The 225,780-nt window shown below is 50.2% G+C and carries 229 protein-coding genes, 1 other RNA gene, 14 pseudogenes and 1 other annotated feature (1 of these 245 running past the window's edge); of the genes and pseudogenes, 132 read left to right on the top strand and 112 right to left on the bottom strand.

Going from position 1 to position 225,780, the window contains the following annotated elements; all coding sequences use genetic code 11:
* The 4 genes in view from potD to potA are tightly spaced (at most 27 nt apart) and all read right to left on the bottom strand, a layout consistent with a single transcriptional unit that may run on beyond the window.
* Nucleotides 1–828 carry the 5' portion of a spermidine/putrescine ABC transporter substrate-binding protein PotD gene (gene potD, locus OGV98_RS11700; protein ID WP_003030797.1) on the bottom strand. The gene continues 219 nt to the left of window position 1, outside the view, so 828 of the gene's 1,047 nt are visible here — the first part of the coding sequence; it begins with the start codon at nucleotides 826–828; the stop codon falls past the left edge of the window.
* 27 nt (nucleotides 829–855) lie between these two features.
* The gene (potC, locus tag OGV98_RS11695; RefSeq protein ID WP_003030794.1) at nucleotides 856–1,635 is read right to left on the bottom strand and encodes a spermidine/putrescine ABC transporter permease PotC; all 780 of its coding nucleotides are present in this window, start codon (nucleotides 1,633–1,635) and stop codon (nucleotides 856–858) included.
* A complete protein-coding gene (gene potB, locus OGV98_RS11690) occupies nucleotides 1,632–2,489 on the bottom strand; it encodes a spermidine/putrescine ABC transporter permease PotB (protein ID WP_003030793.1) in 858 nt (285 codons plus the stop codon). The genes potC and potB overlap by 4 nt, the downstream gene beginning before the upstream one ends.
* Nucleotides 2,473–3,609 (bottom strand): spermidine/putrescine ABC transporter ATP-binding protein PotA, encoded by a 1,137-nt coding sequence (potA, locus tag OGV98_RS11685; RefSeq protein WP_003030791.1) that lies wholly within the window; start codon nucleotides 3,607–3,609, stop codon nucleotides 2,473–2,475. Before potA ends, potB begins: the two co-directional genes overlap by 17 nt.
* A gap of 250 nt (nucleotides 3,610–3,859) precedes the next feature.
* Here potA and pepT point away from each other — a divergent pair, with 250 nt between their 5' ends.
* Nucleotides 3,860–5,086 (top strand): peptidase T, encoded by a 1,227-nt coding sequence (gene pepT / locus OGV98_RS11680; protein WP_016150059.1) that lies wholly within the window; start codon nucleotides 3,860–3,862, stop codon nucleotides 5,084–5,086.
* 102 nt (nucleotides 5,087–5,188) lie between these two features.
* Here pepT and roxA read toward each other — a convergent pair whose 3' ends face one another.
* The 3 genes from roxA to phoP form a co-directional block, all read right to left on the bottom strand.
* Entirely contained in the window at nucleotides 5,189–6,310 is a 1,122-nt protein-coding gene (roxA, locus tag OGV98_RS11675; protein WP_003030786.1) for a [50S ribosomal protein L16]-arginine 3-hydroxylase, read from the bottom strand.
* Nucleotides 6,311–6,402: 92 nt separating this feature from the next.
* Complete coding sequence (gene phoQ / locus OGV98_RS11670; RefSeq protein ID WP_003841868.1) at nucleotides 6,403–7,866, bottom strand: two-component system sensor histidine kinase PhoQ; 1,464 nt, start codon at nucleotides 7,864–7,866, stop codon at nucleotides 6,403–6,405.
* Complete coding sequence (phoP, locus tag OGV98_RS11665; RefSeq protein WP_003030783.1) at nucleotides 7,866–8,537, bottom strand: two-component system response regulator PhoP; 672 nt, start codon at nucleotides 8,535–8,537, stop codon at nucleotides 7,866–7,868. The genes phoQ and phoP overlap by 1 nt, the downstream gene beginning before the upstream one ends.
* 67 nt (nucleotides 8,538–8,604) lie before the next feature.
* Here phoP and OGV98_RS11660 point away from each other — a divergent pair, with 67 nt between their 5' ends.
* The gene (locus OGV98_RS11660) at nucleotides 8,605–8,784 is read left to right on the top strand and encodes a hypothetical protein (protein WP_193388983.1); all 180 of its coding nucleotides are present in this window, start codon (nucleotides 8,605–8,607) and stop codon (nucleotides 8,782–8,784) included.
* An 81-nt stretch (nucleotides 8,785–8,865) separates the two neighbouring features.
* Here the strand turns inward: OGV98_RS11660 and OGV98_RS11655 are convergent, their stop codons facing one another.
* The 6 genes from OGV98_RS11655 to OGV98_RS11630 form a co-directional block, all read right to left on the bottom strand.
* Complete coding sequence (locus OGV98_RS11655; RefSeq protein ID WP_049002590.1) at nucleotides 8,866–9,780, bottom strand: tyrosine-type recombinase/integrase; 915 nt, start codon at nucleotides 9,778–9,780, stop codon at nucleotides 8,866–8,868.
* A 154-nt stretch (nucleotides 9,781–9,934) separates the two neighbouring features.
* Nucleotides 9,935–10,555, bottom strand: a complete 621-nt coding sequence (locus OGV98_RS11650) for a hypothetical protein (RefSeq protein ID WP_103856767.1) — start codon at nucleotides 10,553–10,555, stop codon at nucleotides 9,935–9,937.
* Nucleotides 10,552–11,358: an SDR family oxidoreductase gene (locus OGV98_RS11645; RefSeq protein ID WP_003841874.1), complete on the bottom strand. Its 807-nt coding sequence runs from the start codon at nucleotides 11,356–11,358 to the stop codon at nucleotides 10,552–10,554. Before OGV98_RS11645 ends, OGV98_RS11650 begins: the two co-directional genes overlap by 4 nt.
* Nucleotides 11,345–12,010, bottom strand: coding sequence for an iron-containing redox enzyme family protein (locus OGV98_RS11640; RefSeq protein ID WP_003841877.1), 666 nt, complete (start codon nucleotides 12,008–12,010; stop codon nucleotides 11,345–11,347). The genes OGV98_RS11645 and OGV98_RS11640 overlap by 14 nt, the downstream gene beginning before the upstream one ends.
* Nucleotides 12,007–13,449: an AMP-dependent synthetase/ligase gene (locus tag OGV98_RS11635; RefSeq protein WP_016150064.1), complete on the bottom strand. Its 1,443-nt coding sequence runs from the start codon at nucleotides 13,447–13,449 to the stop codon at nucleotides 12,007–12,009. Before OGV98_RS11635 ends, OGV98_RS11640 begins: the two co-directional genes overlap by 4 nt.
* Complete coding sequence (locus OGV98_RS11630) at nucleotides 13,430–14,086, bottom strand: thermostable hemolysin (protein ID WP_286551509.1); 657 nt, start codon at nucleotides 14,084–14,086, stop codon at nucleotides 13,430–13,432. The genes OGV98_RS11635 and OGV98_RS11630 overlap by 20 nt, the downstream gene beginning before the upstream one ends.
* Before the next feature lie 244 nt (nucleotides 14,087–14,330).
* Here OGV98_RS11630 and OGV98_RS11625 point away from each other — a divergent pair, with 244 nt between their 5' ends.
* Nucleotides 14,331–14,576 carry a DinI-like family protein gene (locus OGV98_RS11625; RefSeq protein WP_044711946.1) on the top strand — a complete coding sequence of 82 codons (246 nt, stop codon included), beginning with the start codon at nucleotides 14,331–14,333 and terminating at the stop codon, nucleotides 14,574–14,576.
* A gap of 9 nt (nucleotides 14,577–14,585) precedes the next feature.
* On the opposite strand, the gene OGV98_RS11620 is transcribed toward OGV98_RS11625, so the two are convergent.
* The 8 genes and pseudogenes from OGV98_RS11620 to rluE form a co-directional block, all read right to left on the bottom strand.
* The gene (locus OGV98_RS11620; protein ID WP_054528291.1) at nucleotides 14,586–15,125 is read right to left on the bottom strand and encodes a cytochrome b; all 540 of its coding nucleotides are present in this window, start codon (nucleotides 15,123–15,125) and stop codon (nucleotides 14,586–14,588) included.
* 153 nt (nucleotides 15,126–15,278) lie between these two features.
* Nucleotides 15,279–15,425 (bottom strand): annotated as a pseudogene (locus OGV98_RS11615) (SOS response-associated peptidase family protein); the annotation flags it as partial.
* A gap of 118 nt (nucleotides 15,426–15,543) precedes the next feature.
* Nucleotides 15,544–16,914, bottom strand: coding sequence for an adenylosuccinate lyase (gene purB / locus OGV98_RS11610; protein ID WP_044711951.1), 1,371 nt, complete (start codon nucleotides 16,912–16,914; stop codon nucleotides 15,544–15,546).
* 3 nt (nucleotides 16,915–16,917) lie between these two features.
* The gene (gene hflD / locus OGV98_RS11605) at nucleotides 16,918–17,559 is read right to left on the bottom strand and encodes a high frequency lysogenization protein HflD (RefSeq protein ID WP_003841885.1); all 642 of its coding nucleotides are present in this window, start codon (nucleotides 17,557–17,559) and stop codon (nucleotides 16,918–16,920) included.
* A gap of 34 nt (nucleotides 17,560–17,593) precedes the next feature.
* Entirely contained in the window at nucleotides 17,594–18,700 is a 1,107-nt protein-coding gene (mnmA, locus tag OGV98_RS11600) for a tRNA 2-thiouridine(34) synthase MnmA (RefSeq protein ID WP_049002243.1), read from the bottom strand.
* 53 nt (nucleotides 18,701–18,753) lie between these two features.
* Nucleotides 18,754–19,215 carry an NUDIX hydrolase gene (locus OGV98_RS11595; protein WP_003841887.1) on the bottom strand — a complete coding sequence of 154 codons (462 nt, stop codon included), beginning with the start codon at nucleotides 19,213–19,215 and terminating at the stop codon, nucleotides 18,754–18,756.
* A gap of 9 nt (nucleotides 19,216–19,224) precedes the next feature.
* Nucleotides 19,225–20,157, bottom strand: coding sequence for a hypothetical protein (locus OGV98_RS11590; RefSeq protein ID WP_202580593.1), 933 nt, complete (start codon nucleotides 20,155–20,157; stop codon nucleotides 19,225–19,227).
* A 34-nt stretch (nucleotides 20,158–20,191) separates the two neighbouring features.
* Complete coding sequence (gene rluE / locus OGV98_RS11585) at nucleotides 20,192–20,809, bottom strand: 23S rRNA pseudouridine(2457) synthase RluE (protein ID WP_003841891.1); 618 nt, start codon at nucleotides 20,807–20,809, stop codon at nucleotides 20,192–20,194.
* Nucleotides 20,810–21,011: 202 nt separating this feature from the next.
* On the opposite strand from rluE, the gene icd reads away from it, so the two are divergent.
* Nucleotides 21,012–22,262: an NADP-dependent isocitrate dehydrogenase gene (gene icd, locus OGV98_RS11580; protein ID WP_003841892.1), complete on the top strand. Its 1,251-nt coding sequence runs from the start codon at nucleotides 21,012–21,014 to the stop codon at nucleotides 22,260–22,262.
* Between the two features lie 112 nt (nucleotides 22,263–22,374).
* On the opposite strand, the gene OGV98_RS11575 is transcribed toward icd, so the two are convergent.
* The 10 genes from OGV98_RS11575 to OGV98_RS11530 all read right to left on the bottom strand — a co-directional run bounded on the left by OGV98_RS11575 (nucleotide 22,375) and on the right by OGV98_RS11530 (nucleotide 28,734).
* The gene (locus OGV98_RS11575; protein WP_279278984.1) at nucleotides 22,375–23,517 is read right to left on the bottom strand and encodes a phage integrase Arm DNA-binding domain-containing protein; all 1,143 of its coding nucleotides are present in this window, start codon (nucleotides 23,515–23,517) and stop codon (nucleotides 22,375–22,377) included.
* Entirely contained in the window at nucleotides 23,507–23,743 is a 237-nt protein-coding gene (locus tag OGV98_RS11570) for an excisionase (RefSeq protein ID WP_047497692.1), read from the bottom strand. The genes OGV98_RS11575 and OGV98_RS11570 overlap by 11 nt, the downstream gene beginning before the upstream one ends.
* Nucleotides 23,744–23,784: 41 nt before the next feature.
* Nucleotides 23,785–24,105 carry a hypothetical protein gene (locus OGV98_RS11565; protein ID WP_279278983.1) on the bottom strand — a complete coding sequence of 107 codons (321 nt, stop codon included), beginning with the start codon at nucleotides 24,103–24,105 and terminating at the stop codon, nucleotides 23,785–23,787.
* The gene (locus tag OGV98_RS11560; RefSeq protein ID WP_079905860.1) at nucleotides 24,102–25,178 is read right to left on the bottom strand and encodes a DGQHR domain-containing protein; all 1,077 of its coding nucleotides are present in this window, start codon (nucleotides 25,176–25,178) and stop codon (nucleotides 24,102–24,104) included. Before OGV98_RS11560 ends, OGV98_RS11565 begins: the two co-directional genes overlap by 4 nt.
* Complete coding sequence (locus tag OGV98_RS11555; RefSeq protein WP_135488092.1) at nucleotides 25,175–25,429, bottom strand: hypothetical protein; 255 nt, start codon at nucleotides 25,427–25,429, stop codon at nucleotides 25,175–25,177. Before OGV98_RS11555 ends, OGV98_RS11560 begins: the two co-directional genes overlap by 4 nt.
* The gene (locus OGV98_RS11550; protein ID WP_181553587.1) at nucleotides 25,426–25,602 is read right to left on the bottom strand and encodes a hypothetical protein; all 177 of its coding nucleotides are present in this window, start codon (nucleotides 25,600–25,602) and stop codon (nucleotides 25,426–25,428) included. Before OGV98_RS11550 ends, OGV98_RS11555 begins: the two co-directional genes overlap by 4 nt.
* Nucleotides 25,590–26,129 (bottom strand): HD family hydrolase, encoded by a 540-nt coding sequence (locus OGV98_RS11545; protein ID WP_279278982.1) that lies wholly within the window; start codon nucleotides 26,127–26,129, stop codon nucleotides 25,590–25,592. Before OGV98_RS11545 ends, OGV98_RS11550 begins: the two co-directional genes overlap by 13 nt.
* Before the next feature lie 128 nt (nucleotides 26,130–26,257).
* Nucleotides 26,258–27,085: a YfdQ family protein gene (locus OGV98_RS11540; RefSeq protein WP_279278981.1), complete on the bottom strand. Its 828-nt coding sequence runs from the start codon at nucleotides 27,083–27,085 to the stop codon at nucleotides 26,258–26,260.
* Between the two features lie 56 nt (nucleotides 27,086–27,141).
* Nucleotides 27,142–27,513, bottom strand: coding sequence for a YfdP family phage-associated protein (locus tag OGV98_RS11535; RefSeq protein ID WP_001515608.1), 372 nt, complete (start codon nucleotides 27,511–27,513; stop codon nucleotides 27,142–27,144).
* 594 nt (nucleotides 27,514–28,107) lie between these two features.
* The gene (locus tag OGV98_RS11530; protein WP_003826139.1) at nucleotides 28,108–28,734 is read right to left on the bottom strand and encodes a LexA family protein; all 627 of its coding nucleotides are present in this window, start codon (nucleotides 28,732–28,734) and stop codon (nucleotides 28,108–28,110) included.
* A gap of 102 nt (nucleotides 28,735–28,836) precedes the next feature.
* Between OGV98_RS11530 and OGV98_RS11525 the strand changes: the two genes are divergently transcribed.
* The 5 genes and pseudogenes from OGV98_RS11525 to OGV98_RS11505 form a co-directional block, all read left to right on the top strand.
* Nucleotides 28,837–29,064 (top strand): Cro/CI family transcriptional regulator, encoded by a 228-nt coding sequence (locus tag OGV98_RS11525; RefSeq protein WP_003826141.1) that lies wholly within the window; start codon nucleotides 28,837–28,839, stop codon nucleotides 29,062–29,064.
* A gap of 10 nt (nucleotides 29,065–29,074) precedes the next feature.
* Nucleotides 29,075–29,626 carry a YmfL family putative regulatory protein gene (locus OGV98_RS11520; RefSeq protein WP_286551498.1) on the top strand — a complete coding sequence of 184 codons (552 nt, stop codon included), beginning with the start codon at nucleotides 29,075–29,077 and terminating at the stop codon, nucleotides 29,624–29,626.
* A 172-nt stretch (nucleotides 29,627–29,798) separates the two neighbouring features.
* A complete protein-coding gene (locus OGV98_RS11515) occupies nucleotides 29,799–29,978 on the top strand; it encodes a DUF4222 domain-containing protein (RefSeq protein WP_075204990.1) in 180 nt (59 codons plus the stop codon).
* Nucleotides 29,968–30,618 (top strand): annotated as a pseudogene (locus OGV98_RS11510) (helix-turn-helix domain-containing protein); the annotation flags it as partial. The gene OGV98_RS11515 and the pseudogene OGV98_RS11510, both read left to right, overlap by 11 nt.
* Nucleotides 30,615–30,941 (top strand): annotated as a pseudogene (locus OGV98_RS11505) (antiterminator Q family protein); the annotation flags it as partial. The pseudogenes OGV98_RS11510 and OGV98_RS11505, both read left to right, overlap by 4 nt.
* A 19-nt stretch (nucleotides 30,942–30,960) precedes the next feature.
* Here the strand turns inward: OGV98_RS11505 and OGV98_RS11500 are convergent.
* The 3 genes from OGV98_RS11500 to OGV98_RS11490 form a co-directional block, all read right to left on the bottom strand.
* The gene (locus tag OGV98_RS11500; RefSeq protein ID WP_119922064.1) at nucleotides 30,961–31,374 is read right to left on the bottom strand and encodes a hypothetical protein; all 414 of its coding nucleotides are present in this window, start codon (nucleotides 31,372–31,374) and stop codon (nucleotides 30,961–30,963) included.
* Between the two features lie 262 nt (nucleotides 31,375–31,636).
* Nucleotides 31,637–32,500 carry an LAPAL motif-containing putative phage structural protein gene (locus OGV98_RS11495; RefSeq protein WP_119922066.1) on the bottom strand — a complete coding sequence of 288 codons (864 nt, stop codon included), beginning with the start codon at nucleotides 32,498–32,500 and terminating at the stop codon, nucleotides 31,637–31,639.
* Nucleotides 32,501–32,695: 195 nt separating this feature from the next.
* Nucleotides 32,696–32,974 carry a DUF2622 domain-containing protein gene (locus OGV98_RS11490; RefSeq protein WP_279278974.1) on the bottom strand — a complete coding sequence of 93 codons (279 nt, stop codon included), beginning with the start codon at nucleotides 32,972–32,974 and terminating at the stop codon, nucleotides 32,696–32,698.
* A gap of 169 nt (nucleotides 32,975–33,143) precedes the next feature.
* Between OGV98_RS11490 and OGV98_RS11485 the strand changes: the two genes are divergently transcribed.
* The 19 genes and pseudogenes from OGV98_RS11485 to OGV98_RS23645 form a co-directional block, all read left to right on the top strand.
* Nucleotides 33,144–33,530, top strand: a complete 387-nt coding sequence (locus tag OGV98_RS11485; RefSeq protein ID WP_279278973.1) for a phage holin family protein — start codon at nucleotides 33,144–33,146, stop codon at nucleotides 33,528–33,530.
* Entirely contained in the window at nucleotides 33,517–33,798 is a 282-nt protein-coding gene (locus tag OGV98_RS11480; protein WP_000250463.1) for a phage holin family protein, read from the top strand. Before OGV98_RS11485 ends, OGV98_RS11480 begins: the two co-directional genes overlap by 14 nt.
* Nucleotides 33,798–34,415, top strand: coding sequence for a glycoside hydrolase family 19 protein (locus tag OGV98_RS11475; RefSeq protein ID WP_279278972.1), 618 nt, complete (start codon nucleotides 33,798–33,800; stop codon nucleotides 34,413–34,415). The genes OGV98_RS11480 and OGV98_RS11475 overlap by 1 nt, the downstream gene beginning before the upstream one ends.
* Nucleotides 34,412–34,951, top strand: coding sequence for a DUF2514 domain-containing protein (locus OGV98_RS11470; RefSeq protein ID WP_279278971.1), 540 nt, complete (start codon nucleotides 34,412–34,414; stop codon nucleotides 34,949–34,951). Before OGV98_RS11475 ends, OGV98_RS11470 begins: the two co-directional genes overlap by 4 nt.
* A 29-nt stretch (nucleotides 34,952–34,980) precedes the next feature.
* Nucleotides 34,981–35,177: pseudogene (locus OGV98_RS11465) on the top strand (hypothetical protein).
* A gap of 83 nt (nucleotides 35,178–35,260) precedes the next feature.
* The gene (locus OGV98_RS11460) at nucleotides 35,261–35,545 is read left to right on the top strand and encodes a hypothetical protein (protein ID WP_279278970.1); all 285 of its coding nucleotides are present in this window, start codon (nucleotides 35,261–35,263) and stop codon (nucleotides 35,543–35,545) included.
* 106 nt (nucleotides 35,546–35,651) lie between these two features.
* On the top strand, nucleotides 35,652–36,131 hold the full coding sequence (locus tag OGV98_RS11455) for a hypothetical protein (protein ID WP_279278969.1): 480 nt from the start codon (nucleotides 35,652–35,654) through the stop codon (nucleotides 36,129–36,131).
* A gap of 312 nt (nucleotides 36,132–36,443) precedes the next feature.
* On the top strand, nucleotides 36,444–36,989 hold the full coding sequence (locus tag OGV98_RS11450) for a terminase small subunit (RefSeq protein WP_202580575.1): 546 nt from the start codon (nucleotides 36,444–36,446) through the stop codon (nucleotides 36,987–36,989).
* Nucleotides 36,964–38,886 (top strand): phage terminase large subunit family protein, encoded by a 1,923-nt coding sequence (locus tag OGV98_RS11445; protein ID WP_202580574.1) that lies wholly within the window; start codon nucleotides 36,964–36,966, stop codon nucleotides 38,884–38,886. The genes OGV98_RS11450 and OGV98_RS11445 overlap by 26 nt, the downstream gene beginning before the upstream one ends.
* A complete protein-coding gene (locus OGV98_RS11440; RefSeq protein WP_003034782.1) occupies nucleotides 38,886–39,092 on the top strand; it encodes a phage head-tail joining protein in 207 nt (68 codons plus the stop codon). The genes OGV98_RS11445 and OGV98_RS11440 overlap by 1 nt, the downstream gene beginning before the upstream one ends.
* A complete protein-coding gene (locus tag OGV98_RS11435; RefSeq protein WP_279278968.1) occupies nucleotides 39,089–40,681 on the top strand; it encodes a phage portal protein in 1,593 nt (530 codons plus the stop codon). The genes OGV98_RS11440 and OGV98_RS11435 overlap by 4 nt, the downstream gene beginning before the upstream one ends.
* Nucleotides 40,662–41,651, top strand: a pseudogene (locus OGV98_RS11430) (S49 family peptidase); the annotation flags it as partial. The gene OGV98_RS11435 and the pseudogene OGV98_RS11430, both read left to right, overlap by 20 nt.
* A 361-nt stretch (nucleotides 41,652–42,012) precedes the next feature.
* Nucleotides 42,013–42,729: a YnfC family lipoprotein gene (locus OGV98_RS11425; protein ID WP_279278962.1), complete on the top strand. Its 717-nt coding sequence runs from the start codon at nucleotides 42,013–42,015 to the stop codon at nucleotides 42,727–42,729.
* Between the two features lie 51 nt (nucleotides 42,730–42,780).
* Nucleotides 42,781–45,966 carry a TipJ family phage tail tip protein gene (locus tag OGV98_RS11420; protein ID WP_279278961.1) on the top strand — a complete coding sequence of 1,062 codons (3,186 nt, stop codon included), beginning with the start codon at nucleotides 42,781–42,783 and terminating at the stop codon, nucleotides 45,964–45,966.
* Entirely contained in the window at nucleotides 45,966–46,280 is a 315-nt protein-coding gene (locus OGV98_RS11415; protein ID WP_202580544.1) for a hypothetical protein, read from the top strand. The genes OGV98_RS11420 and OGV98_RS11415 overlap by 1 nt, the downstream gene beginning before the upstream one ends.
* The gene (locus OGV98_RS11410; protein ID WP_202580543.1) at nucleotides 46,281–46,955 is read left to right on the top strand and encodes a hypothetical protein; all 675 of its coding nucleotides are present in this window, start codon (nucleotides 46,281–46,283) and stop codon (nucleotides 46,953–46,955) included.
* Nucleotides 46,956–47,063: 108 nt separating this feature from the next.
* Entirely contained in the window at nucleotides 47,064–47,303 is a 240-nt protein-coding gene (cor, locus tag OGV98_RS11405) for a phage exclusion lipoprotein Cor (protein ID WP_046155137.1), read from the top strand.
* 58 nt (nucleotides 47,304–47,361) lie between these two features.
* Nucleotides 47,362–48,651, top strand: coding sequence for a phage tail fiber protein (locus tag OGV98_RS11400; RefSeq protein WP_202580542.1), 1,290 nt, complete (start codon nucleotides 47,362–47,364; stop codon nucleotides 48,649–48,651).
* A gap of 30 nt (nucleotides 48,652–48,681) precedes the next feature.
* A pseudogene (locus tag OGV98_RS23645) lies at nucleotides 48,682–48,795 on the top strand (phage tail fiber protein); the annotation flags it as partial.
* 418 nt (nucleotides 48,796–49,213) lie between these two features.
* Here OGV98_RS23645 and OGV98_RS11395 read toward each other — a convergent pair.
* The 3 genes and pseudogenes from OGV98_RS11395 to OGV98_RS11385 form a co-directional block, all read right to left on the bottom strand.
* The gene (locus OGV98_RS11395; protein ID WP_279278960.1) at nucleotides 49,214–50,272 is read right to left on the bottom strand and encodes an acyltransferase family protein; all 1,059 of its coding nucleotides are present in this window, start codon (nucleotides 50,270–50,272) and stop codon (nucleotides 49,214–49,216) included.
* Nucleotides 50,273–50,688: 416 nt separating this feature from the next.
* Complete coding sequence (locus OGV98_RS11390) at nucleotides 50,689–50,931, bottom strand: DinI-like family protein (protein WP_202580540.1); 243 nt, start codon at nucleotides 50,929–50,931, stop codon at nucleotides 50,689–50,691.
* A gap of 95 nt (nucleotides 50,932–51,026) precedes the next feature.
* Nucleotides 51,027–51,143 (bottom strand): annotated as a pseudogene (locus OGV98_RS11385) (hypothetical protein); the annotation flags it as partial.
* A gap of 107 nt (nucleotides 51,144–51,250) precedes the next feature.
* Between OGV98_RS11385 and OGV98_RS11380 the strand changes: the two are divergent.
* Complete coding sequence (locus OGV98_RS11380) at nucleotides 51,251–51,640, top strand: HumD family translesion DNA polymerase (protein WP_213747992.1); 390 nt, start codon at nucleotides 51,251–51,253, stop codon at nucleotides 51,638–51,640.
* A 277-nt stretch (nucleotides 51,641–51,917) separates the two neighbouring features.
* Here the strand turns inward: OGV98_RS11380 and OGV98_RS11375 are convergent, their stop codons facing one another.
* Entirely contained in the window at nucleotides 51,918–52,292 is a 375-nt protein-coding gene (locus OGV98_RS11375; protein ID WP_016150400.1) for a CDI toxin immunity protein, read from the bottom strand.
* Nucleotides 52,293–52,876: 584 nt separating this feature from the next.
* On the opposite strand from OGV98_RS11375, the gene OGV98_RS11370 reads away from it, so the two are divergent.
* The 3 genes and pseudogenes from OGV98_RS11370 to OGV98_RS11360 all read left to right on the top strand — a co-directional run.
* The gene (locus tag OGV98_RS11370; RefSeq protein ID WP_279278959.1) at nucleotides 52,877–54,958 is read left to right on the top strand and encodes a hypothetical protein; all 2,082 of its coding nucleotides are present in this window, start codon (nucleotides 52,877–52,879) and stop codon (nucleotides 54,956–54,958) included.
* Nucleotides 54,959–55,224: 266 nt separating this feature from the next.
* Nucleotides 55,225–55,440, top strand: a pseudogene (locus OGV98_RS11365) (IS3 family transposase); the annotation flags it as partial.
* A gap of 294 nt (nucleotides 55,441–55,734) precedes the next feature.
* Nucleotides 55,735–55,908, top strand: a pseudogene (locus OGV98_RS11360) (isocitrate/isopropylmalate family dehydrogenase); the annotation flags it as partial.
* Nucleotides 55,909–56,043: 135 nt separating this feature from the next.
* Here OGV98_RS11360 and OGV98_RS11355 read toward each other — a convergent pair.
* A complete protein-coding gene (locus OGV98_RS11355; RefSeq protein WP_202580537.1) occupies nucleotides 56,044–56,553 on the bottom strand; it encodes a DedA family protein in 510 nt (169 codons plus the stop codon).
* A gap of 174 nt (nucleotides 56,554–56,727) precedes the next feature.
* Nucleotides 56,728–56,970 carry a DinI family protein gene (locus OGV98_RS11350; RefSeq protein ID WP_003840850.1) on the bottom strand — a complete coding sequence of 81 codons (243 nt, stop codon included), beginning with the start codon at nucleotides 56,968–56,970 and terminating at the stop codon, nucleotides 56,728–56,730.
* A 78-nt stretch (nucleotides 56,971–57,048) separates the two neighbouring features.
* Between OGV98_RS11350 and OGV98_RS11345 the strand changes: the two are divergent.
* A pseudogene (locus tag OGV98_RS11345) lies at nucleotides 57,049–57,245 on the top strand (S24/S26 family peptidase); the annotation flags it as partial.
* A gap of 112 nt (nucleotides 57,246–57,357) precedes the next feature.
* On the opposite strand, the gene arsH reads toward OGV98_RS11345, so the two are convergent.
* Nucleotides 57,358–58,056, bottom strand: coding sequence for an arsenical resistance protein ArsH (gene arsH, locus OGV98_RS11340; protein ID WP_008320415.1), 699 nt, complete (start codon nucleotides 58,054–58,056; stop codon nucleotides 57,358–57,360).
* Nucleotides 58,057–58,141: 85 nt separating this feature from the next.
* On the opposite strand from arsH, the gene OGV98_RS11335 reads away from it, so the two are divergent.
* The 6 genes and pseudogenes from OGV98_RS11335 to OGV98_RS11310 all read left to right on the top strand — a co-directional run bounded on the left by OGV98_RS11335 (nucleotide 58,142) and on the right by OGV98_RS11310 (nucleotide 61,958).
* A complete protein-coding gene (locus OGV98_RS11335; protein ID WP_202580536.1) occupies nucleotides 58,142–58,462 on the top strand; it encodes a transcriptional regulator in 321 nt (106 codons plus the stop codon).
* 44 nt (nucleotides 58,463–58,506) lie between these two features.
* Nucleotides 58,507–59,796, top strand: a complete 1,290-nt coding sequence (locus tag OGV98_RS11330) for an arsenic transporter (RefSeq protein ID WP_202580535.1) — start codon at nucleotides 58,507–58,509, stop codon at nucleotides 59,794–59,796.
* Nucleotides 59,797–59,808: 12 nt separating this feature from the next.
* Entirely contained in the window at nucleotides 59,809–60,234 is a 426-nt protein-coding gene (gene arsC, locus OGV98_RS11325) for a glutaredoxin-dependent arsenate reductase (protein ID WP_003030760.1), read from the top strand.
* A 291-nt stretch (nucleotides 60,235–60,525) separates the two neighbouring features.
* Nucleotides 60,526–60,690, top strand: a pseudogene (locus tag OGV98_RS11320) (NADP-dependent isocitrate dehydrogenase); the annotation flags it as partial.
* 508 nt (nucleotides 60,691–61,198) lie between these two features.
* Nucleotides 61,199–61,693 (top strand): Ail/Lom family outer membrane beta-barrel protein, encoded by a 495-nt coding sequence (locus tag OGV98_RS11315; protein WP_174500937.1) that lies wholly within the window; start codon nucleotides 61,199–61,201, stop codon nucleotides 61,691–61,693.
* A 10-nt stretch (nucleotides 61,694–61,703) separates the two neighbouring features.
* Nucleotides 61,704–61,958 (top strand): hypothetical protein, encoded by a 255-nt coding sequence (locus OGV98_RS11310; protein WP_003846687.1) that lies wholly within the window; start codon nucleotides 61,704–61,706, stop codon nucleotides 61,956–61,958.
* A 60-nt stretch (nucleotides 61,959–62,018) separates the two neighbouring features.
* Here the strand turns inward: OGV98_RS11310 and OGV98_RS23640 are convergent.
* Nucleotides 62,019–62,118: pseudogene (locus OGV98_RS23640) on the bottom strand (cytochrome b); the annotation flags it as partial.
* 104 nt (nucleotides 62,119–62,222) lie between these two features.
* On the bottom strand, nucleotides 62,223–62,495 hold the full coding sequence (locus tag OGV98_RS11305; protein ID WP_003030757.1) for a hypothetical protein: 273 nt from the start codon (nucleotides 62,493–62,495) through the stop codon (nucleotides 62,223–62,225).
* Nucleotides 62,496–62,734: 239 nt separating this feature from the next.
* On the opposite strand from OGV98_RS11305, the gene pdeG reads away from it, so the two are divergent.
* Both pdeG and OGV98_RS11295 read left to right on the top strand, forming a co-directional pair.
* Entirely contained in the window at nucleotides 62,735–64,258 is a 1,524-nt protein-coding gene (gene pdeG, locus OGV98_RS11300) for a cyclic di-3',5'-guanosine monophosphate phosphodiesterase PdeG (RefSeq protein WP_121539924.1), read from the top strand.
* Between the two features lie 169 nt (nucleotides 64,259–64,427).
* Entirely contained in the window at nucleotides 64,428–64,625 is a 198-nt protein-coding gene (locus OGV98_RS11295; RefSeq protein ID WP_003840854.1) for a hypothetical protein, read from the top strand.
* Nucleotides 64,626–64,656: 31 nt separating this feature from the next.
* Here OGV98_RS11295 and waaZ read toward each other — a convergent pair whose 3' ends face one another.
* Nucleotides 64,657–65,433, bottom strand: coding sequence for a 3-deoxy-D-manno-oct-2-ulosonate III transferase WaaZ (gene waaZ, locus OGV98_RS11290; protein WP_121539925.1), 777 nt, complete (start codon nucleotides 65,431–65,433; stop codon nucleotides 64,657–64,659).
* A 423-nt stretch (nucleotides 65,434–65,856) separates the two neighbouring features.
* Nucleotides 65,857–67,944, bottom strand: a complete 2,088-nt coding sequence (locus OGV98_RS11285; RefSeq protein ID WP_202580534.1) for a TonB-dependent receptor — start codon at nucleotides 67,942–67,944, stop codon at nucleotides 65,857–65,859.
* Nucleotides 67,945–68,374: 430 nt separating this feature from the next.
* Here OGV98_RS11285 and OGV98_RS11280 point away from each other — a divergent pair, with 430 nt between their 5' ends.
* From OGV98_RS11280 to OGV98_RS11235, 10 genes are all read left to right on the top strand, one after another.
* Entirely contained in the window at nucleotides 68,375–69,961 is a 1,587-nt protein-coding gene (locus OGV98_RS11280; protein ID WP_202580533.1) for an ABC transporter substrate-binding protein, read from the top strand.
* The gene (locus OGV98_RS11275; protein ID WP_202581332.1) at nucleotides 69,961–70,935 is read left to right on the top strand and encodes an ABC transporter permease; all 975 of its coding nucleotides are present in this window, start codon (nucleotides 69,961–69,963) and stop codon (nucleotides 70,933–70,935) included. The genes OGV98_RS11280 and OGV98_RS11275 overlap by 1 nt, the downstream gene beginning before the upstream one ends.
* Nucleotides 70,925–71,737, top strand: coding sequence for an ABC transporter permease (locus OGV98_RS11270; RefSeq protein WP_151218966.1), 813 nt, complete (start codon nucleotides 70,925–70,927; stop codon nucleotides 71,735–71,737). Before OGV98_RS11275 ends, OGV98_RS11270 begins: the two co-directional genes overlap by 11 nt.
* Entirely contained in the window at nucleotides 71,731–72,525 is a 795-nt protein-coding gene (locus OGV98_RS11265) for an ATP-binding cassette domain-containing protein (RefSeq protein WP_138828405.1), read from the top strand. Before OGV98_RS11270 ends, OGV98_RS11265 begins: the two co-directional genes overlap by 7 nt.
* Nucleotides 72,509–73,099 carry an ATP-binding cassette domain-containing protein gene (locus OGV98_RS11260; RefSeq protein ID WP_202580532.1) on the top strand — a complete coding sequence of 197 codons (591 nt, stop codon included), beginning with the start codon at nucleotides 72,509–72,511 and terminating at the stop codon, nucleotides 73,097–73,099. Before OGV98_RS11265 ends, OGV98_RS11260 begins: the two co-directional genes overlap by 17 nt.
* Nucleotides 73,100–73,186: 87 nt before the next feature.
* Nucleotides 73,187–73,837: a metal-binding protein ZinT gene (gene zinT, locus OGV98_RS11255; protein WP_286551470.1), complete on the top strand. Its 651-nt coding sequence runs from the start codon at nucleotides 73,187–73,189 to the stop codon at nucleotides 73,835–73,837.
* A 139-nt stretch (nucleotides 73,838–73,976) separates the two neighbouring features.
* On the top strand, nucleotides 73,977–74,615 hold the full coding sequence (leuE, locus tag OGV98_RS11250) for a leucine efflux protein LeuE (RefSeq protein ID WP_003840862.1): 639 nt from the start codon (nucleotides 73,977–73,979) through the stop codon (nucleotides 74,613–74,615).
* A 174-nt stretch (nucleotides 74,616–74,789) separates the two neighbouring features.
* Nucleotides 74,790–75,152, top strand: a complete 363-nt coding sequence (yeaR, locus tag OGV98_RS11245; protein ID WP_003030735.1) for a DUF1971 domain-containing protein YeaR — start codon at nucleotides 74,790–74,792, stop codon at nucleotides 75,150–75,152.
* A 3-nt stretch (nucleotides 75,153–75,155) separates the two neighbouring features.
* A complete protein-coding gene (locus tag OGV98_RS11240; RefSeq protein WP_003840863.1) occupies nucleotides 75,156–75,338 on the top strand; it encodes a DUF1869 domain-containing protein in 183 nt (60 codons plus the stop codon).
* A 216-nt stretch (nucleotides 75,339–75,554) separates the two neighbouring features.
* Nucleotides 75,555–76,199 (top strand): hypothetical protein, encoded by a 645-nt coding sequence (locus OGV98_RS11235; protein WP_003840864.1) that lies wholly within the window; start codon nucleotides 75,555–75,557, stop codon nucleotides 76,197–76,199.
* A gap of 52 nt (nucleotides 76,200–76,251) precedes the next feature.
* Here OGV98_RS11235 and fdhF read toward each other — a convergent pair whose 3' ends face one another.
* Nucleotides 76,252–78,399 carry a formate dehydrogenase subunit alpha gene (fdhF, locus tag OGV98_RS11230; protein ID WP_202580531.1) on the bottom strand — a complete coding sequence of 716 codons (2,148 nt, stop codon included), beginning with the start codon at nucleotides 78,397–78,399 and terminating at the stop codon, nucleotides 76,252–76,254.
* Between the two features lie 359 nt (nucleotides 78,400–78,758).
* Between fdhF and OGV98_RS11225 the strand changes: the two genes are divergently transcribed.
* Nucleotides 78,759–79,007, top strand: a complete 249-nt coding sequence (locus OGV98_RS11225) for a GlsB/YeaQ/YmgE family stress response membrane protein (RefSeq protein WP_003030729.1) — start codon at nucleotides 78,759–78,761, stop codon at nucleotides 79,005–79,007.
* 49 nt (nucleotides 79,008–79,056) lie between these two features.
* On the opposite strand, the gene yoaJ is transcribed toward OGV98_RS11225, so the two are convergent.
* From yoaJ to OGV98_RS11210, 3 genes are read right to left on the bottom strand one after another with little or no spacing between them, the layout of a single operon-like run.
* Nucleotides 79,057–79,131 (bottom strand): protein YoaJ, encoded by a 75-nt coding sequence (gene yoaJ / locus OGV98_RS11220; protein ID WP_099530266.1) that lies wholly within the window; start codon nucleotides 79,129–79,131, stop codon nucleotides 79,057–79,059.
* A 2-nt stretch (nucleotides 79,132–79,133) separates the two neighbouring features.
* Entirely contained in the window at nucleotides 79,134–79,232 is a 99-nt protein-coding gene (locus OGV98_RS11215; RefSeq protein ID WP_032941789.1) for a YoaK family small membrane protein, read from the bottom strand.
* A gap of 47 nt (nucleotides 79,233–79,279) precedes the next feature.
* Nucleotides 79,280–80,305 carry a sensor domain-containing diguanylate cyclase gene (locus OGV98_RS11210; RefSeq protein ID WP_202580530.1) on the bottom strand — a complete coding sequence of 342 codons (1,026 nt, stop codon included), beginning with the start codon at nucleotides 80,303–80,305 and terminating at the stop codon, nucleotides 79,280–79,282.
* A gap of 186 nt (nucleotides 80,306–80,491) precedes the next feature.
* Here OGV98_RS11210 and OGV98_RS11205 point away from each other — a divergent pair, with 186 nt between their 5' ends.
* Nucleotides 80,492–80,740 (top strand): putative hemolysin, encoded by a 249-nt coding sequence (locus OGV98_RS11205; protein WP_046670552.1) that lies wholly within the window; start codon nucleotides 80,492–80,494, stop codon nucleotides 80,738–80,740.
* A 7-nt stretch (nucleotides 80,741–80,747) separates the two neighbouring features.
* On the opposite strand, the gene OGV98_RS11200 is transcribed toward OGV98_RS11205, so the two are convergent.
* Nucleotides 80,748–81,095, bottom strand: coding sequence for a DUF488 domain-containing protein (locus tag OGV98_RS11200; RefSeq protein ID WP_003030722.1), 348 nt, complete (start codon nucleotides 81,093–81,095; stop codon nucleotides 80,748–80,750).
* A gap of 177 nt (nucleotides 81,096–81,272) precedes the next feature.
* Here OGV98_RS11200 and OGV98_RS11195 point away from each other — a divergent pair, with 177 nt between their 5' ends.
* Nucleotides 81,273–81,980 carry a CTP synthase C-terminal region-related (seleno)protein gene (locus OGV98_RS11195; protein WP_003846671.1) on the top strand — a complete coding sequence of 236 codons (708 nt, stop codon included), beginning with the start codon at nucleotides 81,273–81,275 and terminating at the stop codon, nucleotides 81,978–81,980.
* A gap of 36 nt (nucleotides 81,981–82,016) precedes the next feature.
* Here the strand turns inward: OGV98_RS11195 and OGV98_RS11190 are convergent, their stop codons facing one another.
* The gene (locus tag OGV98_RS11190; protein ID WP_202580529.1) at nucleotides 82,017–83,204 is read right to left on the bottom strand and encodes a CynX/NimT family MFS transporter; all 1,188 of its coding nucleotides are present in this window, start codon (nucleotides 83,202–83,204) and stop codon (nucleotides 82,017–82,019) included.
* Between the two features lie 99 nt (nucleotides 83,205–83,303).
* Between OGV98_RS11190 and OGV98_RS11185 the strand changes: the two are divergent.
* Nucleotides 83,304–84,096, top strand: a pseudogene (locus OGV98_RS11185) (AraC family transcriptional regulator); the annotation flags it as partial.
* Here OGV98_RS11185 and OGV98_RS11180 read toward each other — a convergent pair.
* The 3 genes from OGV98_RS11180 to dgcJ form a co-directional block, all read right to left on the bottom strand.
* A complete protein-coding gene (locus tag OGV98_RS11180) occupies nucleotides 84,079–84,525 on the bottom strand; it encodes a DUF441 domain-containing protein (protein WP_003832453.1) in 447 nt (148 codons plus the stop codon). The pseudogene OGV98_RS11185 and the gene OGV98_RS11180 sit on opposite strands and share 18 nt — an antisense overlap.
* Before the next feature lie 138 nt (nucleotides 84,526–84,663).
* Complete coding sequence (locus OGV98_RS11175) at nucleotides 84,664–85,167, bottom strand: YbaK/prolyl-tRNA synthetase associated domain-containing protein (RefSeq protein ID WP_003030712.1); 504 nt, start codon at nucleotides 85,165–85,167, stop codon at nucleotides 84,664–84,666.
* Between the two features lie 43 nt (nucleotides 85,168–85,210).
* Nucleotides 85,211–86,701, bottom strand: coding sequence for a diguanylate cyclase DgcJ (gene dgcJ, locus OGV98_RS11170; protein WP_115489604.1), 1,491 nt, complete (start codon nucleotides 86,699–86,701; stop codon nucleotides 85,211–85,213).
* A 163-nt stretch (nucleotides 86,702–86,864) separates the two neighbouring features.
* On the opposite strand from dgcJ, the gene OGV98_RS11165 reads away from it, so the two are divergent.
* Nucleotides 86,865–87,635, top strand: coding sequence for a class I SAM-dependent methyltransferase (locus tag OGV98_RS11165; RefSeq protein ID WP_003846666.1), 771 nt, complete (start codon nucleotides 86,865–86,867; stop codon nucleotides 87,633–87,635).
* A 65-nt stretch (nucleotides 87,636–87,700) separates the two neighbouring features.
* Here OGV98_RS11165 and OGV98_RS11160 read toward each other — a convergent pair whose 3' ends face one another.
* Together OGV98_RS11160 and yeaG are read right to left on the bottom strand one after the other, a co-directional pair.
* Nucleotides 87,701–88,984, bottom strand: coding sequence for a YeaH/YhbH family protein (locus tag OGV98_RS11160; protein WP_003030708.1), 1,284 nt, complete (start codon nucleotides 88,982–88,984; stop codon nucleotides 87,701–87,703).
* A gap of 121 nt (nucleotides 88,985–89,105) precedes the next feature.
* Nucleotides 89,106–91,040 carry a protein kinase YeaG gene (gene yeaG / locus OGV98_RS11155; protein ID WP_003030707.1) on the bottom strand — a complete coding sequence of 645 codons (1,935 nt, stop codon included), beginning with the start codon at nucleotides 91,038–91,040 and terminating at the stop codon, nucleotides 89,106–89,108.
* A gap of 433 nt (nucleotides 91,041–91,473) precedes the next feature.
* Between yeaG and OGV98_RS11150 the strand changes: the two genes are divergently transcribed.
* Both OGV98_RS11150 and OGV98_RS11145 read left to right on the top strand, forming a co-directional pair.
* Nucleotides 91,474–92,220, top strand: a complete 747-nt coding sequence (locus OGV98_RS11150; protein ID WP_003030706.1) for a MipA/OmpV family protein — start codon at nucleotides 91,474–91,476, stop codon at nucleotides 92,218–92,220.
* 159 nt (nucleotides 92,221–92,379) lie between these two features.
* Nucleotides 92,380–93,234 (top strand): aldo/keto reductase, encoded by an 855-nt coding sequence (locus OGV98_RS11145; RefSeq protein ID WP_202580528.1) that lies wholly within the window; start codon nucleotides 92,380–92,382, stop codon nucleotides 93,232–93,234.
* Nucleotides 93,235–93,415: 181 nt separating this feature from the next.
* Here OGV98_RS11145 and OGV98_RS11140 read toward each other — a convergent pair whose 3' ends face one another.
* Together OGV98_RS11140 and gapA are read right to left on the bottom strand one after the other, a co-directional pair.
* Entirely contained in the window at nucleotides 93,416–94,300 is an 885-nt protein-coding gene (locus tag OGV98_RS11140) for a D-hexose-6-phosphate mutarotase (RefSeq protein WP_003846660.1), read from the bottom strand.
* Between the two features lie 83 nt (nucleotides 94,301–94,383).
* Nucleotides 94,384–95,379 (bottom strand): glyceraldehyde-3-phosphate dehydrogenase, encoded by a 996-nt coding sequence (gene gapA, locus OGV98_RS11135; protein WP_003030697.1) that lies wholly within the window; start codon nucleotides 95,377–95,379, stop codon nucleotides 94,384–94,386.
* 341 nt (nucleotides 95,380–95,720) lie between these two features.
* Here gapA and msrB point away from each other — a divergent pair, with 341 nt between their 5' ends.
* Complete coding sequence (gene msrB / locus OGV98_RS11130; protein ID WP_003030695.1) at nucleotides 95,721–96,134, top strand: peptide-methionine (R)-S-oxide reductase MsrB; 414 nt, start codon at nucleotides 95,721–95,723, stop codon at nucleotides 96,132–96,134.
* Between the two features lie 42 nt (nucleotides 96,135–96,176).
* Complete coding sequence (locus OGV98_RS11125) at nucleotides 96,177–96,452, top strand: YeaC family protein (protein WP_003030693.1); 276 nt, start codon at nucleotides 96,177–96,179, stop codon at nucleotides 96,450–96,452.
* A 44-nt stretch (nucleotides 96,453–96,496) separates the two neighbouring features.
* On the opposite strand, the gene yajD is transcribed toward OGV98_RS11125, so the two are convergent.
* Both yajD and chiD read right to left on the bottom strand, forming a co-directional pair.
* Nucleotides 96,497–96,841, bottom strand: coding sequence for an HNH nuclease YajD (gene yajD / locus OGV98_RS11120; RefSeq protein WP_003832478.1), 345 nt, complete (start codon nucleotides 96,839–96,841; stop codon nucleotides 96,497–96,499).
* Nucleotides 96,842–96,934: 93 nt separating this feature from the next.
* Nucleotides 96,935–98,188 carry a chitinase ChiD gene (gene chiD, locus OGV98_RS11115; protein WP_181825601.1) on the bottom strand — a complete coding sequence of 418 codons (1,254 nt, stop codon included), beginning with the start codon at nucleotides 98,186–98,188 and terminating at the stop codon, nucleotides 96,935–96,937.
* 296 nt (nucleotides 98,189–98,484) lie between these two features.
* On the opposite strand from chiD, the gene OGV98_RS11110 reads away from it, so the two are divergent.
* The 8 genes from OGV98_RS11110 (at nucleotide 98,485) to OGV98_RS11075 (ending at nucleotide 107,228) form a co-directional block, all read left to right on the top strand.
* Nucleotides 98,485–99,561 (top strand): zinc-binding dehydrogenase, encoded by a 1,077-nt coding sequence (locus tag OGV98_RS11110; RefSeq protein WP_044700068.1) that lies wholly within the window; start codon nucleotides 98,485–98,487, stop codon nucleotides 99,559–99,561.
* 26 nt (nucleotides 99,562–99,587) lie between these two features.
* On the top strand, nucleotides 99,588–100,967 hold the full coding sequence (locus OGV98_RS11105) for an MFS transporter (RefSeq protein WP_003840874.1): 1,380 nt from the start codon (nucleotides 99,588–99,590) through the stop codon (nucleotides 100,965–100,967).
* Between the two features lie 17 nt (nucleotides 100,968–100,984).
* Nucleotides 100,985–102,028, top strand: coding sequence for an NAD(P)-dependent alcohol dehydrogenase (locus OGV98_RS11100; protein ID WP_202580527.1), 1,044 nt, complete (start codon nucleotides 100,985–100,987; stop codon nucleotides 102,026–102,028).
* 24 nt (nucleotides 102,029–102,052) lie between these two features.
* Nucleotides 102,053–102,889 (top strand): ketose-bisphosphate aldolase, encoded by an 837-nt coding sequence (locus tag OGV98_RS11095; protein ID WP_003840876.1) that lies wholly within the window; start codon nucleotides 102,053–102,055, stop codon nucleotides 102,887–102,889.
* A 4-nt stretch (nucleotides 102,890–102,893) separates the two neighbouring features.
* Nucleotides 102,894–103,841 carry a carbohydrate kinase family protein gene (locus tag OGV98_RS11090; protein WP_286551465.1) on the top strand — a complete coding sequence of 316 codons (948 nt, stop codon included), beginning with the start codon at nucleotides 102,894–102,896 and terminating at the stop codon, nucleotides 103,839–103,841.
* Nucleotides 103,842–103,850: 9 nt separating this feature from the next.
* Complete coding sequence (gene ydjG, locus OGV98_RS11085) at nucleotides 103,851–104,834, top strand: NADH-dependent methylglyoxal reductase (RefSeq protein WP_003846646.1); 984 nt, start codon at nucleotides 103,851–103,853, stop codon at nucleotides 104,832–104,834.
* A gap of 136 nt (nucleotides 104,835–104,970) precedes the next feature.
* Entirely contained in the window at nucleotides 104,971–105,729 is a 759-nt protein-coding gene (locus OGV98_RS11080) for a DeoR/GlpR family DNA-binding transcription regulator (RefSeq protein ID WP_003030679.1), read from the top strand.
* A 140-nt stretch (nucleotides 105,730–105,869) separates the two neighbouring features.
* Entirely contained in the window at nucleotides 105,870–107,228 is a 1,359-nt protein-coding gene (locus tag OGV98_RS11075; RefSeq protein WP_003840879.1) for an MFS transporter, read from the top strand.
* A 37-nt stretch (nucleotides 107,229–107,265) separates the two neighbouring features.
* Here OGV98_RS11075 and pncA read toward each other — a convergent pair whose 3' ends face one another.
* The 3 genes from pncA to sppA are packed head-to-tail and all read right to left on the bottom strand — an operon-like array spanning nucleotide 107,266 to nucleotide 110,847.
* Nucleotides 107,266–107,904, bottom strand: a complete 639-nt coding sequence (gene pncA, locus OGV98_RS11070) for a bifunctional nicotinamidase/pyrazinamidase (protein ID WP_376740926.1) — start codon at nucleotides 107,902–107,904, stop codon at nucleotides 107,266–107,268.
* A 14-nt stretch (nucleotides 107,905–107,918) separates the two neighbouring features.
* The gene (ansA, locus tag OGV98_RS11065) at nucleotides 107,919–108,935 is read right to left on the bottom strand and encodes an asparaginase (RefSeq protein ID WP_003030673.1); all 1,017 of its coding nucleotides are present in this window, start codon (nucleotides 108,933–108,935) and stop codon (nucleotides 107,919–107,921) included.
* A 55-nt stretch (nucleotides 108,936–108,990) separates the two neighbouring features.
* The gene (sppA, locus tag OGV98_RS11060) at nucleotides 108,991–110,847 is read right to left on the bottom strand and encodes a signal peptide peptidase SppA (RefSeq protein WP_279278955.1); all 1,857 of its coding nucleotides are present in this window, start codon (nucleotides 110,845–110,847) and stop codon (nucleotides 108,991–108,993) included.
* Between the two features lie 175 nt (nucleotides 110,848–111,022).
* Between sppA and OGV98_RS11055 the strand changes: the two genes are divergently transcribed.
* From OGV98_RS11055 to OGV98_RS11045, 3 genes are all read left to right on the top strand, one after another.
* Nucleotides 111,023–111,574, top strand: coding sequence for an NAD(P)H nitroreductase (locus OGV98_RS11055; RefSeq protein WP_200024725.1), 552 nt, complete (start codon nucleotides 111,023–111,025; stop codon nucleotides 111,572–111,574).
* Nucleotides 111,575–111,690: 116 nt separating this feature from the next.
* Nucleotides 111,691–112,734 carry a selenide, water dikinase SelD gene (gene selD, locus OGV98_RS11050; RefSeq protein WP_003840882.1) on the top strand — a complete coding sequence of 348 codons (1,044 nt, stop codon included), beginning with the start codon at nucleotides 111,691–111,693 and terminating at the stop codon, nucleotides 112,732–112,734.
* Between the two features lie 4 nt (nucleotides 112,735–112,738).
* Nucleotides 112,739–114,685 carry a DNA topoisomerase III gene (locus OGV98_RS11045; protein ID WP_003030667.1) on the top strand — a complete coding sequence of 649 codons (1,947 nt, stop codon included), beginning with the start codon at nucleotides 112,739–112,741 and terminating at the stop codon, nucleotides 114,683–114,685.
* 55 nt (nucleotides 114,686–114,740) lie between these two features.
* Here the strand turns inward: OGV98_RS11045 and gdhA are convergent, their stop codons facing one another.
* Nucleotides 114,741–116,084: an NADP-specific glutamate dehydrogenase gene (gene gdhA, locus OGV98_RS11040; RefSeq protein WP_003832501.1), complete on the bottom strand. Its 1,344-nt coding sequence runs from the start codon at nucleotides 116,082–116,084 to the stop codon at nucleotides 114,741–114,743.
* A gap of 237 nt (nucleotides 116,085–116,321) precedes the next feature.
* Between gdhA and OGV98_RS11035 the strand changes: the two genes are divergently transcribed.
* Nucleotides 116,322–116,597, top strand: a complete 276-nt coding sequence (locus OGV98_RS11035) for a YnjH family protein (RefSeq protein WP_016150109.1) — start codon at nucleotides 116,322–116,324, stop codon at nucleotides 116,595–116,597.
* On the opposite strand, the gene OGV98_RS11030 is transcribed toward OGV98_RS11035, so the two are convergent.
* Entirely contained in the window at nucleotides 116,557–116,970 is a 414-nt protein-coding gene (locus OGV98_RS11030; RefSeq protein ID WP_016150110.1) for a pyrimidine (deoxy)nucleoside triphosphate diphosphatase, read from the bottom strand. The genes OGV98_RS11035 and OGV98_RS11030 overlap by 41 nt on opposite strands.
* Before the next feature lie 79 nt (nucleotides 116,971–117,049).
* Between OGV98_RS11030 and OGV98_RS11025 the strand changes: the two genes are divergently transcribed.
* Together OGV98_RS11025 and OGV98_RS11020 are read left to right on the top strand one after the other, a co-directional pair.
* Entirely contained in the window at nucleotides 117,050–117,619 is a 570-nt protein-coding gene (locus OGV98_RS11025; protein WP_060855276.1) for a carboxymuconolactone decarboxylase family protein, read from the top strand.
* Complete coding sequence (locus tag OGV98_RS11020) at nucleotides 117,612–118,235, top strand: CDP-alcohol phosphatidyltransferase family protein (protein WP_049003648.1); 624 nt, start codon at nucleotides 117,612–117,614, stop codon at nucleotides 118,233–118,235. The genes OGV98_RS11025 and OGV98_RS11020 overlap by 8 nt, the downstream gene beginning before the upstream one ends.
* Before the next feature lie 100 nt (nucleotides 118,236–118,335).
* On the opposite strand, the gene OGV98_RS11015 is transcribed toward OGV98_RS11020, so the two are convergent.
* The 7 genes from OGV98_RS11015 to xthA form a co-directional block, all read right to left on the bottom strand.
* The gene (locus OGV98_RS11015) at nucleotides 118,336–119,643 is read right to left on the bottom strand and encodes a sulfurtransferase (RefSeq protein WP_279278954.1); all 1,308 of its coding nucleotides are present in this window, start codon (nucleotides 119,641–119,643) and stop codon (nucleotides 118,336–118,338) included.
* An 88-nt stretch (nucleotides 119,644–119,731) separates the two neighbouring features.
* Nucleotides 119,732–120,364 (bottom strand): ATP-binding cassette domain-containing protein, encoded by a 633-nt coding sequence (locus tag OGV98_RS11010; RefSeq protein WP_202580524.1) that lies wholly within the window; start codon nucleotides 120,362–120,364, stop codon nucleotides 119,732–119,734.
* Nucleotides 120,364–121,899, bottom strand: a complete 1,536-nt coding sequence (locus OGV98_RS11005; protein ID WP_202580523.1) for an ABC transporter permease family protein — start codon at nucleotides 121,897–121,899, stop codon at nucleotides 120,364–120,366. Before OGV98_RS11005 ends, OGV98_RS11010 begins: the two co-directional genes overlap by 1 nt.
* Nucleotides 121,872–123,041 (bottom strand): ABC transporter substrate-binding protein, encoded by a 1,170-nt coding sequence (locus OGV98_RS11000; protein WP_174500930.1) that lies wholly within the window; start codon nucleotides 123,039–123,041, stop codon nucleotides 121,872–121,874. Before OGV98_RS11000 ends, OGV98_RS11005 begins: the two co-directional genes overlap by 28 nt.
* 31 nt (nucleotides 123,042–123,072) lie before the next feature.
* Nucleotides 123,073–123,771, bottom strand: a complete 699-nt coding sequence (locus tag OGV98_RS10995; protein WP_202580522.1) for a TVP38/TMEM64 family protein — start codon at nucleotides 123,769–123,771, stop codon at nucleotides 123,073–123,075.
* Nucleotides 123,768–124,424, bottom strand: coding sequence for a TVP38/TMEM64 family protein (locus OGV98_RS10990; protein ID WP_170926230.1), 657 nt, complete (start codon nucleotides 124,422–124,424; stop codon nucleotides 123,768–123,770). The genes OGV98_RS10995 and OGV98_RS10990 overlap by 4 nt, the downstream gene beginning before the upstream one ends.
* 222 nt (nucleotides 124,425–124,646) lie before the next feature.
* Nucleotides 124,647–125,453, bottom strand: a complete 807-nt coding sequence (xthA, locus tag OGV98_RS10985; protein WP_003840893.1) for an exodeoxyribonuclease III — start codon at nucleotides 125,451–125,453, stop codon at nucleotides 124,647–124,649.
* 444 nt (nucleotides 125,454–125,897) lie between these two features.
* Here xthA and astC point away from each other — a divergent pair, with 444 nt between their 5' ends.
* From astC to ves, 7 genes are all read left to right on the top strand, one after another.
* On the top strand, nucleotides 125,898–127,118 hold the full coding sequence (gene astC / locus OGV98_RS10980; RefSeq protein WP_003840894.1) for a succinylornithine/acetylornithine transaminase: 1,221 nt from the start codon (nucleotides 125,898–125,900) through the stop codon (nucleotides 127,116–127,118).
* Nucleotides 127,115–128,149 carry an arginine N-succinyltransferase gene (gene astA, locus OGV98_RS10975; protein ID WP_003030637.1) on the top strand — a complete coding sequence of 345 codons (1,035 nt, stop codon included), beginning with the start codon at nucleotides 127,115–127,117 and terminating at the stop codon, nucleotides 128,147–128,149. Before astC ends, astA begins: the two co-directional genes overlap by 4 nt.
* Entirely contained in the window at nucleotides 128,146–129,624 is a 1,479-nt protein-coding gene (gene astD, locus OGV98_RS10970; RefSeq protein ID WP_210943899.1) for a succinylglutamate-semialdehyde dehydrogenase, read from the top strand. Before astA ends, astD begins: the two co-directional genes overlap by 4 nt.
* Nucleotides 129,621–130,964 (top strand): N-succinylarginine dihydrolase, encoded by a 1,344-nt coding sequence (gene astB / locus OGV98_RS10965; protein WP_061550009.1) that lies wholly within the window; start codon nucleotides 129,621–129,623, stop codon nucleotides 130,962–130,964. Before astD ends, astB begins: the two co-directional genes overlap by 4 nt.
* Nucleotides 130,957–131,922, top strand: coding sequence for a succinylglutamate desuccinylase (astE, locus tag OGV98_RS10960; RefSeq protein ID WP_200014285.1), 966 nt, complete (start codon nucleotides 130,957–130,959; stop codon nucleotides 131,920–131,922). Before astB ends, astE begins: the two co-directional genes overlap by 8 nt.
* A gap of 350 nt (nucleotides 131,923–132,272) precedes the next feature.
* The gene (gene spy / locus OGV98_RS10955) at nucleotides 132,273–132,758 is read left to right on the top strand and encodes an ATP-independent periplasmic protein-refolding chaperone Spy (RefSeq protein ID WP_003030629.1); all 486 of its coding nucleotides are present in this window, start codon (nucleotides 132,273–132,275) and stop codon (nucleotides 132,756–132,758) included.
* 353 nt (nucleotides 132,759–133,111) lie between these two features.
* Nucleotides 133,112–133,687: an environmental stress-induced protein Ves gene (gene ves, locus OGV98_RS10950; RefSeq protein ID WP_003030626.1), complete on the top strand. Its 576-nt coding sequence runs from the start codon at nucleotides 133,112–133,114 to the stop codon at nucleotides 133,685–133,687.
* Here the strand turns inward: ves and cho are convergent.
* Both cho and nadE read right to left on the bottom strand, forming a co-directional pair.
* Nucleotides 133,647–134,534 (bottom strand): excinuclease Cho, encoded by an 888-nt coding sequence (gene cho / locus OGV98_RS10945; RefSeq protein ID WP_054528307.1) that lies wholly within the window; start codon nucleotides 134,532–134,534, stop codon nucleotides 133,647–133,649. The genes ves and cho overlap by 41 nt on opposite strands.
* A gap of 131 nt (nucleotides 134,535–134,665) precedes the next feature.
* Nucleotides 134,666–135,496, bottom strand: a complete 831-nt coding sequence (nadE, locus tag OGV98_RS10940; RefSeq protein ID WP_202580520.1) for an NAD(+) synthase — start codon at nucleotides 135,494–135,496, stop codon at nucleotides 134,666–134,668.
* A 200-nt stretch (nucleotides 135,497–135,696) separates the two neighbouring features.
* Here nadE and osmE point away from each other — a divergent pair, with 200 nt between their 5' ends.
* The 7 genes from osmE to chbG all read left to right on the top strand — a co-directional run bounded on the left by osmE (nucleotide 135,697) and on the right by chbG (nucleotide 141,609).
* The gene (osmE, locus tag OGV98_RS10935; RefSeq protein WP_003030621.1) at nucleotides 135,697–136,038 is read left to right on the top strand and encodes an osmotically-inducible lipoprotein OsmE; all 342 of its coding nucleotides are present in this window, start codon (nucleotides 135,697–135,699) and stop codon (nucleotides 136,036–136,038) included.
* A 298-nt stretch (nucleotides 136,039–136,336) separates the two neighbouring features.
* Nucleotides 136,337–136,657, top strand: coding sequence for a PTS N,N'-diacetylchitobiose transporter subunit IIB (chbB, locus tag OGV98_RS10930; protein WP_003840900.1), 321 nt, complete (start codon nucleotides 136,337–136,339; stop codon nucleotides 136,655–136,657).
* Nucleotides 136,658–136,744: 87 nt separating this feature from the next.
* Nucleotides 136,745–138,103 (top strand): PTS N,N'-diacetylchitobiose transporter subunit IIC, encoded by a 1,359-nt coding sequence (chbC, locus tag OGV98_RS10925; protein WP_003030619.1) that lies wholly within the window; start codon nucleotides 136,745–136,747, stop codon nucleotides 138,101–138,103.
* 54 nt (nucleotides 138,104–138,157) lie between these two features.
* Nucleotides 138,158–138,505, top strand: a complete 348-nt coding sequence (gene chbA, locus OGV98_RS10920; protein WP_003030618.1) for a PTS N,N'-diacetylchitobiose transporter subunit IIA — start codon at nucleotides 138,158–138,160, stop codon at nucleotides 138,503–138,505.
* A 10-nt stretch (nucleotides 138,506–138,515) separates the two neighbouring features.
* Complete coding sequence (chbR, locus tag OGV98_RS10915) at nucleotides 138,516–139,358, top strand: transcriptional regulator ChbR (RefSeq protein WP_085951046.1); 843 nt, start codon at nucleotides 138,516–138,518, stop codon at nucleotides 139,356–139,358.
* A gap of 124 nt (nucleotides 139,359–139,482) precedes the next feature.
* Entirely contained in the window at nucleotides 139,483–140,838 is a 1,356-nt protein-coding gene (locus tag OGV98_RS10910; RefSeq protein ID WP_003840902.1) for a 6-phospho-beta-glucosidase, read from the top strand.
* Nucleotides 140,839–140,850: 12 nt separating this feature from the next.
* Nucleotides 140,851–141,609 (top strand): chitin disaccharide deacetylase, encoded by a 759-nt coding sequence (chbG, locus tag OGV98_RS10905; RefSeq protein ID WP_049003634.1) that lies wholly within the window; start codon nucleotides 140,851–140,853, stop codon nucleotides 141,607–141,609.
* Nucleotides 141,610–141,645: 36 nt separating this feature from the next.
* Here chbG and katE read toward each other — a convergent pair whose 3' ends face one another.
* Nucleotides 141,646–143,904 (bottom strand): catalase HPII, encoded by a 2,259-nt coding sequence (gene katE / locus OGV98_RS10900; RefSeq protein WP_193339606.1) that lies wholly within the window; start codon nucleotides 143,902–143,904, stop codon nucleotides 141,646–141,648.
* 192 nt (nucleotides 143,905–144,096) lie between these two features.
* Here katE and cedA point away from each other — a divergent pair, with 192 nt between their 5' ends.
* A complete protein-coding gene (gene cedA / locus OGV98_RS10895) occupies nucleotides 144,097–144,360 on the top strand; it encodes a cell division activator CedA (RefSeq protein WP_071524328.1) in 264 nt (87 codons plus the stop codon).
* Between the two features lie 63 nt (nucleotides 144,361–144,423).
* Here the strand turns inward: cedA and tcyP are convergent, their stop codons facing one another.
* From tcyP to hxpB, 4 genes are all read right to left on the bottom strand, one after another.
* Nucleotides 144,424–145,815 (bottom strand): cystine/sulfocysteine:cation symporter, encoded by a 1,392-nt coding sequence (tcyP, locus tag OGV98_RS10890; protein ID WP_003843455.1) that lies wholly within the window; start codon nucleotides 145,813–145,815, stop codon nucleotides 144,424–144,426.
* A 135-nt stretch (nucleotides 145,816–145,950) separates the two neighbouring features.
* Nucleotides 145,951–146,550: a metal-dependent hydrolase gene (locus OGV98_RS10885; protein WP_086551139.1), complete on the bottom strand. Its 600-nt coding sequence runs from the start codon at nucleotides 146,548–146,550 to the stop codon at nucleotides 145,951–145,953.
* A gap of 83 nt (nucleotides 146,551–146,633) precedes the next feature.
* Nucleotides 146,634–147,395, bottom strand: a complete 762-nt coding sequence (gene kduD, locus OGV98_RS10880; protein WP_003840907.1) for a 2-dehydro-3-deoxy-D-gluconate 5-dehydrogenase KduD — start codon at nucleotides 147,393–147,395, stop codon at nucleotides 146,634–146,636.
* 147 nt (nucleotides 147,396–147,542) lie between these two features.
* Nucleotides 147,543–148,211, bottom strand: coding sequence for a hexitol phosphatase HxpB (gene hxpB, locus OGV98_RS10875; protein WP_202580518.1), 669 nt, complete (start codon nucleotides 148,209–148,211; stop codon nucleotides 147,543–147,545).
* A gap of 167 nt (nucleotides 148,212–148,378) precedes the next feature.
* On the opposite strand from hxpB, the gene OGV98_RS10870 reads away from it, so the two are divergent.
* A complete protein-coding gene (locus OGV98_RS10870) occupies nucleotides 148,379–148,915 on the top strand; it encodes a YniB family protein (RefSeq protein ID WP_057101647.1) in 537 nt (178 codons plus the stop codon).
* A 64-nt stretch (nucleotides 148,916–148,979) separates the two neighbouring features.
* Here the strand turns inward: OGV98_RS10870 and OGV98_RS10865 are convergent, their stop codons facing one another.
* Both OGV98_RS10865 and pfkB read right to left on the bottom strand, forming a co-directional pair.
* Nucleotides 148,980–149,840 carry a fructosamine kinase family protein gene (locus tag OGV98_RS10865; protein ID WP_003030598.1) on the bottom strand — a complete coding sequence of 287 codons (861 nt, stop codon included), beginning with the start codon at nucleotides 149,838–149,840 and terminating at the stop codon, nucleotides 148,980–148,982.
* A gap of 270 nt (nucleotides 149,841–150,110) precedes the next feature.
* A complete protein-coding gene (gene pfkB / locus OGV98_RS10860) occupies nucleotides 150,111–151,040 on the bottom strand; it encodes a 6-phosphofructokinase II (protein ID WP_032936084.1) in 930 nt (309 codons plus the stop codon).
* A 287-nt stretch (nucleotides 151,041–151,327) separates the two neighbouring features.
* Here pfkB and OGV98_RS10855 point away from each other — a divergent pair, with 287 nt between their 5' ends.
* Nucleotides 151,328–152,086, top strand: coding sequence for a DUF481 domain-containing protein (locus tag OGV98_RS10855; protein ID WP_003840911.1), 759 nt, complete (start codon nucleotides 151,328–151,330; stop codon nucleotides 152,084–152,086).
* Nucleotides 152,087–152,250: 164 nt separating this feature from the next.
* Here OGV98_RS10855 and yniD read toward each other — a convergent pair whose 3' ends face one another.
* On the bottom strand, nucleotides 152,251–152,358 hold the full coding sequence (gene yniD / locus OGV98_RS10850) for a small membrane protein YniD (protein WP_202580517.1): 108 nt from the start codon (nucleotides 152,356–152,358) through the stop codon (nucleotides 152,251–152,253).
* 92 nt (nucleotides 152,359–152,450) lie between these two features.
* Here yniD and OGV98_RS10845 point away from each other — a divergent pair.
* Nucleotides 152,451–153,484, top strand: a pseudogene (locus OGV98_RS10845) (IS3 family transposase); the annotation flags it as partial.
* Between the two features lie 68 nt (nucleotides 153,485–153,552).
* On the opposite strand, the gene OGV98_RS10840 reads toward OGV98_RS10845, so the two are convergent.
* Nucleotides 153,553–154,572: an acyltransferase gene (locus OGV98_RS10840; RefSeq protein WP_286551451.1), complete on the bottom strand. Its 1,020-nt coding sequence runs from the start codon at nucleotides 154,570–154,572 to the stop codon at nucleotides 153,553–153,555.
* Nucleotides 154,573–155,059: 487 nt separating this feature from the next.
* On the opposite strand from OGV98_RS10840, the gene thrS reads away from it, so the two are divergent.
* From thrS to selO, 14 genes are all read left to right on the top strand, one after another.
* A complete protein-coding gene (thrS, locus tag OGV98_RS10835) occupies nucleotides 155,060–156,988 on the top strand; it encodes a threonine--tRNA ligase (RefSeq protein ID WP_003832572.1) in 1,929 nt (642 codons plus the stop codon).
* Nucleotides 156,989–156,991: 3 nt separating this feature from the next.
* On the top strand, nucleotides 156,992–157,534 hold the full coding sequence (gene infC, locus OGV98_RS10830) for a translation initiation factor IF-3 (RefSeq protein ID WP_048997935.1): 543 nt from the start codon (nucleotides 156,992–156,994) through the stop codon (nucleotides 157,532–157,534).
* A gap of 96 nt (nucleotides 157,535–157,630) precedes the next feature.
* Nucleotides 157,631–157,828, top strand: a complete 198-nt coding sequence (gene rpmI / locus OGV98_RS10825) for a 50S ribosomal protein L35 (protein ID WP_003030583.1) — start codon at nucleotides 157,631–157,633, stop codon at nucleotides 157,826–157,828.
* A 55-nt stretch (nucleotides 157,829–157,883) separates the two neighbouring features.
* Nucleotides 157,884–158,240 carry a 50S ribosomal protein L20 gene (gene rplT, locus OGV98_RS10820; protein WP_003030578.1) on the top strand — a complete coding sequence of 119 codons (357 nt, stop codon included), beginning with the start codon at nucleotides 157,884–157,886 and terminating at the stop codon, nucleotides 158,238–158,240.
* Between the two features lie 120 nt (nucleotides 158,241–158,360).
* Nucleotides 158,361–158,485, top strand: a sequence feature (Phe leader region).
* Nucleotides 158,366–158,410: a pheST operon leader peptide PheM gene (pheM, locus tag OGV98_RS10815; RefSeq protein ID WP_001386830.1), complete on the top strand. Its 45-nt coding sequence runs from the start codon at nucleotides 158,366–158,368 to the stop codon at nucleotides 158,408–158,410. (Overlaps the previous feature by 45 nt.)
* Before the next feature lie 124 nt (nucleotides 158,486–158,609).
* Nucleotides 158,610–159,593, top strand: a complete 984-nt coding sequence (pheS, locus tag OGV98_RS10810) for a phenylalanine--tRNA ligase subunit alpha (protein WP_003832580.1) — start codon at nucleotides 158,610–158,612, stop codon at nucleotides 159,591–159,593.
* 15 nt (nucleotides 159,594–159,608) lie between these two features.
* The gene (pheT, locus tag OGV98_RS10805; protein WP_202580516.1) at nucleotides 159,609–161,996 is read left to right on the top strand and encodes a phenylalanine--tRNA ligase subunit beta; all 2,388 of its coding nucleotides are present in this window, start codon (nucleotides 159,609–159,611) and stop codon (nucleotides 161,994–161,996) included.
* A gap of 4 nt (nucleotides 161,997–162,000) precedes the next feature.
* Nucleotides 162,001–162,300: an integration host factor subunit alpha gene (ihfA, locus tag OGV98_RS10800; protein WP_003030571.1), complete on the top strand. Its 300-nt coding sequence runs from the start codon at nucleotides 162,001–162,003 to the stop codon at nucleotides 162,298–162,300.
* A gap of 153 nt (nucleotides 162,301–162,453) precedes the next feature.
* Nucleotides 162,454–163,434: a vitamin B12 ABC transporter permease BtuC gene (gene btuC / locus OGV98_RS10795; RefSeq protein WP_003832584.1), complete on the top strand. Its 981-nt coding sequence runs from the start codon at nucleotides 162,454–162,456 to the stop codon at nucleotides 163,432–163,434.
* A gap of 60 nt (nucleotides 163,435–163,494) precedes the next feature.
* Entirely contained in the window at nucleotides 163,495–164,046 is a 552-nt protein-coding gene (locus OGV98_RS10790; RefSeq protein ID WP_193339273.1) for a glutathione peroxidase, read from the top strand.
* Nucleotides 164,046–164,795, top strand: coding sequence for a vitamin B12 ABC transporter ATP-binding protein BtuD (btuD, locus tag OGV98_RS10785; RefSeq protein WP_003030567.1), 750 nt, complete (start codon nucleotides 164,046–164,048; stop codon nucleotides 164,793–164,795). Before OGV98_RS10790 ends, btuD begins: the two co-directional genes overlap by 1 nt.
* A 77-nt stretch (nucleotides 164,796–164,872) precedes the next feature.
* The gene (locus OGV98_RS10780; protein ID WP_003836644.1) at nucleotides 164,873–165,337 is read left to right on the top strand and encodes an NlpC/P60 family protein; all 465 of its coding nucleotides are present in this window, start codon (nucleotides 164,873–164,875) and stop codon (nucleotides 165,335–165,337) included.
* A 316-nt stretch (nucleotides 165,338–165,653) separates the two neighbouring features.
* Nucleotides 165,654–166,367 (top strand): EAL domain-containing protein, encoded by a 714-nt coding sequence (locus OGV98_RS10775; protein WP_003836643.1) that lies wholly within the window; start codon nucleotides 165,654–165,656, stop codon nucleotides 166,365–166,367.
* 61 nt (nucleotides 166,368–166,428) lie between these two features.
* Nucleotides 166,429–167,871 carry a protein adenylyltransferase SelO gene (selO, locus tag OGV98_RS10770; RefSeq protein ID WP_048216528.1) on the top strand — a complete coding sequence of 481 codons (1,443 nt, stop codon included), beginning with the start codon at nucleotides 166,429–166,431 and terminating at the stop codon, nucleotides 167,869–167,871.
* Here selO and OGV98_RS10765 read toward each other — a convergent pair.
* From OGV98_RS10765 to ppsR, 8 genes are all read right to left on the bottom strand, one after another.
* Nucleotides 167,868–168,647, bottom strand: a complete 780-nt coding sequence (locus OGV98_RS10765; RefSeq protein ID WP_202580515.1) for a heme ABC transporter ATP-binding protein — start codon at nucleotides 168,645–168,647, stop codon at nucleotides 167,868–167,870. The two genes, selO and OGV98_RS10765, sit on opposite strands and share 4 nt — an antisense overlap.
* The gene (locus OGV98_RS10760) at nucleotides 168,640–169,632 is read right to left on the bottom strand and encodes a FecCD family ABC transporter permease (RefSeq protein ID WP_185228851.1); all 993 of its coding nucleotides are present in this window, start codon (nucleotides 169,630–169,632) and stop codon (nucleotides 168,640–168,642) included. The genes OGV98_RS10765 and OGV98_RS10760 overlap by 8 nt, the downstream gene beginning before the upstream one ends.
* Nucleotides 169,632–170,453 carry a heme/hemin ABC transporter substrate-binding protein gene (locus OGV98_RS10755; protein WP_032935930.1) on the bottom strand — a complete coding sequence of 274 codons (822 nt, stop codon included), beginning with the start codon at nucleotides 170,451–170,453 and terminating at the stop codon, nucleotides 169,632–169,634. Before OGV98_RS10755 ends, OGV98_RS10760 begins: the two co-directional genes overlap by 1 nt.
* Nucleotides 170,450–171,481 carry a hematinate-forming heme oxygenase ChuS gene (chuS, locus tag OGV98_RS10750; protein ID WP_003843464.1) on the bottom strand — a complete coding sequence of 344 codons (1,032 nt, stop codon included), beginning with the start codon at nucleotides 171,479–171,481 and terminating at the stop codon, nucleotides 170,450–170,452. Before chuS ends, OGV98_RS10755 begins: the two co-directional genes overlap by 4 nt.
* A gap of 47 nt (nucleotides 171,482–171,528) precedes the next feature.
* Entirely contained in the window at nucleotides 171,529–173,511 is a 1,983-nt protein-coding gene (locus OGV98_RS10745) for a TonB-dependent hemoglobin/transferrin/lactoferrin family receptor (protein ID WP_032935927.1), read from the bottom strand.
* A gap of 74 nt (nucleotides 173,512–173,585) precedes the next feature.
* Nucleotides 173,586–173,774: a hemin uptake protein HemP gene (gene hemP, locus OGV98_RS10740; RefSeq protein ID WP_003030556.1), complete on the bottom strand. Its 189-nt coding sequence runs from the start codon at nucleotides 173,772–173,774 to the stop codon at nucleotides 173,586–173,588.
* A gap of 169 nt (nucleotides 173,775–173,943) precedes the next feature.
* On the bottom strand, nucleotides 173,944–174,990 hold the full coding sequence (gene aroH, locus OGV98_RS10735) for a 3-deoxy-7-phosphoheptulonate synthase AroH (protein ID WP_003030555.1): 1,047 nt from the start codon (nucleotides 174,988–174,990) through the stop codon (nucleotides 173,944–173,946).
* A 126-nt stretch (nucleotides 174,991–175,116) separates the two neighbouring features.
* Nucleotides 175,117–175,950 carry a posphoenolpyruvate synthetase regulatory kinase/phosphorylase PpsR gene (gene ppsR, locus OGV98_RS10730; protein WP_003030553.1) on the bottom strand — a complete coding sequence of 278 codons (834 nt, stop codon included), beginning with the start codon at nucleotides 175,948–175,950 and terminating at the stop codon, nucleotides 175,117–175,119.
* A 327-nt stretch (nucleotides 175,951–176,277) separates the two neighbouring features.
* On the opposite strand from ppsR, the gene ppsA reads away from it, so the two are divergent.
* Nucleotides 176,278–178,656: a phosphoenolpyruvate synthase gene (ppsA, locus tag OGV98_RS10725; protein WP_003836625.1), complete on the top strand. Its 2,379-nt coding sequence runs from the start codon at nucleotides 176,278–176,280 to the stop codon at nucleotides 178,654–178,656.
* 109 nt (nucleotides 178,657–178,765) lie between these two features.
* Here the strand turns inward: ppsA and aroD are convergent, their stop codons facing one another.
* The 3 genes from aroD to ydiK all read right to left on the bottom strand — a co-directional run bounded on the left by aroD (nucleotide 178,766) and on the right by ydiK (nucleotide 181,093).
* Complete coding sequence (gene aroD / locus OGV98_RS10720; protein ID WP_286551447.1) at nucleotides 178,766–179,524, bottom strand: type I 3-dehydroquinate dehydratase; 759 nt, start codon at nucleotides 179,522–179,524, stop codon at nucleotides 178,766–178,768.
* 167 nt (nucleotides 179,525–179,691) lie between these two features.
* Nucleotides 179,692–179,799, bottom strand: an RNA gene (gene rprA, locus OGV98_RS10715) — antisense sRNA RprA.
* 184 nt (nucleotides 179,800–179,983) lie between these two features.
* Complete coding sequence (gene ydiK, locus OGV98_RS10710; protein WP_003030544.1) at nucleotides 179,984–181,093, bottom strand: AI-2E family transporter YdiK; 1,110 nt, start codon at nucleotides 181,091–181,093, stop codon at nucleotides 179,984–179,986.
* A 213-nt stretch (nucleotides 181,094–181,306) separates the two neighbouring features.
* Here ydiK and ydiJ point away from each other — a divergent pair, with 213 nt between their 5' ends.
* The 3 genes from ydiJ (at nucleotide 181,307) to OGV98_RS10695 (ending at nucleotide 185,036) form a co-directional block, all read left to right on the top strand.
* Complete coding sequence (ydiJ, locus tag OGV98_RS10705; RefSeq protein WP_003836595.1) at nucleotides 181,307–184,363, top strand: D-2-hydroxyglutarate dehydrogenase YdiJ; 3,057 nt, start codon at nucleotides 181,307–181,309, stop codon at nucleotides 184,361–184,363.
* On the top strand, nucleotides 184,360–184,770 hold the full coding sequence (menI, locus tag OGV98_RS10700) for a 1,4-dihydroxy-2-naphthoyl-CoA hydrolase (protein ID WP_003030541.1): 411 nt from the start codon (nucleotides 184,360–184,362) through the stop codon (nucleotides 184,768–184,770). Before ydiJ ends, menI begins: the two co-directional genes overlap by 4 nt.
* A 77-nt stretch (nucleotides 184,771–184,847) precedes the next feature.
* Complete coding sequence (locus OGV98_RS10695) at nucleotides 184,848–185,036, top strand: YdiH family protein (RefSeq protein ID WP_003030540.1); 189 nt, start codon at nucleotides 184,848–184,850, stop codon at nucleotides 185,034–185,036.
* Between the two features lie 66 nt (nucleotides 185,037–185,102).
* Here the strand turns inward: OGV98_RS10695 and OGV98_RS10690 are convergent, their stop codons facing one another.
* Complete coding sequence (locus tag OGV98_RS10690) at nucleotides 185,103–185,954, bottom strand: Vmh family MBL fold metallo-hydrolase (protein ID WP_202580514.1); 852 nt, start codon at nucleotides 185,952–185,954, stop codon at nucleotides 185,103–185,105.
* Nucleotides 185,955–186,076: 122 nt separating this feature from the next.
* On the opposite strand from OGV98_RS10690, the gene OGV98_RS10685 reads away from it, so the two are divergent.
* From OGV98_RS10685 to ldtE, 8 genes are all read left to right on the top strand, one after another.
* The gene (locus tag OGV98_RS10685; RefSeq protein ID WP_008323864.1) at nucleotides 186,077–186,955 is read left to right on the top strand and encodes a LysR family transcriptional regulator; all 879 of its coding nucleotides are present in this window, start codon (nucleotides 186,077–186,079) and stop codon (nucleotides 186,953–186,955) included.
* 490 nt (nucleotides 186,956–187,445) lie between these two features.
* Entirely contained in the window at nucleotides 187,446–187,814 is a 369-nt protein-coding gene (gene sufA, locus OGV98_RS10680) for a Fe-S cluster assembly scaffold SufA (RefSeq protein WP_048997930.1), read from the top strand.
* 8 nt (nucleotides 187,815–187,822) lie between these two features.
* Complete coding sequence (sufB, locus tag OGV98_RS10675; protein WP_202580513.1) at nucleotides 187,823–189,310, top strand: Fe-S cluster assembly protein SufB; 1,488 nt, start codon at nucleotides 187,823–187,825, stop codon at nucleotides 189,308–189,310.
* A 16-nt stretch (nucleotides 189,311–189,326) separates the two neighbouring features.
* A complete protein-coding gene (gene sufC / locus OGV98_RS10670) occupies nucleotides 189,327–190,073 on the top strand; it encodes a Fe-S cluster assembly ATPase SufC (RefSeq protein ID WP_003029383.1) in 747 nt (248 codons plus the stop codon).
* Complete coding sequence (sufD, locus tag OGV98_RS10665; protein WP_044712280.1) at nucleotides 190,048–191,319, top strand: Fe-S cluster assembly protein SufD; 1,272 nt, start codon at nucleotides 190,048–190,050, stop codon at nucleotides 191,317–191,319. The genes sufC and sufD overlap by 26 nt, the downstream gene beginning before the upstream one ends.
* Nucleotides 191,316–192,536 carry a cysteine desulfurase SufS gene (sufS, locus tag OGV98_RS10660; protein ID WP_096890452.1) on the top strand — a complete coding sequence of 407 codons (1,221 nt, stop codon included), beginning with the start codon at nucleotides 191,316–191,318 and terminating at the stop codon, nucleotides 192,534–192,536. The genes sufD and sufS overlap by 4 nt, the downstream gene beginning before the upstream one ends.
* A gap of 12 nt (nucleotides 192,537–192,548) precedes the next feature.
* Nucleotides 192,549–192,965: a cysteine desulfuration protein SufE gene (gene sufE, locus OGV98_RS10655; RefSeq protein ID WP_003029378.1), complete on the top strand. Its 417-nt coding sequence runs from the start codon at nucleotides 192,549–192,551 to the stop codon at nucleotides 192,963–192,965.
* Between the two features lie 123 nt (nucleotides 192,966–193,088).
* Nucleotides 193,089–194,093 carry a L,D-transpeptidase LdtE gene (gene ldtE, locus OGV98_RS10650; RefSeq protein WP_181641366.1) on the top strand — a complete coding sequence of 335 codons (1,005 nt, stop codon included), beginning with the start codon at nucleotides 193,089–193,091 and terminating at the stop codon, nucleotides 194,091–194,093.
* A gap of 67 nt (nucleotides 194,094–194,160) precedes the next feature.
* On the opposite strand, the gene lpp is transcribed toward ldtE, so the two are convergent.
* The 7 genes from lpp to OGV98_RS10615 all read right to left on the bottom strand — a co-directional run bounded on the left by lpp (nucleotide 194,161) and on the right by OGV98_RS10615 (nucleotide 200,829).
* Nucleotides 194,161–194,397 carry a murein lipoprotein Lpp gene (gene lpp, locus OGV98_RS10645; RefSeq protein WP_003029373.1) on the bottom strand — a complete coding sequence of 79 codons (237 nt, stop codon included), beginning with the start codon at nucleotides 194,395–194,397 and terminating at the stop codon, nucleotides 194,161–194,163.
* Between the two features lie 309 nt (nucleotides 194,398–194,706).
* Entirely contained in the window at nucleotides 194,707–196,119 is a 1,413-nt protein-coding gene (pykF, locus tag OGV98_RS10640; protein ID WP_003029366.1) for a pyruvate kinase PykF, read from the bottom strand.
* A gap of 7 nt (nucleotides 196,120–196,126) precedes the next feature.
* Entirely contained in the window at nucleotides 196,127–196,321 is a 195-nt protein-coding gene (gene ynhH, locus OGV98_RS10635; RefSeq protein WP_242637968.1) for a protein YnhH, read from the bottom strand.
* A 212-nt stretch (nucleotides 196,322–196,533) separates the two neighbouring features.
* Nucleotides 196,534–197,877 (bottom strand): APC family permease, encoded by a 1,344-nt coding sequence (locus OGV98_RS10630; RefSeq protein WP_174329338.1) that lies wholly within the window; start codon nucleotides 197,875–197,877, stop codon nucleotides 196,534–196,536.
* Nucleotides 197,878–197,897: 20 nt separating this feature from the next.
* Complete coding sequence (locus OGV98_RS10625; protein ID WP_049002408.1) at nucleotides 197,898–198,791, bottom strand: proline iminopeptidase-family hydrolase; 894 nt, start codon at nucleotides 198,789–198,791, stop codon at nucleotides 197,898–197,900.
* 61 nt (nucleotides 198,792–198,852) lie between these two features.
* On the bottom strand, nucleotides 198,853–199,590 hold the full coding sequence (locus OGV98_RS10620) for a glutamine amidotransferase (protein WP_286551437.1): 738 nt from the start codon (nucleotides 199,588–199,590) through the stop codon (nucleotides 198,853–198,855).
* Nucleotides 199,591–199,602: 12 nt separating this feature from the next.
* Nucleotides 199,603–200,829 carry a PfkB family carbohydrate kinase gene (locus tag OGV98_RS10615; protein ID WP_286551435.1) on the bottom strand — a complete coding sequence of 409 codons (1,227 nt, stop codon included), beginning with the start codon at nucleotides 200,827–200,829 and terminating at the stop codon, nucleotides 199,603–199,605.
* Nucleotides 200,830–201,322: 493 nt separating this feature from the next.
* On the opposite strand from OGV98_RS10615, the gene OGV98_RS10610 reads away from it, so the two are divergent.
* The 3 genes from OGV98_RS10610 to OGV98_RS10600 are packed head-to-tail and all read left to right on the top strand — an operon-like array spanning nucleotide 201,323 to nucleotide 203,840.
* On the top strand, nucleotides 201,323–202,345 hold the full coding sequence (locus OGV98_RS10610; RefSeq protein WP_046670595.1) for a methionine ABC transporter ATP-binding protein: 1,023 nt from the start codon (nucleotides 201,323–201,325) through the stop codon (nucleotides 202,343–202,345).
* Complete coding sequence (locus tag OGV98_RS10605; RefSeq protein WP_003029361.1) at nucleotides 202,338–203,006, top strand: methionine ABC transporter permease; 669 nt, start codon at nucleotides 202,338–202,340, stop codon at nucleotides 203,004–203,006. The genes OGV98_RS10610 and OGV98_RS10605 overlap by 8 nt, the downstream gene beginning before the upstream one ends.
* Before the next feature lie 21 nt (nucleotides 203,007–203,027).
* The gene (locus OGV98_RS10600) at nucleotides 203,028–203,840 is read left to right on the top strand and encodes a MetQ/NlpA family ABC transporter substrate-binding protein (protein WP_016150148.1); all 813 of its coding nucleotides are present in this window, start codon (nucleotides 203,028–203,030) and stop codon (nucleotides 203,838–203,840) included.
* Between the two features lie 80 nt (nucleotides 203,841–203,920).
* Here OGV98_RS10600 and ttrA read toward each other — a convergent pair whose 3' ends face one another.
* From ttrA to ttrB, 3 genes are read right to left on the bottom strand one after another with little or no spacing between them, the layout of a single operon-like run.
* Entirely contained in the window at nucleotides 203,921–206,986 is a 3,066-nt protein-coding gene (gene ttrA / locus OGV98_RS10595; protein WP_202580512.1) for a tetrathionate reductase subunit TtrA, read from the bottom strand.
* On the bottom strand, nucleotides 206,979–208,001 hold the full coding sequence (ttrC, locus tag OGV98_RS10590; protein ID WP_202580511.1) for a tetrathionate reductase subunit TtrC: 1,023 nt from the start codon (nucleotides 207,999–208,001) through the stop codon (nucleotides 206,979–206,981). Before ttrC ends, ttrA begins: the two co-directional genes overlap by 8 nt.
* Complete coding sequence (gene ttrB / locus OGV98_RS10585; RefSeq protein WP_247608254.1) at nucleotides 208,002–208,736, bottom strand: tetrathionate reductase subunit TtrB; 735 nt, start codon at nucleotides 208,734–208,736, stop codon at nucleotides 208,002–208,004.
* 227 nt (nucleotides 208,737–208,963) lie between these two features.
* Between ttrB and ttrS the strand changes: the two genes are divergently transcribed.
* From ttrS to ydhT, 9 genes are all read left to right on the top strand, one after another.
* The gene (ttrS, locus tag OGV98_RS10580; protein WP_202581330.1) at nucleotides 208,964–210,697 is read left to right on the top strand and encodes a tetrathionate respiration histidine kinase TtrS; all 1,734 of its coding nucleotides are present in this window, start codon (nucleotides 208,964–208,966) and stop codon (nucleotides 210,695–210,697) included.
* Entirely contained in the window at nucleotides 210,672–211,256 is a 585-nt protein-coding gene (gene ttrR, locus OGV98_RS10575; RefSeq protein WP_003836549.1) for a tetrathionate respiration response regulator TtrR, read from the top strand. The genes ttrS and ttrR overlap by 26 nt, the downstream gene beginning before the upstream one ends.
* 92 nt (nucleotides 211,257–211,348) lie before the next feature.
* Nucleotides 211,349–211,558, top strand: a complete 210-nt coding sequence (gene fumD, locus OGV98_RS10570) for a fumarate hydratase FumD (RefSeq protein ID WP_003029345.1) — start codon at nucleotides 211,349–211,351, stop codon at nucleotides 211,556–211,558.
* 481 nt (nucleotides 211,559–212,039) lie between these two features.
* Nucleotides 212,040–212,666 carry a ferredoxin-like protein gene (locus tag OGV98_RS10565; protein WP_003029338.1) on the top strand — a complete coding sequence of 209 codons (627 nt, stop codon included), beginning with the start codon at nucleotides 212,040–212,042 and terminating at the stop codon, nucleotides 212,664–212,666.
* 120 nt (nucleotides 212,667–212,786) lie between these two features.
* Nucleotides 212,787–214,889 (top strand): aldehyde ferredoxin oxidoreductase, encoded by a 2,103-nt coding sequence (locus OGV98_RS10555; RefSeq protein ID WP_061550036.1) that lies wholly within the window; start codon nucleotides 212,787–212,789, stop codon nucleotides 214,887–214,889.
* A gap of 10 nt (nucleotides 214,890–214,899) precedes the next feature.
* Nucleotides 214,900–215,565 carry a YdhW family putative oxidoreductase system protein gene (locus OGV98_RS10550; protein ID WP_032935890.1) on the top strand — a complete coding sequence of 222 codons (666 nt, stop codon included), beginning with the start codon at nucleotides 214,900–214,902 and terminating at the stop codon, nucleotides 215,563–215,565.
* Between the two features lie 63 nt (nucleotides 215,566–215,628).
* A complete protein-coding gene (locus OGV98_RS10545; RefSeq protein ID WP_286551555.1) occupies nucleotides 215,629–216,297 on the top strand; it encodes a 4Fe-4S dicluster domain-containing protein in 669 nt (222 codons plus the stop codon).
* Nucleotides 216,294–217,079: a thiosulfate reductase cytochrome B subunit gene (gene phsC, locus OGV98_RS10540; RefSeq protein ID WP_057101579.1), complete on the top strand. Its 786-nt coding sequence runs from the start codon at nucleotides 216,294–216,296 to the stop codon at nucleotides 217,077–217,079. The genes OGV98_RS10545 and phsC overlap by 4 nt, the downstream gene beginning before the upstream one ends.
* Before the next feature lie 3 nt (nucleotides 217,080–217,082).
* Nucleotides 217,083–217,895 carry a protein YdhT gene (gene ydhT, locus OGV98_RS10535; protein WP_003836540.1) on the top strand — a complete coding sequence of 271 codons (813 nt, stop codon included), beginning with the start codon at nucleotides 217,083–217,085 and terminating at the stop codon, nucleotides 217,893–217,895.
* A gap of 9 nt (nucleotides 217,896–217,904) precedes the next feature.
* Here the strand turns inward: ydhT and OGV98_RS10530 are convergent, their stop codons facing one another.
* The 4 genes from OGV98_RS10530 to OGV98_RS10515 are packed head-to-tail and all read right to left on the bottom strand — an operon-like array spanning nucleotide 217,905 to nucleotide 221,010.
* Nucleotides 217,905–218,582: an amino acid ABC transporter permease gene (locus tag OGV98_RS10530; RefSeq protein ID WP_115489564.1), complete on the bottom strand. Its 678-nt coding sequence runs from the start codon at nucleotides 218,580–218,582 to the stop codon at nucleotides 217,905–217,907.
* Nucleotides 218,572–219,357 (bottom strand): amino acid ABC transporter permease, encoded by a 786-nt coding sequence (locus tag OGV98_RS10525; RefSeq protein ID WP_115489563.1) that lies wholly within the window; start codon nucleotides 219,355–219,357, stop codon nucleotides 218,572–218,574. The genes OGV98_RS10530 and OGV98_RS10525 overlap by 11 nt, the downstream gene beginning before the upstream one ends.
* Nucleotides 219,357–220,175 (bottom strand): amino acid ABC transporter ATP-binding protein, encoded by an 819-nt coding sequence (locus OGV98_RS10520; protein ID WP_003029322.1) that lies wholly within the window; start codon nucleotides 220,173–220,175, stop codon nucleotides 219,357–219,359. The genes OGV98_RS10525 and OGV98_RS10520 overlap by 1 nt, the downstream gene beginning before the upstream one ends.
* 1 nt (nucleotide 220,176) lies before the next feature.
* On the bottom strand, nucleotides 220,177–221,010 hold the full coding sequence (locus OGV98_RS10515) for an ABC transporter substrate-binding protein (protein WP_202580510.1): 834 nt from the start codon (nucleotides 221,008–221,010) through the stop codon (nucleotides 220,177–220,179).
* A 305-nt stretch (nucleotides 221,011–221,315) separates the two neighbouring features.
* On the opposite strand from OGV98_RS10515, the gene OGV98_RS10510 reads away from it, so the two are divergent.
* On the top strand, nucleotides 221,316–222,209 hold the full coding sequence (locus OGV98_RS10510) for a LysR family transcriptional regulator (RefSeq protein ID WP_061550040.1): 894 nt from the start codon (nucleotides 221,316–221,318) through the stop codon (nucleotides 222,207–222,209).
* 53 nt (nucleotides 222,210–222,262) lie between these two features.
* On the opposite strand, the gene OGV98_RS10505 is transcribed toward OGV98_RS10510, so the two are convergent.
* Nucleotides 222,263–222,403, bottom strand: a complete 141-nt coding sequence (locus OGV98_RS10505) for a hypothetical protein (RefSeq protein ID WP_003832695.1) — start codon at nucleotides 222,401–222,403, stop codon at nucleotides 222,263–222,265.
* A gap of 332 nt (nucleotides 222,404–222,735) precedes the next feature.
* On the opposite strand from OGV98_RS10505, the gene OGV98_RS10500 reads away from it, so the two are divergent.
* Nucleotides 222,736–224,217: an APC family permease gene (locus OGV98_RS10500; RefSeq protein ID WP_202580509.1), complete on the top strand. Its 1,482-nt coding sequence runs from the start codon at nucleotides 222,736–222,738 to the stop codon at nucleotides 224,215–224,217.
* A 21-nt stretch (nucleotides 224,218–224,238) separates the two neighbouring features.
* Here OGV98_RS10500 and OGV98_RS10495 read toward each other — a convergent pair whose 3' ends face one another.
* Nucleotides 224,239–224,937 (bottom strand): cache domain-containing protein, encoded by a 699-nt coding sequence (locus tag OGV98_RS10495; RefSeq protein ID WP_003029308.1) that lies wholly within the window; start codon nucleotides 224,935–224,937, stop codon nucleotides 224,239–224,241.
* A gap of 24 nt (nucleotides 224,938–224,961) precedes the next feature.
* Nucleotides 224,962–225,687 (bottom strand): FadR/GntR family transcriptional regulator, encoded by a 726-nt coding sequence (locus tag OGV98_RS10490; RefSeq protein WP_003029304.1) that lies wholly within the window; start codon nucleotides 225,685–225,687, stop codon nucleotides 224,962–224,964.
* Nucleotides 225,688–225,780: the final 93 nt, after the last annotated feature.

Genomic DNA, 225,780 nt, shown 5'->3' with positions numbered 1-225,780 from the left:
GTTAATCAGCTTCAGCGCACCTTCTTTGTTTTTCGCGTTAGCCGGAATAGACAGGCTATCCATCCAGAAAATGCCACCTTCTTTAGGCCATACCACTTCCAGCGGTGTACCTGCCTGACGCGCAACATACGCGGAGCCGTTCCACACCATCCCCAGATTGACTTCACCTTCCATATACGGGTTGGCCGGGTTGTCAGAGTTAAACGCCGCGACGTTAGGCATCAGTTTCTTCAGCTCGTTATAGGCGGCTTCAATCTCTTTCGGGTCGGTGGTATTGCCGGAGTATCCCAGCTTGCGCAGCGCCATCTGGAACACTTCACGCGCATCATCCGTTAACAGCAGACTGCCTTTGTACTCCGGTTTCCATAGATCGGCCCAACTGGTGACGGTTTTCGGATCGATAGCATCGCTGTTTACGCCAATGGCCGTCGCACCCCAGATATACGGGATGGAGTAGTCATTGTTCGGGTCAAACGGCTTGTTGAGCATTTCCGGATCGAGGTTGTGGAAGTTGGTCAACGTCGACTTGTCGATCTTCTGGATCATGCCTTCTTTACGCATTTTATCGACGTAATAGGTGGACGGAACCACCAGATCATATGCGCCGTCTTTATAGGTTTTGAGCTTGGCGTACATGGTTTCGTTCGACTCGTAGGTCGAATAGATAACCTTAATGCCGGTCTCTTTGGTGAATTGTTCCAGCAGCCCTGGCGGGACATACTCGGTCCAGTTATAGAAATAGAGCGTGTTGTTGTCATTCGCGTGAGCGGCGCTCATGCCCAGTGCCAGAGCACCCGCCGCGAGCAGGTGGCGTGACCATTTTTTCATCATTTAACGTCCCCTGAATTAAGGGCCTCAGCGGCCCTTGGTTTTATCACGTGCAATAAGCTGGCTGGCGATCACCATAACCAGCGACAGAACCAACAAAATGGTCGCCAGCGCGTTCACCTCTGGTGATACACCGACTTTGACCATTGAGTAGATTTTTAATGGCAGAATTTCATAACCCGGTCCGGTAACGAAGGACGAAACGACGACATCATCCATCGACAGCGTAAAGCTCAGCAACCAACCTGCAGCCACCGCAGGCATAGCCAGTGGCAGTATAATCTTGCGCAGAATAGTTACTTCGCTGGCACCCAAATCTTTAGCAGCCTCAAGCATGCGTACATCAAAACCTTTCAGGCGTGAGTAAACTGTCACCACCACAAAAGGCAGACAAAAAGTGATATGTGAGAACAACAGCGACCAGAAACCCAGTTGAATGCCGATCAGCATAAACAGCACCAGCAGAGATATTGCCATCACAATATCTGGCGACATCATCACCACGAACAGCATACCACTGACGAACGGTTTACCGCGAAAACGGTAGCGGTACAGCGCAACCGCAGTGAGTGAGCCGATCAAGGTGGCAAACGTGGCGGATAGCACAGCCATCGTCAGCGAGTGCTGCGCCGCCTGCAACAGGCTGTCGTTATTCATCAGCAGGCCGTACCATTTGGTAGTAAAACCCTGCCAGTTGATGCCGAAGCGCGAGCTGTTAAAGGAGTTCACAATCAGAATGATGATTGGAATATACAGATACGCGTAGATAGCGGTCATAAAACCGCCGCGGAGCAGTCGACCGATCATTCGAGTTCCACCTTCTTGTTCAGCAAGCGCGAGGCACGCCAGTAGATCAGCAGCATCAGACCCATCACGATGGTCAGCGTAATGCTGGTGGCTGCACCAAACGGCCAGTCACGGATGTTCAGGAACTGAACTTTAATTACGTTGCCAATCAGCAGGTTTTTCGCGCCGCCCATTAAGTCGGAAACGTAAAACAGCCCCATTGCGGGCAACATGACCAGCAGGCATCCGGCGATAATCCCCGGCATCGTTAACGGAATAATGATGCGGGTGAAGGTCTGAAGTTTACTGGCGCCTAAATCGCGTGCGGCTTCCAGCAGCGGCTTATCGAGCTTTTCAATGCTGGAATAGAGCGGCATCACCATAAACGGGAGCAGGATGTATACCAGCCCGATAATCACCGCGCTGGGGGTAAACATGATGCGAATGGGTGTATCGATAACCCCGAGCCATAACAGAAACTCGTTGAGATAGCCTTTGGTACTGAGGAAAATTTTGAGTCCGTAGATGCGAATAAGTGAGTTGGTCCAGAACGGAACAATCAGCAGGAAAAGCAGCAGCGGGCGCACTTTTTCCGGCAGTTTCACCAAAAACCAGGCAAACGGGTAGCCGAGTACCAGACAGGCGAGCGTGGCAATCAGCGCCATATTGAGGGAGTGAACCAGCACCTCAAAATAGAGCGGATCGAGCAAGCGCGTATAGTTCTCCAGCGTAAAGACCATTTTGACGAAATTGGCATCGTCGCGGGTCAAAAAGCTGGTACCGATGATCATCAGGTTGGGCAGAAAGACAAATAACACAAGCCAACCGACAATGGTGACGATCACCACACTCTGGAATTTACTTGTGTTCTTCATCAGCCAGTACTACCTCCCAGCTTTCTACCCAGTTAATCGCCATTTTCTGGTCGAGAGAGTGGTCAAAGTCAGGATCGTCTTCATTGAAGAATTCGCTGACCATCACCATCTTGCCATTTTCCAGTTCCACAACCGACTCCAGCGTCATGCCTTTGTAGTTGCGTTCGCGCACGTAGCCGATCAGGCCTTCGATATGATTATCATCGTTGATTTCATCTACGCGCAAATCTTCAGGACGTAACAGGACGTGCAGCTTTTGTCCGGGAACCACCGCGAAGTTGACATAAATATTGCACTCGCGGCCTTCAACGTTAGCACGAACACGCTGTTCATCCAGACGTTCAATCACTGTGGCGTTAAACATATTGATCTCGCCGATAAACCCGGCGACGAACAGATTCTTGGGCTCTTCGTAGATTTCGCGCGGTGTACCGTCCTGCTCAATCTTACCATCGCGCATCACCACGATGCGGTCGGACATAGTCAGCGCTTCTTCCTGATCGTGTGTGACAAAGACAAAAGTGATACCAAGCTTACGCTGCAGCGCTTTCAGTTCATTCTGCATCTGCTTACGCAGTTTGTAGTCCAGCGCAGAGAGGGATTCATCTAACAAGAGTAAGCGGGGTTTGTTGACCACAGCTCGGGCAATCGCTACGCGCTGCTGCTGGCCGCCGGAAAGTTGATGCGGTTTTCGCTGGGCGAACTCTTCCAGTTGTACCATGCGCAGGGCTTCGGTAACGCGGGGAGAAATGTCGGCTGCGGGCGTTTTTTGCATGCGTAAACCAAAGGCCACATTCTCAAATACGGTCATGTGGGGGAATAACGCATAGCTTTGGAAGACGGTATTCACGTAGCGGTTTTCCGCTGGAACGTGAGTAATGTCCTCGTTGTCCAACATAATATGACCGGAATCAACCGTTTCCAGACCGGCAATCAGGCGAAGAACGGTTGTTTTACCGCAGCCAGAGGGGCCAAGCAGCGTAAGAAACTCGCCATTATTGATGGTCAAATCCAGGCTGGAAATCACCTCTTTGCCATCGAAACTTTTGCGAATTCCCGCTAATTGCACCAGTGGAGAAAGCGAACGCGGTTGTTTATTCAATTTTTTACTCTGTCCCATGTAAACGCAACGGATGGCTGACCGATGCGGGGTTTGTGGTTAACCACCTTGATGACTCTTAATGAGGGCCGTTATTCTACGGCAAACCATTGTAATCGCCAATCCTTGTTGCGAATTACTGACTTAGCCCTATAGTCAGAGGGGATGTCAGGGCGAAATATTCTCACTTGCGGGGATAAAAGTGACCTGACGCAATATTTGTCTTTTGTTGCTTATTGATAATGTTGTCACAAAAAGTGAGGGTGACTGCATGGATAAACTACTTGAGCGTTTTTTACACTACGTGTCGCTGGACACCCAATCAAAATCGGGCGTGCGGCAGGTACCCAGCACCGAAGGACAGTGGAAATTATTACAACTGCTCAAACAACAGCTCGAAGAGATGGGGCTGGTTAATATTTCACTGAGCGAAAAAGGCACGCTGATGGCAACGTTACCCGCTAACGTTGCTGGCAATATTCCTGCGATCGGCTTTATTTCCCATGTGGATACCTCACCGGATTTCAGTGGTAAAAATGTCAATCCGCAAATTGTTGAAAACTATCGCGGTGGCGATATTGCGTTAGGCATTGGTGATGAAGTTTTATCGCCAGTGATGTTCCCGGTGCTGCATCAACTTCTGGGTCAGACGCTGATCACTACAGATGGTAAAACGTTGCTGGGCGCGGATGATAAAGCAGGCGTGGCGGAAATCATGACCGCACTGGCTGTGCTTATCCAAAAAGATATTCCGCACGGTGATATCCGCGTGGCCTTTACACCGGACGAAGAGGTGGGTAAAGGGGCGAAGCATTTTGACGTTGCGGCATTCGATGCGCAGTGGGCCTATACCGTTGACGGTGGTGGCGTAGGTGAGTTGGAGTTTGAAAACTTCAACGCTGCGTCGGTTAATATTAAAATTGTTGGCAACAATGTGCATCCCGGCACCGCAAAAGGGGTGATGGTGAATGCGCTGTCGCTGGCGGCGCGTATTCATGCAGAGGTTCCGGCAGATGAAAGCCCGGAAAAGACGGAAGGTTACGAAGGCTTTTATCATCTGGCGAGCATGAAAGGGACGGTCGATCGGGCGGATATGCACTACATTATTCGTGATTTTGACCGTAAGCAGTTTGAAGCGCGTAAACGCAAGATCATGGATATCGCCAAGAAGGTCGGTAAAGGGTTACACCCCGACTGCTATATCGAACTGGTGATTGAAGACAGTTACTACAATATGCGCGAAAAAGTGATTGAGCATCCGCACGTACTGGATATCGCCCAGCAGGCGATGCGCGATTGCGATATTGAGCCGGTGCTGAAACCGATCCGTGGCGGCACTGACGGCGCGCAGCTGTCGTTTATGGGATTACCGTGTCCGAATCTGTTCACCGGTGGCTACAACTATCATGGTAAACATGAGTTTGTAACCCTGGAAGGAATGGAAAAAGCGGTACAGGTGATTGTGCGTATTGCTGAACTGGCCGCGCAACAAAAATAAAGTATGTGTAGTTGCCGGATGGCGCTTCGCTTATCCGGCCTACATTATTACACTCCAGTAGGCCTGATAAGACGCGTAGTGTCGCATCAGGCACACTTCGCATTACCCTTCGAAGAACCAGTACCCGCTGTTGACCAGCGCGGCAAGCATGGCAAGGAAAGAAGGATCTTCCAGCGCATCCTCAAAGTTCTCAGCCGTCAACACAATATGACTGGCCAGCGCTTCCAGGGCAGGACGATGCGGTGAATCAATTTTCTCACCGTTAGCGTAGACGTCGTCGCCAATACGCAATACACGCAATCCGCCCAGACGCACTAACACATCACCTTGCTTCAGGGCATCGTAAATTTCGTCTGGCTGATATGGTGGCTCCGGCGGGGCAATATCCAGTTCATGACGAGACTGAGAAATAAACTCGCCAAACCACTGCTGGAAATGTTCTGGTTGATTAATCAGCCCGAGCATCATTTCGCGCAGCTTATCCATCTCCTGCGGCAGAACGTCGGCCGGATGATCGCGTGGCGGCAGGTCAGGATCGCTGTAATAGGTACTACCCAGTTCACGTTGTAAAACGTAATCGGCGAACCCGCTGATCAGCTCGCGAGTGTTTGGCGCACGGAAACCGACCGAATAGTTCATCGCGTTTTCCAGCGCATAACCTTCGTGCGGGAATCCCGGTGGAATGTACAGGATATCGCCGGGTTCCAGCTCTTCATCGATAATAGCTTCGAACGGGTCGACCTGAAGGAGATCCGGGTGAGGGCAGTGTTGTTTCAACTGCAGTTTTTCACCTACGCGCCAGCGACGACGACCGGTTCCCTGAATGATAAATACATCGTACTGATCCAGGTGCGGGCCAACGCCGCCGCCGGGGACAGAGAAAGAAATCATCAGGTCGTCGATGCGCCAGTCCGGTAATTCACGGAACGGGCGCATCAGCGCGGCAGTTGGCTCGTGCCAGTGGTTGACCGCCTGCACCAGCAAAGACCAGTTATTCTCGCCAAGATGGTCGTAGCTTTCGAAGGGACCGTGGCTAACCTGCCATTTTCCGTCCTGGTGGCTGACGAGTCGGCTGTCGACTTCGCTTTCCATTGCCAGTCCAGCCAGTTCGTCAGGAGAGAGAGGGTCAATAAAATTGTTAAACCCGCGTTTTAAGACCACCGGGCGTTTCTGCCAGTGGCGTTCAAGAAAATCGGGCCAGTTAAGTGTGAGTTGGTATTCCATAATGAGCATCCCGCAGGCTGGTATCTGCAACCGATTATAACGGATACTTAACCTCAAGCGTGAAGTCAGTACATATTTATTACATGCGACGATTACTCGTCTTTCTGACCCGGCTGCTGGCGACCAAAAATAACCTCCATGCGCGCACCACCCAGCAGGCTATCACCGGCAATAATCTGCCCGTCATACTGTTCGGTGATTTCTCGCGCCACCGCCAGACCGACGCCTTGTCCTGGACGTAGCGTATCTACGCGCTGTCCGCGGTCAAACACCACTTCCCGTTTGCTTTGCGGAATACCAGGACCATCATCTTCAACCAGAATATGCAGCTGATCCTCAGACAGTTGCGCTGAAATCTCGACAAACTCCAGACAATATTTACAGGCGTTATCCAGTACGTTGCCCAACACCTCGACAAAATCATTCTGTTCGCCCACAAAGCTGATTTCAGGTGAGATATCGAGATTAATGTTGACGCCTTTACGCTGATACACCTTATTCAGTGCCGAGGTTAGTTTATCCAGCAACGGCGCGATCGGGTGCAGTTCGCGGCTGAGTAGGGCACTGCTGCCACGCATGCTCGCGCGATGCAGGTAATAGCCTATCTGTTGGGAAATACGGCTGATTTGTTCCAGCATGATAGGCTCTGCGTCGCTGACGCTCATCTTTTCATTACGCATTGAGCGCAGAGTACTCTGCAATACCGCCAGTGGTGTTTTCAGGCTATGGGTGAGGTCTGTTAACGTGGTGCGGTATTTGTCATAACGCTCACGTTCGCTTTTTAACAGCCGATTGAGATTACGAACCAGGCTGGTCAATTCGCGTGTGGTGGCGGGGTTTAGCATCTCACGATGATGTTCCTCAAGCTCACGGACTTCACGCGCCAGCGATTCAATCGGCCGCAGGCTCCACCACGCGGCCACCCATAACAGCGGAATGACCAGCAACAGATTGGCGACCAGCACATAAATAAACCAGCTCCAGACCATATACGAGCGCTTTAGCTCTATCGGAATGGTATCGACAACCACAATGGTCAGTTGCGGCATTCTGGCAGTAGCAGGATAGACGTTTACCGCCACGGAGTGGGTCATTTCGGCGTCGTCGTCATCTTCTCTGACTTCTTTTAACTGCTGCTGCGCGGAGTGATCTTCGCCAAGTAGTGTGCTGGTAGCGTCTACGTTGGCTTCAATCTCATGAAATCCGTTGGTTTTTAGCCAGTCCGGTTGGATACTTTTCGTCAGCCAGGGAACATTGCGCTGCGCCCACAGAAGTTCACCCGCTTCATTGTAAATCAGAGACATTGTTGGGCTTTGCATGTCGAGGTTCTCGGGCAGCTCGATGTTAATCTTGCCGTTTTCCCATTTCGCCAGGGTATAAAACAGATTACTTTCGCCCCGCAGCAGGCGGAACGTTGTCTTATCAAAGCTGACGCTATAGCCTACCAGGGCAACCATGCCGTAGGCCAGTGAAAGCACCAATACCACGCCCGCGGTGGCCAGTAAAAAGCGCAGCCGCAGCGATAACGGGAAAAAATGACGCAATAATTTGTTCATTAGCGCAGTTCGAAAAGATAGCCTTGTCCACGTACGGTAGTGATCACCTCATGCGGATATTGCGCCTGAATTTTTTTACGCAGACGCCCCATCAGGACATCAATAGTGTGACTTTCGCGCAGCTCGGCATCCGGATAAAGCTGCAGCATGAGCGAATCTTTACTGACCACTTTGCCATTATTACGGATGAGAGTTTCCATAATGGTATATTCAAACGCCGTGAGCTTGATAACCTCATCATTGACGGATAACTCGCGTCGGGAGAGGTCCACTTGAAAAGGCGGAAGGGAGATAATTTGCGATGCCAGACCGCTGTTTCGACGCATCAGTGCCTGCATGCGTGCAGCCACTTCTTCGATGTGAAACGGTTTGGTGACATAATCGTCAGCGCCTGCACTGAGAACTTCCACTTTGTCCTGCCAGCCTTCGCGCGCGGTTAATACCAGAATTGGCAGCGAAACCTCATTACTGCGCCAGCGGCGGATTAGCGACAAACCATCTTCATCGGGGAGTCCTAAATCAACGATCGCGATATCCGGCAGATGCTCATTCAGATAATAGTCCGCTTCCTTCGCATCTTCTGCATCATCCACCTGATGCCCTAAATCCTGTAACTGAACCTTGAGGTGGTGGCGTAATAAAGCATTATCCTCGACAACCAGTACGCGCATCATCGTTTCTCCCTAAAATAATGGTATGAATAGTTTAACGCTGATTATGTGGATTGAAAGCAGCGCTATGAAATTAAATAACTTTTCTCATGCTCCCCTGCCCGTGGGGGCGTCCTGGGGGCAGTGCTGTTGGCATCTGATTGTTCTGCATGTTGACCTGATCCTGGTTCATGTCGCCAATCCACTTGGAGTAAACCTCGTACACCATGCGCGCATCTTCATGTACCATCTGACTCGCTATGAATGACGGGTTCGCTCCGGCCATCAACGTCCAGCATGCGTAGGTATTCCGTGACCTATAAGGATTCCTTTCGCGGATATTTGCAAGTTAAGTGCCTCGCTTCCAGCCATAGGCAATCGAGTTCATGGAGAAGTAACTGCCTTTTTTTGACGAATATGCTGTCGGTGAAAAAACGAAGCGAAGAGATTGCTGCTCAGTTTTTCCGATCTCCCGATAGTGAAATCGAATTTCTTGCTTCGGATTAGCGCCGGTGACTTCGTATTGTTCCTTCAGTGCATCCAGAGCAGGTTTAAGCAACGTTATCGTCCTTATTCCGGCATCTGTCTTAGGGGGTACAAATACTCGCTTATTCGTCAAACTTCTGGATACGTGGATTTCACCTTTTACCAAATCAATGTCTTCCCATGCCAGGGCGCATATCTCGCCCGGCCTCATCCCCGTATGAACGGCAACAATGATGATTAATGCCTGGCTACGGGGAAGGGCGGCTATCAGTGCCTGGTACTCATGAAGTAAAAGTGGGTCGGGATCATTTTTAGATAACTTGAGTCGCGACACTCCTTCATAAGGAGCATGCAATATAAACTGGCTTCGGTTTGCGAGCTTAAGCATTTCTGATAAAACTGCCATCTGTTTATTGACTGTTGAGGGCGCGCGGCCCTGCCTGGCCAGATTCGGCATTGCTGGGTTAATAATTGTCCCGGTCAATAACTCCTTTCGGTAATGCAAAATGTCGGCATGCTCAATATCTACCAGACGGGTATTTTCTCCGATTACACGCAGTAACGTATTTACGACCGAAGTAAGCGATAGCAGTGTTGCACCAGATACCTCTAAGGCTTTGGTGTCTGTAAAAAAATCACTCAGTTCTTTAAACGTGATGATTTTTTTGGTTGTGATGAACTTCTTAAGCGCTTTGGATTCCGGGAAACGTTCCGCATAGTCGAACTTACCGAGCTGTATTTCGCTTGTGATGAGCGCGCGAAGATTGCCTGAATACACCCTAAAACCATATGGGATGGGTATGGGGGGACTGAAATGCCCTTATGATCATTACCGAGTAAATCATCACGGAGAGTTCGCCAATTGAGGAAAGGTGACACGGATTTACAGATCAACAACCCCTGGCGTTATAACAACGCAGGGGTTGAATATTTTACTGAATACTTTCCAGGTCTTTTGCTATATCGCGATGGCGTCCCTGGTCGGCAATCTCACGCCCCTGGCGAGCCGGTGCTTTAAGAGCCTTTTCCAGATAGCGTTTCCCTTCGCCAGTCTTTTTCTCTTTCAGCAAAAAGTCACCATAAAAATAGTTTGGATCGATGCCATCAGGATTTATCGCCAGTGCTTTTTTCAGCATTTCTTCGGCTTTGTTTTTATCACCAAACCCAATCGGCCAGCCGGGAACCTGATAATATAGCGCCCCAAGGCTGGTCCAGGCTGATCCTTGTAAAGCATTGGGGTCGATGCTGATCGCTTTTTCCAGATCGCTACGGGCCTGTTTGACCAGACTCAATGCACCCAGCCCTCCTTTAGCCCCCGCCCAGCTACTGTCGATAATCGCCGACCAAATAAGCAATGCTGCGTCAGCATTATTTTTTGCCTGACTCGCACTATGGGCCCGCTGACTTAGTGTGGTAAAGCAGCTCTCTTTTTTTGCTTCAAGGGTCTGATACTGACAAACGGACCAGTCGTGCTGGAGGTTTTCCAGCGTGGTAGTCGCCATGGCAGAGGCGGGAAAAGCTGCTGTCAGGAGCAACGTTTTCATAATTTTCATTTGTCTTCACCTTTGAATGTGCCCTGGGTATAGGACTGGATCACCGCTAATTTTTTACCCAGCGCTTTGTCTACCATACCGGGAAACCAGGCATTGATTTTAACGAACAGACGTTCCATCGCGCCGAAGCGGTAGCGTTTCTGCTCTGTCTCAAGGAGATGTACCAGACGTACGGCGACAAATTGTGGGGAGTCACTGCTGTTGCCCAGTTTGCGGTTAAGCGCGTAAACCTCGTCACTGTTGAGCGCCGTTTCGGTAGCACGCGGCGCGGCATACAGTACGCTGATACCATTCCCCTTTAATTCGCGCCCCAGCGCTTCCGACAAACGGTGCGTGGCCGCTTTGGTGGCGCTATACACGCTCCAGGCAGGGTGGCCAATCTCACCAAATATCGAACCAATGTTTAGGATGATGCCCTGTGGATTAAACTTATCCAGCATGGCGCGGGTCAACAGAGTGGGGATTTCGATATTGGTTCTAATCTGTTCCCGAATATCGTCAAAAGACTGTTGTTCAAACAGTGCAAAACGGCTGGTTCCGGCATTGTTGATCAGGATATCCAGTTTGTTCTCATCTTTGAATCTGCTGGCCAGCGCGACGATTTCGTCATCGGTATAACTGCTCATTAGCACAATATGATGCCGTTCCGGATAGGGAAGCATCTCTTTCAGAAGCGTCATCGCCTGTGCATTTCGTCCAACCAGGCAGAGTCTGGCTCCTTTGTGCGCCAGCCTTTGCGCCAGCTCTTGTCCGATACCACCGCTGGCGCCAGTCAGCAGAACGGTTTTATCATGCAGGTTCATACGTGGTCTGCCCCAGTTGGTTAAGCATCTCTGTGTACAGGTGATAGACGCGACGAGCGGCATAGATAATGGCTGCCTGATCGGCCTCGTCAGTCACGGTATCCATAAGTGAAGCGAAAAATTTAAGATGTCCTTGATCAAGTTCACCGTGTGAACGCAGGTAGGTTGTCGCCTGTTCTGGCAACCCCAGTGTCCGTTCCACCTGGGCTGCAATCGCGGTAGCAATAGATACGCTGGTTCCCTCCAGAACCTGTACCATGCCAAAAATACTCATAGGGTTGACCCGTTCAATGCGGTAGTAGAGCCAGGCCACCATCATTTCTATCGGTATCCCTGGGGTGCCATTGCGAACGCTTTCCGCATCACCGCCGCAAGCCTGAATATCGTTCAGGATCCATTCCTGATGCCCGTACTCTTCGTCAATATATTCAGCAATTGCGCCCCGAATGGCTTCATGTGAGGCTGGCAAACGGCTGCCAGCACTCATCAACAGGGGGACGGTATGGCTGACGTGATAGTAAGCCTGTGTCAGAAAAGCGATATACAGGTCGCGCGAGATGTCACCAGTCTGGCAGCGCGCGATGACAGGCGAGGAGAGTAAACTCCGGCGTTCGGCCTCAGTCTGTTGTTGTAATTTGTTATAAAAGCTCATGATGACTCCTCTTCACTACAGGTGAGAATGTGTTGCCAGAGGGATTGCCGGATGAGTTCCCGGCGTGGGCGGCCATTTGCAGTGAGCATGCCAGGCTCTGATATAGCTGAAGTGAATAACAGGCGATGGAACTGCGCATAATCAGGCAGGCGAGCTGAAAGGGCCAGCAGCTGCTCGCGGGCCTGCATCTGTTGCCCGTCGAAGACATCGACGAGTGCAACGTTATGCCTTAATCCTTCTCCAAAAATCACTATCCGGCGTACAGCTGGACAGGTCATGGCCTCTGCCTCAGGCCATTCAGGTGAAAAATTACGACCAAAAGCGTTTATCTGGACATTTTTCAGGCGCCCCTGAATACGAACAAACCCGTGTTCATCAACACTGCCAAGATCGCCGGTGGCAACTGTTGGGGAGGCTGGTGCGGATCCCAGATATCCCAAAGCGTTAGCCGGGCTGGTGACACACAATTGTTGCTGGTCATCAACATTGATCTGGATACCTGGCAATGGCCGACCGACGCTGTTCTCTTTTATAGCGTCGGGCAGATTGAGGGCAACGACAGAGCCACATTCTGAGAGACCGTATCCTTCATATACAGGTAAGCCACTCTTTATCGCCATTGTCAGCAATGAAGCCGGAACCTTGCCACCGCCTGCGGCGACAAACCGTAAAGATTGCGTACTGCCTGGTACCTGCTTGTGCAGATGCAGTAACACACGTAGCAACTCTGGTACCAGCACCAGACTTTGTGGGCACCAGGTGGTCAGCGCCTGAAGAAACTGGGCTGGATTAAAGCGGCTGGAACCTTCAAACCCAATCCGGGAGGGTGGGAGAATCACCGTCTCAGCGCCAAGTAGCAGAGGGATGTAAACGCCGCACAGATTTTCCAGCAGAATACTGAGGGGCAGTGTCACCAGGTGTTTTTCCAGTTTCAGGGGGTGCAATGCGGCCGCTAACGTTTGAGCCATCCATACCATACCATCCAGACTCAGACAGACGCCTTTTGGCTCTCCGGTTGTACCGGAGGTATACGTTATCTTTGCCGTTCCTGCCGGCAGAGTCACGGGGTCCTCTACTGCACGGATTTGCAGTCTCCCGAGTACAAAATCGTGTTCCTGCCAATCCGCCAGGATTTCTCCACCGATTTGTGCATCCACAGAGGCTGATGATCGTACCCAGGCTTTCTGTTGCCCGCTGAAAAAGGAGGGGACAGGGATGATCACCACTCCACTTATCAGGCATGCGAGATCGATGATGGCCCATTCAGGGCTGTTATCCATTTCAAGTGCCAGCCGTTTTACCTTGAGGGCAGATAATTGTTCGGCCACTGCTTTAACGGCATCATGGTATTGCTGCCAGCTCCACGAGCGAGAATCGCCCTGCAGGGCGATGGCATTTGGCTGAAGCGCAGCCTGTTTCTCAAGCGTGTTCAGAAGCATAAGATCCTCCGGAAGGGGTTATCCAGGGAGCAGAAGGCGGATCAGCAAACATTCCCAGCAGCAGGCTGGTCTGACTCAGTGTGGTTTGCCCACCATGTAACTCCCCCGCCATAATTTGCGGGTCATGTTCGTAATAGCTCCCCCATTCACGCGCAGCTTCGCCAAGCCTTGTCGAGTCAGCAGGCATCAATGTGACTGGTTGCAGATTCAGGCGGAAAAAGGTATTGCGTATTTTTTTAGTTCCGGTAAAGACAATCCACGAATAGCAGTATTGATTGAGAAGCAGGCATAGAGCCGCATACATTATTCGGGCGCTTGCCCCATCGCTCGCGGCAAAATTACCAATTTCAACAATCGAGTCGCGTGAAACGGGATGTGACAATCGTGCAGACAGCACGACTTCAACCGGGAAATCAAGATAGTGTTCGAGGTATATCTTGCCCATTGAGGCCGGTTGGACGCCACAGGCTGCTTTTAATTCTCCGTTGGCATCGAACATTCCAAGTAACCATGGCATGCAGCGAGGAAGAGAAGCATGATAAAACTGAGAATAACTTTCACGAATAAACTCTGAAATATCATTTTGCTCACGTTCACCTGGAAGCCAGCGCAACGTATAAGGAGATAAGATTCGCATAGGAAGACCTCTTTTAGCGTCTTACCAGTATGGCGAGTCAACATTATGTCAACATTAAGTTGAGCATGAGCCAGGTAATTTAAATCCAATGTCGCGACAAAAATGTGTAGGACCCGAAAAAACGGAATATCTGATGTGTAAATACATTACGTAAAAAAATTAATAATTTGCGCTCTTAAATCGTTGATCATTTCTGCTTACAGGGGTGCTGTATAAAAAAACAGTGTATACATCGGAGGTAATTATGAGAATTGAATTAGCCATTGATCGAACTAAAGAACTACCAAAAGGCGCGATACCAGCCATGGATAAAGAGTTGCTGAAAAAATTGGGTAATCAGTATGAGGACTGTAGCCTGAGCATTAGTCGAGCTGGAGCTGGCAGTTTCAGCGTTCTTGGCGGTGACAAGGACGACATAAAGAAAATTGAATCAATACTCCAGGATTACAGTAGGCATTCACTGAGTGCCTACTGTAATGTTAAACATTAAAATTTGTATTTATTTCTTATCGTTACAGTCAGGGATCATTCTCAAAAGAGTGTTATCTTTCTGGACGTAGTGATGAAATAACGCTGCACCTGCATGCGCTGCAATTAAAAAGTATCCGACGTTTGCCAGTGTTTCGTGAATATCTTTAATAAGTGATTTTGTTTCCCCGTCAGGAGTAACGAAAGGTGAAATGTTAAAACTTAAGAAGCTCCAGTCCTTCCCACCGTAAGCCATAATTGCAATACCTAATAATGGCAGAGCCAAAAAAGAAATGTATAGCAGGATATGCATTATTTTAGCAGCCATCATCTGCCAGGTCGGTGGGGGCGGAGTGATGGCTGGGTCATGATACTTATGTTTAATAATTAATCGTATTATCATTAAAAACCAGACAAATACCCCGGCATTGTAATGTGTTTCTTTCATGAGCAGGTAGGTGTTGCTGCCTTTAGGAAACCAGCCGCGTAGCTCCATAGCTGCATAGGTTATCGCTATTAACATCAGAGTCAGCCAGTGTAAGCGAATCTGAAGTTTTGAGAATTTCATCATTATTATTTCCTCAAAGGGTGTGTTGCATCAACCATAAAGCATGAAGCTTAACAAATCCTTATTTTCGGTGAGAGATTAAGAAATTGTTATTCCAATGACCCCACGTGAATGTTTTGATAATTATTATCACTTACGGGTCCTTTCCTGCAATCCGGGCTGTTTTTTGTTGCCTTCCTTTTTCCATTCGTACCAGCCATCAGCAAAGAAAATTGCGCGGCCATGCTGCCAGAGTGGTTTAAACATTCTGCGGGTGGCTACAGTTTCAGATCGTGCATAAATTAGTAGCAGCTTAGACCACCATAGATTGTTACTTTTTTGGGGCAAATTTGGGGGGGGGAAGGGATAATGTAGCGGGTGATAAAAAGCCGGAATCGCTTACGCTTATCCGGCTTCTGTTCAGCATCTGGGGAGTTGCTGATTACTTCAGTTCATCAACCATGGTGATGGCGCGGCCAATATAATTGGCAGGCGTCATTGCTTTCAGGCGAGTTTTCTCTTCTTCCGGCAGTGCCAGACCATCGATAAACTGCTTCATACCTTCGGCGTCAACGCGCTTGCCGCGGGTCAGTTCTTTCAACTTCTCATATGGCTTCTCAATACCGTAGCGACGCATCACGGTCTGAATCGGCTCTGCCAGAACTTCCCAGTTATGATCCAGTTCATCCAGCAGATGATCGCGGTTCACTTCCAGTTTGCTCACGCCCTTCAGCGTGGACTGATAGGCGATCAGCGCATAGCCGATACCCACACCCAGGTTACGCAGAACGGTAGAGTCTGTCAGATCACGCTGCCAGCGGGAAACCGGCAGTTTACTCGCCAGGTGCTGCAGAACCGCATTGGACAGACCCAGATTACCTTCGGAGTTTTCGAAGTCGATGGGGTTAACTTTATGCGGCATGGTGGAAGAACCGATTTCACCCGCGACAGTTTTCTGCTTGAAGTGACCCAATGCAATGTAACCCCAGACGTCGCGATCGAAATCGATCAGAATGGTGTTAAAGCGGGCGATGCAATCAAACAGCTCGGCAATGTAGTCGTGCGGCTCAATCTGCGTGGTGTAGGGGTTCCACTGGATACCCAGCGAGGTGACGAACTCTTCGCTAAACTGATGCCAGTCTACTTCCGGGTAAGCGGCAATGTGGGCGTTATAGTTACCCACGGCACCGTTGATTTTACCAAGAATTTCAACCTGGTTGAGCTGGCGATACTGACGCTCCATGCGGTACGCCACGTTTGCCATCTCTTTGCCCATTGTTGATGGGGTGGCAGGTTGGCCGTGAGTACGGGAGAGCAGAGGAATATCGCGATATTCAACTGAAAGCGCGGTGATGCCATCAATCAGTTGACGCCAGTACGGCAGAACCACTTCGTCGCGTGCGGTTTTCAGCATCAGCGCGTGAGACAGGTTGTTGATGTCTTCTGAGGTGCATGCGAAGTGGATAAACTCGGAAACGGCGTGCAGTTCCGGGATATCCGCCACTTTTTCTTTCAGGAAATACTCAACTGCCTTCACGTCATGGTTGGTCGTACGCTCAATGGTTTTGATACGCGCAGCATCTTCTTCATTGAAGTTAGCGACGATCGCATCAAGGAAACCGATTGCGTCGGCAGCAAAAGCAGGAACTTCCTTGATCGCTGCGTGCGCGGCCAGTTTTTGCAGCCAGCGTACTTCAACCTGTACGCGGAATTTCAGCAAACCGTATTCGCTGAAAATCCCGCGCAGCGCGCTGACTTTATCGCCGTAGCGTCCATCGACAGGGGAAACGGCGGTCAGTGAGGATAATTCCATAGATCACAACTCCGGGGTTAAATGAGCAAGAATTTGTTTTGCCTGAGTCGTCAGGCGATTACGAGAAAACATGAGTTGCAGACGGCCTCCACCAACCTGATGCCAGAGCACGGCAGCACGGATGCCAGCCAGCAGCGAAGCGCGTACTTTAGCCTGTACCTGCGGGCTCTGAAGGATGGCCGGGGAACCCGTGACCTGAATACGCGGGCCGAGTGGGCTGATGACGTCAACATAAATGCCAGCCATCGCACTCATCAACGTTTCTGACTGCAAATCAAAATGGTCAAGCTGGCGCTGCAAGCCGCTGATACGGTCTCCCAGCGTGTCCATAGCGCCCTTGGCCGCTGACAGCTTACGCTCCAGCACCATCAGGCTTAGCGTGTAACGAGTGAGTTCAGCGTTCAGTCCCTGGCGACTGCTGGCGTTCAGTACGCCGAGCATTGTTTCCAGCCCCAAACGCAGGTTGGCCTCGCTGCCGCCAAACACGCCCAGCGTAGAGCTGGGATTCATGTCGATGACACTGTTCAGTGAAACGTGTAATGCATCGGCATCACAATGCCCCTGGTGCGCCAGTTCCTGCACCAGGCGTGCCGACTGGCAAATGCCTGCCAGGGCGAGGGTGATGTCATAATAATTCTTTGCCACGTTCACTGCTTCCTTGTATCAAATGTGTAAGTAATTATACCGGCAGAGGCAATCGTTGTTCGATAATGCCGCCGCCGAGGCACACTTCGCCATTGTAAAAGACAGCCGACTGACCCGGCGTAACCGCCGCGACTGGCTCGTCGAAAATGACTTCAATACGCTCAGCATCCAGTGCCTTAACGGTGCACGGAATGTCGGTCTGACGATAGCGGGTTTTCACCGTACAGCGCATGGTACCAGTGAACGGTTCGCGATCGACCCAATGCAGCTGTTGCGCCACCAGGCCAACAGACATCAGACGTGGATGTTCATGACCCTGAGCGACAACCAGAATGTTGTTCTCAACGTCTTTATCCACTACATACCATGGATCTTCTGTCCCTTCTTTCGTTCCGCCAATACCCAGACCTTTACGCTGACCCAGAGTGTGGTACATCAGCCCCTGATGCTGGCCAATCTCTTCACCATCAACGGTGATGATTTTGCCTGGCTGAGCCGGCAGGTAGCGACCAAGAAATTCGCGGAACTTACGTTCGCCAATGAAGCAGATGCCGGTGGAGTCTTTTTTCTTGGCCGTAATCAGACCAAGGTCTTCGGCAATTTTACGCACCTGCGGTTTTTCCAGTTCACCGACCGGGAACAGGCTTTGCGCGATTTGCTCATGGCCGAGCGTATAGAGGAAATAACTTTGGTCTTTATTACCATCGAGCCCACGCAGCAGGCGACTTTTGCCGTCGACATCTGCGCGACGCACATAGTGACCGGTGGCGATGTAATCGGCACCTAAATCTTCGGCGGCAAACTCAAGGAAGGCTTTAAACTTAATTTCTTTATTACACAGAATATCCGGGTTCGGCGTACGGCCCGCTTTGTACTCTTCAAGGAACAGTTCAAAGACGTTGTCCCAGTATTCTGCGGCAAAGTTGACGGTATGCAGTTCAATGCCGAGTTTGTCACAGACAGCCTGTGCATCCGCAAGGTCGGCGGCCGCTGTGCAGTATTCCTCGCCATCGTCCTCTTCCCAGTTCTTCATGAACAGGCCTTCTACCTGATAGCCCTGTTGTTGTAACAGCCAGGCAGAAACGGAGGAATCGACACCGCCGGACATGCCGACGATCACTTTTTTTGGGCTTTCACACATAGGAATACTCACAACATTGAACTTCAAGGCGGCATATTCTAGCACGCAGCCCTTTACTTGACACCCTCTGTAAACGGCCAGTTAAATTCACCGATCATGGCCAGCGGGTAGCGCTGGCCGCTCTGATAACAGCGAATACTCTCTGCAACCAACGGCGAACGCAGGTTTGGCGCAGAGAAAATCTCTTCTGCGCTGACCCAACGACAGCAATCAATATCGCTGTCATGGGGTTCAGTAGCGCACATATTGGCAAGCTCGATAGAGAAAAGAAAACGCAAAAAGGGCGTTCTGTCCGGTGCAATCCATTGATGCATACGAACAAAATGCTGTGGCTGTGCTTTAATGCCCGTTTCTTCCCATAGTTCGCGTGCTGCGGCTTGCACCAGCGTTTCGTCGGCTTCCAGGTGTCCTGCGGGTTGATTCCACAAGGCTTTGCCATTGATCGTTTCTTCAACGACTAAGAATTTATCTTCTGCATGCACAATGCAGGCGACCGTGACGTGCGGTTTGAACATGTTTCCCCCTTATTCCTCAGCAAAACCTTCGGCAACATCTGGCCAACTAATTTCACCGCTGGTCTTGTCGATACTGATATAAGCCACAGGAGGCGACGTTTGTGGGTCGGCCCCTCCGCGACACAATGCAGTTTGATGATCCTCGCGTACGATAATCTCAATGGCCTTTTTAGCATTCCAGCTTTCATAAAAAATGCATTGATAGTCCGGGCGAAGGCTGAGGGTCGCGACTCGTGTAGCTTCGTCTGTCGATAATGGATTGATATCATAGCGGTAGTTATCACCGCTGTTTAAAGGCTGGAGTTGTGACTTTTTCAACCAGCCGCGTACGATATGGCGATCGGCGGTGTAATAAACCGCTTCAATAAAGTCATCTTTTGACTGCTCTTGTGTGGAAATAATGTCGCCGGGAACCAAAAAAACGGACTGGCTGCGGCACTGTTCCGTTGGCATGGTATAAAACCAGGCGCGATCGTTGCCTGTAACCTGATAATGATTATCAGCAACGGGGGGCATTCTTTCGCGTTGCGGCATCTCTTTGTGCGCCCATTTCTTACAGGCCGGATTTACGGATAAGGGAGTCGTCAGAGATACCAGACCTTCAGCCGCGACCCAGCCTGTGGCGAACATGCCTTTGGCATCACGGTATCGAACATAGCGAAAAGTATGAACGGGAGCGTCTGCTGATTGGGCCGATCGCGCTTCTCTTAACACCTCTACCGTATTGCCGTTGACCAGGAAAGCAGGGAGCTGGCATTCAACATCTGGTGCGGAGTTGAAGTGTAGTCGGGAGGTTGTTTTTACCTGAGCGGTTTCATAGAGATAATCAGCCGCGCCTGCTGCGATACCTGCTGCCGCCTCACAATTCTGCGCGGCATAACCCAATGGCGATACGCCACACAGAATGAGTGGCGCGATGAGTCGTTTGTCCATTTCTTTCATTCTTCCTTGTTAATGGCGCTGTAAAGGCCTGATGCTAGAGCTCTCGCCACTCGCCGTTGGCGAGATTATCCAGCGTGTAATCCCCCATAGCATAGCGAATGAGACGCAGCGTAGGATATCCAACATGTGCTGTCATACGGCGAACCTGGCGGTTGCGGCCTTCATATAAGGTGACTTTCAGCCAGGTGGTGGGGATATTTTTCCGCTCCCGAATCGGCGGATTTCTCGGCCACAGCCATACGGGTTCCTCTACTACCTCAATGCCTGCGGGTAGCGTGGGGCCATCATTGAGCGTTACTCCGGTACGCAGGGCGTCCAGCGCTTCTGCCGTCGGCTCGCCTTCAACCTGGACGTAATAAATTTTCCCAGTACGCTTCCCGGGTTGCGTTAACCGCGCCTGCAGTGCGCCGTCATTGGTCAGCACCAAAAGCCCTTCGCTGTCCCGGTCGAGTCGGCCCGCCGCATAAATTCCCGGCAAGGGAATAAAATCTTTTAACGTGCTTCTGCCAGCCTCGTCAGTAAATTGTGGCAAAACATCGTAGGGTTTATTGAACAAAACCACGCGTTTTGGCTGGTTTTCCTTACGCTGCTTAGTGACTTGTCGTGAGCTGAATCGCTCAACCCGGTGATTTCTAAAAGAAGTTTTTTGCATGGTATTTTCAGATTATATCAATTGCCGCATTATAGCCTAAGAACGAGTGTCTTTCATGGCGGCGAACATTAGGGTAGTATTGACATGCTCATTACAAAACATTAACAAAAAATTGCTCTAACGCATTCGTGCAGCAGGACGCAAACGCACATGCAGCGCGATGACAGACGAGCAGAACCAGAAGCGCTCGAAGGAGAGGTGAATGGAAAGCAAAGTAGTTGTTCCGGCGGAAGGTAAGAAGATCACCCTGCAAAACGGCAAACTCAACGTTCCTGAAAATCCGATTATCCCGTTCATTGAAGGCGACGGTATCGGCGTTGATGTAACCCCACCGATGATCAAAGTTGTCGATGCTGCTGTCGAGAAAGCCTATAAAGGCGAGCGTAAAATCTCCTGGATGGAAATCTACACCGGCGAGAAATCCACTCAGGTTTATGGCCAGGACGTCTGGCTGCCTGCTGAAACCTTAGATCTGATTCGTGAATATCGTGTTGCCATTAAAGGCCCTCTGACCACTCCTGTTGGCGGCGGTATTCGCTCTCTGAACGTAGCTCTGCGTCAGGAACTTGACCTGTATGTCTGCCTGCGTCCGGTGCGTTATTATCAGGGTACACCAAGCCCGGTTAAACACCCTGAACTGACCGATATGGTCATCTTCCGTGAAAACTCCGAAGATATCTACGCGGGTATCGAGTGGAAAGCTGACTCTGCCGATGCTGAGAAAGTGATTAAATTCCTGCGCGAAGAGATGGGTGTGAAGAAAATACGCTTCCCGGAACATTGCGGTATTGGTATCAAACCGTGTTCTGAAGAAGGGACTAAACGTCTGGTACGTGCAGCGATTGAATACGCCATCGCCAACGATCGTGATTCAGTTACCTTGGTACACAAAGGCAACATCATGAAGTTCACCGAAGGCGCGTTCAAAGACTGGGGTTACCAGTTAGCGCGTGAAGAATTTGGTGGCGAACTGATCGATGGCGGTCCATGGGTGAAAATCAAGAACCCGAAAACCGGTAAAGAGATCGTGGTTAAGGACGTCATTGCCGATGCGTTCCTGCAACAGATCCTGCTGCGCCCGGCTGAGTATGACGTGATTGCCTGTATGAACCTGAACGGTGACTACATCTCCGATGCGCTGGCCGCACAGGTTGGTGGTATTGGTATCGCGCCGGGTGCAAACATCGGTGACGAATGCGCACTGTTCGAAGCAACCCACGGTACTGCACCGAAGTATGCAGGTCAGGATAAAGTGAACCCAGGTTCTATCATTCTGTCTGCAGAAATGATGCTGCGCCACATGGGTTGGACCGAAGCGGCTGACCTGATCGTTAAAGGTATGGAAGGCGCGATTAACGCGAAAACCGTAACCTATGACTTCGAACGTCTGATGGACGGCGCTAAGCTGCTGAAATGTTCAGAGTTTGGTGACGCGATCATCGAAAACATGTAATCCACATCTTGGGTTGTATGAGAACGGGAGCCAGGTGGTTCCCGTTTTTTATGCCCTCGAAAATTCTTCCCCAAAACTTTCCCCAAAACTCTTCCCCAAAACTTCCCTCGTTTTACCCTGTTTTCACTCCAACAACGACCCAGTCTTTTCCTCGATCGTCATTGTATTTATCAGTCATTTTTCTGGACTTGTGCCCAAGCAGTTTCTGAGTATCCAGACCTTGTTCACGATACAGTCGCTCCGATAAAGAACGCTGTTCATGGAAAGTTGGTGGAGTACCGTTTTTCCACTCTAGGCCGCTTTTGTCTCTGGCTTTTTTAAAGGTGGATGTCAGGCAGCTGCTCGACACCCGATCACCTCTATTGGCCTGGGATGTGGTGTGCCTGAAATGAACAAGATATTTACTGACAACCGCATCCCTACATTTTGAAATAGCATCCCTGAGAGTGAGGCCCAGCACCTCGCATTTAAGATCTAACGGAATAGCGAGACGAGAACCTGTTTTTTCCTGTTCGATATGGAGCATGTCATCCCATACATCGGTGAACTTCATATTGCATATATCGCCCAGACGCTGGCCAGTGATTAGGGCTAATAACATGCCGCACTGAAGATAGGGCTGCTGCTGTTCCGCCGTCTTATAAATAACGCTCCATTCTTCAAAGGAAAGACGCTGCCTTGTTATTCGGTTTCTCGGTTGTTTAGTGGCTTGCGCCGGATTGTATCCGGGGGCAACGTGTCCGGCATGTTGTGCCTCTTTAAAAACATCTATGAGCACCATTCTGACGACCTGAGCCATGCGATTGTGGCCTTCGGCTTTAATGGCATCAGTTATTTCTGCAATATCAAGAGCTGAAATATCCTTTAGATGTTGCAGGCCGCAATGTTCTCTGAATAAACGAACAGGCTTACCTTTTTGAAGAAAGGAGTTTGGTTTGAGCTCGTTATTTTTAAGCCTTTCCTCCTGAATGCCTATGTATTTATCGAGCCACTCAGTAACCGTAATATCGGTGCGCCTGCCTTTCATCCGTGCCAGGCGATCGTTAACGCTCAGGATCTGCCTGGTTCGCTGTTCGGCAATGACTATGTTAGCTTCTGTGGCGACTTGTTTAGCCTCGGATTCATCGGTTCCAAGGCTGTGAAAACGACCTGAAAGAGGGTGTTTATATTGCCAATAAACCTTACCTGTGCGCTTATCCAGCTTGCAGTACAGGTTTGGGATTGGAATTTTGTGAGTGCGTGGTCTAGCAGCCATCAGCAATTATCCGTTGTAATCTTGGGCTGGCCGAAGTCGGAATTTTCGGTTCTACAAGCATCCCTACAAATCGGGCATTACGATCAACCATCCAGCAGCGACCAACCTTAATTGCTGGAGGTACCATCATTTTTCCCTTTGCATATTTTTTCAATACGCGTTCACTTGGTGCTTGCTCTCCAAATTCCTCTTTTGCCCAGTCAAGTAAGGGGATCATTCGCGACATAATTTTCTCCATACAGCCCGGCTGCACCCGGGCTTACAAAATTATAAATTATTGCTGGCTGGCTTAGGTGGGACAGCATAGAGCGGACCTGGCGCAACATCGAAACGACGCCAGCGAATATCACATGTTCTTTCTTCACCTTCTTTGTACCAGGCAACGACATCTGCCACTGGCTCGGCGTGCCTACCTGCCAACACCTCATCTACCACCTTCAACATATCCGCGAGAATGTAAGCTCTGTTCCCGCCGTTTGAGTACTGGTTATCATGCAGTAGGTGTTCACGTATCTGGTGCAGGCGATCGAGTGATACAGGACCGTGCGCTGGGTGGCTACTCTGCGCTTGTTTGTTGAGTGCTTTCATTGAGTGGCCCCCACAGCGAATGTCCCTGTTGTAATAGCCATAGCAAGCCTTTGTGCTGCAGCTTTCTGTGCCGGAACGCTAGCAATAACCGTAGCTCTTTCTTTGCTGGCATCAGCGCAAATACCATCCCAGAAAGATATCAGGAAGAAGTCTTCCAGCTCGGTCATTGTGGCTTTTGTCACCAGTTCTTCGATCATCTGCACGATGATGTGCGCAGGGCGATGCCTGAGCAGTTCCTGTATTGCGTAACCGAACGCATTGATCATCACTGCGTGAAACTGAATGTAATCTCGTTTGTATTCCGTGGGGGATACGCCATGTCGGATACCTTCTATAGCCGTCAGCTTCAGCCACGCTTCCCAGAGGTCATATATATCGCCAGTAGACAGAGCGTCGTCCCCGTTACCCGCGAATTTTGCAGTTGCATCACCAACGGCCTTAAAACTAATCCAGAGGTCACTTTTTGCCGGAACCACGCTGTGTTCAAAGTCGGTGATCTCGGAGAACACTGCATGAGTGGAGAGAAACGACACCATCGTCTGGGCAATCTTATCCCTTCCGTTATAGGCCATATTGATTGCGGCTGATGGCTTGGATACGTTGTTATTGATATCAGAAAAAAATTGCTGACGTGTTTTAAGTGGTAGTTGCAGAGTCATCATCAAAGGTACATACAGTGGTGTATCGTAATCTCTGCAGAACATGGATATTCCTGCGCCACGATGTTGCCCATCAAAAAGTTTAATTTCTGCGTCCATTGGGAACCGAACAACTCCGACGTTTGTATTGCCGAACTCTTCAAACTCAACATGAGAAGCACAGTTACCAACCAGTGGCGGGATGATGAAAGGCTCTTTATTTTTAGCAGCTGTCACCAGATATTCGTAAAATTTTTTTACGCGTGATTTGTTGAGTTCGCGCTGAGAACGCTCAAGCGTGTGTCCGTAATTATCAGATGCCAGTACGCGGGACAGGGTTCGTCCTGGAACGTTCATCAAAAGAATAAGCGTATTCCCCTGTAAGCCACGAGAGGCGGGGAATTCGAAGTAGTACTCCATGCTTGATTTGCTCATTGCGTGGCTCCCTGTCTGGCTTTTTTCAATAGCTGGTTAAACATCATGGTTAAGCTGTTACTGCACCCAAACGGCATATCGTTAACACGGTAAGTAGGAATTCCCTTGCGAACACCAGACTTCACGATCCGGCCGGTACCATAGAGTTGCGATAATGCGCCAGCGACCGCGGGTGTCTTTTTGTTCATACCTTTGGCGATTTCACCGCTGGTGGTATTCGGATGAGCCTGGAGATATTCAAATACGGTCATGGCTTTTTACCTTTACGTTCCTGTTCCAGTTGCACCAGAGACTCTTTTAATGCTGCGAACGTAGCCTCCAGTCTGGTGGCGACTTCGCGCATAAGCGGTGCATGCTTTGGTGGCAATTCAGCAACGGAGGCAAAAGCCTCCGCTACGAGTTCTTTTACTTTCATGCGGCGCATTGGCGCTGATCCACCAGTTCGTTAAAGCGATTTATGAACAGGCCATAGGCTTGGCCAGGACGGAGAGGGATAACCTGAACGAGATCAGAGCAGGGAATACCTTCGAGAATTTCCCACTTCGAACCGTCATCGATTTCCAGATCACGGCGCTCGGTGGCTAACATGGTGAGATCGGCATATTTCACGACGGCTGCTTGTTCAAGTGAGATACCGAATTTAAAGCGGATAAGACCATCAACATAAGTTTCCATGCGTTGGTAGTCTGGTAATAGGGCTTTGAGCGGGGCCGGAATATCCTGGCAATATGCCTCCGCAGCATCGTGCATTAGCGCTTCAAAGGCGAACTCTGGCGGCACAATCTGGCTTACAAGCACAGAGTGCTGGGCCACGCTGTAGAACTCTGGCAGATGCCCAGCGAATCGACAGATGTTGGAAAGAGCAGTCGCGATATCCTCAATATCGATATCGTCGATAGTGGCGGTGATGTAGTTAAATTTTTTACCGGATAATGTTTGAATGTAGCTCATGGTTTTCTCCATATTGGCGCGCTGCACCGCGCAGATTTTGGTTGCACGAATCCCTCGCCGATTGGCGATAATTAATGGAATTACGCTTCAATAAATCCCCGCGGCGCCGGGGATTTAATGCAGAGCAATTAGGCTTTAAAGTTACCGATGAAAGTTTCCACTGATTCACCGTCGAACTTGCTGATCAGCAGATCGCGGAATTCATTGGCGATCTCTTCTTCCTGGGCTTCAAGTTGGACGATGCGCAGAACAAAGCAGGGTTCATCGCTGGTCAGCAGGCTGTTACGCAAGTTAAAGCGGCGTTCGCCCAGACCTTCATACGGCACACATTTGAACTCGAACGCCACAGGCATTACGTCTTTGCTGCTTGCTTCAACGCTTTGCATCAGCGATTTTTTACCAGCGAAATCACCAGTTTCATGGTCCTGCTGTGTTGCTTGCTGAATAGTGATACGACGCACAGCCTGAGCCGCCTGGGAAATTTGCATCGTATTGCCATCAGCATCAAATGCCAGCAGGTAATCGCTCCAGTCTTCCAGCCATTCAGCAATTTGCTTTTGCTTCAGACGTTGACCATCGATCTGCAGTAACGCGCGGAACGGGGCGGTTTTCTTCAGGGTGATCGAAGCAACGTTATCGGCGTGACCGGGATTATCCAGGGTGCCGATGTTGAACACTGAACGAGCGGTCATGTTGTCAGCATCAATGAAGCAACGGGCTGGATCGCTGGCGCTGGCGTAGCCTTTAGAATAACGTGCGAAATCATCAATACTGGTTGTTGTCATTGCACCACGAAAGCGGAAACGCTCCAGAGAGAAGCGCTCGAGGCTTTCAACGCCAGTACCCTCTGGCAGTAATGCGGTCGGGCAAGCCAGGCCATGAATATCATTCAGGTGATAACCGGAAAGAACCAGGTCTTTGACCTGCTTGAAGGTACCGCTGTCTAACTGAGACATAGAAATTCCTTATTAACTGATGATCGAAGTGGTATCAGTGAGTTTGTTGTTGCGGATCACTGAGCCGCTTTAAGCTTTCCATCCACCGCGCCAGTGATCCCGAACAGCTGGCCCTGATCTTCCTGCAGGATGGTGAGCTTCCCGCCTTTGTTGACCCACATCGGGGTTTCGGTTGTGTCCTCCTCGGAGGCTTTACCACGCGGTGTTGGGGTGCTGTAGTTCAGCTTGTGCTTGATCTTGACGCGCTTCTCTTCAACGGAATTACCCATGCGCTCAAAATCAAATGTGAGGACTACTTTGCCTTTGTTGCCGTTGTTCAGAACGCCAAGCGCGGTGGTATTAAGTGCTGCCGCGATTTTGTTCATGAACACGCCAGCATCCAGTTCGCCAAGAAAATCTGGCACTACGGTCATGCGGTCATTACTCATGCTTTTACCCTCGTTAAGGCGGCTGCAACCGCCGAACTTTCTCCATACACAACAGAGAAGGGCACCTGCATTGGTCGGCGGCTTGCAGAGACCGCTTTCTTTTTGCCCGGGTGGATTGGGTTATGAGCCCGTCGCCCGGCGATGCCCTTTTCTGTTGTGCCCTGAAAAAGGCTGGCGGTTACCGGACAAGTGGGAAAACATCGGGCCGCCAGAACAGGGAGTTACTTGTTATTGCTTTGGCCTGCTTTTAACCACATCAGGCGCGGTGGTAGGTATCTTCGGGCGGGGTGCTAAGGGGGTGATTAGCCCTTGCCCTTAACACTCCTGCTGGTTTTGGTATTCCTGGCTTGGGTATCGCCACCAGCTATAGGAATTTGACTACGAGTTGCGGTTAATCAGACCGCGTCTCTGTTACCCCTCCCGAAGACACCTGTCAGCGAATCATCCGGTTATTCATATGCCACCGGCGGCTACTTCGTGGGCGTCCTGCCTGTTCGCTGTTGATGAATAAAATCTAACTTAACTTAGCTTTAAGATCAAGAAAAAACACCAAACTATTCTTAGCTTGATGTTAAGAGGAAGGTTAGAGGTGGGTTAAAGCTCGTACTGAACGCCTTTGACAACGCCGATGATCAGGCAATTACCGTTAATTGAAATGTTTGGATAGCGTGGATTTAAGGGAACTAAGAACTTTTGAGGCCCATCGATGACAAGTTTTTTTACAGTAGCCTCGTTTGTCCCATCAAGCCTGGCTACGACTATCTTTCCATGAATTGGCTCTGCATCTGGATCTACTATGACTGTTGCCCCTTCAGGGATTGTTGGGAGGCCATTAGGGTTTGTCATCGAATCACCTTTAACCTCCAATGCAAAGGAGCTATCCCCTATCCGGAGTGATGTCTCTATCCACTTATCTACTTCGCTGAAAACTTCTGCTGCTTTACATTCTGTAAACTGTCCAGCCTGAACCCAGGATATCACCGGAATCCTTCGCATCTTGGTTATCAGATTGCCTTCAAATTCAGTGCCATAAAGTATGTAATCAATTGATGTGTTGAAATACTTCGCAAGTTTCGCAAGTGACTCGCCGCCTGGCACATTAACGTCTTTTTCCCAATACCCAACCGCCACATCACTAACACCGCAAAACTTACCCAGTTCTTTCTGCGAGGTTTTGGTTATGCGCCTGAGAGCTTTGATGCGCTGACCGACAGTTTCCATTTGAACACCATAAATAAATTAAAAGGCTAAGCAATCTTAGTTTTTATTGACCAAAGTTAGATTTGTTATTAATATCTAATCAAACTTAGCTAAGGAGGCGTTATGACAACCGATGATATTGAAAACTACTTCGGCAGTACTGAGAAAGTTGCCGAATTTTTTGGAATCACAAGCGAGGCTGTTTACCAGTGGCGTAATAGAACTGGTCGCCTTATCCCAAAAGGGCGTGCAGCTGAAGCAGCCTATCGGACCGGGGGGAAATTGGTTTTTCATCCCGACCTTTACGAAAAGCGTAGCGATGCTTCAGTAAAACTCAAACCACAGGAATAAGGGGGGAGCTGTGGGTAACGAACCTATTTGGAAAGTCGAACGTCAGCCAGCCTGGCTGGTGGCGGCTATAAAAAAAACGATCACCGATCTTCCTGGTGGTTATGCCGAGGCGGCGGAATGGTTGGGCGTGACAGAGAACGCATTGTTCAACCGCCTTCGTGTTGACGGCGATCAAATCTTCCCGCTGGGCTGGGCAATGGTTTTACAACGTGCTGGTGGTTCAACTCATATCGCTGATGCCGTTGCGCGCCATTCTCAGGGCGTATTTGTACCGCTGGCAGACGTTGATGATCTGGATAACGCCGATATAAACCAGCGCCTGATGGAGTCCATTGAATGGATAGGTCGTCATTCTAATTTTGTACGTAAAGCCACGGCTGATGGGGTAATTGACGCAGATGAGTGTGCTCAGATTGAGGAAAACAGCTATCAGGTTATCGCGAAGTTCCAGGAGCACGTAACGCTTCTTTATCGAGTTTTTTGTGTCGCTGAAAAGAGTGACGCCCGCGAGTGTGCAGCTCCGGGCGCCTTGGCGAACAACTCTTCGAGTATGGAGAAATAATCCGCATGAGCAGTTTAACGGCTTTTAACCGTCTACCGCAACTCAGGATGATCCCGGTCTCGGGTACTCCGTTGTTTCGGTATGAACGCAGATTATCAAACCGCTGGGTTCCGTGTAACCACAGTAGGGCGGTTTCAATTGTGGGGGTCTACAACCGGAGGGCAAAACGCCTGTGCGTGAACTTAACCGAAGGTTCAAAGACCACCGCGGAGTGCCAGTCCGTGTTATCCGCTGGGAGCCAGAAACACGGCGCGTTATCTACCTGCGCGATGGCTATCCACACGAATGCTTCAGCCCACTTGAGCATTTCAGACAAAAGTTCAGGGAGATAACGGACGATCATGAGCACTAAATTAACCGGCTACGTATGGGATGTTTGCGCGGCGTCGGGCATGAAGTTGTCTAGTGTCGCGATCATGGCTCGTCTTGCTGATTTCAGCAGCGATGAGGGCGTGTGCTGGCCGTCAATTGAAACTATTGCTCGCCAGCTTGGCGCAGGGCCGAGCACTATCAGAACGGCAATCGCAAAGCTTGAAAAAGATGGCTGGCTCACGCGTACACAGCGCCGTAATGGTAACCGTAATGCGTCGAACGTGTACCGCCTGAATGTGGCGAAACTTCAGGCTGCCGCATTTTCTCAACTGTCAGATTCTGACACGTCAAAATCTGACGCATCAAATTTTGACGCCTCAAAAACTGACCCGTCGAAATCTGGCATAAAAGGCGGTTTTGACCCGTCAGAATCTGGCGGGGATCCGTCAGTAAAATCAACACAAGATCCACAAGTAACTTCAAAACCCTCTTGTCCGGTTGCGGCGCAACCAGACCCTGAAGTCGTGATTACTGACCAGGCGATTTTGGTTTTGTCCCATTTGAACCAGATCAGCGGATCCCGGTATCAGAAATCAAAAACATCCCTGGAGAACATTCGTGCCCGACTGCGTGAGGGGTACAGCGTTGCAGACCTGCAACTGGTTATCGACCTGAAGCATGGGCTGCCAGTGATAGTTCTGGCGTGGACTATTCTCCTATAGCTGCAGGATTTAAGGGGCTGTTGCCGCAAACTGGTAGATCCCGACCGTCATGTACTGACGATGATGCGCTGATCATCGAAGGTTGCCTGGCGCGATTGAAAAGCCGGAAACCATATGAGCATTCACTGCTTGTAGCTCACTATCTGTATGGAATATCCAAGAGGAAGATCGCAAAAGTGCGTAAAAAAGATGAGAAATTGATACGGATCGAGATACAGATGGCTGAGGGGTTTATTGATGGATGCCTTTCGATGCTGAATGTAACACTTGATATGGATTAATAAAGGTTGAGAAAGATAACTATACGGTATCTTTCTCAATTTTCTCAAATCCTGGCAACGGATTCGCTGTACTATTTTTTCCTATGTTGATCATTATTTCCACTGTGGCTTCCCGAGAGCGTAACAGCTTCTGTCTAAACTCATCCGTTGTATGTTTCGATGCTAACTGCTCGTCAATGGTCTTTAAATCCCGGAGGCACTGCTTTCGTTTTGCAGCATCTTCAGGTGATTCCAATCCATGACGAGCTATAACCCAGCAAAGTATATATGTCAGGCTTGCAGAAATAAGTGGTATGAATAGATATAGCAATTTTGCCAAGCCTGAATTGGCGTCGGGTACGCAAAACGCTACCAATCCTGACAAAATGATGCCAAAACCACCAGTAGAGAGGGTTGAAGTGACAGGGCTAGTTGATTTTTTATCATCAGACATTTGAACTGGCACCGTCCTTCGTTGCTTCTTCTATCAGCTGTACGATAGTTTTGCTTTTGTCTTTTGGCATGACAATAGTGACTGTTCGTTTGTCATTAGTGACCTTGTCGACAAAAACGAATTCAAACTTACGGACAGGGAATAATCTCCGCCATAGTAAAGCGGATGCAGCATACGAGAAGCGAAATAGAAGAGGTGATACCATGATCACCCCTATCCACATCGCGAATTCTATGATCTGCTGAGTTAACATCATTCCTGTCTAAGCTGGTCGTCTACGTTTAACTTTTTTGATAGCATAACGGTTTGTTACTCCCCGCGCAGTAAATGTTTTAGTTGTTTCTAAATCAACAACATACAGGTCTTCTTTCGAGAATTGAACTGTTGCAGCCTGAACCTGAGAAAGGAAAACATTGTCATCTAGGCTTACTGAGTGCTCATCACCGAGATAATCAATTCTCCACCCCTTATTCCCTTCAAAGTTGACTTGAATGAATCTGACGTTAACCTCATCAACAGAAATCTCTTTTTCAAGCAAAGTGCCACGTGGTAATGGTTTGATTTCTTCAGTTTCTTCACCTTCAAGCCTGAGAATCTCTTCTCCGTTATCATCGGTAATCTTGAAGATCGGGCGCTCTTTACCATCCAATGGCGCTCTAACAACATTAACTAAAGCTTGTCGTATCTCAGGGTCAGTCACTAATTTTGCAACAGCCTCATTACAAACAATTTCTTCGCCATCAAGCTCTAACACTGCTTCTTGTGTATCGACCCTTCTGGTAACAGAAATAACCTTTCTACTCCCCAATTGCCGAATCAATGCAAGAGCAGACCCCCCAGCTAAAGCACCACCAGCAACAGTTAGTCCAATGGCTTTGGCGACATTGACTGCATGAGGGACCAATTCCAGCATCGAATAAATAACGCCGATTGATCCTGGAGCAGCTGGGGCTGTAACCATCAACTTGACTGTTTCCTGCCCATCATTAAGATTCCGATCCGCTTTCGATATAAGGTCAGCCATCGATCCTATTGATAAACTTAGCGTTTTCGCATCAATTTTATGCTGTGCTAATTCTTCATCTTCTGCATCGTAGAAGACTTTGAAAGTGGTAGAGCTATCCAATTTCGCCTCAGTTTATTTTTAATCCTATCCTGTGGGCTTAAATTAGCGTGAAAGGGATAAAAAATCACTAACGCGGTCCGCATTTTCTCTTTTATTGTGTTAAGAGTGTTCACTTAGACACGAACTTAGAACATAAAAACCCGCCACTGAGCGGGTTTTTTATTATGATATAACCTACAGCAGGCTGGGGTCGATTCAGACTTTTTTAAGCCCTTTCCACGCCCGTCCTACTGACTCACTAACAAGTACTGATGGTGATTTCTGAACCCTGTTGGCAATTGCATAGGCTCTATCTAAAACGATACCGCGGGATACATTTGCACTGTAGTTGTACTCCGCATCCGGAAGTTGGTATATGTTTCCGGTATCACCCTTTATAGTTCTAAAAAAGTTAGCCTTCTCCATTTCATCGTGTAGTAATTGATAGTCTGGATCATCACCATGTAACTCGACTCGAACTGTAAATCTTTTCATATTTTTCCCTATTAAAAACTTAACCCTAAAAGTGACATTTTTTCACCGTAAGATATTAATATCATTTAATAAATAATCAATTAGTAATTCTTGGCCCGCTTTGCGGGCTTTTTTCATTCCCCTCATTTCAATTTCTGAGAGGACTCACAGTAATAAAGAGGGGGGCTAAATGTCCGATCCGATTTCCGGTACTGGGCTGGCTGGTGGTGTCCTGACGGGGGCCAGCGTCTATGGATTTCTTTCCGGAACCGATTACGGCGTGGTGTTTGGCGCATTTGCCGGGGCTGTATTTTACATTGCAACCGCCTCTGACCTGAGCGCAGCGCGCCGGCTGGCATATTTTCTGGTGTCGTATATCGCGGGGATCCTTTGTTCCGGGCTGGTGGGTTCAAAGCTGGCTCAGGCGACCGGATACAGTGATAAACCACTGGATGCCATTGGCGCCGTAATCGTTTCTGCTTTAGCCGTAAAAATCTTGACGTTCCTGAATAATCAGGATGTCGGCTCGCTGGTGGCGCTGATAACGCGCCGGGGAGGTTCAGGTGGTACAAAATGACCCATCGGCAACTTTAAATGCATTGCTTTGCGCTGGGGTAGTGCTGACCCTGATGTTTTATCGCCGTGGCGATTCGCGACATCGACCATGGATATCTCGCCTGGCGTGGCTGCTTACGGTCATCTACAGCGCAGTTCCGCTGGCATATCTGTGCGGTATCTACCCTTATTCATCGTGGGCCACTATCGGGGCCAACATTATTTTCCTGTCTGTGCTGGTCGCCGTCAGAGGCAACGTGGCACGCCTGGTTGATCATCTGAGGCAATAATGAACCAATCACAATTTCAGCAGGCGGCTGGTATCAGCGCCGGGCTTTCTCCGCGCTGGTTTCCGCACATTGATGCGGCAATGAAAGAGTTTGGCATTACAGCTACGAACGATCTGGCTATGTTCATCGCCCAGGTTGGGCATGAATCGGCTGGTTTTACCTCGCTGGTCGAGAGCTTCAACTACTCGGTAGAGGGGCTGAAGAAAACCTTTGGTAAACGCCTGACGCCTTATCAGTGTGAAATGCTGGGGCGTGTCGATGGTAAGCAGGTGGCCCACCAGCCGCAAATAGCCAATCTGGTTTATGGTGACCGCATGGGGAATAACAGCCAGGGTGACGGCTGGAAATATCGCGGTCGTGGCCTGCTTCAAATCACCGGCCGCGAGAACTACGCCAAATGCGGTGCGGCGCTGAAGCTGGATCTGATCAGCACACCAGAGTTGCTGACACAGGAGAAACATGCAGCCCGTTCTGCTGCATGGTATTTCACATTACGTGGTTGTCTGATGTATTCAGGTGATGTTGTCCGTGTAACGCAGATCATCAACGGTGGCCAGAATGGACTGGCTGACAGAAATAGTCGTTATAATAAAGCGCGGGCGGCGTTGCTGGTATGACAGCGGCCTTTGCTTTAGTTAAGGCGCGGTGGAGAACAATCATTGTTTTGCTGATGTTGGCTGGTGCATTTCTTGCCGGGAACATCTGGAGTGAGCGGGGCTGGCAAAAGAAGTGGGCTGACCGCAATAGCATGGAATCTTCACAGGAAGCGAACGCGCAGACTGCCGCACGCTGGATTGAACAAGGGCGCATAATTGCCCGTGATGAGGCTGTAAAAGATGCACAAGCACAAGCCGCTAAATCTGCTGCCACTGCTGCTGGCCTGTCTGCCACTGTTAGCCAGTTGCGCACCGAAGCAACAAAGCTTGCCGCCCGCCTGGACGTCGCAAAGCACACCTCAGATCTTGCCGCTGCCGTCAGAAGCAAAACAACCGGAACCGACGCCGCAGTGCTCGCCGACATGCTCGGACGCCTTGCAGAAGAAGCTCGATATTATGCTGAGCGATCTGACGAAAGCTACCGGGCTGGAATAACATGTGAGCGTGTTTATTACTCGGTGAGAGAGTCAAACAACAAGCCTATCGCCTCGCAATAGCGGGGCTTTTTAACAACTGAGGAATAAGCATGACAGTAGTTCTTACAGCTAAGCAGATTGAAGACCTGGCAGCCTTCGCGAAGGAAGATGGTCAGCCCCAATACACCATCACAACAGGGACAATCCTGAATTCGAAGCGAATGATGGAGAGGTTATCCCTGAATATACGGGGCTGATCGCCTACTCAGAGTCACTGGAGCACGGTGTGTTGCAACTCGACGACTAGCGGCATTACAGCAGGCATTCACTGAGTGCCAGTGGTTACTCTATGCGTTATTATCTCCTAAAACTATATGAGGGGGATAGATTGTGGGAACGTTAACCATCGCAGCAATAGCATTATTTATCGGTATCTGGCATGAAATAAATCGATTTCCTGCAACGGGTAAAAGCATATTATCTCTACAGCAAGAAGTTATGGATCTCAAAGACGAAAATGAGAATTTGAGATCAGAAATTGATGCTTTAAAAGACGAGCTATTAGATATATCTAACCAGATAGAGCGAATAAAAGATCCTGAGTATTATGCCTTGTTGGATGCTGGTGATGGTGATGGTCTTTATGCTCTTGACAAGTTACGTGGGAATATTTGAAAACCGCCTTAGGGCGGTTTTTTATGCTGGGTTCACAGCAGGTATTCACTGAGTGCTTACGATAATGCTTTTGTTTACAATAGCTTCAATATAATGAGGAGCTAAAATGAATACCGAATACATTTCTTATGAATCGCTGGTTGCGGCGAGAGAATCAGCTTTGTGGGCTAAGTGGGCAATGTATGGTACGTGGCTATCCGCTATAGCAACATTAATTGCGGCATTAATAGCCTGTTTTGCAATTTTTGGATGGAGAAAACAGGAAGAAGCGTCTGAGCTAAAGACACTACGGATATCGGTTTATCATTACAATATGGCCTTGATTAGAGCACCTGAATTTTATAGGGATAATTTTGAGCAGTTTGATTTTATACGTTTTAATGAAACTTACAACGCGCTAGCAGAAGTTTATAAAGCGACATTGATGATGCACAGATTCAAGACCAGAGGGAAAGCATCTGAGTTATATTCAGAACTTGCTGATATTCAAAGAAAATATACTAGCGGGAAGATAAGCAATTCTGAAGCTGAGTCTAAGGTTTCCAAAATACGGAACTCAAATTCAATGCTAATTGAATCTAACTAACTGAATATAAAATCAATATTTAGGGTTGATTGCCAATTTGTAGACTATCTTGCTCTATGTGGCACCAATGCTATTGGTTTTTATTATCGTTTACGGGTCCTTTCCGGGGATCCTGCCTATTACGGGGCGGCGACCTCGCAGATTCTCGCTATTTATGAAAATTTTCTGGCATTTGCCGTTTCCGTTCTTCTTCTCGCTAATTCATTGTTTTAACTGCAAACATCCCTGAAAAGAAAGGAAACGATAAGCCTTAAAAACGGCTAAATAACCAGAGGTCGTTTCCTTTCTCTGTTTTCGTGCATGGAGTGAGCTATGGAGGTCAACAAAAAGCGTCTTTCTGAAATATTTGGGGTCAGCGTGCGAACCATTCAGAACTGGCAGGATCAGGGAATGCCTGTAGTACGTGGTGGCGGAAAAGGTAATGAGGTCCTCTATGAATCTTCCGCTGCTATTGAATGGTATTCCGCACGCGACGCGGCGATTGAGAATGAGAAATTACGGAAGGAGGTGGAAGACCTTCGTCTTGCCTCGGAATCCGACCTCCAGCCAGGTACGATTGACTATGAGCGTCACCGCCTTACCCGGGCGCAGGCAGACGCCCAGGAACTAAAAAATGCAAAAGATTCCGCTGAGGTGGTGGAAACCGCATTCTGCACGTTCGTGCTGTCGCGGATGGCCGGAGAAGTAGCCAGCATTCTTGATGGAGTTCCTCTGTCGGTTCAGCGGCGCTTCCCGGAGCTGGAAAACCGACATATTGATTTCCTCAAGAAGGACATCATTAAGGCCATGAACAAAGCAGCTGCGCTGGATGAAATAATACCGGGGTTGCTGAGTGAATATATCGAACAGTCAGGTTAAGGGGCTGCAGCACTCTGCGCGCGCAGGGCTACTTTCGCTGTACCGACCTGAGCCGCAAACGGCGGTTGAATGGGCAGACGATAATTACTATCTCCCCAAAGAGTCGGCCTACCAGGAAGGGCGCTGGGAAACGTTGCCGTTTCAGCGCGCGATCATGAATTCGATGGGTAACGACTACATTCGTGAAGTTAACGTTGTTAAGTCTGCCCGTGTTGGCTATTCAAAAATGTTGCTGGGTGTTTATGCGTATTTTATACAGCACAAGCAGCGAAATTCCCTTATCTGGCTGCCCACGGATGGTGACGCCGAAAACTTCATGAAGTCGCATGTTGAGCCGACAATTCGCGATATTCCGTCACTTCTGGCGCTGGCCCCCTGGTATGGCAAAAAGCACCGGGACAATACGCTCAGTATGAAACGCTTCTCCAATGGTCGCGGGTTCTGGTGTCTGGGTGGTAAGGCGGCGAAAAACTATCGTGAAAAGTCAGTGGATGTTGCCGGCTATGACGAACTCGCTGCTTTTGATGAGGATATTGAGAAAGAGGGTTCCCCGACGTTTCTGGGTGATAAACGTATTGAGGGCTCTGTCTGGCCTAAATCTATTCGTGGTTCAACGCCAAAAACAAAGGGGACCTGCCAGATTGAGCGTGCTGCCAGCGAGTCCGGGCATTTCATGCGTTTTCATGTTGCCTGTCCGCACTGTGGTGAAGAGCAGTACCTTAAATTCGGCGACAAAGAGACCCCGTTCGGGCTGAAATGGACACCGGGCGAACCCTCCAGCGTCTTTTACCTGTGTGAACATAATGCCTGCGTCATTAAGCAGCAGGAGCTGGATTTCACTGAAGCTCGTTACATCTGCGACACCACCGGGATCTGGACGCGCGACGGTTTATCCTGGTTTTCATCAACAGGCACCGAAATCGACCCGCCAGACAGCGTGACGTTTCACATCTGGACGGCATACAGCCCGTTTACCACCTGGGTTCAGATCGTTAAAGACTGGCTAAAAACGAAAGGGGATACAGGAAAGCGTAAAACCTTCGTGAACACCACTCTGGGCGAAACATGGGAGCCTAAAATTGGTGAACGGCCTGACGCGGAGCTCATGGCCGAACGCAAAGAGTTCTTCGGGGCATCCGTACCGGAGCGTGTTGCTTATCTGACAGCCGGGATCGACTCCCAACTGGATCGATATGAAATGCGCGTCTGGGGATGGGGGCCCGGTGAGGAAAGCTGGCTGATTGACCGGCAGATCATTATGGGCCGTCATGATGATGAAGCGACCCTCGTCAGGGTGGACGAGGCGATTAACAAAACCTATCTCCGAAAGAATGGCGTGGAAATGTCGGTATCCCGTATCTGCTGGGATATCGGCGGTATTGACCCCACCATTGTCTACAATCGCTCAAAAAAGCATGGCCTGTTTCGCGTGATCCCAATTAAAGGGGCTTCCGTTTACGGCAAGCCTGTGGCGAATATGCCGCGCAAACGCAACAAGAACGGCGTTTATCTGACGGAAGTGGGGACTGATACCGCAAAGGAGCAGATTTATAACCGCTTCACACTTCAGCCGGAAGGGAGTGATCCTCTTGCCGGTGCCGTGCATTTCCCCAATAACCCCGAAATTTACGATCTGGCTGAGGCACAGCAGCTTACTGCTGAGGAGCAGGTTGAAAAATGGGTGGACGGGCGTAAGAAAATCGTCTGGGACAGCAAAAAGCGACGAAATGAGGCGCTGGACTGCTTCGTGTACGCGCTGGCTGCCCTGCGGATAAGTATTTCGCGATGGCAACTGAATCTTGATTCACTGCTCGCGAGCCTGCTGGAGGAAGAGGGGAACCGGACCAATAACAAAACCCTGGCTGATTATGCCAGGGCATTATCTGGAGATGAATAATGGCGACACAGACTGATCTGGATGCCGCCCGCGCTGCGTTGCACGATCTCATGATGGGAAAGCGGGTGGCAACGGTGCAAAAAGACGGCCGGCGGGTTGAGTTTACCGCGACCTCCGTCAGTGACCTGAAAAAATACATTGCCGAACTTGAGTCACAGGTTGGCACCACTCCACGACGCCGGGGACCGGCAGGATTTTACGCATGAAAACACCTGCTTTGTTAGGACCGGACGGTAAAACCGCTCTGCGGGATTATGCCGGATATCATGGCGGTGCTGGTGGCTTTGGCGGTCAGCTCCGCGCCTGGAATCCACCGAGTGAAAGCGCAGATGCTGCGTTATTGCCTAATTTTTCCCGTGGTAACGCGCGCGCTGACGATCTGGTCCGCAATAACGGCTATGCGGCAAACGCGGTACAGCTCCATCAGGACCACATTGTCGGGTCGTTTTTCCGGCTCAGTTATCGGCCCAGCTGGCGTTTTCTGGGCATTGGAGAGGAAGAGGCCCGGGCGTTCTCCCGTGAAGTTGAGGCTGCCTGGAAAGAATTTGCGGAGGATGATTGCTGCTGCATTGATGCGGAACGTAAGCGTACATTCACCATGATGATCCGTGAAGGTGTTTCCATGCATGCGTTTAACGGTGAGTTATGTGCACAGGCCACCTGGGACAGTGATTCCACGCGTCTTTTCCGCACACAGTTCAAAATGGTGAGCCCGAAACGCATCAGCAACCCCAATAACGCCGGAGACACGCGAAACTGTCGGGCTGGTGTCAGAACAAATGACAGTGGCGCCGCGCTTGGATATTACGTCAGCGAAGATGGCTATCCGGGGTGGATGGCGCAGAAGTGGACCTACATCCCGCGTGAGCTGCCCGGCGGGCGGCCTTCCTTTATCCACGTATTTGAACCCCTGGAAGATGGGCAGACACGCGGTGCTAACGTGTTTTACAGCGTCATGGAGCAAATGAAAATGCTCGATACACTGCAGAATACGCAGCTCCAGAGCGCGATTGTCAAGGCGATGTATGCCGCTACGATTGAAAGTGAGCTGGATACGCAAACCGCGATGGACTTTATTCTCGGCTCAGACAGTAAAGAGCAGCAAAGCAAGATGACTGGCTGGCTGGGGGAGATGGCCTCGTACTATACCGCGGCGCCGGTTCGTCTCGGCGGCGCGAAGGTGCCGCATCTGATGCCGGGCGACTCCCTGAATCTTCAGTCAGCGCAGGATACTGATAACGGCTATTCGACGTTTGAACAATCTCTGCTGCGCTACATTGCTGCAGGGCTGGGTGTGTCGTATGAGCAACTCTCTCGCAACTATTCGCAGATGAGTTATTCCACCGCCCGCGCCAGTGCTAACGAGTCCTGGGCGTACTTTATGGGGCGCCGCAAATTTGTTGCCTCCCGCCAGGCCTGTCAGATGTTTTTATGCTGGCTGGAAGAGGCCATTGTTCGCCGGGTGGTGACACTACCGTCTAAAGCCCGGTTCAGTTTTCAGGAGGCGAGAAGCGCCTGGGGAAATGCTGACTGGATCGGCTCCGGGAGAATGGCCATTGACGGTCTGAAGGAGGTGCAGGAGGCTGTCATGCTCATTGAGGCGGGGCTGAGCACTTATGAGAAGGAATGCGCCAAACGCGGGGAAGATTATCAGGAAATCTTTGCCCAGCAGGTTCGCGAAACGATGGAGCGCCGCGCAGCGGGACTTAAACCGCCAGCGTGGGCGGCTTCGGCCTTTGTGTCTGGACTGAAAAAATCGAATGAGGAGGGGGCCGATGACGCCAGAGCTGCGTAATCTCCCGCACATTGCCAGTATGGCCTTCAATGAGCCGCTTTTACTTGAACCCGCCTATGCGCGGGTTTTCTTTTGCGCGCTCGCTGGTCAGTTAGGTATCACCCGTCTGACCGACACCGTGTCGGGCGTTACGCTTGGCGCAGAGCAGATGGCTGAACCGCTGGCACTCTTTGGTGATGATGAGGAAATGGGGCCAAATCCGGCGCGAAGCTACCAGGTCACTGATGGTATCGCGGTGCTGCCTGTTTCCGGGACGCTGGTCAGTAAAACCCGCTCACTCCAGCCGTATTCGGGGATGACGGGGTACAACGGCATCATCGCCCGCCTCCAGCAGGCAATCAGCGATCCGGGTGTAGACGGCATTCTTCTGGATATGGATACGCCAGGTGGAATGGTGGCGGGTGCCTTTGATTGTGCGGACATCATCGCCCGCATGCGGGATATCAAACCCATCTGGGCGTTAGCCAACGATATGAACTGCAGCGCTGGCCAGCTGATTGCCAGTGCGGCATCACGTCGGCTTGTGACCCAGACGGCCAGAACAGGATCCATCGGGGTCATGATGGCCCATAGCAATTACGGCGCCGCCCTTAAAACCAGCGGTGTTGAGGTCACGTTGATTTACAGCGGCGATCACAAGGTGGATGGGAACCCCTACGAGAAATTACCCAAAGAGGTACGTGCAGATTTTCAGGCGCGTATTGACGCTACCCGGCAGATGTTCGCTGAAAAGGTGGCGGGTTATACCGGCATGTCGGTTCAGGCCGTTCTTGATACTGAAGCGGCTGTGTTTTCAGGCCAGGAATCAGTAGACAACGGCCTGGCGGAGCAGCTGGTCAACAACATGGATGCGCTGAACGTTATGCGCGATGCAATTAATAAACGAACGATGATTTCCCGAGGAGGAAGCATGAAAGGTACTACTGCATCCGCAGATACCACTCAACCAGCAGCATCTGCTGACCAGACCGTGACCACCGTTGACGCGCCTGTCTTTGTTTCTGGCGGTGTTGGCGCTGCGTTCGCTGCTGGTGGCTTGACGGGGTTTACCGCAGCCACTGGTGCTTCGTTGGTCCTCGGCGGGGTTATTCAGCTTCTTTCACCGCAGCCTTCCGGCATAGCCAGCAAACAAAGTACAGACAACCGGGCTTCGTATGCGTTCGTAGGAGTAACCAATACAGCCGCGCAGGGGTATCCAGTTCCTCTTTTATACGGTCGGCGACGTATTGGCGGCGCTATTATATCGGCAGGTATTTACGTTGAAGATCAGCAATAACCGTGTTGTAATATACGCTATAGGTAATAAGCCTAATATCAAGGTGATAGGGTATATGAATAAAATATATGTTTTGTTACTCAGTACAGTTTTGATTTCTGGGGTGAGTCACGCCGAAAATGGTTATATCCCTGTATTATATAATCTATCAACTATGTTCGATTTTAATCCTGTTAAAGGACCAGTGAAATCACTTAGTACTATAGTGGAGAGTAATGGTAAGGCTACTTATAAAGCATTATTAAAACTAAATAAAAAAGGTTGTATTGAAAGCCTGAGCTTGGATAATATTTCAAATGGCTTTAAAACAGAACTTAATAATGATGGGGTAAATCTTGTAGGCAAGAGAGGTGAAAACCCGTACTTTGTTGGTCTAACGGAAGATTGTAATATTCTTTCTCAGAATGATAATGGTGAGAAAAGTACATTCTCTCTCACAGCAAGTGGAATGATTAAAGATACTTATTATTTAGGCCAAAAAATAGCAACGCATTTTTATGATGATAATGATAATTTAATACGCTCTGAGTTTTATGGCTCAGATAAAATTTTGTCCAGTAATGAAGTTACTTATTTAGATAAAAATACTAAACCTCTTGACTACAAGATTATAAACAAAAGTAGCTATGCACAAGGATATACTGCTACAACAACTTGTAAATACAACGCGAAACTTGTTCCAGAGTTATGTAATCTGATAATACAGAATGCAGGGAATCCGCTACCTAAACCGACAGTAATTACAGCACATACAAGCGTGGAATTTTATTAAATATCCACCTTCATATATACCGCCTACGGGCGGTTTTTTTATGGGCGCGAAATGGCTAAAGCAACCCTTATCAAAGGCCGCAAGGGCGGCAGTTCCAGTTCAAGAACCCCTACCGAACAGCCTGATGATCTGCAATCTGTAGCGAAGGCCAAAATCCTCGTTGCGCTTGGGGAAGGGGAATTTGCAGGGCAATTAACCGGAAAAAATATCTACCTGGACGGCACGGCGTTGGAAAACTTCGACGGCTCCCAAAACTTTAGCGGCGTAACGTGGGAGTTTCGCGCGGGAACGCAGGCACAAAATTACATTCAGGGTATTCCCGGTACCGAAAACGAAATCAATGTTGGAACTGAAGTATCAAGCGCTACTGCCTGGACGCGCACCTTCACCAACACCCAACTATCAGCCGTTCGCCTCCGACTGAAATGGCCTTCACTGTTTAAGCAGGAGGACAACGGCGATCTGGTAGGGTATTCCATCAATTATGCGATAGACCTGCAGACTGATGGTGGGACCTGGCAAACCGTTCTTAATACCAGCGTAACCGGCAAAACGACGTCTGGTTATGAGCGCAGCCACCGTATTGATTTACCGCAGGCTGGCAGCACCTGGACAATCCGACTGCGTAAGATCACCGCTGATGCAAACAGCGCGAAGATCGGTGACACGATGACGCTGCAGAGTTTTACCGAGGTGATTGACGCCAAGCTGCGCTACCCGAATACCGCGCTGCTGTACATCGAATTCGACTCGAGTCAGTTTAACGGTTCAATACCGCAGATCTCCTGCGAGCCTCGCGGGCGCGTGATCCGTGTTCCTGATAATTACGACCCTGAAACGAGGGCTTACAGCGGTACATGGCAGGGCGCGTTTAAGTGGGCCTGGACTGATAACCCGGCGTGGATATTTTACGATCTGGTGATTACCGATCGCTTTGGTCTGGGTAATCGCCTGACTGCAGCCAACATCGATAAATGGACGTTGTACCAGGTGTCGCAGTATTGCGATCAGCCGGTACCGGATGGAAAGGGTGGAAGCGGGACAGAGCCACGCTATACCTGTAACGTCTATGTTCAGGACAGGAATGACGCTTACACTGTGCTGCGTGACTTTGCGGCTATATTCCGGGGTATGACGTACTGGGGCGGTGATCAGATTGTTGCGCTTGCCGATATGCCGAGAGATGTGGATTACGCTTACACCCGCGCTAACGTTATCGACGGACGCTTTACCTATTCCAGCAGCACGACAAAAACGCGGTATACCACGGCGCTGGTTTCCTGGTCTGATCCGGGTAACGCCTATGCAGATGCGATGGAGCCGGTGTTTGAGCAGTCTCTGGTGGCCCGGTACGGATTTAATCAGCTGGAAATGACAGCCATCGGCTGTACCAGGCAATCAGAAGCGAACCGAAAGGGGCGCTGGGGTATTCTCACCAACAACAAGGATCGCGTTGTTTCGTTTGATGTTGGCCTGGACGGAAACATCCCGCAGCCGGGATACATCATCGCCGTGTCAGACGAGCTTCTGTCCGGCAAAGTTATGGGCGGCCGCATCAGTGCTGTTAACGGTCGCGTGATTAAACTTGACCGCGTAGCTGATGCAGCAGCAGGTGATCGCCTTATTCTCAATCTTCCCTCCGGTGCGTCACAGAGCAGGACTATTCAGGCGGTTAACGGGGAATCAGTCACAGTCACCACGGCATACAGTGAGACACCACAGGCCGAAGCTGTATGGGTGGTTGAGTCAGATGAACTCTACGCCCAGCAGTATCGTGTTGTCAGTGTCTCCGATAACAATGATGGTACCTTCTCGATTACCGGCGCATGGCACGACCCTGATAAATATGCCCGTATCGATACCGGAGCCATCATTGACCAGCGGCCGGTGAGTGTGATCCCGCCGGGTAACCAGTCGCCGCCGGCTAACATTGTGATCAGCTCGTTTTCAGTGGTTCAGCAGAATATCAGCGTTGAGACCATGCGGGTGAGCTGGGACCAGGCGCAGAACGCCATCGCCTACGAGGCACAGTGGCGCCGCAATGATGGTAACTGGGTAAACGTGCCGCGCAGCTCCACCAACTCATTTGATGTATCGGGTATTTATGCAGGGCGCTACCTCGTGCGTGTGCGTGCCATTAATGCCGCTGAAATTTCCTCTGGCTGGGGCTATTCCGAAGAAAAAACGCTGACGGGTAAGGTGGGAAATCCGCCAAAACCTGTCGGCTTTGCGACAACGCCGATCAACTGGGGGATTCGCCTGAACTGGGGATTCCCGGCTAACACCGGGGACACGCTGAAAACGGAAATTCAGTACACCGCGAACAGTGATTTCTCAAATCCTCTGCTGTTGTCTGATGTGCCTTATCCTTCTGCCGAATACACTCAACTGGGATTAAAAGCGGGGCAGGAATTCTGGTACCGCGCGCAGCTGGTAGACAGAACGGGTAATGAATCAGGCTGGACCGACTGGGTTCGTGGCGAATCCAATGCGAATGCTGACGACTACCTGGGCGATATTGCTGATGACTTCCTGACGTCTGCCGACGGTGACCGCCTGACAAGCGACATTGATACTAACCTCGAAGCCGCATTGCAGAACGCGCTGGCCAACCATGGATCAGTAGAGCACCAGTGGGCGCAGTACGGTGAAGTACGTGCGGATAGTCTGGTGGTCAAAACGACCATTGCGCAGGTGGATAAGGCCATGGCTGAAATGTCGACGCAGGTGCAGGCGCAGTTCAATGATGTGACTGCCGCGCTGGAAGATAAGCTCACCGCCGTGGTTGATGCGACCGGGGCATCTGCAATTTACACCCTTAAAACCGGAGTTCGAATAAACGGTGTGATGTATAACGCCGGGATGTCGATCGCGGTGCTGGCGGAAGCGGGTAAGCCGGTAGTCACCCGCGTCGGGTTTAACGCTAATCAGTTCGTCCTGATGAGTGGCAGCGGTAATGCGCAATATTCACCTTTTGCTGTGGTGAATGGTCAGGTATTTATCAGCGATGCGTTTATTCAGTATGGCCAAATTACGCTGGCAAAAATTGGTGAGTTGCGGTCCGCTAATTATGTCCAGGGACAAACCGGCACCATCATGAAATCAGACGGGACGTTTGAAATGAATGGGGCGGTTGCCGGGGAGGGTGCAACGAAAATGACCAATCTCAATTACAGCGTTAAAGATGGCAATGGCGTTCTCCGCGTGCAGATTGGAAAATTAACAGGGGTGTTCTGATGACGTGGGGAATTCAGACGTGGGACGCTAGCGGCGTCCCGAATAACTATGGCATTAAACCTGTAACCGTGGTGGGCATCATCGATCTTGCCCTGGGTCAAAAAACGGGAAGCTACCAGTTCAACCTTGAGCCTGGCTTAAAGGTTGGGTTTGCAGTTGGTACTCTGGAGGATAAAGGGACAATAAGTTACACAGATAAAAGAAACATTGTTGCATCTGGAAACACCATAACTATACAGCCTTCAGGTAGTGATGGGATTAATGATTATCCGGCAATCAAAGTGCAGTTAATCGTGTTTGCGGAGACGGCATAGATGGCAAAATATGGCGCATTAATTTCATTACCTAACGGGAACCCTTTTATCACCCCTGATTCCACACCAATGACGCTTTACCGAAAAGTAACGGTAAACTCAACTTTGGGGGGGGATTTTAACAGTACTTCGGCGTCAGTGACTATCGACGGTCAGAAGGGAGGGATTGCATTTGCAAGAACCAGCGCCCCGGCGAAAATATCAGCTTCAAAAAGTGGCAACACGTTCAGTGTTGATGCGTCTAATTACAGAGGTTCGGCTTTCGTTCTGGAGGCGTATTTTTTTGCTATATATCCGCTCACCCTTCCTGCCTGGGGTGTGGCTATATGGGATGCCGAAGGGACACTGGTACTTACGAATGAGTCCCGGGTATTAAGCGACCTTACAACTATAGGCTCACCCGGCGCTGCAACGGGTGGGCTTAACATCGATACATACATGCGAGGCAAATGGGCTGTAAATCCGATGGGGCTGGGGTCTGTTCTTCTGCATGCTGGTTCAGCACCTGGCGGACAACCAATAATCCAGCCTGTGGATGTGGGTACGGGGTGCTTCAATGACGGTGCGGGAACGAGAATAAAAGGACTTTCATCAACAACAGCAAGCGGCTCTTCAATCGGAACGACGAATAGCGGAATTGTGATAACGGCGATAAACACAGCCGCATATGACTAAACCGATCGATTTAAACGAACAATTTAAGAATATTGATCTATTAAAACTATTTTTACTATTCAATTCCATTGGTTATTTTTTGTTTAAATAATTAACTCTGGTGTCGAAATGAAAAATATAATTATTCCAGTTATTGCCTGTCTGGTGCTTTCAGCATGTTCAGGACCTGTTCTGGAGAAACAGAAACCTGTTTGTCAGGCTGAGTTAGTGGCTGGTGGGCTGCCCCAGTCAGTGCAGATTTACGGTGTGCGAAAAGTTGCTAATCAGACTGAGTACAGAGCCGGTTATCCATTTAACTGGCGATGGGTGAATAAAAATAATTTCACCAGTTCGAATTGTCCTCAATGAAATACCAAAAATAACCCGCTCCGGCGGTTTTTTTATTATCTGAATTCAGGAGATATCCATGTCAGCAGGAACCTTAACCCTGACGAATAATTCCGCTGCGGTATCAGGGGAAGGAACGTCATTCACCATAGAGCTGGCGGCCGGAGATTTTATTGTTGTTACTGTAGGTGGCATTCCCTATACGCTCCCGGTTAAATCAGTGGAAAGCGGTACAGCGTTGACGCTTGTCAGTAACTTTACCGGGCCATCACAATCTGGCGCGGCCTGGTCAGCTGTTCCCCGCGCGGCGCTGAATATGGTCACTGCGGCGTTGGTGGCACAAAGTGCAGAAGCCCTTCGCGGACTTAACTACGACAGACAGAACTGGCAGCAGCTATTCAGCGGGACAGGAACCATTACTGTCAGGCTCCCTGACGGTTCGACATACACTGGCCCGGCATGGGGCGGCATCACGAGCGCACTGAATGACAAAGCTGATAAATCTTCACTGGGTACAGCTGCGGGTAAAAATGTCGGGACAGCAACCGGTGATGTGGTGACCGCAGGAAGTATTCAGCCAGTGTATTTCACAACGGTCCCGGCAGTTGGATACCAGGATTTAGGGACATACGGGTATAAATCGAATGCCACACTACCGTCTGACAGCGTAGCTAAAGCCAGTACATTATATGTGAGTGCCGAGTCCTGGGCTCTTGGCTTTTCAGTAGGTGTCTATAACGGTGCATCGGGAGGTGTATTCGACGCGGGGCATTTGCTGATGTCAGCGGATGGTGGGGGATTTACACGCCGATGGTACTTGCTCAATAGTGGCGTTTTAGAGGGGCCTGTGGGTAAGTTCTATTCAGAGGGCAACACCACCAAAGCGGCAGACGGTACGCTGAAAGCGGCATCACCCGTAGTCAGGTTGTTCTCTGACGGACGTGCTGAAACAAACGCGGAGTCAGAGGGCTGTACGGTTACCCGCCTGTCGGTCGGCGAATACCTGATAAACGGATGTACAGGTCTGAATGCTGATGCGGGGTGGGGAGGGCCTGATGGTGGTTTTGATGTCCCGACAGACCGGAACAAACAACCGCTTATCTGGCTGGATTATGAGGTAAATGCAGATGGTTCAGTCTTGGTGAAAACCTATCATCGGACCCATCCTGACGCTCCAGTTTTTGCACGTAACGAGCGGGGCGGATACGCCAGTGGTGACCCGATAGATATTCCTTCCGACCAGTTCGTTTCCGTACGCGTGGAAATGCCGGAAAACAGTATCTGGCACCAGAAACAGAGGGAGGAACGGGAATCGATGGAAAAAGCTGAACGCGGGCGCCAGCAAAATCAGCAAGATACCCAGCCATAAAAATGGAAGAGGTGTAGCTCCCACCCTGACGTTTCAGTTTTTGCACGTAACGAGAGGGGCAGATACGCCAGTGGTGACCCTATAGATATTCCTTCCGACCAGTTCGTTTCCGTACGTGTGGATATGCCGGAACACAACATCTAGCACGAGAAAAAGAAGGAGACTCCGCAGTCGATGGAAAAGTTGGTAGCCAGAGAGGAAAAGATCAAAAAATTACTCAGGATTGAAAGGATAATGATTACATGAATAATAAGCAGTGAACCGATAAAACAATGACAGAAAGATTGACAGATTTTGAGTGAAAAGTGTGTTTAATCTCTTTTTTATCCTGTACCTTAGCGGAATTCGATACCTTAAGTGAACCAGATGTTGTTGAATGACAACACTAGTAATATTAAATTAAAATGTTGAATTAAGATAATAGAATTATAATTTAAATATGCTTGTTTTTCAATGATAGTCGTTGTTCTGTAAATTTCTACTTACAGAGGCTGAGATTACTTAGTAATGTCATGATTACATTGCATAACCATGACAAAGTTATAGGTATAATCTTGTTATGTTACTGGTATCTTACCTTTAGAGATTTATGAGAAAGAGACTTTCCGATCTTCATGCTTGGTCTTTCAATAAAGATACAAGAAATAAAACCAATAACGATGCTTATTGATATACAGAGAAATTGATTCATGTGTAATCCCAAGTTTGGCATGTAAAAATATACAACTTGTTGTATTAAGAAACCCCATAAGTAAACGCCATAAGAGATATCATATTTTATGTTTAATTTGCATATAAAAGTCAGTGATGCCAAGTATAACATAGTAATACATATGGAAAAATAAAAAAGCATCAGCCTGGCAAGCTCATTTGAAATGAAGAAATATAGAGAAATCATGCCAAGTGGGAGATGAGGCGATACTCTTATTGTATCTTTATTAATTGCGAGTAATGCACCGAGAGCGAAACATGGAGCCATTAAAAAAATATCAGGGTTATCTGAATTAATAAATAAAATCTTATTCCACCCCATTAATGGAGTTACTATTATAAAAATACACAGTATAGATGATATTTTTTTATTTCCAGATCCAAAAATCATAAAACATGAAAGCAAAAATAAGTAAGACGCAGCCTCATAATAAATTGTCCACAGGGAACCATTAACGGAATATTTATATATGTTGTTTTCAAACACACCAGGTAATAAGAAAGCTATTTGAAATAAAGCATTATCTTTAATGTAATGAATCGTTGCTTTATCAGAAAAATAACTTGAAGGATCTAGTTTGGTGACGATTGGGCCGACAACAATTGCTGCGAATACGACAACAAAAATAAATGCAGGGTATATTCTAAAAAATCTTGATATTAAAAAGTGTAGGGTGCTTTTATTTGTAATTAAACTATTTGTTACTAACAATCCACTTATAAAAAAGAATATTTTTACTGCAACCGAACCCATGTTTGTGAATGGAAGAAGTGTTTCCAATGGGTCTTTTAATCCATTAGAATTAGAAAGGAGGTAGCTATGAGAAAATATAACCATAATTGCGCATAAAATGCGCAATAGATCAAAGTTATTATTGTTCCTTTTCAAAATATCAGAAATAAATTTCATCTTATACCCATAAAAATTAAATTCAGAAAGCAATTATAGAGTAGATTGTAAACTTAAAAAACTAGCTAGAATCATGGTATGGTAGCAGAGATAAGCAGTTACTTGTTCATAAATACAGAAATTTAGTATAAACCTTACGTTCCCCGTAGACCAGTCAGCAGTGTTTACTTAACTTCAGTGGCCTGAATGATGTCCACTATCATAAGAGGGCCACGAGGGGCAGATCTAGGGAGAATTGATTGAGAACACTTGAGGAACGGGGGAGATGTGTCGATTGATAAAAAGTGGTATGAACTATAAGCAGACAGCGAACATATACGATGTTGGGGCTTCAAGGCAGTAAAAGTAATTTCAAGCAGATGAATAATGACTTATCTACAGCACTTTTTGAAAATCATGTCATAACGGGCATAACTTTATTCCCTGACTAACCAGAACTCCGCCTCTTCAAACATTTCCTGAACAGTACGGCTTATCTGTTCCTTCTGATGCTTGCTGGCATCAGTGTTGATCGCCGGCAGTGTCATCATCGGTTTAACCCGGACATCAGCATCGGGGAAGATCCGGTGAACCCTCTTGGTCAGTTCGCCCAAAATGATATCTTTTGCACCGGGCAGACCATCAAAATTCCTTTTGTCATAAACGAGTTCCACGAACATTGATTATTGCTCCTTTACTGTATGGATATACAGTATTTATACTGTGTTTTTATCCGGTGTTCAAGAGGGGTTAAATAATGCCACGACGTAGCGATATTGAAATAGCCTGGTATGCTTCGATACAGCAGGAACCAAATGGCCGGAAGACCGTCACCACACAGCGGTTTGTCCAGGAACTGAGCAAGGTTAACTGGAACTGGACGATGAAGCAGGCCAACGAATGGATCGAGTGGTATGTGACAACATTCCGCGATGTATCAACGCAGGAAGGCGAGAATCGTACTTTTCAGTTGTTCAATCCAAACGGAGGGCTGTAGCTATGGGCTTCCCTTCACCTGAGGCAGATTACGTTGAAACAAGGATCTCCCTCGATCAGCAGCTAATCAGTCAGCCCGCAGCGACTTATTTCATGCGGGCATCGCGTTCACATTTCAGGAAAGGGATAATCCAGGGGGCGCTGCTTGTTATTGATGCGTTACTTTCTCCCCGTGATGGCTCGCTGCTGATATGCGCGATAGACGGGGAATTCAGGATCAAGCGATTTCGGACTCATCCTCAGCCCCACCTGGTTAATCTGGAGAACGAGAGAAGGGAAGCGCTGCCAGTAGATGATGATGGTTATAGTTCTGCACCCGGTATATTCGGGGTGATCACATACATTATTAATGATGCCAGGAACGCGGAGTTTAATGACTGCCCGGTTATGTGAATAGCTGAAACTTTACGGTAAAGCCGATGTTTTGTGTCGGGGTTTTTCCCCTATTATTCCTCATAGCTTCCCCATTCAGAAAACAGGCATAAAAAAACCAGCCGTAACAGGCTGGTTCTTAGAGGATTTTTGGTCGCCGCGAGAGGATTTGAACCTCCGACCCCCGACACCCCATGACGGCGAGTTACCGTCTGAAGGGCTGCTATGTGCCATTAGCGGAGGTTGTCAATAACAAGTCTTAGTTGAACAACGGGGAGCTGGTCAGTATTTCTGCTCATCACTTTCGCAGACCAAACCGTATATAATTATGAGGGAATAAAGGTTTAATCATTATTTTATCATTAAAAATAAATAGGTTAGGTGATATGGCGATGACGTCGTAGATATTATCGACAATGAGTTGTAGATGGGTTCTGAACACGGGTACATTCGCATCATCCGCTATGACAAATACAGTTTCATTGCCTAAACCGCCCCCGTTAAACATATCATGACTAAGTTCATAATCGCTGAAGTCCATTTCCGACCATCTGAGATTACCGCTATGCCATGGATATTGATGAAAAATATCCATTATCGCGCTCAAATCATCCCCTTCCACAACATTAAAATCTGTCTTGAGCAGTTCCTTACATTCCTCAAACAATGTCATGTCCACTCCCTTTATGCTTTATGGCTGTATCTTTTATCATAACCTCCCTGGAGGATTGTCTAAAGGGATTACGAACTTCTGCTCCTCGCTCACAGCGGACCTTCACCTCAGTGACCTAGTCCGCTCACAGCGGACCTTCACCTCAGTGACCTAGTCCGCTTCGTGCCATAAGCGGACGTTGCTGTCAGTAGCTTGTGTTAATTTACGGAGAACAGGTCACACTGGCTCTGAAAAAGTATAAAAACAAGCAAGTTAAGCCGCTTGTGAGCCCACTGTAAGGAAAATTGGCGGTTGAGTTAGACGAAGATTGTATCAGTGCATATTGTTGAACTGCGATTTTACATATTTGAAATAACAGATATCGTCAGAATACTATGACATAGTGTTAACGATGTATTTGCTTACGCTTGAAATTTCTTCTTATGGTTCAGGTGTAAGTTTAGCTTATAATGCGCCATGCCCGGGATAATGCACCTTTACTTTCCACATTCAATAAAAAACTTTAAATCCTTCATTATATGCTGTAGATTATAAATAAATATACCCTTATCACTTATAACCTAAAACTGTCAAAGGAAATGAAAATGGAAGGAAATACCGCCACATTCGTTAGAATGGTAAATGAAGTAATGGAGGAAAATAAAAATTATTTTAATTTTTTGACAGAGAAAAAATCAGAAGGCATTGAGGTAATCCAGAGAGAGATTTATAGAACCCTTGATTTACCCAACCCAAGCACGCCCTCATATACATTAGAGAAACTCAAAAGCAGCATTCAAGAATACATCAAAGCTTACATTTCTGAAAATAAAGACAAAGAAAAGATGGATTCAATCGTGCTCGAAAAAATATCCAGTCAACTAGAAATTGAATTCTTACAAAAAAAACTATTAAAGCAAAAAGCTCTATTCTACTGTTCTTTTTCTGATGCACTTACTCATTACGGAATTTATCGAGAAAGTAAAATAATATCATTTCTGTATGTTGATTTTTGGAAAGACCTTCTTCGAATGTTACATATCTTAAATTTAGTTAACCAATCCAATTACTCCACTCGCTGCGATGAGAACGCATACAACATGCCAGGATTTGGTAGACTTCCTGAGCTAGTGGCATCGGCAAAGTTGATAAATGAAAAACTGAAGGAACATATAGATATAATAGATGGAGAGGTTGTTTTCAGAAAAAACCAAGAAGATGCAATTATAAAGAAAATTGAGATTAAACTTTCTAAATTGGATTTATTTGAGGCATTAAAGCTCATCTTTGCCATTTACGAAGACGACAAAAAGAATCTTAGATTTGAAAAAACAATACCTTACAAATACATCATAAATATTTTAATAAAGAATATATCACAATCCAGCCATAAGAATAATGATAAGAAAAAATGTATATATGCTGTTGAATTACTAATTTCTTTCATATCACTCTATCAATTAAAAGAACATAAGTTTGCAATTGCAGGCATCTCCGGCGAAACCATAGTTAGACACTTAAAAAATCAAGTGCTTTATTCTAACTTCTACCCTATGTACTCGTTAAAAACTTCGACGTTAATTAATTACATTAATTATATTATCAAGTCGAGCATAAATGAAGAGTCATTTTTTAATTGTTTTGGATTTAGAATTAACGATTTGATTAGATTTTTTAATTACTTAGATAATTGCAATAGCGATATTATTAAAATCCCTACACAAAGCTTAATCAAGAGTGACCATAAGATCTTAGAATCATTCTCTGTTGAAGCTGAAAGTGTAAATAGAAATTACTCATCTATCGGAAACCTCGTTAAAAACAGTAGCATCTTCGCCATGAACCCTATAATAAGGTATCAAGGATATTATTATGTGATTGGGTTTAGATATTTCAAACTAAACTTTTACAATTCACTCGTAGATAGAATAAGAAACACAATCGATAAAGATGTAAATTCAAAAATTGGCTTGAATGTTGATTTATTTGTTGAGAATTTATTTGGTTCAATTCAAAGGAAGCATGGTTATGAAATTTTCTCTGGTAATTACACCCCGCCCAAAAAAGATAATCCTGAAAGCGATTTGATAATAAAAACTAACAATGAACTTATATTTATTGAAAATAAGAATAAATATTTAAATCACGCTTCCTTTTCTGGTTCAGAATCGGAAATTTTAAAGGATTTCGCTTTATCATTTGCTTTCTCCCAAACTCAACTATTAAAACATGAAAGAAACATTAGAACCCACAAAAAAATAACATTCAAAAATGACAAGCGAGACCTGGAGTTCGCAGGTCAAAACATCATAAAGATATCGATATCGACGAATAATTGGTATAACATAATGAATAACCCATCATCAATTGTCCTGCAATCATTAAAAAATCTGAGATTTAATGTATCGAAAGATGACAAAAGTGATTTTTCTAAAGCAAACAAATATTTCAGTGAACTCAACTCTGTGATTGATGATATAAGTAAAGGCACAAAAGTCAATATGGCGGAAGTTCTAACTCAAACGGTGTTTTTACCTTTGGAATTACTGGTGGATAAATATCAAGATGAAGATTTTTTAATTATTCTAAAGAAACTGGTTGTCGTTAAGATGAATACTGATAACGTTTTAAATGTATATGACTACTGTAAACAGTTGAACTCTGCATCAACAAGATCTCCAGCTTAATCAACGAACTGAAATTGGTGACCGTATTAATTACAAGTTTCTGCATACTAAAAATGGGTGGTTACCCTAATGGATAGCATGGTCTAGACAATTTAGACCATGCTTACTTAATATCAACTCTGCTTCGCATTCAAGCAGATGCTCCAAAGGTATAATTACAATTCAACTCTTAAGGTCCTAGCTCCTCCATGCGTTGAATAATGAGCCATCAGACTCCATCCAAAAGGCCGAACCGCTTCTCTTCGCGGTTCGGCGGAGTCTTCCAGTCACCCAGCATGAGCCACCTCGGCAACTGCTGGGATAATGCCGTGGCAGAATCCTAGCTCAGCTTGCTAAAAAAAGAGCGCATCAAAAACAAATATATAAACCCCAGGCATGGCCCTGATAACATTGATAATATCTAAATGTTCTACAACCGGACCCGACGCCGCTGCCACCAGGGAGGCGTCAGTCCAGAGGCCTTCGAAAAGGCCTCGTCATGAGGACAGTGAATATCTACTGGAACGGGGTGACTCAATAGTCCATATTCCAATGAATGTCCGTTTCTCGCTCAAATCGGACCTCAGTGGCAGTAACTGCTTTATCATCGAGGTTTGCCAGCAGCGATAGCGTGTTGAATGTGCTGGCGTGAATAACTTGGATTCTTGGTGAGAACTCTTCCCCAAAATTAAAATCAAAGTTTTGATAATCAATGAGTTGTAAAAGGTAGTTATTGGCAGTTTTTGATAGTGGAAAACATGATAATTTCAATTTTATCAAATAATTATTATGATTTTAGCAATGTAATGCTGCGCCACATGGGTTGGGTTGAAGCGGCTGACCTTATCGTTAAAGGTATGGAAGGTGCAATCAACGCGAAAACCGTAACCTATGACTTCGAACGTCTGATGGACGGCGCTAAACTGCTGAAATGTTCAGAGTTTGGCGACGCGATCATCGAAAACATGTAATCCACATTCTGGGTTGTATGATAACGGGAGCCGGTTGGTTCCCGTTTTTTTGTGCCTGATAAATTCTTTCCCTGTCTTTTTATCCGCCCAGTACCAGGGGGGATCAGGGCTTGTTGTGGTCTATTTATGTTTGGTTTAGCTAAAAAAAGGCAAAACGAGACTAAAGCCTCCGACATAAAGCGCTGACCAGGTCGCCGCAGAGATCAGACTGACTGCATACACTTTCACTGGATGAAGATGCAACACTCCAGCAACTAATGGCACAATGTAACGCAGCACGGCAATAAAGCGCGAAGTAAAAAGTATCGGTACAGAACTGTTTTGCAACCGGCGTCGAACCCGTACTACTGTATCGGCATGACGCGACATGATGCGTGCCAGCCAGGGTAGATGTCCCATCATCATTCCAAGGTGATAATTAACAATTGTCCCGCACCATGCGCCAATCATTACAGCAATTCCCGCTTCCCATGGCGCAATAGTCGCCTTGCCGACGGAAATTACAGCAACCAACATAACAGATGCTGGCGGTAATACAGCTGAAATGAGGAACGTAGATTTTGCGAATGCTATTCCAAAAAGCAGGCCCCACAGGCTGAAAGGATGAAGCGCGAAATGGCTCATCAACGCGTTTACCCACTCCATCAATGCTTCTCCAGTTAAGGTTCCTTGGCTATTTAACCGCGATACGGCTTAATCAGGCCTCAACACAGATGAATTACTGACTGCTGCACTTAATCCCGGCTGTGACAGTTGTCTGCGTATAGCAGCAGAATACAGTTGAGCGGGATAGGGTAAAGGAAGATGAATCGAACGCACTTAATCTGAAACCAGCCACATATCAGCCTCTTCAAACATTTCCTGGACAGTACGGCTTATCTGTTCCTTCTCGTGCTTGCTGGCGTCAGTGTTGATCGCCGGCAATGTCATCATCGGTTTAACCCGGACATCAGCGTCGGGGAAAATTCGGTGAACCCTCTTGGTCAATTCGCCCAGAATGATATCTTTTGCACCGGGCAGACCATCAAAATTCCTTTTGTCATAAACGAGTTCCACGAACATTGCTTATCGTCTCTTTGCTGGATGAATATACAGTATTTATACTGTGTTTTTATCCGGTATTCAAGAGAGGGCATAAACATGGGCTTTCCTTCACTTGCGGCAGATTATGTTGAAACACGAATCTCCCTCGATCAGCAACTAATCAGCCAGCCCGCAGCGACTTATTTCATGCGGGCATCGCGTTCACATTTCAGGGAAGGAATACTTCAGGGGGGCTGCTTGTTGTGGATGCGTCACTTACTGCCTGCGATGGCTCATTGCTGATATGTGCAATTGTAAGTAGCCCGCATAATCGTGCCATTCACACTTAGAGATCATCCGGCATAATCAATCTGCCAAAGCGGACATTGGTAAGCTCATGCAGTATGGATTCACGAAGAACATACGTTATATTTTGTCCTGATTGACACGGGATGAAAGCTCCTGATGGCTCTCTTTTCGCTCGCTGTAACGATCTGCAAGATAACTGGTTTGTCCCTTAAGCAGCAGCGTGATTTTAAACAGCTCCTCGGCTACATCGACGATGCGGTCATACCATGAAGAAGGTTTCATTCGTCCGTTTTCGTCGAACTCTTGCCATGCCTTGGCTACAGAGGACTGGTTGGGGATCGTAAACATCCGCATCCAGCGACCAAGTATACGCATCTGGTTCACGGCATTGAAGGACTGTGAACCGCCGCAGACCTGCATTACCGCAAGTGTTTTGCCCTGCGAAGGACGAATCGCTCCTTCACTTAAGGGTATCCAGTCAATCTGCGCCTTCATGACTGCGCTCATAGCACCGTGCCGTTCCGGAGAACTCCACACCATCCCATCACACCATCTGACCAGACCGCGCAGCTCGGTGACTTTGGGATGCGTGTCCGGCGCATCATCCGGCAGGGGTAAACCGGAGGGGTTAAACAGTTTCACTTCCGCGCCCATCGCCGTCAGCAGGCGACCGGCTTCCTCCGCGGCAAAGCGGCTGTAGGAGCGCTCTCTCACTGAACCATACAGGATCAGAATCCGTGGTGGCTCCTGCACGTTCAGGCGTTCAGCGATGTGTTGATCAAAGCATGCAGTATTCAGGGCAGGAAATTGTTCCATTTTTCTCCTCCAGAGAGAGCAGATGATTTCAAAGTTAATACATATGATTTACCATATGTGTATTCTAAAGGGAACGGAGAGAAAAATGCTACAACCTGTTCAGCTTTTCAAAATTCTGTCAGATGAAACACGGCTCGCCATTGTCATGCTTCTGCGGGAGTCCGGAGAACTGTGCGTGTGCGATATCTGTGCAGCTACCGCCGAATCACAGCCCAAAATATCACGCCATATGGCCGTCCTGCGCGAGGCAAAGCTTGTTATTGATCGTCGGGAAGGGAAATGGATCCACTATCGTCTGTCACCTCATATTCCGGCGTGGGCCGCTGAGACAATCACGACATCCTGGCTGTGCCTTCGGGAGTATGTGCGGGAATGGTTGGCAAAGTCGGCTTGTACCTCCTGCTGAGGCAGGAAAACATATTTACATAATCATATATAATTGAGTCTGAAATGTTTTTGGCAGGGAGTATATTTTTACTGACGCTGGTACTGGTTATCTGGCAACCCAGAGGCCTGAGTATTGGCTGGAGCGCGAGTATCGGAGCTGCGCTGGCGCTGGGAACCGGAGTCATTCATATCGCAGATATTCCCGTTGTCTGGAATATCGTCTGGAACGCGACAGCGGCATTTATTGCGGTCATTATCATCAGCCTGTTGCTCGATGAGTCCGGCTTCTTTGAATGGGCCGCACTGCACGTCTCCAGTTGGGGTAACGGACGTGGCCGCCTTTTGTTTACCTGGATAGTCTTGCTTGGTGCCGCTGTTGCTGCGTTGTTTGCCAATGACGGCGCTGCGCTGATCCTGACGCCGATTGTAATTGCGATGCTGCTCGCACTGGGATTCAGCCAGGGCACGACACTGGCGTTTGTCATGGCCGCAGGATTTATTGCAGATACGGCCAGCCTGCCGCTAATTGTTTCTAACCTGGTGAATATCGTCTCGGCGGACTTTTTCGGTCTGGGCTTTACGCAGTATGCCTCCGTTATGATCCCCGTAGATGTGGCAGCGATTGCGGCCACTCTGGTCATGCTGCATCTCTTCTTTCGCAGGGACATTCCGGCGACGTATGACGTTTCGCTGTTGAAGACGCCTGCCAGTGTGATAAAGGATCCGGCAACGTTCAGGGCGGGCTGGATTGTCCTGTTATTGCTGCTTGTCGGTTTCTTTGTTCTGGAGCCTCAGGGGATCCCGGTCAGCGCGATAGCGGCTACTGGCGCAGCAATACTGTTTATAGTGGCGAAAAGAGGTCATGCCATCAACACCGGAAAAGTCCTCCGCGGTGCACCATGGCAGATCGTTATTTTTTCGTTGGGTATGTACCTGGTGGTCTATGGCCTGCGCAATGCAGGGCTTACGGAGTATCTGTCTGACGTGCTGAACCTACTGGCAGAAAAGGGGTTATGGGCAGCAACGTTCGGCACCGGCTTCCTGACCGCGTTCCTGTCGTCGGTGATGAACAATATGCCGACGGTGCTGATTGGTGCACTGGCGATTGACGGGAGCACGGCGACTGGCATCGTCAAAGAGGCAATGATTTATGCCAACGTGATTGGCTGCGATTTAGGTCCGAAAATCACCCCGATTGGCAGTCTGGCAACCCTGCTTTGGCTGCATGTGCTTGCCCAGAAAAATATAACGATTACCTGGGGATATTACTTCCGTACGGGTATTATCATGATTCTGCCCGTGCTGTTTGTCACTCTGGCCGCGCTGGCGTTGCGGCTCTCCATCACTTTGTAATGAGATACAGATATGAGCAACATTACCATCTATCACAACCCTGCCTGCGGCACTTCTCGCAACACGCTGGAGATGATCCGTAACAGCGGCAACGAACCAACGATAATTTATTATCTCGATACGCCACCGACCCGTGATGAGCTGATTCAACTTATTTCAGATATGGGAATTACGGTGCGTGCATTACTGCGTAAGAATGTTGAGCCTTATGAACACCTGGGTCTTGATGAAGAGAAATTTAGTGATGAGCAGTTGATTGATTTCATGCTTCAACATCCGATCCTGATTAATCGGCCGGTAGTCGTTACGCCGCTTGGCACTCGTCTTTGCCGCCCTTCAGAAATAGTGTTGGATATTCTACCGGAAGGTCAGAAAGGAGCGTTTACCAAAGAGGATGGCGAGAAGGTCATTGACGAAACGGGTAAGCAGATTAAGTAATCTGCCACTTCAAAATACCGGATGTCTGTTCACGCTATGCGGGTATCCGGTTTTTGCTCAAATCGGACCTCTGCGGCAGCAACAGCTTTACCATCGAGGCTTGCCATTAGTGGTAGTGTGTTGAATGCGCTGGCGTGAAAAACTTGGATTCTTGGCGAAAACTCTTCCCCAAAACTAAAACCAAAGTTTAGATAATCAATGAGTTTAAAATGGTAGCTACTGGCTGATTTGAAAGTAGAGAGGATGATAATTTCGACTTTATCAAATGGTTGCTATGATTTTAGCAATGAAATGTTGCGCCACATGGGGTGGACCGAAGCGACTGACTTAATTGTTAAAGGTATGAAAGGTGCGATCAACGCCAGGACCGTAACCTATGATTTCGAACGTCTGATGGACGGCGCTAAGTTGCTGAAATGTTCAGAGTTTGGTGACGCGATCATCGAAAACATGTAATCCAGATTCTGGGTTGTATAAGAATGGGAGCCGATTGGTTCCCGTTTTTTTACCTGCAAAGTGCTTTCCTGTAACTTAGACTATTAAACTCATTTTAATAGCACTAAAGATTAAATTTTTATATTTGTCATTACAATTCTATTTATTGATAAAAGATATCCATATCTTTCAATATTTATTTAATTCTATCCGGGTATGAGAACTAACTATAATTGAGTGGTGTTGGTATATTATTGATTGTTAGATGCAAAACAGTCGTTTTAAAAACAAGAAAATATTGGGAGTATATTAAAGGTGGTGGCGTTTTAATGTTGTTTTACTCTAATTTTAAGTCCATTTTTATCAGCATGCTATGATAATTTATTATTCTGAATGCTAATAATGTCCAAAAAAGAACATTTTTCCCGATTGATTTTTTATTACCTTTCTGTTTTTATCTTGGCGACATGTTTGAGACATAAAATTCAAAGCATGACTCCTTATTATGTGTGTAACTTACTATTAGTTGATGATGAAAATGGTTATTAAAATGCTAAGTTTAAAAACGGGTTTAGTGGCTGTTACATTATGTTTTGCTATGACAGTTTATGCAGGAGAAAGCGTAGTCACCGGCGGTTATGTACATACCCGGACAGATGGACAGAACCTTAACGGTCTTAACGCTAAATATGGTTATACCCCAGATGAAAGTGATTTAGGCGTTATAACATCCTTAACTATTTCGGCAAATGACGATAATGATATAGATCGTGGTTATGGTTCTGCATTAGCCGGTGCAAGTTATAAAGTAAATGATGTGATAAAACCTTATGTAATGGTGGGTATTGGGAGAGGTGCGATCAAAGCTAATGGTGAAACTGATACTTCTACAGGTTTTGCCTATGGTGCTGGTATTCAGTTTACCCCCATTGCAGCTTTCACTGTTGATGCAGGCTATGAAGGTTCTAAGGTCTTTGGCGCGCAAGCTAATAGTATTGTAGTCGGCGCCGGCTGGAAATTCTAAGGTTATTTATATGAATAAATTAATGATAATACTGGTTGCATTTTCTACTGTTTCTTTGATGTCTGGTTGCGTATCAGAAGAACAACGCTTAGCTAAGTGCGAAGCGAAGGGAATTAGCCGTGATGTTTGTTATCACGAAGAAAAAGAATATTGGAATAATTACAGTGCTAACATGAGTCGACTGCAGGCTGCTAATACACAAGCAGATGCTTTTAAAGAGTCTATGAGTGATCGCAAGAAGCATAAGCATTATGATGACGATTAATATTTTAGACCACGTACTTACTGTCTTGAGCGCTTATGCTCTTAACATTATAATCATTTATTAATTATTCAAATGCTTATGCTCAGGAATCACTCTCAAAAGCGTATTTTTTCTGTATATAGTGATGAAATAATGCAGCGCCAGCATGGACTGCAATCAGAAGTAACAGATATTGGCGAGTTGACTCCCCCCAAGGCCAGAGGTATTTATGATAACAATGGCCTTACTTTGATTTCAGAAAAACGCTTCGCCTGCTGTATGCAATCATTCTTTTGATGAAAGTTTGTACGGGAATACGTGCAGGGCATTGGCTGCAATGGGGTAAACACCAAGGCCTTCTGTTCGAGCTTTAATTTCCTCGAATGAGAGTGAAGGGGAAGGTTCTCGTCCTCCCCACAGATTAATACCTTCAGGAACATCGTCCCGACTGTACTCCTCGGCGATCTCAATAGTTCCGCCGCTATTCAATTCGATCACGACGCTTTTTCCGTCAACAGGAATGAGATTCCCTTCATTGTCAGTGATAAAGATTTTCATTTGCTTACCTCTTATTAGTACATTCATATGATAGCAAAATTGGAAGGAGGGATGTCATTATCGTTATGATCTTTCCAGGGGTTATTTTTTATAAAAATCAATTTCTTATGTTGTAGCTTTGGAAGTGTGACTGGGCGCATGGCGACTTTTGATTCTATCTACCATGCTCTGTAGAGATAAATTAGAACACGTCAATGCTCATCGCAACGACTGATCAGTTTTCACCACGGGACATGAGAATGCGCAAAGTACTTTTACCGGTAACCGCAGCGGTGTGTCTTTTTTTGATAGGTGTTTTTATTCTTAATATGCAGCTGTGGTATTCCTCTTCGACAGAAATCCTTGGAGGAGCCAGATATGCCGCGAAAAATATGGATAACATACTGGATGAAGCTTTCCAGGCAACTCGAACCGCTATGCACATCGCCGAAAAAAAATGCGATCTGGAGGGTCAATACCAACTTGGAACTGAAGCTGCACTTCGCCCTCATTTGCGAACGCTGATCATTATCCGACAGGGGAAGCTTTGGTGTACGTCACTGCCAGGTAATCGGATCTTGCTTAAGCAAATTCCGGTGATTACTGATACAAATTTGCTGCTTACTCCCGCAAGAAATACGGAAAATGAGATACCCGTTCTGCTGTATCAAACTCGTTTTCAAACCAACCACATCATTGTCACTATTAGCGGGGTGCATATCCGTGGAGCATTGAATGTTCCGTTAAAGGGGGTGACATATTCACTACTCGTAGGTGACGAAGTGCTTGGTTTATTGGGTGATGTGAAAACCGTTACAGCAAGCTCACAGATGTCTGGTCAGGTGAATTCCGCAAAGTATCCGTTCAGCATTATTTATAATGAACCGCCATTGTTTAGTGCAAAAAGGCTGGTTACACAAGGTTCAGGGATTCTGGTTTTTATCCTGTTAATATCTTTCGCAGCCGCTTATGCCATTGATAAATATCTAAATAAGAACGATACCCCAGAAGAAACGTTGCGCAGAGCGATAGTAAAAGGAGAGATCGTGCCTTTTTATCAACCTATCGTAAATGGTCGTGAGGGGACGTTACGCGGTGTTGAAGTGCTGGCCCGATGGAAACATCCAACAGCCGGATATATCTCTCCTGCCTCCTTCATTCCCGTCGCCGAAAAATCAGGCCTGATAGTGCCACTAACTCAAAGTCTGATGAGGCAGGTTGCGGCGAATATGAACGCCATTGCCAGCAAACTGCCATCTGGATTCCATGTCGGTATTAACTTCAGCGCATCCCATATCACTACCCCTACATTTGTTGAAGAGTGTCTGAAATTCAAAGATAGCTTCAGCCGCCATGATCTCAACCTGGTGATTGAAGTTACTGAGCGTGAGCCATTACATATAGATGAAGAACTTGTGCAGAGGCTCAATATCCTGCATGAAAATGGCTTTGTGATTGCGCTTGATGATTTTGGTACGGGCTATTCTGGGCTTTCTTATTTGCATGACCTGCACATTGATTACATTAAAATCGATCAGAGCTTTGTGGGAAGGGTTAATGAGCTTCCCGATTCAACCCGAATTTTGGATTGTGTTCTCGATCTGGCGCGCAAACTGTCTTTAAGCATCGTTGCAGAAGGAGTTGAAACGAAGGCTCAGCTCGATTATCTCAACAAAAACAACATTGTTTTCCTACAAGGGTACTATTTCTATAAACCAGTAACCTTCACTGAGTTCGTCATGATTCTGCTGGCAAAGCCTAAAGTGAAGGTTTTTGTCGAATAAGTACATGATAACCCTATTGATGAAAAGGGAGCATGAAATCTGCTTCGGGAGTAAAAATCCGATGATTATCTTTATCGTGAGACAAATCTCAGATTCTGTTATTTAAAACCTATACCCTTATCGATGTGGTGGTTATTTGTGTTTTCATATACAGCAACTGGATAATGGCATGGCAGATATAACATTCGCGATGGAGCGTGATTCAAGTCACAGTGCAGCGAAAAAAGAGTTGGATGTACGAAACAATACGAAGTACACAAACCGCAACCAGCTTGTGATTGCCGCAGCACTGTTTTTAGGTGGTATCGTCGGGGTTATTGTTTTGGCATTGTATCTAATGGTGCATGAAGGGGTGTTTCTGTATTAATCATTTAAATATTCTTATCGTTGGTGTATTGCTAGTAGGAGGTGGAACAAGCTACTTCTTCTGTATTGATGAACGGAATAACATCGTAGGGAATAGCTGTTTGTGGAGAAAGATTGTAGATCTTACCGTCATAGTGGCTACTTACATAAGAAAATGATCTTAATATAAAGCTAAGATCAGCGGGTAGAGTCGTGGGTTGAGCGTTAACTTCATTGTAAAACCGTTTACAGCTACCTTTCAAATCTAAACCTGAAAAAATTATTCTTTCAAATTTTAGACTAATGGCTATTTGTAACGCGCTAAATGCGACCGTAGCACTACCAAAATGACCATGTGTTACATCAGTTGAAAATGCAATTGTTTTCACTTTTCTGAATGCAGAGCATTTAATTCGAAGATTCTTGTTAGTCATTGTTTTTATTTTATAGCGAATCTTTCTACCGATACCACCTCTGGATTTGCAAATGTCCTTTAACAGAAAACATGTGTTGAGCAAGTTCTCTGCCTCTGTTGAATCAGCTCTTTTAACAACATCTTCACTAATAAAGGTATGCTGAGCATAGGCGGAATACTTATAAAATAAGTCTTTATTGTTTTCATAAAAAGAACCGTCACAAACAACATAAAGAAATACAGGGATATTGTTGTTAATTAAATAGCCTGCGCTACCATTTACGCAAATGCAGCTTTTACTACGCATTATCTCAAGGGGTGTATCTAATGATGAAGGTCCAGACAAGTAAATAATACAATCATCGGAAACTCTTTCACCCATTATTCCATTAAGTATTTCGTGTGTGATGAGCATGGCGGTTACCGTGGATGTTATTTTTGAAATAATAACATTGAGTATCCGTTCCAAATAAAAGAAGATGTTTCTTTTTGTTTTTTAAACTTGAAGGATTGATTATGTGAATGTATTTTTATTATTATTTTGACAAATGTTTTTTTGAGAGTAAGGTCTGGTAACTCAGGAAAATATGATGATGTTGGCTTTTGTTTTTCGGTTTTAAAATCCAGGCATTTGTTGTGTGAATAAATCTGATTCTGGTGTTCTTGCCTGGTAAGAATTTAACATGAAAATCAGTTACTTTTAGTTACAGGTGGCTGAGGGTGTTTTAATCATATCCTTATAAAAAGTGCGATTTTATAACATCATCCGCCTGTTATTTGATGTGACATAATTCCTGACGGGCTATCAATTCCAGTCCGTCAGGAAGGGAAAACAACATTAGAACTGATAGTTTAACGATACCCAGTAGTTACGGCCCGGGTTTACGTATCCGGTAGTGGATTGTGCAGTCTGATAATAATCACCTGCGTAGGTGCTATTACGGCCCACCTGGTAAAGTTTAACCTCGCTAAAGTCTTTATCCAGCACGTTATTAACTGCCGTATTAAGTGTCAGATCTTTGGTCAGTTTGTAAGACATTCCCATGTCCAGGACGGTCCAGGCTTTTAAATTAGCACCTTTATCGTCATAGACGGCTTTTTGTACTGCGCTGAGATTGTCGTAATTTTCCGTGAAGCGTGGGGCCTTACCGCGATAACGTGCGCTCAGCCAGGCGTTCATATCTTCCGTTGCCTGCCAGTTCAGACGGGCGTTAGCCATATGCTTTGGCGTGTAGCTTAACGGCGCGCCTTTATTGTCACCGTCTTTTTGCTTACTCTGGGTGTAGGTGTAATTGAGGGATAGGGTCAGTACATCCGACCAAAGAGGGAAGGTGCTGGCAAATTCAATGCCATCGGTTCTCGCCTTACCGCTATTGGTATAGCTATTGGTATTGTCATCGATAGAATACGAGACAATTTTATTTTTATATTCGGTATAGAAACCGGTTATGTTGGCGTTCAGCCCGGCGTCGTTCTCATAATACAGCCCGGTTTCGTAGCTGATACTTTCCTCCGGTTTGAGGTCCGGGCTACCGACCGTATTCACCGTTCCTTGTGCGGTTACGCCGCTGATCCCGTTATGTAACTGGCTCAGTGATGGCGCTTTATAACCGGTCGTTACGCCGCCTTTGAGCGTCCATTCCTCAGATACGTCCCAGACCATATACGCACGCGGGCTGAGATGACCACCGAAGATATCGTTATGTTCATAGCGTGTCCCTGCGGTTAAGGCCAGCGAGTCGAGAATATGCCATTCATCTTCGGCATAGGCTGCCCATGTTTTTTGATGGAACGTCTCGCCGGTATTAGCCAGCACCACACCATCTTTCATCCGCGCATCCCAGTATTCTCCGCCGAGGGTTAACAGATGCGAATCACCTAGTGGCGTCAGCAGTACGGAGTCCAGAATGACGTTGGTGTTTTTAAGCTCACGCGCATCACCGGCCCGGCCAGCGTTTTCTGGCGTGAGTGCGGAGGAGACCAGTTGTCGGCCCTTGTTCTCGGTTTCGTTCCAGCCAAGGGAGGATTTCCAGGTACCAAATGTTAAGGCGGTATCGTGACCGAGGGTCACTTTGTTACGCTCATAGCGCAGCGTTTTATCATAACCTCCCGTCAGGTTACCCAACTGACCATCATCGTTGTCATAACGCTGTCTGGCGGCGTCGAGATCCAGCCACAGCGTATTGCTTTCATTGGCTTTCCAGTCGAGTCGCGTGCCGATATTGTAGTTTTCCGACTCGGTTGGATAAGGTATGCGGGTGGAAGAGGTATCGCTCAACGAAGTGATACTGGAACCCTGACGTTGGGTGGTGCTTCCTCGCACCTGCATATCCAGTACGCCTGCGATTAATGGGCCGCTTGACCAGAAGTTGGCGACCGTGCTGTTACCCCATTTATTGCTCTCTTGCAGGTTAACGCCGGTATTGATGGAAGTGCTCCATTTATCGGTGCTTTTTTTGGTGATGATATTCACCACGCCACCGATTGCGTCGGAGCCATAAAGCGTCGACATCGGGCCGCGGATAACCTCAATATGATCGATCGCCGCCAGTGGAGGCATAAAACTGGTATTCATGGCAGAGAAGCCGTTTGGCGTCACGTCGCTACTGCCATTCTGACGAATACCGTCAATCAGAAGCAGGGTATAGCTGGCGGGCATGCCACGAATGCTGATCTCCAGACCACCGGTTTTACCGGTGCTACTTTCAACATCGACCCCTTCAACAGAACGCAGGGCTTCACCTAAATCATTATATTTATTGGTTTGTAATTCTTGCTGTGAAATTACAGAGACGCTGGCGGCGGCATTGGTGATTTTCTTTTCGTAACCGGAAGCGGTTACCACCATGACATCTTCGGCGAAAACAAAGGGGCTGGAAAACCCTAAACAGGACAGAACGACAGAGGCAACAGGTTTTAAACGCATAGTCAAACTTCCTTTGTTAAAAATCAAAGGCAGTAAGATAAGTGATCGAAATGATAATACAAATAATTATCATTACAAATTTACATAACTTGTCACTTCTGGTGATTTTCTTGAATAAATATACATAAATTGTCATGAGTTTTAGATAAAGGAAAATCGGGGTGGCCAATAATCCTTATTGATAACTATTAGTCTGTGATTAATATGGCATTGAATACATGGCTAAGGTTTACTCAATTTTCTGAGATTCAGGTCGTACTCATAACGGAGTATCAGAAAAAAGTATGATAATTTTAGAAAATCGTCATACTTTTCTGCGCCGCATCATTTTTTTCGTCATTTCTGTCCGCCATAATCCCTTCCCCAGGAGGCCGTTAAACGGCTATCAGTCGTTCGGCGGTATAAAAATAACGCAAATCTGGAAAAAATAATGATCAAAGGCAAGCTGGCACTGCTGACGTGCGCATTGACTCTCGCATTAACCTCACCACTCTTTGCTGCACAAAATGCCAGCGAAGGACAGACGTTAAAGCTGGCAATTGGACCAGAGCCAACGGAGGGGTTTGACCCGATGCTGGGATGGAGTCATGGCAGCTATTTGCTTTTGCATGCACCATTATTAAAACAAAATGCTGATATGAGTTGGGGAAACCTGCTGACGGAAAAAGTAGAGACCAGCGCAGACGGCAAAACCTGGACGTTGACGTTAAAACCTGACCTTAAATTCTCTGATGGTTCGCCGCTAACCGCTGAAGACGTGGTGTTCACCTATAACAAAGCAGCAAAAAGCGGCGGCAAAATCGACATGGGAAACTTCACCCATGCCAGTCTGAAAGATAACCGCACGGTAGAAATTACGTTGCGTAGCCCGCAAAGTACCTTTGTGAACGTGCTGGGGTCATTAGGAATTGTTCCGCAAAAACGGTATGACGAAAAAACATTCGCTAAAAATCCGATTGGCGCGGGTCCGTATCGACTGGTGAGTTTTCAGCCGGGGCAGCAGTTGATCGTTGAGGCTAACCCCTGGTATGCCGGTAAGAAAAATGATTTCAGTAAGCTGGTGTTTGTCTTCCTTGATGAAGATAACGCTTATGCCGCAGCGCGTAGCGGCCAACTGGGACTCGTACGTATCGCGCCGTCGATGGCGGTCGCTCCTCAGCAGAAAAATTTGAAACTTTGGGTACGCGACAGCGTGGAAAACCGGGGCATTGTGTTCCCGATGGTTCCTGCAGGTAAAAAAGACGCCAATGGCTATCCGATTGGGAACGATATCACTGCCGATGTTGCCATCAGGCGCGCCATCAACTACGCCATCGACCGTAAGCAGCTTGCCGATCAGGTCATGGAAGGTCATGCGATTCCGGCGTATAGCGCGGTTCAGGGTCTGCCATGGCAGGGACAATCAGTTGCGTTCAAAGATGGCGATAGCGAAAAAGCGCGAACGATTCTGGAAGAAGCCGGCTGGAAGGTGGGTAAAGATGGCGTACGTGTGAAGGACGGTAAAGAGGCTCGCTTAACGTTGTGGTACGCCAGCGGTGACAGTACACGCCGGGATTTAGCCGAAGCCGTACGTGCGATGCTGGAGCCAGTGGGTATTCAGATTTCTCTGCAATCCGGGAGCTGGGAAACTGTTGAGCGGCATATGCATGCCAACCCGACGCTGTTTGGCTGGGGAAGTCTGGATCCGATGGAGCTTTTCCATCACTACAGTAATCAGGCTGCGGGCGTGGAATATTACAATCCAGGCTATTACAGCAATCCTGTCGTTGAGCAGCATCTTAAACAGGCAATTGACGCTCCGGACTGGCAAAAAGCGTTGCCGTTCTGGCAGCAAGTTGAGTGGGATGGCAAGCAAGGGGCTGGCGTGCAGGGCGATGCTGCCTGGGCATGGCTGCTGAATATTCAGCATACCTACCTGGCAAATCCGTGTATTGACTTAGGTAAAGGCGCACCGGAGATTCACGGTAGCTGGTCACTGCTCAATAATCTGGATGAATGGACCTGGACCTGCCGTTGATGAAGTCTGTTGTGGGCCATTTTCTACGGCTGATAGTGTTATTAGTGCTGGTTGCGGCTGGCACTTTTGTGCTGCTCAGCTTTTCTCCGGTCGATCCGATTCGGGCTTATATCGGCAACGATCTCCTGCATGTGCCGCCGGAGCAATATGCGCGTATCGCGGCTCGCTGGGGATTGGACCAACCGCTATGGGAGCGTTTTGGTCACTGGTTTGGCCGTGTATTACAGGGCGATCTCGGCTACTCAATGTTGTTTAACGCGCCGGTTGCCAGCGTGATCAAGGAGCGCTTTGCGACTTCGTTTGCGCTGCTTGGTGGCGCGTGGCTACTCTCTGGCATATTGGGAACGGCAATGGGGTTTGTCGCGGGTCGCTACCTGAATCGCTGGCCGGATAAAGTAATTTGTCGCCTCAGTTATCTGCTTTCTTCGCTGCCGACCTTCTGGATTGGCATGCTGTTGCTGGCATTATTTGCCGTGCGCTGGCCGGTATTTCCGGTCTGCTGCGCGTGGGAGCCGGGCAATAGCGGCGATATGGCGACGCTGACTGAGCGTCTGCGCCATCTGGTGCTTCCCGTTTGCGCGCTCAGTTTGCTGGGACTGGGACAAATTACGCTTCATACGAGGGAAAGCATCGCCAGCGTGATGAAAAGCGATTTTGTCCGTTTTGCGCGTTCTCAGGGAGATAAGGGCTGGTCACTGTTACGCCATCAGGTTCTGCGTCATGCAATTACGCCTGCGCTGTGTTTGCAGTTTGCCTCGCTGGGGGAGCTGTTGGGAGGCGCATTATTGGCCGAAAAAGTCTTTGCTTACCCGGGACTGGGGCAGGCCACTATTGATGCCGGATTACGTGGAGATCTGCCGTTACTGATGGGAATTGTATTGTTCAGTACCGTATTGGTTTTCATTGGCAACTCGGTGTCTACCTGGCTTGTTCATGCGTTGAACCGTGCTCTGGAGCGACCTGATGCTCTATAACCCGACGCCGACGCTGATTCGTCTTTTGTTCTCTTTTAGCTGCCTGCTGGGCATTGCGGTGTATGGCGCGACGACGCTGGATAACCCATTAAGCGTTAATCTGCTTGCCCGGCATTTACCGCCTGATGCGTTGTACTGGTTTGGCACCGATAATCTCGGTCGTGATCTTTGGATCCGTTGCTTTCAGGGCGCGTTAACCAGTCTGCAAATTGGTATTGGCGCGGCCCTGTGCAGCGGTTTCATTGCATTAATGATGGCGGCTGTTTCGCGTATGCATCCGCGTCTGGATGTGTTTATGCGCCTGATTACCGATGCCATGCTGTCGATGCCGCATCTGCTGTTGCTCATTTTGATCTGTTTTACGCTAGGTGGTGGGAAAAACGGCGTGATTATGGCAGTTGCGCTGACCCACTGGCCGCGTCTGGCTCTGATCCTGCGTGCCGAAGCGCAGCGCGTGGCGCACAGTGACTATCTGACGTTGACCTGGCGTCTGGGACACGGACATTTTTACTGCTGGCGACATCACTATCTACCCGCTTTGTTACCCCAATGGCTAACGGGAACACTGCTGATGTTTCCCCACGCGGTGTTGCATAGCGCGGCGTTAAGCTTCCTCGGTTTTGGACTGGCGCCTCATGAACCGTCACTGGGACTGCTGCTGGCGGATGCGCTGAGATTTATCAGTCATGGCGATTGGTGGTTGGTGCTGTTTCCGGGACTGATGCTGTTCAGTCTGGTGATGTTATTCGATCAGCTCGCAAGGGCGGTACATCGTTTATGGTTACGAGGTGACGCATGTTGAGTTTAAGACAGGTCTCGCTGGAGGTGGCGCGTTATCGCTGGTACGGCGCGAGAAACTGGTCTTCGCTGTTGCAGGATATCTCTTTCGACGTGGCACCGGGTCAAATGGTGGCGTTAGTGGGAGGAAGCGGGGAGGGTAAGAGCCTGCTGCTGCAATGCCTGCTCGATCTCTTACCGGAGAATTTGCGCTTCCAGGGCACTATCACGCTGGAGGGCAAAACGCTGAACAGCGATGATATTCGCAAATGTCGTGGCGATACCTTCAGCTATGTCCCGCAAGGCGTTCAGGCGCTTAACCCGCTGCTCTCGATTGAAAAGCATCTGCGCAGGGCATGCCAGCTTTCTGGCCAGCAATGGAATGCCGGAAAAATTGAACGATTGCTCCAGCGTAGCCGACTGGAAAGCCGTGTATTAGATGCTTTTCCGCGCCAGCTTTCAGGCGGTATGGCGAAACGTGTCCTGGCCTGTCATGCGTCTCTGAGTCAGGCTCGCTATATTCTGGCGGATGAAATTACCGCCTGGCTTGATGCACCTCTGGCTGATCAACTCCTTGAACAGTTGCGTGAGCAATGTGAGCAAGGGGCTGGCGTTTTATGGGTAACGCATGACCTCACGCTGGCGGCCCGCCATGCGGATCGTATTGTCGCGCTGCATCAGGGAAGGGTGTCGGATAACGTCAGCCGGGAGCAGCTGTTACGCGGAGAGATTAGCGAACATCTGCAACGACAATGGCGGGCGCTGCCTGAAAGAAATCAACTTTTTGGAGAGCGCGATGTTGTGCTGTCGTGATGTAACAATCCGTCAGGGAGAAAAGGTTCTGTGGCAAAATCTAACCTTCTCTCTACACCCTGGAGAACGTATTGGGATTTGTGCGCCAAGTGGGACGGGCAAAACGACGCTGGGACGCGTGCTGGCGGGCTGGCAGAAACCAACTTCGGGTGACATTCTGGTTGATGAACAACCGTTACCGATGCACCAGTATTGCCCGGTGCAACTGGTGCCACAGCATCCGGAATTAACTTTTAACCCCCGACGCAGCACCGGTGATGCGGTTCATGATGCCTGGCGACCGGATGCTGAAATGCTTACCCGTCTTCACATCAACCCAGAGTGGTTAACTCGCCGCCCCGGACAACTTTCTGGCGGTGAACTGGCGCGAATTGCTTTACTTCGTGCGCTGGACCCGCGGACACGTTTTCTTATTGCTGATGAAATTACCGCCCAGCTCGATCCTTCCATTCAACGGGATATCTGGACGCTGCTGCTTGAAGAATGCCAGCGTCGGCCATTGGCTATGCTGATTATCAGCCATCAACAGGCCCTGCTTGAGCAGCTTTGTTCCAGCAAACTCCTTGTAACGTGAAATGAGATAAGGCTTGTAGCTGATCTATTGATTAAATTGATATGTTATATTATAACATTCACTCGCAAATGATTTGAGGGTGAAATTTTGGCTATTTGTATTAAAAAACTGACAATTGTTCTGGGGATGCTTGTAGTCAGTGGTTCGGTTATGGCGCACGGTCATCATTCCCATGGTGCGCCGATGAGCGAAGCAGAACAAAAGGCGTCGGAAGGGGTTTTTGATGATAACCAGGTGCAAAATAGGGCGCTGACCGACTGGGATGGCATGTGGCAATCTGTCTATCCGTATCTGGTCAGCGGCGAGCTTGATCCGGTCTTCAAAAAGAAAGCGGAGAAAGACAAAAGCAAAACGGCAGAACAAATTAAAGATTACTACCGTAAAGGTTATGCAACCAACGTAGACACCATCGGCATCGAAAATGACGTAATGGAATTTCACACCGGTAATCAGGTTGCATCATGTAAATACGACTACGCCGGTTATAAAATTCTGCACTATAAGTCAGGCAAGAAAGGTGTACGTTATCTGTTTGAGTGTAAAGACGCTAACAGCAAAGCACCTAAATACGTGCAATTCAGCGATCATATTATCGCGCCGCGTAAATCGAGCCACTTCCATATTTTTATGGGAAATACATCGCAGGCAGCCTTGCTTGAAGAGATGGAAAACTGGCCTACCTACTACCCTTACCAGTTGAAGGGAGAAGAGGTTGTGGATGAGATGCTGCACCATTAATCCGGGCTAACCTTATCTGTACACACCCGTCACCAGTGGCGGGTTTTTTAATTCATAACCTTCTCTTTCCATCACCCGATGCATTCGTTAGCATATTGTCTCGCAGCAAGTGCATGTGTTTTTTCAGGAAGAGGTTAACGTGTTCGCAGAGTATGGAGTTCTGAATTACTGGACGTATCTGGTGGGGGCTATTTTTATCGTGCTGGTACCGGGGCCAAATACGATATTTGTGTTGAAGAACAGCGTTGGTCGGGGAGTGAAGGGCGGTTATCTCGCCGCAAGCGGTGTGTTTATCGGCGATGCCGTGTTAATGTTTTTGGCCTATGCCGGAGTTGCCGCATTGATCAAAACAACGCCCGTTTTGTTCAACATCGTTCGCTATCTTGGCGCGTTTTATCTGCTGTACCTCGGTGCGAAGATCCTGTATGCAACACTGAAATCGAAAGCTGGCGATGCCGCGCCTGAAGAAGTCCCGTTTGGCGCTATTTTTAAACGTGCGTTAATTCTGAGCCTGACGAATCCTAAAGCTATTTTGTTTTATGTGTCGTTCTTCGTGCAGTTTATTGATGTCAATGCGCCGCACTCAGGGCTGTCATTCTTTATTTTGGCTATTACGCTTGAGATAGTGAGCTTTTTCTATCTGAGCTTTCTTATTTTCTCCGGCGCGTTCGTGACGCAGTATATCCGTACGAAGAAAAAGCTGGCCAAAGTGGGTAATTCCCTTATTGGTCTGATTTTTGTTGGTTTTGCCGCTCGTCTGGCCACGCTTCAGTCGTGACGCCATTGGCCCGTTGGTTACGGCGGGCCTTCAATATTACACCCTGCAATTCATTTATAATTGTATTGTTATAACCAATAAATGGTATTTTAAATATATATTATGAGGCGTACCCTGTGTACAGCAGCGGTTCAGTAAGAACTCGCTGGTTGTCGACTGGAAAAGGGAAGAAAAATGCTTCAAATTCCACAGAACCATATCCATACACGCTCTACTCCATTCTGGAACAAAGAAACGGCGCCTGCCGGAATTTTCGAACGCCACCTTGATAAAGGAACCCGTGCCGGGGTTTATCCTCGACTTTCGGTTATGCAGGGGGCGGTCAAATATCTCGGATACGCAGATGAACATAGCCCGGAGCCCGTAGAGGTGATGGTTATTGAAGCCGGTCAGTTTGGCGTTTTTCCACCGGAAAAATGGCATAACATCGAAGTGATGACCGACGACACATACTTTAATATCGATTTTTTCGTTGCCCCGGAAGTTCTGATGGAGAGCGCGAATCAACGAAAAGTCGTGCGCACCGGCAAGGAGTAAATCATGGGCAAAGCAACCTATACCGTAACAGTGACCAATAACAGCAACGGCGTGTCAGTCGATTATGAAACTGAAGCGCCGATGACGCTGTTGATTCCGGATGTGGCCGCTGAAGTGGTTAAAGACCTGGTCAATACGGTACGTTCATACGATACCGAGAATGAGCACGACGTCTGCGGCTGGTAGATGTTAGCCTCTGCCTCTGATTGCATATTTTCGTTTTTGATTTATAAACCGCACTGCGTTTCTCTGGCGCAGAGCGGTTTTTTTATCCGTGTTAAACCTGGAAATATCCGGAAAAAGATTTCTTAAGAATACCTTAAGAAATCCGCATTGATTGCTAATGTTGGATCATTCACAGGGGTTATGATCGTGAAACAGTCACAATACAGAACCTCGCTTATGAAACTGAATACCCGACTAACATTACCCACTTTCATTCTTGGGCTGATCATCGTAGCGATCCCGTTCACTGCGAACTGGAATCTACCTTTGCTCAACGGTACTGTCGTCAGATGGATTGAGAATGGCCAAGCGTTATGGCTGCTGTTTGGAGCGCTTTTTACTCTCAGCTACATCCGGCCTTTATCACGTCCTGAAGGCGAGAAACAATTTTGGCTTTGGGCGGCTGTGTGGTGGTTGGTGTTGCTGGGTCGCAGTACCAGTTGGGGCCGTGATTATTTCCCCGAGCACCCTAAACTTCTGTTCAGAGTTATCTCAGTGGTATTGATTGCAATGATTATTCTGCCTGTCCTGATATCAAAACGCTTACGCCAGGATATTGCCCGTCGCTTACGCAATGAACCGCTGCCGCTATGGCTGTTAGCGATCACCACCTGTGCATTTTTGATCTCCGATACGGTAGAGCATCATCGTCTGCTGGCCCCTGTCTTTTTGCACAACGCGCAGTACGGCGATCTCATTGAAGAGCTGTATGAACTCCCGTTTATGGTAGGATTGTTCCTGATGAACCTCGGTTTTATGCAGCGGGATAAGCAGGAAGAATCTGCTGCTATTCGCTTTAGTGAACCACAGCTGGCGAAGTAACGAGAAAATACCTGAGTCTGGATGACCAGACTCAGGCGGTTAGCGAGGTGACTTACGCAATGGCCTCGCACAAGCGTGATTTCATGTCGCTATACGTCTGTGCGGCATACTTTTCAGCCCATCCCTGATCGCTAATGTGCTCAATACTTACGGCGCAATATTTGGTTTCCGGCGTTTTCGAAATAGGATCGAGATTATCCTGAGTTAACTCGTTACACGCACCAATCCACCATTGGTAGGTCATATACACCGTTCCGGCATTGATACGCTCGGATACATCGGCGCGGCTGATGACCTTACCACGACGCGAGCTGACCCATACCAGGTCACGATGACGAATACCCAGTTTTTCTGCATCATGAGTATTGATTTGCACATACCCAGGCTCATCTGCCAGGGCTTGCAGCGCTGCGCAGTTGCCGGTCATTGAACGACAGGAGTAGTGCCCAACTTCACGCACTGTACACAGGACCAGCGGATACTTTTCATCAGGAACTTCTGCGGGCGCTCGCCATTGTGCGGCAAACAGTTTGCCTTTGCCATTGGCGGTATCAAACTGGCTGTTCGCGTAAAGGTAAGGTGTGCCGGGGTGATCGAGCTCCGGACATGGCCACTGAATATGCCCCATTTCACCCATTTTCTCATAGGTTACGCCGTAGAACAGCGGGCACAGCTCGCGCATCTCATCCCAGATTTGCTGGTTACTTTGATACCGCATGGGATAGCCCATTTCACTGGCCAGCAGGCTGATGATCTCCCAGTCACGCTTGACATCACCTGAGGGTTCAATCGCTTTTTCAAAACGCTGGAATCCACGATCGGCGCAGGTAAAGACACCACCGTGTTCACCCCAGGAGGTGGCCGGCAGGAGGACGTCGGCCATTTCCGCTGTCTTGGTCATGAAGATATCCTGCACGACAATAAAATCGAGCGCGTTAAACCCTTCGCGGACCAGACCTAAATCGGCCTCGGTTTGCAACGGATCTTCCCCCATGATGTAGTAGGCTTTAATTTTGCCTTCAATAGCCAGATGCGGAACTTCGGTGATGCGCGTTCCAACCTTGTCATCCATCTGATTAACGTCAATGCCCCAGGCGTTGGCGAATTTCTCCCTGACGGTGAAATCGGTCACGTCCTGATACCCAGGGAACTGGTTAGGCAGTACCCCCATATCGCACGCGCCTTGCACGTTATTCTGCCCACGCACCGGCCCAACGCCGACGTTAGGGCGTCCCAGATTGCCGGTCAGCAACGCTAGGCTCGACAAACCACGAACCACGTCAACGGCCTGGCCAAACTGGGTGACGCCCATTCCCCACATCACGGTTGCCGATGGCGCTGCGGCAAATGTACGCATCGCCTGACGAACCTGCTGTGCGGGAACACCCGTTAAATGTTCAACGGCTTCAGGCGCATAGTCCTTCACGGTTTCCCAGTATGTTTCCAGTCCTTCCGCATGCTTTTGTACATACTCGCGATCGTAGAGTTGCTCTTCGATGAGGACATGGCCAAAGGCGTTAACCAGTGCCATATTACAACCGTTTTTTAACTGCAAATGTTGGTCAGCGATACGAGCAGTTTCAATACGACGTGGGTCACAGACAATGATTTTTGCGCCATTCTGGCGAGCTTTAATTACCCTGCGAGCCACGATCGGGTGCGAGTCGGCGCAGTTATAGCCAAAGATCAGCAGACATTTTGAGTTTTCAATGTCGCTGATGGAATTGCTCATGGCGCCATTGCCTAATGTTTCCTGTAACCCGGCAACGGAAGGGCCGTGACAGACACGGGCGCAGCAATCGACATTATTGGTATGGAGAACGCCACGTGCGAATTTTTGCATCACGTAGTTGGTTTCATTCCCTGTTCCACGTGAAGACCCAGTGGTCATAATGGCGCGGGGGCCATAGGTATTTTTGATTTCAGATAAGCGTTTTGCGGTGTAACGAATGGCTTCATCCCAGCTAACGGGAGTGAATTTTCCACCTTTTTCATAACGGATCATCGGGCGAGTCAGACGGGGAGTCAGAAGGCGAGTGTCGTTAAGAAAATCCCAACCATAGTAGCCTTTCAGGCATAACTGATTTTGGTTCGTTACACCCTCTGCGGCCTCGGCGCGGATGATTTTGTTATTCTCAACAACAAGCTTGAGCTTGCACCCGGCCCCACAGTATGGGCATACACTGGTGATTTTTTTCATCAATAACAGACCTGTTAAATGCTGAAATAGCGCGAATTGTAAACGGAGCCGCGCGATACGCATCGCGGACTACGATTTGTCATAGTGACCGGTTGTTTAAGCATAAATCGTGCCAGAAGTGAAAACCCAGTAATTGCAGGGACTGAGGGCGAATGAGTAAAGCAGAATGACTGACGATTCGACATTAATGACGAGCTACGTCAGGGAAAATGTCGCATCGAATGGTTTAACCTTATGAAAGATCAGAAAAAGATGAAAATAGCAGGTGATACCGATCACAAATTTTAATTTTTCAGCGCTATGCTATGCTTTTATACAACGAGCGAATCGTTAACTTAAAAACATAAGTGAGGGATATTATGGGCATTATTTCATGGGTGATTTTCGGTCTTATCGCTGGGATTTTGGCAAAATGGATTATGCCGGGTAAAGATGGCGGCGGATTCTTTATGACCATCATCTTAGGGGTTGTCGGTGCGGTAGTAGGTGGCTGGATAAGTACCTTCTTTGGTTTTGGTAAAGTTGATGGTTTCAACTTTGGCAGTTTTGTCGTAGCGGTTATCGGTGCGATTGTGGTGTTGTTTATCTATAGAAAAGTCAAAAGTTAAGTAAACATGCAGACAATAGAGGCCACTGATAAGTGGCCTTTTTCTTTGGTTACCACCACCCCAGTTCCGTGCCCAGAACCACGATGATAGCCACGCCAATCATAATAAGCGTTGTTTTTTTCATCGTTATGCTCCAGGCGCAGCGTAACCGCCAATAAAAAACCAGGATAAGAAAACGACAGCGGAAATGAAAATAATGACAGGGAAAATAATACCGAGTCGCATACGATTATCTACCAGAGTTATTTAAAGACGAGCCAGCATAGCAGGGGTTAATGTACGACAAAAGCGGTTTTATCCTGACGCTTTTTATCCTTGTACATTGCGCTGTCTGCGAGATGAAGCGCACAGTTTACATCAGTCTCCAGCGGATCAATTTCCACCACGCCCAGACTGGCACCAGGATAAAACAGATGAATATCGCCCAGCTGGTAGTCGCCGCAAATTTGCTGCTGCAACTGATGTTTCACCTGCTGCAGACGAACGCGTTGCTCCCTGTCATTTTCCGGCGACAGGCGAGCGACTAAAAATTCGTCACCGCCCAGTCGACCGAGAATGTCATTATCACTACATTTACGCAGCAGGCGGTGGCCAATCTGGATCAGGAACTGGTCGCCAACCTCGTGGCCAAAGCGGTCATTGATCAATTTGAAATCATCCAAATCGATATAGGCGACAACTATCTTCTGCCTGAGGTGGCGGGCGAGCGAAAAAAGGGTCTCTACATTTTCAAAAATTGCGCGCCGATTCGGTAATCCGGTCAGGGCATCGGTGTAGGAGTGAGCAATCAGCGCAGCGTTCGCTTCACGTAACTGAGCAACCAGCGACTCTTTTTGAATAGACTGGGCGATTAGTCCGGCAAACAGATGCAACACCTGTTCACCACGTTCGCTTAACGCATGCTGGCGGCGACTGGTGGCGCAGAGCGTACCGTAAAACGTTCCGTCCGGAAGATGAACGGGAGTACTCAGAAAAGTGGTGATGTCCAGTGCGCGAGCGGTGGTACATTCCGGCCATCGTACGGGCACGTTGTCGCTGTACAGACAGTTTTCCTCAATAGCGCGTTTGCACAGCGTCTCATCCCACGGTACGGACAGCCCTTCGGGGATCTGCATTTGGCAGCTATTACGCGCATACAGAATATGCTGCAGACGGGCATCCAGATCGACCTTGGTCAAGTATGTAGATTCCATCTCAGTCACTACTTCCAGCATTTCCAGAAGTTGGCGTACCAGACTCTCAACTGACTGCTCCGTGGCTAAGGATTGTGAGACTCTGGCAAGGATCATGTCCGACATGAGGTGTAAATACTCCTGAGTGATGACAAGGCTGGCGTGGGCGCATGATAGAACATCAGGGAGCAAGATGAAACACGTGTTTCTGGCTGAAATGTAATCATAAAATTGAAATTAGAACGTAAAACATGGAGATAGAAGGGAAGTCGGGGTAACCTGCCGGAATAATGCTTTTAAACAGGAGTAGAGATGAAACTAGCGTCTATTATTTTGCCCGGCTTGCTGGTGCTGGCGGGGTGTACCGCGCAGCCTGATGCCCCTAAACCACCAAAAATCGGCATGGCGAATCCGGCATCGGTGTATTGCGAACAAAAGGGCGGTACGCTGGTTGCGGTGCAGACTCCGCAAGGCGTAAGGTCAGACTGCAAACTACCCGGAGGGGAAGTGATTGATGAATGGGCGCTCTGGCGTAGAGATCATCCGACAGCGGGCAAGTGATACGCGGTCAGCATTGACGTAGCCACTCAGCGAGCACCAGCGCGTGGTTTTGCTGGGTATTTTTCGCCGCATACAGTAGCGTTAAGGTTTGCTGTCGGGCAATCTCTGCGAGGCGCTTTCCTTCTTGCTGCTGTTGAGCCAGTTCAGCGCGATATTGCTCAGAAAAATGCGAGAAATCAATCAACTCTGCGTGGAATGCCTTACGTAAATCAGATGACGGGGTAAGTGCTTTATTCCATTCGTTGAAAATAAGATCGCTCTTTTTCACCCCGCGAGGCCATAACCGGTCGACCAACACGCGGTAACCATCGCTTTTTTCTGCCGGGTCATACACACGTTTGCACTGAATATTCATCTCTTCATCCGCTCCATTAAGCTATCGCTATTACGGTTAAATAAGATCGTAAAACGTGACCATTATAGCATTCCGCCAGCCCTGACTCCCAATTTAAGGGATTGTGATACCAACAAAAAATCGGTAGGCTGAGGCTCCTTATAGTGTCCCTCATTGTCTGGACATAAGGAACGTTTAATGGAAATTTCCCCGATTAAAGATACGCTTCGCATTGCGCTGGTGGGCGATTACAACCCCGATATTGTGGCGCATCAGGCTATTCCTCTTGCCATTGATGATGCCGCTGCCGTCCTGGAATTAGTGGCTGATTATGACTGGCTAACCACATCTGATATCAGCAGCAGTGAGGACCTGGTAGGTTATGATGCCATTTGGGTCGTTCCAGGCAGTCCTTATCGCCACCTGGAAGGGGCGCTGATCGCGATACGCTATGCGCGTGAAAACAGCATCCCATTCCTGGGTACCTGTGGCGGCTTTCAACATGCCATTCTGGAGTATGCCCGCAACGTGCTGGGCTGGATCGACGCCGCCCACGCGGAGACGGACACCACGGGTCGGATGGTGATAGCACCGTTGACCTGCTCGCTGGTAGAAAAAACGGATGATATTGAGCTTCGGGCCAATACGCTGATTGCCAAAGCCTACGGACGGGATGTTATCTCGGAGGGATATCACTGCAACTACGGCGTATCGGAAGATTTTGCCGCTGAGCTGGAGCGCGGCGATCTCCGTGTGACCGGTTGGGATGAGGCTGGTGATATTCGTGCCATTGAGCTGGTGACACATCCATTTTATGTCGGCACGCTCTTTCAGCATGAACGCGGAGCGCTGGCGGGAAAACCCGTACCTCTGGTTCAGGCGATGCTGCGCGCCGCGCGCGGATAAATATTGGGCAGGTTGTCCGCGAACCTGCCCTCTGCATTATGCGCTCGCGATCTCCCGATTGCACCCCGCGCACAAACCAAACACCGCCATCAGCATCGCTAACACGGCGACACCCGTTAATGGAATCAGCCAACTACCGTTGAGGTCGTGAATTTTCCCCATCAGCGGTGGCCCGCAGGCGGCCAGTAAATATCCGACAGACTGTGCCATGCCGGAGAGCGCTGCAGCCTGATGCGCTGAGCTTGCGCGCAGGCCAATAAAGGTTAAGCCGAGGATCATCGTCGCGCCTGAGCCAAAGCCAAACAGGATGGTCCATAGCAATGCCTGTTCGGGCATTATGGCGAATCCCGCCGCGCCGACGGCGCACATTAACGAAACCAGAGCGGCGATGGCGCGCTGATCCTTAAATCTGTTCAGGACGAGAGGGATCAATATTCCCGGCGCGGCAGTCGCCAGCTGCAGTAAACCATGCAACGAACCGGCCTGAGATTCACTGTAGCCATGGCTAATTAAAATGGCGGGTAGCCAGCCGATGATGACGTAATAGACAAGGGAGTTGATCCCCAGAAACAGCGTCACTTGCCAGGCTAGGCCAGAGCGCCAGATCGCGCGGGAATGCAAGGCGCGCGAGTTACTCAGGCTGGCATGAGCAGTCTGGCGGCATTGGGGCAACCAGATAATCAGCGCCAGCAGCGGGAAGGCCATCAGCACCATCAACGCACCGCGCCAGCCAAATCCATTTAGTGCCAATGGAACCACAATTGCCGAGCCCAGTGCCGCCGCCGCGCCCATGGTCAGCGAGTATGCGCCAGTGAGTTTCTCCACATGCTGGGAAAAATCTCGCTTAATCAATCCGGGTAACAGCACATTTCCCAACGCGATTCCGCAACCAATGATGGCGGTACCGCTAAACAGGAACCCTGACGAAGGCAGCGAACGAATCGCAATACCTACGCAAATCAACAGCATCGCGGCAAACAGGCTACGTTCGATGCCCCAGCGGCGCGCAACGGCGGCAGCCAGGGGTGATACCAGCGCGAAGGCCAGCAGCGGCAGGGTAGTCAGAAGTCCAGTCTGGGCGGTACTCAAACCGTAGTCGGCGCGAATGGCATCCAGCAACGGGGCTGCGCCGGTAAAGGTGACGCGCAGTGTGGTGGCAATCATCAGGATCCCCGCGATCAGCAACGCTGCATTTTTGCCACGGGAGGAAGGTGTAGTAATCATTTTTTTCTCATATCGTCAGGCGAGGCGATACTTTAGCGTTTTTACACTATGGATGAATCAAGCTAAAATGACAGATTATCGCTAAAATAGGACATTCTTATGTTGGGGCTGAGACTGGATGGATATGAGCCCGATTTGTACCACGATGCGGCGGTCGCATTTTGTATTCATGCTCGGGAAGATGAACTTTTCAGTCCGCTGCATCAGCATCGTAAGGGACAGTTGATCCTGGCGCTGCATGGTGCGATCACCTGTGAAGTTGAAAATGCTATGTGGATGGTGCCTCCGCAATATGCTGTGTGGATCCCTGGCGAAATTCCACACAGCAACCACGTTACCGTGGGCGCGCAATTGTGTTTTCTGTTTATTGAGCCGCAGGCTGTCGTGATGCCTGAACGTTGCTGCACGCTGAAAATCGCCCCGTTATGTCGGGAACTCATTCTGGCGCTGGCGTCCAAATCGGATGCTCAGCGACTGGAGCCGGCAACCCAGCGGCTGACGCAAGTGTTGTTTGATGAACTCCCGCAGCAACCACAGGAGCAGATGCAGTTACCGGTTTCCGATCACCCGAAAATTCGCAGAATGGTCGCAACGATGGCGAAAGAGCCAGCACAATGGCAGACGTTGGGACAATGGGCCAGCGTATTTGCGATGAGTGAACGTAACCTTGCTCGTCTGGTCGTCAAAGAAACGGGGTTGAGTTTTCGCCGTTGGCGTCACCAGCTCCAGCTGATTCTGGCGCTGCAGGCGTTGATCGATGGCCGCAATGTACAACAGGTCGCGCAAATGCTCGGGTACGATTCGACCACGGCATTTATCACTATGTTCAAAAAAGGCCTGGGGCAGACGCCAGGCCGTTATCTGAACGGGCTGGCTACTGCTTCCCAACAATCAACGAGACCAGGCCTGCCGCAATAAGCGGCCCCACCGGCACACCGCGAAACAGCGCCACGCCCAGTACCGTGCCCACCAGTAATCCGGCAACAAGCTGGGGCTGACTGCCCATGAGCGTAACGCCGCGTCCGCCGAGCCATGAGACAAATACCCCGACGGCAATAGCGACCAGTGATTTCCAGTTTACAAAGGAGTGGATGAGCGTGGAGGGCGGTAGCGTTCCGCTGGCGATCGGTGCCATGACGCCAATGGTCAGAATGATAATCCCGACGGTCAGGCCCTGTTTTTCAATCCAGGGGAAGAAAGTATTCAGAGGGGTAACACGGACAATGATCAGCACCAGAATTGAAACAGCGACAGTGGTGTTGTGGCTGACAAAGCCCAGAGCTGCCAGTCCGAGGAGGATCAGCAGAGTGACATCAAACATCGTAGTTTCCTTGCCAAAAGAAAAAATAAGCCTGCTTACTGTACGCGTAAATGCGTGACGGAACAGGCTTTTTTTAATGATTATGATTTTTTTTGGGCTAACGCACGATGCGACGTTTTTTACTGCTAACGCAGACCATTATTGTTCGCGGCGGAAAGGGATTAATTCAGGTTGCGCGATACGCAGGTAATCTGCGGTATCCATGATCACGGATTTTTCCAGCAACCCGGCATTAAACGCAATTTCATGAAAACGCTCAAACAGTAGCGGATCAGCGACCAGCTTGAGATTAGGATGAAAACTGAACGGTGGGATAGCGCCAAATACGCAGCCTGTTAGTTCATCTACCTCCGCCGGGCTGGCAAGAGAGGCTCTCAACCCGCCAATATGGCTGGCTAACCGGCTCAGGTCGGCCTGCTGATCGGCAGAGAGGATCGCCAGGACATGCTGATTGACGCCGTTGCCTTTTACTTTGCAGACCAGCGCTTTTGCTCCCTGGCCCAGTGCGGTACCACGAATTTCAGAAACTGCCTCACATTTGCCGACGGCTTCATGGCTTACCACGCGGTACGTTGCGCCTTGCTCTGACAACAGCGAGATTAAACGCTGATGCGTTGCGTTACCTTTGTTCACTTCCGTCATGACTTACTCCTGGTACAACAATGAAAATCCTGCAGAAAAATAATCACGCACCGGCGTGTTTTTTCTGTTTGTTCAGATAGAGCTGTGCATCAGATGCTTTGTAAGCATCATCAATAGTGTCGTTCGGCTGCATATTATAAACCCCGGCGGAGAAGCTGATGGATATATCATGCGCAATAATTTGTAAGTTATAGCGAATTCTCTCCAGCAGGCGGGGTGTTAAATCACTGGGGTGGTCGATGAGGATAATACAAAACTCATCGCCGCCGAGGCGGATGGCGTAGTCGCTTTTGCGAATAGAGCTTTGAATGGCTTTGGCCAGATGGGTGATAATCCGATCGCCTTCTTTATGCCCTAACGTGTCATTGATGACTTTCAGTTTATCGCAGTCGATGGCGATAAAGGTGACGAGCGTTCCCGTGTTCACCAACTGTTGCAAACGCTGCTCAAGCGCCGGCGTTAAAATTTTACGGTTGTAGAGCCCGGTCATCGCATCACTGACATTTTCCCGCGTGACGTTGTGATACAACCGAAAATGCGTTCTGACCATATTCAGCAGTAATATCGTTGCCAGTAAATAGAATGCGAATATCTTCCAGGACGAGACAATAAAATACATAACATCGAGTGAGAGTGTGATGCGTATACCACCGGGTATGTCCTTCTCATAGTGAACATAGCGGAACAGATCGGTTTCACTTTTATGAACGAGAATCTCTTTACCGGAGCTGGTATCCGAGACCGTTACGTTAAGATAGCGCCAGACGAGAGGGCGGTCGCTGGTATAGAAAATATTCTGTAAATTCTCTTTATTAATATCTACCATCACCACACCTTTTAACTTACCGGTGTAGTAGACCGGTGTTAAAAAGCTCATCACTTTTTTCTCGGTCAGGTTATCTTCATAAATACTGGAAATCACCGTGCGGCCGGTGAAAATACCATCAATATCATTTTGGTCGATTCCCAGCGTACCTTTTTGCAAAAACGACCAGTTGTGTATCGCAAATTTCCGCGAGTCGATCAAATCATAGAAATAGACGTAGTTATTTTTGAGATCGACGTAATATCGAAATTTATACTCTAACGTCCCTAATCCCTGACCGTAATCTTTCTGCTGACGATTAACATTGACCGCCCGGTCAAAAGAAGGCAGCAGAAAAATGTCATCAAGCTGTTCACTACATTTTGTTGAGGTGGTCTGCAACGTACCGTGCAATGGCAGATAGTTGTGCTTAGTAAGGTTGAGCCCATGAGCGCCGTTAACGCTGTCGAAAGCGGTGCAAAGTGCTTTTTGCTGTTCGAGAGAGGCTGGCTCATGGGGGGACGAAAATGTGCGCATCAGATGGGCTGCGATGCTCTGATTTGTGTACTTATCATAGAGGAACGATGAGTCGGCTTTCTCATTGATATAGCGCATGTACGCATTCATTGCTTTATCGCTGGCAATGAGCTCATAAACCAAAAAAGAAGACGTCAAAACAATTACGCTGACGGAGATAAAGAGCCTGAGCGCTTTATGATGCAATTTCATAATGATTTACAGCCCTGTAAGTCTGATAGTTCAGTCTATCACACGGCATACATCCGCTCTAACGCTACGGGCAAGGACATTTTGTAATAAAAATCATTCGCGCGCTTCACCTTTAACTCTTAATGTTGTATTTATAATGCAACTTATAAAAGGAGACAGGCCAATGAGCGCGACTGAAAAAGCGGGTCATACATTTTTAGCCAGCCTGGGCAAAACCCGTCTGCGTCCGGGCGGCGTTGAAGCAACAGAATGGTTGTTTAGCCAGTCACAGCTGACGCCCGGCAGCCAGGTGCTTGAAGTGGCGTGCAACATGGCCACGACGGCGATAGAGTTAGTTCAACGCTTTGGTTGTACGGTCTACGCTATCGATATGGATAAAACCGCGCTGTCTAATGCCAGAAATAATGTGGCAGCAAATGGGCTGGAAAATCACATCCATGTGATGGCTGCGAATGCCAGTACCCTGCCTTTTGCGGATAACAGTTTTGATGTTGTGATTAACGAAGCCATGCTGACAATGTATGCCGATAAAGCGAAGGCGAAGTTAATTGCCGAATATTATCGTGTGTTGAAGCCCGGTGGGCGCCTGCTCACCCACGATATTATGTTCACCGCCCAAAAACTGGGCGCGGGCGAACAGGGCCAGCTTGTCGATGTGGTGAAATCAAACGTTAGCCCAATGACCAGACAAGGCTGGCGTGATTTGTTTCTTAACTGCGGGTTCGAACAGGTCTTGCAGCAGAATGGCAACATGTCGCTGATGTCACCGCGCGGATTAATTCGTGATGAAGGGCTTACAGGGGCAGTTAAAATTGTGTTTAACGGCTTACGCACGAGCGAAAATCGTCGTCGGTTCCTGAAAATGTTTCGCTTCTTCCGTTCGCAACGTCATCAGTTAAACTACATTGCCTGCTGCTCTGTTAAGGGAAAATAAAAACAGGATGGGGCACTATTTATAAAATCAGTCAGCACATCTACGCGCTGACTGATTTGTTTAGATTAATTGTTACTGGTCGTACTTTGCTTATGAAACAGTTCGCGAAATACCGGGTAAATATCATCCTGGTCGCGGATATGCTGCATCGCAAAGTTATCAAAGGTTGATTGCAGATGTTCGTATTCACGCCATAAGGTTTGGTGAGCGCGGCGAGTGATTTCGATATAGCTGTAATAGCGTACCACTGGCAGCAGCTTTTTCGCCAAAATCTCATGACACAGCGGTGAATCATCTGCCCAGTTATCACCATCCGATGCCTGTGCAGCATAGATGTTCCACTGGGCAGGGTTGTAGCGATCTTTCACCACTTCATCCATTAACTTCAGCGCACTGGAGACAATGGTCCCCCCGGTTTCCTGAGAGTAGAAGAACTCGTGCTCATCCACTTCTTTCGCCTGGGTATGGTGGCGAATATAAACCACCTCCACGTTCTTATAGGTCCGGCTTAAGAACAGATACAGCAGGATATAAAAACGTTTAGCCATATCTTTGGTCGACTGATCCATCGAACCAGAGACGTCCATCAGGCAGAACATTACCGCCTGGCTGGAAGGGTCGGGGCGTTTTTCATAATTTTTGTAGCGTAAATCAAAGGTGTCGATAAATGGCACGCGTTCGATTTTTGCCCGCAGTTCGGCAATCTCTTTGCGTAACCGTTCCTCTTCCAGCAACTGCGCTGGTTCGCTTTTCGCGATGGTTTCCAGATCCGCTTCGAGAGCATGCAGTTCGCGACGCTTACCCGCTGTCATCGCCGTACGGCGCGCCAGTGAGTTTTGCAGGGATCGCACCACGCTAATGTTGGCAGGCACACCGTTAGAGGTAAAACCTGCCCGGTGTGTTTTATACTCCGTTAACTGACGCTGCTGATTCTGCTTCAGGTTAGGAAGTGCTAAATCTTCGAACAACAGATCAAGATATTCATCTTTAGAGATCTGAAAGACGAACTCATCCTGACCCTCACCATCCTGGCTGGCCTGGCCTTGTCCACTTCCTGAGCCGCCACCGCCGCCTTGTGGGCGTTCAATGCGGTCATTCTGCACAAAATGGTCGTTACCCGGATGTACGCGATGGCGCAGGCCACCACGTCCCTGATGAAACATTGGTTCGCTAATATCATCAGTCGGAATAGAGACAGATTCGCCGCTATCCACATCAGTCACCGAACGCTTGTTAATGGCCTCGGAGATCGACTGTTTAATTTGCGATTTATAACGGCGTAAGAAGCGCTGGCGGTTTACCGTGCTCTTGTTTTTGCCGTTAAGACGCCGGTCAATAAACCAGGTCATAAGCCCCCCGTACTGCCAACTGTTCGCCATGTCTGTAAGTGCCGGATGGCGCTGTCGCTATCCGGCCTACGGAACATTGTTTTGCAAGCCCGGTAAGCGCATGCGCCACCGGGCACTTATGTTAAGACGATTTACGTACGCGCAAATACCATTCGCACAGTAAACGCACCTGTTTACGCGTGTAGCCTTTTTCCATCATACGGTCGACAAAATCGTCGTGTTTTTTCTGCTCGTCAGTCGAGGTTTTAGCATTGAACGAAATGACCGGCAGCAGCTCCTCGGTATTGGAGAACATTTTCTTCTCAATAACCGTGCGTAGTTTTTCGTAACTGGTCCAGTTTGGATTGCGACCGCTGTTATTCGCTCTGGCACGCAGAACAAAGTTGACGATCTCGTTACGGAAATCTTTCGGGTTACTGATACCCGCCGGCTTCTCAATTTTCTCCAGTTCTGAGTTCAGTGACTCGCGATCAAACAGCTGACCGGTATCTGGATCGCGATACTCCTGATCCTGAATCCAGAAATCCGCATAAGTGACATAACGGTCGAAAATGTTCTGTCCGTATTCGGAATAGGATTCGAGATAAGCTGTCTGGATCTCCTTGCCGATGAATTCAGCATATTTCGGGATCAGGTAGCCTTTCAGGAACTCAAGATAACGCTCAGCTTGCTCCTGCGGGAACTGTTCACGCTCGATTTGCTGCTCCAGTACGTAGAACAGATGAACCGGGTTAGCTGCCACTTCGGCATGGTCAAAGTTAAAGACGCGAGAGAGGATCTTAAACGCGAAACGCGTGGACAGACCGTTCATTCCCTCATCAACCCCGGCGTAATCCCGATACTCCTGATAGGATTTCGCTTTTGGATCGGTATCTTTCAGGCTTTCGCCATCGTAAACGCGCATCTTCGAGTAAATGCTCGAGTTCTCAGGTTCTTTCAGGCGAGAAAGAATGGTAAAGCGAGAGAGCGTTTCCAACGTGCCCGGTGCGCAAGGCGCATGGGTCAGCTCACTGTGGTTAAGCAGTTTTTCGTAAATTTTGATCTCTTCAGAGATCCGCAGGCAATAAGGCACTTTGACGATGTAAACACGGTCAAGGAACGCCTCATTGTTTTTGTTATTACGGAACGTTACCCATTCAGACTCGTTCGAGTGGGCAAGAATAATCCCGTTAAACGGCAGGGCGGAGATACCTTCTGTCCCGTTGTAGTTTCCTTCTTGGGTGGCGGTCAGCAGAGGATGCAGCACTTTAATCGGTGCTTTAAACATCTCAACGAACTCCATAATCCCCTGGTTTGAGCGGCACAGTGCGCCCGAATAACCGTAGGCATCAGGATCGTTCTGGGCGTGGTGTTCGAGTTTACGAATATCCACTTTCCCGACCAGCGCAGAAATATCCTGGTTGTTTTCATCACCAGGCTCCGTTTTAGCGATTGCGATCTGCTCCAGAATAGACGGCCAGACTTTGACGACGCGGAATTTTGTAATGTCCCCGCCAAAATCATGCAGACGTTTAGCAGCCCACGGCGACATGATCGTACCGAGATAACGACGCGGGATCCCATACTCTTTTTCCAGGATCTGCGCGTCTTCCTGCGGATTAAACAGGCATAACGGATGATCGTTGACCGGGCTACGTTCGCCATTGGCGCTCAGGACATAAATCGGTACTCGTTGCATCAGCGACTTCAGCCGCTCAGCAAGAGATGATTTCCCCCCTCCCACAGGCCCCAGCAGATACAGAATCTGCTTCTTCTCTTCCAGACCTTGAGCCGCATGCTTCAAATAAGAAACAATCTGCTCAATGGCGTCTTCCATGCCGTAAAACTCTTCAAAAGCGGGATAGCGTGCAATTACCCGATTCGAAAAGAGTCGAGAAAGTCGAGGTTCATGGGCAGTGTCAACCATGACAGGCTCACCAATAGCCATTAATAGCCGCTCTGCCGCGTTGGCATAAGCACTGCGATCTTGCCGACAAGTGGTAAGAAACTCCTGCAGCGTGAACTCTTCGTCCTTGGCAGCTTCATAACGCTGGCGATAGTGATCGAATATATTCATGGTATGCCGTCCTTTCGTTTTTTAGCACATGTTAAGAGCCGTTCATATGAATAGTAGAGGCCCCTGAAGAGGTAAACTGAACGACGTCGCTGCTGAAGAAATAAGCAACTCTCATGCCATTTTAGTGGTCAGGAGATCAACGTATTCGGTGATACACCTTCTAAAATTAAGCGTAGATGGCATTTGCAAAACTTGCCTGTGTGCGCAAATGAATTTCAATGGCATATCAATAACTCATCAGCAAAAAAAGCACATCTTATGTAAAGAATTGGAGCGGGATTCATGCGGTGTTCACCGTGCTGCAAGCAAAATGTCATCACTCGCTGAGAAATTAGGGGGTTACATTCTGGGGTGAATACGTAAAATAGTTGGGCTGAAGCGTATTGGCGGTTACACTTTGACCGCTACACATTTGAATAAGGAATTATGGATTGTGACCAAACTCAAACTTCTGGCACTTGGCGTCCTTGCCGCAACCGCAGTTAGCACCGCACAGGCGGAAAGTCAGTGGACTGTTGGCGCGGGTGTTGGTGTGATTAACAGCCCGTACAAACAGTATGACCGCGATGTTTACCCTGTTCCGGTTGTCACCTATGAAGGCGATAATGTGTGGTTCCGCGGCTTGGGTGGCGGTTACTATTTGTGGAATGATACGGCAGATAAGCTTTCCATCATGGCGTACTATGATCCGACGCATTTCAAGCCGGGTGATAGCGATAGCCATGCTTTACGCCAACTCGACAAGCGTAAAAGCAGCTTGATGGCTGGCCTATCATATGTACATAACACCCAGTATGGTTTCCTGCGTACCGCACTGGCGGGTGATACCCTGGATAACAGCAACGGCTTTATCTGGGATCTGGCCTGGCTCTACCGTTACACCAATGGTGGTCTGACCCTGACGCCGGGTATCGGTGTGCAGTACAGCAGCGAAAACTACAACGACTACTATTATGGTGTGTCCAATCACGAGTCTCGCCGCAGTGGTCTGAATAGCTACAACGCTGACGATGGATGGGATCCGTACCTGGAGTTGACCGCGAGCTATAACTTCCTTGGCAACTGGAACGTGTACGGCACTGGCCGTTATGTGCGTTTGAGTGATGAAGTGAAAGACAGCCCGATGGTCGATAAGTCCTGGTCTGGCATCTTCTCGGTGGGTGTGACCTACAAGTTCTGATACTACTCGGTGTCAAACACTAGCCCGCATCTCTGCGGGCTTTTTTACGTCATTAAATTTAAGACAACCCCCAGATCATGATGGTGCAATTTGTGCACCCTAACAGGACACATGCACGTTGTTTTGCTTTACTGTGGTGCATTAACACAGGAGGGTGCGATGACAGCGAAACAGGTGACGTTTACAAACCAGGTATCGCTTCCTGCTATTGGGCAGGGAACATGGTACATGGGCGAGGATCCAAGCCGACGCCGGGATGAAGTGTCTGCGCTGCAGGCCGGACTGGATTTCGGCCTGCGATTGATTGATACCGCAGAAATGTACGCTGATGGTGCAGCGGAAGAGGTGGTGGGTGAAGCATTAACGGGACGGCGTGATAGCGCTTTTTTAGTCTCGAAAGTTTACCCATGGAATGCCGGTGGAGAGAAAGCCATTGCCGCCTGCGAAGCCAGCCTGCGTCGACTGAAAACTGATTATCTGGATCTCTATTTGCTGCACTGGATGGGCGATTTTTCATTTGCAGAGACCGTCGATGCCATGGAAACACTGATTGCGCAGGGGAAAATCCGCCGTTGGGGCGTCTCAAATCTCGATTATGATGATATGCAGGCGTTATGGCAGGTACCCGGTGGACGGGAGTGTGCGACTAACCAGGTGCTTTATCATTTAGCCTCGCGCGGTATTGAATATGATTTACTGCCGTGGTGCCAGCAGCAGCAGATGCCGGTCATGGCATACAGTCCGCTGGCCCAGGCGGGACGGCTGCGTGGCGATTTGCTTTCTAATTCCGTGGTGAATGACATTGCGCGCGTGCACAATGTTAGTGCTGCGCAGATTTTGCTGGCGTGGGTGATTCGTCAGTCGGGTGTAATAGCAATTCCGAAAGCCGCAAGCGTAGCGCATGTCGAACAAAATGCCGCCGCGCTGCAGATAACGCTCTCTGTAGATGAGCTGAAGCAGTTAGATAAGGCGTATCCGGCGCCAAAAGGTAAAACAGCGCTGGATATGGCCTGATTTGCCAAATGACGATGCTCACGCAGCTTATCAGGCCAACGGCTGCGTGTGGTTTGCATGCCGCATCCGGCATGTTGCACTGATTTGCCTGATGGCGCTGCGCTTATCAGGCCAACGGCTGCGTGTGGTTTGCATGCCGGATAAGGCGTTAGCCGCATCCGGCATGTTGTGCAGAGTTGTCTTAGCGTTTAGCAACACGAATAGTCTGCGCGAGGCGAGATGGTTTTTCTTCGGTGGTTTTCTGCGGAGCGGTCGCGTAAGCCGTTTCTACACAAACAAACGTTTTGTAGCCATCATCCGGCATGTCGCCCATACTGACGGACAGCGCCGGGCCAGGGTTCCAGCCCACGACATTCAGGTGGTGGTGGTGGACAACGTCGATATTGCGATTCAACGCATCATCATGAATCACGCTGCACGCTTCCGGATTCAGATAGACACGATCGGTGCGGTCCGGGAAGGTCTGGATACCATCAGCCAGCACATCTTCTTTAGCATCATTCACTTTATCGATCAGGCGATCGCCGAGACCACTAACTTTCACTGCCGCAATGTCACCAACGTTGAAATAGGTATGCAGTGCCGAGGTGGTTTCAAACTCACCGTGAGCTTCCAGCTCCATCTCACAGGTGGCTCCCACTTTGAAACGGGCCAGCAGGCAAAACTCGTGCGGCCAAAGCTGACGCGTTTCGGCATTGCTCTGCAGTTCAAACGTCAACACCACGCCATTGTCGTCTTCGTTGTGCGCTTTCAGCGTCCATGGCAAGTTACGGGCAAAACCATGCGAAGGCAGGCCCTGCTGAGCAGCCGGACCAAACCACGGCCAGCAAATTGGTACGCCGCCACGCAGCGCTACGCCGGTTTTAAACGGGGTATTGTTGCTTAACCACAGGACTTCCTCTTCGCCGTTTGGTTTCCAGGAAAGAAGATGTGCGCCCTGTAGCGCGAAAGACGCTTTAACCTGGGGGTGATCGACAACAAGAACCTCAAGCTCATCAAGCTGACGGCGGGAGAGGACAGGGGTAAGCTGTTCAATGACCGGGAGAGCGAAAATTTTGTTAATCATGATGCAATCCTTGGTATGTGAATATTTTGGTCATAAAAAAAGGCGACCGAAGTCGCCTTTTTGGATCAGATACTCATCTCAACTTATTTGGAGATGTGAGCAATCAGGTCCAGAACTTTGTTAGAGTAGCCGGTTTCGTTGTCGTACCAGGATACCAGTTTCACGAAGTTGTCGTTCAGTGCGATACCAGCTTTAGCATCGAACACGGAAGTGCAAACTTCACCGTTGAAATCGGTAGATACTACGTCGTCTTCGGTGTAACCCAGAACGCCTTTCATCGGGCCTTCGGAAGCAGCTTTGATTGCTTTCTTAATTTCTTCGTAAGAAGCAGCTTTTTCCAGACGAACGGTCAGGTCAACAACGGATACGTTCGGGGTAGGAACGCGGAACGCCATACCAGTCAGTTTGCCGTTCAGTTCTGGCAGTACTTTACCTACAGCTTTAGCTGCACCGGTAGAGGACGGGATGATGTTCTGGGATGCGCCGCGGCCGCCGCGCCAGTCTTTGTGAGACGGGCCATCAACGGTTTTCTGAGTAGCGGTGGTCGCGTGAACAGTAGTCATCAGACCTTCGATGATGCCGAAGTTGTCGTTGATAACTTTAGCCAGCGGAGCCAGGCAGTTAGTGGTGCAGGAAGCGTTAGAAACGATGTCCTGACCTTCGTATTTGTCAAAGTTAGCGCCTTTAACAAACATCGGAGTGTTATCTTTGGACGGACCAGTCAGAACCACTTTTTTCGCGCCAGCAGTGATGTGCTTACGAGCGGTTTCATCTGTCAGGAACAGGCCAGTAGCTTCAGCTACTACGTCAACACCAACTTCGTCCCATTTCAGGTTAGCCGGATCACGTTCAGCGGTAACACGGATTTTTTTACCGTTTACGATCAGATGACCGTCTTTCACTTCAACGGTACCGTTGAAACGGCCGTGAGTGGAGTCATATTTCAGCATGTAAGCCATGTAGTCAGCGTCTAACAGGTCGTTGATTGCAACGATCTCGATGTCAGAACGTTCTTGAGCAGCACGGAAAACAATGCGACCGATACGGCCAAAACCGTTGATACCTACTTTGATAGTCATATATTCCACCAGCTATTTGTTAGTGAATAAAAGGTTGCCTGTAAAATTACAAAAACCTTACGCAGCGTCAAGCGGAATCGTGTCAATCATTGCGACAAATCAATCTGCTGCCTAAGCTTTGCGCAACTGACTCGCCTCACTCTTCCTTTGGGCTTGAAACCACATGGGGTCGGCGGCCCGAATTTTAAAGGGCAATCAAGATAAAAACGTGATTCTGATCACGAATTGCAGGCTGCCATTTCGCAAGGATCAAGTTTAGAACAAAAGTTCGCACTCCGGTGTTAATGTTTTGTTAGAATCTGTCTCGCGATGTGAGTTTAGATAAAGCGAGATGTGAGCAAATGGCTAATCAACCTTCTCCAGAAGAACTGAAAAAAAATTTAACCGAAATGCAGTTCTACGTGACGCAGAATCACGGGACAGAACCGCCATTTACCGGGCGTTTGCTGCATAACAAGCGTGACGGCATCTACCACTGTCTGATCTGCGATAAACCGCTATTTCGTTCCGAGACAAAATATGACTCTGGCTGCGGCTGGCCCAGCTTTTACGAGCCTGTCAGCGATGAGGCTATCCATTACATAAAAGATACGTCACACGGCATGCAGCGCATAGAAATCCGCTGCGGAAACTGCGATGCGCACCTGGGACACGTCTTCCCGGATGGTCCGAAACCTACCGGTGAACGGTACTGCGTTAACTCAGCGTCTTTGAACTTCACTGATAGTGAAAACGGTGAGCAAACCAAGGGTTGAAGAAACGATTCAGCAAATTATTCTACGGAGAGTGGATTTAACATGAATCTTGATGAGATGATCAACAGTATGACGCCGGAAGTTTATCAGCGCTTATCGACTGCCGTTGAGCTCGGAAAATGGCCGGATGGGGTAGCGCTAACAGCAGAACAAAAAGAGAATAGCTTACAGTTGGTGATGTTATGGCAGGCGCGTAACAATATTGACGCGCAGCATATGACGATTGATACCAACGGTGAGATGGTGATGAAGAGCAAGCAGCAGTTGAAGGTTGAGTTTGGTATTACGCCCGAACCGATTGCGACGTTTAAATCCTGATTACCCTGGCCCGGCAGACATCGATGTCGGGCCTGCAGTTGATGTTATTTCTTATTCATCATCGCTTTCAGATCGGCGAACGGGTTGTATTTCGCTTCGCCTACGGCCTTTTGCGCATCTTCTCCTGCAACCACCGTTGAACCATACTGGTCCGCTTCCGTATATTTGGAATGCTCGTGATCGTGGCAGTACAGGCACAACATTTCCCAGTTGCTACCATCTTCTGGGTTATTCGAGTGATCGTGATCGATATGGTGTACCGTCAACTCGCGCAAATTTGAATACACGAATTCACGGGAACAGCGTCCACAGACCCAGGGAAAGAGTTTAAGCGCCTTTTCCCGGTAACCGACTTCCAGACGGGCGTAATTTTTAGGGATAAAAGCCATAAAGCTCATGCCTCCAGTAGAAAATGAAGAGCTGCGCCAAAAGCTGGCGCAGCAGAATGTGCTAATCATAACCTATTGTGTCAGGCGTTGGGATCAGTGTTTGATGCCTAACGAATCGGCTAACTGCTTCGCCAACTGGTTTTGGTCATCTGCACCGTATTCCCAGAACATGGCGCCTCCCAATCCTTTACTTTTGATGTAGTCGGCTTTGATCGCCACCGAACGCGGATTTTCATAGGAGAGGGCAAAAAGTGCTTTTCCATCTGCAGACTGCACCGACAGCCACGGCACTTTCGCTTCATCATCCCAATGTTGGCTAAAGCGTTTTTGCGGATCGTTGATCAACTTCGCCACGATATCGTTGTACTTCACGTAGGTATCTTTGCTCAGGTCGACGCCCAGTGATTTGAACAACTCAATTTGCGCAGGCTCGAAATAGGGCTGGGTAACAGGATTTTTCTGCGCGTCAGGTTTGCTCCAGTCAATGCCTGGTTCAACGGCGCGTTTTGGTACGCGTCCATAAAAGCCAATGCCCAGATTCATTTGGCTCGGTTTCAGACCGGCTGCGAGATAGTTACTGACCACAAAATCGGCGCTGTATTTATCCGCCGCGGCGACCGTCGGCCATTGCGTCGAATCATACAGGTTCGAGTTAAAATACTGGGTGCCGTAAGCCATGTCATAGGTCATCAGGTTGATGTAGTCGAGCGATGGTGCAATGGCTTTTACATCCACCCAGCTTTTCGGACTTTCTGCATTTGCGCCCACGGCGATGGTCAGCAGTTTTTTATGCCCCAATGCGGTCCGCAGTTCTGTTAGCAGCGCGGTAAAGTTAGCTCGGTCAGCCGGTTGGCTTTCGACCAGTCCCCAGGCTCCGTTAACCGGATATTCCCAGTCGAGGTCGATGCCATCCAGACCATATTTCGCAATTATCTCTTGCGCAGACTGAATAAACACTGCGCGCGTATCCTTCGTTGCCGCCGCACCAGAGAATCCACGCGCTCCCCAACCGCCGACGGAAAGTAACACTTTCAGGTTTGGATTTTGTTTACGCAGCTGTGGAATTTTCAGCAAATCATCCTGCACTTTCTGTGAAAGCCAAATTTGATGCAGTTTGCTGGCGTCTTTTAAGGCGTCATTGGTCTCGTCTTTTTCGTTGTTGTAGACAAGGCCAAACGAATAGTTGAGATGAGTTATCTGGCGAACATCCAGTTTATTGATGTCGCCGCCAGGACCGGCAGTGACGTCGCCACCGCCATTAAAGTAGCCAACTGACATCAGTGAATTGGCGGAAACAACGCTGGCGCAGAGCAAGGGTAATGCTGCCAACAAAGGCAATAGTTTCATCGGTGTTCCTCTTTGACATTTAAACAAGTAAACACGCCACGGAAATGGCGTGGCGAAAAAAACAGCACCCGCAGGTTAACAGTTTCATAACAGGAAAAATGCGAAGGGGTTCACGCCATTTTAGCGAAGCGGCTGCCAGGTTCACTTGGTTTTCAATTCATCTTTGCACTTATTTGTGATCTTGGTTGTGAAATGCAGATAATAATCTGTGTTTTAAAGATTTGATGTTGACCTCAAAAATTATATGGATAAGTATGATTGTCACTGATGCAAAACTGAACACAAAGGAAAATTCAATGAAAGCACTGGCAAGATTTGGCAAGGCCTTTGGCGGCTATAAGATGATTGATGTACCGGAACCAGTTTGTGGCCCGGATGACATCGTGATTGAAATCAAAGCGGCGGCTATCTGCGGCGCGGACATGAAACACTACAATGTTGATAGCGGATCTGATCAATTTAACTCCATCCGCGGCCATGAGTTCGCCGGTAAAATTGTCCGCGTTGGCGACAAAGTTAAGGACTGGAAAGTCGGTCAGCGGGTGGTTTCTGACAATAGTGGACATGTCTGCGGTGTTTGCCCGGCCTGCGAACAAGGCGATTTTCTGTGTTGTACAGAAAAAGTGAACTTAGGTCTCGACAACAACACATGGGGCGGAGGGTTCTCTAAATATTGCCTGGTGCCGGGAGAAATCCTCAAAATTCACCGCCATGCGCTGTGGGAAATCCCACAAGGCGTTGATTATGAAGAAGCGGCGGTGCTGGATCCTATCTGTAACGCCTACAAATCTATTGCTCAGCAATCCAAATTCCTTCCCGGCCAGGATGTCGTGGTTTTCGGCACCGGCCCATTAGGGCTCTTTTCCGTGCAAATGGCGCGCATTATGGGGGCCGTTAATATTGTGATGGTCGGGCTGGAAGAGGATGTTGCCGTACGCTTCCCCATCGCCAAAGACCTGGGCGCGACAGCTGTCGTTAACGGTTCGACCGAAGATGTGGTTGCACGTTGCCAGGAAATCTGCGGTAAAGACAATCTGGGGCTAGTCATTGAATGCTCTGGTGCCAATATAGCTCTGAAACAATCGATCGAAATGCTGCGCCCGAATGGTGAAGTCGTTCGCGTCGGCATGGGCTTTAAACCTCTCGATTTCTCCATCAACGACATCACCGCGTGGAACAAAAGCATCATTGGCCATATGGCCTACGATTCTACATCCTGGCGCAACGCCATACGCCTGCTGGCCAGCGGAGCGATCAAGGTCAAACCGATGATCACTCACCGTATCGGCCTGTCGCAATGGCGCGAAGGATTTGACGCCATGGTCAATAAAACCGCGATTAAAGTCATCATGACTTACGACTTTGATGAATAACATGTTTATTAAAAGGACGTTATCGCATGGAACAAATAGCAAAACCGCACTGCGGCGCCAGACTGGACAGGCTACCTGACTGTCGCTGGCATACGTCAATGTTTGCGATGGTTGCCTTCGGATTACTGGTTTGCTGGAGTAATGCCGTCGGCGGATTAATTCTCGCGCAGTTAAAAGAACTTGGCTGGACTGATAATTCCACCACCGCCACGTTCTCTGCCATTACGACGGCTGGAATGTTTCTCGGCGCGCTCGGTGGGGGAATTATTGGCGATAAAATCGGGCGTAAAAACGCATTTATTCTATATGAAGCGATTCATATTATTTCTATGATCGTGGGTGCGTTTTCACCCAATATGACCTTTCTGATCGCCTGCCGTTTTGTAATGGGAGTTGGATTAGGCGCGCTGTTAGTGACCTTATTTGCCGGGTTTACCGAATATATGCCTGGTAGAAATCGTGGTACATGGTCGAGTCGGGTCTCGTTTATCGGCAACTGGTCTTATCCACTCTGTTCGCTGATTGCGATGGGGCTGACGCCACTTATCAGCGCGGAATGGAACTGGCGCGTACAGTTGTTGATTCCTGCGGTGCTGTCGCTCATAGCAACGGTTATTGCCTGGCGCAGTTTCCCTGAGTCGCCTCGCTGGCTGGAGTCTCGCGGGCGCTACCAGGAAGCCGAAAAGGTGATGCGGGCAATTGAGGAAGGTGTCATTCGACAGACCGGTAAGCCGCTGCCACCAGTCGTAATAGATGATGATGGCAAACAACCGTGTTCTGTTCCGTACTCCGCATTATTAACAGGGGTGTTACTGAAGCGGGTTATTTTGGGTTCCTTTGTTCTGATTGCCATGAACGTCGTCCAGTACACCTTAATTAATTGGCTACCGACAATATTTATGACACAGGGCATTAATCTGAAAGACTCCATTGTCTTAAATACCATGAGTATGTTCGGCGCGCCGTTTGGGATTTTTATCGCCATGCTGGTAATGGATAAAATTCCGAGAAAGACCATGGGTGTAGGGTTATTAGTGTTAATTGCCGTGCTGGGATATATCTATTCACTGCAAACCAGCATGCTGCTGATTACGCTAATTGGTTTCTTCCTGATTACTTTTGTCTATATGTACGTTTGCTATGCCTCGGCAGTCTATGTTCCGGAAATATGGCCAACCGAAGCGAAACTCCGCGGTTCTGGTCTGGCGAATGCGGTAGGGCGTATCAGTGGTATCGCTGCGCCTTATGCGGTCGCGGTATTGCTTAACGGTTATGGAGTGACGGGTGTATTTGTACTGCTGGGTGCGGTCTCCATTATTGTCGCTGTCGCCATTGCTACCATCGGAATTGAAACCAAAGGCGTCTCTGTCGAAAGTCTCGGTATTGATGCAGTTACCAGCAAATAATATTGATGGGAAATAAAATGAAAAATTCAAAAGCGATATTAAAAACGCCGGGCACGATGAAAATTATTGCCGCCGATATCCCGGTGCCAAAAGAGCACGAAGTGCTGATTAAAGTGGAATACGTTGGAATTTGTGGGTCAGATGTTCATGGTTTTGAATCGGGGCCTTTTATTCCGCCGAAAGATCCCAATCAGGAAATTGGTCTGGGGCATGAATGCGCCGGTACGGTGGTGGCAGTAGGGAACCGTGTGACTAAATTTAAACCCGGCGACCGGGTGAATATCGAACCGGGCGTGCCGTGCGGTCACTGCCGCTACTGCCTGGAAGGGAAATACAACATCTGCCCTGATGTTGACTTTATGGCCACGCAGCCTAATTATCGCGGCGCGCTAACCCACTATCTGTGCCATCCGGAGAGCTTCACTTACAAGTTGCCCGATAATATGGACACCATGGAAGGCGCGCTGGTAGAGCCCGCGGCGGTAGGGATGCATGCCGCAATGCTGGCGGACGTTAAACCGGGCAAGAAAATCGTCATTCTGGGGGCGGGCTGTATTGGTTTAATGACCCTGCAAGCCTGTAAATGTTTGGGTGCTACCGACATTGCGGTGGTTGATGTCCTGGAAAAGCGTCTGACCATGGCCGAGCAACTTGGTGCGACGACCGTGATCAACGGGGCGAAAGAGGACACCGTTGTCCGCTGCCAGCAGTTCTCCGGAGATATGGGGGCCGATATTGTTTTTGAAACCGCAGGTTCAGCGATCACTGTTAAGCAGGCTCCATATCTGGTAATGCGCGGCGGGAAAATCATGATCGTGGGTACTGTACCTGGTGATTCAGCGATTAATTTCCTCAAAATTAACCGTGAAGTGTCTATTCAGACCGTTTTCCGTTATGCCAACCGCTACCCGGTCACGATTGAAGCCATCTCCTCAGGGCGTTTTGATGTGAAGTCGATGGTGACGCATATTTACGATTATGAAGATGTTCAGCGCGCGTTTGATGAATCCGCTAATAACAAATGTGAAATTATCAAAGGCGTTATTAAAGTAAATTATTAATCTATTGAAAAGGGAGAAATAACCATGCTGGCAGATATTAAATATTGGGAAAATGATGCTCAAAATAAACATTATGCGATTGCCCACTTTAACGTGTGGAATGCGGAAATGCTAATGGGAGTGATTGATGCGGCGGAAGAATCTAAATCGCCGGTAATTATCTCCTTCGGTACCGGCTTTGTGGGTAATACCTCGTTTGAAGATTTTTCGCATATGATGGTTTCTATGGCGAAAAAAGCCTCGGTGCCGGTTATTACCCACTGGGATCACGGACGCAGCATGGAGATAATCCATAACGCATGGGCCCACGGCATGAATTCACTGATGCGTGATGCTTCCGCTTTTGATTTCGAGGAGAATATTCGCCTGACCAAAGAGGCGGTCGATTTCTTCCACCCGCTGGGTATTCCGGTCGAAGCAGAGCTGGGCCATGTGGGTAATGAAACGGTCTACGAAGAGGCGCTGGCGGGTTATCACTACACTGACCCAAGCCAGGCGGCTGAGTTTGTCGAGCGTACCGGCTGTGACTCGCTGGCGGTAGCGATTGGTAACCAGCACGGCGTCTACACCTCCGAACCGAAACTGAACTTTGACGTGGTTAAACGAGTGCGTCAGGCGGTATCCGTTCCGCTGGTGCTGCACGGCGCGTCCGGCATTAGCGACGCGGATATCAAAAAAGCCATTTCATTAGGCATTTCGAAAATCAATATTCACACCGAACTGTGCCAGGCCGCAATGGTGGCGGTGCAGGAGAACCAGGACCAGCCGTTCCTGCACGTTGAACGTGAAGTACGTAAAGCCGTAAAAGCGCGCGCGCTGGAGAAAATCAAATTGTTTGGTTCAGACGGTAAAGCGGAATGACAATATGGATAATATCGAGGCTATTTGTATAGGGGCGGCAATTGTTGATATTCCCTTGCAACCAGTGAGTAAAAATATCTTTGATGTTGACTCTTATCCATTAGAACGAATAGCTATGACCACGGGAGGTGACGCTATTAATGAGGCGACGATTATTTCTCGCCTCGGCCATCGCACGGCGTTAATAGGCCGGATAGGTGACGATGCTGCGGGGCATTTTATTGTCGACCACTGCCGTCGGGAGAATATTGATATTAAAAGCCTGAAGCAGGATGCTGATATTGATACTTCCATTAACGTGGGTTTAGTCACCGCTGATGGTGAACGTACCTTTGTGACTAACCGTAACGGCAGCTTATGGAAACTGAATATAAACGATGTTGATTTTGACCGTTTCTCTCAAGCAAAGCTGCTGTCGCTGGCGAGTATTTTTAATAGCCCGTTGTTGGATGGTGATGCACTGACGGCAATTTTCACTCAGGCGAAAGCGCATAAGCTCATTATCTGCGCGGATATGATTAAACCGCGACTGAATGAAACGCTGGACGATATCCGTGAAGCGCTGAGCTACGTGGATTATCTGTTTCCCAATTTTGAAGAGGCAAAACTGCTCACTGGGAAAGAGACGCTGGATGAGATTGCCGACAGTTTTCTGAACTGTGGCGTGAAAACCGTCGTGATTAAGACCGGCAAGAGAGGCTGTTTTATCAAGCGTGTTGACATGAAAATGGAGGTCCCGGCGGTGTCAGGAATTACCGCCATCGACACCATCGGCGCGGGGGATAACTTTGCTTCAGGATTTATCTCCGCGCTGCTAGAAGGCAAACCGCTTCGCGACTGCGCGCTGTTTGCTAATGCAACGGCGGCAATATCGGTACTGAGCGTGGGTGCCACGACGGGTGTGAAGAACAGAAAGCTGGTTGAACAACTTCTTGACGAATACGAAGGGTAATAGCGGCAGATGAAAATGATTCCTTTAGGAAGTACGGATATTACGCTTTCCCGCATGGGATTAGGCACATGGGCTATTGGCGGTGGTCCGGCATGGAATGGCGATCTCGATCTGCAGATTTGTATCGATACCATTGTTGAGGCGCATCGCTGCGGTATCAATCTGATTGATACCGCGCCAGGCTACAACTTTGGCAACAGTGAAGTGATTGTCGGTCAGGCGCTGAAAAAGCTGCCGCGCAGCGAGGTAGTGGTTGAAACCAAATGCGGCATCGTCTGGGAGCGAACAGGCAGCCTGTTTAACAAAGTGGGCGATCGCCAGCTGTATAAAAACCTCACGCCTGAGTCTATTCGCGAAGAGGTTGATGCCAGCCTGCAAAGATTGGGTATCGACAGTATTGATATCTATATGACCCACTGGCAGTCGGTCGAACCCTGTTTTACGCCGATTGCGGAAACCGTAGACACGCTGAACGCACTGAAAAAAGAGGGGAAAATCCGTTCGATTGGTGCGGCAAACGTCAATGCCGGGCATATCAGGGAGTATCTCAAACACGGTGAGCTGGATATTATCCAGGCCAAGTACAGCATTCTTGACCGGGCGCTGGAAGCTGAACTGCTGCCGCTATGTCAGCAGAATGGCATCATCGTGCAGGTATATTCACCGCTTGAGCAGGGGTTGTTGACCGGTACTATCGCCCGAGATTATGTTCCTGGCGGCGCGCGGGCTAACAAGGTCTGGTTTCAGCGGGAAAATATGTTGCGGGTGATTGATATGCTTGGGCAGTGGCAGCCGCTTTGTGAAAAATACCGCTGCACAATCCCCGCACTAGCTCTGGCGTGGATTTTAAAGCAAAGCGATTTGATCACCTTACTGAGTGGCGCAACCGCACCTGAACAGGTTCGCGAGAATGTCGAGGCGTTAACCATTCCCCTGACAGATGATGATTCATTATTGATGAGGCGAATGGCGGAAGCGTTGGATATAAATTAATTCAGATAGGATTGACCTCTGTTTCTGTGTAAAAGAGTATTAAAATCTGTGATTCAGACATGTTCTTTTGAAAATAAATATAGCCTGTGAGATACTAGGGTCTTATTATTACTTTGCAGGAAACAGAGGTATCATCGTGGCGGCAAAAGACAGGATTCAGGCCATTAAGCAAATGGTGGCTAACGATAAGAAAGTGGTGGTATCTAATTTAAGTTCAATCTTTCAGGTGACTGAGGAAACGATTCGCCGCGATCTTGAAAAACTGGAAGATGAAGGTTTTTTGACCCGAACATATGGCGGTGCAGTGCTCAATACCACTGCGTTGTCCGACAATATTCATTTTTATAAGCGTGCAAAATCTTTCTTCGAAGAAAAGCAGATCATTGCACGTAATGCATTACCGTTTATTAAAAATAAGACCACAATGGCTGCCGACTCCAGCAGTACCGCGATGGAATTATTAAAGCTGTTGAAGGAAAGAAACGATCTGACGTTGCTTACCAATTCGGCTGAAGCATTTCATGAGCTGGCGCAGTCAGAAATTAACGTGGTCTCTACTGGCGGTGAGCTGAATAAGAATACGCTGTCGCTGCAGGGAAGAATCACCAAGGAGATTATCAGCCGCTATCATGTTGATATCATGGTGATGAGCTGCAAAGGTTTGGATATGCAGAGTGGGGCGCTTGATTCTAATGAAGCGGAAGCGGAAATCAAAAAAACCATGATCCGCCAGGCGACTGAGGTTGCCTTGTTAGTTGATCACTCAAAGTTTGATCGTAAAGCTTTCGTTCAGCTAGTGGACTTTAGCCATATTAATTACCTAATAACCAATAAGGCACCGGGTGCAGAGTGGATTGCATTTTGCAAAGAGAATAATATTCAACTCGTTTATTAACTATAGCGAGGGTTGTGTCGATATTATTTTAGTTTGCACCTGGGAAATGCCATAAGAATCTAATGATGATGGATGGCGCGGCAAAATTGCTTCTGCCGCGATCGCCATACTTTCTATTTAGCTGAATTTGAGGCATCCAGATGGAACAATGTGACCCTATCGGCGCAAGATTAGATCGCTTACCTTTATCTCGATTTCATTTTCGTATTTTCGGCATTATTAGTTTTAGTTTGTTAATAACCGGTTTTCTCAGCTATTCCGGGAATGTGGTATTAGCAAAATTAGTCAACACTGGCTGGTCAAACAATTATCTAAATGCCGCGTTTACCTCAGCGCTGATGTTCGGCTACTTTATCGGTTCACTAGCCGGCGGCTTTATTGGTGATTATCTCGGTCGACGCAAAGCGTTCCGCATTAATTTGTTAATCGTCGGGGCCTCAGCCTGCGCTGCAACGTTTGTGCCCAACATGTACTGGCTTATCTTCTTCCGCTGTCTGATGGGGATTGGAATGGGGGCGCTAATTATGGTGGGCTATGCCTCATTTACAGAATTCATTCCACCCGCGGTACGTGGGAAATGGTCTGCCCGTCTGTCATTTGTCGGCAACTGGGCACCTATGCTATCTGCGGCAATTGGCGTCGTGATCATTGCACTTTTAAGCTGGCGGGTGATGTTTCTGCTCGGTGGCATGGCAATGCTGTTGGCCTGGTATCTGTCGGGAAAATACTATATTGAATCCCCACGTTGGCTGGCTGGTAAAGGGAAGAGAAGCGAAGCTGAAAAACATCTTATGCAGGTTGAATCGCAAATTGAGCTAGAAAAAAACATCACTTTACCATCCTGCCGGAACGAATGCCCGTCGGCGGATTTAAGCACGGCAAGTGGTTCATTTTGGCTATTGTTTAAGGGGCCAATGTTGCGCTGTACACTGGTGGCGATCACGGTGCTTATCGCAATGAATATTTCGCTCTACACCATTACGGTATGGATCCCGACTATATTTGTTAATTCGGGAATCGATGTAACGAAATCCATATTTATGACCGCGATAATTATGATTGGCGCGCCAGTTGGGATATTTATTGCCGCGTTAATTATCGATCGCTTTCCACGGCGATTGTTTGGCTCATTCTTGTTGATTATTATCGCATTGCTCGGGTATTTCTATTCACTTCAAACTGAAGAGTGGGCCATTCTGAGCTACGGGCTGGTGATGATTTTTTTTCTGTATATGTATGTCTGCTTTGCCTCTGCAGTTTATGTCCCAGAACTATGGCCCACGCACCTAAGATTGAGAGGATCAGGTTTTGTTAATGCGGTGGGAAGGATTGTCGCTGTGTTTACGCCCTATGGCGTCGCTATTTTGTTGACCCGCTATGGCTCCGTTACGGTCTTTATCGTGTTAGGAGTAATGTTGGTTCTATGCGCGCTGATTCTTTTTTGTTTTGGCATCGAAACACGCAAAGTATCGCTGGAAGAGATTTCAGCGCTGGCCTGAGATAACGCGCCGACAGGAGTGACCCTGTCGGCATCGCTTACGGTTGGGTTTCCAGCCAGTCATCCAACGTATACAGCGTTGCACCCGCCGCCGCCATTTCTATAAAGGCGTTTTCACTGTCCTGGGGTTGAATATTAACCCCACGGCAGCCGTCGGTAATAACGCTGACGGTGTAGCCAAGATCGAGCGCATCCAGTACGGTGAATTTAACGCAATAGTCGGTTGCCAGACCCATGATGATGAGCTCGGCAATGCGGCGTTCGAGTAGCCATGCATTCAGCGCGGTAGCCTGACGACGACCGTTATCAAAAAACGCACTATAGCTGTCGACCAGCGGGTTCTCACCTTTAGTGAACGTTTGAGTTATCGCACGCTGGTTCAGCAGCGGATGCAGGGCTGCACCTGCGCTGTTTTGTACGCAATGATCGGGCCAGAATGTCTGCGCCAGTCCATCGAGTTGTCCCTGGCTGTAGGGCTCGACCTGATGCTGGCTGGCAAAACTGCCGTGATTAGCCGGGTGCCAGTCCAGACTGGCAACGACCATGTCGCCGCGTAAGGCACACCAGTCAATCAGACGGTTGGCAATATCGATTGTGCTGTCACCTTGTGGGACCGCGAGGGCACCACCGGCACAAAAGTCATTTTGTAAATCGACCAACAGTAAGGCTCGGGCCATGGGCATAGACTCCTTTAATCGTCAGGCGTGAGCTCACCACGCAGATTTTGCGTCATCGCTTCACGGATCGTCTGCGTATCCAGTCCCTGACTCAGCAAATAGTGCAGTTTGGTGAGTGTGGCTTCGACGGTCATATCCGCGCCGCCAATCACGCCAGCATGCGCTAGCGCATTGCCTGTCGCGTAGCCCCCCATGTTCACCTTGCCGGACATACACTGCGTAAGGTTCACCACCACAATGCCACGCGAACTCGCATCTTCAAGTTCTTTCAGGAACTCTTTATTCTGCGGCGCATTCCCCACGCCGTAGGAGCGCAAAATTAATGCTTTTACAGGTTGGCGCAGGAAGTTGCGTACTACATCAGCGGAGATCCCAGGATAAATGGTGACCACGCCAATCGGTTGCGGAGTGATAGGATGCACAATCAACTCACCTGTACCGTGAGGTGCGGGCGGAGTTCCCAGCCGACGAATGTGGATCCCGGCTTCCAGCAGTGGTGCAAGGTTGGGTGAGGCAAACGCGTCAAAACCATCAGCATGCGCTTTAGTGGTCCGGTTGCCGCGAAACAATCGATTGTTGAAAAACAGGGTAACTTCATTGATCGGGTAATTTGCTGCAACGTACAACGCATTCAGCAAATTGATTTGTCCGTCAGAACGTAGTTCTGCTAATGGGATTTGTGACCCTGTCACAATGACCGGCTTGCCCAGATTCTCCAGCATAAAAGAGAGCGCCGAAGCCGTAAACGCCATGGTGTCAGTGCCGTGCAGAATGACAAAACCATCGTAATCGTCGTAGTGCGCTTTAATGTCTTCCGCAATATGCTGCCAGTCTTCCGGCGTCATATCGGAGGAATCCATCAGCGGGGCGTATTCGTGGATGGTGAAGTCTGGCATCTCCGGACGGTGGAATTCAGGCATCAATGCCAGCTGGCGCTGCAGATGACCGGAAACGGGAATATAACCCTGTTCTGAGCGCTGCATACCAATGGTACCGCCGGTATAGGCAACGTAAATTGATTTTTTCTGCATGACTTTTCTTCTGTCTCAAAGAAAACCCCTCTTCATCCCGAAGAGGGGTCAATAGTTAGCGAACGTTGGCGCAGGTCAGGCAAAACGCATAGCGGTTTTGCGGATCGTTGAATGCGGCCAGCTTATCGCTTTCGGCTTTTACTGCACTGGCCGCAGAGGCCAGCGGTGGTGGGATCATAGCCTGAATGGCGTCAGGTAGCATGGCACGAACGGAGCCTGACATGCTGTCCATCACCATATCAACGAATGTCGGTTCGTCCTGATAATACGCAATGTGCCATTGTTTCAGTTTGGCCAGCTCAGCCGCTTTCGCCACGGCGTCATCAAAATCACCCAGACTGTCTACCAGACCGTTGGCTTTTGCATCCTGTCCGGTCCAGACGTGGCCCTGCGCGATTTTGTCAATCTGCTCAGGTGTTGTTTTACGCGCATTTGCGACCAGCGTGATAAAGCGCTTATAGCCGTTCTCGATGCTAAGTTGCATCATTTGCTGCACTTCTGGTGGTAACGCTTTGGTGATGGAGATATCCGCCAGTGGGGATGTCGCCACGCCGTCGGTGTGTACGCCAATGGAATCCAGACTGTTTTCCACGGTGTTGATCACGCCAAAGATGCCGATTGAACCGGTCAGCGTGCTGGGGTTCGCCACAATGTAGCTTGCTGGGGTGGAGATCCAGTACCCACCGGAGGCTGCCATGCCGCCCATGGACACCACAACTGGTTTACCCGCCGCTTTTGCCGCAGCCAGCTCAGCACGAATGACTTCGGAGGCACTGACGCTGCCGCCAGGGCTGTTCACGCGCAGAACAATTGCTTTCACTTTCGGATCAAGACGGGCTTCGCGGATCTGCGCGGCAGTCGTGTCACCGCCCACATTCCCAGGAGTTTCTTCACCGTCCATAATCGCGCCATTGGCGAAGATAACACCAATGCTGTCTCCAGTATCCGCTGGCGTTTTCAGTGAGTAATCGTAATAGCTGACAGCGCGATAATTTTTATCCGCTTTGCTCCAACCAAACTGTTTGGTCAGCATTTTTTCGACTTCGGCGCTGGAGGCCAGTGCATCCACCAGTTTGTTGTCGAGCGCATATTTCGCGGTATCACCATCGACTTTTGTCAAACCGTCCAGCATGGCCTGTGCGCCAGGGAACACCTGCTGAGCAGGGATCTGGCGATTGGCAGCAACCGTGTCGAGATAGTTCTGCCACAGCTCGCCGATCCAGCGGCTGTCAGCTTCACGCGCGGCAGGAGACATATCATCACGGATAAACGGTTCTACGGCAGACTTATAAGTCCCGACACGGAACACGTGTGTGGAAACTTTCAGCTTGTCGAGCAGGGATTTGTAGTACAAACCGTTGGTGGCAAAGCCGTGCAGATCAACGGAACCCTGTGGAGAAAGATAAATTTTATTGGCGAAACTGGCGAGGTAGTACTGCCCCTGGCTGAAGTTATCGCCTACGGCAAAGACCGGTTTGCCGCTGTCGCGGAATTCCCGCAGCGCTTTACCGATATACTGCATGGAAGGCTGGTCGGCCCCGGCAAAATTTTTCAGATCCATCACAATGCCGGTGATGTTGCGATCATCTTTTGCCTGGCGAATAGTATTCACGATATCGAACAGGGAGTTTTCCTGCAGGCGATCGGAACTGGCACCAAACAGCTGACGACCAATAACGCTTAAGCGACTGGTGCTCGACGGCTTATCGACAATCACCCCCGAGATATCCAGCAGCAGTGCGCCTCGCTCAGCGTGTTCACTGGTATTGCTGCTGCTGACCTGCATCCAGATACCCACGCCCACCAGCACCAAGAAGATGAAGAACAGGTTAAGCACAAATTCACGGACGAAATTAAGTAATCGCCATGTCCATTTAAAAAATCCGGCAATAAATCGCCACAGGGTTCGCATGTATTCTCCCTACCGATTAACAACACGCCATCCCGAAATCCCGGAGAAAGGCGATAAGATGAGGCTATCGTAATGACCAGACAGGCACTTGTCAGCAGGAATCACCGCCTGTGCTGTAACAAAATCCGCTCACGTGTTAATTTTGTGAACAAATCTCATTGTTGGAGTTAAGCAAATGGATGCACTCGAATTACTTATCACCCGTCGTAGCGCTTCTCGTCTTGTCGAGCCGGCCCCGGCCGGAGAGCAACTGCAAAACATTCTGCGGGCGGGAATGCGCGCACCGGACCATAAAACGCTGCAACCGTGGCAATTCTATGTCATTGAGGGTGAAGGGCGTGAACGCTTTAGCACCGTACTTGAGAAAGGCGCGATTGCCGCAGGTAGCGATGAGAAAGCTCAGGAAAAAGCGCGCAACGCACCGTTTCGCGCGCCGCTGATTATTACCGTGGTGGCGAAATGTGAAGAAAACGACAAGGTTCCTCTATGGGAACAAGAAATGTCTGCCGGTTGTGCGGTGATGACTATGCAGATGGCCGCAATTGCCCAGGGCTTTGGCGGTATCTGGCGAAGTGGTGCATTAACCGAAAGTGCGGTCGTTCGTGAAGCATTCGACTGTCGCCCGCAAGATAAAATCGTCGGTTTCCTCTATCTGGGCACACCGCAGCTAAAAGCATCCACGACGATCAACCTTGCCGATCCGAGCGCATTCGTCCGTTATTTCTGATATCAACGGCAAAACTGTCTGGATTCTGAGCAAAGACACTCGAATTCAGACAGTCACTCTTACCACATCATGGAATGAGCGCTACCATATCCGGATTGCAATGACAGGAGATGTCCATGAGCGAGCAAGCTATTCGTTTAACGCAATACAGCCACGGAGCCGGTTGCGGTTGTAAAATTTCCCCAAAAGTGCTGGAAACCATCCTGCACAGCGAGCAGGCGAAGTTTGTTGATCCGAACTTACTGGTGGGTAATGAAACTCGCGACGACGCGGCCGTATACGATTTGGGAAACGGCACCAGCGTTATCAGCACCACCGATTTCTTTATGCCGATTGTCGATAATCCGTTTGATTTTGGCCGCATCGCCGCCACTAACGCCATCAGCGATATATTCGCTATGGGCGGCAAACCGATTATGGCAATTGCTATTCTGGGCTGGCCGCTGGATAAGCTGGCGCCGGAAATCGCCCGCGAAGTCACCGAAGGCGGACGTTTTGCCTGCCGTCAGGCGGGTATTGCGCTGGCGGGCGGCCACTCTATCGATGCCCCAGAGCCTATCTTTGGCCTTGCGGTAACCGGCGTTGTGCCGACCGAACGCGTGAAGAAAAACAGCACCGCAGAGGCAGGGTGTAAGTTATTCCTGACCAAGCCTCTGGGGATTGGCGTTCTGACGACAGCAGAGAAAAAATCACTACTGAAGGAAGAACACAAAGGACTGGCGACAGAAGTGATGTGTCGGATGAACATTGCCGGTGCGGCATTCGCCGATATCGACGGCGTGAAAGCCATGACCGACGTTACCGGTTTTGGTCTGCTGGGGCATCTGAGTGAAATGTGTCAGGGCGCAGGCGTTCAGGCGCAAATTATCTACCAGGATATTCCTAAGCTGCCTGGCGTTGAAGAATACATCGCGCAGGGGGCGGTACCCGGCGGTACCCAACGTAACTTTGCCAGCTACGGACACCTGATGGGTGAAATGCCGCAATCGGTACGCGATCTGTTGTGCGATCCGCAAACTTCCGGTGGCCTACTGCTGGCGGTAACGCCGGAAGCTGAAGCCGAAGTGAAAGCGGCAGCGGCGCAGTTCGGTATCGATCTCACCGCCATTGGTGAGTTAGTGGAAGCTCGTGGCGGTCGCGCCATGGTTGAGATTCGTTAACTCGATGCGGTTGTTTATTGCCGAAAAACCAAGTCTGGCGCGTGCTATCGCCGATGTGTTGCCAAAGCCGCATCGCAAAGGCGATGGTTTTATCGAATGCGGAAATGGACAAGTGGTGACCTGGTGTATTGGTCACCTGCTTGAACAGGCGCAGCCGGATGCCTACGACAGTCGTTATGCTCGCTGGAGTCTGGTCGATCTGCCGATTGTCCCGGAAAAGTGGCAACTGCAACCGCGCCCCTCGGTGACCAAACAGCTCAACGTCATTAAGCGCTTTTTGCATGAGGCCAGCGAAGTTATTCACGCCGGTGACCCCGATCGTGAAGGGCAACTGCTGGTGGATGAAGTGCTGGATTACCTGCAACTGGCGCCTGAAAAGCGCCAGAAGGTGCAGCGTTGCCTGATTAACGACCTCAACCCGCAGGCCGTTGAGCGGGCTATTGAGCGGCTGCGCGCCAACAGTGAGTTTATTCCGCTGTGCGTGTCGGCACTGGCGCGAGCGCGTGCGGACTGGTTGTACGGTATCAATATGACGCGCGCTTACACCATTCTCGGACGTAACGCAGGCTATCAGGGCGTACTTTCGGTCGGGCGCGTACAAACGCCGGTGCTCGGGCTGGTTGTGCGTCGTGATGAAGAGATTGAGAACTTCGTCGCCAAAGACTTCTTCGAAGTGAAAGCGCATATCGTAACGCCCGCCGATGAGCGGTTTACCGCTATCTGGCAGCCGAGCGAAGCGTGTGAGCCGTATCAGGATGAAGAAGGGCGCTTGCTGAATCGCACGCTGGCTGAACACGTGGTGAACCGAATTAACGGTCAACCGGCGATAGTCACCAGCTATAACGATAAACGGGAATCAGAATCCGCGCCGTTACCGTTCTCGCTGTCGGCGTTGCAGATTGAAGCGGCGAAGCGCTTCGGTTTAAGTGCGCAAAACGTTCTGGATATCTGCCAGAAGTTGTATGAAACCCATAAGTTGATTACCTATCCGCGTTCGGATAGCCGTTATCTGCCGGAAGAGCACTTTGCCGGACGTCATGCGGTACTGAACGCGATTAGCGTCCATGCACCGGATCTGCTCCCGCAACCGGCGGTCAATCCCGATACGCGAAATCGCTGTTGGGACGACAAAAAAGTGGATGCGCACCACGCCATCATTCCTACCGCGCGCAGTTCGTCCATCAATCTGAATGACAACGAAGCGAAAATTTACAACCTGATTGCCCGTCAGTATCTGATGCAATTTTGCGCAGATGCGGTATTCAGGAAGTGCGTTATTGAGCTGGATATTGCCAAAGGCAAGTTTGTCGCTAAAGCGCGTTTTCTGGCGGAAGCCGGATGGCGCACGCTGCTCGGCAATAAAGAGCGCGACGAAGATAATGACGGGACGCCGCTGCCGGTGGTGGCAAAAGATGACGAACTGCTGTGCGAAAAAGGCGAAGTGGTTGAACGTCAGACTCAACCACCACGTCACTTTACCGATGCCACGCTGCTGTCAGCGATGACCGGGATTGCGCGATTCGTGCAGGATAAAGATCTGAAAAAGATCCTGCGCGCAACGGATGGTTTAGGTACGGAAGCGACGCGCGCCGGAATTATCGAACTGCTGTTTAAGCGCGGATTCCTGGTGAAAAAAGGGCGGTATATCCATTCGACCGACGCGGGAAAAGCGCTGTTCCACTCGTTGCCAGAAATGGCGACGCGCCCGGACATGACCGCGCACTGGGAATCTATACTGACCCAAATCAGCGAAAAGCAATGTCGCTATCAGGATTTCATGCAGCCGCTGGTGGGGACGCTGTATCAGCTTATCGATCAGGCGCGCAGCACACCGGTACGACGCTTTCGTGGAATTGCTGCACCTGGCGGTAGTGGTGGCGATAAGAAAAAGAGTGCGCCGCGTAAACGTCCGGCGAAAAAAAGCCCGCCATCTGAAGAGGCGGGTCTGTAAGTTTGTAGGCCGGATAAGCATAGCTTATCCGGCCTACGGGCCTGCAGAGACAATATTAAATCACACCCTGACCCAACATCGCGTCGGCAACCTTTACGAAGCCTGCGATGTTGGCGCCACGTACGTAGTTGGTCTGCTTGCTTTCGCCGCCGTATTCAACGCAGGCATGGTGAATGTCCAGCATGATGTGGTGCAGGCGCGCATCCACTTTCTCCGCTTTCCAGCCCAGACGAGCGGCGTTTTGCGCCATTTCCAGACCGGATGTCGCTACACCACCGGCGTTAGCTGCTTTACCCGGTGCGAACAGTACACCTGCCTCGAGGAACAGATCGGTGGCCTCGATAGTGGTCGGCATGTTTGCCCCTTCGGCGACAGCTTTCACGCCGTTGGCGATCAATACGCGTGCTGCATCGACATCCAGCTCGTTCTGAGTGGCACACGGCAGGGCGATATCGACCGGAACCGACCACGGCTGTTTGCCTTCCAGATAGGTCAGGCCAAACTCACGGGCATAATCTGCTACGCGACCGTCGCGGCTGTCTTTGATTGCGCACAGCCGCGCCAGTTTTTCTTTGGTAAATCCACTTTCGTCAACTACGGTACCGCTGGAATCGGAGGCGGTAACCACCCGCGCGCCAAACTCCATGGCTTTCTCAATGGCGAATTGCGCCACGTTACCGGAGCCAGAAACAGCCACGCGCATGCCTTCAAAGCCCAGACCATGGCGTTTGAGCATCGCTTCGGTGAAATACACCAGACCGTAGCCGGTGGCTTCCGGGCGGATCAGACTGCCGCCGAAAGAGAGACCTTTACCGGTAAAGACGCAGGCGCTGTTGTTGGAGAGTTTTTTCATCATCCCGGCCATAAAGCCGACTTCACGGCCGCCCACACCGATATCGCCCGCCGGAACGTCGGTATCGGGACCTAAATGGCGGAACAGTTCGGTCATCAGCGCCTGGCAGAAACGCATGATTTCGCCTTCGCTTTTCCCTTTCGGATCGAAATCGCTCCCGCCTTTACCCCCGCCCATTGGCAGGGTGGTGAGGGCATTTTTAAACGTCTGCTCGAAGCCAAGGAATTTCAGGATCGACAGGTTCACGGAAGGGTGGAAACGCATACCGCCTTTGTATGGGCCAATGGCAGAGCTAAACTGCACGCGCCATGCGCGGTTGACCTGCACCTGATTGCGATCGTCCAGCCATACTACGCGGAACTGGATCACGCGCTCCGGTTCAACCAGACGTTCCAGCAATGACATCTGGCGATAACGCGGGTTTTGCTCAAGGAAAGGCCACAGCGTGGTCATTACCTCACGAACGGCTTGCGCGAACTCGGTTTGATTCGGGTCGCGCTTTTGCACATGGTTAAGGAATGACTCCAGAGAACATGTCTGATCCATAGATATAAGAACCTCTTATGTATTGATATGGTTATATTTTTGATTTTTGTGTTAAGTGTTGTGCAGTTTTTGACTATACCATCAGCACTGTGACGCGACGCAAGAAAAAATTAACCCCGCTAAGTAAATTAATATTGCGTCGTGGGTCATAACCAAAAACGATGATCGAAGAGGCTAAAGTTTCTGCCGATTTATACCGTTATACTGAGCATAATTGTCAGTTAAAAAGGAAAGAATATGCGCCGTTTAATCGTGGCAGGCGTGTTGGCCCTGGTGTCCGGCGCGACGCTGGCAAATCAGCCTTATCGCCCGGATGTGCAGGTTAACGTACCGCCGGAAGTGTTCAGTTCCAGCGGTCAGCGGGCGCAGCCCTGTAGCCAGTGCTGTATTTATCAGGATCAAAACTATTCAGAAGGGGCAGTGATTAAAGCTGACGGCGTCTTGCTTCAGTGCCAACGCGATGAGAAAACGATCAGCACAAATCCGCTGGTCTGGCGTCGCGTAAAAGAATAAACGCTTCCAGTAGTGGGATATCGGCAGGCGCCAGCGGATAACGCAGCGCCTCTTCGGGTGAACACCAGACGATATCCTGATGTTCATACGCCTTCAGTTCCCCCTGATATGACGGTACATGCCAGGCATGTAAGTGGATCAGTCTGCCCGAAACCTCGCGCTGATGACTGGCAATGTAGCGCCCCACGACTGCTTCAATGCCCAACTCTTCACGCAGTTCACGGAACAGCGCCTCGGGTTGACTTTCGCCCGGTTCAACCTTACCGCCGGCAAACTCCCACATGCCTGACTGATCCGCCTGTAGCGGACGCTGAGCCAGTAAAATTTTGCCATCACGTTCAATGATAGCGGCGACCACATCAAGGGTTTTCATTATATTCATCAAGATCTAACAGCAGAAAATGACATACTATCGTTATCTTTGTTTTATCTAAAGTATTCAGGAGCCACCGTTGAACGAACCTCAGTCGTGGGTAAAGCCGTTAACGCGTATCCCTTCCAGTCTAAAACCGCTCGTTGCTACGCAGAAAAAACATTATGGCGATGTGCTGCATCCCACGCGCTGGTGGGGGCGGATGCCGTTTCTGTTCTGGCTGGTGGCGCTGTTTGTCGGGTTTCTGGAGCGTAAAAAGGCGCGTTTAACGCCGGTGATGCGCGCGCTGTTGATGACCCGCGTTTCTCAGGTGTGCCACTGCGCTTTCTGCGTTGATGCGAACAGTCTACGGCTGGCTGAACGCTGTGGCGCGCTGGATAAAGTCTTACAGGTTGCCAACTGGCAAGAATCGGCGCTATTTAGCGCAGAAGAGCGAGTAGCTCTGGCCTATGCCGATGCGGTGACCGCAACGCCCCCACAGGTTGACGATGCGCTGAAAGCGCAGATGAAGCAGCATTTTAGCGATGATGCCATTACGGAAATGACCGCGCTGATTGCGTTTCAAAATCTCTCGGCGCGTTTTAATGCTGCTCTCGATATTCCTTCCCAGGGGCTGTGCGACAGCTTTAAAGGACGCCCGCATGCTTGATCGTCATATTCATCCGCGATTAAAACCGCTTTTGCATCGCTGCGTAAGCATTATTGATAAACCGGCGATTACCCCGGACGGGCTTACGCTGGTCGGTTTTGCCATTGGCGTGTTGGCCTTGCCATTTCTGGCGTTAGGCTGGTATCCGGCAGCGCTGGCGGCCATTGTGCTCAATCGGCTTTTTGATGGGCTGGATGGGGCTCTGGCGCGGCGCAGAGGACTAACCGACGCAGGCGGATTTCTTGATATCTCGCTCGATTTTCTGTTTTACGCCTTAGTGCCATTCGGTTTTATGCTCGCCGATCCGGCGGCTAACTCGCTGGCTGGCGGCTGGCTGCTGTTCGCCTTTATGGGAACCGGCAGCAGCTTTCTGGCCTTTGCTGCGCTGGCGGCGAAACATCAAATTGATAACCCGGGCTACGCGCATAAATCGTTTTATTATCTGGGGGGACTGACCGAAGGTACTGAGACGATTTTGCTATTTGTGTTGGGGTGTCTGTTCCCGGAATATTTTGCCGTGATGGCGTGGGTCTTTGGCGCGCTGTGCTGGATGACGACGTTTACCCGGATCTGGAGCGGATACCTGACACTGAAAGCGGTCCAGCGTCAGGAGTAAGATATTGCGTTGCCGGATGCGCTTCGCTTATCCGGCCTACAACGATGGTATATCCAGGCAGAGTAAAGTGTTCTTGCCGCATCCGGCAATAATGACAATCTTACTTACTGGCGTCCGGGCCCCGTTCACCGCTGGCAACCGGATTTTTTGGATTGCTGCTCCACTCATACCAGCCGCCGTCGTAGACGGAGACGTTTTTCCAGCCCATCGCGCGGGCATACATAAACGTTTCTGAAGCGCGCCAGCCGGTACCGCAATAGAAAGAGACCTGTTGATTCGGCAGGATATTCCATTGCTGCCACATGGCGGCGATGTCATCCGCGCTGCGCATGGTGCCATCCGGGTTATGAAAATCTTCCATATGCGTGGAGTCGCTGCCTGCGTGGCCCCAACGTGCACCTGCAATCTCACCTTTTGGCTTAATGTAGCTGTAGCCACTGGTGGTACCGACAAATTCTGGCCATGAACGAATGCTCACCAAAGACGCATCCTGGCGATGCAGCAGACCGCGTGCCTGTTCCATATCGAGCATCAGTTGCGGCTGGGCAGGGATTTTCACGCCGAAATCAGGTTCTGGTTTCACTGTTGGCGGAGTTCCGCGTTCGACCGGTAAACCTGAGTCGGACCAGGTTTGCCAACCGCCGTCGAGCAGACGAACATCTTTCACGCCTGCGTACAGCATAATTTGCGCCACGCGAGCGGCGGCATAGACATCGCGACCGTATAAAATCACCGTGGTGTCGTGGCGGATACCGTGTTTCGCCAGCATCGCTTTGAGCTGCGCGTCGGAAACTTTATTCCACAGCGGTTCGCTTTCAACTTCGTTGGTATCAATGTAGCCCGCACCAGGGATGTGGCTGAGCAGATACAACTTCGGCGCGCCCCAGGCGGCCTCAATCACTTTCCAGTCACCCGCCGGTTTAGCGGTTACGTTTTTACCCTGCTGCAGGTCGTGCAGCCACTGCGGGTACACCAGCTGTTCGAAGTGCGGCAGACGTTGCAGGCGGGCTGGGTCCGTAAGCGCATCGCTGAGGGTGGAGATATGGTTAAAGCCAACTTTTTGCAGGCGGGCTTTGACAGCCTGTATGTCGTTATCGTTACCATACAGCGCTACTGGCGCATCAGTTTTCAACTGATGTGACTGAATCCAGGCGCTGAGTTGTTCATCATTCATCTTGTCGAGCCAGGCGGCAGACAGGTTCAGTGCGGAAGGTTCGTGTCCTGAAGGACCATTAAGCGACTGCGGCCAGCCGTTGTAAAAAGCGCTCTGACGGGTATCGATCGCCGCGCCTTGCTTTTGCTGTAACTGGTCGAGGGTGAGCGTCTGTGCTGTTTCAGCTGCCCAGGAAGAAGCGCAAGCGAGCCCTAAAGCCAGTGCCAGCGCGGTCATTTGAGAAACACGTTTCATCGAATAGCCCGACGTTGAAAAAAAGAGGACGACATTCTGTGCCGCCGGTTAAGTAAAAACCTTGCGTTAACGCAGCATATCGCCACATTCACGCCCAGTTTTCCATCTGAAGTACGCGGCCTGATGGCGGAACGTCCTGCGCGTCATGGGTCACCTGTACCACCGGGATCCCCAACTTACGCACCTCGGTGAAGACCCATTGGCGAAAGGTGTCGCGTAGCGACGCATCCAGCCGACTAAAGGGTTCATCAAGTAACAGTGCCTGGGGCTGAGCCAGTAGTGCGCGGAGCAGGGCGACACGCGAGCGTTGTCCGCCGGAGAGCGACGCCGGATCGCGCGAATAAAAACCGGCCAGGTCAGCGCGCGCGAGAGCACTTTCCACCGCATGTCGTCTGGCGGAACCCTGCAGGCTGGCAGGTAGGGCCAGCAGTAAATTCTGCCCAACGCTGAAATGGTCAAACAACAACGCATCCTGGAACAGAATGCCAATCTGGCGCTGCGCCGTAGGCAGCGCGTCAACGCGTCGTTCGTTGAGCCACAGCTCGCCTGATGCCTGTAACTGAGGCGACAACGCCCCGACCATCCACGAAAACAACGAGGACTTTCCGCTGCCGGAAGAACCCATAATCGTGACAATGTCACTTTTATCAACCTGAAAGGTAACGTTCTTCAGCAGCGCAGTCGCACCCTGGTACAACGAAACGTTTTGCACAATGAGCATTAGCGGAGTCCTTGTCGAAAGCGGCCAATCCACGCGGCGAGAAAGGCTGCGAGCGCGAAAACGAGCAGTGGTAGAAGAAGCTGCCACAACGCTTGTGTTGCCAGAATCTCGCTGCTACCGCCGCTGCTTAATGCCACCGCTTCGGTGGTCAGCGTGGAATAGCGTCCGGCACCTAGCCACAGCGTCGGCATATACTGGGCGATACTGACCGAGAAGCCAACCGCGAAGGCAATCAATGCCGGACGCACCAGCTGCGGGCATTTCACCAGCCAGAATATCCGCCCCTGCGACCAGCCCAGCGTTTGTGCAATCAAAATTAATCGCGGGTCAATGCGCTGCCAGGCCGGTTTAAGCACAAATAGCATCCAGGGCATCACCCACAGCAGGTGGCCCCAGATAATGGTCGTCATCAGTCCATCCTGTCCGGCATATAACGCCAGCAGATATTGTCCGGTTACCAGTGGTAGCGCAGGCAAAATGAGCGGTAGCCAGACCCAGCGGTGCCCGGTTTGTGGACCCCATTCCAGCCAGACAAAAAGTATCAGTAGCGCTAACACGCTGGAAAGGAGCCCTAGCTGCAGGCTATTGCTGAGCGCCTCGTGGTTTAGTGAGGAATAGCTGGCGATAAGCGCCAGTACAAGCGCGCATACCACACCGCTGACGGGCAAGATCTGTACCAGCGGGCGTGCGATTGTTATAGGTGAAAAATGCAGGCGTTCACCATTTACTGCCGGGATAGTACGTCGCCAGGCGCGCCACAACAGATAACTCACCAGCGCGATAATGAGGAGTAACAGCACCAGCAACAGGCTGGCGAGTGCGCCTTTCGCCTGCTGTTCGACATCGCCCTGACTGAGCCATTGCCAGCTCAATACGGCCAGTGTTGGCGGATTTCCGGGACCGAGGATGATTGCCACATCCACAACGGAGAGTGACCAGGCAACAATCGCCAGCATAGCTTTACCTAATGCCGGGCCGATAGCGGGCAGTACCAGCCAGTTCAGGCATTGCAGTCGGCTGTAACCCAGCGAATCCAGCACGATAACCTGCTGCGAAAGTTGTTTTTCACTCAGTAGAGCCGAGAGGATCCATAACAAAAAAGCGCTCTCTTTCGCCGCCAGCGTCACGCCAAGCCCAATGCCGTAACGGTCTGGTTGTGGGCTGAGGAACGGTAGCCATTGCCAGATTTTACCGCCTTCAGCAAAAACCAACAGCACGCTGGTGGCGAAGGCAACATGCGGGATCGCCAGCAGCCACGGAAGACGGGTGCTTAGTCGCGCCCAGCCTGCACCGGGCCATAAAGCGAGGATCGCCAGCAGCGCGATGATCAGTGCACCGCCGGCAGCCAGTACTGTGGAAACAAGTGTCGCCAGTAACGCCTGCGGAAGTTGAGGGTCGGCAAAGAGAGCCAGCCAATGGGGTAGGCTAAGGGCTGGCGCTATCAGAGAGAAAGCCGCTGGCACCAACGGCAGATAAACTGCCGCCATGATGGCCCAGAGTAGCAAAATTAATGCGTACCGTAGCGGCGTAGCCATTCTTGTTCCAGAGCGTTTACCCAGGCAGCATGCGGTTCCGGCAGAACGGCAGGGAGTCCTTGTGGGATCCGCGCCAGCAGCGCATCACGCTGTTCGACAGGTAATTTTTGTGGATCAAGCACCGAAGGATCTCCCCAGACAGTTGAGTCGGCTTTACGCAGTTGTGCTTCGGGCGAAAGCAGGAAGTTTGCCACGACTTTTGCTCCGGCGCTGGCGCGGGCATTCGCCGGAATGGCAACAAAGTGCACGTTGCCGAGCATGCCCTGTGAGAAACCAAAACTGTAGCTGCTTTTAGGCAATTCGCCGCTGGCTACTTTTTGCTGCGCGTGGGCTGGGTTAAAGGTCAATGACAAACGCAGGGTGCCGCTATTGAGCAGTACATCCATTCGTGCTGGCGTGGGCGGAAAATCTTTGCCTTCACGCCAAAGTACAGGGTGCAAGGTATCAAGATAATGCCACAATGGCGCGGTAACGTCGGCGAATGTCGCTGCATCTGGCGCAACTTTCAATGCTTGTGGTTTGGTGGTGAGCGAAATTAACAACTGCTCCAGAAACGCCGTGCCGGTAAAGTCTGGCGGGCGCGGATAGGTCACCGTGCCAGGGTGCGCCTGCGCAAATTCAAGCAGTGCCTGCGGAGATTGCGGCGGCTGTGCGGTGAGATCGCGCCGGGCAATAAAGGTGAGTTGGGCACCGCCCCACGGTGATTCAGCCCCCTCCGTTGGAACGGAGAAATCTTCGGTCACCGGTTTCTGGGTATCAACATAGCGCCAGTTAGGCAGCGTTTGCGCCCACTGAGTTTGCAGCAGCCCGGCTTCTTTCAGGGTGCGGAAGTTTTCGCCGTTAACCCACAATAAATCGACAGAACCCCCGGTTTTTCGCCCGGATGCTGCTTCTGTCTGGATACGTTTTACCGCGTCGGCGGCATCTGCGAGACGTACGATTTTCAGGCTAATGGCATAGTGCGTTTTCATCTCGCCGCTAACCCAATCGAGATACTGGTTAACTGCATTGTCGCCACCCCAGGCGTTGAACCACACCGTCTGACCGCGGGCATCATTTTTGATTTGTTGCCAGCCGTCGTCCTGGGCAAACGTCGCCAGCGGACAGAGCATTAAACTCAGGCACAATAAGCAGTAACGCATAGTATCTCCATGGCTAAAAATGGGGGAAGTCTCAGGTTTTTTTTCGCTGATGTTCAAGATAAAGGCTTCTCGCCACTGAAATTATTATGCTCAGAGCGAACAGGATGAACAGGCCGGTTACAAACCAAAATGTACCGCCGGTTAACAGGCTACCCGCCCATGAATAGACGATAGTGGCGGGTAACTGACCGATGCCGGTGGCGATGAAAAAATGGCGAAACCGAATCGAGGTCAGGCCTGCTGCGTAGCTTACCGGATCGAACGGTACAAAAGGTAACAGGCGACAGACCAGAATGGTGTGCTTGCCATAGCGCTCGAAAAAAGCGTCCATGTTGTTCAACACCGTTTTTCCGGTCAGTTTCTCCACCGCGCCACGGCCTAAAACGCGGGCAATAAAAAAGCACAGCGCCGCGCCTGCCATTGCGCTGCACCAGGACAATATGCCGCCCCAAAATGCACCAAACAGCGAGGCGTTGGCAAAGGTGATCACAAAAGCGGGAAGCGGGGCGACGATGGCCTGCAAGATCATCAGGAAGAATGAAACGACCGCCGCCTGAGTTCCGTAAGAACGAATAAAATTCTCAATTGCATGCTGATCGAGCGTGGCAAATGCCGCCAGGCTGCTGTGGAGAAAATCGCTCACGCCAGGTATCCACGCCCACGCTATCAGCGCGAGCAGCAGCAGGATTATCGCTCCTGCGCGGTAGTAATGGATGCGTCGTTTTATCATTTATCTGCGCACTCGTGAGGAGCTGATGGATCGACATGCTTATAACGGGCCCAGGCTTTGGTTGCCTGTACGAGGGCGAATAACGCCAGCCCCGCCACGCTGAGCTTACCGATAAATGCCCAGCTAATTCCTTCGCTGGCCAGTTCGTGCGACATCAGCGTATAAATAAAAATGCCTGGTAAAGTGGTTGCCGCAGATATCACGGTAAATGACCAGAACGGAATAGCCGTCAGCCCATAGGCGTAATTTTGAATGTTATAAGGGAACAGCGGCACGAGCCGGGTGAGGATCAGAAAGTCAACTCCGCTATGGGCAATACCTTTTTCGATAGCCTGAAACATTGTCGTATGCCCAACGTATTTCAGGAGCAGATCCCGTCCAAGCCAGCGAGCCAGCAAAAACGACAGCGCCGAGGCCACGGTTGCTGCCACTAACGAGATAAGCGTCCCTGCCACGGGGCCAAACAGCACACCGCCGACGATCACCAGGATGCTACCGGGGATCAGACACAGCGCCGCAACAATAAACAGCAGGATATAAAGCGTATAGCCGAACATACCGCTTTGGCGGATGACGTCTTGCAAATGATGGAAATTGGTTATCAGGTCGGTCAGACCATAATGATGGAAAACTCCCGCCAGAACGCAGAACAGGACCGCGACAATCAGCAGCCGGTATTCTGCTTTATGCGAACTTCTTTTTCATGGGGGTTCTCCTGTAAAACCGAGTGCAATGGAGCATTTTCGTCAGCGAAAAGTGCGCGCGAAGATATAATAAATTCCCGGCCGCAACAATGTATTACCGTCGCTTTATTGATTTTGCACAGAATAACAGACTCTCCAGGCCGGGCCCGGAGAGTAACAAAACATAGAAGATCATACGCGGAATTTAGCCCATACCGGCGCATGGTCGGACGGTTTTTCCATACTGCGAATTTCATAGTCGATGCCGGTTTCTTCGCAGCGTTCCGCCAATGGGTTGCTCGCCAGCAACAGATCGATACGCAGGCCACGGTTATCGTCAAAGCCTTTTGAGCGGTAATCAAACCACGAGAACTGGTCATTCTTTTCAGGATTTGCGTGACGGTAGGTATCCACCAGACCCCAGCCCAGCAGGCGTTCCATCCACTCACGCTCCTCCGGCAGGAAGGAACATTTTCCGGTACGCAGCCAGCGTTTACGGTTCTCTTCGCCAATGCCGATATCGAGATCGGTTGGGCTAATATTCATATCGCCCATGATCAATACCGGATTGTCGTGCTTCAACTCTGTCTCAAGATAGTTTTGCAGGTTCTGGTAAAACGCGGCTTTGGCCGGGAATTTAGTTTCATGGTCGCGGCTTTCGCCCTGCGGGAAATAGCCGTTGATCACAGTGATGCTGCCCAGAGGGGACGGAATTTCTGCCATGATAATACGACGCTGCGCTTCTTCGTCATCGCCCGGGAAGCCACGACGTACCGCAATTGGCGTTTCTTTCGTTAACAACGCGACGCCGTAATGGCCTTTCTGGCCGTGATAAAAGACGTTGTAACCGAGCTTTGCTACCTCTTCGAGAGGGAACATATCGTCGTGGACTTTTGTCTCCTGTAAGCCAATAACATCCGGTTGATGTTTTTCGACAATGGCTGCCAGTTGATGGGGACGGGCACGCAGGCCGTTGATATTAAAAGAGACAAATTTCATAGTCACTGCCACTTTGCAAGATGAATAGTGCAAGGATGGTAGCAGAATTTCTGCAGACTGACTGCTTCTTGTCACCTGATTCCAACAATGATTGCTAATGGTGTTAACGATGGAGCAAAAACTGCACCGTTTTGGCGCGAAGCGCGCCGGAATGGAGCAATAATTTCCGAAAAATTTCGTATACGATCACAATTCCAGAATTATATTTGGCGACTGAATAAAACTGCGTTTTTTCCTCTGTTTAGTCACCTGATGCGCAAACATATTCACTTTATATGCACGTATAGTGAATATCGTCACGTTGTAACCTGTTGATATTCCGTCCTCGACCTCCGTTTATGCACTTTTTTCGCTGGCTGGCACGAACCCTGCAATCTACATTTACACCGCAAACACTATATTTATTAACATATAAATAACCTTTTATTTACCGTTGAGGTCGCTATGTCTCTGTCAATTACGCGTGAAAATTTTGATGAATGGATGATGCCTGTATACGCTCCGGCCCCTTTTATTCCGGTGCGGGGTGAAGGTTCACGTCTGTGGGATCAGCAGGGTAAAGAGTATATCGATTTCGCGGGAGGCATTGCGGTTAACGCGCTGGGTCACGCCCATCCGGCATTGCGCGAGGCATTAAACGACCAGGCGAGCAAATTCTGGCATACCGGAAATGGCTACACCAACGAGCCGGTATTGCGTCTGGCGAAAAAGCTGATTGACGCCACCTTCGCCGAGCGCATTTTCTTCTGTAACTCCGGCGCAGAAGCCAACGAAGCGGCACTAAAACTGGCGCGTAAATATGCCCACGATCGTTTTGGCAGCCAGAAGAGCGGGATTGTGGCGTTTAAAAATGCCTTCCATGGCCGCACGCTGTTTACCGTCAGCGCCGGTGGTCAGCCCGCCTATTCACAGGATTTCGCGCCGCTGCCGCCGGATATCCGCCATGCCGTGTATAACGATCTCGATTCTGCCAGCCAACTGATTGATGACACGACCTGTGCGGTCATCGTCGAGCCTGTCCAGGGCGAAGGCGGCGTGGTGCCGGCAACAAACGCGTTTTTGCAGGGGTTGCGTGAATTATGCGATCGCCATAATGCGCTGCTGATTTTTGATGAGGTTCAGACCGGGGTTGGCCGTACTGGCGAGCTGTATGCCTATATGCATTACGGCGTTACGCCGGACCTGCTGACGACAGCTAAAGCGCTGGGCGGTGGTTTCCCCATCGGCGCACTGCTGGCGACAGAGCATTGCGCCAGTGTGATGACGGTGGGTACGCACGGTACAACGTACGGCGGCAACCCGCTGGCGACGGCGGTGGCGGGTAAACTGCTGGAAATTGTTAACACGCCGGAAGTGCTCAATGGAGTAAAACAGCGCCACGACTGGTTTGTGGAGCGTATTAACGCCATTAACGAACGTTTTGGACTGTTTAGTGAAATTCGTGGACTCGGGCTGCTGATCGGTTGCGTGCTGAACGCGGAATTTGCCGGGAAAGCGAAACTCATCTCGCAAGAAGCGGCTGTTGCCGGGGTGATGGTACTGATTGCTGGCGCTAACGTGGTGCGTTTTGCGCCAGCGCTCAATGTCAGCGAAGAAGAAGTCGCCACTGGACTGGATCGCTTTGCGCTGGCCTGCGAACGCATTAAAGCAGGAGGTTCATCATGATGGTGATTCGTCCCATTGAACGTGCTGATATCACCGCGTTGATGCAGCTTGCCGGTAAGACCGGCGGCGGATTGACCTCGCTACCGGCGAATGAAGCGACGCTAATGGCGCGTATCGAACGTTCGCTACAAACCTGGCGCGGTGAGTTGCCCAAAAGTGAGCAGGGATATGTGTTTGTGCTGGAAGACAGCGCCAGCGGAACTGTGGCCGGGATTTGCGCCATTGAGGTGGCGGTAGGACTTAACGATCCCTGGTACAACTATCGGGTCGGCACACTGGTCCACGCCTCGAAAGAGCTGAATGTGTATAACGCGCTGCCGACGCTGTTTCTGAGTAACGATCACACGGGTAGCAGCGAGCTTTGTACGCTGTTTCTCGATCCGGACTGGCGAAAAGAAGGCAACGGCTATTTGTTGTCAAAATCGCGCTTTATGTTTATGGCCGCGTTTCGTGACAAGTTTAATGAGAAGGTCGTGGCTGAGATGCGCGGCGTGATTGATGAACACGGTTACTCGCCGTTTTGGCAAAGCCTCGGCAAACGCTTTTTTTCAATGGAATTCAGCCGGGCGGATTTTCTCTGCGGAACAGGGCAAAAAGCGTTTATTGCTGAATTAATGCCCAAGCATCCTATTTACACCGATTTCCTGTCTGATGAAGCACAAAGCGTGATTGGTCAGGTTCATCCGCAAACGGCGCCCGCGCGGGCGGTGCTGGAGAAAGAGGGCTTTCGCTATCGCAACTATGTCGATATTTTCGACGGCGGGCCGACGCTGGAATGCGATATTGACCGGGTGCGGGCGATTCGTAAAAGCAGGCTGGTGGAAGTGGCGGAAGGTCAGCCAGCAACCGGCGATTATCCGGCCTGTCTGGTTGCCAATGAAAACTATCAAAACTTCCGCGTCATGCTGGTTCGCGCAGACCCGGATACCCAACGTCTGGTACTGACGGCGGCACAACTGGATGCCCTGAAATGCCACGCGGGCGACCATGTACGTTTTGTGCGTCTTTGTGCAGAGGAGAAAACAGCATGACACTATGGATAAACGGTGACTGGGTGACGGGACTGGGCGAGCGTCGGGTGAAAACCAACCCAGTAGGTGGTGATGTGCTGTGGCACGGCAATGATGCCGATGCCACGCAGGTGACGCAAGCGTGTCAGGCTGCGCGTGCAGCTTTTGTCGGTTGGGCTAAACAGCCCTTCAGCGAACGCCAGGCGATTGTTGAAAAGTTTGCTTCATTGCTGGAAAGCAATAAGTCCGAGCTAACCCAGATTATCGCCAGGGAAACCGGCAAACCGCGCTGGGAAGCCGCGACTGAACTGACGGCGATGATCAATAAAATCACCATCTCCGTCAAAGCTTACCATGCGCGTACCGGAGAGCAGCACAGTGAACTACCGGATGGCGCGGCAACGTTGCGCCATCGCCCACACGGCGTGCTGGCAGTTTTTGGTCCGTATAACTTCCCTGGTCATTTACCCAATGGCCATATTGTTCCGGCATTGCTGGCAGGCAATACGTTGATTTTCAAACCCAGCGAGTTGACGCCGTGGACCGGTGAAGCAGTAACTAAGCTGTGGGAACAGGCGGGATTGCCGCCGGGCGTGCTGAACCTGGTGCAGGGCGGACGTGAAACAGGGCAGGCGCTGAGTGCGCTGGAAGACCTCGATGGTCTGCTGTTTACCGGCAGTGCCAATACCGGTTATCAGTTGCATCGGCAGTTATCCGGTCAACCGGAAAAAATCCTCGCCCTCGAGATGGGGGGTAATAACCCGCTGATTATTGAGAATCCGGAGGATATTGATGCCGCGGTACATCTGACCATTCAGTCCGCATTTGTCACCGCCGGACAACGCTGTACCTGTGCCCGCCGCCTGCTGGTAAAAAAAGGCGCGCAGGGTGATGCGTTCCTGACGCGTCTGGTGGAGGTTAGTCAGCGTTTAATGCCCGGCAACTGGGATGCGGAACCGCAGCCGTTTATGGGCGGACTGATTTCCGAACAGGCCGCGCAGCATGTCTATGATGCCTGGCAGCGTCTGGCGTCGTTGGGGGGACGTACGCTGTTGGCGCCACGTCTGGTGAAAGCCGGAACGTCACTGCTGACCCCTGGAATCATTGAACTGACCGGGGCGGCGAACGTACCTGATGAAGAGGTTTTTGGGCCGCTGCTTGGCGTATGGCGTTATGACAGTTTTGATGAGGCGATTCGTGTGGCGAACAACACCCGCTTTGGACTGTCGTGTGGGTTAGTTTCGCCCGATCGCGGCCAGTTTGAACAGCTACTGCTGGAGGCACGAGCAGGGATCGTCAACTGGAATAAGCCGTTAACCGGCGCTGCGAGTACCGCACCGTTTGGCGGCGTTGGCGCTTCCGGGAACCATCGCGCCAGCGCGTGGTATGCCGCAGATTATTGCGCCTGGCCGATGGCAAGTCTGGAATCACCGGCCTTAACGCTGCCAACGGCGCTTAGCCCCGGGCTGGATTTTTCTCGCGAGGATAATCTATGAAAGCCCGTGAGGTAAATTTTGATGGTCTGGTGGGATTGACTCACCACTATGCAGGATTGTCATTTGGTAATGAGGCCTCAACCAAACATCGATTTCAGGTGTCGAACCCGCGTCTGGCGGCGAAGCAAGGTCTGCTAAAGATGAAAGCGTTGGCGGATGCGGGTTTTCCTCAGGCGGTGATCCCCCCCCACGAGCGGCCTTTTATTCCGGTTCTGCGTCAGTTGGGTTTTAGCGGCAGTGACGAACAGGTGCTGGAGAAAGTGGCGCGTCAGGCACCTCACTGGCTCTCCAGTGCCAGCTCCGCATCGCCTATGTGGGTAGCGAATGCGGCAACGGTTTGCCCTTCAGCAGATTCGCTGGACGGGAAAGTGCATCTGACGGTGGCGAATCTGAATAATAAGTTCCACCGTTCGCTGGAAGCGCCTACTACCGAAGCGTTGCTACGGGCGATTTTCCGTGATGAGAATAGTTTTGCTGTCCACGGTGCGTTACCCCAGGTTGCGCTTTTCGGTGATGAAGGGGCGGCAAACCATAACCGCCTCGGTGGAGATTACGGCGATCCCGGTGTACAGCTATTTGTTTACGGTCGTGAAGAAGGCAATGCATCCCAGCCGAAGCGCTATCCGGCAAGGCAATCCCGTGAGGCCAGTGAGGCGGTCGCACGACTGAATCAGGTTAACCCGCATCAGTGTATTTTTGCTCAGCAAAACCCGGATGTCATCGATCTTGGTGTGTTTCATAACGATGTGATTGCGGTGTCGAATCGCCAGGTGCTGTTTTGTCATCAGCAGGCGTTTGTCAGACAGCAGGCGTTATTAGAGCAGTTGCGTAGCCAGGTGGCAGGTTTTACCCCGCTGGAAGTCCCGACTGCGGAAGTTTCGGTGCAGGATGCGGTGACCACCTATCTGTTTAACAGTCAGTTGCTGAGTCGTGATGACGGTTCGATGATGCTGGTCCTGCCGCAGGAGTGCCGGGAGCATGCTGGTGTGTGGCGGTATCTGAACCGTCTTCTCGAGGAAGACAATCCGATCGATGATCTGCGGGTATTCGATCTGCGTGAAAGTATGTCCAACGGCGGCGGTCCGGCATGCTTGCGCCTGAGAGTGGTGCTCACCTTGCAGGAACAGCAGGCGGTGAATCCGGCGGTTATCATGAACGATATGCTGTTTAACACGTTGAATAACTGGGTTGACCGTTACTATCGCGATCGTCTTACCGCTGCCGACCTTGCCGACCCACAACTGTTGCGCGAGGGGCGTGAAGCGCTGGATACGCTGACGCAATTGCTTAACCTCGGCTCTGTGTATCCTTTCCAGTTGGAGGGGATGCGCCATGGATAACTTTCTGGCTATCACGCTCGCAGGCGCCACTCCAGAGAAAACGCAAGGAACCATTCATGGTTTTGACTGGCAGTGGATCGGTCACGGAATTCTGGAACTGACGCCGCTTGCACCCGTTGAACATTCTCTGGTGCTGTCTGCGGGGATCCATGGCAATGAAACCGCGCCGGTAGAGATACTCGACTCATTGTTGTCCAGGTTATTTAGCGGCGAGCTGGCACTAACATGGCGGCTACTGGTGATTCTGGGAAACCCGCAGGCGCTTGCTGCGGGAAAACGGTATTGTCATAGCGACCTGAATCGTATGTTTGGCGGCCGGTGGCAGATTTTTACCGCGAGTGAAGAAACGCGCCGAGCCCATGAGCTTGAGCTGTGTCTGGAAGATTTTTATTCGCGGGCGAAAGAGCCAACACGCTGGCATCTGGATCTGCACACCGCGATTCGCGGTTCACTGCATCTGCGCTTTGGCGTGTTGCCACAACGCAACGTTGCCTGGGATGAGGGTTTTCTTGAATGGCTGGGAGATGCGGGACTGGAGGCGCTGGTTTTTCATCAGACGCCTGGCGGCACGTTCACCCATTTTAGCGGGGAACATTTTGGCGCACTGGCCTGTACGCTGGAACTCGGTAAAGCGCTGCCGTTTGGACAAAACGATCTGTCCCAGTTTGCGCAAACGGCAGACGCACTGGCGCAGTTGCTGCGAGGCGAGCGAGTATCGACGGGAGAAACATCTCCGCTGCGCTACCGCGTAGTGTCGCAAATCACGCGACGTAGCGACGATTTCATTCTTCATATGGATAACCAGACGCTCAACTTTACCCCTTTTAAAGAGGGAACCTTGCTGGCGCAGGACGGTGATGAACGTTTTATTGTCACCCATGATGTTGAATACGTTCTCTTTCCGAATCCCAACGTGGCCTGTGGTTTACGTGCCGGGCTGATGCTCCAAAAAATGTGATAAATAATATATGCCTTGCAGGTTTATCCTTCAGGGCTTATTTTTGCGTGCTGTTTTTATTTATTACGGATTATTCCTGGTGAATTGCTTTCTTAATAATCAGGTTTCAGGTATAGTTCTTCATAATCCTTTCAAAATCATCCTGTTGTAATTTTTTATTGCAACTCTGCGCAATTTATTCTTTTTTTCTTCATAATTGATGAAAATTTGTTTTTTATACTTTCATTGTTTTACCGTTGCTCTGATTAATTGACGCTTAAGCCGGTAAAGTTAATCTCGTCAACACGACATCACATTGCATAAGAGTCGCATGAGTGTCGTAAAAATAACTGAAAGAAAGGATAGAAATTATGCGTAAACTGACTGCTCTGTTTGTTGCCTCTACTCTGGCCCTGGGTGCTGCCAACCTGGCTCACGCCGCTGACACGACAACAGCTGCGCCAGCTGATGCCAAACCGATGATGCACCACAACGGTAAATTCGCCCCGCATCACGACATGATGTTCAAAGACCTGAACCTGACCGATGCTCAGAAACAGCAGATTCGCGAGATCATGAAAGGTCAACGCGACCAGATGAAACGTCCGCCGCTGGAAGAGCGTCGCGCGATGCACGACATTATTGCCAGCGATAGTTTCGATAAAGCGAAAGCCGAAGCGCAGATTGCGAAGATGGAAGAACAGCGCAAAGCCAACATGCTGGCGCATATGGAAACTCAGAACAAGATTTACAACATTCTGACCCCGGAACAGAAAAAGCAGTTTAATGCCAATTTTGAGAAGCGTCTGACAGAACGTGCAGCGCAGAAAGGTAAAATGCCACAAGCTGCCGAGTAATCGATCAGCGTCTACACTAAATCATTCATGCTGTGTTGCACTGATTGCCGCACAGCGTGAAACCAAACTCAAGACCGCCGCTCTTGTCCACAACACGTTTAACGATGTGGGCAGGATCGGCGGTTTTTTCTTTCCTGCCTATTGCACCGGACACACGACACGCTATTCTCCTGAAGCCCGTGAAAATTCTACCTGGATCAGCGCGTTATTCTTTTTTGCAAAACACCGGGTTCATCGCTAAGGCAAATCAACTCTGCTGCCGATAACAATAATCTGCAGGGTGAACATACCAATGATGATTTATGGCTGCCTGTTTACGGCGGGTTGCCGTGCTGCGTCTTTCTGGAGGGATGATGGAATACTTTGATATCCGCAAAATGCCGGTCAATCTGTGGCGAAATGGTGCGGGAGAAACCCGTGAGATTTGCTGTTTTCCGCCAGCAACACGAGATTTTCACTGGCGGGCGAGTATCGCCTCCATTGCAGCCAACGGAGAGTTTTCTCTCTTTCCCGGCGTAGAACGCGTGATTACTCTACTGGAAGGTGGAGAAGTGACCCTGGAAGAGTCAAACACCTTCACACATACTCTGAAACAGCATCAGCCTTTTACCTTTGCCGGTGACAAGGTGGTAAAAGCGAAGCTGACAGAAGGGCAGATGTCGATGGATTTCAATATCATGACCCGACGGGATGTCTGCCAGGCGAAAGTCAGAGTTGCCGACCGCACGTTTACGACTTTTGGTTCGCGCGGCGGCGTGGTATTTGTTATCAGCGGTGCCTGGCAACTGGGCGATAAGCTACTGACCGCCGATCAGGGTGCAAGCTGGCACGACGGTAAACACACCTTACGACTGCTGGAGCGCGAGGGAAAACTGCTGTTTAGCGAGATTAACTGGATGCCGGGCCATTCTCCGGACGCAGTTCAATAATGTCATATTGACCAGACAGAACAGGCCGACAGAGAATTTTGTAGCCATCATGGTCAAAGCCGGCCGGCATACGCGCCAGGGTAGCCGCTTCATCCAGCGTTGAAACGGCTCCCAGCCACAGCCAGTTGTTGATGATATGGTACTGTGTCATTTCAGCGCGGGTTTCCTGCAGCGCAATGGCATTGCTCCATGGCCAGCAAATCACTCTCACTCTTTCCAGCGCCTCTAACAGACGCAAATGATGGGCTTCATGACTCTCTTTCCCGCAGCACGCTCCGGCGCATCGCTTAAGCGCGGAGCGAAAACAGGCGCGCCCGCGACTCAGGGGTTCCAGCCCCAACAGGCCGTAGCAGAGCTGCTGTTCATCCGCGAGGCTTTGCAACGCTTGTAGCGCTGTGCGACGATTGGCAAACAGGCCAAACAGATTGGGGGCATGGGAGAAATCAATATCTCGTGCGTAGACAACCTGAACAGTTCGGTCGGTAAGCTGCAAGGCGCAAAGCTGACGATTGCGCCGCAGTCGTTTATTAAACAACGGCTGCTGTTCTTTGATCAATCGCGCTTCCAGCAGCAGGGCACCAATTTCTCCCGCGGTACAAATCCAGCTAATGCGTTTGGCCTGACGCAGCATTGCTGCTTCGTTTGCGGTACGCAGGTGTGCCATCACGCGGCTGCGAATATTGACGCTTTTACCAATATAGAGCGGCATAGTGTCACTTTCACTGTGAAACAGATAGACGCCTGGCACGGCGGGAAGCGCATTCAAAAATGGACGCAGGTGCTCAGGATATTCATAGATTGCCGCTGCCTCAAATGTCAGGCGCGGGGCTGATTGACGCCGTACCACTTCTCACTCCGGATGCTGGTTATCCATCCAGTATAACAGTTTGGAACCGATTAAAAAAGCGGCATCAGATCAGGAAAAGGGACCGGACAGCGGTGATCCCAGTGCTATCCGGCAATATGTGACTAAAAGGATTACGCTTTTTTCCAGAAGTCATCAAACACCGTAATCGGTGTGCGACGTTTGTGCTCGGTCTTCAGATACCAGCCTTCAATTTTTTTCGCGATGTCGGCAGCCAGCGTTTTTCCTTCCAGATAATCGTCGATGTTGTCATAGGTGACGCCTAATGCGGCTTCATCCGGCAGAGAAGGACGATCGTCTTCGAGGTCGGCGGTTGGTGCTTTCTTATATAAATGTTCCGGGCAACCCAGCGCGGCAAGCAGTTGCTTACCCTGACGCTTGTTCAAACGGAAAATAGGGTTAATGTCAGTACCGCCATCGCCGTATTTGGTGAAAAATCCGGTGATGGCTTCTGCTGCATGATCGGTTCCCACGACAACGCCGCTGGTCATACCGGCGATACTGTACTGAGCCTTCATACGTTCACGGGCTTTTTCATTGCCACGGACAAAATCGCTCAGTTCAATACCCGCTTCACGCAGGGCCTGTTCACTGGCCAGTACCGCACCCTTAATATTGACGGTGAGTACGCGGTCCGGTTGGATAAAGGCGATGGCATCCTGACAGTCCTGTTCATCAGCCTGAACGCCATATGGCAGACGTACGGCAATAAACTGCAGCGCGTCATTCCCCGTTTCTTCGCGAAGCTCGGAAATAGCCATCTGGCATAGTTTTCCCGCGAGCGTTGAGTCCTGCCCGCCGCTAATCCCTAATACCAGTGATTTCAGAAAGGGGTAGGTCTGCAGATAAGATTTAAGGAAATCCACGCTGCGGCGAATTTCTTCTTCTGCATTGATGTGCGGTTTTGCGCCAAGCGCCTGGATTATCTCTTGCTGCAGAGTCATTTAACCCCCTATGGAAAATAAAATGATCAAAAAAATGATGTGTTAAAATTATCGCGTTGAGGCCCAAACGACAAGGGATGCGAGCATCATTTTGTTTTAATAGAATTTTCCGAAACCGCCTAAGTATCATCTGATTGCTTGAAAAATGCGTTGTTGTGCTCCAGGCTTATATAACACGCTGAAATACAAGAGGACGGAATATGAACAAGAACCTAACAGGAATTCTGAGTGCAGCGGCTGTTTTGACTATGCTGGCAGGGTGTACGGCTTACGATCGTACCAAAGACCAATTTGTTCAGCCCGTGGTGAAAGATGTGAAGAAAGGGATGAGCCGGGCGCAGGTGGCGCAGATTGCCGGTAAACCTTCTTCTGAAGTCAGCATGATTCATGCGCGAGGGACATGCCAGACCTACATCCTGGGTCAACGAGATGGTAAAGCTGAAACCTATTTTGTTGCTTTAGATGACACCGGACATGTGATTAACTCCGGTTACCAGACCTGCGCAGAGTACGACACCGACCCGCAGGCGGCGAAGAAGTAACAACTGCTTATTGCCTGAGCATTCAGACGAACCGGCCATCGTGCCGGTTTTTTTGTGCCGAACGATCTTATTTATTGCCGCGAATTATTTGCCCGAAATGTGAGGGGGGTCATAACGACAGGTCAAGGAGAGACAATTTAGTTGGTCAAGGAAATACCATCCACTGGTGCAATCCCGTATACTCATTTCAGCCACCTAAAAAAGTAATTTAGCTGACGCAAGTTACCCAGAGCATGGATGCAGGTTATGGCTTGCGGAGTGTCTGGTTGACAGATAATCGCATATGAGGATCGTTTTAATGGAAAAGAAACACATTTATCTGTTTTGTTCTGCGGGCATGTCGACTTCATTGTTGGTTTCGAAGATGCGTGCTCAGGCCGAAAAATACGAAGTGCCGGTTATTATTGAAGCGTTTCCTGAAACGCTAGCCGGAGAAAAAGGTCCAACGGCCGATGTCGTGTTATTAGGTCCACAAATTGCTTATATGTTGCCCGAAATTCAGCGTTTGTTACCCAACAAGCCTGTGGAAGTGATTGACTCGCTGCTGTATGGCAAAGTCGATGGTTTAGGCGTGCTTAAGGCTGCTGTTGCAGCAATTAAAAAAGCCGCAGCAAATTAATTATTTTATTTTAATTTTTCCCGTCAAAGAGTTATTTCATTAACATTCACCGCAATTTTTAATTGCGGTATTTAAGGGTATTTTTCTATGAGTAACGCTATTGCTTCACTTGAAAAGGTACTCCTTCCTTTTGCTGTAAAAATTGGAAAGCAGCCACACGTTAATGCAATCAAGAACGGTTTTATTCGTTTAATGCCGTTAACCCTCGCAGGGGCCATGTTTGTATTAATCAATAACGTTTTCCTGAGCTTTGGGGAGGGGTCGTTTTTTTATTCAATGGGCATTCGACTTGATGCTTCAACTATTGAAACGCTGAATAGCTTGAAAGGCATTGGTGGAAACGTCTATAACGGTACGCTGGGTATCATGTCATTGATGGCACCGTTCTTTATCGGCATGGCGCTGGCAGAAGAACGTAAAGTCGACTCACTGGCTGCCGGGCTGTTATCTGTCGCCGCGTTTATGACCGTAACGCCTTATAGCGTGGGTGAAGCCTATGCCGTTGGTGCGAACTGGCTCGGCGGTGCCAATATTATTTCCGGTATCATTATCGGCCTCGCGGTCGCGGAAATGTTCACCTTTGTGGTTCGTCGCAATTGGGTCATTAAATTACCTGATAGCGTACCGACATCTGTATCGCGCTCTTTCTCTGCGCTGATTCCTGGCTTCCTTATCCTCTCCATTATGGGGATCATCGCCTGGGCATTGAACACCTGGGGTACGAACTTCCACCAGATCATTATGGATTCCATTTCAACTCCGCTGGCGTCGTTGGGCAGCGTGGTGGGCTGGGCCTACGTGATTTTTGTTCCGCTGCTGTGGTTCTTTGGTATTCACGGTTCACTGGCGCTGACTGCGCTGGACAGCGGTATCATGACGCCATGGGCGCTGGAAAACATCTCTATCTACCAACAGTTTGGTTCCGTAGATGCCGCGCTGGAAGCCGGTAAGACGTTCCACGTCTGGGCGAAACCGATGCTCGACTCCTATATTTTCCTTGGAGGTAGCGGGGCAACGCTGGGTCTGATTATCGCTATCTTCCTGGCATCGCGTCGTCCTGACTATCGTCAGGTTGCTAAACTGGCACTGCCATCAGGTCTGTTCCAGATTAACGAACCCATCCTGTTCGGTCTGCCGATCATCATGAACCCGGTGATGTTTATCCCGTTCATCCTGGTTCAGCCGATTCTGGCGGCGATTACGCTGGCAGCTTATTACTCAGGCATTATTCCACCGATTACCAACATTGCACCGTGGACCATGCCAACCGGTTTGGGCGCGTTCTTTAACACCAACGGTAGTGTCGCTGCTCTGCTGGTCGCGCTGTTCAACCTCGGTATCGCAACGCTGGTTTACCTGCCGTTCGTGGTGGTAGCCAACAAAGCGCAGAACGTTATTGACCAAGAAGAAAGCGAAGAAGATATCGCTAACGCATTGAAATTCTAAATTTAATCCGGCATGGCTTCACGGTCATGCCGGACTGAACCAGAGGAAAAAAGTATGTTGGATATCGAGAATATCGTCGACACGCAGTCCGAAGCAGAAGAACTTGAAGAAGTGGTGATGGGCCTCATCATCAACTCCGGTCAGGCGCGTAGCCTGGCGTACGGCGCACTTAAAATGGCCAAGCAAGGCGATTTCGAGTCGGCCAAGGCGATGATGGACCAGTCTCGTCTGGCGCTGAACGAAGCGCACCTCGTGCAAACGAAACTGATTGAAGGCGATCAGGGTGAAGGTAAAATGAAAGTTAGCCTGGTGCTGGTCCACGCGCAGGACCACCTGATGACATCAATGCTGGCGCGTGAGCTGGTGACTGAACTGATTGAACTTCACGAAAAACTGAAATAGCGAGGAGTGCATAATGCAGCTACAGATTAACGCACCGGAAATCAAAACTGTTTATGAACAGCAACTGTTTAATGGCAAAAATTTCCATGTGTTCATCTATAACAAAACTGAGAGTATCAGCGGGCTGCATCAGCATGACTACTATGAATTTACCCTGGTTTTAACCGGGCGCTATTATCAGGAAATCAACGGTAAACGCGTACTACTCGAACGTGGAGACTTTGTCTTTATCCCGTTGGGATCGCACCACCAAAGTTTTTATGATTTTGGTGCGACAAGGATCCTTAACGTCGGCATCAGTAAACGTTTTTTTGAACAGCACTATCACCCGCTACTGCCATTTTGTTTCGTTGCATCGCAGGTCTATCGGGCGAATAACTCGTTTCTTACCTATATTGAAACGGTTATTGCATCACTTAACTTTCGCGAGAGCGGACTGGATGAATTTGTAGAAGTGGTCACCTTCTATATTATTAATCGGTTACGTCATCATCGCGAAGAGCAGGTGTTGGATGATATTCCGCAGTGGCTTAAAACCACCGTTGAGACCATGCATGACAAACGGCAGTTTAGCGAGAATGCGCTGGAAAATATGGTACACCTGTCCGCGAAATCCCAGGAGTACCTGACCCGCGCAACCCAGCGTTATTACAGCAAAACGCCGATGCAGATTATTAATGAAATCCGCATTAACTTTGCTAAAAAACAGCTGGAAATGACGAACTATTCTGTAACGGATATTGCTTACGAGTCTGGCTACAGTAGTCCAAGCTTGTTTATTAAAACGTTTAAAAAGCTGACGTCGTTTACACCGAATAGCTACCGTAAGAAATTAACTGAATTTAATCAGTAGATATTATTTGCCAATAACCCATTTTTTATAGCTTGCCCAAAATAGCGTCGGGACAGCCACGCTATACCTGACATACGGGTTGAGCATAATACACGTCAGTGTTTTGACACTGAAGGGAGAAAGTATGAGCCAGAAATTAAAAGTCGTCACTATCGGTGGCGGGAGCAGCTACACCCCTGAATTACTTGAAGGCTTTATTAAGCGCTATCATGAATTACCGGTTTCTGAGTTGTGGCTGGTTGATGTCGACGGTGGAAAAGAGAAACTGGACATTATTTTTGACCTATGCCAGCGCATGATCGATAAAGCCGGCGTGCCGATGAAGTTGTTTAAAACGCTGGATCGCCGTGAAGCACTGAAAGATGCTGATTTCGTTACCACCCAGCTGCGTGTAGGGCAACTGCAAGCCCGTGAAAAGGATGAACGCATTCCGCTGAGCCACGGGTATCTGGGGCAGGAAACCAACGGCGCTGGCGGGTTGTTCAAAGGCCTGCGTACCATTCCGGTTATCTTTGATATTGTTAAAGATGTGGAAGAACTGTGCCCGAATGCGTGGGTGATCAACTTCACTAACCCAGCCGGGATGGTGACTGAGGCGGTTTATCGCCATACGAATTTCAAGAAATTCATCGGCGTATGTAATATTCCGATCGGCATGAAAATGTTCATCAGCGACGTGCTGGCGCTGAAAGAGAGCGATGACTTATCTATCGACCTGTTTGGTCTGAACCATATGGTCTTCATTAAGGATGTTCTGGTCAACGGTGTGTCACGCTTTGATGAACTGCTTGACGGCGTTGCTTCGGGTCAGTTGAAAGCCTCTGGCGTGAAGAACATCTTCGACCTGCCGTTCAGCGAAGGATTGATTCGTTCGCTGAAGCTGCTGCCGTGCTCGTATCTGCTGTACTACTTCAAGCCAAAAGAGATGCTGGCGATCGAAATGGGCGAGTACTATAAGGGTGGCGCACGTGCTCAGGTAGTACAAAAAGTTGAAAAACAACTGTTTGAACTCTACAAAAATCCTGAGCTAAACGTTAAACCGAAAGAGCTGGAGCAGCGCGGCGGGGCCTATTACTCCGATGCGGCCTGTGAAGTGATCAATGCCATCTACAATGACAAACAGACCGAGCACTATGTCAACGTTCCTCACCATGGGCATGTTGATAATATTCCTGCGGACTGGGCGGTTGAGATGACCTGTACGCTGGGGCGCAACGGTGCTACGCCGCATCCGCGAATTACCCATTTTGATGAGAAAGTGCTCGGCCTTATCTATACCATTAAAGGTTTTGAAGTGGCGGCGAGCAACGCAGCGTTGAGCGGTGAGTTGAATGATGTGCTGCTGGCGCTGAACCTGAGCCCGCTGGTGCATTCTGACAGCGATGCCGAAATTCTGGCGCGTGAACTGATTCTGGCGCATGAAAAATGGCTGCCAAACTTCGCCGGGTGCATTGAGAAACTCAAAAGCGAACAACACTAACTGAGGTCGGCTATGGAACGCGTACTGATTGTAAATGCGGATGATTTTGGCCTGAGTAAAGGACAAAACTACGGCATTGTTGAAGCTTGTCGCAATGGTGTTGTCACCTCGACAACGGCGCTGATTAACGGTGCGGCAATTGACCATGCGGTACAGCTGAGTCGCGACATACCTGAACTTGCCGTCGGAATGCACTTTGTTCTGACGCTGGGCAGGCCGTTGACGGCAATGCCGGGCCTTACTCGTGACGGGGTACTGGGGAAATGGATCTGGCAGATGGCTGAGGAAGACACTCTGCCGCTGGATGAAATTTCTCAGGAACTGGCCGCACAGTATCAGCGTTTTATTGACCTGTTCGGGCGGGAGCCGACGCATCTGGATAGTCATCACCATGTGCATATGTTCCCGCAAATTTTCCCTATCGTAGCAGGGTTTGCTGCCCAGAAGGGGATTGCGTTGCGTATCGATCGTCAGGCCGTATTCCAGGCGTCTGACTTACCGGAAACCTTACGGACTTCCCAGGGATTCAGCAGCGAGTTTTACGGTGAGGCGATTTCTGAAGCTCTGTTTTTGCAGATGCTTGATGCGTCAGCCGATCGCGGAGAATCCTCTCTGGAAGTGATGTGTCATCCGGCTTTTATCGATGACATTATTCGTCAAAGTGCCTACTGTTACCCCCGCTTAACTGAGCTCGACGTGCTGACGTCTTCGTCACTGAAATATGCTATTGCGGAGCGCGGTTATCGTCTTGGCAGTTTTCTAAACGTGTAATTCCTGAGTTTGCGGCGCTTGATGCGCCGCATTTTTTTAGGCCGGAATCGTGTCTATTTTTCCGGCGCGTGACCAGACGCGGTGCGCGGTCATCAGCGTCAGCAGGGTATCCATGAACTGTGTGTCTGCACTGTCCGCTTCCACCACGCCTTCTTCTCCTTCCTTTTTGATATTCAACGTTGCTTTAAACCGACGAGCATCGCCAGCCAGGGCGATAGGTTTTAAGTGTTTATACGCTTCGAGTAAGTAATATCGGGCATCTCCGTTCATTGCGATATCCGCAATATTCCCACATGGAACAATGACTGCATCGACCGTCAGGGATGGCGAACCCGCAAAGGTACCGGCGATTGTCAGAACGGAGCCATCGTCGGCAACCACATTCCCCATTCGGGAATAGAGCAGTTTTGCATGAACACCTTCGCCCTGTAGGGCTTGCATGATGGCGAGCAGATCGGCCGATTTCACCTGGTCATTAAGTAAAATGGCGACCACACGGCCCTTAATCTCACCTTGCGCACCTGCATATAAACTGAGTGACGGCGCATTTTTCAAACCGTTGACGTTGGCCGGCGGCATAATTTTGGTTTGTTCCTCAGTGAGTTCAAAACCGAGATTCCCGGCAACCGCCGTGGCGAGGGCAGTATCAATATGAGCTAACTGTTCGACCACTCTTTCTCTGATATAGGGGCGCGTAACTTTGCTAAGTTCGAAACTGAATCCGCCGATAATATGCTGCTGTTCAATTGGCGTCTGACTTAGCCAGAACAGACGAGGCTGCGCATAGTATTCGCCGAAAGAGGGGCTGCGTTCGCGGATTTTGTTTCCTTCAATCCGTTCCTGATACGACTCAAATCCACCGCGTTTTGGCCCCGGAGGTGTTTCACGCGGCCAGTTATCATTGATGGAATTCGGTTCATAGTTGGCCGGGTTGGTATCGATGTCCATGCGATGCATGCCGTCACGCTGGAAATTATGATACGGACAGGTTGGGCGATTAATTGGGATTTCATGGAAGTTGGGCCCGCCCAGACGACTGATCTGGGTATCGGTATAGGAGAACAAGCGGCCCTGCAACAAGGGATCGTTAGTAAAATCGATGCCCGGGACGATGTGTCCGGGATGAAAAGCCACTTGCTCATTTTCGGCGAAAAAATTGTCCGGATTGCGGTTTAGCACCATTTTACCGACGAGTTGTACCGGGACCAGTTCTTCAGGTATCAATTTCGTTGGATCGAGCAGGTCAAAATCGAACTTGAATTCGTCCTCTTCAGGAATGAGCTGTAGCCCCAGTTCATATTCCGGATAATCGCCCGCTTCAATCGCCTCCCACAGATCGCGGCGATGAAAGTCGGGATCCCGACCGGTAAGTTTTTGCGCTTCATCCCATACCAGCGAAGCTTTGCCTGCCAGCGGTTTCCAGTGGAAACGGACAAAGGTGGCTTTCCCTTGCGCATTAATCAACCGAAATGTGTGAATACCAAAGCCTTCCATCGTGCGATAGCTGCGCGGAATACCCCGATCGGACATTGCCCATATGACGTTGTGCAACGTTTCAGGCTGTAATGAGACATAATCCCAGAAGGTGTCATGGGCGCTTTGGCCCTGCGGGATAGCCCAATGTGGCTCCGGTTTAACCGCATGGACGAAATCTGGGAATTTATGGGCATCCTGAATAAAGAAGATGGGAGTATTGTTTCCCACCAGGTCGAAAATGCCCTCTTCAGTGTAAAACTTGGTCGCAAATCCCCGTATATCTCTGACCGTATCCGCAGAGCCTGCGCCGCCCTGAACCGTAGAGAATCGGACAAAAACCGGGGTGATTTTATTTTCATCACTCAGAAAGTCCGCTTTCGTCGTCGCGCTGAGACTGGCATAGGGCTGAAAGTAACCGTGAGCGGCAGAACCTCGGGCATGTACGATCCTCTCCGGGATGCGTTCATGATCAAAATGGGTGATTTTTTCCCGCAGGATGAAGTCTTCCAGCAGAGTTGGCCCACGGTTTCCGGCGCGCAGAGAGTTTTGATCGTCCGCAATGCGCACGCCCTGATTGGTGGTCAGGGCAAAATCCTCGCTTCCTTTGCGAAAACTGTCCAGCGCGTTGAGTTTGTCACTTGTGACGTCAGGCGCTTTTAAGCTGCCGGATGTGGTGGGTTGCATGCCTGGTGGCGTGGGTTCAGGCGCTGGCTGATGTGAACCGTCTGCTGGCGCCAGTGAGTCAAGTCCTGGCTGGGATTCGCTGGCATCATGAACCGGCGCTGAGTGATGGAGTGGGTGCTTATCGTTCTGTGACATTAAACTCGTCTCCTGTTTTCATCGCTGAAAGGGTCGTTGTTGCTGTCAAAAACTTTAACTATAGACCACTCATTCAGCGGCGCAGGTACAGGCCGATGACGTAAAGCGCGATGAACCAGGCAAACAGCGCACGCAAGGCAGGACGTCAGGAGGCAAAATCGGCTAAGATAGCGGTTTTCTGATTTTTAGAATTTGTCTTTAGTGAAGCAACTGATTATGAAACCTCTTCGCCAACAAAATCGTCCGGTTATCAGCTATGTTCCTCGCGTGGAGCCCGCTCCACCAGAGCATGCGATTAAAATGGATGCGTTTCGTGACGTATGGATACTGCGCGGAAAATATGTCGCTTTTGTCTTAATGGGGGAGTCGTTTCAACGTTCGCCTGCATTTACGGTCCCGGAATCAGCGCAGCGCTGGGCTAATCAGGTTCGTCAGGAAAATGAACTGAGCGATTAATGGATATAAAAAAACCGCCGGAGCATGATACTCCGGCGGTTTTTTGTTTTTTAGCTGACAGACTTAGCGATGCGCCAGTTCGGCGTTATCGTCGCTGTCCAGAATAGTTTTATCGGTCTGCTTCAGCCATTGACTGGTCAGCGTACCGGCAGTCATGGAACCGCTTACGTTCAACGCAGTACGACCCATGTCGATCAGCGGTTCAACGGAGATCAACAGCGCAACCAGCGTGACCGGCAGACCCATAGCAGGCAGAACGATCAGCGCGGCAAACGTTGCACCGCCACCGACACCCGCAACCCCTGCGGAACTCACGGTCACGATACCAACCAGCGTGGCAATCCACATTGGGTCCAGCGGGTTGATTCCAACGGTCGGCGCGACCATTACTGCCAGCATTGCCGGGTACAGACCCGCACAACCGTTCTGGCCAATCGTGGCGCCAAAAGAGGCGGCGAAAGAGGCGATGGATTCAGGCACGCCCAGACGACGGGTTTGCGCTTCAACGTTCAGCGGAATTGAGGCCGCGCTGGAACGGCTGGTGAAGGCGAAAGTCAGCACCGGCCACACCTTACGGAAGTATTTCAGCGGGCTAACGCCGTTAATACCCAAGAGGATCCCGTGAACCACGAACATAATGCCCAGACCGAGATAAGAGGCCACGACGAAGCTACCCAGCTTAATGATGTCCTGAAGGTTGGAACCGGCAACCACTTTGGTCATCAGCGCCAGAACACCGTACGGCGTCAACTGCATCACCAGACGAACCAGCTTCATCACCCAGCTTTGCAGGGTATCGATAGCCACCAGAACGCGCTCGCCTTTTGGTGCATCATCTTTTAGCAGTTTCAGTGCGGCTACACCCAGGAATGCTGCGAAGATAACTACGCTGATAATCGACGTCGGGTTGGCGCCAGTCAGATCGGCAAACGGGTTTTTCGGAATAAACGACAGCACCAGTTGCGGAACGCTGAGGTCAGCCACTTTGCCAACATAGTTGGTTTCAATCGCGTTCAGACGGGCCGTCTCGGCACCACCTTGCACCAGACCTTCGGCGGTCAGGCCGAACAGGTTGGTCACCAGAACCCCAACCAGTGCGGCAATCAGCGTGGTAAACAGTAGCGTTCCGATGGTCAGGAAGCTGATTTTACCTAACTGAGAGGCATTGTGCAGACGCGCAACGGCGCTGAGAATAGATGCAAATACCAGCGGCATAACAATCATCTGCAGCAACTGGACATAACCGTTGCCGACAATGTTGAACCACTGTACGGAATCTTTAAGAACCTGGCTGTCGGAACCATAAATGGTGTGCAGGGCAAGGCCGAACACGACACCCATGACCAGACCGACCAGTACTTTTTTGGCCAGACTCCACTGTTTGTGCCGGGCTTGCGCCAGCACGAACAGCAGCACTATGAACACGATAATGTTCGCGATTAAAGGAAAGTTCATCCCCGTTCTCCTGATCTTATTATGCGTATCACCGTTTAAAGGTGATTCTGTTGGCGCAAGATTAGCAGAACTGTGACATGCCTCTTATATTCAAATGGAATTGTTTATACCGAAAATGACTTTTTGGCTGATTTATTAGTCAATCTGATGCGTTATGAAACGATTGAACTGCATTTGTAGCGTATTAATCATCTGCGAAGACCAGCGTACAGCGCTGTTCTCTTGTACGGTCTGCGGCATCCAGATTGCCCATGCGAACAGTGCCATGCACAGAAACCGCTCCAGTTGGTTGCCTTTTTGCGGCACGAGGATGGGCAGACGAAAACGCCAGCGGCAGGGCCAAAGCAGGGGAACGCCCGCCGGGGTCAGCATATCGGCCAGAATATGGCTGAGATAACCGAGAACCATACCTTGTAAGGCATCAGCCGGTATTATCCAGGTGTCCGGGACTTTCAGGTAAAACGTGGTCAGCAGGGCAAAGACTGCAAGCAGGCTATGCGTAAACCCGCGATGACCAAATGCCCGGGCAATGGGTTTTGATATCCACTTCAGACGCTGCCCCAGTAGGGATTTGGGATGATCAATATCCGGCAGCAGGCACGTTAAAATGGCGGAAGGAACAATATGCCACCAGTCACCCTGCGCAAGAACGGGCGTTAGCTCGGCATTCTTGGCAAATACCGCACAGGCAATAGAAAAAAGAAGGTGGCCTTCCGCCGTCATGATAAAACCCAATAAACTGTCGATTCATACAGTATAGGGGTTTTATACAGTAGGCGGAAGAGGTGACGTTGTAACCCTTTGTCACAAGTGCGCCATTACCGCGCCAGCCAACCGCCATCCACGGCTAGCGTATAGCCATGAATATAGTCAGAGGCGGAACTTGCGAGGAATACGACCGGGCCTTTCAGATCATTTGGCGTGCCCCAGCGCCCTGCGGGAATACGATCGATAATCTCCTGATTGCGCTCGCTGTCTGCGCGCAGCTGCTGGGTATTATTGGTCGCCATATAGCCGGGTGCGATAGCATTGACATTAATTCCTTTGGCCGCCCATTCATTGGCGAGCAGGCGAGTGATGCCGAGCACGCCGCTTTTTGATGCTGTATAGGAAGGGACGCGGATTCCGCCCTGAAAAGAGAGCATCGAGGCAATGTTAATAATTTTTCCGCCATTGCCCTGAGCCAGAAACTGGCGCGCCACGGCCTGTGACAGAAAGAAAACAGATTTGAGATTCAGATTCATCACGTCATCCCAATCCTTTTCACTGAAGTCCAGCGCATCCTGACGGCGTATGGTTCCCGCATTGTTGACCAGAATATCGATCCGGCCAAACGCCGACACCGATTGTGTCACGATGCTGGTGAGAGCATCTTGTTGGCTGAGGTCGGCCTGAATAGCCATAAAACGTCGACCGAGGGCGTTAATTTTCTCTGCGGTTTCATGTGGTATTTTACGATTCACGCCGACTACATCGCAGCCCGCTTCAGCCAGCGCCACTGCCATACCCTGCCCAAGGCCGGTGTCACATCCAGTGACGATGGCTACTTTACCTTCGAGACGAAAAGCTTCCTGAATCATGTTTACCTCAACTATTTATGTCATTAACGCTTGCTCTATAGGGCAAGGATAGGAGAGGTTAAACAGAAACACAATTAAAAATGAAACGGTGTTTTAAAAATAAAAAATCTGAGAGGGCGGGCAATACGATCATTGCCCGTTACAGGATTAGCCGCGCAGATGAACGGCAGTAAGTTCGGTGAGCGAGGTTAGTTTGACGTCGGCAAGAACGAAGCGGGGATCTTCCTGATTCTCATGCGCTGGTACGACGATGGAACGCATACGGGCGGCTTTCGAAGCAATCATGCCGTTTACCGAGTCTTCCAGTGCTACGCAGTTTAACGGATCAATGCCCAGTTTTGTGGCGCAATCGAGATAAACCTGCGGGTGTGGTTTGCTGTAGGGCAGTTTTTCTGCAGAAGCCAGCGCGTCGAAGCTGCTGCGCAGATCAAACATGGTCAGCACTTTTTCCAGCATATGCAGCGGCGAGGCGGATGCCAGTCCTACTTTGATTCCCTGAGATTTGCACAACGCCACGGCTTCACGCACACCCGGCAGCAGTGGTTTTGTTTCTTCCACTAACGCAATGGCCCGGGTGATGATGCGCTCGGCGACTTCCTGACGTGAGGGACCGTTCCACGGTTGCTGCGCAAACCACAAATCGACCACCATATCGATGCGTAAGCCAAGAGTATCGGGAAGTTCATGGCGGCGGGAGATATCAACGCCTAAACTTGCTATCACATCCAGTTCAGCCTGATCCCAAAGCGGTTCAGAATCGACCAGTAACCCATCCATATCGAAAATTGCAGCAAGAATTTGACGCGGGGTTGACATTACAACCTCTCCTTTACGGTGATAAAAGGGATTAAGAGCCAGTAATAACAGGCTCTGAGCGTTCATTATGGCTAATTCAGCAGTATACCGCCTTTAAAGATCAGGCGAAAACGGTTATCAGCGGGTAAACTTAGGCCAAAATGACACGTCTTTATCAAGGGGAACTCATGACGTATCAACAAGCTGGACGCATTGCCGTCTTGAAAAGGCTGGTGGGATGGGTAATTTTCATTCCCGCGCTGATTTCAACACTGGTTTCTGTACTGAAGTTTATGTATGCGCACAGCGAAAAGCAGGAGGGAATTAACGCGGTCATGCTCGATTTTGCTCACGTGATGATCGATATGATGCGGGTTAATACACCTTTTCTTAACGTGTTCTGGTATAACTCGCCAACGCCCGATTTTCAAAGTGGACTGAATCTCGTTTTTTGGCTGATATTCATCCTGATTTTTATCGGTCTGGCGTTGCAGGATTCAGGCGCTAGAATGAGCCGCCAGGCACGTTTCTTACGCGAAGGCGTTGAGGATCAGCTGATTCTGGAACAGGCAAAAGGCAGTGAAGGATTATCCCGCGAGCAACTTGAGTCGCGAATTGTGGTACCGCACCATACGATCTTCTTACAAATTTTCCCGCTTTATATTTTGCCGGTGATCGTTATCGTGATCGGCTACTTCTTCTTCTCATTGCTGGGCTTTTTGTAAGTGCCGCTCTATCGGGCCTGCCACGTTGCGAAACGGCAGGCCTGATAAGCAACGCGGTACGTAGTTAAGCAGCGAGTAATCTATCCAGCGCTTTCTGCGCCACAACCAGATGCTGTCCTCCGAACAGAATTGCTCGATTCAGCAGCGTATAGAGCTGGTAGATTGGCTGCCTGTCAAGAAAGTCCAGCGGTAGTGGTGAGACTGACTGGTAACCGTCATAAATTTGCGGCGGCTGATCGGTATGTAACGGCAGCATTGCCAGGTCGCACTCTCTGTCCCCCCAGTAGCAGGCAGGGTCAAAGATGTACGGACCGTTAGGACCGAGGGCGCAGTTCCCGGACCACAAATCACCGTGCAGGAGAGACGGCTGCGGCTGATGAGAAGAGAGACGTTGCTGGACATGTTCGACGATGGCATCAATATTGCCAAACGCAATGCCTTTTTCAGCGGCGAGTTCCAGTTGCCAACCTATACGCTGCTCGGCGAAAAAGGTTGACCAGCGACGTTGCCAGGTATTGGGCTGCGGTGTGGTAGAGAGCGCGTTATCGAAGTCGAGACCAAACTGAGGCTGGTCGCTCCATTCGTGCAAATGCGCAAGCTGTTGACCGAGGATAAACGCGTTATGCGCATCAAGCGGACGGGGAGGGAGGAAATCCATCACCAGAAAGCTGTAATCTCTGTCTGCGCCTACTGCCCAGACTTTCGGTACCGATACAGTTTGACTGCGGGAAAGTAGCTCCAGCTGATCGGCTTCTGCCGTAAAGCCGGTTAACAACTCTCTTTCATCGCATTTGACGAAAAAATCTCGCCCCGCATAGCGTAAATGCCATGCGGCGTGAATCTCTCCGCCGGGCAGTTCATTACGCAGTTCGATTTCGCCTTCACCTAATTGCTCGCTTAAAAGACGACTGATAGCCTGCCACATGATGTCTCTCCCCATGTTGTCTGCCAGATCATAAGGTTAGCGCAAGAATGCGGTTAAAAAACACGAACTGACGCACACCACGGACGCGTCATCGCTGGAAAGGCACTTAATGTTTGTCGCTCTTCTTCACCCCGTACCGTTGTGGAGACGTCTGACTGCACATGATTCACTTCTTTGTAATAACGTGATTTTTTATCATAGTCGCATAACACCCATGCTGACAGTTTTACGCGAGAATCCCCCTTTGTCTTCAAAAGAGGGACGGTGTCGTTATTGAGTGAGATACGAATAAATTTTTTGCGTGTCGTCCAAAGAGCACAGGCGCGTACCCTGATTTAGTGTTGCTGCGCTACCTGCGGCGACGCCGTAACGGACAATATCCTCAAAAGGTGCATTCTCAGCCAGTTTAAGCGTCATGGCCCCGACCATACTGTCGCCCGCGCCTACGGTGCTTTGACTTTTCACCGGTGGCGGAACCACCTGAACGCAGGTATCTCGATCTACGCCCAGCGCCCCTTGCGGCCCAAGCGAGACCACAACGCGGTGCGCTTTTCCACTATGTACGATTTCCTGTGCGGCCTTGCGCACATCATCGGGCTGTGTCAGTTCTCGATTTACCAGCGCACTCAGTTCTTTGAGGTTAGGTTTGACCAGTTCGATATTGCCGATGGCTAACGCCGCCGTCAGTGCTTCACCTGAACTGTCGACAATACAGCGGATCCCTTGTTTTTGTGCGGTGGTAATCAGTCGGGTCAACTTCTCAAGCTGTACGCCGGGCGGCAAACTACCGCTGATGACCAGCAATGCACCAGATTCAATTTCCAGCACCTGATCCTGAACTTGGTAGAACTCGTCATCGGTCAGCGCAGCGCCAGGCATGACAAAACGATACTGTTCGCCGCTGGACTCAACGTGGACATGAAGATTTTGTCGGGTCCAATCTTTGGCTTCGACGGTGGATACGGGAACATTTTCGTCGGCGAGCAATGCAACAAGATGCTCTCCGGTTGCACCCCCCGCGGGGAAAATCGCCGTTGCGGTTCCGCCAAGATGGGCAATTGCGCGAGCAACGTTGATGCCGCCGCCGCCGGGTTCAAAAACTGGCGAGGTACAACGAAGCTTACCTTCCGGGTAAATTTGCGGAGTGATTGTTGCGCTATCGAGAGAGGGCGCAAGTGTTAACGTATAGATACGTACCATCTTTACCTCCTGTTAGGCTGTCCTCAGTCTGGCACTTAACCTCCCGAAAGTGAAGTAATTAACAACATGATTTTTCATATCTTTATTTAAAATTATCGTCATAAAGTTATATAAATAAAATAAAGGTTTAGGAACGCTCTTATTCAAAAAATGAAATAAGAATTTATTGCTATGTTATTCGAGTCTTTTTATAATTTGTTACCTTTCAAGGGTCTTTTGTCATTGATCCATATGAAAGTTTCCGAGACCGTAATGGTCTCTTTTTTTGTTGTACGGACTCTTAATAAATGAAGCTTTTGAAGACAGTGCCCGCAGCATTACTGCTGACGGGAGGCCTGCTTGCGTCAATGCATGCTGCCGCCGATGATTCCGTTTTTACTGTCATGGATGACCCTTCCAGCGCGAAAAAACCCTTTGAAGGTAACCTGAACGCGGGATATCTCGCCCAGTCAGGCAACACAAAAAGTTCTTCTTTAACCGCAGATACCACCATGACCTGGTACGGCCAAACGACCGCATGGTCTCTGTGGGGAAATGCCAGTAATACCTCCTCAAATGATGAGCGTTCATCGGAGAAATATGCCGTAGGTGGCCGTAGTCGTTACAACATGACCGACTATGACTATCTCTTTGGACAGGCAAGCTGGTTGACCGACCGCTACAACGGCTACCGAGAGCGTGACGTGCTGACTGCGGGTTATGGTCGTCAGTTCCTCAACGGGCCTGTGCACAGCTTCCGTTTCGAATTCGGTCCTGGCGTGCGCTATGACGAGCACACGGATGGCACCACCGAAACACAGCCGCTGGGCTATGCGTCCGGGGCCTATGCATGGCAGATGACGGACAATACCAAGTTTACTCAGGGTGTGTCGGTATTCGGCGCTGACGATACCACACTCAACTCTGAAACTGCCCTGAACGTTGCCATCAACGAACACTTTGGGTTAAAGGTGGCTTACAACGTGACCTGGAACTCTGAACCACCGGCAACAGCGCCGGAGCATACCGATCGCCGCACGACAGTTTCCCTCGGCTATCGGATGTAGTGACAAGCCGGGTCAAATAAATGGCCTGGCTTTTCTAAATTAAAGTTAAGTTTATTTAATATTTAATTTGCGTTTTATTTTTCTACCTGGCCATAACGCGTTATTTTCAGACGAATTCGATTAATCGATAAATAAACGAAATCGGAACAGCGGGTGAGCGTCATTTAGCCCCAGATCATCGCAGCCCAGCGCAGCATCAACATGGCCGTACAAATAACGAGCAGAATCACAACCATCTTCCAGTGTTTCTTCGCAAAGCGATTTGTGGGCATTGTTTTTTTCCTGCACAGATTAGATGACTTGAATCGCCACGGGTTTAACAGACACCTCGGAGTCATTTAAAATGACTTAAAGAGAGGTGCACATGAGCAGTAAGCGTTATCCTGAAGAGTTTAAAATTGAAGCAGTCAAACAGGTTGTTGATCGTGGCCATTCTGTTTCCGGTGTCGCAACACGTCTCGATATCACTACCCACAGTCTTTATGCCTGGATAAAGAAATACGGGCCGGACTCTTCCTCCAACAGAGAGCAGTCAGACGCTCAGGCTGAGATCCGTCGACTCCAGAAGGAGCTGAAGCGGGTTACTGACGAACGGGACATATTAAAAAAAGCCGCGGCGTACTTCGCAAAGCTGTCCGACTGAGGTACGCCTTTATCCGTGACAACTCCTGTTGTTGGCCTGTTCGTCTACTCTGTCGGGTTCTGAATGTTCATCCGAGTGGGTTTTACACCTGGCTTCAGCAGCCGCATTCACTACGGCTTCAGGCGGATCTCAGATTGACAGGACAAATCAAACAGTTCTGGCTGGAGTCCGGTTGCGTTTATGGCTATCGCAAAATCCATCTCGACCTGCGAGATAGCGGGCAACAATGTGGGATTAACCGGGTCTGGCGACTGATGAAGCGTGCCGGGATAAAGGCTCAGGTCGGATATCGAAGCCCACGAGCGCGTAAAGGTGAAGTCAGTACCGTGACACCCAACAGGCTCCAGCGACAGTTCAACCCGGAAGCTCCGGATGAACGTTGGGTAACGGACATAACTTACATCCGAACCCACGAAGGCTGGCTGTAGTTGTTGACCTGTTCTCGCGCAAAGTTATCGGCTGGTCAATGCAACCCCGGATGACAAAAGATATTGTTCTGAATGCGCTTTTGATGGCCGTGTGGCGACGTACTTCCCAAAAACAGGTGCTGGTTCATTCTGAACAGGGTAGTCAGTACACAGTCGTTCCTGAAATCACACGGTCTGGAGAGCAGTATGAGCCGTCGTGGTAACTATCACGACAACGCAGTTGCAGAAAGCTTTTTCCAGCTACTGAAGCGTGAACGGATAAAGAAAAAGATCTACGGAACACGGGAAGAAGCACGCAGCGATATTTTTGATTACATCGAAATGTATCAAAGCAGACTTAACATTATCATTATTACTAAGCAACCAGTATGACTCATTCTGGTTGCTTAGTACTTTTAAACAAAATTCTTTAATAAAGGTATTTTCTTTAAAGCTGCACAAATGCAAAATGATATTATAAGAGTTAATGGTGGTATTAAAATTAAATACCAAACATAACCATCACCTTCTTTATGTATGTATGTAGTATATATAAGAGACAATCTTGAATAGATAAACATGTGAATGCAATAAATTCCTAGCGAAACCGTTGATATCAATCCAATTAACTGTGATATGTTACTTTTCACTTTAGTCTTGTAGCGCATCAAGATAACACAAAAAAATGATATTGCTGATGCTGCAACCAAAGGCGACGTGTAACTATAAAACTCTTGGTATGTGAATCCAGATAGTTTACTATTTGATATGGTAAACAATGTCGTTGCTACAGTAGACAATATAAAAATAATTGAATATTGATATGTTTTTATTTTTATACTATCAATGTGTCTTAATCCAACGCCTACTATAGCGTATCCTGCAATTCCAACTATCTGTGATATATTATATGATGTTGTTATTGGGGTGCTGAACCCTAATATAGCTGATAGCCATGGTAGTGTTGATCCAAATACAAGCCAAATAAAAAACAGAATCAACATTCCTTCTTTCCCATAGCATTCATTAAAAGAAGATATCAACGGTATTAATAAATAAATGCCTATTATTGCATACAAGTACCATAGATGAAACATGGTTGGCCCAGATATAATGTCTAGCGCAAATGAAATGCTGAAGATATCTTTATTATTAAGGTAACCATAGAAATATGACCATGCAATAATTGGTGGTAATATTTTCACAATTCTTTTCTTAACAAACTCCATGTAGCTTTTGTACTTTCGAGCCATTAAGTATGCAGAAATTATTATAAATACTGGAACTGCTATTCTGGATATAGAGTTCATAACAACAGATAAATACCAATCAGGATCAAGGCTATATGGTATATTGCCAGCTACATGAATAATAATTACAAATATACATGATATTGCTCTCATTAATTCAATTTGTTGGTTTTTATTGTTTTCCATTTTGAAATGCTCATATGAAATCTAATTCAAGTTTATCTTAGCATTGTAGTTTAACACTAAAAGATAATTGCATTGCTACTTGATCGCGAACTGAATACAAAATATTTTTAGCTTCTATGTTTCCATGCAAGACGGACAAGTCCACTCAGGTGGGCTTTTTGATAGGCCTGGTGAGACAAAAACGGGACACACAAAGCTTTGCGTCGGTTTGCAGGGCTTTGTGCTGCTCTCACTTAGTCGATCGTATCTATCGTTGCAAGGCAATTTGAATCAATGTGAAACAGAGTGGTGCAATCACCACTTTTTTAGTGTTACCATCATTTTACCGGGTGAGGGACTGAGGATGTCAGTTTTTCATTTGTGTACCAGATTGTGTACCAATTTAGCGATTGTTGGTTAGATGGTTGCACAACTTACTGTAAACAAATAAATTTTCTCTTTGTATGTGATCTTACGTGTGGGTCACCACTGCAAATAAGGATATAACATGCCTGTTATTACTCTTCCTGATGGCAGCCAACGCCATTACGACCACGCTGTAAGCCCCATGGATGTTGCGCTGGACATCGGTCCAGGTCTGGCGAAAGCCACTATTGCTGGCCGTGTTGACGGTGAGCTGGTAGATGCTTCCGATCTGATTGAGCATGATGCGAAGCTCTCCATCATCACCGCGAAGGATGAAGAAGGTCTGGAGATCATTCGTCACTCCTGTGCGCACCTGTTAGGGCACGCGATCAAACAACTCTGGCCGCACACCAAAATGGCGATCGGACCGGTTGTTGATAACGGTTTTTACTACGATATCGATCTTGACCGTACGTTAACCCAGGAAGACGTCGACGCGCTTGAGAAGCGGATGCACGAGCTCGCTGAGAAAAACTACGATGTCATTAAGAAGAAAGTCAGCTGGTACGAAGCGCGTGAAACCTTCGTGAAGCGTGGCGAGACCTATAAAGTCTCCATTCTTGATGAAAACATTGCCCATGATGACAAGCCTGGCTTGTACCATCATGAAGAATATGTCGATATGTGCCGTGGCCCGCACGTGCCGAATATGCGTTTCTGCCATCACTTCAAACTGATGAAGACCGCTGGGGCATACTGGCGTGGCGACAGCAATAACAAGATGCTGCAGCGTATTTATGGTACTGCATGGGCAGATAAAAAAGCCCTGAATGCCTACCTGCAACGTCTGGAAGAAGCGGCCAAACGCGATCACCGTAAAATCGGTAAACAGCTTGACCTGTATCACATGCAGGAAGAAGCGCCGGGTATGGTGTTCTGGCACAACGATGGCTGGACTATCTTCCGTGAACTGGAAGTCTTTGTTCGCTCAAAACTGAAAGAATACCAGTATCAGGAAGTGAAAGGTCCGTTCATGATGGACCGCGTGCTGTGGGAAAAAACAGGTCACTGGGACAACTACAAAGATGCGATGTTCACCACCTCTTCTGAGAACCGTGAATACTGCATTAAGCCAATGAACTGCCCTGGCCACGTACAGATCTTTAATCAGGGTCTGAAATCCTATCGCGACCTGCCGCTGCGTATGGCTGAGTTTGGTAGCTGCCACCGTAATGAACCGTCAGGTGCGCTGCATGGCCTGATGCGTGTTCGTGGCTTCACTCAAGATGATGCGCATATCTTCTGTACTGAAGAGCAGATTCGTGATGAAGTTAACGCGTGCATTCGTATGGTCTACGATATGTACAGCACCTTTGGCTTCGAGAAAATCGTCGTCAAACTGTCCACTCGCCCCGAAAAACGTATCGGTAGCGATGAAATGTGGGACCGTGCTGAAGCTGACCTGGCCGTTGCGCTGGAAGAAAACAACATCCCGTTTGAGTTCCAACTGGGTGAGGGCGCGTTCTACGGTCCGAAAATTGAATTTACCCTGTATGACTGCCTCGATCGTGCATGGCAGTGCGGTACTGTACAGCTGGACTTCTCCCTGCCGTCCCGTTTAAGCGCCTCTTACGTTGGCGAAAACAACGAACGTCAGGTGCCGGTTATGATTCACCGTGCAATTCTTGGGTCGATGGAACGTTTCATCGGTATCCTGACCGAAGAGTTCGCTGGCTTCTTCCCGACCTGGCTTGCGCCGGTTCAGGTTGTGGTCATGAACATCACCGATTCTCAGTCTGAATACGTTAACGAATTAACGCAGAAACTACAAAATGCGGGTATTCGTGTAAAAGCAGACTTGAGAAATGAGAAGATTGGCTTTAAAATCCGCGAGCACACTTTACGTCGTGTCCCTTACATGTTGGTCTGTGGCGACAAAGAGGTAGAAGCAGGCAAAGTTGCCGTGCGCACCCGTCGTGGCAAAGACTTGGGCAGCCTGGACGTAAATGAAGTGATTGAGAAGCTGCAACAAGAGATTCGCAGCCGCAGTCTTCAACAACTGGAGGAATAAGGTATTAAAGGCGGAAAACGAGTTCAAACGGCACGTCCGAATCGTATCAATGGCGAGATTCGCGCCCTGGAAGTTCGCTTAACAGGTCTGGAAGGCGAAGCTTTGGGTATTGTGAGTCTGAGAGAAGCGATCGAAAAAGCTGAAGAAGCTGGAGTAGATTTAGTTGAAATCAGCCCTAACGCCGAACCGCCAGTTTGTCGTATTATGGACTACGGCAAGTTCCTTTATGAAAAGAGTAAGTCTTCTAAGGAACAGAAGAAAAAGCAAAAAGTTATCCAGGTTAAGGAAATTAAATTCCGTCCTGGCACCGACGATGGCGATTACCAGGTAAAACTCCGCAGCCTGGTACGCTTTCTGGAAGATGGCGATAAGGCTAAGATCACGCTGCGTTTTCGCGGTCGTGAGATGGCCCACCAACAGATCGGTATGGAAGTGCTCAACCGCGTCCGTGACGATCTGAGTGAACTGGCAGTAGTCGAATCCTTCCCTACGAAGATCGAAGGCCGCCAGATGATCATGGTGCTCGCTCCTAAGAAGAAACAGTAAGGCCTTCAAGTAGCAATGTCTGTGGAGCCTACGGGTTCCACAGCCGTTGTTCGCCTACGTTTCGTTTATTAACAATGCGAAGTGGAAGTTATTAAAATGCCAAAAATTAAGACCGTACGCGGTGCTGCTAAGCGTTTCAAAAAAACCGGTGGTGGTGGATTTAAGCGTAAGCACGCAAACCTGCGTCATATTCTGACCAAAAAATCTACTAAGCGTAAACGTCACCTGCGTCCAAAAGGCCTCGTGTCTAAAGGCGATCTGGGTCTGGTTATCGCGTGCCTGCCGTACGCATAAGCCGTTAACGTTTAATTCATTTTTTTACTAAGAATATAGATACAGGAGAGCACATATGGCTCGCGTAAAACGTGGTGTAGTTGCCCGTGCACGTCACAAGAAAATTTTGAAACAAGCTAAAGGCTACTACGGTGCGCGTTCTCGCGTATACCGCGTTGCCTTCCAGGCTGTTATCAAAGCTGGTCAGTACGCTTATCGTGACCGTCGTCAGAAAAAGCGTCAGTTCCGTCAACTGTGGATTGCGCGTATCAACGCAGCAGCACGTCAGAACGGTATTTCTTACAGCAAATTCATCAACGGCCTGAAAAAAGCCTCTGTTGAAATCGACCGTAAGATCCTGGCTGACATCGCAGTATTCGACAAAGTAGCGTTCACCGCTCTGGTCGAAAAAGCGAAAGCAGCTCTGGCATAAGCCGGTGAAAAGAGGGAGCCTGGCTCCCTCTCTTTTATTTGCAGTACAATCAATTAGTTGACAATTTATCCGTAAGCCTTTTCAATAAAGGTTGTCCGGTTTTTACCACACAAGGTAACGCAAGCATGAATGCTGCTATTTTCCGCTTCTTCTTTTACTTTAGCACCTGAAATCAGGAGGCTTGCGCGTGAAAGAAGAAACGGAAAACAGCGCCTAAAAGCCTCCCTGGTGGAGGCTTTTTTTATACGCGTCATCCTTCAAGTTGTCTCTGTATTGGCTGCATTCGCTCTTTTGCTGCGTTGATACAACTTGAATGATTTTGCGTATATATGAGCGACTAGTGAATATCGCAACATAACGAGGAAAACCATGTCACATCTCGCAGAGCTGGTTGCCAGTGCAACGGCCGCCATTAACCAGGCTTCAGATGTTGCCGCGTTAGACAATGTCCGCGTCGAATATTTGGGCAAGAAAGGGCACCTGACCCTTCAGATGACAACCCTGCGCGAACTGCCGCCAGAAGAGCGCCCGGCAGCAGGTGCGGTGATAAACGAAGCCAAAGAGCAGGTGCAGCAAGCGCTGAACGCGCGTAAGGCCGAATTAGAAAGTGCTGCCCTGAATGCCCGTCTGGCAGAAGAAACTATCGATATCTCCCTGCCAGGGCGTCGTATCGAAAACGGCGGTCTGCATCCTGTAACGCGTACAATTGACAGGATTGAAAGTTTCTTTGGTGAGCTGGGCTTTACCGTGGCGACTGGTCCGGAAATCGAAGATGACTATCATAACTTCGATGCGCTGAACATTCCTGGCCATCATCCGGCGCGCGCTGACCACGACACTTTCTGGTTTGACGCGACGCGTTTGCTGCGTACGCAGACTTCCGGCGTGCAGATCCGCACCATGAAGGAAAAACAGCCGCCGATCCGTATTATCGCCCCGGGCCGTGTATATCGTAACGATTACGATCAGACTCACACCCCGATGTTCCATCAGATGGAAGGGCTGATTGTTGATACCAACATCAACTTCACCAACCTGAAAGGCACGCTGCACGATTTCCTGCGCAACTTCTTTGAAGAAGACCTGCAGGTTCGTTTCCGTCCTTCCTACTTCCCGTTCACTGAACCTTCTGCGGAAGTAGACGTGATGGGCAAAAACGGTAAGTGGCTGGAAGTGCTGGGTTGCGGGATGGTTCACCCGAACGTGCTGCGTAATGTTGGCATCGATCCGGAAATCTACTCGGGCTTTGCATTTGGTATGGGGATGGAGCGTCTGACCATGCTGCGTTACGGTGTTACCGATCTGCGTTCTTTCTTCGAAAACGATCTGCGTTTCCTCAAACAGTTTAAATAAAGGCAGGATAAAACAATGAAATTCAGTGAACTGTGGTTACGCGAATGGGTAAACCCGGCGATTGATAGCGATGCTCTGTCAAACCAAATCACAATGGCAGGTCTGGAAGTTGACGGTGTGGAACCTGTTTCCGGCGCGTTCAACGGCGTTGTGGTGGGTGAAGTGGTTGAATGTGGCCAGCACCCGAACGCTGACAAACTGCGTGTCACCAAAGTGAATGTAGGCGGCGACCGTCTTCTGGATATCGTCTGCGGTGCGCCAAACTGCCGTCAGGGGTTGAAAGTGGCTGTGGCAACCGTTGGTGCCGTTCTGCCGGGCGATTTCAAAATCAAAGCCGCGAAACTGCGCGGTGAGCCGTCTGAAGGTATGCTGTGCTCATTCTCTGAGCTGGGTATTTCCGACGATCATAACGGGATTATCGAACTGCCGGCCGATGCGCCAATTGGCACCGATATCCGTGAATACCTGAAGCTTGACGACAACACTATCGAAATCAGCGTCACGCCGAACCGCGCCGACTGCTTAGGCATTATCGGTGTCGCACGTGATGTTGCTGTGCTGAACAAAGCTCCGCTGGTTGAGCCGGAAATCGCGCCTGTAGCGGCAACCATTAGCGACGTCCTGCCGATTCAGGTTGAAGCCGTGGAAGCCTGTCCACGCTATCTGGGCCGCGTGGTTAAAGGCATCAATGTTAAAGCGCCGACCCCGCTGTGGATGAAAGAAAAACTGCGTCGTTGCGGTATTCGTTCAATCGATGCCGTGGTTGACGTGACTAACTATGTGCTGCTCGAACTGGGCCAGCCGATGCACGCATTCGACAAAGACCGCATTGAAGGCGGAATTGTTGTCCGTATGGCAAAAGAGGGTGAGACCCTGGTATTGCTGGATGGCAGCGAAGCGAAGCTGAATGCGGATACGCTGGTGATTGCGGACCATAACAAAGCGCTGGCGATGGGCGGCATCTTTGGTGGCGAACATTCCGGCGTGAATGATGAAACGCAAAACGTCCTGCTGGAATGTGCATTCTTCAGCCCGCTGTCTATTACAGGTCGCGCACGTCGTCACGGTCTGCACACCGATGCTTCTCACCGCTATGAGCGTGGTGTTGATCCGGCTCTGCAACATAAGGCCATGGAACGTGCAACGCGCCTGCTGATCGATATCTGCGGCGGCGAAGCGGGTCCAGTCATTGACGTGACGAACGAAGACACGCTGCCAAAACGCGCAACCATTACGCTTCGTCGTAGCAAACTGGATCGTCTGATCGGACACCATATTGCGGATGAGCAGGTGAGCGACATTCTGCGTCGTCTGGGTTGTGACGTGACGGAAGGGCAGGATGAGTGGAAAGCGGTCGCGCCGAGCTGGCGTTTCGATATGGAAATCGAAGAAGACCTGGTCGAAGAAGTCGCCCGCGTATACGGTTATGACAATATCCCGAACACGCCGATTCAGGCGGGTCTTATCATGGGTACGCATCGTGAAGCGGATTTGTCGCTGAAACGTGTAAAAACCATGCTGAATGACAAAGGCTACCAGGAAGTAATTACCTACAGCTTCGTCGACCCGAAAGTCCAGTCGCTGCTGCACCCGGGTGAAGAAGCACTGCTGTTGCCAAGCCCAATCTCTATTGATATGTCGGCTATGCGTTTGTCCCTGTGGACCGGCTTGCTGTCTACGGTAGTGTATAACCAGAACCGTCAGCAGAACCGCGTACGTATTTTTGAAACGGGTTTACGTTTCGTACCGGATACACAGGCCAATCTCGGGATCCGTCAGGATCTGATGCTGGCGGGCGTGATCTGCGGTAACCGTCATGATGAACACTGGAATCTGGCAAAAGAGACCGTTGATTTCTATGATCTGAAAGGCGATCTGGAAGCGGTTCTCGACCTGACCGGCAAACTGGCAGACATTAAGTTCAAAGCTGAAGCGAATCCAGCACTGCATCCGGGTCAGTCTGCGGCGATTTATCTGAAAGGTGAACGTATTGGTTTCATTGGGGTTGTTCATCCTGAACTGGAACGTAAACTGGATCTGAACGGTCGCACTCTGGTGTTTGAACTGGAGTGGAATAAGCTCGCAGACCGCGTGGTGCCTCAGGCGCGTGAAGTTTCTCGCTTCCCGGCGAACCGTCGCGACATCGCGGTTGTTGTGGCCGAAAACGTTCCCGCTGCGGATATTTTATCCGAGTGTAAGAAAGTTGGCGTAAATCAGGTAGTTGGCGTAAACTTATTTGACGTGTACCGCGGTAAGGGTGTTGCGGAGGGTTATAAGAGCCTCGCTATCAGCCTGATCCTTCAGGATACCAGCCGTACACTTGAAGAAGAGGAGATTGCCGCTACCGTCGCCAAATGTGTAGAGGCATTAAAAGAGCGATTCCAGGCATCATTGAGGGATTGAACCTATGGCGCTTACAAAAGCTGAAATGTCAGAATATCTGTTTGATAAGCTTGGGCTTAGCAAGCGGGATGCCAAAGAACTGGTCGAGCTGTTTTTCGAAGAGATCCGTCGTGCTCTGGAAAATGGTGAGCAGGTAAAACTCTCTGGTTTTGGTAACTTCGATCTGCGTGATAAGAATCAACGTCCGGGCCGTAACCCGAAAACGGGCGAAGATATTCCCATTACAGCACGGCGCGTGGTGACCTTCAGACCCGGACAGAAGTTAAAAAGCCGGGTCGAAAACGCAACGCCCAAAGAAGAGTGATTTAACGATCCGTTAAGTCACTTGCTCTGCCATCAAAGCGGCAGCGCAAACCATGATATATAACTAAAAAGGCCGCTCTGCGGCCTTTTTCCTTTTCACTACCGAATCAGCACCGTAGAATCACCTTCATCTCTTTTCAGCAGAATGGAAAACATGCTGACTTTCGCCCATCAACAGCAGCGTCGAAATGTGCGCTGGATACTGTCACTGTCAGTACTTATGCTACTGGCAACGATTCTAAGCTTGTGCGCAGGAGAACAATGGATCGCTCCCGGCGACTGGTTCAGCGCCCGCGGCGATCTGTTCGTCTGGCAAATCCGACTTCCCCGTACCCTTGCCGTTTTGCTGGTAGGCGCTGCGTTGGCCTTATCAGGCGCAGTGATGCAAGCTCTCTTTGAAAATCCGCTCGCCGAGCCGGGATTATTAGGCGTGTCTAACGGTGCGGGAGTCGGGCTTATCGCGGCGGTGCTGCTGGGGCAGGGGCAACTTCCCGGCTGGGCATTGGGCCTTTGCGCCATTGCCGGGGCGCTGATTATCACGCTCATACTGCTACGTTTCGCCCGCCGTCATTTGTCTACCAGCCGTCTGCTGCTGGCAGGGGTGGCGCTGGGGATTATCTGTAGCGCGTTGATGACATGGGCCATCTACTTCTCCACATCATTTGACTTACGACAGCTGATGTACTGGATGATGGGGGGCTTCGGTGGCGTAGACTGGCATCAGGCCTGGCTCATGGTGGCGTTGATTCCGGTACTGGTGTGGATCTGCTGTCAGTCGCAGCCGATGAATATGCTGGCATTAGGAGAGACGTCTGCTCGTCAGCTGGGGCTGCCACTATGGTTCTGGCGCAACCTACTGGTGGTCGCCACGGGCTGGATGGTCGGCGTGAGCGTGGCTCTGGCAGGGGCGATTGGTTTTATTGGGCTTGTGATCCCGCATATTTTGCGTCTGTGCGGCCTCACCGATCACCGTGTTTTATTGCCAGGTTGTGCGTTGGCTGGTGCAATCGCATTACTGTTTGCTGATGTTGTCGCGCGTCTGGTGCTGGCCTCGGCTGAGTTACCTATCGGCGTGGTGACGGCCACCATGGGCGCACCGGTATTTATCTGGCTATTGTTAAAAGCCGCGCGCTAGAACGCGTTGGTTCGGTCTATGATTAAAAACTGAAAATCCACCTGTTGTTCTGGAGATGCTATGCAAAACACTATCCTCGATACAGAAGTGACGACCATCGACGGCGAGCTTACCTCACTACAGCCGTATTCCGGAAATGTGCTGTTAATCGTCAACGTTGCTTCAAAATGTGGACTGACGCCGCAGTACGAGCAACTGGAGAATCTGCAGAAAACCTGGCACCAACAGGGCTTCAGCGTTCTTGGTTTCCCTTGCAATCAGTTTCTGGGCCAGGAGCCGGGCAGCGAAGAGGAAATAAAAACGTACTGCAGTACCACCTGGGGCGTAACTTTCCCGATGTTCAGCAAAATTGACGTCAACGGCGAGGGACGCCATCCGCTGTATCAGAAGCTGATTGATGCCGCGCCAACGGCCGTTGCACCTGCGGATAGTGGGTTCTATGAGCGAATGGCGAGCAAAGGTCGTGCGCCGCTCTACCCGGACGATATTCTGTGGAATTTCGAGAAGTTTTTAGTGGGTCGCGATGGAAAAGTGCTGCAACGATTCTCACCGGATATGACGCCTGAGGATCCCATTCTGGTGCAAACCATCAAGCAGGCGCTGGCAAACTAATGTCTCGATTGATGCAGCTACAGGACGTCGCGGAATCGACCCGTCTTGGCCCGCTTTCTGGTGAGATAAAAGCAGGAGAGATCCTGCATTTAGTGGGACCAAACGGTGCCGGAAAAAGTACGCTGTTGGCGCGTATGGCGGGTCTGACGAACGGAGAGGGCAGCATCACTTTTGGTGATATGCCGTTGGAGGAATGGCCGGCTGCCAGGCTGGCGCAATATCGTGCCTATCTTGCGCAACAGCAAAATCCGCCGTTTGCGATGCCGGTCTGGCATTTTCTGACGCTGCATCAACCCGACAAAGCACGTACCGATCTGTTACAGGAGGTCGCCGATGCGCTCGGCTTGGGAGATAAACTGGGGCGCGGCGTGAACCAACTCTCCGGCGGTGAGTGGCAGCGTGTGCGCCTGGCTGCGGTTATCCTGCAGATTTGCCCACAAGCGAATCCATTAGGTCAGCTTTTACTCCTGGATGAGCCGATGAACAGTCTGGACGTCGCGCAACAAAACGCACTGGATCGATTGTTGAGTCAGCTGTGTTTGCAGGGCATAGCGATTGTGATGAGTAGTCACGACCTTAATCACACCTTACGCCATGCGCATAAAGCCTGGCTACTCAAACGTGGGAAACTGCTTGCCAGTGGTTCTCGAGATGCGGTACTGACGCCGGCCAATCTGTCTGCGGCCTATGGTGTCAACTTCCGACGTTTGGATATTGAAGGGCATAGAATGCTCATATCAACCACTTAAGTTAAATGGGTTCTTGAAAATCATATAATTTCCACGCTAAATTGGTATAAAAATAAAATTCAGAGGATTCGTACTGAATGCGCTTTTGGCTCCTTTTAATCACAGCATTGTTTTTGGCGGGCTGCAGCAGCCATCGTGCGCCTGCGCCAAATGCCCGCTTGTCGGATTCAATCGCCGTTATCGCCGGTCTTAATGATCAGCTACAAACCTGGCATGGCACACCCTATCGTTATGGTGGTATGAGTCGTAGCGGGGTGGATTGTTCTGGATTTGTTTTGATGACGATGCGCGATAAATTCGATCTGCAACTCCCACGCGATACGCGTACGCAATCAAAGATTGGTACCGAAATTGATAAAGACGATTTGCTGCCCGGTGATCTGGTTTTCTTTAAAACCGGGTCTGGGGAAAGCGGTCTGCATGTCGGTATTTACGATACCAATAATCAATTTATTCATGCTTCAACCAGCCGTGGAGTGATGCGCTCGTCTCTGGATAACGTTTACTGGCGTAAAAACTTTTGGCAGGCGCGACGTATTTAATCCTCACAACTCCGAGGCTGCCATCGAGTGGCAGCCTCGACATCACCGTTTGAAAGTTAACTTTTATTTCTGCTTTTGGTTAGACAATACCCATGAACATTAAGAGCGTATCTTGCTAAAAATATGATTTATTCCGAGATATTAAAAAGTGCAAAGCTGGATATTCGCTTATAATCAGGATAAGCTAAAAAAAAGGATTCGATTTACCGGCTAAAAAGGGAAAAATGAAAGGGCCTCTACTTGCATCAGCAGTAACGTATTTCTTCATCCTTTGCTACAGGATGCCGGATAACACCCATGCAGCGGGGCTGGCACGATGATTGTTTCACTGGATAATCTTTACCATTCTGAGTTCTCTTTTCTTCCTGCGAGAAGCGAAAAAGGCGATCTTGAATTCGTCGACATCATCACCAATTTCGCCAGTGCACATGGGGATGTGCGTATACCCACCGAGCTGGTCCTACCTCGGATGTCAGACGACGAACAATGTCGTTTATTTGTAGAAAAACTAGAATTAATCGAAACGTGCCAACATTTTTTTATTCAGCGAAAAGTATTTGCCTGGATTAATTTAACGCCAGCAATTGCTAATACTTTATTATCAGATACTGAACTTGCTTCACAAGTTGAACGATTTTCATTTCTGGAGCTGACTATTAATGAAAGCTATCCGGAGTTAAACAAAGGTAAAGATAATCCAACATTAGCCGCACTTGCTGCGCGATTTCCATTAGTCCTGACAAACTATGGTGCTGGCGGTATATCAACCCGGGCAATTTTTGACGGCCTGTTCAAACGCGTCGTTCTGGATAAAAACTTTGTTCAACAAAGGATTGCACATATTTCGTTTGAGCCGTTTATGCGGGCTATTCTGGCGCAACTATCTCCCAGCTGTGAGTCAATAATCATTAGCGGAATTGATACACAAGAGATGCTGGAGCGCGTTTTGCCTGTAGGATTCAGTGCCATGCAGGGAGGATTGTGGCCTGCAGTGCCTCCTGCGCAGATAATTTCGCTTGCTAAGATATAACCCTTTTATTTGCTGGTGTTTAACAGGCTATTAACAGTCTACACTAGAGGCAGGAGGCCCTATGACCCTGTCTTTTACCACTCGCTGGCGTGATGAACTACCAGCAACTTATACCGCGCTTTCACCCACCCCTTTGAAAAATGCGCGCCTTATCTGGCATAACGATGCGCTGGCGGAGCAATTAGCTATTCCTGCGGCGCTATTTGATATTTCAACTGGTGCGGGCGTTTGGGGAGGCGAATCGCTGCTTCCCGGGATGTCGCCTTTAGCCCAGGTTTATAGTGGACATCAGTTCGGCGTCTGGGCAGGTCAGCTTGGCGACGGACGTGGGATCCTGCTGGGCGAACAACAGCTCGCGGATGGTTCAACGTTTGACTGGCACCTGAAAGGCGCCGGACTCACGCCGTATTCCCGCATGGGTGATGGGCGCGCCGTGCTGCGCTCGACCATTCGCGAAAGCCTTGCTAGCGAAGCGATGCACTACCTGGGAATACCGACCACGCGGGCATTGTCGATTGTCACCAGCGACACGCCGGTGTATCGCGAAACGGTCGAAGCGGGAGCGATGCTTATCCGCGTGGCGCAAAGCCATATGCGGTTTGGCCATTTTGAGCATTTTTACTATCGCCGGGAGCCGGAAAAAGTGCGCCAGTTGGCTGACTTTGCGATTCGCCATTACTGGCCGCAATGGCAGGAAGACGCCGATAAATATCAGCTGTGGTTTAACGATGTTGTCACGCGTACTGCGACGTTAATCGCTGACTGGCAGGCGGTAGGGTTTGCGCATGGTGTTATGAATACGGACAACATGTCGATTCTGGGTCTGACGATGGATTACGGTCCATTCGGTTTTCTTGATGATTACGTGCCCGATTATATCTGTAACCACTCTGACAACCAGGGGCGATACAGTTTCGATAATCAGCCGGCCGCCGCGTTGTGGAACCTGCAACGTCTGGCGCAAACCCTGTCGCCGTTTATCCCGGTCGAGGCGCTCAATGATGCGCTGGACAGTTACCAGCTGGCGCTGTTAACTCGCTACGGTCAGCGGATGCGGCAAAAGCTCGGCTTCTTTAGCGAGCAGAAAGACGATAACGAACTGCTTAGCGAGCTGTTTAGTCTGATGTCGCGGGAAAGAAGCGACTATACGCGAACGTTTCGCATGCTCAGCCAAACGGAACAACACAGTGCGCAATCTCCGTTGCGCGATGAGTTTATCGACCGCGCAGCGTTTGACGACTGGTTCACGCGGTATCGCTCGCGCCTTCAGCAAGACAATATTGCCGATGCTGTCAGACAAACACAGATGAAGGCGGCTAACCCGGCGATGGTATTACGTAACTGGCTGGCGCAACGGGCGATTAGTCAGGCAGAGCAGGGGGATTACGCCGAGCTGCATCGGTTGCACCAGGCGTTGCGTACCCCGTTTGCCGATCGTGATGATGACTATGTCAGCCGTCCACCTGACTGGGGCAAACGGCTGGAAGTGAGTTGTTCAAGCTAAGGGGCCAGAAATACCTGCGGGGAGGCGTTGGCCGGATGCTGGACAACGTGTACCTGAGCACCGTACCAGCGCTTCAGATCATCGGCCTGTAACACAGTTTCCGGTGTTCCCTGCGATACCAGTCTGCCGTTGTGCAGCAGCACTATTCTGTCTGCCCACAGTGCGGCGAGGTTCAGATCGTGAAGCACAATGCACACATGTAGCTCTCCCGAAGAGGTAAGCGTTTTTAGCATGCGCAACAGATGTTGCTGGTGGTAAAGATCCAGCGCGGAGGTCGGTTCATCAAGGAATAACCAACCGCGAGGCGCACCGTCGCACCAGAGTTGTGCCAGCGCACGGGCCAACTGTACTCGCTGTTGCTCACCGCCGGAAAGCGCGGCGTATTGCCGACCCGCCAACGGTGTGCATCCGGTCATTTCCATCACCTGAGCAATAAGCCGGGGCTCCTGCTGTTGGGTCCACGGCGCGCGGCCCATCGCGATGACGGCCTCTACCGGCCAGTCGAATCCCAACTGTGTTTGCTGGCGCATCACTGCCCGATGCCGCGACAGGGTCTGGGTAGACCATTCATGCAACGGTTTGTCCGCCAGCACGCAGCGCCCGCTAGCGGGCTGCAGAAAACCGGTCAGCAGGCGTAGCAGGGTGGATTTTCCCGCACCGTTTGGGCCGATGAGCGCAACCAGTTCACCTCTTGTAAGGGCGAGCGATACGTCGTCAATCACCGGTCTGCCAGCTACGTGATAATGAAGCCTTTCAGCGATGAAATGTTCAGCCATGCGCTCCTCGCTGACGAAAAATAAGCCATAAAAACCACGGTGCACCGAGAAGACTGGTCAACAGACCGACCGGCATCTCCGCAGGCGCAACCGCCGTACGAGCTAGGGTGTCGGCAATCAGCAATAAAAACGCGCCCGCCAGCACGGAGCCCGGAATAACGGCCCGATGGTCTGAGCCGAGCCACATACGTATTAAATGTGGGATTACCAACCCGATAAAGCCAATCACGCCGCTTACCGCCACGGCTGAGGCAACCAGTAATGCGCTACAAAGCAGCAAAATACGCTGGATTGTACGTACATCAACGCCGAGATAATGCGCCTCTTCCTCACCCAGTTGCAGAAGATTCAGCGCCGGAGCAAGTCGCCAGATGATCAGCACTGTCGGGATTGTCAGTGAAGTGACAGCCAACAGCGTGGACCACTGTGCGGCCCCCAGACTTCCCATTCCCCATAGCGACAGCTGGCGCAGTTGCGCATCATTACTGACCCACGACAGTACGCCAACCGCCGCCCCGCAGAGCGCGTTGATGGCAATGCCGACCAGCAGCAGGCGGGAGAGCGAACCGTCGCGCTGTTGGCTGAGGATAAAAATCACTACTGTTGCCGCTAGCGCGCCGAAAAAAGCGGCCAGCATTGGAGCATACAACATCATCAGCGCGGGCAAAGAGACAGGCAGCACCACCCACAGGGCCACAGCGCAGGCGGCGCCGCTGCTTATTCCCAGTAATCCAGGGTCTGCAAGCGGATTGCGAAACAGCCCCTGCATCACGCAGCCAGAGAGCGCCAGAGAGCCGCCAATCACCAGTGCCAGCAGGACGCGGGGAAGACGAATCGTGAGCCAGATTTGACGCAGTGCCTCATCGCCATCACGCCAGAGCAGACTTACTGGCAGGCGCAACGCGCCAAAACCGGTAGCCAGAACCGTCATTGCAACCAGCATCAATGCCAACATCCACAACGAACAGGTGATCCGCCGGGACATCAGGGCAATTGCTCCGCTTTAGCACGAAGCTGCAAAATAGCCTGTGGCGTGCGAACGCTGAAGCCCAACAGCGCCATATCGTCAACCTGCAATACCTGTTTATTCCTTCCGGCAGGTGTTTGCGCAAGTCCCGGTAGCGCCCACAGGTTATCTTCGCCACCCATCGCCTTAACGCCGTCCTGCGAAATCACCACCAGATCGGGTTGGCTGGCAATGACGCCTTCTTGTGACAGCGGCTGATAGCGATTAACGCCCTGCATAGCGTTGCGTAGACCTGCGGCACGAATCGCCGCATCGGCTCCGGTTTGCTGGCCCGCCGCCATTGCGGTCATCCCGCCATGATTGAGAATAAACAGCACACGTTTATTAAGTTCAGACGACGGGAGCGTCGCCAGTTCCTGACGTAACGTTGCGCGCAGCGTTTCGCCGTCGGCCTCCCGATGAGTAGCCGCAGCGATAACCCGAACTTTTTCATCAATCGCGTTAAGATCGTTGCTTGCTGGGATCGTGACAACCTTGACGTTGCTCTGCTCAAGCTGTTTTAGCGCTAAAGAGGGCTGTGCCTGCGCGCTGGCAAGGACCAGCGTAGGGCGGGTAGCCAGGATCCCTTCGGCGTTGAGCTGGCGCAAATAACCAACATCAGGTAACGCGGTTGCCGCAACAGGCCACTGGCTGGTGCTGTCTCTCGCCACAAGGGAGGGTTGTGCTCCCAGTGCGTAGACAATCTCGGTGACATCGCCACCGAGCGCAACAACCCGTTCCTCGGGCGCAGCCAGCGCCGCGAAGGGCAGCAGCGCGATCAGGGCCAGCAGTTTTTTCATGCGGCCAGTCCTTTCGGCGTCAGTGCGTCAATCTGTGCGCGCCATTGTGTCTGCTCCGGCTCGCCTTCCGTACGTTGACCATACAGCTGGGCGATTTGCGTGCCGTCGGCAGCAAACAGCTCCAGACTGGTGACGTGACCATCGGCGGTCGGTTTACGCGTCACCCACGTTTCCGCCACGCTCTCTTCCAGTAGATGCAGGGTAAATGTTGGGTTGAAGATGTTCAGCCAGCCTTTCATCGGTACCAGTTTTTCAATCACGCCGGTAAATATCTGTACACAGCCGCGATTACCCACAAAAACCATAATTTCGTTGCCATCCTGACGCGCGGTGTCGAGCAATTGCGCCAGTGCGCTATTAGAAACCTTACAGGCCAGGTCGTCGCCAACCAGATTAAACGCCTGTTGGCGGGTGAGATCGTGGCGTTTCAGCAGACCGAAGAACTGATGGACATCGGTCATCGCTCGCCACTCTTGATCAACAGTCTGTGCGTCGACAGTGACGGCGGCAGGCACAGAATTGTTGACGGGTTGCAGCACCAGCGGCGGGTTTTCTGCAAAGATGAAACGGGTCAGCAACGCCGCCCATTCCTCAACGAAGGTATTTTGTGTGGTATAGACCTTCAGCAGTGCGTCTCCCTGATGGTCAAAGAATTGAATGCTCTGACGCTCGCCGTGGGCGGTAGTCTCACTGATATGAAAAGCGCTTGCCCACTGATTGAGGAACAGGCGCAGGTCGAGGGCACGCGGATTAAGAACTAGCCCGGCATGGCCGTTCAGGTGCTGATTGGTAAAAGCGCCAACCTGTTCATGCACCGCATATTCGTTGCGGCAAATGCATTTGGTTTCACCTACGGCTTCCAGTGCGCCGAGGATTTCGCGGACTTCGCCACGTAAGCGCCAGGCGTCATGGCCGACGCGCGCAAAGGTCAGTTCGGCTTCACTAATATTCATCAACCCTGCAATGTCGCGTGCGTATTTGCCGGGATTTTCTTTCTTCAGTTCCAGCCAGCGTGTGTAATGATTCATTGTCTCTTCCTTCCAGATTGCGGCCCCGGCGAACCGGGGAAAAGTGATTACCACTGATAACTCACGAAAATTTTGCCATTACGACCATCCTGCGGAATGCCTTGCGGCGACCAGTACTCTTTGTCGAAGGCGTTGCCCAGTACCAGCGTGGTGGTCATGCCTTTCAGTGCTTGTTGGCCCTGATAGCTCACGTAAAAATCGTTTACCGCATAGCCAGGCTGTTTAGCGTAGGTGCTGCTGATATGCGTTGAACGGTCAGCAAATGTCCCAATCCAGCCTACGGAGAAACCGCTGTGCGCAACCGGCACATTCAGTTTGCTGGTGACGGTGTCGGGGTTAATGCTGGAAATGTATTCACCTGTGTCAGTATCTTTGCCGCGTGTGCGGTTATAGGCCATGTCGAGGCTGAACAGGTCGGCGGTATATTTCGCCATCACGTCCCAACCCCAGATTTTGGCATTGGGAACGTTATAGGACATGGTTGTCGCAGCGGCGAAGTCGACGCTGGTGGAGATGTAATCTTTTGCTTTGGTGTCGAAATAGCTGGCTTTAAATTCGAACGCATCGCTCGCCATCAGCAGATCGTCAAAGCGCAGGCCAAATCCGTATTCCTGGGTTTCGTTGGTTTCCGGGCGCAGGTTAGGGTTTGGCACCCAGTAGTTAGTGTAGAAACGACCAATCGAGAAGTGTTTCGCATCGTTATACATCTCGCCCATGGTTGGCGCACGGAAGGCCTGAGCGTATGAACCGAACAGCATCAGCCAGTCGGCTGGCGTAACGGTGAGTCCGGCGCGGGACGACCATTTGTCAGCATCAACATCTTCATAGCCGTCGCTGCTGCCGCGATAAGAGTCATAACGGGTACCGCCCAGCAGCGTAACCGGCAGGTCGCGCAGGGTGATTTCATCCTGTAGCCAGCCGGAGCTGAAATCGATCTTTGCCTCCGGGAAACCGGTTGTTGAACCACCCGGTTGTTGTTCCTGGCGATAGTATTCACCGCCGTAGGTCAACAGGTGAGATGCAAAAGAGTCGGTAAACAGGCGGCTGCGGTTGTCGATCTTCCCGCCTTTGGTGGTTTGCTTGCGAAATTCGCCAGTGTTATCTGCGTTCTGAGCATTAATGCGCGCTTCGGACCAGTAGATACGGGCATCCGCGTTCAGCCAGTCATTGTCTGCCGGAGCGAGCGAGTAGGTCAGTTGCGCATCACGCTGGATCGTTGAACGGTTGGTCATCGGGTTGCTGGCATCCGCCGCACTGGTCTGCGGGTTTTTAGGTTCCCGGGCGTCATTGTTGTAGTATCGCAGCGAGCCGGCCAACGTCTGGGCGCTGTCAATTTTCCAGCTACCTTTCGCCAGCATATTGTTGATCGCTTCATCGTTTGGCGCTGTAGTACCGTCGCTTTGGCGCAAATCACCGCGATCGCGACTCGACCATGCAAGCAGTCCGTCCAGCGTATCGGTGCGCCCAAATGCGCTGGCGCCCATACCGAGGCTGTGATCGCCGGTTGCCGCGGTACCGAACACGCGGTAACCGCTGTTTTGTCCGGCTTCCAGCAGATCTTTGGCATCCGCAGTGTCATAGGCGATCACGCCGCCCAGCGCGCCGCTACCGTACAGTAGTGCGGAAGGGCCACGAACGACTTCGATACGTTTGATAAGCGCCGGGTCGAGGAAGGTGCTGTTCAGGTGTCCGGTGTCAGTTCCCTGACGAACGCCGTCAACCAGTACCAGAACGCCACGTCGATCGTAGCCGCGCAGATTCACGTCCTGGCCGTTGGTACGACCCGTTCCATCGAGGGTTAGACCCGGAACCGTCCGCAACAGATCGGCTGCCGAACTGGCGGTCTGGTTTTCCGGGGCGGTGGCATCAATCACGCTGACCATCATCGGCGCTTCAAAGGCACTACGGGCATTGCCGGTGGCGGTGACGGTCATATCCTCGACCGCCGCATAGGCTACGGTGGGCAGGTTACTGACAATCGCCAGCGCCAACAGCGATGGGCGCAGGGAAGCGGTGTGCAGGTAAGGCATAGCAACTCTCCATTAGGAAATCGAAAAGCGCTGGCTGCCTGGGTATGACCTGGGTGGCTGGCGAAATGTGTTGTTTATTTAGTCAGAATGAGTTTTCCGGCTTGCGTCTGGCGCAGCAGGTAGTGCTGACCATCATGTTCTATGATCACGCGTCCTTCGTTACCCAGCAGGGTTTTACTGTCAATTCGTCGCTCGTTTGGCGCGACGGAAGGCGGTGTTGTGTCTTTTGTAGGCGTAGCCGTTGTGTTATCCATACGTGACATAGTGTTTAAAAATAACAATCAATGTAACAATGATAATCATTATCATCAAACTGCAAATTTGCGGCAAGCGTTTTTGTGAAATAATTGTGACGAGAACGTTTTTTGCACAACAATCGGGGAAAAACAAAGGATTAGCACCGGGCAAAGTGATATTGCCCGGCGAACAGCATTAAAAACGGCTATCAACCGCAGAGGCGAGTTTTTCAACCAACAGTTCAGTATCTTCCCAGTTCAGGCACGGGTCGGTAATGGACTGACCGTAAACCAACGGCTGGCCGCTAACGATTTTTTGAGTACCTTCACGCAGGAAACTCTCCGCCATGATCCCGGCAATTGCCGTCGAACCGTTACGAATTTGCTGGCACACGTCGTCACAAACGTCCAACTGACGACGATGCTGCTTCTGGCAATTGCCGTGGCTAAAATCGACCACCAGATGCTCAGGCAGGGAAAATTCGTGCAGGGTATCGCAGGCGGCGGCAATATCTTCAGCATAATAATTCGGCTTTTTACCGCCACGCATGATGATATGCCCGTAAGGGTTACCGCTGGTCTGATAAATGGTCATCTGACCGGTTTTATCCGGCGAGAGGAACATGTGACTGGCGCGGGAGGCGCGAATCGCATCGACGGCGATGCGCGTGTTGCCATCCGTTCCGTTCTTAAAACCTACCGGGCAGGAGAGCGCGGAGGCCATTTCACGATGGATCTGACTTTCGGTGGTGCGCGCGCCAATAGCTCCCCAACTGATTAAATCGGCAATAAACTGGCCGGTCACCATATCGAGGAATTCAGTCGCCGTGGGGACGCCCAGTTCGTTGACCTGCAACAGCAGTTTTCGCGCCAGTTCAATACCGTGGTTTACACGATAACTGCCGTTCAAATCCGGGTCGGAAATCAGGCCTTTCCAACCCACGACGGTGCGTGGCTTTTCAAAATAGGTACGCATCACGATTTCCAGACGCGCCTGGTGCTTTGTGCGCAGCGCCTGTAATCGTGTCGCGTATTCCATCGCGGCATCAAGATCGTGAATCGAGCAGGGACCTACGATCACCAGTAAACGGGGATCTTCACCATTTAAAATTTTTTCTATCCGACGTCGGGAGTCCGTAACATGACGGGCGACGGAGGATGAAACAGGATGCCGTTGCGCAAGCTCTGCTGGAGTGACCAGGTTGTCAATACGCGCAGTACGGAGTTCATCGGTTCTGTTCATTACTTGTCTCAGAAATTTGTTGCTTCAACGGCAGGACTACCGGGAAGTGATGTACATCACAATATCACACTCATCCTGCCTGGTGGCGAGCATAATAACAAAAAATCGAACCAATGCACTAGCATTCTAGTACATGCGGCGATTCAGTCCCATGATATCGAGGATCTTGGTAGCAATCTCTTCTACCGAATAATTGGTACTGTTCAGCCATGGGATCTGGTTTTTCCGGTACAGCGCTTCTACCTCAGCAACTTCCATTCGGCATTGGCGCAGCGAAGCGTACCGGCTGTTCTCACGGCGCTCTTCGCGGATGGCCGCCAGGCGCTCAGGGTCGATAGTCAGACCGAACAGCTTATGCTGCAACGGCTTCAGGGAGGCGGGCAGCACCAAATTATCCATATCATCGGCAATAAAGGGGTAGTTGGCGGCGCGGATACCAAACTGCATGGCCAGATACAAACTGGTCGGGGTTTTGCCGCAACGAGAAACACCAAGCAGGATCACCTGGGCCTGATCGAGGTTGCGCAACGAAATACCGTCGTCGTGGGCGAGGGTGTAGTCAATGGCGGCAATGCGCGCGTCGTACTTGTTGAGGTTACCGGGATTCAGACCGTGCGTGCGATGGGCGATAGGTGTAGGGTCGAGCTTCATCTCGTGTTGTAGTGGGGCAACCAGTGCCTGCACTATATCCTGACAAAATCCCTCGCTTTGCAGAATGATTGAGCGAATTTCTGGCAGGACGATGGAGTAAAACACCAAAGGGCGCACGCCAGTTTGTTGGTAGATCGCGTCAATCTGGTCTTTAACCGCGCGCGCACGACTCTCATTTTCCACAAACGGCAGCGTAATGCTGCTGATCGTGACCGGAAATTGCGACATCACCGCGTGACCCAAGACCTCGGCGGTGATGGCCGTACCATCAGAAATATAAAATACGTGACGATCAACAGCATTATCCATTTTGCTTATCCTGGGCAGATATAATTATCTGAAAGCATAAATTAAAATTCGCCAGAAGCGAATATTGCTGCATCTTTTTTATAAAATGAAACGGTATTTTTATAATTAATGAAAAGTACATTTCATTTTTCGGAACAAATGTTTATACCGGTAGTTTTTGTGGAGATCCCCTGTGGCTCGCGGGTTTGCGCAAATGCGGAAACAATCTGAAAAAATAAAAAATAAAGTTGCTTGAACGATTCACCGTTTTTTTCGCTGGAGTAAATATGCAAAGATAATTACGCAAAATTGAGTTTCCTAACCTCGTTCAAATATAAGGATTGTTCGATGTCCAACAATGGCTCGTCACCGCTGGTGCTTTGGTATAACCAACTCGGCATGAATGATGTAGACAGAGTTGGGGGCAAAAATGCCTCCCTGGGTGAAATGATTACTAACCTTTCAGGTATGGGTGTTTCCGTACCGAATGGTTTTGCAACGACCGCCGACGCGTTTAACCAGTTTCTGGACCAGAGCGGTGTAAACCAGCGCATTTATGAGCTGCTGGATAAAACGGATATTGACGATGTCACCGAGCTTGCAAAAGCCGGCGCGCAGATCCGCCAGTGGATTATCGACACTCCTTTCCAGCCGGAGCTGGAAAATGCCGTCCGCGATGCCTACGCGCAGCTGTCAGCGGACGATGCCCATGCCTCTTTTGCTGTGCGATCTTCCGCAACCGCAGAAGATATGCCAGATGCGTCATTTGCCGGTCAGCAGGAAACCTTCCTCAACGTCCAGGGATTTGATGCCGTGCTGGTTGCCATCAAACACGTATTTGCTTCGCTGTTTAACGACCGCGCGATCTCTTATCGTGTCCACCAGGGTTATGACCATCGTGGCGTAGCGCTCTCTGCGGGTGTGCAGCGGATGGTGCGTTCTGACCTCGCGTCTTCCGGCGTCATGTTCTCCATCGATACCGAATCCGGTTTCGATCAGGTGGTGTTTATCACCTCTGCATGGGGCCTGGGCGAGATGGTCGTGCAGGGGGCCGTTAACCCGGATGAATTCTACGTGCATAAACCGACGCTGGCGGCTAACCGTCCGGCTATCGTTCGTCGCACCATGGGTTCGAAAAAAATCCGCATGATCTACGCGCCGACCCAGGAACACGGTAAGCAGGTAACGATCGAAGATGTGCCGCAGGAACAACGCGACATTTTCTCCCTGACTAACGAAGAAGTGCAGGAACTGGCCAAGCAGGCGGTGCAGATCGAGAAGCACTACGGTCGTCCGATGGATATCGAATGGGCGAAAGACGGTCATACCGGCAAGCTGTTCATTGTGCAGGCGCGCCCGGAAACCGTGCGTTCTCGTGGCCAGGTGATGGAGCGTTATACGCTGCATGCGCAGGGTAAAATTATTGCTGAAGGTCGTGCTATCGGTCACCGCATTGGCGCGGGTTCGGTCAAAGTCATCCAGGACATCAGCGAAATGAACCGTATCGAACCAGGCGACGTACTGGTTACCGACATGACCGACCCGGACTGGGAACCGATCATGAAGAAAGCAGCGGCGATTGTCACCAACCGTGGCGGTCGTACCTGTCACGCGGCAATCATTGCCCGTGAGCTGGGGATCCCAGCCGTGGTGGGCTGTGGCGATGCGACCGAGCGCATGAAAGATGGTGAGAAGGTTACTGTCTCTTGTGCCGAAGGCGACACCGGTTATGTTTACGCTGACATGCTCGACTTTAGCGTGAAGAGTTCCAGCGTGGAGACCATGCCGGATCTGCCGTTGAAGGTGATGATGAACGTCGGTAACCCGGACCGCGCTTTCGACTTCGCCTGCCTGCCAAACGAAGGTGTCGGTCTGGCGCGTCTGGAATTTATCATCAACCGCATGATTGGCGTACACCCGCGTGCACTGCTGGAGTTTGATGACCAGACGCCTGAGCTGCAAAATGAAATCCGCGCCATGATGAAAGGTTTCGATTCTCCGCGTGAATTCTACGTTGGTCGTCTGACGGAAGGGATCGCGACGCTGGGGGCGGCATTTTATCCTAAACGCGTCATCGTGCGTATGTCTGACTTTAAGTCCAACGAATATGCCAACCTGGTCGGCGGTGAGCGTTATGAACCGCATGAAGAGAACCCGATGCTGGGCTTCCGTGGGGCGGGCCGTTATGTTGCCGATAGCTTCCGCGACTGCTTCGCGCTGGAATGCGACGCAGTAAAACGTGTCCGTAACGACATGGGCCTGACTAACGTTGAAGTGATGGTACCGTTTGTACGTACCGTTGCCCAGGCGAAAGCGGTGGTGGAAGAGCTGGCACGCCAGGGGCTGAAACGCGGTGAGAACGGACTGAAGATCATCATGATGTGTGAGATCCCGTCTAACGCCTTGCTGGCCGAGCAGTTCCTCGAGTACTTCGACGGCTTCTCCATCGGCTCAAACGACATGACGCAGTTGGCGCTGGGGCTGGATCGTGACTCTGGTGTGGTTTCTGAACTGTTTGATGAGCGTAACGACGCGGTGAAAGCCTTGCTGTCGATGGCGATTCGCGCAGCCAAGAAACAGGGCAAATACGTGGGTATTTGCGGTCAGGGCCCATCTGACCATGAAGACTTTGCGGCCTGGCTGATGGAAGAGGGGATCGACAGCCTGTCGCTGAACCCGGATACCGTCGTGCAGACCTGGCTGAGCTTGGCTGAACTGAACAAGTAACATCATGCCGGATGGTGGCGTAAGCGCCTTATCCGGCCTACGGTGAGTATCATTCGTGGGCCGGATAAGATGCGGCAGCATCGTCATCCGGTATTCTATCCTTCCACGCTTAAGCCTGATGCAATATTGTCAGTACAGTGCGCAGATCGATCACTGCGATTTGCCCTGGAGCAGATGCTTTTTTCACCGCACCGAACGTGGCTGCTGAACCAAAAACCTCGCCAGCTAAACGAGAAATCACCCCGTTTTTTGCCATCGACATCGTGATAATTGGACGATCGGCATAGCGTTCATGCATTTCCAGCGTTGCGCTGAGCAGCGTCAGCACATCCGTTTTGCATTGCGGCATCAGCGCAATTTTGGGGATATCGGCGTCCAGTTCCTGCATTTTACGCAGACGCTGAACAATCTCCTCAGCGGCCGGCGTTTTATGAAAATCATGATTCGACATAATAACCAGGACGTTTTTGGCGTGAGCTTGCTCAACGGTTGCTTTAACCTGCGCATCACCAGTGAATAGCTCGAGATCGATCATATCCACCAGGCCACAGTCTATCGCTGCACGGTTTAGTGCGAAATAGTCTTCGGCAGGTAAGGCCTGCTCGCCGCCTTCCTGCGCAGTACGGAAGGTAAAAAGTAACGGCTTGTAAGGCAGAATCTCGCGGATGGCGCGCGCAGCGTCCAGTACTGCGTCAATGGATGCGACATCGGCAAAATGGTCAACGCGCCATTCCAGAATATCGAAATCCGCTTCGCGATAGGTCAGCGCTTCACTTTTTACCATTGCGATGTCTTTAGCCATCAGTGAGACAATGATCTTCGGTGCACCCTTGCCAATTACGACATTTCTTACAGTTACGGTTTTCATTGATTACCTTATAAATATTGGCTGATATCTGTCCGTCAGCCCCCTGAGCCTTCAACAATATCACGGTTTTGTGCTTGATATCGAAACCACTTTTTTTAATTGGTACAGACCGTTGAATGGTGGGAAAGTTAAGAAAGGAGAGTACGGCGATTAGAATGGTACGAAGGACAAAAAAAAGCCCACCGTGGGAGATGGGCAAAGACTACACACAGCAATTCGTTGTTTCACTCAGGGGATTTCCATGCTTATAAATCAATGTGTTGATCTAAAGCCATGGGCTAATAGTAGGCATACTGATTTTTTACGTCGATCAGATTCATCTCAATAGTTTAAAAACTGTAAAGAATTTGCGACACAAATGAGTATTGAAAGAGGGATGAAGTTGGTTCTAATCCCGTAAGAAGGAGGGATTGATTAGTATTGTTAAACAATCAGGCGGCGTTGCCGCCTGATGTTGGATTACTTATTGCGTTCGATTTCAGCAATTTCTTCGAGGATTTCATCCGGATTGGTACCTGGCGCAGGGGCTTCGTTTACCCAGGCGGAGAACAGACGCCAGGAAACGGCCAGTACTACTGGACCGATAAACAGACCAATCATGCCGAAGGCAATCAATCCGCCGATGACTCCGGAGAGAATCAGGAGCAGTGGCAAATCGGCACCCATGCGAATCAGCATCGGTCGAATCACGTTATCCAGTGTTCCGACCACGCCGCTCCACACCAGCAGCACGGTGCCCCAGGTTGAATCCCCCGTCCAGTATAGCCAGATAATGGCCGGAATCAGTACCGGTAGCGGCCCCAGTTGCACCAGACATGACAGGATCATCAATACCGCCAGCAGTGTGGCATACGGCACACCGGTTACCGCCAGACCAATACCCCCGAGCACTGCCTGTACCAGAGCGGTGACCACAACGCCTAATGCGACGGCGCGAATGGCTTGTGCTGCCAGCAGAATGGCAGCATCTCCACGTTTTGAGGCAAGACGGCAGGCGAAGTGACGAATACCTAATGCGACTTGTTCACCGCGCCAGTACAACAGGGCACTGAACAGCAGCATCAGGCCACAGTGCATCATAAAGCGGCCGATATGCGCGGCCTGACCGACGAACCAGGTGGTGGTGGTGCCGATATAAGGACGAACCTTGGCCATAATCGCCGAACCGCCCATATCCAGTAAGCTGTGCCATGCGCCATACATTTTGGCACCCACCAGTGGAATGCTGTTCAACCATGCCAGATCCGGTAGTGTCATATCACCTGCGGTTACGGCATGGATCAGCGGCCCACTGCCATCGACGATGCTGTTAACCAGCAGCGCGATGGGGATGATGAACAACAGCACCAGCAACAGCGTCATCACCAGTACGGCAAGTGAACGGCGTCCCCAGAGCAATTTTTGTAAGCGTAGCAGGATAGGCCAGGTTGCAATGACAATCGTGCCTGCCCAGGCAAAACCGAGGATAAAGGGCTGAACAATCCAGAGACAGGCCACAATCAGGATGGCTAAAAACAGCACCGATAGCAGCACTTGTGCAATATCCCTGGGCTGACGGAAATTTACCATAAATACTTTTCACCTTTGTCTTTGCGCCAGAACGTTGACGCGACGTGAATACTTAAATGACACCCTGTAATGATGAGCAATTTCAGCGGTTTTGAACAGGCGGATTCTGCCTGTAAATCTGCTGAGCGTATTAGAAAAAAATGTGATACAACAAACAAAGCAACACGCAAACGATTAAATTCACAACACAGACCGCAGGAAAGGGTCACTATAATGATTCCACAAATTTCTCAGGCACCAGGTGTCGTTCAACTGGTGCTCAACTTTTTGCAGGCGCTGGAGCAGCAAGGATTTACGGGCGATACGGCAACGAGCTATGCCGATCGTCTGACAATGTCGACGGATAACAGTATTTATCAGCTGCTACCTGATGCTGTCGTTTTCCCTCGTTCAACCGCAGATGTGGCGCTAATCGCCCGTCTGGCGGCAGAACCGCTTTTCTCGTCGTTGATTTTTACCCCGCGCGGCGGCGGCACCGGGACCAACGGTCAGGCGCTGAACCAGGGCATTATTGTTGATATGTCCCGCTATATGAGCCGCATTATTGAAATCAACCCGCAAGAAGGTTGGGTGCGGGTAGAAGCCGGGGTGATAAAAGATCAGCTCAACCAGTTTCTGAAGCCTTACGGCTATTTCTTTGCCCCGGAATTATCCACCAGTAACCGGGCAACACTCGGCGGGATGATCAACACCGATGCGTCCGGGCAAGGATCGTTGGTTTACGGTAAAACTTCCGATCATGTGTTGGGCATTCGTGCGGTGCTGATGGGCGGTGATATTCTTGATACTCAGCCAATGCCGATCGAGCTTGCCGAAATGCTGGGGAAAAGCAATACCACCATTGGCCGCATCTATAAGACCGTTTATGAACGTTGTCGCGATAACCGACAGCTGATCATGGATAAATTCCCGAAACTTAATCGCTTCCTGACCGGGTACGATCTACGGCACGTCTTTAACGATGAGATGACCGAATTTGATTTAACCCGCATTCTCACCGGCTCTGAAGGTACGCTCGCGTTTATCACCGAAGCCCGTCTGGATATCACCCCGCTGCCAAAAGTCAGACAACTGGTTAACGTCAAGTACGACTCTTTCGACTCGGCGTTGCGTAATGCCCCGGTGATGGTGGAAGCACGCGCATTGTCGGTAGAAACTGTTGACTCCAAAGTACTCAATCTGGCGCGGGAAGATATCGTCTGGCACTCGGTAAGTGAATTGATTACCGATGTACCTGATAAAGAGATGCTGGGTCTGAACATTGTAGAGTTTGCCGGTGACGACGAAGTATTGATTAATTCGCAGGTCAGCGCACTGTGTGAACGTCTGGATGGCTTAATCGCTCGTCAGGAAGCGGGTGTCATTGGCTGGCAGCTGTGTACCGAACTGGCGGGAGTCGAACGAATTTACGCCATGCGCAAAAAGGCAGTCGGTCTGCTGGGCAATGCAAAAGGTTCCGCGAAGCCAATTCCGTTTGCCGAGGATACCTGCGTTCCGCCGGAGCATCTGGCGGACTATATTGCCGAGTTCCGCGCGCTACTCGACAGCCACGCTCTGAGTTACGGCATGTTTGGTCATGTAGACGCAGGCGTGCTGCATGTCAGACCGGCGTTGGATATGTGTGACCCGCAGCAGGAAGTGCTGATGAAACGCATTTCTGATGATGTTGTGGCGCTGACGGCGAAATATGGCGGTTTGCTGTGGGGCGAGCATGGGAAAGGTTTTCGTGCAGAATATAGCCCGGCGTTCTTCGGCGAGGAGCTGTATCGCGAACTGCGCAAAGTGAAATCGGTGTTTGATCCGCAAAACCGGCTGAATCCTGGGAAAATCTGTCCACCGGAAGACGTAGATGCGCCGATGATGAAAGTGGACGCGGTGAAACGCGGAACGTATGACCGTCAGATCCCTCTGGCCGTACGCCAGGAGTGGCGCGGGGCAATGGAGTGTAACGGCAACGGGTTATGCTTTAACTTCGATGCGAAAAGCCCTATGTGTCCGTCGATGAAAATCAGCCTCAACCGTATTCATTCGCCAAAAGGGCGAGCCACGTTAGTGCGTGAATGGCTGCGTTTGTTAGCGGATCGCGGGATTGACCCAATACAGCTGGAAAAAGAGCTACCGGAAAAACGCGCCAGTTTACGTTCGCTGATTGCCCGTACCCGCAACAGCTGGCATGCGCGCAAGGGTGAATACGATTTCTCACACGAAGTAAAAGAGGCGATGTCAGGTTGCCTGGCGTGTAAAGCCTGTTCCACCCAGTGTCCAATTAAAATTGATGTACCGGAGTTCCGTTCGCGCTTCCTCCAGCTGTACCACACGCGTTATCTGCGCCCGTTGCGCGATCACATGGTGGCGACCGTTGAGAGCTATGCGCCGTTAATGGCACGAGCGCCCAAAACGTTTAACTTCTTCATCAACCAGCCGCTGGTGCGAAACCTGGCTAAAAAGCACATTGGAATGGTTGATTTACCTCTGTTGTCTGCACCGTCGCTGCAACGCCAACTTGTGGGGCATCGCTCCGCCAATATGACGTTGGAACAGCTCGAATTACTCAGCCTTGAGCAAAAAGCCCGTACGGTGCTGGTGGTGCAGGACCCTTTCACCAGCTATTACGATGCGCAGGTGGTTGCTGACTTTATACGTCTGGTAGAGAAGCTGGGCATGCAGCCGGTACTGCTGCCGTTTTCGCCAAATGGCAAGGCGCAGCACATTAAAGGCTTCTTAAACCGTTTTGCCAAAACGGCGAAAAAGACATCCGAGTTTCTTAACCGGGTAGCGAAGCTGAATATTCCGATGGTGGGTGTTGATCCGGCGCTGGTGCTTTGTTATCGCGATGAATACAAGATGGTGCTGGGTGAACAACGGGGGGATTTCCATGTGTTGCTAGCCAACGAATGGTTATCGAAAGCTGTGGAAGCACAGCAGCCAGTCGCTGTTGGCGGTGAACCGTGGTACTTCTTTGGCCACTGTACCGAAGTGACGGCCTTGCCGGGCGCTCCTGCACAGTGGGCGGCTATTTTTGCTCGCTTTGGCGCAAAGCTGGAGAACGTCAGCGTGGGATGCTGTGGTATGGCTGGCACCTACGGCCACGAGGTAAAGAATCACCAAAACTCATTGGGGATCTATGAGTTATCATGGCACCAGGCAATGCAACGATTGCCACGTAACCGTTGTCTGGCTACCGGGTACTCCTGTCGCAGTCAGGTTAAACGCGTTGAAGGTACGGGCGTTCGCCACCCATTACAGGCACTGCTGGAGATTATAGGATGATCTGGAAACGTGAAGTCACACTCGAGGCGCTCAATGCCATGGGTGAAGGAAATATGGTTGGGCTGCTCGATATTCGTTTTGTGCACATTGGTGACGATACGCTGGAAGCTACAATGCCGGTGGACCATCGCACCAAACAACCCTTTGGGTTGCTGCACGGCGGCGCATCCGTGGTGCTGGCGGAAAGTATTGGTTCGGTAGCGGGATACCTGTGTACTCAGGGTGAGCAGAAAGTGGTGGGCCTGGAGATCAACGCCAACCATATCCGTTCTGCGCGGGAAGGGCACGTCAGGGGCGTATGTCGCGCGTTACATACCGGCTCTCGTCACCAGGTTTGGCAAATAGAGATCTTCGATGAGCAGGGACGATTGTGCTGTACGTCGCGTCTGACGACCGCAATTTTGTGATGCATATTGCTTTTGGTCATTATCTGCACAGGGAATGGTGTTATACTGTGCAGGTTTTGAACACAAGCGAGGATGATATGTCTACCCAATTAGACCCTGCCCAACTGGCAATAGAATTTTTACGTCGTGATAAAACCGATCTTTCACCGGCTCAGTACCTGAAAAGGCTAAAACAGCTTGAGCTGGAGTTTGCAGATCTGTTGGCGCTCTCTTCAACTGAACTGAAAGAAGAGATCTATTTTGCCTGGCGCATGGGCGTTCATTGATTCCGGTATGCTTATCGTAACGAAACCCCGACACGTGTTCGGGGTTATTTTGGCCTTAAATCTTCATTACCACTTCATCTCACCGCTGTTAACCTTCGCACTTAGTTCCAGCGAGCTTGCGTCTGCCAGACCTGGCCATGCTGCCGTCATGGTTTTAATCACATAATCCGATCCTTTCTTCTCTCCTAACGCCTGCTCAAACGACTGCAAATAGTCCTGGGTGAAGCGAATAGCTTTATCGCCGGTTGGGCGTTCGCCAATGTAATGACCCGGGACCACTTGAGTGGGCTGTAAGCTCTGCATTTCGCTCAGTACGTTACGCCATGCACTACGCTGTTCTTCAGACTGTGTATCCGCCGTCCAGACATGAATACCTGAAGCCACGCCTGTGCCGCCAATAATGGCCCGATTCGCCGGGATCCAGATATACGCTGCATAATCGTTGGAGTGACGCAGTTCCAGCGGTTCACCATCAACCGTGAACTGCGTTTGCGTCGTCGCCTGCGGAACGGTGAGCGATGTTGGCGTGCCGTCCTTCATTTGCGGGCCCCAGAATTGCAGTTTGGCCTCTTTGGTGGCGCGGATATGGTCTACCACCTGCGGTGTTGCCAGAACTTTTACCTGTGGGAAAGCGTTGACGATGGGTTGCAGACCGAAATAGAAATCCGGATCGCCGGAAGTGATCACGATAGCCTTCAGCGTTTTGCCGCTGGCGCGAATCATCTGCACCAGCTGTTCGCCATCTTTGGTGCTGAACTGGGCGTCAAACAAAATCGCCTCTTTGGGGCCAGACACCAGCGTCGAAGAGACCGGGAAAATACCCTTCTCCTGCGGATTATAGACGTCCAGCTGTAGCGGTGCGGCGAAAGCTGAAGACGCAAACAGAGGTAACAGCAGGGCCAGAGATTTAACTTTCATACCAGGTAACCTTATGCAGGGAATTGTCTTTTGATAGTTCCCGTATTTTAAGCATATTCGTATCTGTTAGAATTCCCTCATTAGGACATGCTGAGTTTCATAAAACGATCGGATGGGATGCAATGGACAGAGTGATGGCGGCAACGGTATTTAACCATATCTGTGATTTGGGCAGTCTGAGCGCCGCTGCACGTGCATTGGGGCTTTCCCGTCCGATGGTCAGTCGTTACCTCGACGAGATGGAAAAATGGGCAGGCGCAAGGCTTATCCATCGCTCATCGCGTCGCTTAACGATCACGCCAGCGGGTGAAGAGGCATTACTGAAAACGCGTTCTCTGGCGCAACTTTCGCTGGATATTGGTGCCGCCAGTGGCGCGCAAATTCCCTCGGGCACGCTACGTGTGGCCTGCGCCCATTTTACCGCCATGCATATTCTTGCTCCGGTTCTGCCGGCGTTTATGGAGCAATATCCGCAATTACGTATTGAGGTGGAGATCAATAATCAACCGGTAAGCCTTGTGGGGGAACGCATCGATGTGGCGATCCGCATAACGGATAATCCCGAGCCAGGAACCATCGCCCGTCGGTTGGGCGACTGTAAATCGGTACTTTGCGCGTCCGCAGATTATCTGCATCAACATGGCACGCCTGAGACAGTCGACGATCTCACTCGGCACAATTGCCTGTACTACAGCGGTTTTGCCGGACAATCCTGGCACTTTTTGGATGCCCAGGGGCAGTCTGTCTCCGTTGCAATCAAAGGGAATTTGAGTGCAGGGATCTCTTCGCTGCTCTGCGAGTCGGCGGTGGCAGGAATGGGGATCGCGTTGGTGCCAGAACTGGAAGCGCAGGAAGGGCTGGCGCAGGGAGCGTTAATTCGATTACTGCCAGAACTTCAACCTAAATGCTTACCAATTTATGGCTTATACCTTTCTCGGGAGCATCAGCCTGCGGGGCTACGTTTGCTGCTGGATGCGCTTAGTGGGGCGGCGCAATGCTAAAAAGGTAGCTAAACGTGCTCACAAAATAGTCAAACCGCAAGTTGTGTTAAAAAAAACTTAACGGTGTATGAGATTATTCTTATCGCCCCTTCAAGAGCTAAGCCATCGTGAGTGCCGGAGATAAGCGCCGGATGGGGCCGGAACCCTTAAGCCTGCCAGCAAGTAGACTTAAGGGTTTTTTGTCATTAGCATATTATTTGAATAGTTGTTTTCCCTGTTGTTATCCCTACCTATCCCTTAAATAGACATTATCTATACATCTTTTAATCTTTGACCTGCCTGAACGATTAGATTTCTATAATCCATTATTAATCAATGTATTGAACAAATAATTCCATTCCTGTAAACCCTCGCTGCAGGGTCTATGCTTAGTAAAAGTAGCCAAAAAGGGCGGTTAACCCGAATGCCCCTGCTGTTGAGGGGTTGAAGTGATAATCATTATCACTAACATGTTGTTATAGCTTAAAAGCTAGTGACTCGAGGTAACCCTATGGAATTGCATTCAGGAACATTTAACCCGGACGATTTTGCCTGGCGTGGACTGACGTTAACACCTGCGGCTGCGGCGCATATCCGTGAACTGGTGGCAAAGCAACCCGACATGTTGGGCGTACGCCTGGGCGTGAAGCAAACGGGATGCGCGGGATTCGGCTATGTGCTGGATACCGTGCGCGAGGCCCAAAAAGACGATCTCCTGTTTGAAAGGGATGGCGCCAGACTGTATGTGCCTTTACAGGCGATGCCGTTCATCGACGGCACAGAAGTCGATTTCGTTCGCGAAGGATTAAATCAGTTATTTAAATTTCATAACCCGAAAGCCCAGAACGAATGCGGCTGTGGCGAAAGTTTTGGGGTATAGGCGGTACTATGTCTCGTAATACTGAAGCAACTGACGATGTCAACACCTGGGCTGGCGGGCACCTTAATTACAAAGAGGGCTTCTTCACCCAACTGCAAACCGATGAGCTGGCGAAAGGGATCAACGAAGAGGTCGTGCGCGCGATTTCGGCAAAACGTAATGAACCCGACTGGATGCTGGAATTCCGCCTGAATGCCTTTCGGGCATGGCTGACCATGGAAGAGCCGCACTGGCTAAAAGCGCACTACGACAAGCTGAATTATCAGGAGTACAGCTATTATTCCGCACCGTCCTGCGGTAACTGCGATGAAACCTGCGCATCTGAGCCGGGAGCCGTGCAGCAAACGGGGGCGAATGCGTTTTTAAGCAAAGAGGTTGAGGATGCCTTTGAACAGCTTGGCGTACCGGTCCGTGAAGGCAAAGAGGTGGCGGTTGATGCTATTTTTGACTCGGTATCGGTGGCGACCACCTATCGCGACAAACTGGCGGAACAGGGCATTATTTTCTGTTCGTTCGGTGAGGCGATTCACGATCATCCTGAGCTGGTAAAACAATATCTGGGCACCGTGGTTCCAGGTAATGACAACTTCTTTGCCGCGCTGAATGCAGCGGTGGCATCTGACGGCACGTTTATTTATGTACCGAAAGGTGTGCGTTGCCCCATGGAACTGTCGACCTATTTCCGTATCAATGCGGAAAAAACCGGGCAGTTTGAACGCACTATTCTGGTCGCGGATGAGGGCAGCTACGTCAGCTATATCGAAGGCTGTTCGGCTCCGGTGCGCGACAGCTACCAGCTGCATGCCGCGGTGGTAGAAGTCATCATCCACAAAGATGCCGAAGTGAAATACTCGACGGTGCAAAACTGGTTCCCCGGGGATGGCAACACCGGCGGCATTTTGAACTTCGTCACCAAGCGCGCTTTGTGCGAAGGTGAAAACAGCAAAATGTCGTGGACGCAGTCGGAAACCGGCTCGGCCATTACCTGGAAATACCCAAGCTGCATTTTGCGTGGCGACAACTCTATCGGCGAATTCTACTCCGTGGCCCTGACCAGTGGTCGTCAGCAGGCCGATACAGGCACCAAGATGATCCACATCGGTAAAAACACCAAATCGACCATTATCTCGAAAGGGATCTCCGCCGGACACAGCCAGAACAGCTATCGCGGTTTAGTGAAAATCATGCCGACCGCCACCAACGCCCGCAACTATACCCAATGTGACTCGATGCTGATCGGGGCGGATTGCGGAGCGCACACATTCCCATATGTGGAGTGTCGTAACAACAGCGCCCAGCTCGAGCACGAAGCCACGACGTCGCGCATTGGCGAAGATCAGCTGTTTTACTGCCTGCAGCGCGGTATCAGCGAAGAGGATGCCATTTCGATGATCGTGAATGGTTTCTGTAAAGACGTGTTCTCTGAACTGCCGCTGGAATTTGCCGTGGAAGCGCAAAAACTTCTCGCCATAAGTCTTGAACACAGCGTCGGTTAAAATTTAAGGAAAGCACATGTTAAGCATCAAAGATTTACAGGTCAGTGTGGAAGATAAGGCGATCCTGCGTGGGCTGAGTCTTGAAATTCGCCCCGGAGAAGTGCACGCCATTATGGGGCCAAATGGTTCCGGGAAAAGTACGCTTTCCGCCACCCTGGCCGGACGTGATGACTATGAAGTCACCGGCGGGACGGTAGAATTCAACGGTAAGGATTTACTGGAACTGTCACCGGAAGACCGGGCCGGTGAAGGGATCTTCATGGCATTCCAGTATCCGGTGGAAATCCCCGGCGTCAGTAATCAGTTTTTCCTGCAAACGGCACTGAATGCGGTACGCACCTACCGTGGCGAAGAGTCACTGGACAGGTTTGACTTCCAGGATCTGATGGAAGAAAAAATTGCGTTGCTGAAGATGCCGGAAGATTTGCTCACGCGTTCGGTCAACGTTGGTTTCTCCGGCGGTGAGAAAAAGCGTAATGACATTTTGCAAATGGCGGTGCTGGAGCCTCAGTTGTGCATTCTGGATGAGTCGGACTCCGGGCTGGATATCGATGCGCTGAAAATCGTCGCCGACGGCGTGAACTCGCTACGCGACGGGCAACGCTCATTCATTATCGTCACCCATTATCAACGCATCCTGGACTATATCAAACCCGATTATGTTCACGTTCTCTACCAGGGGCGAATAGTGAAGTCCGGTGATTTTACGCTGGTCAAACAACTTGAGGAGCAAGGTTATGGCTGGCTTAGCGAACAGCAGTAACGTGCTGCAACAGTGGCACCATCTGTTTGAAACGCAAGGTAAGACGCGCTCGCAACATGCCCAGCAGCATCTGCAGCAGATGCTGCGTCTGGGGCTGCCAACGCGTAAGCATGAGGACTGGAAATACACGCCGCTGGAGGGGTTAACCAATAGCCAGTTTGTCAGTCATGTCACTGAGATAACGTCAGCCCAGTGTGAAGCGTTAGCGCCGGCAATTGATGCCATACGACTGGTATTTGTCGACGGGCAATTCTCTCCAACGCTGAGCGACAGAGCGGAAGGTAGTGGTTTTGACATTACCATTGACGATGCGCGCCAGATGCTGCCAGCGGCTATCCAACCGGAAGTGTTTCTGCACCTGACCGAAAGCCTGTCGCGTAGCGTCACTCACATTCAGGTGAAGCGTAACCAGCGCCCAGCGAAACCGCTGCTGCTACTGCACATTACCCAGGGGCTGGCGGGCGATGAGGTGAACACGGCGCACTATCGCCACCATCTGGAGCTGGCGGAAGGCGCAGAAGCCACCGTTATTGAACACTATGTCAGCCTCAGCGAGCTTCGCCATTTCACCGGCGCACGTTTAACCATGAATGTCGCGGCGAATGCGCACTTGCGCCACATCAAACTGGCGTTTGAGAACCCACAGAGCCACCATTTCGCGCACAATGACATTCAATTGGGGGCGGATGCCACGGCCGCCAGCCACAGTTTTTTACTCGGTGATGCGGTGCTGCGTCATAACACCAGCACCCAGCTTAACGGCGAAAACACCACGCTTCGGCTCAACAGCCTGGCAATGCCGGTGAAAAATGAAGTCTGCGACACCCGCACCTGGCTTGAGCATAACAAAGGATATTGCAACAGCCGCCAGCTGCATAAAACGATCGTCAGCGATAAGGGGCGGGCGGTATTCAATGGCCTGATCAACGTCGCTCAGCACGCTATTAAAACTGATGGCCAGATGACCAACAATAATTTGCTGCTCGGTAAACTGGCGGAAGTGGATACCAAGCCGCAGCTTGAAATCTATGCCGACGACGTGAAATGCAGTCACGGGGCGACGGTAGGGCGGATCGACGACGAGCAGATGTTCTATTTGCGTTCGCGCGGGATCGGCCAGCAAGATGCCCAACAAATGATTCTCTATGCGTTTGCCGCTGAGCTAACGGAAGCCCTGGGCGAGGAAACGCTGAAACAACAGGTACTGGCACGGATCGCCCAACGCTTGCCGGGAGGCGTAGCATGACATTTCCCATTGAAAAAGTGCGGGCCGATTTTCCGGTTCTGACGCGTGAAGTGAATGGTTTACCGTTGGCGTATCTGGATAGCGCGGCCAGCGCGCAAAAGCCGAACCAGGTGATTGATGCCGAAGCCGAGTTCTACCGTCACGGCTATGCGGCGGTCCACCGCGGTATCCATACGCTGAGCGCTCAGGCTACGGAAAAAATGGAGAATGTGCGCAAGCTCGTTTCGCTGTTTATTAACGCCCGCTCCGCCGAAGAGCTGGTGTTTGTTCGCGGTACGACGGAGGGCATCAATCTGGTGGCGAACAGCTGGGGCAGCAGCAATGTGCGGGCGGGCGATAACATTATCATCAGCGAAATGGAGCACCATGCCAATATTGTGCCCTGGCAGATGCTGTGTGCCCGCGTAGGTGCAGAACTGCGCGTTATCCCGCTCAATGACGATGGTACGTTGCAGCTGGAAACGCTGCCGACGCTGTTTGACGATCGCACGAAGCTGTTGGCGATTACCCACGTATCTAACGTGCTGGGCACGGAAAACCCGTTGGGAGAGATGATCGCGCTGGCGCATCAATACGGCGCGAAAGTGCTGGTGGATGGTGCGCAGGCGGTGATGCATCATCAGGTGGATGTGCAGGCGCTGGATTGCGATTTTTATGTTTTCTCCGGGCATAAACTTTACGGTCCAACCGGTATTGGCGTTCTGTATGCCAGAGAGTCGCTGCTGCAGGAGATGCCGCCGTGGGAAGGCGGTGGTTCAATGATTGCGACGGTGAGTTTGAGTCAGGGAACGACGTGGGCCAAAGCGCCCTGGCGGTTTGAAGCCGGAACGCCAAACACCGGGGGCATTATCGGACTCGGCGCGGCTATTGAATATGTTTCAGCGCTGGGGCTGACTGAAATCAGCGAATATGAACAGTTCATGATGCGCTATGCGCTGGAACAGCTGGCGGATGTGCCGGATTTAACAATCTACGGACCGGATAACCGTCTGGGTGTGATTGCGTTTAACCTCGGCAAGCATCACGCCTATGACGTCGGGAGTTTTCTCGATAACTATGGCATCGCCGTGCGGACGGGGCATCACTGCGCAATGCCGCTGATGGCCTTTTATAACGTTCCTGCGATGTGCCGGGCGTCGATTGCAATGTATAACACCCATGAAGAAGTGGATCGCCTGGTAACGGGCCTCAAGCGTATTCACCATTTACTGGGCTAACAGGGAGGCGTTATGGCTGCGCTACCGGATAAAGAAAAGTTGTTGCGTAATTTTCTGCGTTGCGCTAATTGGGAAGAGAAATACCTGTACATTATTGAACTGGGTCAGCGTTTACCGGAACTAAACGATGACTTACGCTGCCCGGAAAATAGCATTCAGGGATGCCAAAGCCAGGTATGGATTGTTATGCGTCAGAATGGCGAAGGGATTATTGAATTACAGGGCGACAGTGATGCGGCAATTGTGAAAGGGCTTATTGCCGTGGTATTCATTTTGTATGATCGCATGACGGCTCAGGATATTGTGAATTTTGATGTGCGCCCGTGGTTTGAAAAAATGGCGCTCGCACAGCATCTCACACCGTCTCGTTCACAAGGGCTGGAGGCGATGATTCGGGCTATTCGCGCCAAAGCCGCAACTCTTAGCTAAACTGATAAAACACGTCAACTTTCAGACCGACTTGAAAGCGTTCGTGTAAGGCAACGCAGTGACTCGTAGGCCGGATCGGGCGCTCGCCGCCGTCCGGCAAGAACGCCAGGGGGGTGAGTGAGTATGAAACGCGCGTCTGTTATTACGTTAATGCTAATCGGCGCCTACAGCGCTATTCAGGCCGCATGGGCGGTCGATTATCCTTTGCCCCAGGCGAACAGCCGCCTTGTTGGGCAAAACCAAACCTACACCGTGCAGGAAGGCGATAAAAACCTACAGGCGATAGCCCGTAAGTTTGATACCGCTGCAATGCTGATCCTTGAAGCCAACAATACTATTGCCCCCGTACCTAAACCCGGAACGCTGATCACTATTCCCTCACAATTACTGCTACCGGATGCACCACGCGAAGGCATTATTGTGAATCTGGCGGAACTGCGTCTGTATTACTTCCCGCCGGGAGAGAATATTGTTCAGGTATTCCCGATTGGTATCGGTTTGCAGGGGCTGGAAACGCCGGTAATGGAAACCCGGGTTGGGCAGAAAATCCCGAATCCAACCTGGACCCCTACACCAGGCATCCGTAAACGCTCTCTGGAGCGTGGCATCACATTACCGCCTGTTGTACCTGCCGGACCAAATAACCCGTTAGGACGCTTTGCACTGCGTCTGGCGCATGGAAACGGTGAATATCTGATCCATGGCACCAGCGCACCGGACAGCGTGGGCCTGCGAGTGAGTTCTGGGTGTATTCGCATGAACGCGCCGGATATCAAAGCGTTGTTTGCTCAGGTCCGCACAGGCACGCCGGTCAGGGTGATTAATGAGCCGATAAAATATTCGATAGAGCCAAACGGCATGAGGTATGTCGAAGTGCATCGACCGCTGTCGCCTGAAGAGGAACAAAACGTCCAGACCATGCCGTATGTGTTACCAGCCGGCTTTACCCAGTTTAAAGACAATAAAGCGGTGGATAACAGTCTGGTGGAAAGGGCGTTGTATCGTCGTGCAGGTTATCCGGTCACCGTCACTGCCGGGCAAGCATCGGTCGCGAGCAATGGGCCGGAAGTGAAGTCTGCGCAAAATGGTGTGCTGGGAGAAGATGCTGAGGTGCGCGCTACGCAATAACAGGGAAGGGGAATTCAGAGAAAAAAAATGGCGCACAATGTGCGCCATTTTTATTACACAGATACTATTACTTGCGGTATTTAGTAGCTGCGTTGTCCAGACGCTGGTTAGCGCGAGCTGCGTCATCTTTAGCAGCCTGAACGTCGGAACGCATTGCGTTCACGTCGTTGCTCAGCTGGTCAACTTTAGCGTTCAGAGTCTGAACGTCAGAAGACAGCTGATCGATTTTAGCGTTGCTGGAGCAACCTGCCAGCAGAGTAGAACCCAGGATTACCGCGCCCAGTACCAGTTTAGTACGATTCATTATTAATACCCTCTAGATTGAGTTAATCTCCATGTAGCGTTACAAGTATTACACAAAGTTTTTTATGTTGAGAATATTTTTTTGATGGGAATGCACTTATTTTTGATCGTTCGCTCAAAGAAGCATCGAATTGTGCAAAAACGGCTAAAAAACCGAGTGAAAACAGAAAGCTTCCATCGGATTCATCTTAGATAATCACGGATTAGATAGTGAAATCCGATTTGATTTTTTATTAATTGTGGCTATCGATTAAATAAAAAAAGCGCCACAAGGGCGCTTTTTTAAGCAAATTAATTCGCGATGGAATTATTACAGCACGTGAACGGATGCAGTGTTGGTGGTGCCGCTCGGAACCAGTGCACCAGAAACCATAACCACAACGTCACCTTTCTGAGCCAGACCGCTTTCCAGAGCAACTTCTTTGCCCAGGCGGTAGAAATCATCGGTAGAGCTGATTTCTTTAACAACTTGTGCAACAACACCTTTGCTCAGCACCAGCTGACGCGCGGTAGTTTCATTGGTGGTCAGCGCCAGAATGGTGGCATCCGGGAAGTATTTACGTACTGCGCGAGCAGATTTACCACCCTGGGTTGCGACGACGATCAGCGGAGCATCCAGTTTTTCTGCAGTTTCAACCGCGCCACGGCAAACGGCTTCGGTGATGCGCAGTTTGCGGCTGTCGTTGTTGAAGTCCAGACGGCTGGTCATCACACGGTCAGTACGCTCACAGATGGTCGCCATGATGGTAACGGCTTCCAGCGGGTATTTACCTTTTGCTGATTCGCCAGACAGCATTACTGCGTCGGTACCGTCGAGGATGGCGTTCGCTACGTCACCGGCTTCTGCACGGGTCGGACGCGGGTTTTTGATCATGGAGTCCAGCATCTGGGTCGCAGTGATAACGACTTTACGTGCACGGATACATTTTTCGATGATCATTTTCTGCGCGAAGATAACTTCTTCAACCGGGATCTCAACGCCCATATCGCCACGCGCAACCATGATGCCGTCAGACGCTTCGAGGATTTCGTCGAAGTTGTTCAGGCCTTCCTGGTTTTCGATTTTGGAGATGATCTGGATGTTTTCGCCGCCGTGCGCTTTCAGGTGCTCACGGATTTCAACGACGTCAGAACGTTTACGGATAAAGGACGCTGCAACGAAGTCAACGCCTTGCTCGCAACCGAAGATCAGGTCTTGTTTGTCTTTTTCAGCCAGTGCTGGCAGTGCGATGGAAACGCCCGGCAGGTTAACACCTTTATTTTCGCCCAGGTCGCCGTTGTTCAGCACTTTACAGATAACTTTGTTACCTTCGATGGCGGTAACTTCCATGCCGATCAGACCATCGTCAACCAAAACGGTGTTGCCGACGGACAGATCTTTCGTGAAGCCTTCATAAGTAACAGCAACGATTTCGTTGTTGCCTACGACAGATTTGTCGGTGGTGAAGGTGAAGGTCTGGCCCGCTTTCAGGGAAACGTCGTTACCGCCTTCCAGTTTGATGGTACGGATTTCCGGACCTTTGGTGTCGAGCAGGATTGCTGCTTTCTTGCCGGTTTTGCTCATGACGTTGCGCAAATTCTTGATGCGCTGACCGTGTTCTGCGTAATCACCGTGAGAGAAGTTCAGACGCATGACGTTCATGCCCGCGTCCAGCATTTTGGTTAACATCTCTTCGGATTCGGTTTTCGGACCGATGGTGCAAACAATTTTCGTCTTTTTCATGACAGTCTTAGTCTTTAAGTTGAGAAGGATATGGAAATCTGGCTCCCGCCGCGCACGGACGGGAAGCTAAACCTGAGTTACGAAAGTTGTGATGCCTCGCTCTAAGGATAGGTGACATCGAAAGAGCGTGCAGAGGAATGTGTGCTTGTGTTTCAGCCCAACGGGATGGTGAGTTTTGTAGTCGTTGAGTTTTACAGGTCAATGTGCTGAAACCATTCAAGAGACAATTGGCGCGCATTATACGCTGAAAATTATCAAAAAGGAAAATGGAAACAGCGTTTCAAAACACTTCTGTGCAGTTTTACAAAGAATCAGCATTAAATTGTTTCGGGTTGGTTAACAAAACACCGCCCAACTTCAGACGGTGTTGCGCAACAAGAAAAAAATAACGTGTTGCAAACTCAGCATTCAGCCTTAGTCGAGCAGCTTTCGCCCCTCAAGATCGATATGGATGTCCTGCTTATGCGCTTTCCGATACCACAGAACCGCCAGACCGATTACAGACCAGATAACCCCGAGCGTCAGCGCGTGAATGTTCATATTCATACAGACATATCCAATGACGACCATCCCCAGCACAGGAGAAATCACATGAGGGACAAAACGACGATGCTGTTTCATCTTTACGTTGTAGAGCACGAAGACACTCAGGTTCACCATAAAGAATGCGAAAAGCGCACCGAAGTTGACAAGGGTGGATATGGATTCAATTTTCCCGGAAAACAAGTAACTAAGGAATAGTGTCACAGCCCCGGTGAACAGAATTGCATAGTCAGGTGTTTTTCTTTTATTGTGCACATGCGCCAGAAATGTGGGTAACATTTTATCTCGCCCCATAGAGAACAGGACGCGCGATACGGCGGTTTGCGCCGTAATGATATTCCCGACTGCGCAAACGAACGCTACGATGATAGAAAATGCAACTTTAAGCCAGATGCCGCCAATATCGCCTGCAATCGTGAAAAAGGCCTCGTTAGTTTCTGTACCTTCCGCAAAACTGTCGATTTTACCCGTAGCGAATGCGGCAAAGGTCACCACAATAATAAACAGCACGGTGGCCAGGATAAGGGCGAGAAGGGTTGCCTTACTGACTGCTTTCCCGCCGCCTTCGCTTTCTTCACTTAGGGTACTAATGGCATCAAATCCGAGGAAATTGAGCGCCGCAACAGAGATCGCGGTAGCAATTAAGCCAGGGGTAAACCACTGAGAATCAAAAAAAGGTTTGAAAGAAAATGACACATGGCTGCTATCAATCATCAGCAGTCGCAAAATCAGCACCACAAAAATGGCCAGAATACCGAGTTGAATAAAGACCAGCAGTTTGTCGAATTTAGCTGTTTGTTGTATTCCCAAATAATTTATGCCCGTTCCGATAGCCACATAAATTAACGGCCATACCCAAATCGGTATTTGCGGAAGTATTGCATGAACAGCAACACCGCCCAGGACGGCAACCAGCGTAGGGAATAACAGATAATCCAGCAACAAAATCCATCCGGTGAGAAAACCCACAGCGGGGTTGATGCACACGCCTGCATAGGTATAAGCCGACCCGGAGGATGAGATGTGCTTTGATAATGTTGAATAGCTGTGGGCGGTAAAAAACATCGCGATAGCGCCAATAATATACACGAGCGCGACCATGCCATGAGATAAATTATATACGACGCCATAGAGAGAAACCGGCGCGATCGGCACCATAAATACCAGCCCGTACAGCACCAAATCTGTGAGAGATAACTTTTTTATTTTACTCATAGTAAACACCTCAATTCGTGTTAATCAAGGCCTCGTAAAAACTCACGGACAGCAGTGAGGCAAGGCTCGGTATTTTCTTCATGTGGGTTATGGCTGCTGTCAGGAATCGTGACACCCCGACAGTGGGTTATATGGGTAATAAGCGGTTGAACGACCTGTGATGTCGCCTGATCATACTCACCATGAAGGACTAATCCTGGGCATCGAATCTTATGCAATGAACGGGTGATGTCCCACTGCGCCAGCAAGCCATTCACCGCAAGTTCATTGGCGCCCCATAGCACATGGTAGGCGGTGGGATCGGCGGCAAATTGCGCATCAGAACGCTGAATATGCAGCGGTTCTTGCGCCAGGGAGTAAACATGTTTTTTGTAGTAGGCAATAAGTTGTTCAGGCGGATGCTGATAGATTTTTGCCTGCATAATGGCATCGTCTGGCATTGCATCAGCGCCAGCCGTGAGTTCTTTCAACAATCGCAGTACTTCGCTTTGCCAAAGTGGGATGCTGGCGGGAGCGCTGGCATATATCACACCACTCAACCCTTCCGGTTGCGTGCAGGCGTGCTCTGCTGCCAGCATACCTCCCCAGGAATGTCCGAGTAATGAATATCGCTGACCAATATTCAGATGGCTGATTAATTGGCGAAGTTGCTGAAGATAACGTTCTATTGTCCAGAATGAGGCATCCGCCAGCGGAAAATGCGTCGAACGACCACAACCATATTGATCGTAAAATATCACCATGCGTCCATCATCAGACAGTTCATGATAATTTAATAGATAATCAAAACCGCCTGATGGACCGCCGTGTAAGATAATTAATGGCATTAATTGAGATGCCGGGTCGCCATAAATACGATAGCTGGTTAATATGCTATCGCAAAACATTTCACCATATTTGTAGTGACTTTGCATATTTTTAACCGATACAGAGGGGAAAGGGCAGGTGATTCAATAATCACCTGCAGATTGGCGTTTATTTTTTAATTGCTTGCAGAACGTTACACCAGAATGACTTGTAATGTTCCCATTGCATAAATTGCGGACTTCCCCAGTGCGGTGCGCAATCACTGGCAAAACAGCCGACTTTACCTTTATTGTACTCACCGAGAACTAATAGTGGGTCGTCATTTATTTTGACCAACGTGATGCTGTTTACCTTGGAACGCAATTTGTTATAACCGAGCAAGGGGGGCCACTGTGTCAGGTCTTGCGTAATGACATGCTGTTCCTCCGTGTTGATTGGGTAGCATCCTTCCGGAATTTCAACGCGATCATCATGCTCCAGCATTTCGACAGGCAAAACTTCGGCCAGCAGGGTGTTTTTATAATTTGCTTTCGCTTCAATGCCGGTGAAGGAAAGGTATCCGCCAATCATTAACAGACCGCCGCCATTTGAGACATATTCTTTAATCAGCGCTAACGCATTCGGGATGATATTCATCTGATAAAAAGTTTTGTTTTGCAACAAAAAGGTATTGCTGCCTATATCGCTAATCACGATAGCATCGTATATATCAAGTTCCTCTACCGTCTGCGGGAAGCGGGTTTGTACAATATGCGCTGGCATGTAGTCGATAGTGATATTTTGCTGGCGCAGACAGGATAAGAGATAGTCAGCGCCTTCTTCGTATTTACTGGATGTGAAGCTGTCATATCCCTTAGAATGAATCATATGAATATGCCATGACTCACCGATAAATAAAATTTTCATACTGAGATCCTATTATTTGATATTAATAATATCATGCGATTGAGTGCGCATCCGGTGTAGTACCAGCTCATGCTGCGGCATGCTCGATGCGCCTTCTTGTTCAACTGCCAGTGAAGCAAAGGCAGAGGCATACTGAATGGCTGATACAAGGTCTGATTTACGGGCAAGTGAGGCGGCCAGTGCGCCATTAAATGCATCACCCGCGCCCGCAGCATCTTTGACGACGGCACTCCAGGCTGGGATAAACAAAGTACGGTGGCGTTCGCACAGTAATGATCCTTGTGCGCCGAGAGTGATGATGACCTTCTCAACGCCTGATTGCAGAATGATATTCCCTGCTTTTTGAGCATCATCAATATTTAATATTGTAATACCCGATAAAAATGATGCTTCTGTTTCGTTAGGTGTTAAAATATCTATTGAAGGTAATAAACGGCTAACATTTTTGGTATAAGGTGCCGGATTCAAAATAATTGTCTTGTTTGCTAATTTACCCAAGCGAACAAATTCTTCAATAGCATCGATATTAGTCTCCAGCTGCATTAGCAAAACGTTAGCTTCAGATATATGCCCCTGCTGTTCATTAATTTCGTGCCTGGTTAGCATCATATTGGCACCAGGATAGATAGCAATGATATTATCACCATCCTGCTCTGAAACATAAATTAATGCACTTCCGGTGGGGGCATCATCAGTCTGATAAGCACAATATGAATTTATACCAGATTGGATAATATGATTGAGGGCAAAAGAGCTAAACTGATCTTTACCTACTTTAAAAATAAAATGGACGTCGGTGACAGCATTATTTGCGGCCAATGCCTGATTAGCACCTTTACCTCCTGGATAAAAACCGAACTGGCTTGCGAGGATTGATTCACCGCTTTGCGGAAGCCAGGGGACGGTAGCCGATACATCAATATTAAATGAACCTAATATACAAACTTTTCCCGACATTTTCGTGCCTTCTCTATGTAATCGAAAATCTTTGTTTGCCGGAGTTGAAATTGTGCCGGAGATATCAATTTTATTTTCTGTTATCAACTTGCTTAATGCCTGGCGGTTAACAATACCACCACCGTAACAACGCAAAAGCATTCCTGTTTTCTGAAAATAACAAAGATCTGAACGTATAGTCTCCTGGCTAACATTAAAAAGAACGGCGAGTTTGCTCACGCTGACACTATGATCTTTGATGAGTAAGTTAAGAATAGATGTACGCCTTTCTTCTTTAAACATTAAAGCCTCCGTGTATTTTGCTGAATTGTATTTATAGTAATGTTGCCATGTGGTGAAATGAATCACAGATCATGCTGTAAACCGGAAGCAAAACCAAATTATTGAGAATAATAAAAAGTGGATTACACGTTCTTTATTTTTATATGTTTACAATTAACGCAAGATATCTTGTGAGCACAGTCATGTATTAGTTTTGCAATTTCCTATGTCTCATTTAAAAGATGCTGGCTTGCTCGATTCAGTTATAAATTGAGATGGGTTGAGATAAAAAAACAGTGAACAAAAATGTCAGGAGTTTTTCCATCATCGTGGCTGGGATAGGAAGGGTATCTGTTCAGTGTTCGCGACATATATATCTAAATGTTATATCAAATACTTTTTAATTCATTTTAAAAGACAATTCCGCTGATTACACTCGTTTGGACATCCATACTGCTAAACAGCCAAAAGCGATAGCAGAAGAACAATAAGCAGCAGCGGATACCCAAACGACATGATTGTCCTGAAAAATATTTCGAAAGTGTTTACGCCAGGAAGGCTTGCCATCACCGCTGTCGATAACGTCAACCTGACGGTTGAACAGGGACAGATTTACGGCATTATTGGTTACAGCGGGGCAGGTAAAAGCACCTTAATTCGTTTGCTCAATGGGCTGGAAAAACCGACTTCCGGCAGCGTGATGATTAACGGCCACGATATCTCTGCCGCCCGTGGGGAATCGTTACGCCAGGCACGACTGAAAATCAGCATGGTGTTTCAACACTTCAATTTGCTGTGGTCACGGACCGTTAGCGAAAATATTGCTTTCTCTATGCAAATCGCTGGCGCGTCCAAAGCGTCAATCAAACAGCGGGTTGCTGAACTGATTACGCTGGTTGGGCTGAGCGGTCGTGAAAATGCGTATCCGTCCCAGCTCAGCGGCGGGCAAAAACAGCGTGTAGGAATTGCCCGCGCGCTGGCGAACAATCCGGATGTCCTGCTGTGTGACGAAGCCACCTCGGCGCTGGATCCGCAAACTACCGATCAGATCCTCGATTTACTCCTCGATATTAACCGTCGCTTCAAATTGACCATTGTGCTGATCACTCATGAAATGCACGTAGTACGCAAAATCTGCGATCGCGTGGCGGTAATGGAAAATGGCAAAGTTGTTGAGGAAGGCGACGTACTCAGCGTCTTTACCCATCCACAGCAGCCGATCACCCGACAGTTCGTTCGTCAGGTGAGTCAGTACACCGAGGAAGACGAGTTTAATCCGCAGTTGGCAAGTGAGCTTGGCGGCGTAGTTATCAAGCTTACGTTTACCGGGCAACGCACGCACCGGCCTGTGGTTGGCGAGTTGACCCTGCGCTATGGCCTGCCATTCAATATCTTGCACGGCAAAATGACGCAAACCGCACACGGTGTGTTTGGTCAACTTTGGGTGCACGTGGTGGCCTCTGAGGAACAATTGAACAATATTTTGGCCGACCTGCGCCAGAGCGACATTGAAGGCGAGGTGATTCAACATGGCTGAAGAACTGTTTCCCCATCTGAAGTGGGAGCAACTGTTAGCGGCAACCCAGGAAACGCTGTATATGACAGCTCTTTCGGGTGCTGCGACCTTTATTCTGGGCATCGCGCTTGGTCTGGCATTGTTCCTGACCGCGCGCGGCGGATTGTTCCCCAACCGAGCGGTATATAGCGCTATTTCGCTGGTGGTGAATATCTTTCGTTCAATCCCATTCATCATTTTGATCGTGCTGCTGATCCCGTTTACCAAAGCGATGGTAGGCACCATTCTCGGCGCCAATGCCGCGTTGCCTGCGCTGATCGTCGGTGCTGCGCCGTTTTATGCACGTCTGGTCGAAATCGCTCTGCGTGAAGTGGATAAAGGCGTTATTGAAGCGACCCGTTCGATGGGCGCACGGCTGAGCACGCTTATTTTTCGGGTTTTACTGCCGGAATCCTCTCCTGCTCTGGTGTCCGGGATCACCGTGACGCTAATTGCGCTGGTTAGCTACAGCGCGATGGCAGGGGTAATTGGTGCCGGTGGTTTAGGGAATTTGGCCTATCTGGAAGGATTCCAGCGCAACCACAGCGACGTCACGCTGGTGGCGACGGTGACGATTTTGCTCATTGTCTTCATCATCCAGCTTTGCGGCGATGTGATCACCTCTCTGTTAGATAAACGCTAATAAAATACGGAAACCATTATCATGAAAAAATCACTGACGTTACTCGCCGCAGCAACCTTAAGCGCTCTGAGCTTTGCCTCCTGGGCAGACACTCTGACCGTTGGTGCATCTAACGTGCCGCACGCGGAGATCCTTGAACAGGCCAAACCGATTCTGGCGAAACAGGGGATCGATCTGGAGATTAAACCGTTCCAGGATTACATTCTGCCGAACACCGCGCTGGCTGGTCGTGAGATTGACGCCAACTACTTCCAGCATATTCCGTACCTGAACAGTGTGATTAAAGATCATGCGGGCGATAAAACGTATGACTTCGTCAGCGCCGGAGCAATTCACATTGAGCCAATTGGTATCTATTCGAAAAAAGTGAAATCGCTTAAAGAACTACCGGAAGGCGGCAAAGTCATCATGCGCGATGCGGTATCTGAGGAAGGCCGTATTCTGTCGATTTTCGAAAAAGAGGGTGTTATTAAGCTGAAGCCGGGCGTGGATAAAGTAACCGCGCGCATTAGCGATATCGTCGAAAACCCGAAAAAGCTGAAGTTCCTGCCAAACGTGGAAGCCGCGCTGTTACCGCAGATGTATAACAACGACGAAGGCGATGCGGTGGTGATTAACGCCAACTACGCCATCGACGCCGGGCTGGATCCGGTGAAAGATCCTATTGCCGTTGAAAGTGGTGAAAACAACCCGTATGCCAACATCATTACCGTGCATCGTGGCGACGAGAAGAAGAAGGATATCGTCGCATTGGTCGATGTCCTGCACTCCAAAGAAATCCAGGACTGGATCCGTACTAAATATAAAGGCGCGGTGATCCCGGTTAATAACTGATCCGCTTTTTGCCGAGTGGCGGCAGTGCCTTATCCGGCCTACGACGTCTTGTAGGCCGGGTAAAACGCGTTCACGCAGAGCTAAACTCGCTCAATTCTCGCTGGCAACCCCTGGCGCACTGCGGCTCCCGACACCCAGTCAAGCCAGGTATTGGCAACCTGCCGGGTAGGATCCGCAAAGCCCAAATCATTGAGATTAATCCCTGACTTTATCTGTGCATCAAATGCCATTGGCTTGCCGTCGAGCGTATGCTGAGCTGCGCCCATCTCTTTATGCCCGTAACCGTGTTCAATGGCGATGACACCCGGCATGACGCCATGCAGCAGACTTATCTGCGCTTGCGCCTGACCGCCAGGGGTGGTGATACGCACGATATCGCCATGTGCTAAACCATACCGCTGACCATCCTGCGGATTGAGCGCCACCAGATTAACCGGTTTCAGATGATGAAGGCGTGGGATAACCGCCGTGGCGCTGGACATGGTATTGGATTTAAAGGAAATTAGTTTCAACGGCCACTCTTGTTCCGGGAACAACTCCTCGACCGCACGTCCATCAGACAGACGTGAAGGATACCAGGCCGGGCAACCGCTGTAGCGCTCGCCGGTAATTGCATGACGGTGCGCGGCGACGTTCGCATTCCAGATTTGGAGCGGTTTTTCCCAGGCATTGCCGACGCGGTTATCAACTCGTCCGCTGATGTCCGGCGCAAAGCGCCCGCCGCGGGAGTAGATAAACGCAACTCGGCTGATTTCATCGGGTTTCAGCGTTTGGGTCATCACAGGCATGATCCGCTGTACTCCGGTCAGCGCTATGTCTTCCGGCTGTGCCTCTGCAACCGGGGCTTTGCCCATAAACGCAATATTGGCGGCGAGGCGCAGGTAGTAATCTTCCGCACGATTCAACGGATAGTGATTACCTTGCGGATCGGTAATCGCATTGTCGCCGAATCCAGGTAGCCCAATGCGCTTTGCCACTGCGATACAGAAAGATTCCATCGAGGCCGATTGACCGTCAGCCGTGAGGCTGGTCGCAGGTCTGACGACAGGCCAACGCGCGGTGGTGGCTTTGCTGGCCACGCCTGCCCACGGAGCGCTAAATCCCCAGCTTTCGAAGTTGTGGGTATCCGGCACGATGTAATCTGCCAGCGCCGTGGTTTCGTTCATAAAGGCGTCAATCGCGATAAACAGCGGCAAGCGAGCAGGATCCTTGAGCTTTTCTTCCGCCACGCCACGTAATCCCGCAATGCCGTAAAACGGGTTGGTCATGTTTGAGATCCAGGCTTTCAGCGGATAAGGGTAACCTTCAAGCGCCGAGACGAGGAGTTCGGTAAGCTGACCTGCGACAAACGGGTACCACGGGGCCTTAGCCGGGAAGGGGGATTGTCCGGCAGCTACCTTATTGCGGTACTCTTCGGAAGACTCATAAGCGGTTTTACTGCGCGCGATGCTTAACCCTTTCGGTTTTACCTTCCCGGCGAAGCTGTCCATGTTGTAGCGCGGACCGTCGGTGGCGCCATTGAATTTGCCGCCACCAACAAACACACCGCCTTCAAGACTGAGGTTGCCAATCAGCGCATTGAGCATCATTACCGACCAGGCGTTATAAAATCCATTGCCTGCCATCATTCCGCCGTGCGTAATTACTGCCGCTTTACGTCCGTGGCGGGTGAATGCGTCGGCCAGAGCGCCAATGTCTGTTTCTGACACCCCACACTGCTGGCTGTACTGCGTTAGCGACAGTTTCTCTGCGGACTCTCGCAGACACTGGAAGCTGCTTTTTACCGTTACCGTCTGCCCGTCAGCCAGCGTCACCTCGCGGGTAACAAACAGCTGCGCACGCGGGCAACTGTTGGCGGCGACAATCTCACCGGCCTCGTTGACGACCACCGGCTCCTGGGCGGCGTTTGTGCTCAGATGGGCGAGGGTCAGGTGTTGTCCGGCAAGCGTTGGAATTTCATCGGTAATCACAAGATGAGTGGCGTTAGTCCAGCTTTTTTCTCCTGCCTGCTGCATGGCCTGTACGCCGGGAATGGCGAGATAATCAGCGTTATAGCGTTGTTTATCGATAATCCAGCTTATCATCCCCATCGCCAACGCGGAGTCGCTTCCCGGTCGTACGGGCTGCCAGTGGCCGCGATCGTCAGCCAGCACCGTGGTTAATGGCAGGGCGGGCGCTACCACAACATAGCGGAAGTCGTCACGTAAACGGGCGCTGGCCAACTGGCGGGCCTGGCGCTTAAACGGGTTGCCGGATTGCGCCGGAGAGGTGCCCATAAACAGCGCGAATTCGACGTTATCCCAGTCGGGTTTCACGTGGGTATTTTTATCCAAATCGCCCATTAACGCGCCGGAACCGGCCCGATAGGCCAGACCGCAGTAAGCGCCATGAGCACCGAAATTTTTACTGCCGAAACTGTTCAGTGCGAAGCGACGTAAAAAGGTATCACGTCCTTCATCGCTGGTATTAGTGACCAGCAGTTGATTGGATTTTGGGCCAAAGCCGGGATGTTTCGCATCAAGCGGTGTAGCGGGATCGTGGATGGCTCTCAGACCATCAACGTGGCCTTCACCAAACAGATCTCCGCCTTCCACCACCTCTTTGATCAGCTGTTCGAAGCTGATGCGCTGCCATTTTCCCTCACCGCGCTTACCGACGCGCTTCATGGGCTCCAGAATACGTAACGGGCTGTACAGACCTTCGAGTAAAGTTGCACCACGGGCGCAGGCGGTGGAACGTGCGTCAAGACCTGACTCCCCGGCCAACTGTTCCATTGCCGTGGTAAAGGGGACGGAGGCGTCTATATGGTGCTCGTGCGACAACGGATGATAAGGGTTGCCCGCAATGCGCAGCACCTTGCCTTGCTCAGTGTCAACGCGAACCCGCACGCCACACTGCGTCCAGCAACCAAAACACTGTGTCATGGAGATCACCTGCTGCGGGTTTTGCTGCCAGTGCGGCCGGGCGTTGGCTTCAGGGATGAGCGCGTTTGCAAAGATGCGGTCACGGGTAATTTTGCCCGAGGTTCCGTCCAGCAAACCGTCTATCGCGCGCTTTGCCACATCCCGATAACTCAGGCCAAAAGTCACCATGCCACCTACGGCAAGGCCCACTTTAAGCCACTGACGACGGGTTAAATTAGCCATGTTGCATTCTCCTTGCGATCGCGTTCAGGGCTTCACGAACAATAATAATCAGTGCTATCCACAGGCCGAAGGTACCCACAATGGCCAGCCAGCCATCGGTGCCGCCGGGCAGGGTGTAGGGATTAAACTGCGCGTTAAATTTCGGTACGGTCTGCACCTGGATGAGTAACGTCCAGCGCATTAGCCAGCACAGCGCCATGGCGCTAAAGGCGAGTAATATGCGCAGCGGTAGCGACAAGGGGTAACGTACAACCAATCCGCAAAGAACAAGTGAAACAAGCCATAACGCAACCCAACCGATAGCGTAGTGTTGTGCTGAAGAAGCAACATCCAGCCATTGGCGGATAGCCGAACCGGAAAGCGTATTACCGCTCACCCAGATCAACACCACAATAGCCAGTGCGATCAACGTGTCCATTTGCCCCCACGCTAGCTTACGCGGCAGTACGTCCTTGCTATTTGTCGTGGCAATAAGCAGGGCAAGAAACGTTTGCAGCGCGCTGAGGAACATCGCAATCGGAAAGGCGTAACTGAACCAGATGGGACGCGCCTGCACCGCCGACACTTCACGGCCGGTGTAAACCAGCAATCCGATGGCGGACAGCGCGCTACCAAGTGCTAACCATTTTGTGACGTTGTAACTTTTTAGCGTTAGACGTTTAACGTGCTGCGCCAGAAACCACAGACCTAAAAAACCGGTAAACAGCGGTAAGAACAGTGCGCCCCACGGCATCCAGGACCAGGGCGTCGGATACGCATAGAAATGCCAGACGCGGGCGGTTTGGTGTAGATCAGCGGTCAGCGCCAGCGGTGCGGTAATCGCGCAGGTCAGGGCGATTAACAGCGTCAGATTCTCCAGATCTGCCGTTTCTTTTTTGCGCCAGTGGAGAACGCAGGCGAACAGTGCGGCGCAGGCGGCAATGCCGATGAAAAAGAAATATTGTACGGCCCAGGGTAACCAACTTACGTCCTGGGGATGGGCCAGAACCTCGTCGATAATTAGTGAATGGTTCATTTAAACCTCCTGCCAGAGAGCGGGTTGAGCACGTCCAATCAATGGGGTGACAAACGCCTCATCCAGTCCCAGATAGAACACGTGAGGAGACGTACCGCTTTTCGGCTTCAGGACTTTGATGGTGTCATGGTGTTCATGCAGCATTTGTGAAATGCGGCTGTGTGGATCTTTAATATCGCCAATGATGCGCGCGCCGCCGACGCAGGATTCTACACAGGCCGGGAGCAGCCCCGCTTCGAGGCGGTGAACACAGAAGGTACATTTATCGGCGGTTTGCGTTTCATGGTTGATGAATCGCGCATCATAAGGGCAGGCCTGCACGCAATAGGCGCAGCCAACGCAGCGTGTGTTGTCGACCACCACGATGCCGTCTTCGCGTTGGAAAGTGGCCTGTACCGGGCAAACGGGCACGCAAGGGGGATTATCACAATGGTTGCATAGTCGCGGCAGCAGGACGTTGGTGACGCTTTGCTGACCTTCAATCTGTACTTGATACTGGTTGACGAGGGTACGAAATTCGCCCTGTGGCGTCTGGTTTTCAATGGCGCAACTGACGGTACATGCCTGGCAGCCAATACAGCGTCGCAGGTCAACCAGCATGGCGTAGCGATGCTGAAGTGAGCCTTCATGGCGTTCAGGCGAAAAGGGAAATTTCGCCTGAGCCAGCGGAACCAGTGATGCGCCAGCGGTCAGGACGCCCAGTTGCTGGAGAAACTGCCGTTTACTGCTGTCCATATTTTCTCCCGTCACGATGCAACAACGAAACATTGGTCACGCCGTTGATTTGCGTGTGATGAATAAAGAATCTCAATGATTTACAGTGTAAAAATCGTGACGGGGTATACTCTATTGTGGTTAACCACATACCCGGCTTGTTGTTGATCTAAAACAACATAATTGACAGGGACAATTGAGTGGGACGCAACGTAGTAAGATGTCTGACAGTGCTGGCGTCGCTGTGGATGCTAAGCGGCGCGGTCAGGGCGCAGACATGGAACATTGGCGTTTTGGCGATGCGCGGGGAGGTTTCTACACGTAATCACTGGCAGCCGCTGGAAACATTGTTGAATCAGCAAATCCCCGGCGAACAGTTTCATATTCAACCTCTGGATCTGCACCAGATGCAGGAGGCGGTGAATCGTGGAACGGTGCAGTTTGTTGTTACTAATCCGGCGCAGTTTGTTCAGCTAAACAGCCGTTCTGCGCTGCGCTGGCTAGCGTCGCTACGCTCCACCCGTGGTGGGAAAGCCACCAGTAACGTGATTGGCAGCGCGATCCTCGTCAGACGCGACAGCGGGATAACCTCCCCACACGATCTGATCGGCAAAACGGTTGGCGCCATTGATGCTCAGGCTTTTGGCGGCTATTTGCTGGGATATAAAGCGCTCAGTGATGCCGGTCTGCGTCCTGAACGCGATTTACGACTGACGTTTACCGGATTTCCCGCCGATGCCTTACTCTATTTATTACGTGAAAAAGCCGTGCAGGCGGTGATCGTGCCGGTGTGTCTGCTGGAAAAAATGGATGAAGAAGGCCTCATTCGTAAAACCGATTTTATGACCGTGTTGAACCATCCGACCTCAATTCCCTGTCTGACCAGTACACCGCTCTATCCTGACTGGTCATTTGCCGCACTACCTGCAGTGAGTGACGAGCTGGCCGATCGCGTCACGCGGGTGCTGTTCAATGCACCGCAAAACGCGACATTTCGCTGGGGAGCGCCCGCCTCGACCCGCGAGGTGGAAGCGTTGTTGCGCGATGTCCGCCAGCATCCGCAGCAGCGTCAGCTGTGGCTGGATGTCAAAAGCTGGTTTATTCAACACCGACTGGCAATGGGGGGCGTGGCCATCGTGTTGCTGTTGCTGACGCTCAATTACATCTGGGTAATGCTGTTGGTTCGCCGACGCGGCAGGCAGCTAGAGCGGAACAACGTGTTGTTGCACAAACAGGAACAGGCGCTGGAGACTGCCCGACAAATGAGCGTGCTGGGGGAGATGACCTCCGGTTTTGCCCATGAGCTCAATCAGCCGTTGTCGGCTATCCGCCATTATGCCCAAGGCTGTCTGATTCGCCTGCGCGGTCAGGATGAGCAGCATCCGTTGCTGCCCGTGCTTGAGCACATCGACACCCAGGCAGAAAGGGGGGCCGATACGCTGCGCAATCTCCGGCAGTGGGTCAGCCAGGCACAGGGCAATCCGGTACTTCCCGATGACTGGCAAGCCATCAACGTTCACGATGCTATCCATCACGTCTGGCAATTACTGCGCATGCCCCAGCAATTCCCGGCGGTAACGCTGCACACACAGGTCAGCAAGGCGTTAACATTGACGCTGCCAAGCGTTCTTCTTGAGCAGGTGCTGGCCAATCTGGTACTCAATGCCGCCCAGGCAGGGGCTACCACAGTTTGGTTTAGCGCCCTGCATAAGGATGGTGGTGTGAGTATTCAGGTGCAGGATAATGCCGGAGGCATTGACGAGACGCAGTTGTATCAGGCGTTTCAGCCGTTTATGACCACTCGCAAAGAAGGCATGGGACTAGGACTGGTCATTTGTCAGCGACTGGTGCGCTACGCAAACGGAGATATTGAGATCAACAATCAGCAGGCCCCGGACGGAAAAGCGGGGGCGAGAGTGACATTATATTTTAAACCAAATCGGGAAGGAGGCCGTAGTGGCGATAATTCATCTGCTGGATGACGACATTGCCGTCACCCAGGCCTGTGCGTTTTTATTGGAAAGTCTGGGATATGAAGTGTCTTGCTGGGAGCAAGGTGAGAAATTCCTCGCTGAGGCAAATCTGCACCAGGTGGGTGTACTGCTGCTGGATATGCGTATGCCGGTACTGGATGGGCACGCTGTGCATGAAATCATGCGTCAGAAAGCAAGCACGCTGGCGGTGGTCTTTCTCACCGGGCATGGCGATGTGCCGATGGCGGTTGAGCAAATGAAACGTGGCGCGGTCGATTTTTTGCAAAAACCGGTGTCAGCCGTGCCGCTTCAGGCAGCATTAGAACATGCCTTGCAGGTCTCGGCAGCGGCGTTCTCGCGACAAGAGATCATCTGCTGCTATCAACAGCTTACGCCAAAAGAACGGGAACTGGCGCATCTGGTAGCAAAAGGATTAATGAATCGGGAAATTGCTGATGCCATGAATATTGCCGTGCGTACTGTTGAAGTGCACCGGGCGCGGGTGATGGAAAAAATGCAGGCGGGAAGTCTTGCTGAGCTTGTAAATCGACTTCAGAGAGTTCAGTAGAATGATGACATTTCTTTGATTTTCATTGAATTTTGTCTAAATCCTCAGAGTGATATATGCTGTTGGTTTGAGTTAATGACGAGCGGGCAAAAATGGGAAATCAGACGAAAGACGACGAGTTGTACCGTGAAATGTGCAGAGTAGTCGGTAAAGTAGTGCTGGAAATGCGCGATCTGGGACAAGAGCCTAAGCATATCGTCATTGCGGGAGTACTGAGAACCACCCTTGCGAACCAGCGTGTGAAGCGCAGTGAGTTAGAAAAACAGGCTATTGAGACCGTAATTAAAGCATTGGCCGGATAATCCACAAAAAGAGGGCGGTAGTTTCTCTCGCCGTCCTCTTATTCTCATTACGTTAATCTATCAATAATTATAATTTAGCGTTGCAATTAATGTTATCAAACTCGCTATATATTTAATTGTATATCGGATGATATATAAAAATATATATGAGAGTGGAGTCACAAATATTTGCAATACATATGAAGTGCTATTTCAATTTATCTTAATGATAATAAATCTCACTCCGCATTAATTATATCCCTTCCGTTTTTTAATTGATGACGATCAAGACTATGCATGCTGAATAACCACATTATTTCTGTGCCTAACCCTAAAGGATTAGATTCATTCAGTTTAACCACCGTCATTTATGCGATCAGGTTAGGGCAAAAATTTACGTGTTGTTGGCAACATTAACCGCCCGATATGGCTTGACCTGCGCTGGTTTAAATTAGCCTGAAGGTGTTGCTACCACAGCATTTGCGAAGAGGATGCGAAATAAATGAACCAGGTTGATCGTCCATTTTTAGATTGTGGTTTAACGCGACTAGAATTTCTGCGGATATCAGGAAAAGGACTGGCGGGATTAACGATTGCTCCCGCGCTGTTATCCCTTTTTGGTTGTAAGCAGGAAGATGTCGATAGTGGGACTGTTGGGCTTATCAATACGCCTAAAGGGGTTTTGGTGACCCAGCGAGCTCGCTGTACGGGCTGTCACCGCTGCGAAATTTCCTGTACCAATTATAACGATGGTGCGGTGGGTACCTTCTTTTCCCGGATAAAAATCCATCGCAATTTCTTCTTTGGCGATGATGGTGTCGGGTCCGGTGGTGGGCTGTATGGCGATTTAAACTATACCGCTGATACCTGCCGGCAATGCAAAGATCCGCAGTGTATGAAGGTCTGCCCGATAGGTGCAATTACCTGGAAGCAGGAAGACGGTTGTATTGCGGTGGACCACAAACGCTGTATTGGCTGTAGCGCGTGTACCACAGCCTGCCCGTGGATGATGGCAACCGTAAATACCGAAACGAAAAAGTCCTCAAAATGTGTGTTATGCGGGGAATGCGCCAATGCTTGTCCGACTGGGGCATTAAAAATTATCGAGTGGAAAGATATTACTGTTTGATAGATAGCAGGCATACCTGATTCGCGCCATTAATTGCCAAAAATACCGCAGTTTTGGATAAAAAAGCTGCCTGAAGAATGGCGGGTATATCTATTAAACCTTCTTGCAAAGGAAAACATGATGGCTAATGGTTGGACAGGTACTATTTTACGGGTCAATCTCACCACGGGTAATATCACCCTTGAAGATTCCAGTAAATTTAAAAAATTTGTCGGTGGGATGGGCTTTGGTTATAAAATTATGTACGACGAAGTCCCGCCAGGCACCATGCCTTTTGATGAAGGGAATAAGTTGGTTTTTGCCACCGGACCATTAACGGGTTCTGGCGCTCCCTGTAGCTCCCGCGTCAATATCACCTCCTTATCGACATTTACCAAAGGCAATTTAGTCGTGGATGCTCATATGGGCGGTTTCTTTGCTGCACAAATGAAATTCGCCGGTTACGACGCCATTATTATTGAAGGCAAGTCCGCATCGCCGGTCTGGATCAACATTAAAGACGATAAGGTTAGCATCGAAAAAGCCGATTTCCTGTGGGGTAAGGGGACGCGCGCCACAACTGAAGAAATTTGTCGCATCACCAGCCCGGAAACCTGCGTCGCCGCGATTGGCCAGGCGGGGGAAAATCTGGTGCCGCTCTCCTGCATGATCAACAGTCGCAACCACAGCGGCGGAGCTGGTACTGGCGCAGTAATGGGCTCGAAAAACCTGAAGGCTATTGCGGTAGAAGGGACCAAAGGCGTCAATATTGCCGATCGCAAAGAGATGAAGCGGCTCAATGACTACATGATGACCGAGCTCATCGGCGCTAACAACAACCACGTTGTGCCAAGCACCCCGCAGGCCTGGGCAGAATACTCTTCGCCAAACTCGCGCTGGACAGCCCGTAAAGGGCTGTTCTGGGGCGCAGCAGAAGGCGGACCAATCGAAACCGGGGAAATCCCGCCGGGCAACCAAAATACGGTAGGTTTCCGTACCTATAAATCGGTGTTCGATCTGGGGCCAGCCGCAGAGAAATACACGGTCAAAATGAGCGGCTGTCATTCATGCCCTATTCGTTGTATGTCACAGCTCAATGTCCCGCGGGTGAAGGATTTTGGCGTGCCGAGTACCGGCGGCAACACTTGTGTGGCGAACTTTGTACACACCACCATTTTCCCCAATGGCCCGAAAGATTTTGACGATAAAGACGATGGGCGTGTGGTGGGAAACCTGATTGGTCTGAACCTGTTTGACGATTACGGTATCTGGTGTAACTACGGCCAGTTGCACCGTGATTTTACTTATTGCTATTCGAAAGGCGTCTTTAAGCGCGTACTGCCGGCTGAAGAGTATGCGGAGATCCGCTGGGATCAGTTGGAAGCGGGTGATCCTAATTTTATTAAAGACTTTTACTATCGGTTGGCGCATCGCGTGGGAGAACTCAGTCACCTTGCGGACGGCTCTTATGCCATTGCTGAACGCTGGGATTTGGGCGAAGAGTACTGGGGTTATGCCAAAAATAAACTGTGGTCGCCGTTCGGTTTTCCTGTTCACCATGCGAACGAGGCTTCAGCGCAGGTGGGGGCGATCACCAACTGTATGTTTAACCGTGACTGCATGGCGCACACCCATATCAACTTCATCGGCTCCGGTTTGCCGTTGAAATTACAGCGCGAAGTGGCGGGCGAGCTGTTTGGTTCACAGGATGCCTACGATGAAACCAAAAACTACACCCCGATCAATGCAGCCAAGATCAAATATGCCAAATGGACGCTGCTGAAAGTCTGTCTGCATAACGCGGTTACGTTGTGTAACTGGGTTTGGCCGATGACGGTTTCACCACTCAAGAGCCGTAACTATCGCGGAGACTTGGATCTGGAGGCGAAGTTCTTCCAGGCAGTCACCGGTGATGAAACCACGCAGGCGAGTCTGGACCTTGCCGCTGAACGCATCTTTACACTGCATCGCGCTTATACGGTCAAACTGATGCAAACCATGGATATGCGCAATGAGCACGATCTCATCTGCTCCTGGGTATTCGATAAAGATCCGAAGATCCCGGTCTTCACTGAAGGAACCGACAAGATGGACAGGGAGGATATGCGTCAGTCATTGACGATGTTCTATCAGGAAATGGGCTGGGATCCAGAGCTGGGTTGCCCAACGCGTGAAACCCTGAACCGACTCGGACTTGAAGACGTGGCAGCTGATTTGGCGGCGCAAGATCTGTTGCCAGCGTAAGGAACGTGAGATGACTAACGTGAGCAACGTTCTGGCACCCGTAGAGGCGCTTCCTGACGAGGTTGATAGTCAAAAGAGACACTGGCTACAGGCGTTTCACCCGCCGGTAGAACAGGTGACTGCGCCGCAGGTTCAGGATCCTGCCAGCCCGGAGTCGATTGTGGCAGATTTTATCCGCCAGCATTCGGCATCGGGGCAATTGGTGGGGCGCAGCGTGTTTCTGCAGCCACCTTATTCGGTCCCTGAAACCGATCTATCCGCACTGCTGGATGCACTGTGTCAGGACGCAATTAACGCGGATATCACCCGTGTGCAGGGCGCGGAAGATGTCTATTTCTACTCAACGCAAACCATGACGGCAAACTACGCCGACATGTGCGTGCAGGTAGTGGAAAACGACATCTGCCGTGCGATTGCCGAGGCGGTACGCTTCGACGGCCGCACGTATCCTCGCCCCTATAAGGTCGCCATGTTGACGCAACCGCCGTATAGCTTTGAATCTCAGCAGATTACAGCGGCGCTAACGGCTATGGAAACGCATCCCGATTACGCAGATATACGTACTGTGGAATCGTCAAATGCGGAACCTTATCTGTTTAGCGAACGTTTTATGAGTTATGGCAAAGCGTACGGCCTGTGTGAATGGCTTGAGGTTGAGCAGTATCAGAACCCATGAATTATTCAGGTTGATGTCATGGAACGTGTGGACGACCACTGTCACAGTTTAGAGGATAACCCGATGTCCTTCACCCGACGAAAATTTGTCATTGGCATGGGGACGGTGATTTTTTTCACCGGCCCAGGTCAAAATCTGTTAGCGAGTACCAGGAGCCCTAAAGCCGTTCGTTACGTCATGATTCACGACGAATCACTGTGTAACGGATGTAATATCTGCGCGCGGGCCTGCAGGAAAACCAACCATGTTCCTGCCCGGGGCAGCCGTTTGTCGATAGCGCATATTCCAGTCTCGGACAACGACAACGAAACGCTGTATCACTACTTCCGTCAATCCTGCCAGCATTGTGATGATGCGCCTTGTATTGAGGTGTGTCCGACCGGTGCCTCCTGGCGGGATGAGAACGGTATTGTGCGAGTAGATACGTCTTCCTGTATCGGCTGCAGTTACTGTATTGGTGCGTGTCCTTATCAGGTTCGTTATCTCAACCCGCATACCAAAGTGGCGGATAAATGCGACTTTTGCGCTGAATCACGCCTGGCGAAAGGTTTTCCACCGATCTGTGTTAACGCTTGCCCGGAACATGCGCTGATTTTTGGCCGTGAAGATAGCCCGGAAATTCAGACCTGGTTGCGAGAAAACAAGTATTACGAATATCAACTTGCAGGCGCCGGGAAACCCCATCTGTATCGTCGGTTCGGTCAACATTTGATTAAAAAGGAAAATGTATGAACGCGTCGCAAAATGCCGAACAGTTTCACGCCCAGCTTGCGCAGTATGTTCCCCTGTTTTCACCGGACTACTGGCCCGTGTGGTTAGTCGTTGCCGGGTTAATGCTGGTGGGAATGTGGCTGGTGCTGGCGCTTCACGCCATGCTGCGCTTTCGGGCGGTACATAAAACGTCGGCAGGGCACGGTGAGAAGGTCTATTTATATTCGAAGGCTGTTCGTTTGTGGCACTGGTCGAATGCGCTGTTGTTTTTGCTACTTCTGGTCAGTGGCCTGGTCAATCACTTCTCTGCCGTCAGCGCACCGGTAATGAAAAGCCTGCTTACCGTTCATGAGGTTTGCGGCTTTTTGCTACTCGCCTGCTGGGTTGGTTTTGTGCTGATCAACCTGATTGGCGGCAACGGACATCACTATATTATTCAACGTCAGGGCTGGATCGCTCGCGCGCAAAGACAAACACGTTTTTACCTGTTTGGCATTATGCAGGGCGAGTCACACCCATTCCCGGCATCACCGCGTTCTAAATTCAATCCGCTACAGCAGGCGGCCTACGTTGGCGTGATGTATGGGTTGCTGCCACTACTGCTGATTTCTGGGTTGTTATCGCTTTACCCGACGGTCGTCGGAGATCTGTTTCCTGGTGTGCGTTACTGGCTGCTTCAGGCGCACTTTGCGCTGGCAATTGTCAGTCTGTTTTTCATTTTTGGGCATCTTTATCTTTGCACTACGGGCCGCACGCCGGGCGAAACCTTCAAGTGTATGGTGGATGGCTACCACCGGCATTAAGCGATGATGATTACACGAAGTGACTTACGGGCCTGGCGTGTTGGGCCCGTCATGTATCGCTGGTTTCTACGCGCGTTTCCCGCAGGAGGAAGCTATGCCGATGTTCATCGCGCGCTCCAGCGGGAAGGGTATACCGATTGGGCAAATAGCCTGGTGGAATACGGCTGGTCGAAATGGAGGGAAGAGGCGAGTTTTGCTCAGCAGGATATTGACGCAATGGGGAATATTTCCTGTGAGCAAGCCGCGGAGGAAACCAGTCGTCCGTTGGCGAGTGCGGAAGATTATGCCCGATTTAGCAGTGCGGGTGACAACGTTAAAATTGCCAGCGCCGGGTATGCCGCACAGATCGCCAGTGCCGGTTACAGCGCACGGATTGGCAGTGTAGGCTATAACACGCATATCGGCAGTTCAGGCGATCGTGGGCGAATAGCGATTGCGGGAAATTCGGCGCGTATCAGCAGTGTGGGCGACGGAACGCGTATCGCCAGTACCGGCATGCGCGTACGCATCAGTTCGCTTGGCGACCGAAACCGGGTTGCCAGTAGCGGTGATTTAACCCAGGTAGCCTGTTTTGGCGCAGAGGCAAAAATCGCTAACTGCGCGGATAATATCCACATTATTGCCAGCGGAGAGAACGCCGTTGTTGCCAGTACCGGTACTGTAGATTCGATAACGCTCGGTCCCGGCGGATGTGCGGCGCTGGCTTATCACGATGGCGAGAGAATGCGCTTTGCGCTTGCCGTTGAAGGGGAAAAAAACATTCGGGCGGGCGTGAAATATCGGCTCAACGAAGACCATCAGTTTGTGGAATGTTGAGCCGAGAGGTTATTTTAGTGCGAAGCGGCGCTGGGTGATTTTCTCCAGGCTAAAGCACAGCAGGTAATAGACCAGTCCGGTAAAGATAAAAATGGCTGCCGGGTAGATTTGCACCCGGCTGTTAACCTGACCGGCAACCGTCGTGAGTTCCGGTACGTTAACGATAAATGCCAGTGACGTGTCCTTCAGTAGCCCAATGAAAATCCCCGTCAACGACGGCAGTACGTTACGCAGCACCTGTGGCAGCAAGATAAGCCACAGGGCCTGATCCGGGCGAAATCCCTGAACGACTGCCGCTTCATATTGCCCACCAGGCAGTGCGCTAATTCCAGCATACACCGAGTGCATCACCGAAGCGGCGGTGAACCATGCCAGCGCCAGCGTCACGGTAACGGCACCGGGCAGATCGCTTCCGGTCAGCATGGGTAGCAAATACCACATCCAGAAAATCACAAAGATGAGCGGAATGCCGCGAATAAATTCCGCCCAGATAAACAACCCGTTGCGAACTGCGCCTGGAAATCGCCAGGCGCTGCAGGCAAGAACGATCCCGCCAGGCAGCGCCAGCAAAGCCGCACCGATAGCCATCAGCAAAGTGAGCAGTACACCGCCGGGTTGCCCCTCAGCTACACGTCCCCACAGGAGATAGTCAAGATTGTCGGTAATGACCGAAATATTAGCGATCATGCAGTATGCTCCTGACGCTGAAGATGCGCATTCTTACCTTTGACGATTTACCCGCCGCCGGCCGCGGGCCAAGACGCGTAAGCAACATACCCAGCACGATGCCGGTAAACAGATAGAGTGCGGTGCCAACGGCAAAGGCTTCCAGCGCGTGCGCGTTGTAGCTCTCAATTTGCCGTACCTGGTAGGTGAGCTCAGCAAATCCAATACCGCTGGCAAGCGAGGAAAGCTTCATCAGGTTGAGATATTGCCCAACAATGGGTTGCCAGGCGTTTGCCAGTCCCTGAGGCAGTAGAATGTGACGAAATATCGCCCAGGATGAAAACCCCTGCGCCACGGCAGCCTCGCGTTGTCCGGCAGAAACTGCCTGTAAACCTGAGGCGATCTCTTCGACCAAAAATGCTGAGGTAAATACGCCCAGTCCCCATGCTGAACAGATAAACTCCGGCGTTAACCACCAGACATCACCCGGCAGAATTGACCATGGATGATCAGCATTGATGAAGCTAATGACGTCACGGGGAAGCCAGTTCCATGCGGCAAAATACCAGAACATCAGTTGCACCAGTAAAGGTGTATTGCGAAACACCGAGACCCACACCCCGACCATCGTTTTAGCGAGAAGATTGCCCGTCAGTCGCAGGCTGAGCAGTGAGATGGCAATGAGCGTGGCGAGCACGATACCTGCCAGCGTCACCCAAAGCGTGGTAAGAAAACCAGAAATTATCCATTGCAGGGGTTGCCCGCTCAATACTCCCTGCCAGTCCATTGCATGCATTATGATGATGACTCCTGGTGTAACGGGTCGAGCACTTTTTTCAGGAAACGCTGGGTTCTCGGGTGCTGTGGTTGGACGAAAAAATCCTCCGGCGGGGCCACTTCAAGAATATCGCCACCATCGATGAAAACCACACGATCGGCAATCTCGCGGGCGAAATGCATTTCGTGGGTCACGACGATCATGGTGATACCGCTGTGAGCGAGATTTTTCATCACCTGCAATACCTCGCCGATCATTTCAGGATCCAGCGCGGAGGTGGGCTCATCAAACAGAATAATTTGCGGTGATGAAGCCAGCGCGCGGGCGATGGCCACGCGCTGCTGCTGTCCACCGGACAACTGTGCGGCATAGGCATTGGCTTTTTCCGCCAGTCCCACCTTTTCCAGCAACTCAAGTGCCCGACGATCCGCTTCCGTCTTATTCCAGCCGTGAACATATTCCAGCGCCAGCGCGATGTTTTGCAGTGCAGTCAGATGCGAATAGAGATTGAATTGCTGAAATACGAAACCGATACGGCTGCGTAGCTGGCGTAATGCCGCCCCGCGCAACTGGCTAATTGGTTTACCATCAATGAAGATTTCGCCATCGCTGAGCGACTCCAACTGGTTGATAAGACGTATAAGAGTGGACTTTCCAGAACCGGAAGGTCCCAGAATGGTCACCACTTCACCGGGCTCAACTGCCAGGTTGACGCCGTTAAGTACAGTTTGAGCGCCATACTCTTTAACCACATTGCGTAGTTCGACGCTCGCCTGACGCAAATGGGTAAAATCCGCAGCCGAAGCTGCGGATCGATGAAAAAGGGCTGAGAGCATATTATTTGGCTTCTATTTTAAAGGCGCGGGCTTGTGGATTTTTGGTTTCAGGACCAAACCAGACATCATAAATTTTGGCCGCCTGCCCGGTAGATTCCAGCTTCAAAAGTTCATCGTTGACGGCTTTTAACAACGCTGGCTCACCTTTTTTCACCCCCACGCCAATCTCTTCTTTGCTCAGCAGGTCCGGTAGAATTTTGAAATCTGCTTTATCCGGCGCACCGCCTAATAAACCGGCCAGAATCGTACTGTCCTGGGTGATGGCCTGAACATTGCCGTTGCGCAGTGCAGTTAACGCTAGCGGGATATCGTCATAGGCCAGTACGCGCGACTGCGGGAAGCGCTGATGCAGTGCCTGTTCACCAGTAGTGCCTTTTACCGCGCCGATGCGTGCTTTGCTGTATTGTTCGAGCTTATCCGGAGATTTTGCTGGCACAAGAAACTGCTGGCCGGTAACAAAATAGGGGACGGAGAAATCTATTACCTGCGACCGCTCAGGCGTGATCGTGATATCCGCAACGATTAAATCGGCTTTACCAGATTGTAATAACGGAATTCGGTTTGCCGGATTGGTCGCCACCAGTTCCAGTTTTACACCAAGAGATTTGGCCAGCGCTTCGGCAAAATCGACGTCGTAGCCGACAATCTTATGCGTTTTGGCATCGATGGAGCCAAACGGCGGGTTCGCGTCAAATGTTGCGACTTTTACTACGCCTGCGGCTTTGATATCGGCCAGTTGGTCAGCCTGAGCCTGCGAGACGGTAAGTCCAGAGGCCAGCAGCACGCCGAATGCCAGCAGTGTTTTTTTAGCGCGGTAAGTTTTCGTAGCCATCATTGTATGAAATCCCTGTAGTTTTTGGTTTGTGCTTTTTACGCTCCCATAACTTACGGTTGGGACAAAATAAGAAAAAATTCTTATCTATATACAAAATGTTATTAGTGAAGGATGTGTTAATAGCGGGTAAAAATAATGCATGAGTGAAAGGTAAAATAGTGCATAAGCCTGATAATAATTTGCATTTTGTTTATGTTTGAGGGCACGCTTGAATAAGATTGAGCTGTGCTAATGTCCAGAAGGTTTACTGGAATACCCTCCAGACCTGTACCATATGTCACAACAGGTTTGGATTGGGGATAAGCATGCTGCGTGATAATTTTAACGATCTCTATTATCTCATTATCGTTGCGCGCGAGCGTAGTTTTACCCGGGCAGCGGCAAAACTTGGGGTTTCGCAATCCGCGCTAAGCCATGCGATTCGCGGGCTTGAAGAACGGCTGGATGTACGGCTTCTCACCCGCACCACGCGCAGCGTTGCGCCGACCGAAGCCGGAGAACGGCTTATCAACAGTATCAGCCCGCGTTTTGATGACATTGAAACAGAGCTGCTGGCATTAACCGATGTCCGTCAGCGGGTGGCTGGTAACATACGGCTGACGCTGGGCGAACATGCATTGCAATCTACCGTCTGGCCCGCGCTGGAGCCGTTTTTGCAGACATACCCTGATGTGAATGTGGAAATAACCATCGACAATAGTCTGACGGATATTGTGACTGGCCGCTATGACGCGGGTATTCGGCTTGGCGAGCAGGTAGCAAAAGACATGGTCGCCGTCAGAATTGGCCCGGACTGGCGCATGGTAGTGGTGGGGGCACCGACGTATTTTGCTCGCCATGGCAAACCGCAAACCCCTCACGACCTGCAAAACCACAGCTGTATTAACATGCGTATGCCGACGCTGGGCGGATTATACGCCTGGGAGTTTGCTAAAGACGGACAAGATTTGCGCGTGCGGGTTGAAGGACAGCTTATTTTTAACAATCTACCCCCGCGAATTAGCGCAGCGATTGCCGGAAGAGGGCTGGCTTTTGTGCCGGAAGATACCGTCGAGCAGGCTGTTGCAGAGGGGGCGTTGGAAAAAGTTTTGGAGGACTGGTGTGAACCTTTTTCTGGCTATTATTTGTACTATCCCAGCCGAAAACAGCATACCGCTGCCTTTGCGCAATTGATTGAGGCCTTACGGTATACGGGCTGAAGTGGGGGGGGGGGAACAGGCAATAAAAAACCGGCATTGCGCCGGTTTGGAAATCAAATTTTGCAGGCGTCGCCGCAGTCATTATCAGCAATAATTTCCTGCGCTTTCTTGTCTGCATCTTCCAGACGTTCAGCGTTACGCTCTTGCGCTTCTTCCAGTCCATCAAAGACCAGATTATCGAGATCAATTTCCATCATTCGCCTGCTCAGGTTCAGCGTTTAACATCACGTTATTATATTGCAAAAATGTTGCTTAACAGCAGCGATTCTTGCTACTTAGCATCGAACGCAATCCGCTGTGCGTATTTATCCGCCAAAGTGGCCCACGGTTCGCAATTGCTAAAGAATTGTTGGTTGTAAATACCGCAAAATTCTCGCTCTCTCTACCGTTTTATTCCCACTTTTTCATTAACGTGATGCGCGATCATTTTTAACAAATCTGCGACAAAATCACTATACATATAATTTAATATCTTTTATACATTAATTGTTCAACCCTGCGACTATTCCACAAAAGAGAAAGCTATATGGAACAGACACCTGATAAGAAAAACGATAATTTTCAAAAAGATGGCAAAGAACAGTTCAATAGATCGATCGGTTTAATTTCAAACTTTGCGTTGGGTTTTACCTACCTGTCGCCGCTTACCGCCGTCTACTCGCTGTTTGCGCTGGCCGTAACGCTGGCGGGGCCGCCTGCAGTATGGTGGATTTTAATCGTCGCATGTGGGCAACTTTTGGTGGCGCTGGTGTTTGGTGAGGTCGCTTCCCAGTATCCGATAACCGGCGGGCTTTACCCTTGGGCCAGAAGGTTGTGGGGCAAGAAATATGCGTGGATCGCCGCCTGGATCTACCTGTGGGCACTGGTGGTCACCATTACGTCGATCGCGGAATATACATCAACGTTTGTTGAATCACTCTTCCATTATGGTCAGACTCCAGCCACGATGTTGGTGACTTCCGTTCTGCTGCTGCTGTTGATGATGGCGGTTAATATGTCCGGGACTAAAAATCTGGCCCGGGTGGCGAAAATTGGTTTCTGGTGTGAAATTGTCAGCGTGATCGCGCTGGGGATTTATCTGCTGATTTTCCACCGTTCGCAGCCGTTCTCTGTAATTTTTGACTCGATGGGTGTGCTGGCTCATGACGGCAGCTATTCCACCGCATTTATGTCTGCTGCGCTGATGGGACTGTTTATGTTCTTTGGCTTTGAGGCCTGCGGTAACGTTGCGGAAGAGGTGCAGAATCCCAGTAAAAAGATCCCAGTGGCGATGATTTTAAGCATCGTATTCGGCGCGATTTCCGCCATTATTTCTGTTATGGGTTATCTGTTGGCTTCACCGAATCTGGTCAGCATCGTGAATGGCAAAACGTCCGATCCGATCCCGGCAATCCTTAATGAAGCTCTGGGTGAAACCGGCGCGACTGTCTTTATCGTCGTCGCGATTATCGCCATGTTGTCGTGCATTTTGTCTCTCCAGGCTGCGTTAAGCCGTCTTATCTTTTCTTTCTCCCGCGACAGAATGCTGCCGGGAAGTGAATGGATGGACAAAATCTCTAAAAATGGTGTTCCGGATAATGCCATGGTCGTCAGTTGCCTACTGCCAGTGATCATCTGTGTTTGGGTTTATTTCCAGCCAGATAACCTGTCGCGTATCACCGCGTTTGCTGTTATCGGGATTTACATCTCGTTCCAGATGGTTGTGCTGGCCGCGCTGCGTCAGCGCCTGAAAGGCTGGAAACCGGCGGGGGAGTGGACCATTGGCGGTTGGGGCGTAATCGTGAATGTGCTGGCGTTAGCTTACGGATTGTGCGGGATCTGGTTACTGGCGCAACCGGCAGACAGCAGCGACTTCATTGACCGTTGGACGGTCCTGTTCGGCCTGGCGATTGTCGTTGGCTCGGGACTTATTTATATGTTCCTGACCCGTCCGTTTGGTCGTTCAGCGGCGCCGGAAAACGACGCCATTGCGTACGCCAGTAAGCTCAATATGGGGCAGGATAACTAAAAACTAAGGGCCTTCGGGCCCTTAGTTTTGATAGTGATAAAGGATAAAGTAGTCGCTCTGATACACCACGGTACTATTTGCAGGTGACAGCAATTCACCCACGCGAAAACGTGGCCAACTGGAGAAAATGATCCTGTTTTCCAGATTGGTCAGAATCACATAATCAGGATGAGCGCAGGAGAGCAGTTCGGCTTCTATCTGACTGACCAGCAAATCGACCGCGGCAACACCGAGAAACTGGTCGTTGTAGTAGACCGGGACGGCTGACGTTAGGGTATAGGAGATATTGCAAATATAGTCGACGTAGGGACCGTGGATATAGGCTTTGCCAGCCGGAGGAGAATGCTTAAACCACTCAAAGGTTCTGAAATCCAGTCGTTGTTGCGTGGCCTGATCCAAATCCAGATGCGCCTGGCTCAAACCATTATCTTTCTTATACCACCACTCCAGCAACCAGTACTCTTTTGTGTTTGCGGTGCTCTCAATATGGCTGGCGAATCCCGCCCCTGAACAGTAATGGTTGTCACTGAGCGTGCGCTTGATGTGCTGTTGAACGGTGGATCTTACTGATGGGTCGAGAACGACCTCGGCTGAGGCCTTTTGTACCCCTGAAATCGCCTCATGGATGCTCCTCGCTAGCGCAACGGTAGAATCTACGGTAGAAACAGTTATGTCATCAATTTTACGGATTAATGCGCTTAGGGATGTCGAAGAGCTCATTGTCTGTCCTGCCTTCACTGATTGTCAGTTCGAGTTATATTTCAGCTTTTTTTCAATAAGGTAGTAGGTAAACGTGTCGATGATCCGTGTAGCAAACTGTACTGACTCTGCCTCGTTGTGAGCAGCCAGTGCATCGGCCAGCGCTGAATAAAGCGCGATAATTTCCGCATGAATACTGTCTGTGCGATAAAGTATCGCCACAAGTGATGCCCATTCAGCCTGAACTTGCAGCTCCTGATTGGCCAGTCGCGCTGAATGCGAACTGGCGGCAATCGCCAGCAGACAACGCATATCGGCCTGGGTCATCAGCTCAGGTGAGTTTGCCTTTCTGAGTACCTCGACAAACTCGCGAAATTTGGCGATATCCGCACCGGTCATCCGTCGGGAAGCCAGCCTCGCGCTATGGCTAATAATGGCGCAATGCATTTCACCTAGATCAGACAGATAATCCGTACTGATCGCTTTGAACGGGTGCAGGGCGCTATTTTTGCCATCGATATTTTCGCAAACGAAGCTCCCGCCATTACGACCACGAACCGTATGGATAAGATTATTAGCCCGAAGCGTGTTTAGCGCTTCTCTGATAGTGATATGTGAGACACCCATCATTTTTGCCAAATCGGTTTCGTTGGGAAGCTGTTCTTTTGGCTCCAGCAACCCCGTGATAATGGCATTCGAAAGGCGCTGGACTATCTGGTCTGAACGACTGACCTGCCCGATAGGCGCAAATATGACCGCGTGAGTAATCATAATCTTTTCTGTACTCAATTCCCTGAAACAACGACCATTTTTAACACATGCCCGTCGGGCAAGGAAGGTAAGAATGGCCGAGTTATTTTACAT

The organism is Citrobacter sp. Cf136, assembly GCF_030333815.1.
GTDB lineage: Bacteria > Pseudomonadota > Gammaproteobacteria > Enterobacterales > Enterobacteriaceae > Citrobacter > Citrobacter freundii.
This window is presented reverse-complemented; position numbering and strand designations above follow the sequence as displayed.

Excerpts from the sequence above, each read along its gene's own strand:
- potC (WP_003030794.1), bottom strand. The coding sequence starts at position 1,635 with ATGATCGGTCGACTGCTCCGCGGCGGTTTTATGACCGCTATCTACGCG.
- potB (WP_003030793.1), bottom strand. The coding sequence starts at position 2,489 with ATGAAGAACACAAGTAAATTCCAGAGTGTGGTGATCGTCACCATTGTC.
- potA (WP_003030791.1), bottom strand. The coding sequence starts at position 3,609 with ATGGGACAGAGTAAAAAATTGAATAAACAACCGCGTTCGCTTTCTCCA.
- pepT (WP_016150059.1), top strand. The coding sequence starts at position 3,860 with ATGGATAAACTACTTGAGCGTTTTTTACACTACGTGTCGCTGGACACC.
- roxA (WP_003030786.1), bottom strand. The coding sequence starts at position 6,310 with ATGGAATACCAACTCACACTTAACTGGCCCGATTTTCTTGAACGCCAC.
- phoQ (WP_003841868.1), bottom strand. The coding sequence starts at position 7,866 with ATGAACAAATTATTGCGTCATTTTTTCCCGTTATCGCTGCGGCTGCGC.
- phoP (WP_003030783.1), bottom strand. The coding sequence starts at position 8,537 with ATGCGCGTACTGGTTGTCGAGGATAATGCTTTATTACGCCACCACCTC.
- OGV98_RS11660 (WP_193388983.1), top strand. The coding sequence starts at position 8,605 with ATGAAATTAAATAACTTTTCTCATGCTCCCCTGCCCGTGGGGGCGTCC.
- OGV98_RS11650 (WP_103856767.1), bottom strand. The coding sequence starts at position 10,555 with ATGAAAATTATGAAAACGTTGCTCCTGACAGCAGCTTTTCCCGCCTCT.
- OGV98_RS11645 (WP_003841874.1), bottom strand. The coding sequence starts at position 11,358 with ATGAACCTGCATGATAAAACCGTTCTGCTGACTGGCGCCAGCGGTGGT.
- OGV98_RS11640 (WP_003841877.1), bottom strand. The coding sequence starts at position 12,010 with ATGAGCTTTTATAACAAATTACAACAACAGACTGAGGCCGAACGCCGG.
- OGV98_RS11635 (WP_016150064.1), bottom strand. The coding sequence starts at position 13,449 with ATGCTTCTGAACACGCTTGAGAAACAGGCTGCGCTTCAGCCAAATGCC.
- OGV98_RS11630 (WP_286551509.1), bottom strand. The coding sequence starts at position 14,086 with ATGCGAATCTTATCTCCTTATACGTTGCGCTGGCTTCCAGGTGAACGT.
- OGV98_RS11625 (WP_044711946.1), top strand. The coding sequence starts at position 14,331 with ATGAGAATTGAATTAGCCATTGATCGAACTAAAGAACTACCAAAAGGC.
- OGV98_RS11620 (WP_054528291.1), bottom strand. The coding sequence starts at position 15,125 with ATGATGAAATTCTCAAAACTTCAGATTCGCTTACACTGGCTGACTCTG.
- purB (WP_044711951.1), bottom strand. The coding sequence starts at position 16,914 with ATGGAATTATCCTCACTGACCGCCGTTTCCCCTGTCGATGGACGCTAC.
- mnmA (WP_049002243.1), bottom strand. The coding sequence starts at position 18,700 with ATGTGTGAAAGCCCAAAAAAAGTGATCGTCGGCATGTCCGGCGGTGTC.
- OGV98_RS11595 (WP_003841887.1), bottom strand. The coding sequence starts at position 19,215 with ATGTTCAAACCGCACGTCACGGTCGCCTGCATTGTGCATGCAGAAGAT.
- OGV98_RS11590 (WP_202580593.1), bottom strand. The coding sequence starts at position 20,157 with ATGAAAGAAATGGACAAACGACTCATCGCGCCACTCATTCTGTGTGGC.
- rluE (WP_003841891.1), bottom strand. The coding sequence starts at position 20,809 with ATGCAAAAAACTTCTTTTAGAAATCACCGGGTTGAGCGATTCAGCTCA.
- icd (WP_003841892.1), top strand. The coding sequence starts at position 21,012 with ATGGAAAGCAAAGTAGTTGTTCCGGCGGAAGGTAAGAAGATCACCCTG.
- OGV98_RS11575 (WP_279278984.1), bottom strand. The coding sequence starts at position 23,517 with ATGGCTGCTAGACCACGCACTCACAAAATTCCAATCCCAAACCTGTAC.
- OGV98_RS11570 (WP_047497692.1), bottom strand. The coding sequence starts at position 23,743 with ATGTCGCGAATGATCCCCTTACTTGACTGGGCAAAAGAGGAATTTGGA.
- OGV98_RS11565 (WP_279278983.1), bottom strand. The coding sequence starts at position 24,105 with ATGAAAGCACTCAACAAACAAGCGCAGAGTAGCCACCCAGCGCACGGT.
- OGV98_RS11560 (WP_079905860.1), bottom strand. The coding sequence starts at position 25,178 with ATGAGCAAATCAAGCATGGAGTACTACTTCGAATTCCCCGCCTCTCGT.
- OGV98_RS11555 (WP_135488092.1), bottom strand. The coding sequence starts at position 25,429 with ATGACCGTATTTGAATATCTCCAGGCTCATCCGAATACCACCAGCGGT.
- OGV98_RS11550 (WP_181553587.1), bottom strand. The coding sequence starts at position 25,602 with ATGCGCCGCATGAAAGTAAAAGAACTCGTAGCGGAGGCTTTTGCCTCC.
- OGV98_RS11545 (WP_279278982.1), bottom strand. The coding sequence starts at position 26,129 with ATGAGCTACATTCAAACATTATCCGGTAAAAAATTTAACTACATCACC.
- OGV98_RS11540 (WP_279278981.1), bottom strand. The coding sequence starts at position 27,085 with ATGTCTCAGTTAGACAGCGGTACCTTCAAGCAGGTCAAAGACCTGGTT.
- OGV98_RS11535 (WP_001515608.1), bottom strand. The coding sequence starts at position 27,513 with ATGAGTAATGACCGCATGACCGTAGTGCCAGATTTTCTTGGCGAACTG.
- OGV98_RS11530 (WP_003826139.1), bottom strand. The coding sequence starts at position 28,734 with ATGGAAACTGTCGGTCAGCGCATCAAAGCTCTCAGGCGCATAACCAAA.
- OGV98_RS11525 (WP_003826141.1), top strand. The coding sequence starts at position 28,837 with ATGACAACCGATGATATTGAAAACTACTTCGGCAGTACTGAGAAAGTT.
- OGV98_RS11500 (WP_119922064.1), bottom strand. The coding sequence starts at position 31,374 with ATGTCTGATGATAAAAAATCAACTAGCCCTGTCACTTCAACCCTCTCT.
- OGV98_RS11490 (WP_279278974.1), bottom strand. The coding sequence starts at position 32,974 with ATGAAAAGATTTACAGTTCGAGTCGAGTTACATGGTGATGATCCAGAC.
- OGV98_RS11485 (WP_279278973.1), top strand. The coding sequence starts at position 33,144 with ATGTCCGATCCGATTTCCGGTACTGGGCTGGCTGGTGGTGTCCTGACG.
- OGV98_RS11475 (WP_279278972.1), top strand. The coding sequence starts at position 33,798 with ATGAACCAATCACAATTTCAGCAGGCGGCTGGTATCAGCGCCGGGCTT.
- OGV98_RS11470 (WP_279278971.1), top strand. The coding sequence starts at position 34,412 with ATGACAGCGGCCTTTGCTTTAGTTAAGGCGCGGTGGAGAACAATCATT.
- OGV98_RS11455 (WP_279278969.1), top strand. The coding sequence starts at position 35,652 with ATGAATACCGAATACATTTCTTATGAATCGCTGGTTGCGGCGAGAGAA.
- OGV98_RS11450 (WP_202580575.1), top strand. The coding sequence starts at position 36,444 with ATGGAGGTCAACAAAAAGCGTCTTTCTGAAATATTTGGGGTCAGCGTG.
- OGV98_RS11440 (WP_003034782.1), top strand. The coding sequence starts at position 38,886 with ATGGCGACACAGACTGATCTGGATGCCGCCCGCGCTGCGTTGCACGAT.
- OGV98_RS11435 (WP_279278968.1), top strand. The coding sequence starts at position 39,089 with ATGAAAACACCTGCTTTGTTAGGACCGGACGGTAAAACCGCTCTGCGG.
- OGV98_RS11425 (WP_279278962.1), top strand. The coding sequence starts at position 42,013 with ATGAATAAAATATATGTTTTGTTACTCAGTACAGTTTTGATTTCTGGG.
- OGV98_RS11420 (WP_279278961.1), top strand. The coding sequence starts at position 42,781 with ATGGCTAAAGCAACCCTTATCAAAGGCCGCAAGGGCGGCAGTTCCAGT.
- OGV98_RS11415 (WP_202580544.1), top strand. The coding sequence starts at position 45,966 with ATGACGTGGGGAATTCAGACGTGGGACGCTAGCGGCGTCCCGAATAAC.
- OGV98_RS11410 (WP_202580543.1), top strand. The coding sequence starts at position 46,281 with ATGGCAAAATATGGCGCATTAATTTCATTACCTAACGGGAACCCTTTT.
- cor (WP_046155137.1), top strand. The coding sequence starts at position 47,064 with ATGAAAAATATAATTATTCCAGTTATTGCCTGTCTGGTGCTTTCAGCA.
- OGV98_RS11400 (WP_202580542.1), top strand. The coding sequence starts at position 47,362 with ATGTCAGCAGGAACCTTAACCCTGACGAATAATTCCGCTGCGGTATCA.
- OGV98_RS11395 (WP_279278960.1), bottom strand. The coding sequence starts at position 50,272 with ATGAAATTTATTTCTGATATTTTGAAAAGGAACAATAATAACTTTGAT.
- OGV98_RS11390 (WP_202580540.1), bottom strand. The coding sequence starts at position 50,931 with ATGTTCGTGGAACTCGTTTATGACAAAAGGAATTTTGATGGTCTGCCC.
- OGV98_RS11380 (WP_213747992.1), top strand. The coding sequence starts at position 51,251 with ATGGGCTTCCCTTCACCTGAGGCAGATTACGTTGAAACAAGGATCTCC.
- OGV98_RS11375 (WP_016150400.1), bottom strand. The coding sequence starts at position 52,292 with ATGACATTGTTTGAGGAATGTAAGGAACTGCTCAAGACAGATTTTAAT.
- OGV98_RS11370 (WP_279278959.1), top strand. The coding sequence starts at position 52,877 with ATGGAAGGAAATACCGCCACATTCGTTAGAATGGTAAATGAAGTAATG.
- OGV98_RS11355 (WP_202580537.1), bottom strand. The coding sequence starts at position 56,553 with ATGGAGTGGGTAAACGCGTTGATGAGCCATTTCGCGCTTCATCCTTTC.
- OGV98_RS11350 (WP_003840850.1), bottom strand. The coding sequence starts at position 56,970 with ATGTTCGTGGAACTCGTTTATGACAAAAGGAATTTTGATGGTCTGCCC.
- arsH (WP_008320415.1), bottom strand. The coding sequence starts at position 58,056 with ATGGAACAATTTCCTGCCCTGAATACTGCATGCTTTGATCAACACATC.
- OGV98_RS11335 (WP_202580536.1), top strand. The coding sequence starts at position 58,142 with ATGCTACAACCTGTTCAGCTTTTCAAAATTCTGTCAGATGAAACACGG.
- OGV98_RS11330 (WP_202580535.1), top strand. The coding sequence starts at position 58,507 with ATGTTTTTGGCAGGGAGTATATTTTTACTGACGCTGGTACTGGTTATC.
- arsC (WP_003030760.1), top strand. The coding sequence starts at position 59,809 with ATGAGCAACATTACCATCTATCACAACCCTGCCTGCGGCACTTCTCGC.
- OGV98_RS11315 (WP_174500937.1), top strand. The coding sequence starts at position 61,199 with ATGATGAAAATGGTTATTAAAATGCTAAGTTTAAAAACGGGTTTAGTG.
- OGV98_RS11310 (WP_003846687.1), top strand. The coding sequence starts at position 61,704 with ATGAATAAATTAATGATAATACTGGTTGCATTTTCTACTGTTTCTTTG.
- OGV98_RS11305 (WP_003030757.1), bottom strand. The coding sequence starts at position 62,495 with ATGAAAATCTTTATCACTGACAATGAAGGGAATCTCATTCCTGTTGAC.
- pdeG (WP_121539924.1), top strand. The coding sequence starts at position 62,735 with ATGCGCAAAGTACTTTTACCGGTAACCGCAGCGGTGTGTCTTTTTTTG.
- OGV98_RS11295 (WP_003840854.1), top strand. The coding sequence starts at position 64,428 with ATGGCAGATATAACATTCGCGATGGAGCGTGATTCAAGTCACAGTGCA.
- waaZ (WP_121539925.1), bottom strand. The coding sequence starts at position 65,433 with ATGCTCATCACACACGAAATACTTAATGGAATAATGGGTGAAAGAGTT.
- OGV98_RS11285 (WP_202580534.1), bottom strand. The coding sequence starts at position 67,944 with ATGCGTTTAAAACCTGTTGCCTCTGTCGTTCTGTCCTGTTTAGGGTTT.
- OGV98_RS11280 (WP_202580533.1), top strand. The coding sequence starts at position 68,375 with ATGATCAAAGGCAAGCTGGCACTGCTGACGTGCGCATTGACTCTCGCA.
- OGV98_RS11275 (WP_202581332.1), top strand. The coding sequence starts at position 69,961 with ATGAAGTCTGTTGTGGGCCATTTTCTACGGCTGATAGTGTTATTAGTG.
- OGV98_RS11270 (WP_151218966.1), top strand. The coding sequence starts at position 70,925 with ATGCTCTATAACCCGACGCCGACGCTGATTCGTCTTTTGTTCTCTTTT.
- OGV98_RS11265 (WP_138828405.1), top strand. The coding sequence starts at position 71,731 with ATGTTGAGTTTAAGACAGGTCTCGCTGGAGGTGGCGCGTTATCGCTGG.
- OGV98_RS11260 (WP_202580532.1), top strand. The coding sequence starts at position 72,509 with ATGTTGTGCTGTCGTGATGTAACAATCCGTCAGGGAGAAAAGGTTCTG.
- yeaR (WP_003030735.1), top strand. The coding sequence starts at position 74,790 with ATGCTTCAAATTCCACAGAACCATATCCATACACGCTCTACTCCATTC.
- OGV98_RS11240 (WP_003840863.1), top strand. The coding sequence starts at position 75,156 with ATGGGCAAAGCAACCTATACCGTAACAGTGACCAATAACAGCAACGGC.
- OGV98_RS11235 (WP_003840864.1), top strand. The coding sequence starts at position 75,555 with ATGAAACTGAATACCCGACTAACATTACCCACTTTCATTCTTGGGCTG.
- fdhF (WP_202580531.1), bottom strand. The coding sequence starts at position 78,399 with ATGAAAAAAATCACCAGTGTATGCCCATACTGTGGGGCCGGGTGCAAG.
- OGV98_RS11225 (WP_003030729.1), top strand. The coding sequence starts at position 78,759 with ATGGGCATTATTTCATGGGTGATTTTCGGTCTTATCGCTGGGATTTTG.
- OGV98_RS11215 (WP_032941789.1), bottom strand. The coding sequence starts at position 79,232 with ATGCGACTCGGTATTATTTTCCCTGTCATTATTTTCATTTCCGCTGTC.
- OGV98_RS11210 (WP_202580530.1), bottom strand. The coding sequence starts at position 80,305 with ATGTCGGACATGATCCTTGCCAGAGTCTCACAATCCTTAGCCACGGAG.
- OGV98_RS11205 (WP_046670552.1), top strand. The coding sequence starts at position 80,492 with ATGAAACTAGCGTCTATTATTTTGCCCGGCTTGCTGGTGCTGGCGGGG.
- OGV98_RS11200 (WP_003030722.1), bottom strand. The coding sequence starts at position 81,095 with ATGAATATTCAGTGCAAACGTGTGTATGACCCGGCAGAAAAAAGCGAT.
- OGV98_RS11195 (WP_003846671.1), top strand. The coding sequence starts at position 81,273 with ATGGAAATTTCCCCGATTAAAGATACGCTTCGCATTGCGCTGGTGGGC.
- OGV98_RS11190 (WP_202580529.1), bottom strand. The coding sequence starts at position 83,204 with ATGATTACTACACCTTCCTCCCGTGGCAAAAATGCAGCGTTGCTGATC.
- OGV98_RS11180 (WP_003832453.1), bottom strand. The coding sequence starts at position 84,525 with ATGTTTGATGTCACTCTGCTGATCCTCCTCGGACTGGCAGCTCTGGGC.
- OGV98_RS11175 (WP_003030712.1), bottom strand. The coding sequence starts at position 85,167 with ATGACGGAAGTGAACAAAGGTAACGCAACGCATCAGCGTTTAATCTCG.
- dgcJ (WP_115489604.1), bottom strand. The coding sequence starts at position 86,701 with ATGAAATTGCATCATAAAGCGCTCAGGCTCTTTATCTCCGTCAGCGTA.
- OGV98_RS11165 (WP_003846666.1), top strand. The coding sequence starts at position 86,865 with ATGAGCGCGACTGAAAAAGCGGGTCATACATTTTTAGCCAGCCTGGGC.
- OGV98_RS11160 (WP_003030708.1), bottom strand. The coding sequence starts at position 88,984 with ATGACCTGGTTTATTGACCGGCGTCTTAACGGCAAAAACAAGAGCACG.
- yeaG (WP_003030707.1), bottom strand. The coding sequence starts at position 91,040 with ATGAATATATTCGATCACTATCGCCAGCGTTATGAAGCTGCCAAGGAC.
- OGV98_RS11145 (WP_202580528.1), top strand. The coding sequence starts at position 92,380 with ATGACAGCGAAACAGGTGACGTTTACAAACCAGGTATCGCTTCCTGCT.
- OGV98_RS11140 (WP_003846660.1), bottom strand. The coding sequence starts at position 94,300 with ATGATTAACAAAATTTTCGCTCTCCCGGTCATTGAACAGCTTACCCCT.
- gapA (WP_003030697.1), bottom strand. The coding sequence starts at position 95,379 with ATGACTATCAAAGTAGGTATCAACGGTTTTGGCCGTATCGGTCGCATT.
- msrB (WP_003030695.1), top strand. The coding sequence starts at position 95,721 with ATGGCTAATCAACCTTCTCCAGAAGAACTGAAAAAAAATTTAACCGAA.
- OGV98_RS11125 (WP_003030693.1), top strand. The coding sequence starts at position 96,177 with ATGAATCTTGATGAGATGATCAACAGTATGACGCCGGAAGTTTATCAG.
- yajD (WP_003832478.1), bottom strand. The coding sequence starts at position 96,841 with ATGGCTTTTATCCCTAAAAATTACGCCCGTCTGGAAGTCGGTTACCGG.
- chiD (WP_181825601.1), bottom strand. The coding sequence starts at position 98,188 with ATGAAACTATTGCCTTTGTTGGCAGCATTACCCTTGCTCTGCGCCAGC.
- OGV98_RS11110 (WP_044700068.1), top strand. The coding sequence starts at position 98,485 with ATGAAAGCACTGGCAAGATTTGGCAAGGCCTTTGGCGGCTATAAGATG.
- OGV98_RS11105 (WP_003840874.1), top strand. The coding sequence starts at position 99,588 with ATGGAACAAATAGCAAAACCGCACTGCGGCGCCAGACTGGACAGGCTA.
- OGV98_RS11100 (WP_202580527.1), top strand. The coding sequence starts at position 100,985 with ATGAAAAATTCAAAAGCGATATTAAAAACGCCGGGCACGATGAAAATT.
- OGV98_RS11095 (WP_003840876.1), top strand. The coding sequence starts at position 102,053 with ATGCTGGCAGATATTAAATATTGGGAAAATGATGCTCAAAATAAACAT.
- OGV98_RS11090 (WP_286551465.1), top strand. The coding sequence starts at position 102,894 with ATGGATAATATCGAGGCTATTTGTATAGGGGCGGCAATTGTTGATATT.
- ydjG (WP_003846646.1), top strand. The coding sequence starts at position 103,851 with ATGAAAATGATTCCTTTAGGAAGTACGGATATTACGCTTTCCCGCATG.
- OGV98_RS11075 (WP_003840879.1), top strand. The coding sequence starts at position 105,870 with ATGGAACAATGTGACCCTATCGGCGCAAGATTAGATCGCTTACCTTTA.
- pncA (WP_376740926.1), bottom strand. The coding sequence starts at position 107,904 with ATGGCCCGAGCCTTACTGTTGGTCGATTTACAAAATGACTTTTGTGCC.
- ansA (WP_003030673.1), bottom strand. The coding sequence starts at position 108,935 with ATGCAGAAAAAATCAATTTACGTTGCCTATACCGGCGGTACCATTGGT.
- sppA (WP_279278955.1), bottom strand. The coding sequence starts at position 110,847 with ATGCGAACCCTGTGGCGATTTATTGCCGGATTTTTTAAATGGACATGG.
- OGV98_RS11055 (WP_200024725.1), top strand. The coding sequence starts at position 111,023 with ATGGATGCACTCGAATTACTTATCACCCGTCGTAGCGCTTCTCGTCTT.
- selD (WP_003840882.1), top strand. The coding sequence starts at position 111,691 with ATGAGCGAGCAAGCTATTCGTTTAACGCAATACAGCCACGGAGCCGGT.
- OGV98_RS11045 (WP_003030667.1), top strand. The coding sequence starts at position 112,739 with ATGCGGTTGTTTATTGCCGAAAAACCAAGTCTGGCGCGTGCTATCGCC.
- gdhA (WP_003832501.1), bottom strand. The coding sequence starts at position 116,084 with ATGGATCAGACATGTTCTCTGGAGTCATTCCTTAACCATGTGCAAAAG.
- OGV98_RS11035 (WP_016150109.1), top strand. The coding sequence starts at position 116,322 with ATGCGCCGTTTAATCGTGGCAGGCGTGTTGGCCCTGGTGTCCGGCGCG.
- OGV98_RS11030 (WP_016150110.1), bottom strand. The coding sequence starts at position 116,970 with ATGAAAACCCTTGATGTGGTCGCCGCTATCATTGAACGTGATGGCAAA.
- OGV98_RS11020 (WP_049003648.1), top strand. The coding sequence starts at position 117,612 with ATGCTTGATCGTCATATTCATCCGCGATTAAAACCGCTTTTGCATCGC.
- OGV98_RS11015 (WP_279278954.1), bottom strand. The coding sequence starts at position 119,643 with ATGAAACGTGTTTCTCAAATGACCGCGCTGGCACTGGCTTTAGGGCTC.
- OGV98_RS11010 (WP_202580524.1), bottom strand. The coding sequence starts at position 120,364 with ATGCTCATTGTGCAAAACGTTTCGTTGTACCAGGGTGCGACTGCGCTG.
- OGV98_RS11005 (WP_202580523.1), bottom strand. The coding sequence starts at position 121,899 with ATGGCTACGCCGCTACGGTACGCATTAATTTTGCTACTCTGGGCCATC.
- OGV98_RS11000 (WP_174500930.1), bottom strand. The coding sequence starts at position 123,041 with ATGCGTTACTGCTTATTGTGCCTGAGTTTAATGCTCTGTCCGCTGGCG.
- OGV98_RS10995 (WP_202580522.1), bottom strand. The coding sequence starts at position 123,771 with ATGATAAAACGACGCATCCATTACTACCGCGCAGGAGCGATAATCCTG.
- xthA (WP_003840893.1), bottom strand. The coding sequence starts at position 125,453 with ATGAAATTTGTCTCTTTTAATATCAACGGCCTGCGTGCCCGTCCCCAT.
- astC (WP_003840894.1), top strand. The coding sequence starts at position 125,898 with ATGTCTCTGTCAATTACGCGTGAAAATTTTGATGAATGGATGATGCCT.
- astA (WP_003030637.1), top strand. The coding sequence starts at position 127,115 with ATGATGGTGATTCGTCCCATTGAACGTGCTGATATCACCGCGTTGATG.
- astD (WP_210943899.1), top strand. The coding sequence starts at position 128,146 with ATGACACTATGGATAAACGGTGACTGGGTGACGGGACTGGGCGAGCGT.
- astB (WP_061550009.1), top strand. The coding sequence starts at position 129,621 with ATGAAAGCCCGTGAGGTAAATTTTGATGGTCTGGTGGGATTGACTCAC.
- astE (WP_200014285.1), top strand. The coding sequence starts at position 130,957 with ATGGATAACTTTCTGGCTATCACGCTCGCAGGCGCCACTCCAGAGAAA.
- spy (WP_003030629.1), top strand. The coding sequence starts at position 132,273 with ATGCGTAAACTGACTGCTCTGTTTGTTGCCTCTACTCTGGCCCTGGGT.
- ves (WP_003030626.1), top strand. The coding sequence starts at position 133,112 with ATGGAATACTTTGATATCCGCAAAATGCCGGTCAATCTGTGGCGAAAT.
- nadE (WP_202580520.1), bottom strand. The coding sequence starts at position 135,496 with ATGACTCTGCAGCAAGAGATAATCCAGGCGCTTGGCGCAAAACCGCAC.
- osmE (WP_003030621.1), top strand. The coding sequence starts at position 135,697 with ATGAACAAGAACCTAACAGGAATTCTGAGTGCAGCGGCTGTTTTGACT.
- chbB (WP_003840900.1), top strand. The coding sequence starts at position 136,337 with ATGGAAAAGAAACACATTTATCTGTTTTGTTCTGCGGGCATGTCGACT.
- chbC (WP_003030619.1), top strand. The coding sequence starts at position 136,745 with ATGAGTAACGCTATTGCTTCACTTGAAAAGGTACTCCTTCCTTTTGCT.
- chbA (WP_003030618.1), top strand. The coding sequence starts at position 138,158 with ATGTTGGATATCGAGAATATCGTCGACACGCAGTCCGAAGCAGAAGAA.
- OGV98_RS10910 (WP_003840902.1), top strand. The coding sequence starts at position 139,483 with ATGAGCCAGAAATTAAAAGTCGTCACTATCGGTGGCGGGAGCAGCTAC.
- chbG (WP_049003634.1), top strand. The coding sequence starts at position 140,851 with ATGGAACGCGTACTGATTGTAAATGCGGATGATTTTGGCCTGAGTAAA.
- katE (WP_193339606.1), bottom strand. The coding sequence starts at position 143,904 with ATGTCACAGAACGATAAGCACCCACTCCATCACTCAGCGCCGGTTCAT.
- tcyP (WP_003843455.1), bottom strand. The coding sequence starts at position 145,815 with ATGAACTTTCCTTTAATCGCGAACATTATCGTGTTCATAGTGCTGCTG.
- kduD (WP_003840907.1), bottom strand. The coding sequence starts at position 147,395 with ATGATTCAGGAAGCTTTTCGTCTCGAAGGTAAAGTAGCCATCGTCACT.
- hxpB (WP_202580518.1), bottom strand. The coding sequence starts at position 148,211 with ATGTCAACCCCGCGTCAAATTCTTGCTGCAATTTTCGATATGGATGGG.
- OGV98_RS10870 (WP_057101647.1), top strand. The coding sequence starts at position 148,379 with ATGACGTATCAACAAGCTGGACGCATTGCCGTCTTGAAAAGGCTGGTG.
- OGV98_RS10865 (WP_003030598.1), bottom strand. The coding sequence starts at position 149,840 with ATGTGGCAGGCTATCAGTCGTCTTTTAAGCGAGCAATTAGGTGAAGGC.
- pfkB (WP_032936084.1), bottom strand. The coding sequence starts at position 151,040 with ATGGTACGTATCTATACGTTAACACTTGCGCCCTCTCTCGATAGCGCA.
- OGV98_RS10855 (WP_003840911.1), top strand. The coding sequence starts at position 151,328 with ATGAAGCTTTTGAAGACAGTGCCCGCAGCATTACTGCTGACGGGAGGC.
- yniD (WP_202580517.1), bottom strand. The coding sequence starts at position 152,358 with ATGCCCACAAATCGCTTTGCGAAGAAACACTGGAAGATGGTTGTGATT.
- OGV98_RS10840 (WP_286551451.1), bottom strand. The coding sequence starts at position 154,572 with ATGGAAAACAATAAAAACCAACAAATTGAATTAATGAGAGCAATATCA.
- thrS (WP_003832572.1), top strand. The coding sequence starts at position 155,060 with ATGCCTGTTATTACTCTTCCTGATGGCAGCCAACGCCATTACGACCAC.
- rpmI (WP_003030583.1), top strand. The coding sequence starts at position 157,631 with ATGCCAAAAATTAAGACCGTACGCGGTGCTGCTAAGCGTTTCAAAAAA.
- rplT (WP_003030578.1), top strand. The coding sequence starts at position 157,884 with ATGGCTCGCGTAAAACGTGGTGTAGTTGCCCGTGCACGTCACAAGAAA.
- pheS (WP_003832580.1), top strand. The coding sequence starts at position 158,610 with ATGTCACATCTCGCAGAGCTGGTTGCCAGTGCAACGGCCGCCATTAAC.
- pheT (WP_202580516.1), top strand. The coding sequence starts at position 159,609 with ATGAAATTCAGTGAACTGTGGTTACGCGAATGGGTAAACCCGGCGATT.
- ihfA (WP_003030571.1), top strand. The coding sequence starts at position 162,001 with ATGGCGCTTACAAAAGCTGAAATGTCAGAATATCTGTTTGATAAGCTT.
- btuC (WP_003832584.1), top strand. The coding sequence starts at position 162,454 with ATGCTGACTTTCGCCCATCAACAGCAGCGTCGAAATGTGCGCTGGATA.
- OGV98_RS10790 (WP_193339273.1), top strand. The coding sequence starts at position 163,495 with ATGCAAAACACTATCCTCGATACAGAAGTGACGACCATCGACGGCGAG.
- btuD (WP_003030567.1), top strand. The coding sequence starts at position 164,046 with ATGTCTCGATTGATGCAGCTACAGGACGTCGCGGAATCGACCCGTCTT.
- OGV98_RS10780 (WP_003836644.1), top strand. The coding sequence starts at position 164,873 with ATGCGCTTTTGGCTCCTTTTAATCACAGCATTGTTTTTGGCGGGCTGC.
- OGV98_RS10775 (WP_003836643.1), top strand. The coding sequence starts at position 165,654 with ATGATTGTTTCACTGGATAATCTTTACCATTCTGAGTTCTCTTTTCTT.
- selO (WP_048216528.1), top strand. The coding sequence starts at position 166,429 with ATGACCCTGTCTTTTACCACTCGCTGGCGTGATGAACTACCAGCAACT.
- OGV98_RS10765 (WP_202580515.1), bottom strand. The coding sequence starts at position 168,647 with ATGGCTGAACATTTCATCGCTGAAAGGCTTCATTATCACGTAGCTGGC.
- OGV98_RS10760 (WP_185228851.1), bottom strand. The coding sequence starts at position 169,632 with ATGTCCCGGCGGATCACCTGTTCGTTGTGGATGTTGGCATTGATGCTG.
- OGV98_RS10755 (WP_032935930.1), bottom strand. The coding sequence starts at position 170,453 with ATGAAAAAACTGCTGGCCCTGATCGCGCTGCTGCCCTTCGCGGCGCTG.
- chuS (WP_003843464.1), bottom strand. The coding sequence starts at position 171,481 with ATGAATCATTACACACGCTGGCTGGAACTGAAGAAAGAAAATCCCGGC.
- OGV98_RS10745 (WP_032935927.1), bottom strand. The coding sequence starts at position 173,511 with ATGCCTTACCTGCACACCGCTTCCCTGCGCCCATCGCTGTTGGCGCTG.
- hemP (WP_003030556.1), bottom strand. The coding sequence starts at position 173,774 with ATGTCACGTATGGATAACACAACGGCTACGCCTACAAAAGACACAACA.
- aroH (WP_003030555.1), bottom strand. The coding sequence starts at position 174,990 with ATGAACAGAACCGATGAACTCCGTACTGCGCGTATTGACAACCTGGTC.
- ppsR (WP_003030553.1), bottom strand. The coding sequence starts at position 175,950 with ATGGATAATGCTGTTGATCGTCACGTATTTTATATTTCTGATGGTACG.
- ppsA (WP_003836625.1), top strand. The coding sequence starts at position 176,278 with ATGTCCAACAATGGCTCGTCACCGCTGGTGCTTTGGTATAACCAACTC.
- aroD (WP_286551447.1), bottom strand. The coding sequence starts at position 179,524 with ATGAAAACCGTAACTGTAAGAAATGTCGTAATTGGCAAGGGTGCACCG.
- ydiK (WP_003030544.1), bottom strand. The coding sequence starts at position 181,093 with ATGGTAAATTTCCGTCAGCCCAGGGATATTGCACAAGTGCTGCTATCG.
- ydiJ (WP_003836595.1), top strand. The coding sequence starts at position 181,307 with ATGATTCCACAAATTTCTCAGGCACCAGGTGTCGTTCAACTGGTGCTC.
- menI (WP_003030541.1), top strand. The coding sequence starts at position 184,360 with ATGATCTGGAAACGTGAAGTCACACTCGAGGCGCTCAATGCCATGGGT.
- OGV98_RS10695 (WP_003030540.1), top strand. The coding sequence starts at position 184,848 with ATGTCTACCCAATTAGACCCTGCCCAACTGGCAATAGAATTTTTACGT.
- OGV98_RS10690 (WP_202580514.1), bottom strand. The coding sequence starts at position 185,954 with ATGAAAGTTAAATCTCTGGCCCTGCTGTTACCTCTGTTTGCGTCTTCA.
- OGV98_RS10685 (WP_008323864.1), top strand. The coding sequence starts at position 186,077 with ATGGACAGAGTGATGGCGGCAACGGTATTTAACCATATCTGTGATTTG.
- sufA (WP_048997930.1), top strand. The coding sequence starts at position 187,446 with ATGGAATTGCATTCAGGAACATTTAACCCGGACGATTTTGCCTGGCGT.
- sufB (WP_202580513.1), top strand. The coding sequence starts at position 187,823 with ATGTCTCGTAATACTGAAGCAACTGACGATGTCAACACCTGGGCTGGC.
- sufC (WP_003029383.1), top strand. The coding sequence starts at position 189,327 with ATGTTAAGCATCAAAGATTTACAGGTCAGTGTGGAAGATAAGGCGATC.
- sufD (WP_044712280.1), top strand. The coding sequence starts at position 190,048 with ATGGCTGGCTTAGCGAACAGCAGTAACGTGCTGCAACAGTGGCACCAT.
- sufS (WP_096890452.1), top strand. The coding sequence starts at position 191,316 with ATGACATTTCCCATTGAAAAAGTGCGGGCCGATTTTCCGGTTCTGACG.
- sufE (WP_003029378.1), top strand. The coding sequence starts at position 192,549 with ATGGCTGCGCTACCGGATAAAGAAAAGTTGTTGCGTAATTTTCTGCGT.
- ldtE (WP_181641366.1), top strand. The coding sequence starts at position 193,089 with ATGAAACGCGCGTCTGTTATTACGTTAATGCTAATCGGCGCCTACAGC.
- lpp (WP_003029373.1), bottom strand. The coding sequence starts at position 194,397 with ATGAATCGTACTAAACTGGTACTGGGCGCGGTAATCCTGGGTTCTACT.
- pykF (WP_003029366.1), bottom strand. The coding sequence starts at position 196,119 with ATGAAAAAGACGAAAATTGTTTGCACCATCGGTCCGAAAACCGAATCC.
- OGV98_RS10630 (WP_174329338.1), bottom strand. The coding sequence starts at position 197,877 with ATGAGTAAAATAAAAAAGTTATCTCTCACAGATTTGGTGCTGTACGGG.
- OGV98_RS10625 (WP_049002408.1), bottom strand. The coding sequence starts at position 198,791 with ATGCAAAGTCACTACAAATATGGTGAAATGTTTTGCGATAGCATATTA.
- OGV98_RS10620 (WP_286551437.1), bottom strand. The coding sequence starts at position 199,590 with ATGAAAATTTTATTTATCGGTGAGTCATGGCATATTCATATGATTCAT.
- OGV98_RS10615 (WP_286551435.1), bottom strand. The coding sequence starts at position 200,829 with ATGTTTAAAGAAGAAAGGCGTACATCTATTCTTAACTTACTCATCAAA.
- OGV98_RS10610 (WP_046670595.1), top strand. The coding sequence starts at position 201,323 with ATGATTGTCCTGAAAAATATTTCGAAAGTGTTTACGCCAGGAAGGCTT.
- OGV98_RS10605 (WP_003029361.1), top strand. The coding sequence starts at position 202,338 with ATGGCTGAAGAACTGTTTCCCCATCTGAAGTGGGAGCAACTGTTAGCG.
- OGV98_RS10600 (WP_016150148.1), top strand. The coding sequence starts at position 203,028 with ATGAAAAAATCACTGACGTTACTCGCCGCAGCAACCTTAAGCGCTCTG.
- ttrA (WP_202580512.1), bottom strand. The coding sequence starts at position 206,986 with ATGGCTAATTTAACCCGTCGTCAGTGGCTTAAAGTGGGCCTTGCCGTA.
- ttrC (WP_202580511.1), bottom strand. The coding sequence starts at position 208,001 with ATGAACCATTCACTAATTATCGACGAGGTTCTGGCCCATCCCCAGGAC.
- ttrB (WP_247608254.1), bottom strand. The coding sequence starts at position 208,736 with ATGGACAGCAGTAAACGGCAGTTTCTCCAGCAACTGGGCGTCCTGACC.
- ttrS (WP_202581330.1), top strand. The coding sequence starts at position 208,964 with ATGCTAAGCGGCGCGGTCAGGGCGCAGACATGGAACATTGGCGTTTTG.
- fumD (WP_003029345.1), top strand. The coding sequence starts at position 211,349 with ATGGGAAATCAGACGAAAGACGACGAGTTGTACCGTGAAATGTGCAGA.
- OGV98_RS10565 (WP_003029338.1), top strand. The coding sequence starts at position 212,040 with ATGAACCAGGTTGATCGTCCATTTTTAGATTGTGGTTTAACGCGACTA.
- OGV98_RS10555 (WP_061550036.1), top strand. The coding sequence starts at position 212,787 with ATGGCTAATGGTTGGACAGGTACTATTTTACGGGTCAATCTCACCACG.
- OGV98_RS10550 (WP_032935890.1), top strand. The coding sequence starts at position 214,900 with ATGACTAACGTGAGCAACGTTCTGGCACCCGTAGAGGCGCTTCCTGAC.
- OGV98_RS10545 (WP_286551555.1), top strand. The coding sequence starts at position 215,629 with ATGTCCTTCACCCGACGAAAATTTGTCATTGGCATGGGGACGGTGATT.
- phsC (WP_057101579.1), top strand. The coding sequence starts at position 216,294 with ATGAACGCGTCGCAAAATGCCGAACAGTTTCACGCCCAGCTTGCGCAG.
- ydhT (WP_003836540.1), top strand. The coding sequence starts at position 217,083 with ATGATGATTACACGAAGTGACTTACGGGCCTGGCGTGTTGGGCCCGTC.
- OGV98_RS10530 (WP_115489564.1), bottom strand. The coding sequence starts at position 218,582 with ATGATCGCTAATATTTCGGTCATTACCGACAATCTTGACTATCTCCTG.
- OGV98_RS10525 (WP_115489563.1), bottom strand. The coding sequence starts at position 219,357 with ATGCATGCAATGGACTGGCAGGGAGTATTGAGCGGGCAACCCCTGCAA.
- OGV98_RS10520 (WP_003029322.1), bottom strand. The coding sequence starts at position 220,175 with ATGCTCTCAGCCCTTTTTCATCGATCCGCAGCTTCGGCTGCGGATTTT.
- OGV98_RS10515 (WP_202580510.1), bottom strand. The coding sequence starts at position 221,010 with ATGATGGCTACGAAAACTTACCGCGCTAAAAAAACACTGCTGGCATTC.
- OGV98_RS10510 (WP_061550040.1), top strand. The coding sequence starts at position 221,316 with ATGCTGCGTGATAATTTTAACGATCTCTATTATCTCATTATCGTTGCG.
- OGV98_RS10505 (WP_003832695.1), bottom strand. The coding sequence starts at position 222,403 with ATGGAAATTGATCTCGATAATCTGGTCTTTGATGGACTGGAAGAAGCG.
- OGV98_RS10500 (WP_202580509.1), top strand. The coding sequence starts at position 222,736 with ATGGAACAGACACCTGATAAGAAAAACGATAATTTTCAAAAAGATGGC.
- OGV98_RS10495 (WP_003029308.1), bottom strand. The coding sequence starts at position 224,937 with ATGAGCTCTTCGACATCCCTAAGCGCATTAATCCGTAAAATTGATGAC.
- OGV98_RS10490 (WP_003029304.1), bottom strand. The coding sequence starts at position 225,687 with ATGATTACTCACGCGGTCATATTTGCGCCTATCGGGCAGGTCAGTCGT.